Origin of the sequence: Paenibacillus sp. H1-7 (genome assembly GCF_022354825.1) — a bacterium.
Classification (GTDB): Bacteria; Bacillota; Bacilli; order Paenibacillales; family NBRC-103111; genus Paenibacillus_S.
Map to the genome: position 1 here is coordinate 1,786,690 of NZ_CP031168.1, position 230,686 is coordinate 2,017,375.

Here is a 230,686-nt window from a genome sequence, read left to right on the forward strand (position 1 = left end):
AAATTTTTGTCGACGGCAGGGCGGAGCATGTCAAAAAAGATCGATATATTATGGCAAAATCGCATACAATATAGGCCAGATTAGAAATATCTTTTTCGGACAATGTTCACTATACTAATGTCTAGATATTGAGGGAGCATTGAATGCTAAATGCTGAACCCACCTAATAGAGGAGGACCAAATCAATGGCTAAAACGTTTAGAATTGGCATTATCGGCTGCGGCGGTATCGCCAATGGAAAGCATATGCCTGCTCTGAAAAACCAAAAGAACGTGGAAATGGTCGCTTTTTGCGATATTGTGAAGGAAAGAGCGAGCGAGGCCGCCGAGAAATTCGGTACGCCTGATGCCAAAGTATACGACAACTATAAAGAACTGCTGAACGACAGCTCTATCGATATTGTTCATGTTTGTACGCCAAACGATTCCCATGCGGATATCTCTATCGCGTCTATGGAAGCAGACAAGCATGTTATGTGCGAGAAGCCGATGGCGAAAACAGCTGCGGATGCCCGGCGGATGGTAGAGGCCGCCAAGCGTACGGGCAAAAAACTGACCATCGGTTATCAGAACCGTTTCCGCTCGGACAGCCAATATTTGAAAAGACTGTGCGAAGACGGAGAGCTCGGCGACATTTATTATGCGAAGGCGCATGCGATTCGCCGCCGCGCCGTACCAACTTGGGGCGTATTCCTGGATGAAGAGAAGCAGGGCGGAGGTCCGCTTATCGATATCGGTACGCATGCATTGGATTTGACGCTGTGGATGATGGACAACTACAAGCCGAAGGCGGTATTGGGTACGGCGTTCCACAAGCTGTCCCAGAAGAAAGACGCGGCCAACGCTTGGGGATCGTGGGATCCGGAGAAATTTACAGTCGAGGACTCCGCATTCGGTATGATTACCATGCAGAACGGTGCGACGATCGTGCTGGAATCCAGTTGGGCCATTAATATGCTGCAAACCGGCGAAGCGAAGACGACGCTGTGCGGCACCGAGGGCGGAGCGGATATGCAGGACGGACTGCGCATTAACGGCGAGAAGCACAGCAAGCTGTTTATGAACGAAATTCAGCTCGATGCCAAAGGCGTTGATTTCTACGACGGTAAGAAAGCAAGCCCGGCTGATCTGGAAATGCGCTTGTGGCTGGAAGCGGTGGAGCAGGACAAAGAGCCTGTAGTTACGCCTGAGCAGGCTTGCGTAGTTTCGGAAATTTTGGAAGCTATTTATGAATCGTCGAAAACCGGCAAAGCGGTTTACTTCGAATAATTTAACGGTAAGAAGCCCGAGCCTCCTGTTTGTGATTGGAGGCCGGGCTTTTTTTGCCTATTTATATGATCGGGGCTCCCCACTTTGTGGGGATATTTGCATTGGGCGGTCAGAGGCTGACGATTGTTCCGGGAGACGGCGAGCCTACGCTGCCCTGAAGACTGAACCGTGAGCCAGAAGTCTTGACCACTGTGCTGCGCTTCGATTATTTCCCGGTTTTGCCCTGTACATAGGAGGCGTTGAACAAGAACAAGCGCATCAGCAAGTACAGGGAAGGAATGAGCAGCAGCAGCCCTGCAATAAAGGCGATGATGAGGGCCACTCCCATCGTCGGGCTTGTCACGCTCTCATGAATCGAGACAATAGGGTAGATGATATACGGCAAATGGGCTGCGCCATATCCGAAGAACGCGAAGGCGAACTGCAGCATGACAAGGATGAACGCCAAACCCAGCTTCCTGCGATTCCATATGAGGTATATGGCGAACAGAAAGCACAGGAAGGAAAGGACGAACATCCACGCGATATCGAGCATGCCTTCGAAATGCCACGGGCTGTGCTTGTAGATCGAGAAAAAGACGAGCAGGCTGGCCAAAATGGTCGGCGCGCTCCAACCGACCGCGAAGCCCCGGAGTACTTCCATCGCGGCGGCGTCCTTAGCTTTATCCGCATAATACGTAAGGAAAGAAGCGGAGATGAACAAGATGCTCACAAGAGATAGCAGGACGACCGACCACGCATAAGGGCTGGTGAACAGCTTCGCATACTGAAGGATCACTTGGCCGTTCTGCTCCTGAATGAATCCGCCCTCCGAAATGGTCAGAACGATGGATAGCGAAGCCGGGATGAGCAGCCCGCTGCTTCCGTATAGCAGCATATAGAGCGGATTATCCTTCGTTCCGCCATAGGTGCTGAAAGCATAGTAAGAGCCGCGGATGGCAAGAAGAATGATCGCTATGCTGCCCGGGATCAGCAGGGCCGTCCCCAGGTAATAGGCGGTGTCAGGGAAGAAGCCGACCATGCCGACCATGAAGAAGATCAGGAACACATTCGTTACTTCCCACACCGGGGACAAGTAGCGCTCGATAATGCCGTGAACCAGATGCTTGCGGCCGGTTATCATACTGTAATAGCTGAAAAATCCGGCTCCGAAATCGATGGATGCCACGATCAAATAACCGTAAAGGAAAATCCAGAGCACGGTAATGCCGATTACTTCGATAGTCATTTGGGTTCGCCTCCTTCGATTCCGCGACGGGCCATTTCCTGCTCCGCCGAGTTGCTCCTAAACAGCTTGCGCAGTACCGCCCAGACGGTAAATCCGAGCACGATATACAACAAAGAGAAAAGCAGCAGCATCCAATCTACGTTGTCCGCGGTAGTGGCGCCATGAACGGTCTTCATATACCCGCGCAAGATCCAGGGCTGGCGCCCGGCTTCGGCGAAGATCCAGCCGCATTCTATCGCGAGCATGGCAAGCGGCCCCGCCCAGACGGTACAGCGTAGCAGCCAGCGCGGCAGCTCGCGTCCCTTGGCGCTCCGACGCTTGCGGGCGAACAGCAGGTAGCCGATGCACAGCACAATAAGCAGGCTGCCGATCACTACCATCGTATCGAAAAAATAGTGAATGTATAACGGCGGACGTTCGTCCGGCGGAATATCGTTCAGCCCGGTAACGACGGCGTCCGGCTTGCCGAAGGCTAGAATACTCAGCGCATAAGGCAGCTTCAGCCCGTAGCGGATTTCATTGTTTTCCTGCAAAATACCGCCGATCACCAGCGGAGCGCGAGACGTCGTCTCGAAATGCCATTCTCCCGCCGCGAGCTTCTCCGGCTGGTATTCAGCAAGGAACTTGCCGGACAAGTCACCTATGAATGCGGTCAGCAAGGAAAAGATAAGGCCCGTGATCATCGTCAGCCGCAGCGCTTTTTTGTAGTAGACATGCTTCCGGCCTGCCAAAAGCGCTAGAGCGGCGAAGCCCGCCAGCACGAATGCGCTCGTCATATAAGCGGATGAGAGCACATGCGCGGTTTTGGTCGGTGTTGCCGGACTGAACATGGCTACAATCGGATCGATATCAGTAATAGTCCGTCCCGATAGTGTGAAGCCTTGCGGCGTGTTCATAAACGCATTGACGATCGTGATGAAAAACGCGGATGCCGACGAGCCGATAATAACGGGAATCGACAGGGTGAAATGAACCCACGGGTTACGGAACCGATCCCACGTATATAAATAAATGCCCAGGAAAATGGCCTCGAAGAAAAAGGCGAAGGTCTCCATAAATAACGGCAATGCGATGGCTTGCCCGGCAATTTGCATAAAGCTCGGCCACAGCAAGTTCAATTGAAATCCGATACAGGTGCCCGTGACGACGCCGACTGCTACCGTAATGACAAAGCCGCGGGCCCAGCGGCGCGCGAGCAAAATATAGTGCGGGTCGCCGCGCTTAATGCCGAGAAACTCGGCAATAGCGATCATTACGGGCACCCCGACGCCGATAGTGGCAAACACGATGTGGAAGCCAAGGGTTAATCCCGTCAATATGCGGCTGTATACCGCCGGATCGTAGGACATCATGGTTCGATCAGCTCCTTGTAATGTAATAGGGAGGACATGGTTATTCTTAGCATTTTTCCTTACTGTTAGTATAAAGGATGTATGTGATTTAATTCACATAATATGTGATCAACGGTTGAAGAAATGGTTACGAAATGTTGAAATGGGTGAAAAAAAACTTATTTTTCTGTCAACAAGTACTAATAAAATCACAAAAATGCCCTTGTAAAAACTTTAAAATGCCCCTTGCTCTATACTATACAGGCATCTCGTTAACGATAGAATCTCTCATGACTTGACATTCCCACACTTTAAAGCTATCATGGATAAATAAAGTCTGTAATCGAGGTGAGACTGCACCATGAAATTTTCGAAAGCGACGAACTATGCCCTTCACACCATGCTCTTTCTTGCGGCAGCCACCCCGAATAAGCTTATTGGCGTACAGCAGTTGGCGGAGCGGCAAGGGGTTTCACCAACGTATTTATCCAAAATACTAACCAAGCTCGTCAAGGCAGGAATGATTGAATCCACTTCAGGCGCCAATGGCGGCTATAGATTAAAGCGGAATTGGGAAGAGATCTCGTTTCTGGATATCATCCATGCCATAGAAGGTACAGCCTCCTTATTCGATTGTGATTTGAACCATGGACCCGATTGCTTGATTCAGAAAGCGATGGTTTCGGCGGAAGAGAAGATGGAGGAATACTTGCGAGAGCAAAAAATGTCTGAGCTTGCCAAAAAAGTAACGTTTGTTCTGTAACAAACGGCTGCTTTTTTTTGATAATATTATAGATATTAAGAGTCTTTAAAGTCTTTCAAATTTTATTAGAGGGAGCTGCAGCAAGATGACAAACGATCTTTTTAATGAAGCCGTATGGGAAAAAGCTTGGAAGGAGGATATGCAAACCGGAGTGAACAAGATGAAACAAGCCGGGATAGATCCAGTGCATGCTTTTGACGATAAGGCCAAGTCATTCAACGAGCAAGCATTTAACGAAGAAGGCAGACGAAGGGCCAAACGCATAATGAATTGGCTGGAAGGCCAGGGTGTCGGCTTCAAAGATTCCTCCATACTGGACGTTGGAGCGGCCTCGGGCGGATTTACTGTTCCGTTTGCAGAGAGTGGGGCTGCTGTTACTTCCGTGGAGCCTGGTCTTCCGTTGGCTGAGCTTCTGAAAGACAATATTGCGGGATTGCCGAACGGCAAGGTGGAGGTTGTGACGGAGCCGTTCGAGGACATCGATATTGAAGCAAGAGGGTGGAGGAAAGCCTTTGACTTCGTCTTTGTCTCCATGTGTCCGGTTATTGTCGATTGGGAGAGTGTGGAGAAGGTGCTGAGCTGTGCGCGGCAGTTTTGCTATATCAGCATGTCCGTCGGCTCCAGGGAGCACAGTCTGATAAGTGAGATTTGGCCTTTGGTGACTGAGCGGCCTATGATAACCAAGCATATGGAGATGGGCTATCTGCTGAATTTATTGTACCTAAAAGGCTATTCCTATGAGTCGCTTGTAACCCGGGAAATGAAGAACACGGTGGTATCCAGAGAAACGGCGCTTCAAGAGGCTATGGACTGGTTGAAGATGTTTGGTTTGCCTGCCGACGACCGGAACCGGAGGATTGTCACCGAATATTTGCAGCGGACTTACCCTGAGGACAAGGTGGAGATCCAACAGGGAGGCCGATTCGGCAAGGTGCTGATACGATTGCAGGATCAGAGCATGTATACCCGAGATTGACGGTCGGCTAGTGAGGGGAAAGCAGCGGGAAAAGAAACACCCGAAGGGCGTAGTGTGGGCAAGGAATCGAGAAAATCCAAGGATAAGCCTTGGATTTTTTTGTTGAGCAAAACCAAAGAAACCCGAGCTTTGATTGTATTGTCCGGCGGAATATGCCTTCCAGCCAGGCTTTCGAGGGTCGGACAGGAGATCCGTTATTTCTTGAAATGATGCTGCTTTCGGAGTGCGATCGGACCGAGAGTCCGCTATTTGCTCTTTTTATCGGAAAAAACGGTGTATTTTCTCGAAATAAAGGATCTGTAGTCCGATCATCCTGCAAGAAGAACCATTTTTGGTAAAATAACGGATTTACGGTCCGCACCAACTTGAGCAGTTCTCTCGTTCTTCAACGGACGGCACACTTTTGACCAGAAATTGCATAGTTTTGCACCGGTTTTTTCAATGATTCCCTATGGTATATTTATTTAGTTAAGCAATCATTTCAAGGGGGTCCGGTAATGAGACGCAGCTTCGCTAAGCCATTCACATCGATAAGGGGCAAAATACTGCTGTCGTTCTTTCTTTGCATCATCGTGCCGGTCGCCTTTATTATTTATAACTCTTACACATCATCACAGGCGGTTCTTAGAGAGCAGATCGACCGCAGCCAGCAGGAATCCATGCGCAATTTGGCCGCCAATATGGATGATCTGTCGGAGCGCATGATGAACGCATCGAATTTGATCGTTAATGATATGGAGCTTCAAAATTTTTTGCAGGCGTCCCCGGAATGGACGGGCAATTACGCTTCGTTCCAGCAATACCAGAATGTCCAGAAGAAACTGATGAATATTAAGGGCATCATAATGGACAGCAATGCTGTAGTAGCAGTGGTTGATTTTCGCGGATTTGTACATTCCTCATCTGTCGATTACGGAGGCCGGCCAGCATTCAACGAGCTTGTAAAGGAACCATGGTATGGGATGACGATAAGCAAGCAAGGCTGGCCTTACTGGCAGCTGCCGTATGAAGGGACATTGGGAGGAGAAAGTCCGGATGTACAAAAGTGGTTCGTACTGACCCGGCTTATCAAATCTCCGCTAGGAGAAGAAGGGCTTGGTTTGGCCCTCATCGCAATACCGGCCGAATCGTTCTTCCCTGGAACGGCGTCGACGTATGAAGGGGATAAAGGTAATACGCTGCTGCTCGTATCGGGCGAATCCAAAGTGCTGGATGTGCAAGGCGACCGGGCTCTCGAGTCGTATGAGCCGATAATAGCGGAAGCCTCCGGGCAGGAACACGGGGGAAGCTTGTCCAGACTGACCGTCGACGGTCAAGATTATTTCTACAGTACGGTACCGATTCCGCGCGTCGGCTGGAAGGTGATCGAGCTTGTTCCGCAGACGGAGCTGATGGGACAATTGAACCGGATCAAGAATCAATCCTTTCTGTGGCTGTTCGCTTTGTTTGCGGTGTTCACGATGGTGTTCGTTGTACTAATGCTGCGGTTTACCGGTCCGATCCGCGGCTTGCTGCATTCCATGAATCGCCTGGGGCAAGGGGACTTCAACGCTCAAGTACATGTGAGAGGGGAAGACGAAATAGCCAAGCTGGGCGTTCATTTTAATAGGATGACCGCCAACTTGAGAGGGCTGATCGACAAGCTGTCGGAAGAGCAGAAACGGAAGGAAGCCGCCAAATTCCAAGCACTGCAGGCGCAAATCAATCCGCATTTTCTCTTCAATACGCTCAATTCCATCAAGTGGATGGCCGTCTTGTCGGGCTCTCAGCATGTAAGCCAAATGATAACTAAGCTCGGCAAGCTTCTGCAATTTACGATGAAGAACGACGGGGAGATCATTACGCTGGAGGAAGAGTTCGCATATTTGCAGGATTATTTGGATTTGCAGAAAATCCGCTTTCACGATAACGTGCAGATCGAGACGCATTTGCCGGAAACGCTCAAGCGCTGCGGCATTTTGAAATTTACGCTGCAGCCGATCGTGGAGAACAGCATCATCCACGGCAATCGTACACCGCTTGCTATATGCATCTCGGCGTCCGAAACGAACGGTGACTTGGTACTTATTGTCAAGGATAACGGGAGAGGCATGAGCGAAGAGAAGCTGAACGAGGTGAAAGCGGCACTCCAACCGGAGCATGCGCGGTACAACGGAATCGGTATAGGTAACGTTCATGAGCGTCTGCGGATGCATTACGGAGAAGGTTATGGTGTGGAGCTTCAAAGCAATGAGGCGGAAGGGACAGCCGTTACGATCCGCATGCCGCTCGTACAACCGGAAGATGAGGAGGGAGCCAGATGATCCGCGTATTGATTGCCGACGACGAAATCTTAGTGCGTATCGGGCTGAAAACGATTATTCCATGGGAGCAGTACGGCTTCGAGCTGATCGGCGAGGCGTCCAACGGACTTGAGGCGCTGGATATGATCCGTCAATCCGCGTGCGACATTGTGCTTACCGATATCCGAATGCCGGAATGCGACGGCCTCACTTTGATCGAGAGGCTGAAGATCGAATCTCCCGGTACCAAATGCTTGATTTTATCCAGTCATAATGATTTTGAATATGTCCAGAAAGCGCTGCGGCTTGGTGCCGTCGATTATGTGCTGAAGCTGACGATGGAGCCGGACGAGCTGCTGCATAAGCTGATTGCACTGAAGGAGCAGGTCGTTCAAGAGAATGAACGGCAGCTTCAGGCGTCCGTTCGGGAGTTCAAAATGAGTGTATACAGCAGGGAAGCGAAGGAGAAGCGCTTGAAGGATTTGCTCGTCAAGGCGTGCTCCCCTCAGGATGTCCAAGAGTTCATGGGCGAATTCGGCTTCTGGGAGCCGAGCGAGCCGTACTACATCGTCAGCATGGCGCTAGATCGCTACCAGGAAGAGCTGGATGAAAACCGGTTCCGCAGCGAGCGGCTTCTGAACTTCACCGTGATGAATATATTGACGGAAATCGGCAAGAAGTACGAGCAAGACGAATTTGTTGAAATCGATAACGGACGATTTGCCATGATTGCGAGTACCGATCCCTGCGAAATGCTGACAGAAATAGGATCGGCGGTGCAAACGTTCCTGCAGCTCTCGGTGTCCTCCGGCATCTCGCAGCCGCTGGAAAGCTTAAACGAGATGCATACGGGCTTTCTCCAAGCGGAGGAGGCGCTGCTTCACCGGTTCTACCATGGTTGCGGAGGGATCATGCGCTATGTATCGGGGCGATATACCGCGCATGCCGGCCCGCAGATAGAAGAGGAATGGGTAAAGCTGCTCGAGCTGAGGGACGAGGAAGCCGCATTGAACAAGGCAAGAGACTGGTACTTGGCCTCCAGCGCGGGCCTGGAGCATCCGGACGAGCTTCGGGAGCAATGGATTCAGCTCGTGCATGTGTACGGAAGCTATGCCGCCAAGCTGGGCGGGGATCTGTATTCGGTCCCATTATACGATAACCGCTATCCGTTTCATGCCGTCCGCAGCCTGGAGACGCTTCAGGAGATATACAACTGGTTCACGGGCTGGAATCGGATTTATTTCGATTATGTACGGCAGCTGACCGGCAAAGTGTGGCGTCCGGAAATTCAGGAGGTCATCGAAACGATCCGAAACCGGTATAACGAAAACTTGAAGGTGTTCGAAATCGCCAAAGAGATCGGCTTCACGGAAAACTATCTGAGCGTGTTGTTTAAGAAGGAAACCGGTGAAACGATCATGGACTATTTAACGCGAATCCGCATGGACAAAGCAAGAGAGCTGCTTAAGGATCAATCCTACAAAATTTATGAAATAGCCGAATTGGTCGGTTACGGCGACTCCAACTATTTCAGCAAGCTGTTCAAGAAAATGGAAGGAATGTACCCGTTGGAGTTCCGCAAGCATGTGCTGGGACGAATGCCAACATCCAAGAATTCGACGGTTTCATGAAGGAATAGTCCATTCTCATCCCTGCCGGCGTTTTGTTAATCTGAAAACGCAAACAGCATATATACGAAAAAATCGGAGGGGAATCGACTTGAAGACATGGGTAAAGGGCACCGTCGCTCTGGCGCTTGCCTCAACAATGGTCGTCAGCGGATGCGGAAGCAGCAAGGATAACAACTCTGCTGCAAATGCTAATAATAACGGATCGGGAGCAAAAGTTGTTAAATTGAAGGTTTGGGGAGGCGTTCCGGAGGAGAATGGGCCGAAAACGGTTATCGACAACTGGAACAAGAGCCATCCTGACATTCAAGTGGAGTATGTGCGCTATGTCAACGATGATACCGGGAATACGAAGCTGGACACGGCATTGATGACGCAAAGCGATGCGCCGGACTTGTTCTTCAGCTACGGCGAGAATAACTTGTTCAGACGGGAAAATGCAGGGATGACCGCACCGCTGGACGAGCTTATCAAGAAAGCGAACTTCAATGTCGATGAGGTTATCGGCAACGACAATGTCATGAAATACAAGGATCAAATCCATTACCTGCCGGGGTACAAGAACATCGACTTCGTCGTTCTGAATAAGAAGGCGCTGGAGGCGGCAGGCGAGAAAGTGCCTGCCGACTGGACTTGGGATGAGTTCGCGGCGCTGGCCGAGAAGCTGAATAAAGGCGCGATGAAGGGTGCTTTTGTTACGCCAGGTGCGGATTTGCTGATCGGCAAATTCACTTTGGTCGGCTCCAAGCCGAACGATTCGCTCTACACGGATGACGGCAAGACGAACTTTAACAACCCTGCCATGCAGAAGGGTCTCGATATTCAGAAGAGCTTGTACGACAAAGGCATCATGGTGCCTTGGGCGGAAGCGATCGCGAACAAGCTGGACCCCGCTAACGAGCTGCTGACCGGAAAAGCCGCTATGGTGTACGGCGGCGCGTGGATGATGAGAAGCTTGAAGGATACGACCAAATATCCTCGCGATTTTGCGGTTGCCTTCGCGCCTGCTCCTCAGCTGGAGAAAGGCAAAAACGTCAACAACGGCGGAATGAACGACTTCATGTCGGTCAACGCCAACAGCGCCAACAAGGAAGCCGCGTTCCAGTTCATGTCCTGGTACCTCACGGAGGGCAGCATGGATATGGTAGCCGGCGGCCGCATTCCAACAAGTAAGAAAGCCGACTTCGACAAGGTGACGAAGCTGATCGTCGGCGATTCGGGCAGCATTCTCGATGAGCAGTCTCTGAGCCAGGTGCTGAAAGCGAACTACACCTTCGCAACCCGCGTAAAATCCGAAGCGTTCTCCCAAATCACGAATGTGATGAAGGAAGAGGCGGAGAAATATTTCATGAACGTCCAGCCGATCGATAAGACGCTTGAAGCTATGAAGAAGCGCGGCGATCAAGCGATTCAAAGCGTGAAGAAGTAAAGTATTGCCCGTGCCCGTTATCCGCCATCAGCGGATGCGGGCTTTTTTTGTCGAAATTCGTAGAATCACCCTGAAAGCGGCGAGATTCAGCCATGTCGTCCGCGGCGGTCCTTTTTTACAATGAAGGTACTAACGTTAAGAGGTGTGAAATGCGATGAAGAGGAATCGACAGAAGCTGGCGGAGACGCTGGCGGGCTATTTGTTCATTTTGCCTAATTTTTTGGGCGTGCTGGTGTTTGTGCTGTTTCCGCTCGTTGTCAGCTTGATTATGGTCTTTACGGACTGGGATTACATGAGAGGCTTCGCCGGTATGACCTGGGCCGGTCTGGATAATTTCAAGCAGCTCGCGACTGACGAGTATTTTTTGAAGTCACTGCAAAATAACGTCATATTTACTGCAGTCACCGTGCCGGTATCAATGGCGATCGGTCTGCTCGTAGCGGTAGTCCTGAATAAGTTCGTTTATTTGAAAAATGTGCTTAGGGTTTTATTTTTCCTGCCTTATGTCAGCAGCGTTGTGGCGATATCCGTCGTCTGGAGCGTGCTGTACAATCCGACTAACGGACCGATCAACTCGGCGCTGCGCTCGTTTGGCATCGATTCGCCTCCGGGCTGGCTGGCCGATCCGAAATGGGCGCTCATCGCGATCATGATCATGGTTATCTGGACGTATACGGGGTATACGATGGTGCTGTACATGGCGGGCCTGCAGGGGATATCCAAAGAGCTGTACGAGGCATCGGACATTGACGGAGCGTCCAAGCTGCGAAGCTTCTTCCAGATTACAGTTCCGATGCTCAAGCCGACCAGCTTTCTGATTGCCGTTACCCTGATTATTTCCACGTTTCAGGTTTTCGCGGCGGTTGCCGTCATGACGAAGGGCGGACCCGTTAACTCGACGATGGTGCTGGCCTACCATATTTACATCGAGGCATTCCAGCATTACCGGATGGGTTACGCGGCTGCGATCTCATGGGTGCTGTTTATCGTTATCTTTATCATTACGATGATTCAATGGCAGGGCCAGAAGCGCTGGCAAAGTCATTTCTAGGAGAAGGAGGAGAAGCAAATGAACTTGTATTCGGCCAAAAGCAGGAATGCGGCTTTCAAGCTAATTACTACAGTGGTTTTCGCCTTGCTTGCAGTGCTCGCCGTCGTGCCGTTCTTGTGGATGATTTCGGCATCGTTCAAGCTGCCGGCGGATTTGTTCAAATACCCGATTGAATGGATTCCGAAGAAATGGTATTTCGGCAATTACCAGGAAGTATGGTTCGGGAAATATCCGTTCTTCCTCTATTATTGGAACTCGATCAAGATTACGCTGATCACCGTCGTAGGCGTTCTGGTAACCAGCTCGCTGGCGGGCTTTGCGTTTGCCAAGCTGCGGTTCAAGGGCAGGGAGGCGATGTTCCTGCTGTACTTGTCGACCATGATTATCCCGGCGCAAATTTTGCTTGTTCCCCGATTCGTTCTGTTCGATAAGCTAGGAATTATCAATACGCATTGGGCGGTCATATTGCCGGGAATGTTCTCGGTGCTCGGCACGTTTATGATGCGACAGTTTTTCAGCACGCTGCCAAACGAAATTTTGGAGGCGGCGCGGGTTGACGGAGCAGGCTTTTGGCGTCAATTTTGGCAAATTACTTTGCCGTTGACCAAGCCTGCGCTCGTGACGCTGCTTATCTTGACGTTTACCTGGCACTGGAATGAATATGAGAATCCGCTGATTTTCCTGCGCGATAACGACCTGTATACGATCCCGCTGGGGCTTACCAACTACGTGGACGAGAACAGCACGAACTATACGCTGATTATGGCGGCTTCCGTCTCGGCGCTGCTGCCGCTTATCGTCATTGTGGCGATTTTCCAGAAGTGGTTTATCGAAGGGATTGCAAGCTCCGCGGTAAAAGGGTAAAGCTCATCCGGAAACGTTAAAACAACTGAACACAATTGGAGGGTTAAAGACATGAATCAAGTGATAGAAACAGATGTAGTGGTCGTCGGAGGCGGACCTGCTGGGATTAACGCGGCTATTGCAGCGGGAAGGACCGGAGCCAGAACGCTGCTTATCGAACGGTACGGCTTTCTTGGCGGCATGTCCACCGTGGCGCTAGTCTACCCGTGGATGACCTTCCATACGATGGAAGGCAAACAGGTTATCGCAGGGATAGCGCAAGAAATCGTCGACCGTCTTCAGGCGCTCAAAGCGTCGCCGGGCCACGTGCGCGACACCTGCGGATTCGTTCATACGATTACGCCGTTCCATCCGGAAGTGTACAAGGTGCTCGTCATCGATATGCTCAAGGAAGCGGGAGTCAAGCTGCTGCTGCACAGCTTCGTCGATGAAGTGAAGACGAACGGCGACCATATCGAGTCCGTTCGCGTCTCTTCGAAATCGGGTCCCATCACGATTCAAGCCAAAACGTTCGTAGATACAACCGGCGATGCGGATCTCGCCTATTTGTCGGGAGCGCCGGTGCTGCAAGGACGCGAGGCGGATCGGCTGACACAGCCGATGACGATGAAGTTCCGGATGCGCGGCGTCAATCTGAACGCTGTCAAACAGTATATGATTGAGCACGCTGACGAGTTTTACCGCAAGACGCCGGTATCCGAGCTGCCGAATCTTCCTTTGTCTGCCGTACAAGGCTTCTACAAGCATTGGAAGGAAGCGAATCTTCCGATAAATCGGGATCAGGTGCTGTTCTTCACCGGTCCGGAGGAAGACGAAGTGCTGGTCAATATGACCCGCGTGCAAGGGCTGGACGGCACCGACGTCGAGCATTTGACCGAGGCCGAGGAAATCGGGCGCAAGCAGGTGCTGATGGTGGCGGACTTTATGAGAAGCAGCTTGCCGGGCTTCGAGAAGGCTTCGATATCGCAGGTGGGCGCACAAATCGGTATCCGCGAGACGCGCCGCCTGGACGGACAGTACAGCTTGCAAATCGAGGACGTTACGGAAGGGCGCCGTGCAGCGGACGTTATTGCACGCAGCGGGTACCCGATCGATATCCACGATCCGAAGAGCAAAGGGGTCACTGCGGCCTGGATTGCAGGCGACGGAGCTTACGACATTCCGTACCGCACGCTGCTGCCGAAACGGATCGATAATCTGCTTGCAGGAGGACGCTGCATTTCGACCAGCCACGAAGCGCTGGCGACGACCCGCCTGTCCCCGAGCTGTATGGCAACGGGGCAAGCCGCCGGAACGGCAGCCGCCATGTCGGCCGTCTCGGGCATTTCGCCACAGGAGCTGGATACTGCGGCTCTGCAGCAGAGACTGGCAAACGACGGCGCCATTTTGAAATAAACGTAAAACAGGCAGGAGAGTGTAGACGATGCGAACAGGCGACATCATATATCCGTTTGAGCCATGGACCGTTACAGAACGGTCCTTCGATACCGGGACGAACCAACGGGACGAGACCGTATTTGCGGTAGGTAACGGCTATATCGGGATTCGGGGCAATTTCGAGGAGGGATATGACGGTCCTCCGGGGACGACGCTTCATGGGACGTATTTGAACGGCTTTTACGATTCGTCCCCTATTGCCTACAGCAAAGGACGTCATTACGGCCATCCGGAGTTTCATCAAACGATGCTGAATGTAACGGACGGCAAGCTGATCGAGCTGTATGTGGACGGCGAGAAGTTCAGCTTGTTTGCAGGCAAGCACGAGGATTACGTGCGCACGCTGGATATGCAGCGCGGGACGGTGACACGGAGCTTAGTGTGGCAGACGGAGACGGGCAAACGGGTCCGCATCCGTATCGAACGGTTTGCCTCGCTGACGAACAAGCATTTGGCCGTTGTCCGATATGAAGCGACGCCGCTCAATTTCTCGGGAGAGCTTATGTTTGTTTCGGCCATCAACGGCGCCGTCAGCAATCAAGTGGCGGCCCATGACCCGCGGGCAGGGTCCGCGTTTCGGGGGCAGGTTCTGCAAACGAAGGGCATGATCCAAGAGGGATCCTGCGGTGCGATGGTGCAGCAGACCAAGATGACCGGCTTTACGCTGGTCTGCGCTATGGATCAACGTCTGAGTCATGACGCACAGCTGGAGTCCGAGCAGGCTGAGCAGCGGCTTGAGCACCGGTTCAGCGTACACGCCTACAAATATGAATCCGTTGTACTAGATAAGTACATTGCCTATTACTCCTCGAAAGACTATGCTGAGGCTGAGCTGCCGAAGCTAGCTCATTCAGAGGTGACGGCCGCTAAAGAGGAAGGCTTCGATGCCTTGGCGGACAAACACAAGCGTTACCTGGAAGACTTCTGGAAAACCGCCGATGTCATAGTGGAAGGGGACGAAGCGCTGCAGCAGGCGCTGCGGTTTAACGCATTGCACCTGCTAATGTCTGTCGGACGCGACGGGCGTACGAATATTGGGGCGAAGGGCATTACCGGAGAAGGGTACGACGGACACTATTTTTGGGATACAGAGACCTATATGCTGCCGTTCTTCCTGTACACGAAGCCGGACATTGCGAAGCAGCTGCTGAAATACCGCCATCATATTTTGCCGAAAGCGAAAGCGCGTGCCGCGGAAATGTCGCAAAAGGGAGCACTGTATGCCTGGCGGACGATTGACGGCGAGGAAACGTCGGCCTATTACGCGGCCAGCACGGCGCAGTATCACATCAACGCGGATATTGCTTATGCTCTAAAGAAATACGTCGAGGCTACGGATGATAAAGAGTTTCTGTATCAAGAAGGCGCCGAGATGCTGTTCGAGACATCGCGCTTCTTCGCGGACGCGGGAGATTGGATCGAAGGCCGCGGCTTCTGTATCAACGGCGTAACGGGACCGGATGAGTATACGACGGTCATCGACAACAATACGTATACGAACCTGATGGTGAAGGATCAGCTGGAATATGCGGTCCGTACAGCCAACGAGATGAAGCGGGCTTGCCCGGAGCGCTGGTCTGAGCTGCAAGCCGGCTTGGGGCTTACGGATGAGGAGGTCGCCGGTTGGGCACACGCTGCCGAGCACATGTACATCCACCGGGAGCGGGGGCTGATCGGTCAAGACGACTCATTCCTGAACAAGGCGCCGTGGGATTTTGCCAACACCCCCAAGGAGCGCTATCCGCTCATGCTGTATTACCATCAGCTTGTCATTAATCGCCATCAAGTGCTGAAGCAGGCCGATCTGGTGATGGCTATGTTCCTGCAAAACCACCGCTTCACCAGCTGGGACAAGCAGCGGAATTATCATTTTTACGAGCCGCTTACCACGCACGATTCATCCCTCTCGGCGTGCATCCACGGCATTGTCGCCGCCGAGCTTGGCGATGTGGAGAAGGCTTACGACTACTTTCAACAGACCGCGCGAGTCGATCTGGACGATTACCACCGCAATGTGAAGGACGGGATCCATACGGCGTCGATGGCCGGCACTTGGCTTATGATCGTCAACGGGTTTGCGGGAATGAGACAGACGAACGGGGAGCTGTCGTTTCAACCGGAGCTTCCTTCCAACTGGGAAGGCTGCTCGTTTCGTATGCGTTACCGGGGCAGCTTGCTTTCCGTCCGGATAGGGACAACGTCAACGACCTATGAGGTGCTTGAGGGAGAGCCGATCGTACTGCTGCATTTGGGTGTGAAAATAACCGTTGATAGTCCTGTGACGGTAAGCAACCGCAAGCCGGAGGCGGTGATCTTCGATCTGGACGGCGTTCTTACCGATACGGCCGAGTTCCACTTTCAGGCATGGCTTGAGCTGGCGCAGCAGCTGGACATTCCGTTCGACCGTACGATCAATGAACGGTTGAAGGGTGTTGACCGGAGAACATCGCTGGAGATTATCCTTGAACGGTCGAGCAAGGCCTATTCGGACTCGGACAAGGAGCGGTTCATGGCAAGCAAGAACGAGCGGTATGTTGAATTGATCCGTGCCATTCGGCCGGAGCATCTGCTGCCGGGCATTCGCGAGCTGCTCGAGCAATTGAAGGAAGCCGGCATTCGTATGGCCGTAGCATCGGCCAGCCGGAACGCTCCGGCGATTATCGGGGGCTTGAACATCGGTCACTATTTCGACCACATCGTTGATGCCGGGACATTGGTGCGGGGCAAGCCGGATCCGGAGGTATTCTTCAAAGCAGCGGAGGCGCTCGGCGTTCCGGCGAAAAACTGCATCGGTATCGAGGATGCATCAGCCGGTTTGGAGGCAATTCGTGCCGCTAACATGGTAGCCGTCGGGATTGGCGATCCGATTGTGCTAAGCGCAGCCGATGAGGTGCTTCCTTCCACCGAATATTTGAGCTGGAATCGATTGAACGAAATTTACTGGAAATAAGGTACGCGATGGAAAGTGAAAAACGGTCGCAAGGCATATTGGTGCTGCGGCCGTTTTTTTGTTCATTGATGGATACGCTCGGATGCTAAAGCAAATCAACGGGAGGAGCTCCGCCATTTTTTCTGCCGGATTAGTATGGTGGCATAGAGAAGCACCGGCAGTAGGATTCGGTCAGCAGGGTGCTATCGATCAAACCGTCGATATAGCATAGGGCGAGCCTGTGCCTGTTCTCCCCGTCTTCCAATTCCCTGAGCACGATGTCCGGGCTGGTTCCTAAATGCTTGCGTAATAAGCCGAGCGTTTCAGCAAGAGGCCCTCCCAGACCGGATGAAGGATCATGGTCTGTCGGCTGATCCTGCACCGCATGGCTCCGGGAATTTTTTTGACTGCTTGCGGTTCCTGAATCGAAAGAACACGGGAGGTCTCTCCTTATTGCTGTATTCCGGGATAGTATGTGAATCATTTCCAGTTTCAATACATAATAAAAGCCCGGTATGCTGGATGTGCAATTGCAAGTGTGTGAAGACTAACTTCAGCACAAAACCGACAGAAAGGATCAATCTTCCATGATGCGTTTAAACGATGCACCATTCGTAATCTTACCGGAAGAAACGGCTCCTCCGGATATACAGCTATGCGATCGCTGTGAGCTGTCTAAGCAGAGGAGCCGCGTTATTTGGGGCGAAGGGAATCCGGAAGCGAAGCTCCTGATGATTCTGGATAACCCGGGGGCGCGCGAGGATCGGGAGGGACAAGATTTTCTTTGCGGGACGCGGGAGACATTGCAGAGAGGCATGAGGGAAGCGGGTCTGGCTACGGAATCGGTCTATGTGACGTACTTGCTGAAATGCAGGCCGATTCGTGCCTATGATAAGCCGGCGGCGCGTGAGGCTTGCTCCTCTCATTTGCTGATGCAGCTAAGAGAGAAGCAGCCTCTGCTGCTGTTCGGATTCGGTAACGTTGTTGCGGAATCGTTGCTGCCGTTACAAGAGAACGTTAGTGTGAAAGAGCTGAGAGGAGCTTGGCATGATTTTCAGGGAATTCCCATAGGGTTTACCTACCATCCGCTTGCGGTGAGAAGGCGTCCTAATCTGATGAAGAACTTCACAGAGGATTTGGTGGCGTTAAGGAAACGATGGGAAGAGATCCGCACCTGAGCAGATCCGGGAACCCGACTCTCATCTTAAGCTTTTACGGTACTGAAGAGGCGTCAGCTGCACATGGCGCTGAAAGATTCGATAGAAATGCTGAAGGTTGTTAAAGCCGCAGCTCATGGCAACCTGAATGATAGGCAGCTCCGTATGCTCCAGCAGCTTCTTCGCCTCCACGATTCTGCGGTTCAGAATATATTCGAATACGGTGAAATGGGTGGTTTCCTTAAACAGGTGGCTGATATAATATTTGCTCAGCTGGAACTCCTGCTGAAGCTGTTCCAGTGTGATCGGATTCATGTAATGATCGTCGATGTAGCGGATCAGTTCCTTAATGTGCGGGTTATAGGCGGCGGGAGGGGGCTGGACCTGGGCCAGCTCCTTGAACTGGATCAGCAGCAGAAGAAGATGCAGCTTCACTTTGGCTTGAGCCAACGGATCGCCGGTTTGACGATTTCGTTCATAGGATTTGACAAGGGAATCGAAGAGAGCAATCACTTTGCTGCGCTGCTCCGGCTTCGTTTCCACCTTGCGCGGACCTTGGGTCACCATCCATTCCAACACTTCCTCCAGCCCCGATTCACGAAGCATGCTACGAATAAAATCTTTGCTGAAATTAATCACGTATCTTGCATAGGCCCTGTTAGGATGGTAAAAGATGCGATGAATTTCATATTCGTTAATGAAAAAGAAATCGCCGTCGCGGATCGTATATTTAGTATCCTTGACGAAGATGTCCAGGTCGGCTTTAACGAAAAAATCGAACTCGAATCCGTTGTGATAATGGTGGATTACGGGTCGTTTCCCGGTTTCGCGCTCATGGGTATAGCTGATGGAAAAGGGCGGAGTCCGGTCATAAGGAATTTCCGATCTGCTCATAATGGCTGCTCCTTCCACTGGAATAACCGTATAATGATTCCTATTTATTATAGCAAGATAGGTGAATTTACGGCGATAAAAACAAGATAAATGAAGACGGTTTCAAGCCTCGAGTGATACTCTTATTTCTGATGGTATGGGAGTCTCAACACAACAAGGAGGCGAAGCAAATGGGTTCGATCGTATTAACGGTCATCGGCGGCGGGAGCGTCAACTGGATGCCGGGCCTTATGCGCGACGTGTATTTGCTGGACGAAATCCAAGGGGGCGAAATCCGGCTGGTCGACCCGAACCGGGAGCATGTCGAAGCGGTAGCGGCGATGCTGCATACCTTCAACCGGCTGCGGGGCAAGGAATACCGCATTCGTATCGTCGAACAGCGGAAGGAGGCGCTGCAAGGGGCCGACTTCGTGCTGACAACGTTCAGTCCCGGCGCCATGGACGCGTTCTGGAACGACTTGGAGCTGCCGATCCAATACGGTATCCGCCAGCCGGTGTCGATGACGGTTGGCCCCTGCGGCATCTCCGCTTCGCTGCGGACGGTGCCGGTTGCTTACGAGCTCGTGCAGGAGATGGAGGAGATGTGTCCCGGGGCATGGCTGCTCAATGTGACCAATCCGATGAGCGCTGTTACCCGAGCCATGAGTATGGCGGCTAGAACGGTCAAGGTAGTCGGGATGTGTCACGAGCTTCATGCCGCTCCGAAATATTTCGGCCCGATGCTCGACTTGCACAAGCCCGAAGAAATGAGCGTTACGGATTACTTATACCGCTGGCTTCCCGAGCAAGGCTTCAGCTATACGGTCGCGGGGGTTAACCATTTCATCTGGCTGACCAAGGCCGAGCTTCGCGGTGAAGACGTGCTGCCGCAAATTAGGGAGTACGCCAACGACCGCTGGGAGCTTGAGGACGACCCGGCGAAGGGGCGGGTGAACGATTCGTTTCACAATAAAAGCGCTGCGAAGCTGGCGCTGTGCCGCCACTTCGGCTATTTGCCGCTTGCCGGAGACCGGCATCTGATCGAGTTTTATCCGAGCTTGTGCAATGTGAGAAACGGATACGGCATGAAATACGGGGTATTGAAAACAACGGTCGATGCGAGACGCTTCTCGAAGGTTCAGCAGCTGGACAACATCCGCGCGCTGGCTAGCGGGGCGAAGGAGGTCTCGTGGCAGCGGTCCGGGGAGGAAATGTGCGAGATCATGAAGGCGGTCATCACCGGCGGTGAGACGACGGCCATCGTGAACGTTCCGAATGAGGGCCAGCTTACGAACATGCCCGGGGATGTCGTCGTAGAGACGCTGGCCACTGTAGACCGGAACGGGGTTCATCCGTGGGCATCGGGCGCGCTGCCCGGTCCGATCGGCAGCTTGTGCCGGCTGCATGCCGATGTGCATGAGCTGACGGTCAAGGCGGCCTTGGAAGGCAGCAGGGAAACACTGCTTGAAGCATTAAGCCTTGATCCGCTTAGCGGGCTCGCCGACTTCTCCGAGCTTGGCGAGCTGGCCGATGCGCTGCTGCGGGCGAACCGGAGCTGGCTGCCACGATTTTTTCAAGGAGAGGAAGAGGGCAAATGAACGCTTCTAAAGGCAATGTTCTAAAGCATCAGATGGTGAAGCGCAAGGATGACCAGACGGGACGAACGGTGACCCAGCTCACGTCGCTGCCCGGCAATCATCATCATCTTTATTTTACTAGCAGCAGCTTCACGGCTGATAACCGGCATATTCTCTTCATCAGTGATGCGGGGACGGGCAGTCCCAATCTGTTCAAGCTGGCGCTGGACGACGGCACGGCCGTTCAATTGACTGACAACCGGGACGGCTATATGAAGAGCTACGTCTATTACGACGGCAATCCGTATCGCGGCCTGGCGAAAGCGAGTCCCAGCTTTGCTCCGGCTGCAGGGAAGTTGCTGTATATTCAGGGCTGCGAGGTTCGGCTGCTTGACGTACACACTTTGGACGAGCGCGTGATTTACGTCCTTCCGGAGAGGGTCATGACCGGATTCACTCATTTGTCCTGCGACGGACGGTATGCGTGCATTCCGTATATCGATGCCGATGCGTTCGCAGTCGGAGAGGGGAATCCGTTCGGCCTGATCCGGGATAAAGTGAAGAAGGAGCGGATGAGCTCTCATATTGTCGTTGTCGATACGGCCACGGGAGAACCCTTGTATTCGTTTGCGCATCAGGGCTGGGTGACGCACGTGCAGTTTCATCCGCGCGATCCGAGCATCGTGCTGTTTAATCACGAGGGCGGGATGGTGGAGCAGCGCATCTGGCTGTATGACCATGGCGTGATTACCAAAGTAAGGGATCAATCGGACGGGGGACCGTCGCTTTGGATTTGTCACGAGATGTGGGCCAGCGAGGGCAAGGCGGTCATCTATCACGGAACCCGGGGAGTGCCCAACGATCCCGCCATGAAAGACAGCCCGAGAGAGCAGGGGCAAATCGTCAGCTTTGTAGGGTTCATGGACACAACGGACGGACAATGCACCGAATTGAGCTTTTTGCCGGAGATGACGGCGTACGGGCATTTTACTGCCAGCACGGACGACACGCTGCTCGTAACCGACGGGATTATCGACGTCCACAGCATTCACCTGTGCCGAACGGATTGGCGGCAGCGCGAATTGGATATGACGCTTCTATGCCGCCACAACAGCAGCTTCACCGTCCAGGACGTCCATCCGCACCCGATCTTCAGCCACGACGACCGATACATTTTGTTCACTTCGGATACCCATAACGAGCGCACCCAAGGCAACGTATACCTCATTGATTTGCACGAGAAGTAAAGTAAAGAAAAAGGGTCCAAACCTTGTCCTCCAACCCAAAAGGACAATAGTCTGGACCCTTTTACGTTCTATTCCAGACCACCGGCACTCCATTCAGTCCTTCCTGACGGAGAGCAGGGAGTTATTCCCACGTGATGGGCTGGAATGTGCCCGTTACTGACGATTGCCGTGCTTTTAAGCAAAGCAGCGCGCTAAGCAGCCCGTCCTCGAGCGGAGAGACCGATTCTTTTATGCTGCCGTCCATCAGCCCCAAGAAGCAGCGGCTCAGCTCCGTGTCCCCGCCGAAATGTCCTTTTTCATTGGTAAATTCGTACGTTTCCACACGAGGAGAATGGTGCATATATACTTTTATCGCTCCGGTGTAGAAGTCGAATTCGAGCGTTCCTTTGTAGCCAAGGAAACGGGCTCCGCGTGCTGCTGCTTTATTGCGGGCAAAAAAGTTTTGCGAGTACGACACGTGCATCCCGTTCTCGTAGCGGATCAATGCGCTGCCCGAATCCTCGTTGCCGGTATCGCTAGCAAAGCAGCAGTAGGCCCAATCGTCCTTCAAAGAGTCGGTGCGGAACGTCGTGCTCTCCGGACAGGTTCTATTCTCGTCGCACTCGGCGCATCGGAGTCCTGCGGGTTTGGTTCCTTTAAAGATTTGCTTGGATACCATCGCAGCTACCGTTTCGGGCTTCGTCCCGAGCACATAGTTGATGTAATCGAAATCGTGCGTCGCTTTTTGCAGGAAAAGTCCGCCTGTCTCTTCCTCGTCCCGGTACCAGCCCTGAAAATAGACGTTACCATAAGGCACGTTGTTGACGGCCTGCACGTGCTCGACGGTGCCGATTTTACCGGAATCGATGATCTCTTTCGCCAGCTGAACGATGGAGGTGACGCGCAAAGGAAACGATACGACAACACGGCGGTTGCCTGCTTCCTCGTAGCCCTTTTTCAACTGGAGCGCATCTTCCATGCTTGTAGCCACAGGTTTCTCCAGAAAGACCGGCAAGCCGCTCGACAGCACCTTGAGCGCCATAGGAGTATGCAGCGAGCAGCGCGTTCCGATCATGATCCCGTCAAGCTCCTCTTCCTCCAGCATGGCTTCAACGGTATCGAAAACGCGCACGTTACAGGAGCCGTCCTGCCGTGCCAGCTCGTGCTTCGCCGGTTGAATGTCTACAAGCCCCGCAATTTGCAGCTGCGGATCCAGCTTTTTCAGCTCGTTATTGATAACCCCTCTAACTCTTGCCCCATAGCCTATGACTCCAATTCTCATCGTTACATTACCTCCCAATAGGTTCGTCTGCCGCTCCCTTCAGTATAAGAGGTGGGCATGGAGATTTCTTTGTCCTGGAAGCCGCATTTTTTGTCTTTTCGGCTTTACCCCTCATAAGAATCGGCGGTATCATAAGGTAGGTTTAACAATACGCTCAAGGGGCGAACATAGCATGACGGACTATAAAAGGACGAGCCTGAACGAAACGATTGTCATTCGAAATCTTATTACGATGTATTATTTTGAATTTGGCAAACATTACGTTTTTTCAGGAGAGCGTCATGATTTTTGGGAAATTCTTTATGTGGACAAAGGCGAGGTCGAGGTGCTGACGGATACGGAGCGGCACATTTTGAAGCAAGGGACCATTATTTTCCATAAGCCGAACGAATTCCACAGCTTTTATGCTCATAAAGAAAAAGCGCCTAATCTCATCGTCCTTACCTTTGATTGCGATTCCGAAGCGATGAAGCATTTCGAGAACCGGGTGATGGCTCTAGGGGATTCGGAACGGAACCTGCTGGCCCAAATCGTCAAGGAGGGGACGGAGGCGTTTTACTTTCCTTTTTCGTATCCGTTATTCGCCAATCGGCGCAGTGATGCACGAATCGGTTCCGAGCAGCTGATCAAGCTGTATCTCGAAACGCTGCTTATTCAATTATTGCGCAAAAACGACGATGAACTAACGAAGCCCGCACTGTCCTCCAGCTCCCGGGAGAAGGAGAACCACAGCATCACGCAGCGGGTCATTCAGCTTCTGGAGGAGCATATAGACGGCAATTTGACGCTGGAGGATATAAGCGAGTCGCTTCATATTGCCAAAACACGGCTGAAGGAAATATTCAAGAACGGAACCGGTTATTCGATTATGGAGTATTTCGCCAGATTGAAAATAGAGAAGGCGAAGGAGCTGATCCGCGAGGAATCGTGCAGCATGACCGAAATCGCAGCGCGTCTTGGATTTAGCAGCGTCCATTATTTCTCGAAAGCGTACAAAAAGGCCACCGGCATGAGCCCGACCGAATACAGCCGCACGGTGAGAGCTCGTATGTGAGCCGGATTTAATCGTGTATGCATTGCTTTGTCTATTTTTCCGATCTGTGTTACACATAACAGACTTGTCGAAACTACAGTGCTATAATCAAACCAACGACAAGCGCAGGGGGAAAAAAGAATGAATAAGAAAATGGCTTTATCTATCGTTGGTACATTCGTGATCGGGATTGCAGGCGGCGTAGGTTTAATGATGAACGATTCGGCATACAGCTCGGTTAAAGTTGCGCTCGGCGGTCAAGCGACTCAGAATGCAATCGGGTCGGTCAATGCACAAGGAATGGTTACGGCTCAATTTTCCAATATGGATTTGGAAACCGCATTAATGCAAGTTCAGTCCCAACGTGCCAATGTGTTGGAAGAGCAGTTGAAAGGTCAAATGGAAACCATTCAAGCTAGAAATAACGAGATTGCCAAATTGAATGAAATTATAAGCAAATTAAAAGCGAGTCGTCCGGCAAAACCGGAAGCCAGCGTTACATTGGATGCGGATTTGCATAAAAAATTAACCGAGAACGGCATCAAGGTCCCGTCATCGAATAAATGGTCTCAAGCCGATGTAGACGTTGCGTTGGAGTCTCTTCGCGGCAAAATCGATAGCTTAAACAGCAGCCAGCAAATGGATATGCTTCGCATGCAAAGCTTGACGAACAAGAGAAACGAAGCCTTCGATCTCATGACCAATTTTATTAAAAAAATGGCGGATCAACGCAGCAGCGTTATCGGAAATATGAGATAAGTGAATGTTAATGAAAAGAGACGCTCCGTAGATTGGAGCGTCTCTTTCATTGTTTTACAGCTTGGCGGCGGCAGCCTGCCGGCTTCGGCCCGAAAGCAAGGAAAGACCGAAGCAGAGCAGCAGCACGAGAGCGGCCGAAATATAAGGGTAATTGATATTGATATCGAACAAGAAGCCTGCCGCCACCGGTCCGGCGATGTTCCCGAGACTCGTGTAGGCCGAGTTCAGCCCGGCTACGTACCCTTGCTGCTCCTGCGCCATTTTGGACATCTGGGTGCCGATAGCCGGACGTAATATATCGATCGACAAGAAGACGATGAAGGTTACTGCAAAAATCAGCCAATATTTGTGAACAAACAGCGTTAACAGGACGAACAAGCCCGCAGTGGCCAAGCAGAACGAAATGACCTTCTTCTCACCGAACCGGTTCAGAATCCAACCGAAAATGGTAACTTGAACGACAGCGCCTGCAATGGATCCGAATGTAATAATAAAGGCAATGTCTTTGGCGGTAAAACCGAATTTATGATCGACGAACAGTCCGAATATCGTCTCGTAGTTAGCTAACCCGAATGAGCAGACAAACACGATGATCAAGCTTAAGAAATAAGGCTCCTTGTACGAGTTTCTGAGCTGCACCAGCAGGCTTTGCTTCTGTTCAGGAACAGTGTCGCCGGCTTCGCTGTGATCCGTGCGCGCCGATTCAGGCAGGACGAGGAGGGTAATGACAGCTGCGACGGCACCTGCAACGGCTGCCGCGTAAAATGGGACGCGAATTCCGAATTCCGCGATGAAGCCTCCGATTCCGGGCCCGATAATAAAACCCGTTGTAATCGCCGCATTAATATATCCCATGCCCTGCGCGCGTTCTTCCACGGTAGTAACGTCTGCTGCATACGCCATGACGGAGGGCATAATCAGCGCGGCGCCGATGCCCCCCAGCATCCTGGAAGCAAACAGCAGCCAAGCCGAATCGGCGACCCCGAACAGCCACTCGGATACGGCGAAAACGATCATACCGGCTACGATAATTTTTTTCCGGCCGATCTTATCGGACAACCTGCCGGTTATAGGCGAAGCGATCAGCTGAGTTACTGAGAAGGCTGCCACCAGGAGCCCGACAACCGTCCCGTTAATATGAAGCTCGGTCATATAAGTAGGCATAATTGGAATAACGAGGCCGATTCCGGTGAAAATAAGAAAAATATTGAGCATAAGAAGCAGAACGGCTCCACGATTTCTTAACAATAAAGACATGATATAAATCCTCCGTGTTGTATCTGATGAAATTAATAATATATACTGAACGTTCGTTTTGTAAAATGGCAGGCGGCTTTCAAAAGCGCCGGAGACCCAAATGCGTATTTCCGCCTGTTACGCAGATGGTAGAACCAGACCGAAAGCCGTGCAATCGGAAATTGTAAGGGTAATCGGTAATCGGCAGGAGGCTCCGAGAATGAATTTTAGCGCAGACACTGCTTACTGTATTGCATTACCCTAACCATTCGGCTTGGCAACCCCGTGCAAAAATATTTGAACCGCTGATCGGTACAATTCGAGCGCGTCTTCAGGCTTCGATTTGCGGGACATCTGGCCGAGACCGATTATTAAGCCCTCGAGAATAACGGCAAGCCTTTCTACGTTAGCTTGGTTAAATTCCCCGCTTTCCATTCCTTGCTGCAACAAATTTCGGTTAAAATCAACGTGCCGCGCCACCATCTCGCTGATCCGCTCCTCGACATCGCTCGTCTTTTCCTCATTGTTGAAAAATTCGTCCGCGGCTTTCGTGAGCGGGTGATTCATATCTTCCAGGACAAGCTGTTCTGCGACGCCATACAGCTTTTCCGTGGTTGTTTTGTAAGTCGGCTCTTTCTGCTTCCAGGTCTGCTCCCATTCCCGGTCCCATTCGTCGAGCAAATACAGGAACAAGCCTTCCTTGCTTTTGAAATGATAATAAATATTGCCCTTGCTGCTTCCGGTTGCCTCCACGATATCTTCAATCGAGGTGGCTTTATACCCTTTTTGTCCGAAAAGGCCTCTTGCGGCATCGGCAACCCGCTTTTTGGTTTGCTCGCTTTGCAGCTGCTTTTTGTTCACTGTGATCCACTCCGATTCCAGATATGATCGGTCACAAATAATACTGAACGTTCGTTCTGTATCTTAACAGATACCGAAAAGTTTCGCAAGGGGTAGGGGAAAAGCCGCAAAAAGTATCCTAAAGGATAATATGGAACTTCACCCGATTGCGTTATAGTTCATGTTGCAAGTTAATTTTAGGGAGTGGAGTGCGATCAAGATGGAATGGCAGCCTATTTCTGACCAAAGCCGGATCACGTTAATAGATATCCTGAGGGGAGTTGCCGTGTTCGGGATCTTTTTCGTCAATATCGTTATGATGAGTTCGCCGGACTTATTTTATCAAAGAGCGGGCGTCTTGCCCGAGGAGTCGTCCATAAATTATGCAGTGAGGCTTATGATCGACATGTTCTTTACGGGGAAGTTTTATCCGATATTGTCATTCTTATTCGGGTTCGGTTTTTTTATTTTTATGCAGCGGGCGGAAGTCAGGGGGATTCGGGTATACCCGCTGTTTATGAGACGAATGCTTCTGCTGCTGGCGCTTGGGGTGCTGCATCTGCTCCTTCTCTGGTCGGGAGACGTTCTCCATACATATGCGCTGCTTGGACTGGTATTGATGATGTTTTACCGCAGACGTGCGAAGACGGCGTTCCGATGGGCGGTTTGGATTCTTGTCTTGTACTTTTCTCTGTTCTCACTGGCATTCCTGCAGCCTGCGGATGAAGCAGCGGCGACGATGGCGGCTCATTACCAACAAGCATCGGCAACAGCCGCTGCCTCAACAGCTATGTATCAGAGCGAGGGGAATTATGCGGAATGGTTCGTGTTTCGGCTTCAAAACGAAGTGTTGCCGAATCTTGCGATGGAATTCATCACCTACCCTTGTATTTTTGCCATGATGCTGTTCGGGTTTTATTTCGGAAAAACCGGTGTGTTTGCTGATGTACTGCGATATGCAGGGCTGTTTCGGGCTTTACGCAAGGGCTGCGGAGCAATCGGGCTGACGCTGGCGGGCGGCTTGGCGGTGATAAGACTGAGATGGATAGATTTGGGAGTGTTCTCGTTGATTGGAGAATCGCTTTTAATCTACTTGAGCGGAATCTTTCTGAGCTTTTTCTATATCTCCGTCGTTGTTCTTATGTATAGGCGCTTCTATGGGCAAAAGCTGCTCTATCCGTTTCTGCATGCAGGACAAATGGCCATGACGAATTATTTGGGGCAGTCGGTCATTTCCTTCGCCGTGTTTGCAGGGGCCGGATTTTACGGCAAATTCGATTTTCTGGTGTGCATCATGTATTGTCTTGAAGTGATCTTGCTGCAATTGGCTTTCAGTATCTGGTGGATGAGCCGGTTCCGGTTCGGTCCGGTTGAATGGGTATGGCGGCGGCTAACCTACGGCGGGCTGGGATCATGGAAGAAGGGGACTCCCGGGCACAGAAACTTTTGACTCTCTGGCGCGTCAGTATTAAGGAACGTCATGGGAGGTGCAGCAACACAGTGTATAAGAAGACGGTTATGCTTGCAATCATAGGTTCATTATTGGCGGGTTCGGCAACAGTCAGCGCTTACGAGTCCAGATTGACTCCGTTCCGGGATGTAGGGGAAAGCGACTGGTCTGCCGAGCATGTGTATTCCTTGGCAGCGGTTCAAGCAGTAGACGGATATGCGGATGGAGGATTCCACCCGTTAGCCTCGATGTCGCGGGAAGAGTTCATCAAGATGATGATCGCAGCCGCCGGAGTCTCGCAGGATGCCAGTTTGCCTGCCGGACAGCTCAAGGATGTGTCATCCGATCGTTGGTCGTATCCGATGATTGAAGCGGCGATGCAGCGGCATTGGATTGATGCGATGATAGACAGCGGCGGGAGGTTTCAACCGACGGCCCCGATCCGCCGTGAAGAAGTGGCTTATGCGATGGGAACGATGCTGTTGTCGCAGGCAGCGGAGGAGCAAAGAAAACAGTGGCTGGACGGCGGTTGGATGAAGGAACGGGATGCACGGGCTTTCGCAGATGCAGGTGAAATAAACGGAGCGCTGACGCCCTACGTTTACTACGCTGCAAATCAGGGGTTGTTCGAGGGCAGCGAGAAAGGCTTTGATCCCGCGAGTCCGCTGAGCCGCCAGGAAGCGGCTGCGGTCATTCATAGGCTGCTGCAAAAGGATGCCGGGAGCAAGCCGCTTGAGGTTACCGGCTTCTATGCGATCCAATCGTACAATAATCTGGATAAAATGAAGCTGCTGGATCGGGTCGCTTTGGGCTGGTGGCACCTGGATTATAAAGGGGCGGGTTCGGCAGGGCTTGGCACGTCCGGGGATTCCCACAAGTTCAACCTGCCGCAAGGCTGGGAGGAAGTGACGTCGGCAGCGGATCAGAGCGAGGTCAGCAAAGATTTGATGGTCTTCGCTAACAAATCGCATCAGATAGAAGCATTCTTAGCGGATGCCGCTGCGAGGAGCCAGTTCGTCCAATCAGTAGCCGCGACGGTTAACGATCCGCGATTCGGCTTCACCGGGGTCAATATCGATTTCGAAGATTTGTACGGTCCGGAGAGAAGAAATGATTTTACGGCACTGTTATCGGAGCTGAAAAAAGTATTGAACGGCAAGAAGCTTACTGTAGCCGTACCTCCGGTCAATTATTATGAAGGCTACGATCTAAAAGCTATCGGAGCAACGGCGGATGAGGTCATTTTGATGGCCTACAATTTTCTGAGCAAGCCGGACCGGCTGCCGTCCGCTCCATTGCCGCTCGTCGCCGAGACGATCCGCGATACGTTGGCTGCCGGAGTGCCGAAGGACAAGCTGGTGCTTGGAATCGGCAAACGAACCGATCAATTTATCGGCAATGCGGAGCAAGCGACGTATGCTTCTCCCGCCAGTTCGAGTGTGGAGGAACGGCTCGTGAAGCCCGGAGTCCGTCAGTCATTGGCCGTTCCTTATTTGTTGAAACGCGTTCAATATACGGATGGAGCGGATAACGAGCTGTTCTATGAGGATGCCGACAGCATCGACCGCAAGCTGTGGGTTGCCCGGTATTACGGGCTCAAAGGAGTAGCCCTCTGGTATATGGGGCAATACGTCGAGGACGATTGGCAGCGTATCGGTAAGCTTCGGCCATGAAAGGCTAAGGAGGCTGCTGCGAGCAAGTTAGTACTAAACGGACATCGCTAACCGGCGGAAAAGAGATCGATCCTCAAGTGTGCGGAAGGTCCGCCCGGCCTCCGGCAATGTCTTGGATCAATCGGTGGCGTATTAAAGACCAGATGGAAGTCTTTGACTTCACCGAGGCTGCTTACAGAAAACTCCTCAAAGCTCAAGGGCTTTGGGGAGTTTTTTGAATTCAGATGCACTGACTTGCGCGTTGTCTCGTTGTCCTTTCAACTGTAGCTGACTTGAACATCCAGGGTGGCGTAACGGTTACCCGGCGGCAGCAATTGCTCCAGCCGGAATAACTGTTCTATATGGTACACGCCATGCGGCAAGTCGCCGGATTGGAAAAGCTTATCGGCGACGAAGACGGCTGTTTGGGCCGTCGCCGCGGCTTCACGGGCACCCTGAAGCAAGCATTCCACGGAAACTTGCTTTCCGTTCTTTACACCTTTTGCATCGACTTTAACTGCAAATACCGGTTGTCCGTAACGGATGAGCCCGAATCCCTTCACGATAAGCGGGCGCAAAGCACGGTGACTGAGCAATCGAAAGCCTCCTGCAGATTTGAACCAGGCAAGCAGCCGGGTGACGATTGCGGAATCAAAGCATAATCTCGTCGACACGGTTGGGATTCCGAGGGTTCGTACGACGATGCGCTGATCGGGGAAGGGGAATCGGTAGGCTGTTTTGCGGCCCAATGATGGCCCGAAGCTGACCGTTCTGCCGCCGGAAAAGCTCGTGACCGGTTTGAGCCGACCGTGCTCGACGATGTCGAAGCGGGAGCTCAGGCTGTCAACGGTCCATTCGATAGCCGCTTTGCCGTGCCGATCTCCCAAGCCGAGCATGATGGAAATATCGACCGTATCGGCCCGATCCATCTGCAATGCGGCGTGGTGCGCCATCAGATTCGTCAGCCCCGGAGCGAGTCCGACGCTCAGCACGGCTGTCGCCTGTCCGGAAGCGGCCACTTCGTGCAGCTGCTCCACTTGTTCCAGGAAGTCAAGGTTGGCTGTAACATCTACATAATGAATGCCGCGTTCAAGGCAAGAGCGGATAAAAGCTGTGTCCGTTTGATCCAGGCACATAGTGACCATGCCGATTTGGTGAAATCGCTCATCGTCGCCAAAGCCTTTTTTGATATCAATCTGCATAGGCTTGACTTTGCCGCCCGTCTCGCGGCTGAATTGTTCCGCACGTGCGAGATTCCGCCCTGCGGCATAGACCCGTCCGGGGTATCGTTCTCCCAGCTCCCGGCATACATCCTGTCCTACATGGCCGTATCCGCCGACAACTACGATGTATTTATCCATAAGTGTCTCCCTCCGATGGATGATTTTGTTTCAGGCGGCTCAAAGCAGGTGGGACCCGCTTAGAGTGTTCTGTAACGAGGATTTTCCGCGTTACAGAAGGGCGAAAGCGGCGGAGGCCGAGCTGTAAGACGGTTATTCCGTCTTACAGACAATCAAGAGCCGAGGTGAAGCCGCTACGTGAAGTTGTAACGAGGATTTTCCGCGTTACATAAAGGCGAAAGCGGCGGGGGCCGTGCTGTAAGACGGTTATTCCGTCTTACAGGCTGTCAAGAGCCGAGGTGAAGCCGCTACGCGAAATTGTAACGAGGATTTTCCGCGTTACAGAAAGGCGAAAGCGGCGGAGGCCGAGCTGTAAGACGGTTATTCCGTCTTACAGCCAGTCAAGAGCCGCCATGAAGCCGCTACGCGAAATTGTAACGAGGATTTTCCGCGTTACAGAAGGGCGAAAGCGGCGGAGGCAAGCTGTAAGACGGTTGTTCCGTCTTACAGACAGTCAAGAGCCGAGGTGAAGCCGCTACGTGAAGTTGTAACGAGGATTTTCCGCGTTACATAAGGGCGAAAGCGGCGGAGTCAAGCTGGAAGACGGTTATTCCGTCTTACAGGCTGCACGTCCCGTACTACAATGGCATTCACATTGCGCCGATAAGTTTCCGGTAGTGCAGCAGGGCCCACAATATATATGCTTCAGCCCATCGGATACAACAGCTCCGAAGTTACAATCTCCGATGTCTGCGCAAATATCGAGGACGAACGGCAGCCTTTTTACAATTTAGTATAGATACTAAACTAAAAGTCAAAAAAAATTAGTTTTGCTGCAAAAAATCGTTCAGTTTCTCTATACACCGATCGAAAGTTTCAACCTCCTGCTCACTAAGCTGTGAACGGAGCTGATCGTAAAATCGGACGTGCACTTCCTCGTGAGCGACGTAAGCCTCCTTCCCTTTGTCCGTTAACGAGATCAGTATTCCTCTCGAATCGTGCGGATACGAGGTGCGCTTAACCAGCTGCTTGGCTTCCAGCCTCACGACAAGCTGAGATACTGCACCTTTGGTCACGCCGAGCCGAGCTGCAAGCTCGCTCATAAGCACCGAGCCTTCGCATCCGATCGCCTCGATCGTATGGATTTCACTTGGCGTTACGTTCCCGGCGCCGCCAAACGTCTGAGGCTGGCGTTCCAGCCGCCTTAGCTGCAATATCAATCGGCCCAGGTTGCGGCTGGCGCTGTTGTTGGATGAAGTGATATCTTTTTTCATAGTTTAAGTTTAGTATCTAAACTAAGTGATTGTCAAGCCGAACCATGTTCGGTTTGTTATTGCATGAATGCTTAGTTCAAGCATCTGCACGGGTCAATCGTACTTGGCATCGTCGATTCTTGTTATCTTGTCTACGATAAGCTCGGCCTCCGTCTCGAAATTCAAAACTAGCGGGGCGGGAAGGAGATCGAGAATCTCCTGAATCAGCGGAAGCTCCATCATTTCTTCGACCGTTCTCGGCCGTTCGTCGAGCGTATCCGCCCACTCGCGCACAACGTCTATAAACTCGTAGAACGAAGCCTCGAACTCATTAGCCGTTCCTTCCGCATCGTCGCTGCCGGATGCCGACATGGCGTTCCAGTTGTTTATTACTACAGCCAAAGCCTTCTTTACCTTGTCAATCATAGTTTTCCTCCTTGCATCGAATGGAGATCGTCTGTCTTCTATTGTACTTGCGGAAGGTCTGAAAAGAAACGGTGCAGGTGTATTCGCAAGCGAACTCCATAATCAGGGATGCATTCGTCAAGGTATGAACCGGCGAAAAAACCTTGACTTCGGTTTCACCCATGTGAAATGATAGGAGGAAACTTATACCAGGCACAAGCGCTAGATCAACAATTGTCCGCATTCCGGTGGATGATTTTGGTTATCATAAGTGTAAAGACCTTATAGCGCGATACAGCGATAGGATCCGGTATGATTCCAAGCAGAAAAGGAACTTGTCCTATGAATAATGCTATGTTGCTAACAAAGCCAAAACAACGAAAGCTGCTGTTCAGCGCCGGCCTAAGCTGGCTGTTCGATGCGATGGACGTCGGCATCATCTCCTTCATCGCTGCGGCGTTGGCGGTGGAGTGGCACTTGAGCGCCCAGCAGATCGGCCAGCTGACGGCCATCAATTCCGTCGGCATGGCGGTGGGAGCGGCTGCCGCCGGAGCTCTCGCCGACCGGTACGGACGGCGGGCCGTGCTGCTGTGGACGCTGCTTATATTCTCTGCAGCGAGCGGGCTGTCCGCCATGGCAGGCAGCTTCGCCGTGCTGTGCGCGCTGCGGTTTGTAGCCGGCTTCGGCCTGGGAGGCGAGCTGCCGGTTGCATCCACGCTCGTCTCGGAGTCGGTCCCGGCCCGGGAGAGAGGCCGTGCCGTCGTGCTGCTCGAGAGCTTCTGGGCTGGCGGCTGGATTGCAGCGGCGTTAATAGCCTACTTCGTTATCCCGTCCTATGGCTGGAGGATGGCCTTTGTAATCGGCGCCGTGCCGGCTATATACGCTCTTTACCTGAGAAGAGCGATTCAGGATTCACCGCGGTTTACTCAACTGCAAAGCCGGAGGACGACTTTTGCGGAGAGATTCTTATCGGTCTGGTCCCGGGAGCACCGCCGCAGCACAATCATGCTGTGGATCCTCTGGTTCACCGTCGTGTTCTCCTATTACGGCATGTTTCTGTGGCTCCCTACCGTCATGGTGCTGAAAGGGTTCGGGCTGGTCAAAAGCTTTCAATACGTCCTCATTATGACGTTGGCTCAGCTGCCCGGTTATTTTACGGCCGCCTATCTTATCGAGCGGTACGGCCGCAAATTCGTTCTGGTAACTTACCTGCTGCTGACCGCAGTCAGTGCGATATGGTTCGGCACGGCCTCGACCGACGGCATGCTGATAGCTGCCGGGATCAGCCTCTCCTTCTTTAATCTCGGCGCATGGGGAGGAATGTATGCTTATACGCCCGAGCTGTACCCGACCTCGGTTCGTTCGACCGGAGTCGGTCTTGCCGCATCCTTCGGGCGCATCGGGGGGATTATCGGTCCGTTTCTGGTAGGCATGCTGGTAGCTTGGGGGACGCCGGTAACGTCCATTTTTATCGTGTTCTTCTTCGCGATAGTGATAGGTGCTTTGGCGGTGATGTTCTATGGCAAGGAGACGAAAGGGATCGAGCTGGAGGACGCATGACACTCATGCACGCATGATACGAGTCACTCCCGACTTCCGGATTCGTGACACGGCGTTTCAAGATAGATCCATGATTCGCTTCGCCAATAATAATAAACACAGCAAGCGAACAACAAACAGCCTGCTGCGGGACGTCTCCATAGGAGAACGCCTCGCTAGCAGGCTGTTTTGCATTGTTATGATCAAAGTGCGTGCAGCCGTTGCCGGCAATAATGGAGAAACAGATGAATCCGACTTACAGGCTCACTTCGAAAGCAGTGCCTTCCGCTCCGGCAAAGGTAAGGCTCCGATTTCCTTCGCTGACGGTCAGCGTCAAGCCGCCGTTCTCCCTTGTTACCACAAGGTCGAATTCATGGCCGAACGCCTTGACGGAGCGAAGCGCCATCTTGTCCCAGCCCTCTGGAAGCTTCGGTGCGCAGGCAAACTGATGCAGGCCGACAGGCTTCAAGCCGAACAGCCCTTCAACGATGACAAGGCCGTACAATGCGCTTTCCGCGGACAAATGCCGCTGGTTTCCTTCGGGATAAGCTTCGACGGCGTAAGGGACATGGTCTCCGAGAAGCCGGCGCTCGGAGTACGACTTCAGATATTGCAGGGCGGTAGCGGTCTCGCCTGCAGCGAAAATGCCCCGGAAGCCGTACAGCGTGGAACGGTCCCAGAAGGTGGTGTCTCCCGCTTGTGTGGCCAATCCGTTATCCGTCCATAAGCGAGGGGACAACAGGGCGCGGATCGTTTCTTCCTTCCGGTTCATCATGCCCATCGTTAACGGCAGGCAAATCCACGAACGCAAAATATCGTTCTCCTCATAGTACCGATACGTGTCGAATCCTTCGACGTTAGCCCCGAAGAACTGCTCGATCGCTTCCTCAAGCAGATCCGCCTGTTTATCATACTGCTCGGCGAACTCGGCTTTTCCGAGGGAGCGGGCGACATTCGCCGCATGACGGTAACCGCCATAGGCCAGGCAAGAGGTCGACAGGTTGGCCGAGCCGCTTGGAAAACGGTTTTCCAGCTCGTCCGAATCCGAGGCGATCACTCCACGATCCGTTTTCTTGCGTTCGCAATAGGCAAGACACCATTGGATAGCCGGCCACAGCTCCTCGGCGACCGCACGGTCCCCGTAATTCAAGGCAAACAGCGATGCCCCGTACGCGTACATGGCTGCATCTCCACGGTCGCCCGCGCCTTCCCAAATGTCGATTCCTTCGGCGATGATGGACGAAGGGATCGGCTGGAAGTCGGGACCCATGAACGGCATATACAGCCTGAGCGCATTTAACGTAGCCTCATTGGCTAGCGGATGTCCCAGATACGGGAAAAACGGCCCCGCATATTCGACCTGGTCGTTGGTCCATACGGCTGCATAATACCGTCCGCCGCCGGGACTGTGCATCAAGCCGCCTTTGGTCTCGTAAATGCTCTCTCCCGCTCTCAGCTTTGCAAAGCCGAACATGCTGTTTAGAATCGGATCCGGCGTTTCCAGCCGGAGCGAGCGGGCAATGCCTTCGACCAGCCGGCTTCTGAGGCTCCGCGCTTCTGCTGCAGTAACCGCGGGAAGCTCGTTGCGCAGATGCCGCGCGCCGATATACACGCCGTACGTGTACGAAGCTCCTGCAGCAAGGCTAACCGATTCCGCGCAGTCGTGCGTGATGTTAATCAAATAGATGCCGGCGACGCCTTTAACCGACGACTGAGCCCAGCGGGAGCTAACCTGAATCGTAACGGGTTCCGCGGTCCGATTCGTAATATGCACCTGCTCGACCGCATAGGCTTTGTCGGTCGACGGGAATATCGTCCGCTCGATCCCGATGCCGGAGCTCGATTCGGTGGAAATGTGCAGCAGGCCGTCAAAGGCAACTCGCGTCACCGTCTCCGCATCAATAGACGTACCGTTCACCTGGATGAGCGGCATTTGCTCCAAATCGAATTCCTGCATCAGGCTTGCGTGCGTATTATTCGGTTTTGTCCGCAGTCCCGGCCATACGACATGGCGGGATAATACCAGCTGCCCTTCTTCGCTAATGCCGTAGCGGACGATCAGGGATACTTTTTTGCCGCTCATTTCGACATGATCCTGATGCGGCTTTCTCGGGTCTTGGGCCACGTTCCAAACGATATGCTGTTCTTCTGTAAGACTCCATCGGTTCAGATCCATAGGGCTGGCTCGACACCTCTTCTTTCATTATAAATAGGGAATGAAACAGCATCATTTTATCCAATTTGGTTGTGCCTGCCAATGCTTTGGGGCAAACCTGCTACATTTGTCCATGCCGTCTCACGTTTCTCTATATGAATTGGAGGTTGACGGGAAAAATAAGAGAGATACATAATAGAAAAGGACAGGTTAACGCTTTCAAGTGATGAAGGGCAAATAAAAGGAGGAAACAAAAGGATGAAGCTTTACCGAAGCGGGGAAGCGCTGCGGCAGGAAATCATGCAAACGAGGCTTCCAAAAAGCACTGCCGCCATATGGGCGCTCGGGCAGGCCGGGTTCTGGATTCAAATGGAGAACAAGAGGCTGTTGATAGACCCTTATTTGAGCAATTCCATTAATGAAGCATCCCAAGGGCCATGGATTCGCAAGTTCCCTCCCCCATTGTCACCGGACAGTCTGCCGGACATGGATGCCGTGCTCTGCACACATCATCATGATGATCATATGGATTCAGCCACTTTGAAGCCGTTAAGCGAGCGTCAAGGGACGCGCTTCATTATTCCGAGGGCGCATAAGGAAAGGCTGTTGGACTGGGGCTTCGACAGCGCAAGAATGATCGGCATGAACCATTTGGAGGTTCAGCTTGTGAACGGTTTGGAGATCAAAGCGTTCGCGGCAATGCATGACCGGTTCGAGCAGGATGAAGAGGGCAATCATTTGTTTCTGGGATATATCATTCGATATGGAGGCCTCTCCATCTACCACTCGGGGGATACGATAGGGTTTCCGGAGCTGGTTGACTGGTTAAAGGACGAGAAGGTGGATATTGCGCTTCTGCCGATCAACGGGCGAGACTATGCAAGAACGGCGCAGGGGATAGTGGGCAACTTCAATTACCGTGAGGCTGCGGACCTGGCGGTTGCAATCGGGGCCGATCTGGTGATCCCGATGCATTTTGGCATGTTCCCGCATAATGACGAGAACCCGGCTTATTTCGCAGACTATATGTATTCCCGGTATCCGGAACAAAAGTTTCATATGATGACGCCGGGTGAGCGGTTTATTTACATGAAGTAATTCATTAGTGCATAAGGCTAAGGCCGGTGCAAGAAGTATTCCAGCTATTAATAGAGGGTGATCGAACCGGTAAACGTGCAAAAAAACTAAAACAAAGCGAGGAAACTATCATGAAGCTGCACATCGGTGTTATCGGGGCAGGCGGAATTGCCAGCTCACGGCATATCCCCAATTTGCTCAAAATCGACGGGGTCGAATTGACCGCCGTAGCCAATAGAAGAGCCGACAATGCTCGCCTTGCCGCCGAACGGTTCGGTTTTCGCAAAGTATACGACACGTGGCAGGAGGTTGTGGACGACGCGGAGGTCAATGCCGTGTTCATTTGCACGCCGCCGATTCTGCACAAGGAAATATCGGCCTATTGCATTGCCAAGGGGAAGCACGTATTTTCTCAGGCGAGAATGGCGATGGATTTGACCGAAGCTTTGGACATGCTGAGACTGGACGAGTCGACTCCGCTTACGACGATGCTGTGTCCGGCTCCCAATTACATGAAGGTCGAGCCTTATGTGCTCGAGCTGCTCGGCGAAGGAGTCATCGGGGACATTAGACACGTCTATTTGACTCATCCTTCGTCACAGTACGTTGATCCTAGCAAGCCGCTCCATTGGAGGCAAAGAGCCGATTTGCAGGGGATTAACACGCTGGATGTAGGGATAACGGGTGAAGTGCTGAACAAATGGTTCGGCCCGCTGGCATCGCTTAGCGCAGAAGGACAAACCTGGGTGAGCGATCGGCCTCAGGATGCCGATGGCAAGAGTCTGGTGGAGCTGCCGGATTCCGTTACGGTGATCGGCCGATTCGAGAAGGGGCCAATACTTACGGCGCTGTTCACCGGCGCGGTGGAAGGCGGCACTCATTCGATGGTGATTTACGGAAGCCAAGGAACGCTGACATGCTATCCGGAGAAAGCCCACATCCTGCTGAGCCGAAACGGCGAAGAACAGCGGATCGCCATTCCTGACGACAAGCTCAAGCCATGGACGGTAGAGGCGGATTTCATCCGTGCGATCCGTCAAGGCACCAAGGGCGCTCCTTCTTTTCGCGACGGAGCTTTATATATGGCATTTACGCAGGCGATTACCGATTCTATGCGAAGCGGCCGGCGTGTAGAATTGACGAAGATTCCATAAAACAAGGTTACCCTGCATTCCCGCCGCGGAGTGCAGGGTATGTTTTTTTTCAGCTTATTTGGAATGAACGGACACTAAATAAAATTGGACAGCATGCTGAGGAAGCTTTTTTTCTTATTCGCTTTCGGAGTATCGCGGAGACTGGCGAGGGTACGTTCGGAATGGCGGGAGAGGGAGCGCTGAATCGATTCTACCTCCGAAGCCAAGGCTTGTACCGTTTTGCGAATGTCCTCGAGCTCATTGCGGTGCTGCAGCACTTGCAGGTTGACGATGTCGTCGGCTTTTTGCGCGAGCTTAAGCTCCAATTGCGTGATGTGATGGAGCAGCTCTTGCGTGGCGGCCGCCGATGGAGGAGGGGGGGAGGCTTTTTCCTTCTTGGAGCCTTCTCCATTCGCGTCCATAATCGCTTGCATCGTCATTCCCTGCTGCAGCTGCTCCTTAATAGATCCCAAGCGGCTGATATCACCCGAAGAGAAGATGTAATGCCCGAACTCATCCTTTTGAAACCAACCATGGAAAAAGGCCACCCACCGCTTCACCGTCGTCGAGCTGACCCCAAGCTTAAGCGCAACTTCCTTCGTAGAAAAAACGTCCATCCCGCATCCTCCATTCTCATCTTAGTAAATCGTTACACATTAAGCTATTCGCCTCTTTTATTCATGTCCCTGCAAGGGTGACAAAGGTAGTGCCGATTCGCTAAAGAAAGTAGTTTTTCAAGCGATTATCGGGTTTTGCGACATCGTTGTCCGGTCGGCGACAGCGGTTCTGATTTTGGAGGAAATCGGGTCGAACGATGGGGAATGAAGGCGCTGTTCGAAGCGCGTTTTTCTTGCGCCGGTGTGGCGGTACGGTTATGATTATTGGATAACGGGATGAGCGGTCAACGGTTGGAAGGATGATGAATGGTGATGGGACAATGGAAATGGAACAGGGGAGCTGTTTCTCGGGGCAGGCTTCATTACGATATTATGCTGTTTATGATAAAATGGCTCGTTATTGGAGGGGCTGCAGGCGCTCTTGCGGGCTCGGCCTCCGCGGTGTTTTTGGTCAGTCTGGACGCGGCTACGCAGGCGCGGATGGATTGGCCTTGGCTGCTGTTCCTGCTGCCGGCAGGCGGCGCCCTCGTCAGCTGGATTTACTGGAAGTTCGGCAAGAGCAGCTCCAAAGGCAACAATCTGATTCTGGAGCAAATTCATGCGGGAAGCGACTCGATTCCGCTGCGTATGATTCCTCTCGTGCTGGGCGGCACGCTGATCACGCACTTGTTCGGAGGCTCCGCCGGACGCGAGGGAACGGCCGTGCAGATGGGCGGGAGCTTGGCTGACGGGCTCGGCCGTCTCGTTCGCCTTGGCGAGCATGACCGCAAAATATTGCTTATGTGCGGGATCAGCGCCGGGTTCGGCTCGGTCTTCGGCACGCCTCTGGCCGGAGCGGTCTTCGGTTTCGAGGTCATCGCCATCGGCTTGATCCGCTATGAAGCGCTGTTTCCGTGCTTCGTCGCAAGCTTCACCGGCCATGCAGTGACGACGGCATGGGGCGTTCATCACGCTCATTATTCGATGGGAGCGGTGCCCCCGATCGCCGCCTCCGTGCTGATCAAAGTGTTCGCAGCCTCCATCGTATTCGGGCTGGTCAGCCTCTGCTTCAGCGAGCTTACGCATAAGCTGAAGCTGCTGTACGCCAAGCTGCTGCCTCTTCCTCCGGTCAGAAGCTTCGCAGGCGGTATCGTTATCGTTGCTTTGGTCTACCTCGTAGGCTCGCGCGATTACCTCGGGCTGGGGCTGCCTTTGTTGGCGGATTCGTTCCGGCAAACGGTTGAGCCGTTCGCCTTTTTGTGGAAGCTGATCTTCACCGCGCTTACCTTGGGGGCGGGCTTTCAGGGAGGAGAGGTAACTCCGTTGTTCGTCATCGGCGCGACGCTCGGCAATGCATTGGGGGAGCTGCTCCAGCTTCACGGGCCTTTTCTTGCCGGGCTTGGCTTGATTGCCGTTTTTTGCGGTGCTACCAATACGCCGATAGCCTGCTTTCTTCTGGGATTGGAGCTGTTCGGCTCGGAAGCGGCTATCTATATGTTTGCGGCGTGCGTCGTCAGTTATTTGTGCTCGGGGCATTCCGGCATTTATACGGCGCAAAGAATAGGCGTGTCCAAAAGTCCGCGGACCGGCTTGCCCGATGATGCGACTCTCGGCTCATGGAAGAACGATAAGTAGATAGCCGTATCGAACCGGGGCCCTATCTGAATAAACTGCTATTAGTTCAGAGAGGAGGAGACGCCGTGGACCCTCGGTCTTTCATTGATTTTATCGCGCCTTATGCGATGAACAGCATGCGCCAGTCCGGAATATTGGCCAGCGTGACCATCGCCCAGGCGGCGCTCGAAAGCGGCTGGGGCAATTTTGCAGCCGGTAACAATTTGTTCGGTATTAAGGGTGAAGGGCAAGTTCGGGATACGCAAGAATATATTGACGGCCGGTGGATAACGATTAAGGATGGCTTCCGGGTGTACGACAGCAAGGAGGACAGCATCCGCGATCACGCACAATTTTTGCTGCGCAATGCCCGCTATGCGGCTGTGATCGGGGAGAGGGATTACCGCCAAGCCAGTACGGCTCTGCAGCAGGCGGGTTACGCAACCGATCCTCTCTACGCGCAGAAGCTCATTCGCATCATCGAATCGTGGCAGCTGTACCAGTACGATGAACTCGTATGGAGAGGGAATGGCTATGTACTGAGCGAGCAGGATGCGAACCGGATCATCGGCTTCCTGTCAGCCGCCTGGCACGTCGCAAACGACGACAAGGCAAGAGACGAATTCCACCGGCTCGCCAATGAGCTGAGAAAGGCATCCGGACAGCCGGAGCAATAATCGTCCATCAAAAAAAGGATTTTACAATGAGTTGGAATCGCGTTTCCGCGGCGGCGTTTTAGACAGCCGGACGGAAAGCGGTTCTTTTTTTGTTGGCTATCGAAAAAAATATTCAAGGTAAATATTGCCTCATAGCGGGCTCCTCCGATAGGAAAAACGGCTTCCAGCCCTTGTACCGTGCGAGCTAAGGGGCTTTTTTGCCATGCGCAAAAATAGGAGCGGACAGCCGCCCTTACAAATTCTTAACATGGGCATTACATTCGGTTAACCCTTGTAACTTGGCATCAAGTTAGATTAGTACATAGAGATAAACGTAAGAGAAACCACATTAATGGATGAGTATTCTGTTGGAATTTATTTGTTCTATACCAGGAGGTCGCTATGAAAGCAGAACTGCATTGTCATACCAAGCTGTCCGACGGTTCCTACACTTTTGATGAAATATTGGATCTGGCCATTCACGAGGGGGTCAGCCATTTAGCGATAACGAATCACGATACGACCCGTGAGCTTCATGATATGGAGGTCAAGGGGCACGAACGGGGAGTCGAAATTATCCCGGGCATTGAAATCTCCGCTTATGACTTCGAGAGAAGACGCAGAGTGCATATTCTCGGCTATTACATAGAGCCGGGTCACGCGGCCATTGAAGAGCTGTGCAATCCATTGCTTGAGAAGCGCCATCAAGGCTGTGTAACGGCTGTGACCCGCTTGATCGAAGCCGGCTACTCCATTACCTGGGAAGAAGTATTGAAGCATGCGGAAGGCGGAACCGGCGTCTACAAGCAGCATATTATGCACGTGCTCATCGACCGTGGGTACACGGACAGCATTTATGGAGAGCTGTACAAAAAGCTGTTCTCGCGCGGACAAAACGGCGAACAGCCGGGGATTGCCTATATCCCGACGGAATATGCCGACGCATCCGATGCGGTTCGGGCCATTCTGCAGGCGGGAGGAGTTCCGGTGCTGGCGCATCCTGGCCAGTACCGCAGCTTCGAGAAGGTGCCGGATCTGGTGGAAGCCGGCCTGCAAGGAATTGAGGTATGGCATCCGCTGCACGGGCCGGAGGACGAGGAGAGAGCGCAGGAGCTGGCCAAGCAGTACAGCTTGATCATGACCGGCGGCTCGGATTTTCACGGCTTCTACGGCGAGAAGGAAGTCGTGCTTGGCAGCAAAAGCCCCGGCCTGGATACCGTCAAGGCCATTAAGGAAAGAAAGCAGCTTTTGTCGGACAAATAATCCGCGTCTATTGCAGGTAAAAAGGAGAGAAACGCTATGAAGCACATTCATCAAACCCATTCTCACGCTCCCTTATCTTCCGAGCCGAGTGTTCACGAGAGCAGCCACATTGTAAACAGCTATGCAGGCGCTTGGACCTCCATCGGGCCGAACAACAAGATTATCGAATCCCGCATCGGGGATTACACCTATACAATGGACGACGTAACCATCAACTACTCGGAGGTGGGGAAGTTCACGTCCATCGCCTCCCATGTTTGCATTAACCCTGTCGATCACCCGATGAATCGGGTGACACAGCATCATATGACGTACCGTCGTGCCGGCTTCGGGTTTGCCGAAACGGACGACAACGACATTTTCAACTGGCGCAGAGGCAATCGCGTGACGATCGGCCATGATGTGTGGATCGGACACGGAGCGATCGTTATGAAGGGCGTAACTATCGGAACAGGCGCCGTAGTAGGCTCCGGGGCTGTCGTAACGAAGGATGTGGAGCCTTACACGATCGTTGTGGGAGTTCCGGCCCGGCCGATCAAGAAGCGCTTTTCCCAGGATGTCATCGATACATTGCTGCAAATTGCCTGGTGGGATTGGCCCCGCGACCTGTTGGAGGCTAGATTCCACGAGTTTAACGATATGGAAGCTTTTATTAAAACTTACGGCTGATCAAGGCGAAGGAGGTGACGCGGCATGTCCGAAGAGCTGGATATTATGGATCATCTTATCGCATCGATTCAATCCGGTAAGCACGAGCCCGACGATAAGCTGCCTTCCGAGAACGAGCTCGCCGACCGGTTCAAGGTCCCGAGAATTACTGCGCGAAAAGCTTACGAACGGCTGCAGGAGCTGGGCTACATCTACTCCAAGCAGGGGAAGGGCAGCTTCGTGCAGGACCGGAACTTGCGCGTTCCGATCGTTCTGACGGCGAACAAGAGCTTTAGCGAAAAAATGACCGAGCTCGGCTACGACTACGAGTCCAAAAATATTTTTTGCGAGCCTATCGAGTTCAATAACAAAATTTACGAATCGCTTGGAGCAAGCGAGCAGGAGCGCGTGTTTAAAATCGGGCGCCTGCGCATCATCAACAAGCAGCCTATCGCTTTGCATATCTCTTACGTTGCGGAATCGATGTTCCCGGATATTGCCGGCGCGGGGAGAGACATTACCTCGACGTTCGCTTATTACAGAAGCCACGGGTATACCCGTTTCGATTCCAGCCAGACGACGCTCAGGCTGACGTACCCTTCCAAATACGAAAGGGAGCTCTTGGCCTGCTCGAGCTTGATTCCTTTACTTGTGCTGGAATCCGAGTGCACCGACGCCGATTCCGGCCGTGCGCTGGAATATTGCAAGATCATGTACCGCGGCGACATGTTCACTTATGTGTTCTAGAAGCTCGGCGAAACATTTACACAAACTTAACAGCCGCCGGCATGGCAACAAGATAGAGTGGGTTTTGGGAAGGAAGCAATAATGATTTCTTATCAGTTAGGAGGTCCCGATTATGAAACGTAAGCAAAGAACGGAAATTCTCATCAACGGATCGCCTGATATCGCAGCGGCTATGGCCGGGGACATTAAAAGCCGGTACGAGGTCGCAGTGATCGAGGAGCCTAACCAGGGTCTGGTAATGGTCAAGGTAAAAGAGACGGCGCAGAAAAGCCAGTTTTACTTGGGCGAGGCGCTGGTGACCGAGTGCAAGGTTCAGGTGGAAGGCGCTTTGGGCGTGGGCATGGTTAAAGGCAACGAGCCTGACAGAGCTTTGGACCTTGCCGTTATCGATGCGGCTTACACGGCAGGATTGAAGGAAACGGCGTCCTGGTCGGCCGTCCTTCAGGCAGAGAGCGATCGGATCGCAGCGCAACGGGCGGCATTGCATGCCAATGTTTTGCGGACGAGGGTCGATTTTGAAACCATGGACACGGATTGAGAGGAGCGGTACGGATGAAGCTGGATATGGTTCACGACATACAAACGGTCTACAGAAAAGTAATTGATTCCATGTCGAGACCCGGAACGATTACCGAGCTGTCGGAGGAAGCCGGCAAGCTGGAGCGGGAAGGAAGCATGATGCCTTCGACCTTGGTTCTGGCGAAGATGGTGCTCGATACGGAGGTTACCTTCAAGGTGATTTCCGAGCGGGAAGCTGAAGCGGTGCATATGCTCGGTCAGACGACGTATGCCAAAGAAGCGGATGTTAGTGATGCGGACTATATATTCGTGCTGCGCGATGCGGCGCCGGGCGAGCTGCAGCGTGCGCTGGAGAAGGCAAAGATCGGAGAGCTTGGAGATCCGCACTTTTCCGCCACCTTCATTATCGAAGCGGCAAGCCTGACCGGGGGAGAGAAGCTGCGCTTAACGGGTCCCGGCATCCAAAGCCACGCCCAAGCGGAGCCGCAAACGGGCGATAATTGGATTGATATGCGGGCTGAACGGAATGCTGAGTTTCCGTTAGGACTCGATCTGATCTTCGTCGATGCGGATCATCGACTGCTCGCCTTGCCGAGAACGACTCAGATTGCAAGAGAGGAGATCTAGACTATGGGTTACGTAGCGGTCAAAGGCGGGACACGCGCCATTGAAGAATCGTTGAAACAGATTCAATACGAAAGATTGAAGCACGGTAAAGTGCTGGACGTCGAAGCGATCGAAGCCGGGATGAGAGGACTTGTCGATCAGGTGATGTCGGAGAGCAGCCTGTACAGCGAGGAGCTTGCGGCTCTCGCCATCAAGCAGGCGGAAGGCAACCCGGAGGAAGCGGTTTTCCTGCTGCGGGCCTACCGTTCGACGCTGCCGAGAAAGCACTACTCACGGACCGTCCACTCCGAAGAAATGCGGGTGGAAAGAAGGATCTCCGCATCGTTCAAGGATATCCCGGGCGGACAAATTCTTGGAGCGACGATCGATTACTCCCACCGCCTGCTGGACTTCGAGCTGACGGAAGAAACGGAGCGCACGGTGCAAGCCTGGCTTGAGGAATTCAAGCGGTCGGAGACAGCCGAAGCGGCCGAAGCTCAAGAAGACCGGCTCCCGAAGGTGCTGGACTACCTTAGACGGGAAGGGCTCATCGCCGATTGCCCTGATAATACCACCGAGCCGGACGATGTAACGCGTACAAGCTTGACCTTTCCGGCAAGCCGGAGCGAGAAGCTGCAGGTTTTGACCAGGGGCCAGACAGGCGCGGTTACTTCGTTCGCCTATGCGGTCATCCGCGGCTACGGCATGGTGCATCCGACGGTAGGGGAGCTGCGCGTCGGACAGTTCCCTGTATATGTGGACAGTCCGCTCCAGCCTAACGGAGACGAGGACGATGCCTACTATATCGGGGAGATCAAAGTAACGGAAGTTGAAATGCTCGTGCCTGCAACCGTCGAGAAAGAGAACGGAAGAAAAGAGCTGAATCTGGAGTTCGGCTACGGTCTCTGCTTCGGGCAAAACGAGACGAAGGCGATTGCCATGAGCATATTGGATAAAAGTCTGGAGCGCGGCGACAACAGCATTCCGACCCAGAACGAGGAATTCGTGCTGTTTCATATCGACTCAGTGGAATCTACAGGGTTCATTTCTCACTTGAAAATGCCGCACTACGTAACGTTCCAGTCGAAGCTGAACGACGTGCGCAAAACAAGGAAAGGCCAAACCGAGGAAGCTGAAGGAGAATAATGCGTATGCAAACTCAATATAACTTTGCATTTTTAGACGAAGGGTCCAAGCGGGAAATTCGCCGGGCTACGTTAAAAGCTATCGCCATCCCGGGTTACCAGGTTCCGTTCGCCTCGAGGGAGCTTCCTATCGGACGGGGATGGGGCACCGGCGGTCTGCAGCTCACACTGTCGCTGATCGGAAAGCGCGACGTGCTAAAGGTCATCGACCAGGGCTCGGACGAATCGGTTAACGCGGTCAGCATCAAGAAGCTGATCCACAAAACGACAGGTGTTACGGCAGTGGACGAAACGGATCGTGCGACGTTGATCCAATCCCGCCACCGTATACCGGAAGTCCCGCTCAAGCCGGAGCAAATTCTCGTCCTGCAGGTCCCGATGCCGGAGCCGCTTAGAATGTACGAGCCAAGCGAGAAGGAAACGAAGCGGCTGCACGGGGAGAAAGACTACAGCGGCGCTTGGCTGATGCTGTTCGAGATGATTATGAAATACCGCGGCGTCTCCACCGGAGCCGACCACCCGGTCATGGTGCATGACCGGTATGTGATGGCGCCTAGCCCGATACCGAAATTCGACAATCCGAAGATGAACAGCTCGGATGCGCTGATTCTGCTCGGTGCCGGCCGGGAGAAGAAAATTTATGCCGTGCCGCCATACACGAAGGTCGTTTCTCTGGCGTTCGACGATGTCCCCTTCGAGCCGGAGTCGTTCCCAGGCAAGTGCTGCAGGCAGTGTGGAGCCGAGGATGTGTTTATGGATGAGCTATACGATGATAAGACCGAGGAAACGTACTACCAGTGCAACGATACAAGCTACTGCCTGGCTCGAATGAATCAGCAGTCTTCCTAAAGAGGTGACCTAACGATGGGTGAATTGACATCCCCGATTATGAGCGTAAATCAATTAAGCAAGCAATTCGGCCCCGGCTGCGACCAATGCCGAAATGCGGAGCACCGCAAGCTCGAGAAAAACTACTGCCGCGCCTGCGGCACCGTCTACTCGTGCCAAAACATTTCATTCGATCTGCACCGCGGCGAGATTCTCGGGGTCGTTGGAGAGAGCGGCAGCGGCAAATCGACGCTGATGAGATGCCTGTACTTCGATCAGGAGGTAACCTCGGGTGAGGCCTACCTTCAACAGTACAAGGAAGGCAGCAGCAATATGTTCGCCGAATCGCCGCAGCAAAAACGATATATCCGGAATCATCTGATGGGCAAAGTGTATCAAAATCCGGTGCTTGGTCTAAGAATGGGCTTCTCTTCGATCGGGAACATCGCCGAGAAAATGATTGCCGCAGGCAACCGTAACGTGGCGGCTATGGAAGCCCGGGGAAGCGAGCTGCTGGAGCGGGTGCATATTCCGCTGTACCGGATGAAGGATGCGCCGAAGCTGTTCTCCGGCGGTATGCAGCAGCGTGTACAGATCGCGAAGGCATTGTCCAACAATCCGCCGATTCTGCTGCTGGACGAAGTGACTACCGGTCTCGACCTGTCGGTACAAGCGAATGTGCTCGACCTGATCAAGCACCTGCAGAGAGAGCTGAATATCAGCATCCTGCTTGTATCGCATGATCTCGGCGTCATCCGGATGCTGGCCGACCGCACGATGGTTATGCTGGACGGCCAAGTGGTCGAGCAAGGCTTGACCGATCAGATTCTCGAAGATCCGCAGCATGCGTATACTCAGCAGCTGGTTCATTCCTTATTATAAAACTTCTTGTTAGCAAGGGGATTGCAAGAAGCTCCCCTTGTAACCAATCCTCAAGTGGAGGTCATCCTGATGTATCTGATTACTAACGGAATTATTATAACGGAAGAAACGCTTTTGGAAGGGTTCGACCTTCTTATTCAAGGCGATCGCATCGTGCAAATCGCTCGCCCGGGGGAGCTTGCTGTAGAAGAGGGAACGGAGATTATCGACGCGCGAGGCGGATATGTATCCCCGGGACTCATCGATATTCACTCCGATTACATTGAGCATATGACGGCTCCGCGGCCGACATCGCTCTTCGATTTTCGTTTGAGCCTGCGGGAGACGGAGAAGGAGCTGCTTTCTCACGGTATTACTACCATGTTCCACTCCTTGTCCATCTTCAAGTCCGCTGATTACAAGTACCGCCCGATCCGCGAGCCGGAAAATGTGCGCAAGATCGCCGATTTGATTGAGCAGACGCATTCCAGCAAGCATTTGATCCGTCACCGCTTCCACGCGCGTTTCGAGATCGACAACCTGGATCAAGTCGACAACTTGAAGCAATATATCGCCGAAGAGAAGGTTCATCTGGTTTCATTTATGGACCATACGCCTGGCCAAGGGCAGTACAGAGACCTGGAAGTGTACAAAAAAACGATTCGCGGCTACAACAATGTCACCGATGAGAACATGGACTCCATTATCGCCAATCATCAGTCGAAGCAAAAATTGACGGAGGATGCCATCCGTGAGATCGCCGCAATGGCCAAAGAGCGCAACATTGCGATTGCGTCCCACGATGACGATTCGCTGGAAAAGCTCGATCTTGTACAAAGCTTCGGCACGGTTATCAGCGAATTCCCGATTACGATGGAGATTGCGAGAAAAGCGAAGGAAAAGGGCATGTACACGGTAGCCGGGGCGCCGAACGTCCTGCTGGGCGGCTCTCACAGCGGCAACCTGTCGGCGACGGAAGCCGTGAAGGACGGCAGCATCGATATTTTGTGCAGCGACTATTATCCGGCTGCGCTGCTGCACTCCGTATTTCAGCTGGCGAGCTTATGCGGCAAGGATTTGGCCGAGATGTTCAAGCTGGTCACGCTCAACCCGGCGAAGGCCGTCAATATCGACGAAGAGCTGGGCTCGATCCGGGAAGGCAAGAAGGCGGATATCATCATCATCGAGCGGTTGGATGGTGACGATTTGCCGGTCATTACGGCCGTTATGGTCGATGGCAAGCTGATTCAGAAAACGAACTACAGGATCTGACGGAGGTGATGGCATGGATAATCTGCTATCGATTGAACAGTTGTCCAAATCGTTCACTTTGCACAACTTGAACAAGCATATCAAAGCGGTGGAAGAGATCAATCTGCATTTGAAAGAAGGAGAATTCGTAGGCATTACCGGGAAGAGCGGCAGCGGCAAATCGACCGTGCTCCGATGCATTTACCGCACGTACCTGCCTCATTCCGGCAGCATCTGGTATCATTCGCAGCGGTTCGGGAGAATCGATCTGGCGACAGCCTCGGAGAGAACCATTATCGAGCTGCGTAAGTTCGAAATCGGCTATGTATCCCAATTTCTTAACGTTATGCCGCGGACGACAGCCAGAGAGCTGGTTCGTCACGCCATTGTAGAAATGGGACACGAAGTAGATTATGCCGAGAACGAGACGGAAAAAATACTCGAGCACTTCGAGCTCGACCGCAGCCTGTGGGACAGCTATCCGTCCACGTTCTCCGGCGGCGAGAAGCTGCGGCTGAACATTGCCAGAGCGATGGTGAAGAAGCCTCGTTTGCTGCTGCTCGATGAACCTACCGCAAGCTTGGACGAAGGATCCAAGGTGAAGGTGAAAATGTTGATCGAGCAGCTGATGAAGGAAGGAACGACCATGCTCGGAATTTTTCATGACCTGGAGTTTATGCAAAATCTGTGCAATCGCGAGTATCAAATCAGAGACGGTAAAATGGTTGTCAAGGAGCAGCAAGAAAAGCTTACAACATCTTAACATTAACCTAACATTCCGGTGACATTCAATTTGTATACTAATCTTGTCTAGATTGTACATTTTGGGAGGGGTTTGAATATGAAAAAGGCATTGTCTCTTGTCATTTGCTTGTCCCTGGCAGCTGTAGCTGCAGGCTGCGGTTCGAAAACAACAGGTGAAACGCAAAATGCGGCTGCACCTGCAAAAACAAAAGACACCATTACTATCGCTTGGTATCCTAACGAATCCGGCGCTGACTTGAAAAACGCCCGCGATGAGCTCGGCAAAGTCATCGAAACCGCAACCGGCAAAAAAGTAGAGCACAAGACGACAACGGACTATATCATTGCGATTGAGGCTATCGCTAGCGGCAATGCCGATCTGGCTTTCATGGGACCTCAAGGCTACGTTGAAGCGAATGCTAAGAATAAGAAGGTTCAGCCGTTGGTTGTAGCGAGCGGCGAGTCCGGTACGCTGGACGATGCCGTTTACTTTAGCTGGCTGAACGTAAGAAAAGGCGAAGAGGAAGCGTACAAAAGCGGCAGCGGCTTTGCCATCGACAACATAGCAGGCAAGAAATTCTCGTTCGTATCCAACTCCTCCACATCCGGATTTAAAGTTCCTTCCGCCGGAATCGTGAGCTATTTCAGCAAGAAGGACAAATACAAAAGCTTGACGGCTGAAGATTTGCTGCAGGGCGGCAAAGACAAGTTTTTCAGCGAAGTGCTGTTCGGCGGCTCTCATCAGGGCTCGGCAGTTAATCTTTTGACAGGTAAGGCCGATATTGCGGCATTCTGCGATACATGCGTATCCAACTATGTAGAATTGTCCTCCGGAACGGCGAACAAGCCGGGCGCTGTATATAAAGTCAAGCAAGGCGCTGCCGAGCCGTTCAATACGCTGGTAGGCAAGGAGTTCTCGGTTATCTCCGTTACGCCGGTACTGAACTCTCCGTTTGCAATCAACACAAGCACGATCAGCGCGGATGACCAGAAGAAGCTGAAGGATGCGTTCACATCTGAAGCAGTTACCAAAAACCCTAAAGTGTTCCTGCCGGCTGACTCGAAGGATTCCGGTTTGTTCAAGCAAAAGACCGGTAAAGAGAAATTTTTGCCTGTAGAGGATGCATGGTTCAATCCGGTCCGTGAGCTGTCCAAATAATAAAATCATCCAAGGGAGTTAACCATGACAACGTTATTGGAATTCAAGCAGGTATCGAAACAATACGGCGCGGATACAAAAGCGTTATCAGATGTTAACTTCGCTGTGAAAGAAGGAGAGTTCGTGTCTATCATCGGTCCTTCAGGGGCGGGGAAATCGACTCTCCTTCGCTGTATTAACCGCATGATTGACGCAAGCAGCGGAGAGATCATTTTTGATGGCGCCAATATTATGGGTTTTAAGAAAAACGAGCTGAAACGATTGCGCACCCGGATCGGGATGATTTTCCAGCATTACAACCTGGTCAACCGGCTAAGCGTTATCGAGAACGTGCTACATGGCAGACTTGGATACAAATCCACCTTGGCAGGTGTGTTCGGCTTGTACACCGAGCAGGAGAAGCAGCAGGCTTGCCATATTCTGAACATTCTCGGCTTGGAGGAGCAGATCTACAAACGCTGCGATCAGCTGAGCGGCGGTCAAAAGCAGCGTGTGGGCATCGCGCGCGCATTAGTGCAGGATCCCAAAATGCTGCTGTGCGACGAGCCGATCGCTTCCCTCGATCCGAACGCATCCCGAATTATTATGGAACATTTGCGAAACATTTGTTCCACAATGGGCATCACAGTCATTATTAATTTGCACCAAGTTGACGTTGCATTGAAATATTCCGACCGGATTATCGGCGTGAATAAAGGCACAATCGTTTATGATGGGTCCCCGGGAGGTATTAAGCGGGAGCAGCTTCGTAAAATTTACGGCGCGGAATTGGATGATCAGCATGTCGATATCATGGGAGGCCAGTATGCAGGCTAACTTTTTTGCTAGAAAAAGAAGGAACAGCCTGCTGTACAGCGCCCTGCTGATCATAGTGACCGTTATTGCAATTATTGTTACGGAGTATGACGTGATCAAAGGCTTCACTTCCATTCCGAAAGCGGCGGAGTGGGCCGCAAGCAATTTTTACCCTAATGAAAAAGCGATGAAGCGGCTGCCGGCAATTCTGGATACGCTGCTCGAAACGGTGCTTGTCTCGATAGCAGCCACCTCGGTAGCGGCTGTATTCGCTCTGTTGTTCGCTATTCTAGGTTCGAATACGATGGGAGTGGGAGGCGTGGTCAGTATGATCAGCCGATCGATCGCCACTCTGTTCCGCAACATAGATGTTGCCGCCTGGTCGATGATCCTCTTGTTTTCATTCGGACAGAGCGTGCTTACGGGATACTTCGCCCTCTTCTTCGGCTCGTTCGGTTTTTTGACCCGCGCTTTCATGGAATCGATCGATGAGGTCAGCAACAGCTCCGTTGAAGCGTTAAGAGCAACGGGCGCAGGTTATTTCTCGATCATTTTTCATTCGGTGATCCCTTCCAGCATCCCTCAGCTTATCAGTTGGATTTTGTTTATGGTGGAGACGAACATTCGTCACGCAACCTTGGTCGGCATTCTGACCGGGACGGGGATCGGATTCCTGTTCAGTTTGTATTACAAAAGCTTGAATTACAGCGCCGCTTCACTCGTTGTAATCGTGATCGTTATCGCCATCTTTGCCATCGAGGCTGTCTCCAACTATGTCAGGAGGGTGATTTTGTAGCATGGCATTTCATGAATCGTTCAAAACCTTACCCGACAAGGACGGCAGCCGGCTGGCGCTTTCCGGCAAACGGATCAAGGTACGGCCCTTCAACAAGGCCACGTTTGCCATTCAGATTACTTTGGCGGCGCTGACAGCGCTGTCTGTGTACGGCTTTGCCACGTTTGATTACAAAGATATCAGCATCGTGAACAGCATCGTTTCAACGGCAACTACAGTCAAAACGATGTTTTTGGAGCCGCATCTGAAGCATTTTACATTCCTCGAGGCGTTAGCGCAGGTTGGCATTACGCTGGGACTGGCGTTCTTGACGACGCTGTTCGGCGGTATCATCGCCTTGTTCCTGGGGCTCTTGGCTGCTAGGAACTTGTCCAGCGAACCGGTATCGCTGGCCGTAAAAGGTGCCGTAGCATTCATAAGAGCGGTTCCTACCGTCTTATGGGTACTGATTTTTGCCGTCGCCGCCGGATTGGGCAGTGTCGCAGCCGTCATCGGCATGACCTTCCACTCGGTCAGCTATTTGGTCAAAGCGTACTCGGAGGCGTTCGAGGAGCTGGATGAAGGCGTCATTGAAGCGTTGAAGGCAAGCGGGGCGAATTGGTGGCAGATCGTGTTCCAAGCGGTCATCCCGTCCAGTGTCACGTATTTGATATCGTGGACGTTCATGCGTTTCGAGATCAACTTCGCCGTTGCGGTGGCGATGGGCGCTGTTGCCGGTGCTGGCGGTATCGGCTACGATATGTTTATGGCCAGCTCCTATTATTACGACGTAAGAGAAGTCGGAGTAATTACGTACTTCATCCTTGCTTTGGCAATTATTCTCGAGCTGCTGGCATCGAGAATCAAGAAGAACCTGAGAACTCGCAGTTAATCCCATTGACTACCGAAGCCGCAGGCTCGAAGCTTGCGGTTTTTTTTGCGCGCATGCAACTATCGTGCTGCATTCCTTTCTACTAAACAGAAAACAACGGCAGCCTGGGACTCGGTTAAGTCCTAAGCTGCCGTATGTATAGTAAGCTTTATACCAAGACAAGCTTCTTTTCTTCCTCCGCCGGCTTGGCGGCGTCTTTATCGGATCCGGCCTCGCTCTTATCCGAAGCATCGGAACCGGTGTCGTCATCTGGCTCCGGAAGTGGCTTCGAATGTTCGGGCTGACGCTCGTTGCTGCCATTGTTGTCATTGCTATCACCGCTGTCCGATCCGCTGCCGCCGCGATCTTCATCATCGCCGCTTTTGTTAACGGATTGTAAACCGTTGCGGTCTGCATCGAGAGATGCATCCTCGCTCATTCGGAATTGCTGAATCTCGTGGAACAGCTTCTGTGATAAGACCAGAATGTCGTCAGCCTGCTGGGCGATCCGTTGAATGGCGTTATCCTGCTCAACGGAGGTCGAGTTGACTTCCTCTACGCCGGCCGCCGTCTCCTGAGCGATTGCTGCGACAAACTGAACGGATTCGACCAGCATGCCGTTTTTATTTTTGGCGAGCTCAATTTGCGCCTGGATTTGATCGATATGCTGCGACAGCATCTCCATGGAAGAACGAATTTCCTGGAATGCTTCCATACTGTCATTCATTTTTTTGTTTTGCACGCCGAACGTTTGGCGCGCGTCGCTCAGATAGCCTTCGAGTTCTCCGGTCTGCTCCAGCAGCGATTTAATAATGACAGCAATCGATTTGGACGATTCATTCGTCTGAGTCGAAAGCTGGCGCACTTCTTCGGCTATTACCGAGAAGCCGCGGCCATGCACGCCTGCTCTTGCGGCCTCGATCGCCGCATTCAGCGCGAGCACGTTCGTTTGATGGGATATTTCCGTAATCGTGTTAACGATCCTGTGGATTTGCACAGTGCTTGCGGACAGGCCTTCCATGGCTGTGTACACTTTATCGAGAACGCCTTCGGAAGATTGGGAAGCCTGCTTCAGCTGCTCCATGGAAGCCGAGCCCGTATGGGTGTTGAAGGCGGCTTCGCGGCTTTTTTGCTGAACCGTTTCCGAGTATTGGGCGATCGTTGCGAGCTCCTGTTCCAGATCAGCTATTAAGGAAGCGGAATGCTCCGAATGATTCGCCTGCTTGTCCGCACCGGCGGAGATTTCTTGAATCGCCCGGATGATCTCGGCGTTCGCTGTCGCGGTGGAACCGGACAAACGATGGAACGAAGTCGAATGATCCGATAAAGAAGCGGCGATCGACTGCGTTTGCAGCAGCATACTGCGCACCTGATCGACCATATGGTCGAAGCTTTGGCTGAGCAAGCCAAGTTCGTCTTGGGACCGGCTGCCGATCTTGCTCCGCAAATCGCCCGAAGCCATTCGCTGCACCGCCTGCTGAAGCTGGCGCATCGGTCTGCTGAAGGAGCTAACGAGTACGGCGGCGATTGCCGCTCCGACCACGACTACGAATGCGGAGGCGATCCACAGCACCGTCGAAGTTCGGTGCATCAGCGACTGGGTTGCAGCAATCGCTTGCTCGGCGCCTTTCGAATAGTCGACATAAAATTGATCTACATTAATGAAGATATCGTTCATCAGCCTTTGCGATTCGTTATACAAATACTCCATGTTTTTATCGAGATCTGCGGAAGTAAGCTTGTTGTCCTGTACGAGCTTCGCCGCGACATCGAACGTATTCGTATACTCGACCGTAAGGGAGATAAGCTGGCTGCGCCATTTCACCTGTTCCGGCGTACTCGCCGTGTCCCCGATCCGCTTGATCATCGACTCGAACACTTTTCTTTTTTCATTATATTTAGGTATGTATTCCGCTTTCTTCGATATTTCCAGACCGGATGCGATAATGTTCAGCTCCTGGACCATTTCCTTCAATTCGAGAGCCATCAGCTTCAATTCGACCTTTTCGTTCTGCTGTCCGAGATAGGACTTCATCTGCTCCAGCTGCTGCGCGTTGTACATCGCCGCAATTAGAAACAGGATCAGCATGGCGGTCAAGCCGGATACCATCTTCATCTTAAGAGTGATGCGGAGCCTGGTAGACAGCTTCTGATTTTGTTTTCTCAATATAATCCCTCCGTCTCATATCTTTACGGAATCCAGGTGGAAATCAATCTTTTCCTAGATCCTTTTTCCTATATTATAGAAACGGATTATTAATCTAGTGACATAATTATGTAAAAAGTAATTCAAAATTCGACAAAAATAACTTTTACATTCCGTTTACGTTTTGCGCGTTTAAACTTTACATTGGGTTGTTAAGATGTCCAAGTAAACAAAAAACGAACGAATAAAGGGAGGACACGAAGAGATGTTTAAACATTTCTCGAAAAAAGGTTTCAACTTTGCAGTTATCTCTATTTTATTGGCGGGGGCACTTTCTGCTTGCGGTACAAAAGCAGATACACAAACACCGGCAAACGGCGCACAGCCAGCCGCAACTCCACCTCCAGCGGCAGCTGAACTGACAGGCACAGTAACGGCATCCGGTTCCAGTGCTTTGCTTCCATTGGTAAAACAAGCATCCACTGAGTTCATGGAGAAAAATCCTAAAGTAACGGTTAACGTTACTGCAGGCGGATCCGGTACAGGTTTGAAAAACGTTGCTGACGGCACTTCCGATATCGGTAATTCCGACGTCGAAGCAGGTCCTGAGTATAAAGATAAAGGCTTGGTAGAGAACGTAGTAGCTATCGCGCCTTTCGCATTGATCGTTAACAAAGACGTAAACGTAGATAACTTGACGAAAGCTCAAGCAGCAGATATTTTCATGGGCAAAATCACGAACTGGAAAGACGTTGGCGGTAAAGACGCTAAAATCGTAGTTGTTCACCGTCCAGACAGCTCCGGTTCCAGAGCACTTGTTAAGAAAATCGTTCTTGACGACAAAGAATTTACAAAAGACGGCGTAACTCAAGAGTCCAGCGGCGCTGTTGCAACAACAGTCGGTTCCACTGCCGGTTCCATCGGTTATGTTGATACTCCTTACTTGAACGATACTATCAAAGCTTTGAAATTCGAAGGCGTAGCATTCAGCAAAGACACTATCAAAGAAGGTAAATATCCTTTGTATGGCGTTGAGCGTATGTACACTAAAGGCGAAGCTAAAGGCGCTGTTAAAGCGTTCATCGACTATATCAAGAGCTCCGATTTCCAAAGCAAGCGTGTAGAAGAGTTGAAATTCTTGCCTGCAGATTTGCTGAAAAAATAAGAATTACAGCTTCCAAGAAGAGATCCGGCTGTGCCGGGTCTCTTTTTTTTTGCGGCTTGCGACATATTTCGCCAAGAAAAACAGAAAGCCGACATGATGTTGACCTTCATAAAATTTTTACATTGTCTTAACAATTCAAATGTATGGCTTTTACAATTATCCTCTATGATGAAAAAGAACGAAAATGCAACGTGCTGCACTGCGGTATGCACCGCAAATTCGGGAAGTAATGAATAGGGGGCAAGAGGAAAGTGAATTCTTTCGCTGACAAGCTAAATGAGCGAGCTAAACTAGAAAAAAAAGTGAGCCAGTGGACCAAACAACAAAACCGCTACGATCAAACCATGAGATGGATTTTTGTCGGAAGCGCCGTTCTGGTTTCGGCTATTATCTTTTCGATTATTGCTTTCGTCGGATTGCAGGGAGTCAAGACCTTCACCGGCGTTACTCCTTGGGAGTTCTTCTTCTCTCACGATTGGACGCCAAGCCAGAATAAATTCGGGATCTTCGCCTTTTTGTACAGCACAATGCTGCTGACGCTGTTATCTGTAGTATTGGCTGTTCCGCTGGCTTTATCCGGTGCCGTGTTTATGGCCAAGATTGCACCGAAATGGATGCGCGAAATTATGCGTCCGGCCACGGACTTGTTCGTCGGTATTCCTTCCGTTGTTTACGGCTTGATCGGCTTGACGGTCATCGTGCCTATGCTTGCCAAAACTACGGGAACGATTGGTTACGGAATTTTGCCGGCTGCCATTATTTTGGCGATCATGATCCTGCCGACGATTCTGTCGATTTCCGAAGACGCCATCCGGGCGCTGCCAGGCCGCTTGGAGGAAGCATCGCTTGCTCTTGGAGCAACCAGATGGCAAACGATATGGAGAGTTCTCATCCCCGCGGCTCGTCCAGGGATTATTACAGGTATCATCCTCGGTATGGGCAGAGCGATCGGTGAGACGATGGCGGTATTCATGGTCATCGGGAACTCGCCGCAAATGCCGGGCTCCCTGCTTGAATCTACGACGGTTTTGACCACTGCGATTGTTAAGGATATGGGGAATACGAACTACGGCACGACTTGGAATAACGCGTTGTACTTAATGGCGTTGATGCTTCTTCTGATCTCCTTAACGCTTATCATCGTGATCCGATTTGTTTCGAAGAGGAGTGAAGTGAAATGACCAGCAAAACGACAGATCGTATCGCCACCGGTTTTTTCTGGGTAACCGGCATCATTATTTTACTGCTGCTGGCATGGTTTCTAATCCGTATTTTGGGTGACGGCTTGCCGCATCTTTCATGGAAATTCATTACCGGGAAGCCGCAGGAGATTATGGCGGGCGGCGGCGTCGGGCCGATGCTCTTCAACTCCTTCTACATTTTGTTCTTATCCTTGCTGTTCTCCCTGCCTATCGGCATCGGGGCGGGTGTGTACTTATCCATATATGCCAAACAAAACAAGTTTACCGATTTTATCCGTATTTCCGTAGAAGCTCTATCTTCCGTACCATCAATCGTATTCGGTTTGTTCGGATTTCTCTTGTTCGTCAATTTGTTCGGTTTGAAATTCTCGATTATCGGCGGAGCGGCTACCTTGTCCCTGCTCAACCTGCCGGTCCTGGTCCGGGTAACGGAGGAATCGCTCCGCTCGGTGCCCGAATCGTACTGGGAAGCTTCACTTGCACTCGGCTCCACCCGTTGGCAAGCGATCCGCAAGGTGCTGCTGCCAGCTGCTATGCCAAGCCTGATTACGGGGATTACGCTGGTTGCCGGACGGGCCTTGGGCGAATCCGCCATTCTGATCTATACTGCGGGCTTGTCAGTTTCACGGTTTTTCCCGGACTGGAGTCCGCTCGCAATGGGCGAAACGCTGGCGACACACTTATGGTATGTGCAATCGGAGGCAATTGTTCCGGATGCGAAGCAAATCGCTCAAGGCAGCGCCGCGCTGCTGCTCATTGTCGTACTGGTGTTCAACCTGCTGATCGGAATTCCTAGCCGTATTTTACAAAAAAGACTTTCCGGGGGGAAATAAATCGTGATAGAGAAAAATAAGATTAAAGTAGAGAAGCTGAATCTATTCTATGGGGAGAACCAGGCGCTGCACAGCATCGGGCTGGAAATCAAAAACAACTCCATCGTTGCTTTGATCGGTCCTTCCGGCTGCGGCAAATCGACGTTCCTGCGTACATTGAACCGAATGAACGATTTGATCGACAGCGTAAGAATTAACGGCAGCATCTATGTCGACGGGCAAAACATCTACGGCCAGGAGATGGACGTCGTTTCCTTGCGCAAAAAAGTCGGCATGGTGTTCCAGCGTCCGAACCCGTTCCCTATGAGCATCTATGACAACATCGCGTATGGTCCGAGAATTCATGGAACGAAGAAGAAAGCCGTTCTCGATGAAATCGTAGAAAAAAGCCTGGTTCAGGCTGCGCTGTGGGACGAGGTCAAGGACCGCTTGAACAAATCCGCCCTAGGCTTGTCCGGCGGTCAGCAGCAGCGGCTGTGCATTGCCCGCCTGCTGGCGGTTGAACCGGATGTTCTGCTGATGGATGAGCCTACATCTGCGCTGGATCCGATTTCCACTTTGAAAGTGGAAGAGTTAACACAAACATTAAAAGAAAAGTACACGATTATCATCGTTACGCACAACATGCAGCAGGCAGCAAGGATTTCCGATTATACCTCTTTCTTCCTGAACGGCGAATTGATTGAATCCGACCAAACGGATAAAATCTTTACTGCCCCTACGGATCAAAGAACGGAAGATTACATCACCGGGCGTTTCGGATAACGGAAGGGAGCTATTATGGTGGACACCAGGTCTAATTTTCACCAAAATGTAGATGAGCTTCAACAATTGCTGGTCAAAATGGGTACACTAGTGGAGGAATCGATCTCCCAAGCGGTAGATGCTCTGGCGAGGCTTGACGAGAAGCTAGCCAGACAGATCGTCACGGAGGATGACATTATCGACGAGATGATGCTCGATATCGAGGAACGCTGCTTACGCCTCATCGCTCTTCAGCAGCCGATGGCGGGCGATCTCCGCATCATCGGCACCGCTTTGAAAATCGCCACCGACTTGGAGCGCATCAGCGACCATGCGGTGGATATCGCCAAAATCGCGATTCGCCTGTCCGGCGAGGAGCTGATCAAGCCGCTGGAGGACATTCCACGCATGGCGCTGCTTGTCCGCGATATGCTGCGTGAAAGCTTGCAGTCGTATACCGAGCGCAACATTCATCGCGCCGCGGCGCTTGCGGAGAAGGATGACGAGATTGATAAAATGTACAGCACGCTGATGAATGAAATTCTCGGCTTGATGAACAGCGAATTCGCCCGCAACCGTCAGCTGTCGCAGCTTATGTTCGTAGCGCATTATCTGGAGCGCGTAGCGGATCATTGCACGAATATCGGCGAAGGCGTTATTTATATCGTTACGGGAAAGCGGAAGGATTTAAATATTTAAGTAAGGGAGACCGTTCGTACGGTCTCTTTTTTTGCTGTGGGGAGGCAGGAAAAAACAACATAAAAGAACGTATGCCAACACAAAAAAACATAATCACTCCGAGCATTCCCTTCCTTATAATGGAACTTTGTATGGTAACGTTTTCAATTATTGAGGAGGGTGTTGTCATTTTGAAAGACGTAGTTCAACGTTTCAAGCTTGGAGTAGTAGCTCTACTGATCTTTTCGTTGCTGCTTCCAAGCGGTTTGCTTGTTCAGCCCAATCCGGCTCGCGCAGCTGAGCTGATCAACCTGGCATTGGGCAAGACAGTGAAAGCCAGCACATCATCGAATGCTGCCAGCAACGGTCCGGAGAAGGCGGTTGACGGTAATACCGGAACGAGCTGGAATTCCAACAGTAAAGATCTAAGCCCTTGGTTGCAGGTCGACTTCGGAGGCGTTCAGACGTTTAACGAAGTGAAGCTGAACTGGAGACCGAACAATGTGAAGGAAATGAAGGTTCAATATTTGTCTGACAGCTCCGTATGGACGGACGTGTATGTCGTTCGGAATGCGTTTCCTAACAGTACGGTAACGGATACGATAGATTTTGATCCCGTGTCTTCGTCATCAATCCGGATCCAGCTGCATTTCGATTCGAAAAACTTCCAATTGTACGAGCTGCAGGTGTATAACAATCCTAACGCCGTACCGCCAGCTGAGAAATTGAGCAGCATCATCCTTACGGATGCTGGTAACCACGTATATAACGAAAACGAGGTTGTTTCTCTTGCGGCCGGCGGAACCAAATCATTTCTATTAAAAGGAAAGCTGGATAACGGAAACGATGCCGTTTTATCGAGCGCTACGAATTTTTTCAAAAGCTCGGACCCGTCTATCGCAAGCGTTGATAAGAACGGTAATGTTACCGCTATCAAAGATGGGAAAACCACTCTGACGGCGGATGCTATCATAGGAGGCGTACTTAAAGGGATCACCATTCCACTAGAAGTGTACGATCCGGTGGCACAGAGCAATATCGCTTTGAACAAAAGCGCCACGGCCAGCTCCGGGAATGCTGCATTTGCCGTTGACGGCACGAACACAGCCTGGGTTCCGTCCACCGCGGATGCAGACGATAAGCAATCGTCGCTTACCGTGAACTTGGGCGAGACGTACTCGTACAATCGCTCGACCATCCGCTTTACGGATTCGGATAAGCTGAATGGGTATACGATTCAAGCCTCTGAGGACGGAACCGTATGGAAAGATGTGTATACAAAGACGGGGACGATTACAACGAATGAATCGGTTATTTTCTCGAAAACAAGCGCTAATTATGTGAGACTTCAGCTGCACCATTTGTCTGCAGGAAGCGCGGTTGCCGAGTTTGAGCTGTATGGCGGGTTACTGGATATTTTGAACAATATCAATTTCTTCGATGCCACGAAGACGTATCAATTGAACGATACGATTTATTTGAATAAAGGTAATACAAAGACGCTGCAGTTGAAAGGCAATCTTACAAGGAACCTCGAGGAGAATGATCTTTCCAAGGCAACGGTAAGTTTTGAATCAAAAAATACTAAGGTAGCTACCATCGATGCAAACGGGAAGATCACGGCAGTAGAGGAAGGCGTCGTTCTTATTGTCGGGAAGGCTTCCTTAAACGAAAAAACGGTTTACATAAGCATTTGGGTGGACGTTACGAACCCGAATAAGGATTTAAGCCCGCTTATCGCGGATCTGCAATTGTCACATTCAGATATGAAAATGGAGATAGGCCAACCGGCTCTTGTGAACATTGGCGCCGCGTATCCGGCAGTGACGGTAAATCCTTATGTGAATGCTTCGGTAGGCGCCGAGCTTGTACGTAACGGCAATGAAATTATTCAGTCCATTGCGCCTAATGCGGTCCAAACCGGAGGGAAGCATACCATTGAATTTGATGGCAATGTTGCGCAATATGGCGATTATCAAATTCGGTTAACGATCGTGACGGGAAGTAAGACCGTTTATGATACGTTTTATTTTACCGTATTGGATCCCCAAGCGATTCCTACGGATCAAAGCAGCATCGTGTATATGGGGCCGGACAACAAGCTCCTATATATTCCCGATTTTAAGGGCAACCGAGTGCTTGACTTCTCTAATGTCGGTTATAATGGAGGAGGCGTGAAGCTTCCGGATGCTCCGGTGAAAGCTACGGTAGAACCGATCCAGGGAGATGCGACGCAGCTGATTCAGGAGGCGATCGATCAGGTATCCGCCATGCCGGAAGCAGATGGTATCCGCGGTGCGGTGCTTTTGAAAAAAGGCCGATATGAAGTAAGCGGCACGTTGAAAATTCAAACCGGAGGCGTCGTGCTGCGGGGCGAAGGACAAGACGAGGCGGGCGGTACGGTTATATATGGTTCGGGCACTAAAGCGAGATCCTTAATCGAGGTTGGTAACAGTACCGGGCTGCAGATCGATACGAGCACGGCAACCGAAATTACCGACATGTTCGTGCCTTCAGGAGCGCGTACGTTCCGTGTAGCGGATGCGAGCAAGTATAACGTCGGCGATACTGTAATCGTGCGTCGTGTGGGGAACCAATCATGGATCCATGAAACCGAGATGGATAAAATTTATGACAGGCCGGACAGACCGGATGCGGTGCCGGGCTCTACGTCGCAGATGACTCCGTTTAATCTGGATTTTGACCGGGTGATCGACAAAATAGAAGGCAACGTGATTACGGTCGATGCGCCGATTGCCAATTCCATCGAGCTCCGCTGGGGAGGCGGGCAGTTGATGAAGTACAGCGATCCGTCCCGTATCCAAAATGTAGGCGTGGAGTACATGTACGTCGATTCGGCTTTCGATCCGAGCATTATCGATACGGTCATGGATAATGATACGACCGACCCTTACCTCGCCGATGAGAACCACGTTGAGGAATTCGTCGTCATGAACGGATTGAAGAACGGCTGGGTTCGTAACATTACAGCCAAGCACCTCGCTTATTCCTTGGTAAAAATAGACCGCAACGCCAAATGGGTAACGGTGCAGGACAGCAAAATCACCGACTTTGTCAGCATCGTAACAGGCGGAAGAAGATACGCTTATTACTTTGTTGGTCAATTGAATTTGGTGCAAAGATCGTACTCGGAATCGGAGCGGCATGCATTTGTATTTGACAGCCGGATTCCTGGTCCTAACGTCATTCATGACAGTGAATCGCAGAAAAATTACAACTCGAGCGAGCCGCATCATCGCTGGTCTACCGGAGGCTTGTTCGATAAGGTGAAGGGCCATATCGTCATTCGGGACCGCGCTTGGCTGGGCAGCGGCCATGCTTGGGCAGGAGCAAACTATGTAACTTGGAATACGGAAGGCATCCTGACCTCCCAGCAGCCTCCTACGGCGCAAAACTATGCTATCGGACATGTCGGCACGAAAGGAACTCCGCTAGTACCTAATGAATATGACCCTCGTCCGCGAAACGACGCCTACTGGGATCATCTCGGAACTCATGTGAAGCCGGACAGTCTGTATTTGCAGCAGCTTCAGGATCGCCTGGGCCAAGAAGCGGTCGACAACATCAAGCCTCCGTTGACAGCACCGACCGGTCTGACTGCAACAGCAGGAGATGCCCAGGTCAGCTTGAAATGGAGCAGCGTAACGGGAGCCACTTATTACAACGTGAAACGCAGTACGACTCCAGGAACGGGGTATGCTACGGTAGCGGCGAATGTGGCGAACACCCAGTACGCGGACATTGGTTTGGAAAACGGAACAACCTATTACTATATAGTGACAGCAGGGAATACTGCTGGGGAAAGTGACGCATCAACTGAAGCTAGCGCACAGCCTAAAGCGAGTATTGTAATCCAATTGCCAGCCGCGCCGACCGGCCTGAGTGCAACAGCAGGAGATGCCCAGGTCAGCTTGAAATGGAACAGCGTGACAGGAGCCACTTATTACAATGTGAAGCGCAGTACGACTCCGGGAACGGGGTATGTTACAGTGGCGGCGAATGTAGCAAATACCCAGTACGCGGACATTGGTTTGGAAAACGGAACAACCTATTACTATGTAGTGACAGCAGGGAATACTGCTGGGGAAAGTGACGCATCAACTGAAGCTAGCGCTCAGCCAAAAGCGAGTATTGTAATCCAAGTGCCAGCGGCGCCGAGCAACCTGACTGCAACAGCAGGAGATGCCCAAGTCAGCTTGAAATGGAGCAGCGTAACGGGAGCCACTTATTACAATGTGAAGCGCAGTACGACTCCGGGAACGGGGTATGTTACGGTAGCGGCGAATGTTGCGAATACCCAGTACGCGGACATTGGTTTGGAAAACGGAACAACCTATTACTATGTAGTGACAGCAGGGAATACTGCTGGGGAAAGTGACGCATCAACTGAAGCTAGCGCTCAGCCAAAAGCGAGTATTGTAATCCAAGTGCCAGCGGCGCCGAGCAACCTGACTGCAACAGCAGGAGATGCCCAGGTCAGCTTGAAATGGAGCAGCGTAACGGGAGCCACTTATTACAATGTGAAGCGCAGTACGACTCCGGGAACGGGGTATGTTACGGTAGCGGCGAATGTGGCGAATACCCAGTACGCGGACATTGGTTTGGAAAACGGAACAACCTATTACTATGTAGTGACAGCAGGGAATACTGCTGGGGAAAGTGACGCATCAACCGAAACTAGCGCTCAGCCAAAAGCGAGTATTGTAATCCAAGTGCCAGCGGCGCCGAGCAACCTGACTGCAACAGCAGGAGATGCCCAGGTCAGCTTGAAATGGAACAGTGTAACAGGAGCCACTTATTACAATGTGAAACGTACTACAACTCCGGGAACAGGGTATGTTACGGTAGCGGCGAATGTGGCCAATAACAGCTATACAGACAGCGGCTTGCAGTACGGTTCTACCTATTATTATGTAGTGACTGCTGCAAACTCGGCCTACGAGAGTGCGGACTCCAACGAAGCATCCGTCACCCTATCTAGATCCGGTCGTGGAAACGGCGGCGGTGGGGGTTCATCTGCAGGTGGCGGCGGCACGCCTGTCCAGCCTTCTGAAGCTGGCTCACAGGTACTGCGGGTAGAACCGGTAATCGGGAAGGCAGCGGATGGAAGGGAACTCGCAACCATAGAAGTAGATGCTTCGGCTCTAAGCAAAGCGCTTGAGGCCATAGCAGCCGGCGGCAGCGGTGCAACGATGCAGAAACTAACAATAGAAGCAGGAAGTACCGACGCGGCAACGGCAATATTCCGGCTTCCTGCACAGCAGTTGGCAGATATCGCAGCTGCAGGGTCTGGACTGGTTATTTCCTTCCAATACGGTCATATCACTTACGAATTGCCGGTGAAGGCGGTCAATTTTGCAGAGCTCGCGAAATCCTTGGGTGCACCATGGAACGATGTGAAGCTTGTTGTCACATTGGAAAACCTGAGTGATGCTGCATTGTCGGCCATGAAAGACAAAGCAAATCAAGCCGGCCTTACTCTTCATCCCGGAGCCGGAGCCATCGATTTTAAGGTTAGTTTGGAATCGAAAGGCAAGACGGTTACCGTAGAAGACTTTGGTCTGAACTACGTCTCCAGAAAGATGAACATAGGCAAACCAAAGGATTTGTCCAAAACAACGGCAGTGACTTATGATCCGGCTGCTGGCCAATTCCGCTTCGTGCCGGCTCTGTTCACAGAGGGCAATGAGGGAACGCAAGTAACGATCAAACGTCCGGGCAACAGTATTTACACGGTAGTTGAATCGTCCAAAACGTTCGCTGATTTGACCAAGCATTGGTCACAATCCGATGTGGAGCTTTTGGCATCGAAGCTGGTAGTCAATGGTATGACCGAGTCGAGCTTTGCTCCGGATAACCGGATCACGCGCGCGGAGTTCGCCGCCATCCTAGTGCGAGGATTGGGTCTGAACGAAGCTTCTGCAGCAAAGTTTACCGACGTGTTGCCGTCGGATTGGTACGCGGGAGTCGTCGGAGCCGCAGCGAAAGCAGGCTTGGTGGACGGCTTCGAGGACGGCACGTTCAAGCCGAATGCGAATATTACACGCGAGCAAATGGCGGTAATGGCAGCAAGAGCGATGACGATTGTTGGCAAAAAAGCCGCGGCGGACGCACAGGGTCTTGCATCCTTCAGCGACAGCGCGTCCATCAGCAGCTGGGCGAAGGAAGCGGCAGCGCAAACTGTTACCGCAGGCATTATGAACGGAATGACGGCCAGCACGTTCGTACCGGGTGAGAATGCTACCCGTGCGGAGGCGGCTGTGATGGTAAAACGCCTTCTGCAATATGCACAGCTGATGAACTAAATACAAAAATAAGCACCTCTGGCGGCTTTTGCTGCGGAGGTGCATTTTTTCTACTATTAACTCCAACAAATCCATTTCACTAATGAACTGGATACTCTTGATGATAAACCCATGAAATGTTAAAAAAATGTAAGCGTCAAGGTTATGAAGTACCTACCGAGCTAAATATTTACATAGCTTTAACAAAAAAGAATTAGGACTTTTACACTGGGATGAAATTCCTATGGTACGTTAGTAGCATACAATCCAATAGCTTCTAGAGGTGGAGATGAGATCATGGCCACTAACCCGTCGGACTCGAGCATGAATGATCGGGATCATACCTTGCTGCGAAACGAAATGCTTGAAATATTGCGTAACCAATCGATACATAGTGTGTACCAGCCGATTATTTCATTGAAGAATGGAACCGTTCTAGGCTATGAAGCCTTGACAAGGGGACCTGAAAACAGCCCGCTGCATTCCCCGCTCACGCTGTTTTCTTACGCCGAACAGGAGGGGATGCTGTACCGGTTGGATCGGCTCGCGAGGGAGAAAGCGATCCATGGGGCGTTTTTGGCAAGAAAGAACGAGCTGCTGTTTATTAACATTTCGGCGGCGATCTTGTACGATCCGCTGTTCGTACCGGGCAAGACGCTGGAAATGCTGGAGGCGCACGGCATTCAGCCTGGGCAGATCGTGTTTGAGATTACGGAGCGCAGCTCCATCGAGGATTTTTCCATGGCCCAAAAAATACTGGAGCATTACCGTCACCAAGGGTACCGGATCGCCATAGACGACGCGGGGGCGGGCTATTCTTCCCTGCAGGCCATTGCGGAGCTCCAGCCGGATTTTATCAAAGTCGACAAGTCGCTCATTCAGGACGTATACCGCAGCAAAACGAAAGAAGCCATTATGGAATCGTTCGTCTCTTTCGCCCAAAAGCTCAACATCCAAATCATCGCAGAAGGGATCGAGCGGCAGGAGGAACTGCTATATTTGACCCGAATGGGAGTCCATTTCGGGCAAGGCTACTTGCTCGGGAGGCCGGGGACGGAGAAGGCTGTTGTGGCGCCGGAGCTTGCAGAGTCCATTATACAGCAGCGCAAAATCCGCGATAATATCGGCAGCGCCTGGACGATCGGCGATTTGATCACCGCTACCGCCACGTTCGACAGCAAAGCTTTAATATCCGAGGTGGCCAGCTATTTCAAGAACAATCTTCATGCGCCGGGGGTTGTCATTGTCTCGAATGATGTTCCTGTCGGTCTGATGATGCGGGAAAGCTTGTTTCAGCAGCTGGCTGGGCAGTATGGCTTTTCACTATTCTGGAACCGCTCGATCGATCAGATTATGGACAAGCAGCCACTCATTGTGGACGAGCATACTCCGGTGGAAAACGTATCGCAGCTCGCTACCTCGCGCGATATTAACAACTTGTACGATTTGGTCGTCATTACAAGCAAGGGCAAAATGGCGGGAGCCTGTTCCATTCGCTCCATACTGGAGTGCATAACGAATGCAAGGATGGAAAGTGCGAAGGTGGCCAGCCCGTTAACCGGATTGCCCGGCAACATTCAGATTCACCGCGAGCTGAGCAAGCGTTTGCTGGAGAAGAAAGGCTTCTCGGTCATTTACGCGGACCTCGATTATTTCAAATGGTTTAACGACAGGTACGGGTTTCAAAAGGGAGACCAGCTGATTCAATATACGGCGGACGTGATCCAGCAGTCGCTGTTCGCGTGCGGATTGCCGCATGATTTTGTCGGACACATCGGAGGCGACGACTTTATTGCCATCACCTCATCGGATGAGCCCGAGAAGCTGTGCAAGGAGATCATAAGGCGGTTCGATCAAGGGGTTCGTTTGCTGTATGAGGGAGACGATTGGCTGTATGTCGAGGACCGCAACGGCAACAAGGTAGACAATGCCGGAGTTACGATCTCGCTGTCGCTCATTATTTGCGGAACGGCCGAGTCCGTTACACTCGAGCAAATATCGCAAGCTTCGGCCAAGCTGAAGAAAATGTCCAAGGAGCATCCGGGCAGCATTTATCACTGTGCTTGCATCGGTGACGGGGACTACGTTTAAAAGAGTTCAAGCAGCTGATCCAAATGCTGAATACAATACACGTTCCGTTTCCCGAGCTTTTGCTGGGAAATTTTTTTTGCCGCGGTACCGGATTGGATCCATACGGCATCGAGCCCTGCCTTGGTAGCTCCGCATACATCGTGCTTCCACGAGTTCCCGACCATCACCATTTGCCTCGGGGATACATTCAGCGTTTTGATAGCGGTTTTGAACAGCGGAATATGAGGCTTTTTCTCCGAAGCCTGATGTGCCGTGAAGATTCGCTCGTCCGGGAAATAGTCGTTTAGACCGAAGCGATGGAGCAGATGAATGACCTCGCTCCTCGGGCTGTTGCTGATGATCGCCAGCTTGAAGCGCGGTGCCAGCGACTTCAGCGTTTCCTCCACCCCCGGAGCCATCGATTTGGCAGCCAGCCTGGATTTTCGCACCAATTGGAAAAAATCTCTCGTAAACTGCTGATGCACCGGCACTTCCAGCTCCTTGAGCGCATCGTGCAGGCACATTTGCTGCAAATCGTCCAGCTGCATGCGGACGGTTTTGTTTTTTTTATGCTGCTGCCAGTGCAGCTGGTATTTGCTCCACAGCTCCTCCGATTGCGGAAAGGTGTCCCGGATGGAACGGGCATAATAGTCGTCCCAAACGGAACGGAACGCTTGCTCGAAATGTAAACCCTGATGGATCAAGGTTTGATTGACGTCGAAGCAAATGGCTTTTTTGCTTTGGGACCGGTTTGAGGTGCTCATGGACGTATACCTCCGTTTACGCGACAAACATCGCCTTATACTTTATGTTTATGCTCAAGCGGCGGGCGTCACCCCAACAATAGGAAAGTGGACGTAAGCTTTTTTTCTTTCATTGTCCTATGCTATCATGGAAGAAGATGCTTAAGGAAAATGAGGTGTATCCATGTCGAAATTAATATTGATTGACGGCAACAGTATTGCCTTCAGGGCTTTTTATGCTTTGCCTTTACTTAGCAATTCCAGCGGATTGCATACGAATGCGGTGTACGGCTTCACGACGATGCTCTTAAAGCTGCTGGAGGAGCAAAAGCCGACCCATTTCCTCGTGGCGTTCGACGCGGGGAAAGTAACGTTTCGACATAAGGACTACGCAGAATATAAAGGTGGAAGAGCGAAGACGCCGCCGGAGCTGTCCGAGCAGTTTCCGCTCGTAAGGGATTTGATTCGATCGTTCGGTATGGCTCAATTCGAGCTCGAGGGCTATGAAGCGGACGACATTATCGGGACGCTGACCCGTATGGCCGATGAGAGGGGCGATATTGACGTTCTTGTCGTTACAGGCGATAAGGACATGCTGCAGCTTGCCTCCGACCGGGTAACGATAGCGTTGACACGCAAAGGAATCAGCGAGGTCGATCTGTACGATAAAGCGCAGATCAAGGAAAAGTACGGTTTGACGCCGCAGCAGATCATTGACTTGAAAGGCTTGATGGGCGACGCATCCGACAACATTCCGGGCATTCCCGGCGTGGGAGAGAAAACCGCGCTCAAGCTGCTGCACGAGTTCGAGACTGTGGAAGGCGTATTGGCCAATTCCGCACAGCTGAAGGGCAAGATGAAGGAGAAGGTCGAGGAGCACGCCGCCGACGCGCGGATGAGCAAGGAGCTGGCGACGATCTACCGCGAGGTTCCGCTTGATACGAAGTGGGAGGATATCGCCTACACAGGGTACGACGGACAAGCCCTCGGAGACATGTTCCGCAAGATGGAGTTCAAATCGCTGCTTGAGAAAATGGATTTCTCCACAAGCGATGCCGGACAGGAAGAACAGGCGGCTATTGAAGCGGTAACGGTGCAGGATCGCGAGGGGCTTGAGAAGCTGGTTCAGGCGCTCCCTCAAGTGACGGCGATCCATGTCGAGGCAGCCGGCGATAACCCGCATACGGCTGAAATGATCGGCATTGCGCTGTATACGGAGGCAGCCTGTTATTACTTACCGTTCGAGCTGCTGGCTTCAGGCTCTGCGGAGGCGGAAGCGGTGAAAGCGTGGCTCGAAGCCGAAGATAAGCAGCTGTCGGTCTATGACCAGCATCGAGCGGAAATCGTTCTGTCGTGGCGCGGCATTCAGCTTCGCGGAACGTCGTTCGACGCGCTGCTCGCGGCTTATTTGCTGGACCCGACGGAATCAGCGCTTACACTGAACGGTCTGACAGGTAAATATGGCTTGCCTTATTTGAAGGCGGATGAGGACGTGTTCGGCAAAGGAGCGAAATTCCAAATTCCTTCCATCGACATCCTGTCCGATTTTATGTGCCGTAAAGCGGCGGCGGTTCAAGGCTTGACCGAGCCTATGAAGCGGGACTTGGACGCGAACGATATGCACCGGTTGTTTTACGAGCTCGAGCAGCCATTGGCTCACGTCCTGGCTTCCATGGAGGAGAAAGGCATACAGGTGGATACCGCCGGGCTGAAGCAATACGGAGCGGAGCTTGGCGCACAGCTGGAAAAAATCATGCAGTCGATCTATGATGCGGCCGGCACCGAGTTCAACATTAACTCGCCGAAGCAGCTTGGCGAAATTTTATTTGAGAAGCTGGAGCTGCCAACGATCAAGAAGACCAAGACAGGCTACTCCACCGATGCGGAGGTGCTGGAGAAGCTGGAGCCGTACCACCCTGCGGTCGGGCATATTTTGCATTACCGGTCTCTGGCCAAGCTGCAATCGACCTATGTCGAAGGGCTGCTGAAGGAGGTTCGCGGGGAAACGGGCAAGGTGCATACGTATTACAAGCAGACGATTGCGGCTACAGGCCGGCTGAGCAGCCAATACCCGAACCTGCAGAACATCCCGATCCGTCTGGAGGAGGGACGTAAAATCCGCAAGGTGTTCGTGCCTTCCGAGCCGGGCTGGTCGATACTGACGGCCGACTACTCGCAGATCGAGCTGCGCGTGCTGGCGCACATTTCCCAGGATGAGAAGCTGATGGAAGCGTTCCTGCACGATATGGACATTCATACGAAAACCGCGATGGACGTATTCGGCGTATCGGAGTCGGAGGTCGACTCTAATATGCGCCGTCAGGCGAAAGCGGTCAACTTCGGCATCGTATACGGCATAAGCGATTACGGCTTATCCCAAAACTTGAACATTACCCGTAAGGAAGCGGCTCAATTCATCGAGCAGTATTTTGCCGTGTTCCAAGGGGTTCGCCAATATATGGACGATATTGTCAAACAGGCGCGCCAAAACGGCTACGTGACGACGTTATTGCAGCGGCGCCGCTATTTGCCGGAAATTACGGCATCGAACTTCAACCTGCGCTCGTTTGCCGAACGGACGGCCATGAATACGCCGATCCAGGGAACGGCTGCGGATATCATCAAGCTGGCCATGGTGCAGATGGACGAGCGTCTGAAGCGGGACGGACTGCAAAGCCGTATGCTCCTGCAGGTGCATGACGAATTGGTATTCGAGGTGCCTGAGCACGAGATCGAGACGATGAAGATTACGGTAGCGGAAGTGATGGAAAGCGCGTTGAAGCTGGATGTGCCGTTGAAGGTCGAAGTCGATGCCGGGTCGAACTGGTACGAAGCGAAGTAATATACAATAAATACTCTGTTTGCAAAGTGTGGGGAACGTGTCTGCCTCTTATAAACATTCGAGACGCACTTTGCAAACAGCACCGAGGTGAACATCATGCCGGAATTGCCGGAGGTCGAAACAGTCAGAAGAACTTTAAACCAGCTGGTTCAGGGGAAAACCATCGAGAGCGTATCCGTTCATTTGCGGCGGATTATTCAGCTCCCGGAGGAAGCGGACGAATTCCGTCTGCTTCTGGAAGGCCAGACGATCCACTCGATCGAACGGCGCGGCAAATTCCTCCTTTTTAAGATGGATGACTTTACGCTTGTGTCCCATCTGAGGATGGAAGGGCGGTACGGTCTATACGACAAGAACGATCCGCTGGAGCTTCATACGCATGTCGTATTTCATTTTAGCGATGGAAGTGAATTGAGATATAAGGATGTAAGGCAGTTCGGTACGATGCATGTGTTTCCGAAAGGCAGGGAGCTTGAAGAGAAGCCGCTGGTCAAGCTGGGGCTGGAGCCGCTGGATGAATCGTTCACGCTGGAGGCGTTTCTCGCGAAGCTGTCCGGCCGCACGACCAAGATCAAGCCGCTTCTGCTCAATCAGGAATATATCGTCGGCTTGGGGAATATTTATGTGGATGAGTCGTTGTTTCTGGCCGGAATCCATCCGGAACGGGAGACAAGCTCTTTGTCCTCAGCGGAGCTTGCTGCATTGTACGAAGCGATAGTTAAGACTTTGAATGAGGCGGTAGCTGTAGGCGGCTCCTCCGTCAAGTCTTACGTCAACGGGCAGGGTGAAATCGGCATGTTCCAGCATCAGCTGAAAATGTACGGACGCAAGGGCGAAGCTTGTCCTGACTGCGGCCACGAGATTGAAAAAACGGTCGTAGGCGGGCGGGGCACGCATTTTTGCCCGAACTGCCAGCCATTAGAACGCAAGCGGGTCAGGCGAACCAAGCCGTAGCATCCGGTCCGCTGTTCCCTTACTGTGCACGCTCCGCCCATATCCGCCATATAGTAGGAGTAAAATGGCCGGGAGGGGAACACCATGCTGCCTTTTATCTCGTTATTGATTTTGGCTCTGGCCGTCAGTCTCGACGGTTTCAGCGTAGGAGTTATGTACGGACTGCGTAAAATTCGCATCCCGTTGGTATCTGTTGCAATCATCTCCTTATGCTCAGGATGTATCATTTATTTGTCAATGCAGATCGGAGTGCTTGTAAGCCGATTTGTCGATCCGCTTTATGCGAAGGCGGCAGGAGGCTTGATCCTGATCGGCATCGGAGTATGGGCCGTATACCAGGTCTTGTCGAAGAAAAAAGACGAGGATGACGCTCCTGCAGGCCAAAGCCCGGAAGCGGAAGTGAAGGTGGAGGAGACTCCGGTTGCAAGTGCGAAGGAAGTTATGTATATCGAATTGAAGCGTCTTGGCCTTGTGATCCAGATTTTGCGTAAGCCTTCCATTGCGGACATTGACCGTTCGGGGAACATTTCCGCATCTGAAGCCGTACTCTTGGGAGTCGCTTTGTCTTTGGACGCATTCGGCGCCGGGATCGGAGCTGCGTTAATAGGCTTTGCGCCGCTCATTACTTCCGCTGTCATTGCTTTGGCCAGCGGGACCTTTTTGGCGACCGGCTTACGAATAGGTTTTAAGTACTCGGATTTGTCTTGGATTCAACGATTGTCCGTGTTTCCGGGATTTGTTTTGATTATTATGGGTATCATGAAATTGATGTAACGGCGCTTATGCACTTGCCTTAAAACTCGAAGGAGAAATGATTATGAATATCGGTTTGACTGGAGGCATCGCCTGCGGCAAAAGCACCGTTTCCCAGATGCTGGTGCAGCGCGGCGCGATGCTGGTTGATGCCGACCGGATTGCCCGCGAGGTGGTAGAGCCCGGCAGCCCTGTATTAGCCCAAATCCGGGAACGGTTTGGCTCCAAGGTGCTGCTGCCGGATGGCTCCCTTCACCGTAAAAAGCTGGGCGAAACGGTATTCGGCGACCCGCAGGCACGCAAAGATCTTGAAAGCATTATGCACCCTTCCATCCGTGCCCTCATGCGCGAGCGTATGAGCGAGTACGAGCGGCTTTATCCGGACAAGCTTGTCGTAGTGGACGTACCGCTGCTTTATGAGTCCGGACTGCAGCATATGTACGAAGCCGTTATGGTGGTATACATACCAAGAACGTTACAACGACAAAGACTGATGCAGCGAGATGGGATATCGGAAGAGCAGGCGGAAGCGCGTCTTGCGGCGCAAATGGATATCGAGCAGAAAAGAGCTCTGGCGGACGTTGTTATTGACAATCAGGGAACGCTTGCACAGACTGAGGAGCAGGTGGAGGCTTTCTTAAGGGGAAGGAGGCTGCTATGAGCATCAGCTTTTGGCGGAAAAAACGAGTATTTGCTCTACTTTTCATAACTTTCGTCCTCCTCTTGTTTATGAGCAGCGACACGGTAGGAAAGCTGCTATACCCAATCAAGTATGAAGAGGAAATCAGGCAGCATGCTGCCAAATACGAAGTGGACCCGCTATTGGTTGCAGCTATTATCCGAGTCGAATCGAATTATAAAACGAACATTTCATCCAAAAAAGGCGCTTACGGCTTAATGCAGCTTATGCCCGACACTTCGGAATGGATTGTTGAGGCAGGACGTTTCCCGTCTTCGTATAAGGATGAGCTGGAAAAGCCTTCCGTCAGCATTCAGCTCGGAACGTGGTACCTCAGCTGGCTGCACAAGGAGTTTAACGGTAATACGGCCGCAGCCGTTGCAGGCTACAATGCGGGACAGGGTAAGGTGAACCGGTGGCTTCAAAATCAGGAGTGGGATGGAACGGTTCAGCGTTCCGATTTGATCCCTTATGGAGAAACGAGACATTACATTCAGCGCGTTTTGTATTATTATAATAAGTATCATACACTTTATGCAGAGGAATGGGGCATCCCCCCTGAAAAGAAAAGAAGTATTGGACAGGCTCCCTAAGGAACACTCTGTCCAATACTTCTCTATCTGTCATTATCGGCTGCCGCCAGCAAGTGTTTGCTCGGCGATTTGCACCAGGCGACGAGTAATGTGTCCCCCGATAGCACCAGTGTCACGAGTAGCCATGTTACCGTAGTAACCGTCTTGAGGAATGGCGATACCCAATTCCTGAGCTACTTCGTATTTCAGTTGGTCCAAAGCTGCGTTAGCTTGTGGAACAACCAATTGGTTGCTGCTGCGAGATTGTCCTGCACCCATGTCTGTTCACCTCCTTGTCGTTTGTAATCCTATTATGTGCTTTTCACTGAAGATCATTACAGGGATTCGCTGGCAATAATTTATTCGATTACACCCGTGGAAGGGAGAGAAAGAGAAGGCCATGAAGTGCCCATACTGTGACTATGCCGGAACGAAGGTATTGGATTCCCGTTCGGCCAATGAGAACAAATCGATCCGACGCCGCAGGGAGTGCGAGAAGTGCACCAAACGATTTACAACCTTCGAAATGGTGGAGGAAACGCCGCTAATCGTTATCAAAAAAGACGGGAGCAGGGAGGAGTTCAGCCGGGAAAAAATGCTGCGCGGCTTGATCCGGGCTTGTGAGAAGCGTCCCGTATCCGTGGAGCAGCTCGACAAGATTGTTTCCGAGGTCGAGAAGCAGATCCGCAACACGGCGAGCGCTGAAGTAGACAGCCGGGAAATCGGGGAAATTGTCATGGAGCAGCTGTATCCCGTCGATGAGGTGGCGTACATCCGGTTTGCTTCGGTGTACCGTCAATTCAAGGATATCAACATGTTCATGAGAGAGCTGACGGACATTTTGTCCAAGCATCAGGTTCAGGTAGGGGAAGATAAAAAATAAATCACAGGTGCAGAGAGTCAACATGTAGGATGACGAGCTCAATGCACCTGTGATTTTATTTTTTAGGAGACGGGCGGAGTGAATGCCGCCGCGTCATAGAATTAGACCATGATTTTGCAAATATCGTTAGTGAATTCAACCGGATCCTGAAGCGGTAAGCCTTCAATCAACAGCGCCTGGTTGTACAGCAGGGCGGTATACAGATTGAGCTTTTCCTTGTCTTTGGCGTAGGAATCCTTCAGTGATTCGAATACCGCATGATGGACGTTGATTTCGAGCACCTTATCCGCTTTGACATCCGGATTGTTCGGCATCGCCCGCAAAATTTTCTCCATCTCGATCGTCACTTCGCCTTCCGTGGAAAGGCAAACCGGATGAGACTTCAATCTTTTGGAAGCCTTGACCGTCTTGACTTTGCCGGACAGCTGGGAAGTCATATACTCGAACAGCTCTTTATTCTCGTTCTTCTCGGATTCGTTGAGCTCTTTTTCCTCATCCGCTTCGATGCCGAGATCGCTGCTCGAAACCGATCTGAATTCTTTTTCCTTATAATTGATCAGCATTTTGATCGCGAATTCGTCGATGTCGTCAGTGAAATACAAGATCTCGTAGCCTTTCTCCGCTACAAGCTCCGTCTGAGGAAGCTTCTCGATCCGTTCGTTCGATTCGCCGGAAGCGTAGTAAATGTATTTTTGATCCTCAGGCATTCTCGCAACGTACTCATCCAGCGTAACGAGCTTTTTCTCCTTGGAGGAGTAGAACATCAGCAAGTCCTGCAGCACGTCTTTGTGCTGGCCGTAGTCGCTGTATACGCCGAATTTGAGCTGGCGGCCGAACGATTTGTAGAATTGCTCGTACTTCTCCCGCTCGTCCTTCAGTATGCTTTGCAGCTGGCTCTTGATTTTGCTTGCGATGTTTTTCGCGATAAGCTTCAACTGTCTGTCATGCTGCAGCATTTCCCGCGAAATGTTCAGCGACAAGCTTTCCGAGTCGACCATCCCTTTGACGAAGCTGAAATGATCAGGGAGCAGATCGGCACATTTGTTCATGATCAGCACGCCGTTGGCGTACAGCTCCAGACCTTTTTCAAACTCTCTGGAGTAGTAATCGAACGGAATGTTTTCCGGAATATACAGGATAGCTTGATAGACGACCGCTCCGTCCGCGCTGATGTGAAGGTGCTTGAGCGGCTTATCGAAGCCGTAATGCTTCTCGTGGTAAAAATTCTCGTAATCTTCCTGTGTAAGCTCGCTTTTATTTTTTCTCCAGATCGGCACCATACTATTGACGTGCTGTTCTTCTTCGTAATCCTCGAACTCGTTGTCGGAGCCTTCCTTCGGTCTACTGCCCTTAATATCCATCTTGATCGGGTAGCGGATGAAGTCGGAATACTTCTTGATAATGGCTCTCAGACGATACTGCTCCAAATACTCGTCGTAGCTCTCGTCTTCCGTATTATCTTTAATTTGCAGCGTAATTTCCGTACCTACGGAATCTTTGTCCCAAGGCTCAATGGTGTAGCCTTCTGCGCCGGTCGATTCCCATTTGTAGGCGCTGTCCGCACCCAACGCTTTGCTGACGACCGTAACCTTGTCCGCTACCATAAAAGCGGAGTAAAATCCAACGCCGAATTGCCCGATAATGTTGTGGCCGTCTTTGGCTTCGTTTTCTTTCTTGAAGGCAAGAGAGCCGCTCTTGGCGATAACGCCGAGATTGTTTTCCAGCTCTTCCTTGGTCATGCCGATACCGGTATCGCGGAGCGTCAACGTGCGGTTCTCTTTGTCCGCAGTGACCTTGATGTAATAGCTGTCTTGGTCGAAAACGAGCTTGTCATCCGTTAATGCTTTATAGTAAATCTTATCGATAGCATCGCTCGCGTTGGATATCAGTTCTCTTAGAAAAATCTCTTTTTGCGTATAAATCGAGTTGATCATCATTTCCAGCAGTCGTTTGGATTCCGCCTGGAACTGTTTCTTTTCCATTATGATCTCTCCTTATTGATATGGTCCGATGCTATGGGGGTTACGGCAAAATTAGCACTCTCACTCTTCGAGTGCTACTCACTAATTTTATATCATTCCTCGTTTTTAATGTCAATACAAGGGAAAAAAGGACATTCTATGATCTATCATTTCCTTAAAAAATTTTTAATAAAGGGACTTGCATTTTCTTGAACTGTTTTATATAATAAATCATGTTCTCGTTACGGGGCCTTAGCTCAGCTGGGAGAGCGCATCGCTGGCAGCGATGAGGTCAGGGGTTCGATCCCCCTAGGCTCCATAAAAAAAGCGTCACTACGATTAACGTAGTGGCGTTTTTTTATTGCCGTAATGGGGGAGCGAACCCCTGAAAGGGGGGCGTCCCGCGCACAGGGAGCGAAGCGGACGAGCACGGCGTTTGAATCTACCGCTAGGATCTGCATCGTCGGGTAGGCATCGTCAGCAAGCTAAATGAAGATTCATACATCCCCCTAGGCTCCATAAGAAAATCCTCGGAACCATTAGGGTTCCGGGGATTTTTTTTGAGCCAGCGGGGCCGAACCCCGAGGGTTCAGTCCGCGCGGACGGAATGGATGAATAATCATCGGAGTAAAGCTTCGAGTGGAGGAGCACGGCGTTGAATTCTACGGCTAAGGTTGTCATCGGTGAGTTGTCATAGTAAGCAATATAATGAGGAGAATTCATACATCCCCCTAGGCTCCATAAAAAAAGCGTCACTACGATTAACGTAGTGGCGTTTTTTTATTGCCGTAATGGGGGAGCGAACCCCTGAAAGGGGGGCGTCCCGCGCGCAGGGAGCGAAGGGGACGAGCACGGCGTTTGAATCTACCGCTAGGATCTGCATCGTCGGGTAGGCTTCGTCAGCAAACTAAATGAAGATTCATACATCCCCCTAGGCTCCATAAGAAAATCCTCAGAACCATTAGGGTTCCGGGGATTTTTTTGAGCCAGCGGGGCCGAACCCCGAGGGTTCAGTCCGCGCGGACGGAATGGATGAATAATCATCGGAGTAAAGCTTCAAGTGGAGGAGCACGGCGTTGAATTTTACCGCTAAGGTTGTCATCGGTGAGTTGTCATCGTAAGCAATATAATGAGGAGAGTTCATACATCCCCCTAGGCTCCATAAAAAAAGCGTCACTACGATTAACGTAGTGGCGTTTTTTTATTGCCGTAATGGGGGAGCGAACCCCTGAAAGGGGGGCGTCCCGCGCACAGGGAGCGAAGCGGACGAGCACGGCGTCTGAATCTACCGCTAGGATCTGCATCGTCGGGTAGGCTTCGTCAGCAAGTTAAAATGAAGATTCATACATCCCCCTAGGCTCCATAAAAAAAGCGTCACTACGATTAACGTAGTGGCGTTTTTTTATTGCCGTAATGGGGGAGCGAACCCCTGAAAGGGGGGCGTCCTGCGCACATGGAGCGAAGCGGACGAGCACGGCGTTTGAATTTACCGCTAGGATCTGCATCGTCGGGTAGGCTTCGTCAGCAAGATAAATGAAGATTCATACATCCCCCTAGGCTCCATAAGAAAATCCTCGGAACCATTAGGGTTCCGGGGATTTTTTTTGAGCCAGCGGGGCCGAACCCCGAGGGTTCAGTCCGCGCGGACGTAATGGATGAATGAGCATCGGAGTAAAGCTTCAATTTCCTTTCACTTTTCCCATAGGTCCGGGACGCACTCTCTGCAAGCCGGGAAATCGCTTCTGTTACGATGAATGCAAATAAAAGCTACAAAAAAAATCGATGGAGGCGTAGAATGGAAACAAATGCAGGAAGTAAAGGAGAAGTGCTTGGAATCGTATTTCGATTTTTTGCCGTTGTATTCGCGGCTGCCGGGCTAATCATGCTGCAGGGATTATCCGAAGCGCTGGAGCCTTGGGTTCGCTCCCCCCTGGCCTCAACACCGCTCCCGGAACAATTACGGTTCCATGCCGCATCCCATGGAGCATTGATCGGCATTCTGTTCAGCATAAGCTTGTTGGCTATGCTAAAGTCTCCGCTTGACAAGCCGCTGTTGCTTCATTTTTATTTTGTCGGGCATCTTATTTTCCTCGGTACTCTTCTGCTGACGGATCCGGCGCTCGCTATGCAAACATTTTTCGTTTTTATTCTATTTGCCGTGGTGCTTGGGGTTTTGTTCGCAGTTTATCCTAAACGTCGTGAGATGCTCCGCCCAAGAGAACCGAAAACAATCAACCGGACGCTGCTCATCATGACCGGGATTGCCCTGCTGGGGCTGCTGCCTTTTATGGTCCATGGAGCCATTGGACAAATCAGCGACAGTGAAATGCAGTTTCGTTGGGGCGAAGGCACCGCACTTGGCCTGACGCTTCTCTATTCCGGCTACTTGACGGCAACTTCGCGGACTGGATCCCGCACGCTGGGGATTCTTCAAGGGCTTTCCTATATTTACATGGGGGCCGCTTCGATTACCCTGCCGGATTATCCGGGCAGTTGGGGATTCATAGGCGGGGCGGCGGCAATGATATACGGCTTAGTCTATGGAGCAACCGTATTGCGACAGCTGGGACCCGGCTCCACCTTACGGCACCCTCATTCGATTCAATCATGAGCGGACTATTGCATAAGGGTGAGAATCTATGATGATATCGAGAAACAATTCGAGGCTGCATGAAGCGCAAGGCGGCTGCCACCTTCTCAGGTGGCGGTCTGCTTTGCACTTTGGAACATTTATGCTTTGCGCGGTTTATGCTGGACTATTTCTTTGGAAAATTCCTTCTTACTATGTCTATTTAAGAGACGATTGTCTGAGGACTGCATGCAAATATAGCGTCTTGACCCCGCTTTCGGCAGATATCGTCAACCGACTGGGCCTTTCGCGCAGCGGTTTTGCAGGACTCTATACCGGGATTAGCCTTACCGACTTTCTCATCTACTTTGCAACCGCAGTCATCATCCTTCGCAAGCGGCCGAAGGAACCGATGTCCTGGGTCGCCGCAATTGCACTGATTTCCTTCCATACATCCAGCTTCATAGTTATTCAATGGGCACAGCTGGGATGGCTGACGAGCTTCCTGAACGATCTGTCGATGTTAGCGTTTGTCCTTTTTCTGACGCTGTTCCCGAACGGAAAAATCGTCAACAAGCCGATGTTTTGGATGGTCGTCGCGCTTGCCGTCTTAAGAAACATCTCCTGGTATTTTCCGGAGCAGCCCTGGGGAGCCGCGCAATGGCCGATCTGGCTGACGCTGCTGTGGATGCTGCTGCTTTACGGTACGATCATCTGGAATCAATTCATCCGATACCGCGTTTATGCACAAGTTGCCGAGAAGCAGCAGACCAAGTGGGTACTGTATGGCCTGTTTCTATCGATTATGTTCCTGCTCGCAGTATCGACCGCTCCGTTGCTCTATGACAGTCAGTTTTACCAAACGGCTCAACCTGCGGCCATGTTTGCACTGGATGTCGCTGTTTTGCTCGGGATGCTGCCGATTCCGGTTACGCTTGGCATCTCGATGCTGCGGAGGCGGCTGTGGGATATCGACCCGATCGTCAATCGTACACTTGTATATGGCGGCCTGAGCGCTGTCATCATTACACTATATTCACTGACGGTGTGGTATCTCTCCGTTCTCTTTCAGTCGGATCCGAATATGATCTTCTCGATTATCGGTGCGGGCATTGTGGCCGTCGTGTTCGCCCCTTTGAAGGAAAAGCTTCAACGTGGTATTAACCGGCTTGTTTATGGAGTTCAGACCGATCCCTTCTCCATCTTGGAGGAACTCGGCAATCGGTTGAAGGAGCCGTCGTCGCCGGAGGCGGTGCTTGACATCGTCGTCCGAACTGTGAAGGATTCGCTTCACCTTCCCTATGCTGCCATTCAGGTGACGCATCAAGGCGAAGCGCTGCGTGTCGCCTCGATTGGGCATGAGGATGAAGGGAAAGTTTCGCAACTTCCGCTGGTCGCCGGCGGTCAAGAGCTCGGCTCTTTGTTCGTTTGCACTCGCGGGCCGGAAGAGAGCTTTAGTGACGCTGACTGGAAGCTGCTGCATGTCCTTGCGCGGCAAGCAGGTGCGGTTGTCCAAGGCGTTAAGCAGACGATGGACATTCGAATGCTATTGGGTGATTTGCAGGAGACGCGGGAGCAGCTTATTTTCGCACGGGAAGAAGAGCGCCGGTCGATGCGCAAAAACTTGCATGACGATATTGCGCCAAGGCTGGCGGCCATGCGCTTGACCGCTGCCCTGGTCGTCGATTGGATACAGAAAGATCCGAATAAAGCGATCGACATTATGAACAAGTTTAAGAAGGACATTGGGGAAACCGTAGACGAAATTAGAGGGATCGTATATGATTTAAGACCGCAAGCGCTCGATGAGCTTGGACTAAGCGGCGCGATCAGGCAGCGCGTTGATCAGCTGCAGCAGCTGCATCAGGTAAGGGACATCGTGGCCGCAGTACCGCTTCACATCGAGTTGGATTTGCCGGAGCAGTTGCCCTTGCTGCCAGCTGCAGTTGAGGTCGGCGCCTACCGGATCGTGACAGAGGCTTTGTTGAATGTTGTAAAACATGCGCAGGCGAGCCATTGTTTAGTCCGAATCGCCCTTCAAGAAGATGATTGCACGTTGAAGCTCGACATTATCGACAACGGAATCGGGCTTGGCTGCAGCACAAGACCAACGGAAGGCGGACTTGGGCTGTTCTCGCTTCGGGAACGGGCAGAAGAATTGGGAGGCGGCTGTACGATTGCGAATGCCGATGCAGGCGGCACGCATGTATCCGCCGCGCTGCCGCTGCGAACAGGAATCATCAGAGGAGGTAGTATTTAAAATGCTGCGTATTTTACTTGCCGACGACCATCCGATGTTTCGAGAGGGGGTTAGGAGCATTCTGGAAAACGCCGAAGACTTGACGGTCGTCGGCGAGGCGTCTTCGGGGGAGGACGTTGTACGGCTGGCCCTTGAGCTGAAGCCCCATGTCGTGCTAATGGACATTCGCATGCCCGGACTGAATGGGATTGAAGCTACCGCGCAAATTCGAGCCGCCGACCCGCAGATCGGCATTCTAATCTGCTCGATGTTCAAGGATGATGCTTCCGTTATTACGGCTATGAAAGCGGGGGCCAGAGGCTACATCCTGAAAGATTCGGACAGGGATGATATTATTCGGGCTATCTGGGCAGTTGCTTCCGGTGAGGCCATATTCAGCGGTGATGTAGCCGCCCGGATGATCGATTTCGTCACGAAGCCGATGCATCGCCTGGATTCGTTTACCGAGCTGACCTACCGGGAAAGGGAGGTGCTCAGCATGGTCGTCGATGGGATTTCTAATGCCGAAATCTCCAAACGTTTGGAACTAAGCCCCAAAACCGTTTCGAACTACATGACGAATATTTTCAATAAGCTTCAGGTTTCCGGTCGGGCTGAAGCTATCGCCAAGGTGAAAGGTGCCGGGTTATGATGTGAAGCGAGTAGGACGATTAGGGTAAATGGCGGGTATGGCAGCGGCAGCGATTGCCTTCCGAGAAGCTGCCGGTGACGAAGATTGTAAGTCCAAGCGGTTATAAAGACATTGGGAGCGTGGTCGCGGACGCGCGCGAAGGCAGCGGAGCGGATAAGCACGGCGTCTGAATCTGCACTAGGATCTGCATCCCCCCTAGGCATTATAAAAAAGCGTCACTACGATTAGCATTAGCCGTAGTGACGCTTTGACAGAGCTACTGATAGCGAGGCGTCCCACGCCAATACTAGACTCTTACCCCCTCTTAAGCACACGATATCGAACAAAGAGAAATCCCATAACAAGCAGACCTAAAGCAATTATCGCATATACGATATTCGAGTAAAGATCCATATAAGCGAGGAAGGTATCCCATGAGCTTCCTACAATGGCTCCTACATATACGAGGACAACGTTCCAAACCAGAGATCCGATCGTTGTAAGAAGCAGAAACGAAAAGAAGTTCATCCGGGCACTGCCAGCTGGGATAGAGATGAGGCTTCGTACGAGCGGGACAACCCTTCCGAGAAGCACGGCCCATGCCCCGTAGCGTTTAAACCAAGCTTCCGCTTTGTGAATATCAGCGGGCTTCAAGCGAAGCACCTTGCCGTAACGGGTTACGATTCCCTCCATACGTTCAGCGGAGAGCAGTCTGCCGATGCCATACAGGCAGATCGCTCCGATAACCGACCCGACTGTCGCAGCAACCACCACACCAAAGATCGTTAGCGTAGTGGTTGTCGTCATAAATCCTCCGAAGGTAAGGATAACTTCTGAAGGAATCGGCGGAAACAAATTCTCAAGTGCAATCAGCAGACTTATCCCTAAATAACCATATGCTTCCATAATCTTATGAATCCACTGTTCCAACTGTTATTCACTCCTTTTTTACTGCCATTACCGTATGTACCATTTACATAGAAACTAGATTACAGCTTATTGCAGATCCATCTATCCAATATCCTGTATAGGACACCCAAACTGAATGCTTTACGTGTCAAATTCGACATGGTTCCACTTCCTTTGAAAAATCGGTTCATAATTTCACGCGTTTTCTTCCAATCCGGCTCACCTCTAAAATCAACGAACCCCTAACACAAGTCTTCTGAGTGTGGCGGGTTCTTTTTGCTTAGAATCCTGCTGAACACAAAAAAGCGTCACTACAATTAATGTAGTGGCGCTTCGTAATAACAAAAGGGGGGATCCACCCTAGCCCTTCGTCTGCATTTGAATTTGCCGGGCGACTCGATCCGCCAGCTCCGCCGAGGCTTGATGCAGATAACCCATGACAATGCTCAGCGTTTCTTGGGAAACGCCGGCGAGATCGGCTGCTAGGTTCTCCACCAGATGGGTTTGCTGAACGGGAGGCAGACTGTGATAATACTGCCCGGCTTGTGTGAAATCGTCAGGCTTCGGAATGTCGCTCCGGACAAGATGGCCTTCTACGAATCGGCCGCTGCCGCTGGTCTGAAGGGAAGCGGGGGTCCAATCCTTTTGATGGTTAATAGGAATGCTGCGGAAATCCGGCCCTAATCGATGGCGCTGCGAGTCCCAGTAAATATTTGCGCGTCCTTGCAGCATCTTATCGTCCGATATTTCTGCGCCTTCCAGAAGGTTGGTAGGAGAGAACGCTATTTTCTCAACCTGTTCCATATAGTTATCCGGATTGCGGTTCAGGACCAGCCGCCCGACAGGCATGTAGGGATACTGCCGTTCGTCCCAGACCTTCGTATCGTCCAGCGGATCATAAGGAAGAGAGGCTTCATCAGCGGGGTTCATCAGCTGCACGTATAGCCCATACTCAACGGTCTTGCCCGAGGCTAACGTGTCGAATAAATCTTGACCGGCAAAATCCGGATTCTCGCCGGCTAATTTGGCCGCTTCTTGGCGGTCAATATACTGGATTCCGGCAAGAGGGAACCAGTGATATTTCACATAAGTGCGGACGCCCTGCGCATTCCTCCAAACATAGGTGTTTACGCTGTGGCCGGGGATGTGGCGAAGGCTTTTCGCCGTGCCTGCATCGGAGTACAGCCGGACAAGGAAGTGGGTTGCTTCCGGCGCACGGGCTATAAAGCTCCAGAATCGCTCGGGATCGATCAGGTTATTTACCGGCGACGGTAAGAAGGCTTTAATCGATTCCGGAAAGCGGATGGCATCGCGGACTAAAAACACAGGGATGTGATTGCAGAGCAGATCAAATACACCTTGCTCCGTATAAAATTTGGTGGAGAATCCGCGCACGTTACGGGAGGTGTCAGGGGTACCTTTATTGCTTACAGCAAGAGAAAATCTCACTGTTACGGGAACCTGCTGGCCGGGGGTCTGCAGAAAGCCCATCCTCGTATAGGCTGCCATGGAATGCACGGTTTGAAAGTACCCGAAAGCGCCGTAGCCCTTCACGTGCACCGGCCTCTCGAGAATTTTGGTATGGACAAAGGTCTCCAACGTCTCGTGCAAAATACTGTCCTGCTCAAGCACGGGGCCCCGTTCACCGACCGTCTGCGAATGGTAAACCGCCGGTATATCCCCTGCCCACTGTGCCGGGGGAGGACCATTAGGATGCTCGTCTTTTACCCTCTTCTGCAGCGGCTGCTCTGAAGCGCTGCGCTTTACTCCATTCGTTTCTTCCATATTCAACCTCCTGTGTCCAAGTCACTTCTCCTTCTCCCTATGGTTTATGCTGAGCTTCTTCGTAAAATAACGGATCACAGCGATAGCCTGCAGAATAAACTGCAGGCGTTTGCTTTTGCTTCGTAAGGCCATGAAGCTTAGGCCAGCTTTGCCCCGAGCTTTGTCACTTTACTAAGCCACTGGGTGCGCCGCTCCGCCGTTGACGGCTTAACCTGGCTAATTTCGGTAATGCGTACAGGATTGATTCCGCAAAACTGCAATATATTACGCTTCATCACGTTATGTCCCGCATGCCGGTATATCCAACGGTTATACCACGACGGAGTGTCCATCGTAACGATCATATGCGCGGATTTGCCGGTCAACAGCTTATCCCATAGCGGGGAATGCTCCCGGTATTTGTAGGCGAAGCCCGGTAAAAAAACACGATCGAAAAACCCCTTCAGAACGGCGGGCATCGTACCCCACCATGTCGGATAGACAATGACAATATGCTCCGCCCAGCGGATGAGCTCCTGAGCCTCCAGCAAATCGTCCTCCAGCTCCGTTCTTTGCCGGTAACCGTGCTTTAAGTTCGGATCGAAGCTGATTTTGCTCAAATCAATGGTTCGAACCTGGGCATTGCGGCTCAAGGCCCCCTCCTTGTAAGCATCGGCCAAAGCCGAGCAGAAGCTCTGCGGATCGGGATGCCCGTTAATCACAACAATTTTCGATTTCATTGGTAGACCTCCTCAGAAACGGTATGAAAGGATCTCTATCCTTCATTTTTTCCGGTATGATATATTGGTGTAAGACTATAATCAGTTTAGGACGATTTCCGAAATAGTTGAATGATCAAAAGCGCAGCTATCTTGCTCATTCGCGCAAAAGGAGGAGCAAAGCTTGGAAAGTCACGGAGTAGCCATTTCGTTGGTATATCCCATTATGAAAACCATCGTTCACAAAGGATACGATACGGAGCCATTTTGCAGCTATGCGTCGTTCGATGCCGCTCTATTGCAGGATGTGGAGGAACGTATTGCCGCAGAAGAGCTGGAACGGCTGATGATCGCTGCGGCAAACTTTACACAGGACGAGCATTTCGGTCTGCACCAGGGACAGATCACGGAGTTCGCGGATATGGGAATTCTCGGCTATGTGATGATGCATTCTCAGACCATTGCCGATGCGCTGGCTGCTTACCAGCGGTATAACGTCATTTTGTGCAGCGGATTCAATCTGGATTGGAAAGTACGGGGAGATACGGTTCTTATCCGGGTGTTTGTTGAGCAGCCGGGACGAATGTCCCGTCATTGCGTGGAGGATATGGCAAGCTCGCTATATCAGCTGATCGGCAAGCTGAGCAATCGGCGTATTCCGCTGCAGGACATTCAGTTCGCACATGACGCGCCTGCGGATACGAACCCTTATATGGCCGTGTTCGGCACGGTTCCCCGATTTAGCGAGGAGGAGAATGTACTGTATATGAGCAAGGACGTTTTGAACTATCCGGTGATGTATTCCGATTCGAAGCTTCTGAGAGTGTTCGAGACCATCGCGCAGGAAACGAGAGATGAACTGATGCAAGCCCATCTGTTCTCCGGGCAAGTAATTCAGTGGATGAAAACTTGTATTCCCTCCTTCTTCCCGACGCTGCAGCAGACGGCCGTATCGTTTCACACAAGCGCCAGAACGCTGCAAAGCAAATTAAAGCTGGAAAACACCTCTTACAACGATCTGTCCGTCCGTGTACGCAAGGAGCTGGCTATAAGCTATTTGAAGAAGCTGGACTATTCGATAGGCGACATCGCTTATGCGCTGCATTTTTCAGAGCCGAGCGCATTTCAGAGCGCTTTTAAGAAATGGACGGGACAAACGCCTGGGCAGTACCGGGCTCAAATCAGAAGTAAGCCCTTTGAGGCGAAGCAATAAAACGGATCTGTAAAAGATATCCAAATTGATCGGCGTTGAAGCCTGAGGGTTTTGATTTTTTGGCCCGTATTGCCGGAACCGCTGTGGAACAATACATCATTTACGTCGACTTTCCGGCGTGAAAAACAAAGACTTCAGAACGCTTGTTTCGACAAGCGTTCTGAAGTCTTTTTATCACTATAGTTTATAAAATTCCGATCTACTGCTCCATAATCTTATACTGCTGCTCCCATCCAAGCAGCTCTTTGACCTTGACGTTGGACAGCAGGGATCGTCTGCCTTCCAACGGGAGGCGGATGTCCTTCACGCCGGGGAGGTAAGTATTTACCAGCTCCTGCGTAGGGAGGCTCGATGAGCTGTCGTCGGCAGCGAGAATAAGCGGCTGCGCACCGAGGCCGTCCTTCTCGATAGCAAGACGGCAGGCGGAGGCGACATCCCTTGCGTCGATGTAAGACCATAGGATGCGCTTACGGCTTTCGGGCTGATCGAAGCTTGCCTTGACGCCGGCGTACGTTTCCGGCACCAAGATGTTGCCGAGACGGAAGCTGACGACCTGCATCCCGGTGCGGCGATGGAACGCCTCCGCGGTCACCTCGTTGACGACCTTGGATAGGCCGTAACTATCCTCCGGCAGCTGCGGATGCGTTTCGTCCACAGGCAAATAGCTTGGCTCGAAAAACTCGCTGGCAAAGCAGATGCCGTAAGACGATTCGCTGGAGGCGAGTACGACTTTGCCGATCTGCAAATTGGCGGCTGCCTCCAATATGTTGTAGGTGCTCATCACATTGTTGTGGAAGCACACCTCGTTCGGATGCGTATAGGCCTGAGGGATGGCGGCGAAATGCACAATCCCTGCCGCCTCCTTGCGGTTTCTTGAAGAGAAGGGGGCCAATGCGTTGTGTACCTGTCCCAAATCGTTTAAATCGGTGATGATCGTCTGGCAGAGCGGCTCTTCAGGAGCTTTCACATCCAGATTAATCACTTCATAGCCGTGATCTATGAAATGCTTAACAATCCACCGTCCGGCTTTGCCGCTGCCGCCCGTAATGATGATGCGTTGCTTGCTCATGCTGTTCCTCCTTAGAATTGTCCGGTGTAGGGATCCGTATTAAGCCATTACCAGGCGTACGCTCTTGGCGCATCGCCTCCGGGACCCGGGAAAATCTCGTCCAGACGCTTCAGCACATCTTCGCTCAGCTGAATGTCCACGACGCGGAGCGTGTCCTGGAATTGCTCCAGCGTACGCGGTCCGATGATCGGCGCGGTCATCGCAGGATGAACCAGCGTCCAAGCCAGGGCTACGTTGGCCTCGCTTTCGCCAAGCTCCCTGCACAGCTTGCTGAACGATTCCAGCTGCCCGCGGCGGGCTTCTGCGCGAGACTGATTGCGGGCGCTGCGTGAGCCGGCCGCCGGATTCAGCGCGTTGCCTCCGAGCAATCCGCCGTCCAGCGGGCTCCATGCAATGACGCCGATGCCGAATTCCTCGGATGCCGGCAGCACCTCAAGCTCGGGCAGTCTGCACAGCAGGCTGTACTTGTGCTGCTCCGACACAAGACCCAGGAAGTGGCGGTTTTTGGCCTCGTATTGGGCCTTGACCAAGTCCCGTCCCGCGAAGTTGCTTGCGCCGACATAGCCGATTTTGCCTTGATGAATATGTACCAGGAACGCTTCCCACAGCTCTTCCCAGGCGACATTCCGATCGACGTGGTGCATTTGGTACAGCTCGATATGATCGGTTTGCAGCCGCTTAAGCGATGCTTCGAGATGGCGGCGAATTTTATAGGCAGAGAGACCGCGGCCTGCGTTAGGCCCATCGTTCGGATCTTCCATGTCTCCATATACTTTGGTAGCCAATACAACCTTCTCCCGGCGTCCGCCGCCTTGAGCGAACCAGCGTCCGATGATTTCCTCGGTTCTGCCTCTTGAACCTACGCCGCCGTATACATTGGCCGTATCAAAAAATTGCACTCCTGCATCCACCGCAGCGTCCATGATCCGGAACGCTTCCGCTTCTTCCGTATCGACACCGAAATTCATAGTTCCGAGACAAAGCCTGCTCACCTTTAATCCGGAACGTCCCAAATAAGTGTACTCCATTACAAATACCTCCTTATTTTAGAAAAATGCGGTTACTGACAACCCCATCATAACGCTCCTTGTCTGTTTTTAACAGTACGCAAAAATAGGTGAGATAGGCAACAGAGAGGAATTAAGTTACCTCCAAGTAAGTGGGTGACTTAGTCCTATGTGCCTCTGTATTTTCGTGTCCGAATCGTGTATGATGAGAAAGATTGTCGATTCCTGTACCCTAAGGAGATGTTATGTCTCAGATTGATATGCCTTCCGTCGTGCTTTTAATTTTTGCGGCCCTCGGGATTTTGAGCAGCAATAATTCCATTACGGTTGCGGTCGTGTTCTTACTGCTGCTGCGTGTCATGAATTTGCATCAGGCGTTCCCATGGATCGAAAAATACGGGTTGACTATTGGCATCGCCGTGCTGACGATAGGGATCATGGCCCCGCTGGCCAGCGGCAAAATTTCGGTGCAAACGCTGTATGAAACGTTTTTTCACTGGAAATCCCTCATTGCGGTTGCGGTAGGCGTGCTGGTGGCATATTTGGGCGGCCGCGGCGCCATGCTGATGACGAATCAGCCGACGGTCGTCACCGGGATTTTGCTCGGGACGATTCTCGGTGTGGCTTTCTTGAAGGGGGTTCCTGTCGGTCCCTTGATCGCAGCGGGGATTTTATCGTTGCTTTTCGGAAAATAAATGCAATAAAGCGCTCTCTTACCCTCACAACAGAGAATGGGGCAACGAACCATGTAGAAGTGTAACAGAGCAGCGTTCAAAAAAAATGCCGAATCGACACAGCACAAGTGCTCGTACGGGGGACTTCTTTATTTGGGGTGAATAGTTGCTTGGCCCAGTGCCTAAGCAAGTAGGGGAAACCTCTTCCCTAACCCGTCAACTAACCTCGGAGGCTCATAGGAGGACATTGGTTTTGAAATGGATTGGTAAAGCGTTTGTTTTCTCATGCGCATTTCTTTCGTGCGCGCTATTTTCTGCCGTACATGCCGATGCGGCTCCGCAGGACAGCGTGAAGATTCAGGTCAACGACAAGCTGGTCGATTTTCCCGAAGCAAAGCCTGTCGTCGATGCCAGCTCGCAGCTTCAAGTCCCGTTTCGCCCTTTGATGGAGAACCTTGGCTATCAGGTGGATTGGGCCATGGACGGAAAAGAAGTCAAAGTGTCGATGAAAAAAGGCGATAAGACGCTATCGCTAAAGACGGGAGATTCCTTCGTCGTTCTCGACGGGAAGAAAGTGAATACAAGTTCCATGATCGGCATGGCGCAGGGCAGCGTCTATATTCCGCTTCGGTTCGTCTCGGAAACGCTGGGCAATCTTGTCCAATGGGACCAGGACAATCAACTCGCCATCGTGGGCGATGACGGCAAATATCATGCGCCGGCTTGGTACAAGCCCAAAACGAACGCCATGCTGGATTTCGCCAAAGGCTATCTGGGCACCCGATATGTTTGGGGAGGCGAAACACCGGGAGGGTTCGACTGCTCGGGATTCGTAAGATTCGTGTTCGCGCAAACGCGGGGAATCGATCTTCCGCGGACTTCTACGGAAATCTTCTACACCGTGGGCACAGCTGTTGCGGTTCCGCAGCCGGGGGATCTCGTTTACTTTGATAAATCAGGCCCGGCGCACATCGGAATTTATCTGGGCAACGGACAGTTTATCTCCGCTACTTCGTCCCATGGCGTCCGCATCGATTCCATCTACAGCTCTTACTGGAGCTCCAGGTACATTGGTGCTAAAAGCATATAATGCATACAAGGCAGGCTGCTGCGGCTGCCTGTTTTTTTATATTCGGGGCTCCACGCAAAGTATCTGATGACTTCGAAGCCAAACCTCCGCTTTGTGAGGTTATTACCACATAGCCGTGCAATCGAAACACCTCTTGCACCCAAGGGGTGTTTTTTGCTGTATAGCTTTCTTCATGCAGGCAACTCTAGAGCTATGGGTGGACTCCATTCAAGAAGCGATTATGGTCGCGCTGCCGATGATTTTTATCGGCTCACTCATTACGCTTAATTTTATTCCGGGAATGCCCGATTTGACGCCTAAGGCGGTACAGCAGCCTGACGGACAGGTGAAGGTTACATGCAGCATCGAAAATACGGGAAGCTTGTACGGGCAAGAAGTGGTGCAGCTGTATGTGCACGATGAAGAGTGCAAGTGGGTGCGTCCGGAGAAGGAGCTGAAGGCGTTCGCCAAGCTCGGGCTTCAACCGGGAGAGAAGCGGGAAGTAGGCTTCCTGCTGGAGGAGAGGGATTTCTCCTATTACAACACCAAATATAACAAATGGGTTGCGGAAAGCGGCTATTTCCAAATCGCCGTCGGCTGCTCGTCGAGAGACATTCGCATTCGTGAGCGGCTGCATTGCGATTTCGGAAGGGAAGAGGTATCCTTCCATAAGTTCAGTTTATTGGGCGACTGGCTGAGCCACCCGAAAGCAAAGATCGTTCTCGAAGGCTGCTTCGAGGACATGAACCGCCACATCAGTGACAAAATCTGCCTGGACGACGAGTTCGTCGGCTTCTGGGGTGATTTTCCGGCCATTAAGGTCATTCAAATGTTCGGGCAAGCCTGGCTCAAGGACCGATCCCCGGATCTGGTCATAGAGCAGCTCATTGAGCAGTTTAACCGCGGACAGCAGGCTTAACGAAATACCATTTTAAGGCCGCGTACAAACGGGTTCCGTTTTTGCGCGGACTTTTTTTACCCCGCACGTGATGTGCGGGTTTAAACGAAGACCCGGCCGTTGGCCGGGTTTTTGCTGTTGATAACCCCATTTTGCTCGAAAATGTATAGCGGGGAGGCGGGTATCTTATTTAAGAGCAGTGATAACGTTACATGTTTTTTGAAAAGTACGGATGGAAAGCGACAAATGAACTATGCTCCGGACGAAGTATCTCATCGCGATACCACTGTCACTACATTCCAGCTTCATGGGTTTTCCACCAGACGAATCCGAAGGGTTCGTGTGCTCATCTGTTGAGGATTGTCCTCTGTTGAGTTGTTGCGGACCTGGAGTCCGTTATTTTACCAAAAATGGCTCTATTATCAGGGTGATCGGACAACAGATCCTTTATTTTGCCAAAATACACCTTTGTTTGGTGGGGAAATATCCAAATAACGGATTCACTGTCCGATCGTACTCCAAAAGCAGCAGCTTTTCAGGAAATAACGGATTTCCTGTCCGATAGCCTGCCCACAGCGCATCGATAGGCGGGGACGTGCCTGCTTCCATGACAGTTTCCTCGGATTGCTTCCCGGACATTAGTCCAGTTGAGTTTGTCGAGAACCCATACTATGGAAAATTGCGCAGCGCAGGGGCAACCCGGTAGGTACCCTGCAGCTGTCATTGTTTTCGGAAAAATACTTTATTTACCGCTATTTTAGCGGAAGTGTTCTGAAAACAAAGCGGTCGCTAACACTCGTACAGGAGGTACCCTACCTTCCCGCTTCAGCATTTTCGGAAAACCAGTTTTCTCAACGGCATTTCCCGGCCATTGGCCGGGTTTTTCTTTAACTCTTTGCTAAAGCAAAACTTTAGGCCGCTCCTCTTTGAAAGGCCGCACATAGGTTTTCTCACTAATAGAAGAATTTCTTTTTCCCGATAGCAGCTTTCTCGTTGACACTTATGTCGGATCGACATATAATTTTTATATCGGTTAGATATATCGATACGACATAATTGTGGAGGCTCATGATGTACGAATTGTTTGTGCTGGGCGAATTGATGACAGGCGAGAAGCACGGCTACATGCTGCAGGAGATATTGAAGAACGCCGCCGGACCCGGCCGGCACATCAGCTCGGGAACCTTGTACCCGCTGCTGTCGAGGCTGGGGGAGAGCGGTCTGATCCATCTTCGCCATGAGGAAGAATCGGAAGGAGGGAGACTTCGTAAGGTTTATGCGCTGACGGAAACCGGGCGCGAGCGGTTTCAACGGCTGATGGAGCAGCCGCTTGATTACAACGCAGATACGGAGAGGCTGGTTCATTTTAAAATGGTGTATTTCCAGTATGTGGCCAAGGAAGTGCGGCTTGACTGCCTGGAGCAGTATTTGCACTACTTGCAGACGACTAGGAGATACGTCCTTAACTTCGAATCGCAGCTCCTTGCGCAAAAGCCGAGTCCGGAGAAGCAGCGCATTCAGCTGCTTAGAGTGTTCGATCACAGAAAGCATGTCGGCGCGGCCGATATCGAGTGGGTGACGAAGGAAATCGCCCGAATCCAAGAGGAGGAATGACCGTGGAGCGTCTTTGGACCAAGCCTTACATTCAGATGATGGTTGCCATGTTATTCTTGTTTACCGCCTTGTATTTACTGCTTCCGACTTTGCCTTTGTTCATTAAACAGCTGGGAGGAAGCGAATCGCAGGTTGGGCTGGCGGCGGGGGCGTTCACATTGGCCGCTGTCGTCTTTCGCCCTCTGGTTGGAGGGCTGGTCGATCGATATGGCAGAAGGCCGTTTATTTTGTGGGGGCTGCTTTTCTTCGTCTTATCGATGTATCTGTACGATTGGATTGCCGGTATCGCGATTCTGATGCTGCTGCGGGTGCTGCACGGCGTGAGCTGGGCTTTTTCCACAACGGCCGTCAGTACATCGATTGCGGACATCATTCCGTCCAGCCGGCGGGGAGAGGGCATGGGTTGGTTTGGCATGGCTATGACGGTAGCGATGGCTATCGGCCCCATGCTTGGAATATGGGTGATGGAGCACCTTTCCTTTCAAAGCCTGTTTCTTCTGGCTACCGCATTTGCCGCGGCGTCCTTGCTGCTGGCCTACCCGATTCGAATCCCCTTTCAGCCCAAAGACGGTCCCCGGCGCATTCAATGGTTTGAAGCATCGGTTGCGCCCGTGACAGCCGCCTGTTTTTTTCTGGCTGTTGTGTATGGCGGAATTACGACTTTCGTGCCTCTATTCTCGGAGACGATCAAGGTAAACCCGGGCACCTTTTTCCTTGTGTACGCCATAATGCTGACGTTGATCCGACCTGTCGCAGGCAAGCTCTCGGACCGCTATGGCGCAGTGTGGGTCATTGTGCCTTCGCTTGCCGTCACGGCTTGCGCTTTGCTCCTGTTAAGCGTCACTGACAGCTTGCTTGGAGTCGTTGCTGCAGCGGTGCTGTACGGGATCGGCTTCGGCTCGGCACAGCCTGCCCTTCAAGCGACGAACCTGCTGCTGTCCCATCCGGACCGCAAAGGGGTGGCGACGGCCTCCTTCATGACCGCGTTCGATCTCGGCATTGGGCTAGGGTCTATCGTTCTCGGCTGGGTTTCCCAATACACCGGTTACCCGATGTTATTTATGGCAAGCGCCGTCTCCGTCGGCATTTCGCTGCTTGTGTTTATCGTCTTCGTAAGACGGGCGCTGTTGCAGCATCGGACGCCTGGGCAGGAGCAGGTCGCCCGGTGATTTTTGGCCAGCGGGAACGGAACGGAGTCAAATCGACGGATGAATAGGAATGAGGCCGTCGTCCAGTCGCACCACCCTAACCGGCGCGAAGCATTTGCTTGATATTCTCCTGATTGGCGTGTTTTTACAAGAATCATAGCGATAGCCATGCTATAGTTTCTGTGTAATTAACGTTAAGAGCTTGCGTTTTCGAAACGGAAAGCTGGGCTCTGTCATTTTAGGAGGGATATCAGAGATGACTGCAAAGCTGGAGTATGTATTCTACATCGGGACGAAGCCGGAGGAAGTGTGGGAGGTTCTATTTCATCCGGAAAAATCGTTCCAGGCGTTTCTGGGCGGAGTGATCCGTTCAAGCTGCCGGGTGGGCGACGATATCGAATTTGTCGGTCCCGGCGCCGATGGCGAGCAAACCGTTCATATTTACGGTAAAGTGCTGGAGTACGAGCCTCATCGGATTCTCAGCTATACGGACCATCCCGGACCGTCCCATTATCCGCAGCATGCCGAGATGGAAAGCCGTGTCAGGCTTACTCTCGAGCCCGTTGGTTCATGCACCAAGCTGCATCTTGTTAACGATCAATGGACGGACGACAACCCGCTGTTCGCCAAAACCGAGCAGTATTGGTGGATGATTCTGAGCAATATCAAATCGATAGCAGAAACGGGAAGACCCCTTGATTTCGGTTTTTAACCAACAGGAGGGCGTGGCCGGCTCCTAAAAGAACTTATTCCGGCGGGAGCTCGGTCATACGGGCATACTGCTTGGGCGGTTTGCCGACCGCTGCTTTGAAATCCTTGCTGAAATGTGCTTGGTCTGTATAGCCGAGCTCCGCCGCCAACTGGGCGATATCCGTCCCGGCCTCGATCAGCTCGCCCGCTTCGTGCATCCGGTAGCGCTGGATCACCCACTTGGGGCTTACGCCGACGTATTGATGGAACAATCGCTGCAGCGTTCTTGTAGTCACGCCGAATCGCTCGACGACCTGCTCGACCTTGATGAGACTCCGGTCATGAATAATCGCCTCGATCACATCGTTCAGCCAATCGACCTTGTCGTCGCGCTCCGGCATTCTCGTGCGCAGCAGCCGTTCTACGAGCTCGATTCTTTGCTCCTTGTCTTCTTGCGCAAAGAGCTCCCGCTCGAATTGACGGGGCTCTATCGGGAAATAATCGGAGACGTCAGCGATGCGGTTGGTCAGTGCCGCCACCGGCGCTTGGAAGTAACAGTGAAACGCACCCGGTCTGAAAAGTACGCCAACAATTTCGCCTTGCTCCTGAAGGATGTAGGCGGATTTTTTATTTTCGATGCCGTTAATTCGGGAATGTCCCCGCTGGAACACTACGTTGACCCCCGGGTGCTGCAAAACCTCCTGGCAGTGTGGGGCTTGTCCGCGCAAATCCCAATCGACGAGCCAGTAATGCTGGATAAAAAAGGCGAGATCCGCGGAGGGCTTATGCCGGGAGATGGAAAATTTCGTTTTGCCGGTCTCATATTGCAGGATGCCTCTATTCGGATTGCGTTTCGCGTCCATGTGCAGCACCGTCCCTTGCGTCAGAGGTTTGTTATCCTACCATTGTAGCAAAAATATGCGGCGTCAGCCCGCTTATAGATGGAGTCGTCGGGTATTACGGTTCCTGCATCCGTTAACGAATCCTCAGCTAAAAAGGCGTTTCATGAATAGCTGCAATATTTATATATTTTCGGTTGATTATTAACGATGAAAGCGCGCCTGTTCTTCGCTATAATGGCAATACATTCGTTTTTGGACAACATGAGGAGGAATGAACATGAAAGCTATCGTTTGCAATCAACCGAATGAGTTCACGATGATACAAAAACAGGACGCTGTGCGCGGGCAAGGCGAAGCTCTCGTACGCATTCACCGAATCGGGATATGCGGCACCGATTACCATGCGTTTCGCGGGGAGCAGGCTTATTTCGAATATCCTCGCATCCTCGGTCATGAGCTTGCGGGAGTTATCGAATACGTAGAGCAAAATGAATACGATTTCAAGGCGGGAGACCAGGTGTCCATCATTCCTTATATGTACTGTGGAACCTGTATCGCATGCAGGGCGGGGAAAACGAACTGCTGCACGGATATGAAAGTGATGGGCGTCCATATTGACGGAGGCATGCAGGAAACGGTATCCGTTCCTTTGTCGGCGCTTTTGAAAACGAACGAGCTCAGCCTGGATCAAACGGTTATTCTGGAGCCGATCGCAATCGGTGCGCACGCCGTCCGGAGAGCGGAAATCCGCGAAGGAGAGACGGTGGCCGTCATCGGCGCGGGGCCGATCGGACTCGGAGTCATGGCTATCGCCAAAAGCCGGGGAGCCAAAGTCATCGCGATGGACGTCAACGACAGCCGCCTGGCCTTTTGCCAAGCATGGGCCGGCGCAGACGGCATCGTCAACGTGCTGAATCAGCCCGACGAGAAGCTGCTGGAATTAAACGGCGGCGAGCTGCCGACGGTGGTGCTCGATGCGACGGGCAATTTGCGGTCGATGCAGGATGCTTTCCGCTACGTGGCTCACGGAGGAAGACTCGTGTACGTCGGGCTCGTGAAGTCCGATATTACGTTCTCCGATCCGGAGTTTCACAAGAAGGAGCTTACTTTGTTAAGCAGCCGCAATGCGACCAAAGAGGACTTTGACGTTGTGATAGACGCAATCCGGACGGAAGCGGTCGATGCTTCCCGCTTCATTACGCACCGCACTGCCTTCGAGCAAATGATCGATGTCTTCGACACATGGCTCGATCCGCAAAGCAAGGTTATCAAGGCCGTAGTGGAGCTGTAAATAAATTGGCAATATAAGAGATTCGTGATCGATGCTGAACAATGAGACGGCTCCCGCTGAAAGGCGGAGAGCCGTTTTTTGCATGTATCTATTTGCATGTATCTAAATCTAATAAACGTCGGTATTCTGCTGCCGGTATTTCAGCGGCGTCATGTTCGTCAACAGCTTGAATTTGCGAATGAAATTGTTCACGTTGTTGAATCCGACCTTCTCCGATATTTCATGAATCGAATCGTCCGATTGCTCGAGCATCATCCTAGCCTTTGTAATCCGCAGCTTCAGCAAATATTCATACGGTGTCAGGCCGGTCTGGCGTTTGAACGTACGGATGAAGGCATAGGTGGTCAAGTGGTTCTGCTTGGCCAGCTCGTTAATCGACAGCTCCTCGCTGTAATGCAGGTTCATGTAGCTGATCGTGTCCGCGACCGCTTTGGTAGCGGCACTCGATATTTTTAACGTGTCATGCACGTGCTTTTCCTCACACAACGCGGTCAGCGCGCCGCACAGCGCCTCGACCATCTTCAGATCGGCCGTAGGCGAGTTGCGGTTCACCTGCTCCAGTACGATGTCGATTTGCGCTTCCACCAAGGACGGCTGCTGCAGGACGACCGTTTCGAACTTGCCTTCGTTAATGATGTTCTCGTAATGAATGCCGGCAGATTCCTCAAATCGGACCCATTTGATCTCCCACGAATCTCCCACACATTCGTAAATGTGCGGCTCATTGCAGTCGAGCAAAAACGCGTGTCCCGCCGCTAAGGAAACCTTTTGACCGCGGTACACGATCTGTCCTTTTCCGTTCAGGGTGACGATAAGAATGCGGTAATTCAATCCTTGCCGCTGTACCCGGTACCCGCTCAAGCAATGATAATGGCCGCAGGCAACGATGCGGAACGGCAGCTTGTAGCTTTGCGGGTTCGGCAGGTGGAGGAGATGAACGGAGTTCGGGCTTATGATGTCGTTGATGATATTGTTTGTCGAGCTCATGGCAATCGTCCTCAATTTTTATATATTTTCAGTTGATTATTGGCGATGTAATCCCATGGTAACACCAATATAATAAAAATGAAAGCGCCACTATTATTACCACAGCGGAGGTTCCTGACTATGAGCATACCACAGAATGATCTGGAATTATTTGAACTTATGAAGCGTGAGCTTTACACGCCTGTCATTGGAGATATTTTGGACGATCTCGGACGATATCATCAGATTTTGGCTCCGGCCATTCAGCCTATGAAGGAGCATATGGTGTTGGCGGGACGCGCCATGCCGGCCGTGATGATCGACGTATACGGCAAGCAGGACAAGCCGTTCGGGCTGTTGACCGAAGCGCTCGATCAATTGCAGCCGGGCGACGTATACATTGCGAGCGGCGGTGACATGCGCTGTGCTTATTGGGGCGAAATCTTGACCGCTACGGCCAAAGCGCGCCAGGCGGCGGGCGCTGTCGTGAACGGCTACCATCGGGATACGCCGAAGGTGCTTGAGCAAAATTGGCCTGTATTTTCGCGGGGGCGCTTCGCGCAGGATTCCTCGGTCCGCACGAAGGTGATCGACTATCGCTGTCCGATCGAAGTGAACGGCGTATGGATCAACCCGGGCGATTTGATTTTTGCCGATTTGGACGGCGTGCTTGTTATTCCTCGAGAGCTGGAAGCCGAGGTTATCGAACGAGCTTTGGAGAAGGCAAGGGGAGAGAAATTGGTCCGCAAGGAAATTGAGGCGGGGCTGACCAGTACGGCTGCATTTGAAAAATACGGCATTTTGTAATGCGTAACAAGGGAGGAGTTCAGGTGAGCGACAAGTTTCGGCAAGCTAGTTTTCAAATTCATCACGACGATAACGTCTGCGTGGCTTTGTCCGATCTGGAGCCCGGAAGCGTAACGGTTCACGGCTCACCGGCGACGAGCAGCATCGACATAACGGATCCGGTGAAGCAGGGGCACAAAATGGCAAGCCGCCCTATCCGCGAAGGCGAGCCGGTGATCAAATACGGCGTGGCCATCGGCATTGCCATCCGCCCTATTGCCGCCGGAGAATGGGTGCATCTGCAAAATTGCAAGAGCAGCTACGATAAGAGATCGTCCACCTTGGACGTCGAGTCCGGAGCGCCTACCGACATGCAGTATCTGTAGTCATAGGCAGGGCTTAAGCGTCACGCAAGGGTCGGATACTTTAACAGCTGGAGAGGTGAGACATATGACAGGACAATCGATTCCATCCTGGAAGGGCTACCTGCGCAAGAACGGTTCCAAGGGGATTCGAAACAAAATATTGGTGATGTACACGGTAGAGTGCTCTTCCTTCGTCGCCAAAGAAATCGGCAGCCATTACAAGCATTCCGATATCGACGTAGATGTCGTCGGCTTTGCCGGCTGTACGGATAACGAATATGCGCTCAGAATGATGATCGCTATGATCCGGCATCCGAATATCGGAGCGTTGCTGACCGTAGGGCTCGGCTGCGAATATTTGCAGGCGAAAAGCTTGGCCGAGATTGCGAAGCAGGAAGGAAAGCCGGCTTCATGGATGCTGATTCAAGAACGCGGAGGCACCTTGAAAACGATCGAGGAAGGGAAGGCCGCCATCGAGCGGCTTCATGAAGAGCTGCAGCGGGAGACCGTGCTGACCGACATGAGCTTGGCCGACCTCGTCATCGGCGCCGAATGCGGAGGCTCCGACTACACATCGGGTTTGGCGGGCAATGTGGTCGTCGGCCGTCTGTACGATCTGCTGGTCGAAGCGGGGGGAACGGCGATTTTCGAAGAGATAGTGGAAGCTATCGGACTTCGGGACATCCTGCTGGAACGTGCTGCGAACGATACCGTAAGAGCGGATTTGGGCGCTACCTACGATAAAATGCTCGATTATTGCAAAAGCGTGCGGCAATATTCCGTGTCGCCGGGCAATTTCGCGGGCGGGTTGACCACGATCGAGGAAAAGAGCATGGGAGCGTTCGTCAAAAGCGGCTCCAAGCCGATCGAAGGCGTGCTCCGCGTGTCGCAAAATGCGCCGCATCCCGGCCTCTGGCTGCTCGACAGCACGCCGGACCCGCATTTTATGGGCTTCGGATACACGAACCCGAACGATAACGAGGGCTTGATGGATTTGATCTGCAGCGGCTCGCATCTCGTGTTTCTTGTGACGGGACGAGGAACCGTTGTCGGCAGCGCCGTCTCCCCGGTTATTAAAATTACGGGCAACGAAACGACGTACCGCCGCATGTCCGACGATCTCGATTTCTGCTCCGGCGCCGCCTTGACGGGGGAGAAATCCATGGATGCGCTGGCGGAGGAGCTGCTGCAGCTCGTTGTAGCAACATGCGGCGGACAGCAGACCAAGGCGGAGAAGCTGAAGCATAAGGAATATTACATTCCGTACAAATACCAGAGCACAGGGACGAATTGTGAGGGATAAGACGACATGATAAACTATCAGGATATGTTCAGTCTCGCGGGCGAACGGGCGATTATTACCGGGGGAGCTACAGGACTCGGGCTCGCCATGAGCCAATGCTTCCGGGCCGCAGGAGCGGAAGTCATTATGGTAGGCTCCGGCAGCAGTGAAGAGAGAGAGCGGCTCGCCGAGGAAATGGGCGAAGGGGTACATTACCGCTCCTTCAATGTAGCGGATACGAAAAACACCGAGCGGTTCGTGCAGGAAGTGGAGGAGACGATCGGGCCTGTCTCCATTCTTGTCAATAATGCCGGCAACCACTGTAAAAAGCCGATCGAGGAAACGACAGACGAGGATTTCCAGGCAGTTATGGACGTTCATCTGCTGGGCGCGTTCTCGCTGTGCCGGGCTCTGATTCCGCGTATGAAGCAGAGAAATAAAGGAAATATTATTTTTCAGGCTTCGATGACCTCCTTCATAGGACAGCCTAATGTCATCGCTTACTCTAGCGCGAAATCCGCTTATCTCGGCATGGTGCGCACGCTCGCTTCCGAGACGTCGGCCCACGGCATCCGCGTGAACGGTATTGCCCCCGGCTGGATTGAATCGGCCATGCTTCGCAAAGCATTGGACGGGGACGAGCCGAGAACGCAAAAAATATTGGGCCGTACCCCGATGAAAAGGTTCGGCGAGCCTCACGATATCGGCTGGGCCGCCGTATATCTTACTTCACCTGCCGCGGCCTTTGTCAACGGCGCCGTGCTGCCGGTGGATGGCGGAGCCTTGATCGGCTTCTAATCAGAAATGACGGTAAGGTTAGAAAGTGAGCGGCTGCTGTGCGGTTCCTCTTTTCTAACCACATTAACGTAATAAGATTTCCGGGCTCACCGGATAGTTTGCACATAGGATGGCCCGGGATTGCCGGATCGTTCACCGATTGTATTGAAAACGCTTCATGTTTAACGGTCAAGTATCCGCTTCATCATACCGAAAGGGTGAACTTCATGAAAATTAAACAATCCGTAGAAAAAATACCCGGAGGGATGATGCTCGTACCGCTTCTGCTGGGGGCCATCCTTCATACGTTATTTCCGAATATGCCTACGTTCTTCGGTTCTTTCACCGAAGGTCTGTTCAAGGGAGCGCTGCCGTTTATCGCTCTGAACATCTTTTGTCTCGGGACCCAGATGGATTTCCGAGTCACCCCGAGAATCGTCAAAAAGGGCGGAGCGCTTATCATCTCCAAAGTCGGTATTGCCGCGATCGTCGGCGTAATTGCCGGGCAATTCATCGGTGACGGGATGATCATGGGAGGCCTATCGGTGCTCGCCATCATTGTCGCCATGAACGATACGAACGGCGGCTTGTATATGTCCTTAATGAACCAGTTCGGCAAAAAGGAAGAAGTCGGGGCGACCACGATCATGGCTTTGGAAACGGGGCCGTTTATTACAATGGTTACGCTCGGTATCGCCGGGATTTCGGTATTCCCTTGGCCATACCTCGTCGGCGCTATTCTTCCGCTTCTGCTCGGCATGATTGTCGGGAATCTCGACCCGGATATTCGCAGCTTGTTCAGCAAGGGTAACGCGATGCTCATTCCGTTTATCGGATTTGCCTTGGGCAGCGGCATCGATCTGAGCAAAGTATACCAAGCGGGCATTACGGGCATTGTATTGGGCATCTTCGTTGTCGTAGTAACGGGAGCCGCATGCTTGCTCGCGGACAAATTGACCGGCGGCAGCGGGATTGCCGGCATCGCCGCCGCTTCGACTGCCGGCAACGCGGCCGCCGTGCCGGCCGTTATCGCCGCTGCGAATCCGAAATACGAAGCGGTCGCGCCTTCGGCAACCGTCGTAATCGCATCGTGTGTCATTGTAACAGCGATTCTCGTTCCCATTTTGACGGCATGGTGGGCCAAACGGGTCAACCGGCCGGGGTCGGGACAGAGCGACGAGGAGCAGGTGCAAGCAGTAAGTATGTAACGGACAAGCTCCGTGTTGAAATACTACAGTTCAGGCTATCGGAGAGGATAATATCATCGGCAGCTTTTTTTACCACAATAGAATTTATAAGATTCCGAGGTCATCGGATGTAAAAATTCTATTTGGCGATAAAAACAACTTCTTAACGCGGTCGCTCCTCTGTGAAAGGACGTCGATAGACGTTTTTCTCACAATTCCATTACGGTAGTAAAGGGGCTGCTGTAATGTGTTTAAGCAAAGCTGTGCCGGCCTATTGACTCCGAATGAAAAATGGAATAATATTGAACTCGATGAAAGTAAGTACTTGCATTCAAAATGCGCGCTTCATGCTTCCATTGTAACTTCAACAGATTCGGAGGAAGGAGGAATACGACATCAGCACCAATCCAAGCAGCAGCGACAAATTGCTAACAGCCGTCATCGATTTGGTTGCACAAAAAGGCTACAACGGCGTATCGACGAAAGAAATTGCAGCAGCCGCCGGTGTGAACGAAGTGACGCTGTTTCGGCTGTTCGGAAGCAAACAGAATCTTCTGGAGACGGCGTTTCACCATTTTCATTACACGGAAGAGATGACCCGCTTGTTCCAAGAGAAGCTTGTATGGGATTTACACACAGACCTGCTGCTAATCAGCCGCACGTATCACGAGCTTATGAACCGCAACCGCAAAATCATTCAGATCGCTCTTAAGGAAGGCAGCGTGTTTGCCGGATTCAGGGAAAAGGCGAATAAGCATCCCCGGAAATTAAAGGAGCTTTTGAGCGGCTATTTTCAAACGATGCACGAAAAGGGACTCCTGATCGAGACCGATCCGGAGCTGCAGGCGCAGTCTTTCATGTGGATGAACTACGGCGCTTTTATTAGCAATATGAACTCGGAGGATGCATCGTTTCCTTCCGTTTCGATGACCAACTTTATTGAGGGAAGCGTCAGGACTTGGACCCGAGCGTTGACCCCTTAGATGCTCGCCCTGGAGAAGCTTGCGACTCTTTTGCGACTCGTAACACCGATTGAGCGTAATGGTCCATTTGCTGCAGAGGAGAATGACTTCTATGAGAGGTCATTCATCTCCTTAGTTAGCATTCGCGGTTGCTCCTCAATGAAAGCTTCACTACACCTACCTCTATATACGAACGCTTTATTTTTGAATGGCTTCGATAGAGGTTTTTTCTAAAACTATATGCAAGCAAGTACTTGCGTTCATTTTTTTGATTGACGAAAGGAGTTTTCCAGTATGGAGACTACAGTCCAGAGGCAAGAGCAGGCAGGAGAAAAATTGATCCGCATCTTGATGTTCACGCTAACGCTATCTTCGATGAGCGCATTGAGCTTCAACATCGTTTTACCCGATATCAGCAAGGAGTTCCACTTGTCCATCGCTCAAGTAAGCTGGCTCTCGTCGGCATACACGCTGATCTATGCCGTAGGTACCGTCACCTACGGGAAGCTGGCCGACCGGTTCAAGCTTAAAAACGTGCTGACGATCGGCTTGCTGCTATTCGCTGTCGGATCGCTGATCGGGCTGGCCTCTTCAACGTTCTGGACGGCACTGCTCGGACGATGCGTGCAATCGGCAGGCGCAGCGGCCATTCCGGCCATCGCTACCCTCATTCCCGTGCGATATTTCGCTCCGGAGCGCAGAGGAGCCGCTTTAGGCATGTCGGCCGTAGGTCTCGCTCTCGGCGGCGCTCTCGGTCCGGTCGTATCCGCCCTTATCGTGAGCATCGCGCACTGGCGCTGGTTATTTTGCGTGCCATTGCTTATTTTGCTGACGATCCCTTATTACCGCAAATATTTGCAGGATGAGCCAGTGGCGAAAGGAGCCTTTGACTGGCTCGGCGGAATGCTGCTGGCTGTCGCGGTAGCCTTAGTCCTCGTTGGTGTCACGAATGGAAGCGGATGGTTCATTATAAGCGGACTGCTGGCCGCGGTTTTGTTCACGGTACGGATACGTGCCGCAGCGGAACCCTTCGTGCGGCCGGGTATGTTCAACAATAAACGCTACACGCTCGGCGTCATGATTTCCGTAATGATCAACGGGATCGGCGTTTCGCTCTATTTTCTAAGTCCGCTGCTGCTCTCCCGCGTCCACCAGCTTCCGCCTTATTGGATCGGCTTCGTCATGGTGCCCGCGGCCATTGCCTCTGCCTTGTTGGGGCGAAAAGGCGGGAAGCTCGCCGACAAGAAAGGGAATGCGGCCTTATTCTTCATTGCATCCGGTTTGCTGACGACGTGCTTTGTCCTGCTGTCGACTTTTACCGGCATGTCCCCGATATTCATCGCTGCGTTTCTTCTATTCGGCAATGTAGGGCAATCGTTTATGCTTATCGCCATGTCCAATGCCATTTCAAGATCGCTGCCGAAGGAGCAGGTCGGAGTAGGGATGGGCATGTTCTCGATGCTGAATTTCATTATTCAAGGGATGGCAACCGGTATTTACGGGCGCTTGGCGGATGTCCATGCAGAAGGTTCATGGAATCTTTTGAACACGGCTCCGGCCGGCTCCGTTTTTAGCAACATATATCTCGTTCTTGCCGGACTGCATGTGTGCATTCTGTTATTCTACTATGTCCAGTTCGGGACAAAGCCAACTGTTATTCCAGCCAAAGGCTGATTACATTAAATTAAGGAGGACTGGTTTCTATGGTACACAAGCAGACGATTCGAGAACTGCTGGAGAGGGAGCTTCTTTCCTGGGAAGGAGTGAGCGTTCATCCTCACCGGTTCGGAGGCATTGAGTTCCAATATCTTGGCAAGGAGCTGGGGCATCTGCACGGGGATTCCATGGCCGACATGCCGTTTCCGAAGCAGCGCAGGGATGAGCTTGTAGCCGACGGGCGCGTGCAGCCGCATCACATGTATCCCGAATCGGGATGGGTTACGTTCTATATTCGCGGTGCGGAAGAGGTGCCGCGTGTGCTGGAGCTGTTCCAAATGCAATACGAGCGTATACGGAACAAGACAAAATGACGGAGAAATAGTTCCATGGGGAGCTATCAAGGCAATAAAAAAAAGGAATTAGCTAACGAGAGTAAAGCGGCGTATAATAGGGTTTCAGCGGCTCGCATTCCGAGCCATCGTTACTACAAGGAGACGCTATTTTATGTCAAAACTATCCAGAACTCATGCCGTACTGCTCATATTATTTCTTGTGCTCGTGTGGGGAATTAATTGGCCGATGTCCAAGTTTGCCTTGACTTATATGCCGCCTGTGCTGTTCTCTGGTACGAGAACGCTGCTTGGAGGACTTCTTTTGCTGATTGTTGCCATCCCGAGGCTGGGGCGCTTGCGGTTTCGTGAGACATGGCCAATTTATATCGTTTCCGCTGTCGTGAACGTCATCTTGTATTACGGCCTGCAAACGATCGGGCTGAATTATTTGCCGTCCGGCTTGTTCTCCGCTATCGTGTTTCTTCAACCGGTGCTTGTCGGTCTATTCTCATGGTTGTGGCTTGGTGAGCAAATGAATGTCGTGAAGCTCATCGGACTCATTCTCGGCTTTGCCGGAGTCGGCGTCATCAGCAACGGCGGGATGTCAGGACCGATATCCGTTCCGGGCGTGCTTCTCGCTCTCGGTTCGGCTCTAAGCTGGGCGCTCGGGACGATTTTTGTTAAGAAGACCGGTCCGCGGGTCGATCCCATTTGGCTCGTGACGCTGCAGCTGATTTTCGGCGGATTGCTCATGACAGCCGTAGGCTCGGGAGTCGAGAAATGGTCCGACGTTTCCTGGCAGCCGGCTTTTGTCGCTAGTCTGCTGTTCATCTCCATCTTTGTTATCGCCATCGGCTGGCTTGTATTTTATAAGCTGATAGATTCGGGTGAGGCAAGCAAAGTCGCATCGTATACGTTTCTCATTCCGATGGTTGCCATACTGACCGGCACGCTGTTTCTCAACGAGCCGTTCACGCTGTCCCTGCTGGCCGGGCTTGTGCTGATTGTAATAAGCATCTTTTGCGTGAACCGGAACCCCGCCGCGGCGAACAAGATTCGAATGTCTGTCGGCTTAAGCAAAAAAAGCTCACCATGATTTGCCGGCAGTGGTCGGATGCAGATGCAAGGATCGAGGGTCGCAACGGGTTGCCGGGGCGGCCTTTTTGGTATTCATTTCGCAAGGGTTCCGAGGTCATTCTCCGACAATAAAATGGATATTTGGAGATGAAAATTCCACTCGATGCCTTCGCTCATTCTCGTAGTTTTTTATCATTTATTTCCATGCGGATTTTGCTCGAATAGCTACATGTTTTTCTACAAATCCTTTTAATGCAAGCTATTCAGGAGGTGCTCCCATGTCGGATTCCAACCAACAGCAAGATGGACAACAAATGGGCCAACAGCAAGACAATCAACAACAAAACGGCCAACAACAAAACGGCCAACAACAAAACGGCCAACAACAAAACGATACACAGCAGCTAGAGCAGGCTATACAGCAGGCTGCCCAGCAAGCTCAAAGCATCGCTCAGCAAACCGAGCAGGTAACCAAAGAGATTCAATTGCAGCAAATCGAGCAGCAGGTTCAGCAGTCCTCGCAGCAGCTTCAAGAAGCTCAACAAACGCTTCAGCAAATGCAAGGGAACTCGGGCCAGCAGCAGCAGGACCAGCAGCAAAATCAACAGCAAGAGCAGCAGCAGTAGAGTAGTCCTGATACCGAACCAAGCACCCGATAAAAAATGAGCTTCCGGTGAATAAACCCTATGGTTTCCGGACATCATACTATCAACGGTGAAAAGAGAGGTGTGGTTCCGTTGGGCGATCTAACGAGCAATGCCAGGAAGGTGTTAGAATCTAAATAGAAGCGAGGGGATGTGCCGCAGAGACGTTATTGTAGTACCCATACTGCATAGTGGCTTGGTGGTAAAACCTGAGGTTCAAAAGAGGTTCAAAACCGTTATCCAAAATTCAATTCACCGTTGAAAAGAGCCCGCAAGGGCTCTTTTTCTTATGGGTAGAGGAGTCGGGGGCTGCAGCGATGCAGATTGGTTCAGGCGGCGGCTGTCCTCTACGTGCAATGCGCGCCGGAGCGAGTGGCGCCACGTGTACTCAAGTCTCTCTCGCTATGCTCTCAGTGCCTGTGTAGCGTTGCATGACGGCAGGCAACCTCGAGTCAACGTAACCTCTACTCCACTCAGGTTCCTTAAGCCTGAGCTTCTTCTCAATTGCCTCCATGTTGAGCAGCGGATACAGCTGATGGATTAAAGTGAATAATGGAGCTCGGTGAACGCAGCATCGGATGGGTGAAGTGGATAATGGAGTTCGGTGTACCCAGCATTGGATGGTTAATGTGAATAATGGAGTTCGGTGTACGCAGTATCGGATGGGTGAAGTGGATAATGGAGTTCGGTGTACGCAGTATTGGATGGTTAATGTGGATAATGGAGCTCGGTGAACGCAGAGTTTTGTTGGGTAAAGTAATTTTGTGTACCCCGCTGGGCATCGAGTACATTGAGCATTGAGCACAACTCACGCAACTGATCGGACACAGCTTCCGCTATTATGCAAAAAAAACGCCGTTTTTGGCGTCGATCGGACACACAAGCCGTTATTGCCCTGAAAACCAGGTGTAATCTGGCCATTTTGAGCTAATAGCGGATCCTGTGTCCGCAAGGCATCCGTTTTGACGCTTTTTTCGTGAAATAGCGGAACTACGGTCCGCATGGTCTTCCGGGTAAGTGCGGCAGCAATTACTCAACAACGTATCTGTTCGAGGGATCCCACAGTGCGGTTGAACAAACAACCTCGACAATTGCCGAGCCAACTGCCGAGCCAACTACCGAGCCAACTGCCGAGCCGAACCAGTAGCTACAACAAAAAAAGCACTCCCTAGGTCAGAGAGTGCTTTTTCAGCAGGTCGGTGATCCTGCTCGAATCGGTAAGGAGCACCTGTTCTAATTTTGATTTTGAGCCAATGTCTTCGTGCCTCATGTACTGAAGCAGGTATCCTCATCCTCAGATCTCCATAATAATCGGGAGGATCACCGGACGTCTTCCGGTCTGCTCGTACAAGAATCGGCCCAGAACATCTTTGACGCTAATTTTGAGCGAGCTCCATTGGTGAATGTTCTCCGCCTTCATCTGGTTAATTCTCTCGGAGACCAGGCGGCTGGCAGAGCTCATGAGCTCTTCCGATTCGCGAACGTACACAAAGCCGCGGGAAATAATGTCCGGCCCGAGCAGGATCGCGCCTTCCGTCTTGCTAAGCGTTACGACCACGACAAGGATGCCGTCTTCGGCCATATGCTTCCGGTCGCGCAATACAATATTGCCGACATCGCCGATGCCCCAGCCGTCTACGAGCGTGTTGCCGGCGGCTATTTTGCGGTCCTGCCGCGCCGTCTGATCCTCGATGTCGACGACATCCCCGTTGCCAAGAATGAAAATATGGTCGGGATCTACTCCGACAGATTCGGCCAGCACACGGTGCTGATGGAGCATGCGGTATTCCCCGTGGATAGGGATAAAATACTTCGGCTTCATGAACGTGAGCATCAGCTTGAGCTCCTCTTGGCTCGCGTGCCCGGATACATGCATGCCGGTGGTGGACCCGGAGCCGTAAACGACCTTGGCTCCCAGTCGAAACAAGTTATCGATAATCTGCGATACGTTCCGCTCATTGCCCGGTATGGGGCTGGCCGCGAGGATGACCGTATCTCCTGGCGATATTTGAATTTGGCGATGACTCGAGGACGCCAATCGGGCGAGAGCGGCCAAAGGCTCTCCCTGGCTCCCCGTACAAAGGATGGCGACTTTGTCGGGACTAAGGCTCATGACCTCGCCCGGCTCGATCAGCATACCCTCGGGTATGCTTAAGTAGCCGAGCTCGGCGGCGATCTTGACCACGTTCACCATGCTGCGGCCAAGCAGGACCAGCTTGCGGTTCGTGAGAGCCGCCGCGTCGACGACTTGCTGCAGGCGGTGCACGTTGGAGGCAAAGGTGGACAGGATAATCCTTTGCCGCGCCTTGATAAAGGCTTCCTTAATATGCTCGCCTACGTTGCTCTCGGAAGGTGTGAAGCCGGGACGCTCCGCATTCGTGCTCTCGGACAATAGAGCGAGCACGCCGTTATTGCCGATTTCCGCCATCCGGTGAACGTCGGGATATTGATGATTGACCGGAGTGAGGTCGAACTTGAAGTCGCCCGTATGCACGACGACCCCTTCGGGCGTGTGGAAAACAATGCCCAGGCAATCCGGGATGCTGTGGTTGGTTCTAAAGAAGCTCGCGGTAATAGACCCGAAACGAAGGGTCGAATCCGCCGTAATTTCCGTCAGTTCGCTATCGGCAAGCAGCCCGGCTTCCGTCAATTTAATTTCGATGAGGCCTTTGGTTAACCGCGTCGAATAAATGGGCATATTCAGCTGCTTCAATATATACGGGATTCCGCCGATATGATCTTCGTGCCCGTGGGTAATGATCATACCGCGAACTTTGGAGCTGTTTTCCTTCAAATATGTAATTTCCGGAACGATGAGATCGATGCCGAGCAAGCTCTCATCCGGAAATTTAGAGCCGCAATCGATGACGACGATGTCGTCGGCGTATTGAACGACATACATGTTTTTACCGATTTCATTTACGCCTCCCAAGGCAAAAATCGATAGGGTACCCTTCTCACGGTTCAAGCGCTGATCCCTCCGTCTATAAGGACATGGTAACATTCGGCAGGTCGGTTTCTCATCGGCATTAGAGAAAGCCCTCTGAATCCCTTCTTCAGGTCAGAGCGCTCAGCGTTTAAACCCCGCCGGTCATCCGGGCTGCGATCCCTATGTGCCGGAATGACGGCGGTGCAATGCATCAAAGCTGGAAACCGCCTGCGGTGTATTATTCCCTGGACACTGTTTACCTATCCGCGGCTTGATTATCCGTGTCCGTGAGCAAGAGGGAAGAGCGCATGCACCTCTGGCGAAGCGTTACTTCTTGTTTCGTACCGCTTCCTGCAAGGTGGCGACGAGGCTTTTGGCGTATCGTCCGATTCTGGCGCTAATTTCAGCCCGCATAAAGTCTTTGGTCATAGTAAACCGGTCCTCCCGTCCCCGGCATACATAACGGTAATAAAGGGCCGTATCGTCCTTGGACTCCTCGAACAGACGAATGTTTTTTTCGAGCAGGGCGGCGCGCGATTTTTGCACGTCTTCGCGGATTTTGCGTGCCAATATTTTGGCCGCTGCGGAATACAGCAGCTTCAGCGTCATGGAGGACATTTCGACCTCGATGCTTCGTTTCTCGACAATCTGGAGCGCGACGGGAAGGAGAATATACTCTCTCATCAGCTCCAGCTCCTTGCGGGTAGGGGGCTCGGCGGCCGAAGAAGAGGTCTCGTTCGGAACCGACATCGACTGCTCCTTGTGCTGCGGCAGCATCATCCGGCTGGATTCCCACAATCCGTTGCCTTCGAGTTTTTTGCTCATTTATAATGCCCCCCGATTTTCCGCGACCTGTCGAACGCTTGCCCGGACGCCGTTACCGACGACGCCCTCATGATCGCAGCGCTGCCGTAACGCTCCTTGATCGTATCCGTAACGCGATCCAGAGCCCGCAGCTTGATTTGATCGTCGAACAGCGTCAATTGATACGTATCATCGTCGACAAGATTGCTGAGCGTAATGCCCATACGGCGGACCGGCATTTTGTCCCAGTAACGGTAAAACAGCGTCTTGGCCGACTCATAGACGGCGTTCGTATTGTTGGTCGGGTCCGGCATCTTTAATTGCCGCGAGAAGCCGGTGGGCGATTCGTAAGGGCTGCACATGCAGCTGACTGAAACGACCCAGCCCATATACCCTTTGCGCCGGCAGTCACGGCATACCTCCTCCGTCAGCTCCAGCAAAATGGTCTCGACCTCCGAGTTTTCCGTATAATCTCGCGGCAGCGTCATCATGTGCCCTACCGATTTGGGCGCCGTCTTGAAGGTGCCCGGCGTAACCGGAGAATCGTCCAGGCCGTTGGCCGTTCTCCACATGACCTCGGCATGAATGTCGCTTTGCTTGCCGAAGCGCGCCCGGAACTTCTGCTTCAGCTGCGGCAGCGGCGTTTTGGCGATATCGCCGATCGTGAACATCCCGAGGCGGGCGAAATGAGCCGTCATGCGCGAGCCGACGCCGAACATTTTTTGCACGGGCTCCTTCCATAGCTCTTCAAGCTGCGAGGGGTCCAGCGTGAATATGCCGGTGTCGTTCTTTTTCGCCCATATGTCCGTCGCAATCTTGGCGAGAATTTTGTTCGAGCTGATGCCGACTCTCACCCAAACGCCGGTTTGCTGGAGCACCTTTTGCTGGATGGAGCGGGCGATGGTCACCGCATCTCCGAATATGCGAAGGCTGCCGGAGACGTCGAGAAACTGCTCGTCGATCGAGAAGATTTCTACAAGATCCGTATATTCTTTATAAATTTGCGTAATCATGAGGGAAACATCGATATAGTGCTGCATGCGGGGACGCATGACAACGAGATCCGGACACTTGGCCAACGCTTCGCCCAGCCGTTCCGCCGTCGTGACTCCATATTTCTTGGCGATTGGACAAGCGGCCAAAATAATGCCCGACCGGCGCGCCGGATCGCCCGCCACCGCCACCGGTCTATTCTTGTATTGCGGATGATCCGCCTTCTCGACGCTTGCATAAAAGCTCTGGCAGTCCGCCAGAAAAATCGTTCTGGTGCTTGTTCCGCTCATTTTAACCGCCCCCGTAACTTCGTCAGCATGGTCATCAGCTCTGCCTTGATCAAGCTTCTTAACATTTTAAAATGATGGATGTAGCCGCGAACCTTATATTCCACGTCAATGCCGAGCGTGCTCGTTTCCGTAGTCAAAATTTTAATGTTGTTCTTCCTCATCTTGTTCTTCAGGGTGTGCAGTTCCGCATAAACGGATTGCTCGATTTCCTTAAGATAAGCGACAGCATGATAGTATACTATCTTATCCCGGTACAGCTCCAGCTCGCGAATATCCCTTGCCAGCATATCCAGCAATATGGGCAGCAAAGTGAACTCCTTGATGATTTGAATATCCTCTTCTGTTTCGATTGTTCTGTTCATGTTAATACTCACAACTCATCACCACCGCTATGCGAACGTTCATTCGTATTTATTATATACCGAACACTTGTTCGTTATGCAAGTGAATTTTTTGGAAAATGAATTTTTGATGAAAAAGCCTAGTGTAGGTGCTCGGCAGGCGCGGGGAGGGGAATGGGTGATGCTGGAATTTCCATTGGAAGAGGGGCTTCCGGAACCGCGGGATCCTATGGTAAAATATCCTTTTTTGTATCCTGAAGCAGGGACGGAGTAAAACAATTTCGGGGAAGAGCGGTGGAAACGGTGCGGATGCGGCACGGGCAAACAGAGGCGAATATTGGGAATGAGCATAAAGCGGCGGATGGGTGCTTGCTAAAGAGCGTCTCTCATAGGGATGGGAGGGCGGTAATATGGACACAAACCATTCGTTTGTATCGATAGCTTACTTGCAGTCCGGTAATGAGATTCAGCGCCGGGCTTATCGGGCGATCAGCGAGCTCGGTATTTTGGCTGATCTGGCTCCATATCACCCTGTATTATGCGGTACTGTGCCTATAGGCATCGATGTCGAAGGCTCCGATTTGGATATCGTCATGGAAGCATATGATTTCGAGGGCATGAAGGCGGAATGGACCGCTCTGTACGGGACTTATGACAGCTACGCCATGAAAGAAAAAACGATACGAGATGTGGCGGCGGTAAAAGCAAATTTTCAATACGCCGGCTTCGAGTTTGAATTATTCGCCCAGCCTTTGCGGGTACATCAGCAGCATGCCTACCGTCATATGATCATAGAGCATCATCTTCTTGCAGCCAATCCGCACATCAAAGCGGAAGTCATTCGATTGAAAAAGCAGGGAGTGAAAACCGAGCCCGCTTTTGCTCAAATCCTTGGACTGGAGGGAGACCCGTACGAAGCGCTTCTGCTCTTAGGAGAGCAGCTCGGGATCATCTGACCGCCTGGTCTGTTGTGGAATGGGACAAAAGGGGCGTAACCTTTCGGGGCCGTCGTTCGTCTATATTTCAGGATTGCAAAGACTTGCGTAAGGGAGAAGATGACCGTATGGGGAAAAACAAATGGTTATTTGCGGCCGCCTGTGTGATAGGGCTTAGCGTAATGGCCGCACCTGGTCAGAGCAGCGCTGCAGAGCAGAGCGTAGCGGTTTCGCTGCCAAAGTTCGAAGTGAAGCTGAATGGAAATCAGGTTGAAAACGATTATCGTCAGTACCCGCTGCTGGTGTACAAGGATATAACGTACGTTCCTATGACATGGTACGATTCGAGGCTGCTCGGATTGGAAACGGGATGGTCGGCGCAGGACGGACTCAGCATCGCCAAGGGCAGCGTGACGTCGTCTTATGCAGCTTACGCAGCAGACCATAAAAACGCGGGCAGCGCCAGGGCAACGATCTCTTCCTTTGGGATTACGATCAACGGGAAAACCGTGGACAACGCCAAGGAGCCTTACCCGCTGCTAACCTTCCGCGATGTGACCTACTTCCCGCTGACATGGAAATTCGCGCATGAGGAGTTCGGCTGGGATTACGTCTGGGACCCGTCGGCAGGACTTGCGATTACCGCAGATAATCCCAAAGTCGAGAAGGTCAGCCTTCCGGCTGCCGCAGGCGGCAATAACGTGGCTTTGTTTAAAGGCTATTATTATTTTACCGAAACGGAAGGAACTACGGTTCAGGTTTACAGGGCGCCGGAACAGGATACCTCGAGCAAGCAGCGGGTGTATTCGTATAACGGAGAGTCGGTCTACGGCTTCAATAACTACTTGCAATTTTGGACGGCAAATGACGAGCTGTGGTTCTCCTACCATGTAGGAGGGGCTACCATGGGCTCCGACGTTTACTGCAAAGTAGGGGACGACGGCAAGGCGACGTTGGAGCACCGTGGCTACCTCGATTTTAAACCAACGACGAACGGCACCTTGATCATCCGTCAATCGGTACCGCCAGGAGGCAACAATCTGTCGCTGGCGCCAGCAGGGCAGGAAGACCGGAACGGCGGCAGCGTAGGGAAGCCCGACCTTATCTATGGATGGCACATTACGGATAACGGCGGCGGCAGAGGCTTCGCAGGGGACGATCGACGACGGTCATCGGAGACGAAGTCTATGTGATGGGCTCGTCGTATCCTGTAGAGAACGGGGCGAGCTTAAACCGGATTTACAAAATTAACTTGAACACCAACGAGACGACGGAAGTGACGTCCTTCGGGGTGAAGCATTTTAAAATCATCAATGAGAAGCTGTACTATGTAAAAGAGGAGGACGGACTCTTGTATGCCTCCAAGCCGGACGGCTCCGGCGGGCGGCCGGTATCCGATCGTCAAGCGGCCAATTGGTATGACGAGGTCGGCGGCAGCGTCTATTATACGGAAGCGGATGCGGCCGGAGGCTACCGTCTGTATAAAGCGGACCCTGCAGGCGCCGATACGCTTGTCGTCAAGGATACGCTGGAAAGCGTGCAGATCGTAAAAGACCGGATCGTCTGCAAGCTGGCGGCGGGAGGCGATTACGGGATCAAGGTGCTGGACGTCTCAGGCGCGCTCGAGGTGGCCGTTGCGGATCAGGCGGCTCATCTGTTCGCCTATGAAGATGCCATCGTGTTTGTTTCCGCCGAAGATCAATCGGTGAAAAGGCTGAAATAAGTGATTCGATCCATTCGCGGCTGCTTCGGCAGCCGTTTTTTTGTTCAGTCGCAAGATCCCTTTTTTTACCGCTTCTTATCCGTTACAATGTGGAAAAGACCCGCGGAGGCATAAAAGAAGCAATTTTTTTAATGAGAGGAGCGGTCGTATGCATTCCATTCCAAGGCCCCGTTTCGAAGATGTAGAGCATTATGCCAAGCTGTTCACGAATGCGGATTATTGGAGTCCTTACGTTCACATGGTATGTGAGCATCATCAGCTCGTTCCTTGCTCGGACATCAAGGCAGGCTTTCCCGGGACGAATCCTGTGTTCATCGTGGACGGCCGGTACGCGGTCAAGCTGTATACCGATTGGTTCAACGGTTATGCAAGCTATCCGACCGAGCTGGATTCGTACCGGCTCATAGCCATGAATCCGCAGCTGCCGGCTCCGGCGCTGATCGCTCACGGCAGCCTTTATCCGGAGGGGACGGAGTGGCACTGGCCATATATCGTGACCACAGTTATCCCGGGAGCAAGTCTCGGCGAAGCAGGAGAGCTTGTGTCCTGTGACGACCGGCGGGAGCTGGCCGGGTTTCTGGCGCAAGTGCTGCGTCAGGTGCACGCGCTGCCTGTGGAGTCATCCGCCGTTATGCGGCGGTCTTGGGACGCATTCGCCGCGTTTTTACAAGAGAGACGGCTTCATTGTCTGGACAACCATCGGAGATGGAAGTCGCTTCCGGACCATCTGATAGATCAGATCGAGGAATATCTGATTCCCTTGTCCGAGCTGATGGATGATGAGGGAGGCCCCTATATTTTGCATTGCGATTTAAACCGGGACCATGTGCTCGGAGCCTGGGAAGGAGTCCGGTGGACTCCTGCGGGAATTATCGATTTCGGCGACGCGAGAGCAGGGGACAGGCTGTATGAATTCGTGGCGCTTCATCTCGGTTTGTTCCGCTATGACAAGCGTCTGCTTGGGCGGTTTTTGACGCAGTACGGGGTGGAGGAGCATTGGAAGGACAACAGTCGTCTGGTACGGCGGCTGATGAATTATACGCTGCTGCATGAGTTCAATGTGCTCGATCAGCTGTGCGAAGCGCATCCTTCTGTAAGAGAGGCAGCCTCTTTACCGGAGCTGGCTGCGTGGATTTGGGACCTCGGTACGCCTTCGCCATCGCCTTCGTCGGACGATGGAGTCGTTGCTTGATTATGAGCTTGGAGAGGAAACGGGGGACGGTTCGATGATACCTATAATCGATGCGCATATCCATCTGGATCAATACGAGCAAGAGGAGAGGGAGCGTCTGCTAGCGTCTCTCGGCCCTGAAGTGAAGGGCTTGGTTGCAGTCTCCATGCATGAGGAATCGTGCCGGGCTCTCCTGGAGATAAAAAGGCGGACGGCGTATCTGCTGTTTCTGGCGTTCGGATTCCATCCGGAGCAAGCATTGTTCGGGAAGACGGAGGAGGAGCGGCTGTTCCAATGGATTCGCGACAACCGGCAGGAGATGGCCGCCATAGGCGAGGTCGGGCTCCCGTATTATGCCAGAGCTGCAGCGGAAGCGGCGGGGGAGCGGTTCGATCAGGGGCCGTACATCGCGCTGCTGGAGCGGTTCGTTCAGCTTGCGGCGGAGCTGGACAAGCCGATTGTGCTTCATGCGGTATACGAGGATGCGGACATCGCTTGCGATTTGTTGGATGCATACGGGGTGCAGCGGGCGCATTTTCATTGGTTCAAAGGCAGTGAGGACACGCTGCGGCGGATGGAAGCCAAAGGGCGTTTCATCTCGGTTACGCCGGATGTTGTCTACAGAGAACGGACCAGGCGGCTGGTGGAGCGTTATCCGCTCCGGCTTCTTATGGCCGAAACCGACGGCCCGTGGCCATTCGAGGGGCCGTTCCAAGGACAGTGGACTCACCCGGAGATGATCCGGCATTCGATTCGCGAAATAGCGGCTATCAAGCGGATGACCGAAGAAGAGGCCGGGAACATCCTCTACGAGAATACTCTGAGATTCTATGGAGGGACGGATTGAAAGGCGCGGTCGCGGCTGGCTGGATAGGAGCCGCCCGATTGTAGTAAAATGGAGTTACAATGACGGTAACTAAAAAGGAGATACGCCATGTGTCGTAATATTAAGACACTGTTCAACTTCGACCCTCCGGCCACGGAAGAGGAAATCCAAGCCGCTTCGCTCCAGTTCGTACGCAAGCTCTCCGGCTTCAACACGCCCTCGAAGGCGAATGAGGAGGCATTCGAGAGAGCCATCGGCGAGGTGGCGGAAGCTGCCCGCAAGCTGCTGGAATCGCTTGTAACCAATGCCGAGCCGCGCAACCGCGAGGTCGAAATCGAACGGGCACGCGAACGGAATATAAAAAGGTTCGGACCCCGACCCGAATCCAATAATGGATGATGATAGTAGCTGATAGAGCTGACTGCCGCAGAGCAGTCGGCTCTTTTTTTACCGGCGACAAAACCTGCGTTGGCTGCATAGCCGAGCTTTGCTAACGCAAAACGTTCAGTCCTCGTCCTCGAAGCACTCCGATAGGAGTTGAGTTGAGCTTGTTGAGATCCCTGTGAAACGGCAAGCAGCAGAAGGGCTTCATGGTGGTTTCCTTCTTCCAGCCTGGCAAAATCAATCGATGACGATCTGCCAACTGCATGTTGGTTTAGAAATCTTTGCTGCAAGGTATCGTTTTAAGCTGCCTAGCGGACTGTGGGTGGACTATCGGACAGGAAATCCGTTATTTGCTGGAATGGCGCTCTTTTGGAGGGGGATCGGACAGGGAGGCCGTTATTTGGCTATTTCTCCGGCAAAAACGGTGTATTTTGGCGAAATAAAGGATCTGTGGTCCGATCACTTTGCAAATTGATCTATATTTGGCAAAATAAAGGATCTGTAGTCCGATCGACTCAACCAATCTCTCCGGAATTGGCCTGCTCTTCAGATTTCCATACTGCGGTTTAGCATCGTCTTATTATTTAATTTTTCATAACGTATGGTAAATGGAGGAAAAGTGATGTAAAATGAAATTGTTCCATTAAATGATACTTTATTTCATCAAATGAAACCAAATGGAGTGATCATATGGATAATTACGTCATTCGTAAAGCGAAGGAAGACGATATCCCGGTTCTTTGTTCGCTGATGGAGCAGTTAAGCGGCAAACCGGTCTCGCCGGAAGATATGCTGAACCGGCTCCGTATGACCGAGAGCAGTTCCTCGGACACTCTTTTCGTATACGAAGAGGATGCGGAAGTACAGGCAGCGCTTGCTTTTCGAATTCGCGAGAACATCCGCGAGGTAAGCCGGTACGGCGAGATTTGTATCGTTGTCGTCGATTCAGCGTTCAAGCGGCGAGGCGTTGGAAAGCGTCTCATGTCCTTTGCCGAGCAGCTCGCTTTGGATCTGGGCTGTACTGGCACGTATCTGATCAGCGGATTCGGCCGAAAGGACGAGGCGCACCGGTTTTATTTGGATCTGGGCTATGAAATTACAGGCTATCGTTTCGTTAAATCCTTACTCCATGCGAAAAGGGGATGACCGAGTTGCCGATAAATTTTCAAGATGAGAAGAACCGTGGTACTTATGCTGCCCGCAAAGCCGATGACACATGGATTAACCGATTGCAGGAGCTCGTGGATGTAAGCAACCAGCATGTCGCAGATATCGGATGCGGCGGCGGAATTTATTCGAAGGCGATGGCGGATGAGGGAGCGAAGCGGGTCACAGGCGTCGATTTCTCGGAAAGCATCCTTGCGTCGGCCAAGGACAATTGCCGTAGCATGCCGAACGTTATGTTTGCTTATGGCGATGCATACGACACGGGGCTGGCGGGCGGAGAGTACGATGTCGTTCTGGAGCGGGCGCTCATTCACCATTTGGACGATCTTCCCGGATGCTTTATGGAAGCTTGCCGGCTGCTGCGGCCCGAGGGGACCATCATCGTTCAGGACAGAACCCCTGAAGATTGCCTTTTGCCAGGGAGCGCGACACACATAAGAGGATACTTCTTCTCGAAATATCCGGAGCTGGCACAGACGGAAATAGCGCGCAGACATACGGGGATGAAGGTCGGAGAAGCTTTGAGACAAGCCGGATTTGCCGGCATCGAGGAGCATTCGTTCTGGGAGACGAGAAAGGTTTATCCCGACATCGACAAATTAGCCGACGATTTGCTCCAACGGACCGGCCGATCGATCCTCCATGAGCTGAGCGACGTGCAGCTGGAAGAGTTGGTGGAGCATATCAAGGAGCAGCTACGAGATACACCCGCTCCCATGGTGGAAAAGGACCGCTGGACGATTTGGAAAGCCGTGAAGCCGGTTCATGACGAAGCCTAGCCTTGATCAATCTCTTGGATAATCTACGCTCATAATATCCATGAAAGGAACCTTGACGACGCCGCTCGGTTGGTCGATATGTACTTTACCTGTTCTGGAGTCCATTTTATCGATATGTCCGCGGACGGGTTCTTCCCAGCCCCAGACGGTCAATACGATTTCGGACTTTTCATAAAAAGCTTCCATGAGCTGGTTTCCTATCTCTTCCAGCACGAATTCATCTCGTGTCGGTCGTTTTGCTACTTTAGATTTAGCCAACAGTTATCCCTCTGATCTATAGTTAGTTGTTTTTCTATGCAGTTCAATCCCGCAAGCCTTATTGCCGGGAGTTAAACTCTTCAACACATTTGCGGCAAATGCAAGCTTTCCCTCTCTGGTCGGCCGGTATCCGATTGCGAAGCTCCAGCGGAACCTTGGTATGAAAGCACCAGCAGTCGCCGCTTTCTACCCTGCACAGATTGGCGCTGCCGCACATGGGGCATATACGCTCGTTCACATGTTGGATTTCGTTATCCAAGCGGTATTTCACCTCAGCATCGACAGGATGGATTTGAATATAAGGCGGGCTGCCTCGTCTACTAATGCTACAAGATAAAAGAACCGATGTAAACCACAGTTTACACGGTGTCTGCCAACGGCTTGTATCAGAGAGTGAGCCGGCCCCCGATGATGAACAAAGACGCCTCCAAAGCCACGGTACTCGTGGGCCGGACGCGTCTTTTTTCCATGCAGCCGTCTTTATTTATGCTTTCTGTTGTAGGCCTGATACTTGCGAATTCGTTTATACATCTTCTTGTTCTTTAAGTAGCGGAAGCCGCCTACCAGAGGTGTGCAATTGGCTTCAATCATCCAGACTCTGCCCTTTGCATCGACCCCGAGATCATATCCCCAAATATTCTGTGATTTGAATTCGCGAGTAAAGCCTTTGGAAGCTGTCAGAGAAAGATATTCCAAGTCCGACATCGTTTTCTTGACATCCTTGATATTGGATTGCTGGAGCGCTTCCTTCACGGTGGAGACATTCGCTCCTTGCTGCAAATTGGTGACAATGGACCCCTGTTTTCCGATCTTCCCATGCTTTCCGGTAATGACCCAATTACGGTCTCCATTCTTGCGCTGGACAATGTAACGGAAGTCTACCAGGCTGTCATTTACTTTGGCAAGAGGGATGCAATTTTGGATGAGAAACGGCCTCTTTCCCTTCAGTTTTCTTAACACTGGAATCAGCTGTTTTCCGGTAACGGTTTTCGTTGCATTTAGTGTGTGAACATTGTATTTTTTGTCACGAAGCTTGGATACTTTGATGATTCCTATACCCCCGGAGCCTACCACGGGTTTCAAGATGACCTCGTTATAGCGGCCCAGCATGCTCCGCAGGCTTTTCACGGACAGTTTGTGAGATTTAGGCAAAAACCTTCTCAATGACGGGTATTTCATCAACAGCTGATGTTTGTACCATTTATTCCTTTGCAATGGAGCTCCCACGGCAATCACACCTTATCTGTGTATTCCATTTACTATACGAATATCCTGGAGCAAACGATTTGGTCTATCACCCAAAAATAGGGAAAATAGGTACAAGACCACAGTACTTTTGAGGAGGAAGGAATACACTAGATTGACCAAAAGCAAAGGGGTCGCATCGAGGGATGCAAGGCCTCTTTCTTGAAGCTTACACGAAGGGGGTGAAAAATGTTGGAGCCACTCCTCACTCTTCATGAAATTTTCGGCTCAAAATATATCGTCAATGGCAGAGCCTCGTATCATAACAGCCAGTGGCTTCCCGGTCAGATTAGCCAGGATTCCACTTCAGGAAGTTTATTGGCGGTGGCGGGGAAGGTCCCCATTATTTGCCACGAGGATGTAAGCCGGGCCTCCTGTTTAATGCTGCTGGAAGCGGCAGGACTTCAAGTTGGGAGCAATCTGCTGACTTACGAGGATGAAGAGAGCTACTATGAATTATTGCAATATCAGCAAAGCAAAGGGAGTAACCTGGTATTCAATTACGCCCATCTTCCCGGCGAGTTTGATGAGAAACAATATTGGATTGATAAAGAGTTATTGCTATTTCTGAATAACAAGAGCAATTTGGAGGAGCTCGTTTCCCAACCGTACGTCCCGAAGCGGAGGATTTTGCCGATAGACCATCTGGTGGAGAGCGATACTATGCCGTTCGATTTTCCTTATGTCGTCAAGGCGGCTACCGATGAGCCTAACGGTGGGGGACTGGAGGTCGTCATTTGTAAAACCCTGGAAGATCTTCAGCGGGCAAGGGAGCTGTTCCGCTTCTGCTCCTTTGTTGTTGTAGAAGAGTTTCTTAAGGTGAAACGAAATTTCTGTGTCCAGTTCGCACACACTTACACCGGAGATACGGTGTACCTTGGTTCTGCGGAGCAAGTGATCACGGAGGAAGGGAAATATCTCGGCAATTGGATCGATATGCACGACCAGCCTCCGGAAGAAGCGATCGAGCTGTGCCGACAAGTTATGGAGAAGGCGGCTTCCCTTGGATACGTGGGATTTGCCGGAATCGATATCGTATTTACGGAAGATAACCGTATGTTCATTATCGATTTAAATTTTAGACAAAACGGTTCTACTATGGCGCTTCTTTTTAAGGATAGTATTGCGGAGCTGTTGGACGCCACCGTGCTGAAATTAGGGAAATGGAAAATCAACTCCACGTTTCATGCGTTTCGATTGTTGACCGAGACTCTGATCAGAGAAAACATGATGATCCCGTTTTGCATCTACAACCCGACAAATCAAACGGACGACAATCCTATCTTCGTATACGGTGTCCTGCTGGGACGATCCAAAGAAGAGATCATGGAAGTCGAACGGCAGATACATGAAATGGGCTTTAGGTAATGCTGCTTTAGTTGCTAGAGGCTGGACGGAGACGTTCAGTCTTTTTTTATTTTGGATAGGGAAGGAGGTATTTGTAATACAGCGCAAGAAAATTTGGTGCTCTTACTTAAACCGTATGTTTGGTATACTGTTCTAGGGAAAAATTTACATATTGCTTCTTGAGCTTGGTAAGGAGCCGCGAGCGGTTCAGATCATGGAAGGACGGTGGACGAAATGAAGACAATGAAGGAAAAGGTACTTGAAGCCTACGATAAGCTGGCAAAAGACTACGAAAAGCACGTGGACACCAAGAGCGGACATAACGCTTATTATGAGCGTCCTGCCATGATGAAGCTGATGCCAAAGGATATGAATGAGCTTGCTGTTCTTGATGCGGGCTGTGCTGCCGGCTGGTATACCGAACAATTGGTTCAGCTTGGAGCTCGAGTTACGGCTATCGATTTGAGTTCGGAGATGGTAGATGCCTGTAAAAGGAGAGTCGGCAATAAAGCGGAAGTACTCCAGTGTGATCTCTCGGGACCTCTCCCGTTCAAAGACGAGACGTTTGATCTCATTGTCAGTTCGTTAACGCTTCATTACATCGGGGATTGGGAGCCGACCTTTCGCGAATTCCACCGTGTCTTGAAGCCTGACGGAGCTCTCGTTTACTCTGTGCATCATCCCTTTATGGACTTTAAACTGTTCGATAGACCGGATTACTTCGCCCACGAATTACTATCGGAAGTATGGAACAAAAAGGAGGCCGGTCAGGTCGAGGTCACATTTTACAGGAGGTCGCTCCAGGATATTGTTAATGTCACATCGGGGCAGTTCCGGATTGAGCGAATCGTAGAACCGCAGCCAAGCAGCGAGTATAAGGACAAGCCCGAAGCCATGGATTGGTATAAGCGATGGTTCGAGTATCTTTCCACAAACCCTCATTTTCTTATTGTTAAAGCGCGGAAATAGTATATTTTTCAAAAAAATATTGACTCAATACGATATATCGTAATATTATAACGATATATCGTATTGAGGAGTGATCATACATGAGATTTTATCAAGATCGTCATAAAGAACGTAGACGTTTTGGTCGTGAGTACGCATTTCAGGAGATGTTTTTGAGGCACCGTCATGGCGGTTCGCGGGGGGGCTTTGGCGAACGGGGCGAAGGGAGACGGCGTTTTTTTGAGCGCGGGGAGTTCAAATTCGCTCTGCTTGAGCTGCTCGCTTCCGAGCCTATGCACGGCTATCAGCTGATCAAGGCGATGGAGGACAAAACCGGCGGCTTGTATTCGCCGAGCGCAGGCTCCATCTACCCGAATTTGCAGCTGCTCGACGACATGAAGCTAATAAGCTACAGCGAGACCGACGGTAAGAAGCTGTACCATATTACGGATGAGGGACGAGAGGCTCTTCGCGAAAGGGAAGAGGCGGCGAAGCAACGGACAGAAGGCCGTTGGGAGCGTCACGGACGGTACCGGCAGCTTGACGGCAGATCCGGGAAGATGGCTTTGCGCAGCTTTATAAAGGAGAAGTCCGATCTCATTTATTTGATGGCGAGAGCAGCGGAGGCGGCACAGGCCAACCCTGCATCCGAACAGGCAGCCAAATATCATGAGCTGTTGGCCCAATTTCAAAACGGCTTGAATGATTTTTTGTCTGCCGCCCCCGATTCCCATTCCGCCTCAGATGAAACCGTGACGCCGTTACCGGAAGAAAACGACTTGACGACGGACGACAAGAAAGATGGCGAATAAGGCGCTGAATAAGGAAATATAAGGAGATCATCGGCTAATGCAAGGATATAACGTGATAATGATCTACAATAAAGAGTTGGACCGGCTGCTTATGTGCCGACGATTAAAGGATCCTTATAAAGGATTAAGCAATTTGGTCGGCGGCAAAATCGAGAGCGGCGAAACGGGGATGGAAGCCGCCTACCGGGAACTGTTCGAGGAAACGGGCATTTCCCGGAAGGATGTTCATTTGCATCATATCATGGATTTTAAATATTATTTGCAGCATTGCTATGTGGAAGTGTATGCCGGCAAACTGCAGCATGACGTCCCGGTATCCGGAGATGAAAATGAACTGTACTGGTCGGATTTGAATCAAGATTTTTTTGACATGACTAGGTATGCCGGTGAAGGAAATATAGGACATATGCTTGAACAAGTGAAGCTGAGCGGCATTCTAACGGATCCGACACTTACGGTCAACTAGAGACACTGCACGAGGCTGCCGGGATCCGGCAGCCTCGATGTGCTGCATAGGTACTTTCCTTGATTTTGTGCGTAATCTCAGGGACAAAATGTAATGTCGGTATTGGACCACTCCCTATCATAATACTCTCATTATTCTCTCAAAAAAACGAAATTGTATCATATCGTATGGCGTATAATGTTTTCAACTGATACTCTGAAGGAGTCGGTAGCCGATGGTGTCAAACAAGGAGATGCTACGATCGGATAGAGCTTATTTTGTCGGGCGGGCACAAGAATTGGATATCATGCATAAACACGCAGAAGGCGGTTTTGTGTGGCGGTGGCTTCATATTTTCGGTCAAAGCGGCATGGGGAAATCGACCCTTCTGCGCCGGTTCCTGTCAGAAACGGAGGAGGGCCGCTGTTATTATATTGATGGAAGCAAAGTCATTCAGCAGAAAGAAACCATTCTGGATCAATTAGCGGTACAGCTTGTGAAAGCCGGAGTAATAAATAAAATACAGCATTGCGATTCAGACTTAATTGCTCAATGCATAAACCGGCTTTCACGTTCATTACGCGGCCATATAGTCCTCTTAATCGATTCATTCGATGATCGGCATGCAATAGAGCATTGGTTCCTGCAATGGATCAACACATTGGATGTATCGATCCGTATCGTCACGATCGGTCGAAACACTCTCACGGGAGGCTGGCTTCGTTCCGGCTGGGTGGATTCCACTCATACGATTCAATTGCAGGCGCTATCTGCTATTGAGGTGGAACGATATGCCAAGCTGAGGGGAATATCCAAACCGGCTGATCAAACCAAGCTTTTCCGATTTTCCAGAGGGATACCGCTTGCCATGGTCTTAGCTGCAGAAACGATACTCAAAGGCGGTACATCCATGCAGTTCGATCGAGAGGAAACCTATCGTCTCGTTTCGGTATTGATGCAGGAATTGCTTCGAGGGTTACCGGCATACATGCAGCGGATTCTTGAAGCCGCTTCCGTTTATTGGCGTTTTAATGAAGAGAGACTCTCCGTAATATTGGAAACGGATCTGGAGCCGGATTCATTCCGGCAGTTTGTCAGCATGCCGTTCGTCATGATGAAGGAAGACGGCTGGATGCTTCATGACGCTGTAAGAGCATGGATGCTGGAGGATTTCGCCCTTCGGAAACCAATCGCTTACGAAACTATGCGGCGCAATGCGCTGCAGCAAATTCGCAGTGAAGAACGACTGCATCCGGAACGGCGGTTCGAGCTGCAAATTGATAAAATGAGCCTCCACGAGAACCCGATCGTTCGGGCAATCTGTTACTCAGGACATCCGGACGGCGAGATCGAGTTACGCCCATGCCGGGAATGTGACTTGCCTGTTCTGCGCAGTCTCTATATCCAATTTTATCGATACTCGTCACCTGTAACTGAAGAAGAGCTGCCAATGCTAAATCTGCTGCAGGATATTTGGGCAGCTGATCCTGCTTCCTTCGTTACAATATGGAAAGAGGATGAACTTATTGCCTTTTTCGGGGAAGTTCCATTACATGACAGGATGCTCAAAGTGCTGTGCAAGGAACCTTTGCTCAAACCTTTCTTAAATGGTTGGGAGCCCATTCCTAATGCATATTTATTCGCTCTCATTGGAATTAAACCGGAGCTCGAGGGAACCACCCGCGCTTATATTATCAATACACTGATGAAGCACTTTACGCGCGCCGAGTGGATCTTGGATTTTACTTGCTTGAAGGAATGGTTTCCTGTATTTGAGCTTTGCGGATTCGAACGAGTCCCTTGGGCAGACTCAGCTTCCTCTATGGGAACGGAGTATCGTGCGTTTGTCCTTGATCTTAGACAAGAAGATTTTGTTGCAAAGCTCGACCGTTCCGTAAACCGGGGTACTAATGCGCAAGCTTCGGCGCCACCGTCAACCAAGCAGGACATTCAGGAACTTAAAAACGTCTTAAAGCATTGGTCCCTTCTCACGAGAAATCCGGCACTATCTCAATCGTATGCTCGTTTATTTCCTCATCGTGTTATGAAAGGCTTATCCGCTGAGGAGGCCGGCTATGCTGTACAAAGGGACTTGGAGGAGGCAATCCGTGGACTGGCGGAAGGCGATGAAAATGAGGAGATGCTCGGTAAACTGTTATCCAGTCTCTATTTAGAGAGAATTAGGCCGCACGAACGTGTGGCCAAACAATTGAATGTGTCGACAGCCACTTATTATAGACACTTAAATAAGGCTTTGGATTTGCTATACCAGTCATTAGAAAGCGGGGGAAAGGTTAATGAAAAGGAGCATCCCCGGAGGATGTCATAATGAAATGATGCACTACGGCAAGTAAAGCAGACCCGGTGCATCTGAAGCATTAAGCGAAACGCCCCCGTTAAAGGTGCAAAAAGCATCAGCTTGGTGTGCAGTTCATTCCCGTATCTTTTTGAACAAGGAGGGACCCATCATGACAACCAAGAGGTTTTCTCGATCCCTGAAAATTATCGTGTGCGCATTTCTCTTGTTAACGCTGATTCCGCAAGCTCTCTTTTCTGCTGAAAAGACTATAAACATCTACTTTAACGGAGAGCTGCTCTATTTTGACAATGCTCAGCCGGTATTGAAGGACGGAAGGACGCTCGTGCCCTTTCGCAAGCTTTTCGAAACATTGGGATTTGCGGTAAAATGGGTCGACACCGGCAGCCTGCGGCAGGCGATTGGAACAAAAGACGGCCTCGAAATCGAGCTAACCATTAACGATAACAACGCGAAAGTAAATGGCAAGAGCATTCTCTTGGATGTACCGGCGCAAATGATTCAAGACAGCACGATGGTACCGCTTCGCTTCGTATCGGAGAACAGCGGTTTTCAGGTCACTTTTACCGACAGCAGCAGCGCTTCGGAGATTCAAATCCGACCCGCAGGTGCAGCGGATGAGGCTCCGGCCCCGGCTCCTAACACCGATGATGTCGAGCCTTACGTAGTCAAAGGCCGTGTTGTTGATACACAAGGCCGCCCGATCCAGGGTGCAGAAGTATTTGCGGATAACCAGCTGCTCTATAACAGCAACTTAAACGCGGTTACCGATGCGAACGGTTACTATCGAATCGATCTGCCGCTCTTAGCCACCACTTGGAGGATGGGCGGTTCTCACAGCGTAAATTCGTACAAAATCGATTTGACGCCTGAGGTCGATGCGGCTTTTGCAGGAAATACAGGGGCTATTCGTAATTTTACCTTGCAGGCGGAAACCGTTTATGGAGAGCTCTATCTTTACATTGCCTTAGACGATTTCGTTAAAGGTTATATGGAAAATAATGTAGAGCTAACTCTTACTCCTATCGATTCACCCATGGGCGGCAGCGGCCAGGTCATTACCAAATACGGCTACAATTTTCCGGGCGGGTTCGGTATGAATGATGTGCCGCTCGGCAAGTACAAGGTGACCGCCCGATATGCTCCTCCCGGCGAGAAGCCGGTACAAATGCTTGTAAGTGTTCGAAACAAAGGAAAGTACGCCGATAGCGTAGAATTCGAATTCAGTCCTCTCGTGCCAGGGATTTATCAAGCCGAGATTGAAGTAAAAATGCCGTAAGTACGGTTATGAGTGACGAAACCGAATGTACAAAAATAACATAGACAGGAAGTTATGTTTCACAAAGAGAGGCTAGTACCGTCCCTTAGGACGTTACTAGCCTCTTTTTTGTATCGAGGGGCTAATTTAAGGGTATGCGCCGAATGGGTCTTTTTCACCGAATTCGCTCGAGTTCCTGTTGCAACGATTTTCTGGAAATAAAAAGGAATTATTTAACATCGGGCGTATTGTATATAGGTAATCCTTTTTATGGAAGAAAGATATTATCCTAAGGAGACGGGCATCATGAAAATTAACGCCCAAGGCGTGTCAGAGGTTGTATTGGAAGTGAAGGATATGGATCGGGCGATCGATTTCTGGTCCGGCCAGCTGGGGTTTCCCATCGTTCAACAATGGGGGTATAGCGAGGGGCAATTTACGGAGGATGCGGGAACCATTTGGGCGACATGGCTGTATGTAGGCGGGCCTACAAGATTAGGCTTATGGCTGCCGAGGGATTTTGATCAGCAGCAGCTAGCGGAGAAGGCTTCCTCCATCTCTTCATGGAACGGGCTTTTTGACGAGGGAGGTATTCATGTTCATTTGGCGTTATACGTTGGCATCGATGAAATGGAGAAGTCGATTCAAGTGCTTAAGAGTAATGAAATTAATATGAAAATAATAGAAAGGGGAAGTCACCGAAGGGTTTATTTTAAAGACACGGAAGAGAATGTGATCGAGTTGTACACTTTATCTATGAAAGAGGATTATGAATACAGGCTGGAGCAAGGGTTATTGAAGTGAGCAACCGTTCGTTAAACATAGGAGGCGATCGTTAAAATGAACAAGGATAAGCTGACATACGCTGGAAGCGGGATTAATATCGACGATACCGATGCCGTCAAGCAAACGATGGCCAAAAGCTTGGAGACCAACGACAGCAGAGTATTGAATTCGCTGGGGGCTTTCGCTTCCCTGTACGATTTTAAATTTCCCGAGTACGAGCACCCGGTGCTGGTTATGAAAACGGAGGAGCCGGGGTCGAAGCAAAAGCTGGCTTTTCAGCATGGCCGGATCCGCTCGATTTGCTACGATATGGTCAATCATTTGATCAATGACATTATCGTCATGGGGGCCAAGCCTTTGGCAGTGCAGGATGCGATTATTTGCGGGGCTGTGGACAAAGAGATCATCGGCGAAATCGTCGATGCCGTGTCGGCGGCTTGCAAGGAGCAGGATTGTGTGCTTACAGGCGGTGAGACATCCATTCAGCCAGGTGTTCTGGAAAAAGGCTCCTACATCCTCACGTCGAGCATCGTAGGCGTTGTCGATAAAGCCAGGATCATTGACGGCTCAGCCATACGCAAGGGAGATGCGGTGGTGGCTGTTGCCTCCAATGGAATTCATACGAACGGATATACTCTCGTCCGGGCCATTATGGACAAATATCCTGAAATAATGGATAAGCAGGTAGGAGAAGAGAGCTTCCTGGATGCCATTATGAAGCCGCATTTATGCTACTACAAGTCTATCCGGGATTTGTTCGGATCGGACGTTTTACACGGGATGGCCCATATTACCGGAGGGGGGATCGAGGGCAACTTAAACCGCATTATACCCGAGCAGCTGGACGCTTTTATCGATTTGTCCCGATTGGACATTTTGCCGATATTCAAGCTGCTTCATCAAGTAGGTGATGTCGATGAAAGAGAGATGCTGCGCACCTTTAATATGGGAGCGGGATTACTCCTCGTTATCGATCCGTCAGCTGTCGAAACGACTGTGGAGCATTTGGCAAAGCACGGACTGTCAAGCTATGTCATCGGGGAAATGGCAGAAGGGAATAGGCAGGTCGTGTTCCAAGGTCAGCTGCAGTGGGGGTAGGCAGGGCGAATAATTAACTATAGGCGTTCTCTCCAAACCAATCGCGGCGGAAGCATGATAATTTGGAATCATCAAGCTTAAGCGAGGAAACGATCTTGAAAGAAACAGCGGCCTCGTTACATGAATACATGAACGCTCTTGTGCATCTCGGCTATTTCAACGGGGCAGTGCTGGTTGCCCAAAATGACCGAGTCTCCATAATAGCCGCCGCCTATAGGGAGGGGATGCAAGATGACTAATCTGTCAGCAGAAGAAGCTTTGAAAAATGACGATTGTAATATCCGATAAGACTGCGGAAGTCGTCTATCTCATCGACCCAAACGGCATATCATTAGAAAAGTAAGGAGGGCACCTCACAAAGCACACCGATACAAGCGGTAAACAGATTGACGCGGAGCGGGCCTCATGATGTATAATGATTCAAACCTTTGCTGCAGGTTAGCATGGAGAGGAGTCATGGGATGGTCAGTGGGGGTACTTTGATTGCATTTGCGCTTGTCTCGCTCGGAATGGTGTGTTCTCCGGGTCCGAATATGATTTACCTGATTTCCCGGTCCATTACGCAAGGACGTACCGCCGGATTCATTTCGCTGCTTGGCGTTATTCTTGGATTCATCGTTTATATTTGTGCGACCATGCTGGGTCTTTCCGCGATTTTTCTCACGGTTCCGTACGTTTATGAAGCGATCAAATGGGCGGGCGCAGCCTATTTGCTTTGGCTCGCATGGAACGCGATCAAGCCGGGTGCAGCATCTCTGTGGACACCCCGCGAGCTGACCGCCGAGCCGGCGAAGAAGCTGTTTCTCATGGGCTTCATGACGAATTTGCTCAATCCGAAAATCGCTGTGCTTTATGTGTCGCTTCTGCCCCAGTTCGTCGATCCGGATCGGGGCTCGGTGTTAGGACAAAGCGCAATACTCGGTTTGACGCAAATTGTCGTCAGCTTTACCGTTAACTTGATTATTGTTCTAGTGGCAAGCAGAGTCGCCGCATGGTTCACCACGCGTCCGACCTGGCTTAAGGTTCAGCGCTGGCTGATGGCAGGGGTGCTGACCGGCCTTGCAGCCCGTCTTGCATTTGATCGCAGATAGAGGCGCGTCTGCAGGAGTGGGTACATAGCGGCGGAACGACGGTTTGGCTGGTAGCCGCCGGGAGCAAGTTGCCGCTATGTGTATTCCTGCGTGCTACTACCATTTGATTTGCCGGATTAGGCGAATGAGTTGTCCCCGTTCCTCCTCCTCGATAGGCCACGCCTCAATCTCCTCGACGATTCGCGTCAGGTTAACATATCCTTTTGCAACACCGTTTAAGCGAGCTGCCAACGTTGAATTCACCAGATCCTCATGGGACGGATAGAGGGTGGATAGCTTCCCGTAGGCGTCCGGGAAACGTTTCAAATAATATTTCTGATGCCTGTCCTCAGCTCTATAAAACCGCACAAAAGGAGCGACCTCCGTGTCAGGCCGGCCATTCCCCAGCTGCTCCCGATGCTGCAGGACATTCCGGATCACGCCCAACTGCATCTCATCGCGGTACAGCAGGATAGAACGGTACTGCCTGCCTTTGTAATCGTTAATATTTTGCGGATTATGGTTGTCCCAAAATACATTTACTATAGAATCCAATGACACAATCTCCGGGTCAAAATCCATTTCGACCGTCTCCGAATGGTCTCCCAGCTGATGGTAGGTCGGGTCGGCAGTCGTCCCTCCGGCATATCCGACGCGCGTTCTCACTATGCCAGCCATATGCCCGAACAACGCGTCCGGACTCCAAAAGCACCCCATTCCCAGCGTAACCGTTTGAATGTTCTCTTGATTCAATGAGGTCACCTCCGACATCCATCATACCATTTCAAGCCTGGTTTATGAAAAAAGTGGCGATATCGATGCGCAGGCAGGTAAAGACGAGCCTCCCGCCGATTAAGTCCTTGATGGATCAGGTGCAACGGGAGGTTTTCTTCATGGAATTTAAAGACGAGTCCCGCCGCTCGTATCAATCCATTGACCAGTCACCCAACGGCTGTCCGAAGAGGCAAGAAAGCCGGCGATATCCGCCACATCTTCCGGCTCTCACCATCGGTTGAAGGCTGAAAGATCGGCGGCATATTTTTACCCGTCAGGTTCCTGCAGCGTTGGAGCATTCATCTCGTTATTAATGAAGCCGGACAAAATAGCGTTCACCGTAATATTACGGGGACCAAGATGTTGAGCCAAGACACTTGTAAGTGTGTTCACCGCCCTTTTGTGAATGAACGTAAATAAAGCCTGCTGATCTCAATCAACAGGCTGAACGATAGAGTTTTCAGGCGAACCTCAGTACCCGGCTTGTCCTGCTATTTCTTAATGACAGGAATCCAAACCTCGCATTGGTAATCTACCGATGTCGTATCTCCGGAAGGGTATACCTCTATCTCAGGCAGTCCGGCATGCTCATAGCCCGTAGCAGGGAACCATTCCTGGAAAATTCGCTGAAACACGCTCTGGATGGATCCCGGAATCGGTCCGACGCATGGAAAGACCGCCCAGGTCGAAGCCGGGATGGTTCTCGTCTCAAAGCCATCTGCATGGACACCTGGCTTCATTTCGCCTGCGATCATATAAGTGATATCCTCCGTATCGGGCTTCATATCCAGACAGAGTCCGAGCAATGCCTCATTTGCCCCCATAGAGCTGATCTGGGCAAGCGTGCCGTTGATCGTACTGTCCGCCCAGAACTTCGGAATGAGACGGGAATGTTCATTATCCCGGCAAGTCATTGTAAGCGATCGGCCGGCGACGGTAAAGGCCTCTTTTTCTACAATACGATAATCCATGTCTTTATCTCCCTTCAAGGATAGATGAAAGGAAATGCGGGGAAACGCCTTCAGGCTGACACCCGGGCTTCGGGCCTCCGACGGTGAAATGCCATGGATTTTCCGAAACGCCTTGGAGAAGGACTCGGGAGAATCGTAGCCGTATTTCAGCGCGATATCCAGCACTTTGGAGGATGACATCGCCAATTCCTGGGCGGCCAATGTCAGCTTGCGTTTTCGCGTGTATTCCGCAACTGTCATCCCGGTCAGCATATGAAACATCCGTTGAAAATGAAACGGAGACGAGTGGGCCGCTTTGGCGATTTGCTCGATATCCAGCCGTTCCTCCATTTTGTTCTCCATAAGGTCAATAGCTTCTTTCATCCGGATAAGCCATTCCAACCGCATAACCTCCTTTCTTGTATTCATCGTAACATGGATGCAGCGGGTGAGCCTGTCATTGCGTGCTTTCTTGTAACAGGTTAACTATGTGCATCATTATACCCAATAACTTGTACGGAGAGATAGTCTAGGTTAGATAGTAGAAGATAGGCCCGAGCAATCCGATGATTAGGCCGGCTGCAAGAAGAACCTTTCTTTTCATGACGTTCTCCCGTATTTGTGACTCTATTTCGGCTGTGTTTTTTCGAATGTCCGCCTGCGTTTGACAACGGCTTGGAATTCGGTTTAACTTAGAAACAGCAAACTCTGGAGATTGGAGTTATTCTTATGTATCGTAATTTGGAAGAATGCATCGTCGATCTGGAAGCGAACGGTCATTTGGTCCGTATTCGTGAAGAAGTCGACCCTTATCTGGAAATGGCCGCGATTCATTTGCGGGTTTACGAGGCCGGCGGACCGGCGCTGCTGTTTGAAAATGTGAAAGGCTCGAAATTTCGGGCCGTCTCCAATTTGTTCGGCACGATAGAGCGCAGCAAATTTATATTCCGCGAAACGTGGGAAGCCGCGCAGAACGTCATCGCACTGCGCAACGATCCTATGAAAGCGTTGAAAAATCCGTTCAAGCATGTAGGAGCCGGGTTGACGGCATGGAACGCGCTGCCTATGAAAACCTCGGACAGCACACCGGTAGCTCTGCAAGAAATCAGCATCTCCGATTTACCGCTCATCCAGCATTGGCCGATGGACGGAGGAGCCTTCGTCACGCTGCCCCAGGTTTATTCGGAAGATCCGGACAAGCCCGGAATTATGAACTCCAACCTGGGCATGTACCGCGTCCAGCTGAACGGCAACGATTACGAGCTGAATAAAGAGGTCGGGATTCATTATCAAATCCACCGCGGGATCGGCATTCACCAGGACAAAGCGAACAAAAAGGGCATGCCGTTAAAAGTAAGCATCTTCATAGGCGGGCCCCCGTCCCATACGTTGTCGGCCGTCATGCCGCTGCCGGAAGGCTTAAGCGAGATGACCTTTGCCGGAATGCTGGCGGGACGCCGTTTCCGCTACAGCTATATCGACGGCTTTTGCATCAGCAACGATGCCGATTTCGTAATCACCGGCGAGATTCATACGAACGATACGAAGCCGGAAGGACCTTTTGGCGATCATCTGGGCTATTACAGTTTGACTCATCCTTTTCCGGTAATGAAAATTCATAAAGTGTACGCGAAGCCGAACGCCATCTGGCCGTTTACCGTCGTTGGCCGTCCGCCGCAGGAGGACACGTCCTTCGGCGAGCTTATCCACGAGCTGACGGGTGATGCGATCAAGCAGGAAATCCCAGGCGTTAAAGAAGTTCATGCCGTCGATGCCGCAGGCGTTCATCCGCTGCTGTTCGCCATTGGCAGCGAACGATACACGCCGTACCAGCAGGTGAAACAGCCGACCGAAATGCTGACGATTGCCAACCGGATATTGGGTACAGGCCAGCTGAGCCTGGCTAAATATTTGTTCATTACGGCGGAAGAGCATCGCCCGTTAACGACGCATGACGAAGTCGATTTTCTGACCTATATTTTGGAGCGGATTGATTTGCGCCGCGACATTCATTTTTATACGAATACGACCATCGATACGCTGGATTATTCGGGGACCGGGTTAAATAGCGGGAGCAAGGTCGTATTCGCGGCGTATGGCGACAAGAAGAGAGAGCTGTGCAAGCAGGTCCCTGATGAGCTGAAGGAAATCCGCGGCTATGAGAACGCCAGATTGGTCATGCCGGGCGTCGTGGCTATTCAAGGTCCTGAATTTGCAAGCTACGCGGAAGCGGATCAGGAAATGCAGAGCTTCTGTGAGGCTATCCGGGCCAAGGGACCGATCTCGTCCTGCCCGATGATCGTCCTGTGCGACAATAGCTCTTTTGTAAGTGCCAGCCTCAGCAATTTTCTGTGGGTTACATTCACACGCAGCAACCCGTCCCATGACATTTACGGGGTGAACAGCGGCTATGAATTCAAGCATTGGGCTTGCGATAATGTAATTATTGACGCTCGGACTAAACCGCATCAAGCACCGCCGTTAATACCGGATCCTGAGGTAGAGAAGAAGATTGAGCGTCTATTTGCCAAAGGGGCTAGTCTTGGAGAAGTGAAGCTGGGGTAAACAAGCCTAAGAGCATAACCAGCATACAAAGTGAGAAAAGCCATCGCTCGAGTGAGAACTCAGGCGATGGCTTTTTTGTACAGCCTTATAGGACTCGGGCCAAGTAATCGGCCAACTGGTCGAACGTCCCACCGAAGCCTTGCTTCATGGAGTCGAAGCCGGCTGCGTAAGTGCGGCGCTCTTCTTCTGTCGCATGAATAGGTTCTCCGCGCAGCGTGACCGTTGTTATGCCGTCGCTTTCGGAAAGCGTCAACGTGTACAATGTTTCGAGCGGCCAGGTTTCATGGCCTTCGAATGGGGCGCGAATCGTGTTGCCTTCCGGGTCCGAGAACGAGTTCACGTATACAATACGTTCCGGCGCTTCGATCTCGCGATAGACGAATTTGGCCCACATTTCAAAGCCGTCGGGCGATTTCATGCTGTAATGGAATATTCCGCCCGGACGAAGGTCCAATTGGGAGACTCCGAGATCAAAGCCAGTCGGTCCCCACCATTGCTTCAAATGCTCAGGCTCGGTCCATAATTGGAACACAAGCTCGCGGGGAGCGCGAAACTCACGCGTGATGACCAGTTCAGGCTTCTCCGCATCCGTAATAAAGTTCGTCGTCATTATTTACCCCTCCATATGATGGTAGTTAAAAATCATATTGTCAGCTTTGTCGATGGGCAGCTGGTAGAATCGGGTTGAGTCGCAACCATTCCGGCTTCCTAAGGTAAGAAGGCTTGGACTCTTATTGCCAATAACAGGTTAAGCTTAAGGGAAGAATGATGGGTACGTAAAAAGCTGCACCGGTTCCAAGCACCGTTAGAAATGCCTGATGTGTGGATCGGACCGTAGATCCGTTATTTCGGAAAAAATGCAGCAAACATAGCAGTCAGCGGACCACAGTTCCGCTATTTGACGAAAATCAGCCACACAAGGCGCAAAAATGACCGAATAACGGATGTGGTGTCCGATCGCATGCTCAAAACAGCCATTTTTGGCCAAATAAGGGCTGTGGTGTCCGATGCGTGCCAAACAGTGTTATTGCCCAATCGGCTGTGGTGTCCGATAGCATGCCCCCAATAGCCTTTTTCACCCAAGTAACCGACAGCAAGGGGGCGGGAGGCTGCCAGGCGCCGGGACCCCGATCAATAAACCATTTCATGAAGTACTGAGCAAGGAGCCTCGCTTTGCACATCCAACTATAGGGGGTCAGTTGCTCTCCCACCAAGACACGGCAAAACGCAGCCTATGCCCTGAATATACCTTAATCGGAATATTCCTGTCAAGGAATATTATCTGGATTGGGAAGGCCAACCGAAACGAAGCGGTTGGCCTGGCAGCCGACGCATGCTCAGCAAACGACGGAGAAGTAATGCGCAAAAAATGCATCGCGTTCTACCGATGAAGCAATGGTGCAGAGCCCATTCCCGTCTTCGCGGAAGCTCATCATTCCCCACCGGTCCACGTGAACCGTGTCTACTTCCACCAGTCCACGCCGGTATTCGCATAGCCCAGGCTCGAATAAACAAGCTGCGGCAAGCGGATCGTGAAACGTCATGTGATGACGCTCCAGCCAAGGCGTCCCGAAATCCTCCACGCATCTCATAAGCCGGGAACGGAATAGATCGGGGCGCTCGTCCTTTTGCAGCACGAGCTGAGTCGTCACATTAAGTCCGTAAGTGATGTGGATAGGGGCTTGGGTGTTATATACGATGGCACTGGCATGAGGATCGGCCCATGAATTCCAGTTGCCCATAGGCATATCGGCACTCGCTTCCAGCTCTTGAGAGAAAACGCCGCTCATCACATGCAATTCCTTCAACAGCATGGGGATTTCCGGATCGGTCAAAAACAATACGGCTACATTGGTAAGCTGACCTACAGCCAGAAGGGAGATCTCGTGCGGATGGTCACGAATCACTTTTCGCATGAAATCGACGGCTTGGTAACTGGGAAAAGAAGTCCCATGCTCCCAATTCGATAGTCTGCTAGCGCCGTCCGGAGTAGGATATACCGGGCTCGGAAGCAGCGGCTTGTCCGCCCCGGCCATAATAGGAATATGTCTGCCTGCCGCCCGGCAGATCGCATCGGCAACCATCGCTCTTCGTTCCGCTTCGCCGCTGACGGTAGTGATCCCCATCAATTCGCAGGAAGGGTGGCGAAGCAAATAAGCCAAGCATAGCGCATCGTCAATATCTCCGCCGATATCCGTGTCCAGCAGCACTTTTTTCGTTGTCCTCACGGCTCCTCCGATAGATCAGGCGTCTTGCTTCTGGAGCTTTGCCGGGTTGTTGATCTTATAAGGGACCGGATGCTTGGTTAGCTTTTTCGCTACAACCTTGGCTTCAAACGTCAAGATATCGCCGACCTCGAGCTCCAGCTTCTTGAGCGTGGCGCTGTAGCTGGACCAGGCTTCTCCCAGTGCGGTTTCCGGCTCTGTTATGGAAACCTCCTCATAAATGACGACCTCATCGTCCGTGTCGGAGAAATGGTTAGGCACTGTCGTAAACTCCTTGACGGTAGCGGTCATTTTGACCTTTTCCTCAGGGAGCTGAATTTTGGCCGCCTTTTCCTTCTTGGCTTTTGCCTTTGGGGGTTCGGCTGCCTGCGTTTCACCGTGGGTTCCTTCTTCAGCCTTAGCGACATCCTCGGCTGGTGTTTCCGCTTCAGCCGCTTGACTCGCCGGCGGCTCGGCAGCCGCTGTGTCCTGCTGCTCCTCTGCAACCGCGGAGGCTTCCGGTTCGGCAGGCTCCTCAGCCGCGGATATAAATCGCTGTCCGAAGCTTGACGCCTGCATCTCCTTCAAATAGGAGGGATGAATGCAGTGCTGCCGCTTGTCCTCGAACTCAATGACGGCGGTCATTTTGTCGACGTAGCCTACGATGCTGCAGACAACGTTCAGGCCGCTTCCTTTGTAGTAAAACGTCTTGGTTTTGGCCGCTTTCTCGGAAAGCAAGCCCCATTCTTTGCATTTGTCGATGAGCTCCGACTCGGATTCGAAAGCTGTATACGTTCCAGGTGCAATGACGAAAGCTTGTACCATATTTTCTCCGCCTTTCTGTTTATACAATATCATTTTATCATTTTTTTGATTGCAAGGCTGGTTGTTTACGGAAGGTCATTCCAGAAATAGAAAAACCGGCCCCGCCATGAGGAGCCGGCTTACTCACACCTACACCAACCAATCCATCCATGGAGGAAATCTCTTTTTCATAATGGTGTCCACTGGGAATAAACTGTCAGAGATACGTTATGCGAGAGTTTTGGTCATGATAATATCTATTTGTTCTTCATCACCCATATAGAAAGAGTGGGATCCTGTTGGAATAAACCCCATTTTGTTATAAAAGGCAATGGCATTCGCATTTTCTTCCCAGACCCCTAGCCAGATGCTCTCCTTATTCCGTTCTATCGCTAGCTCTATAGCTTTATTGATTAGATACTTACCGAGCCCTTGTTTGTGAAATGTGCTCCTTATATAGATCCTCTCGACTTCGAGCGAAGCATCTCCCATTTTTTCGGATTGAGCATCACCGGTGTTTACTTTTAAATATCCGGCCATTTCCTCATTAGAATAAATAAAATAGAATTCCGAAGACATATTCGATAGTTCTTTTTCTAATTGAGGTAAGTTAAATGCTCTCTCCAAGTAGGCTTTCATATGTTCAGGTGAATTTTGATGCTTAAATGTCTCATTAAATGTTGCAACACTAATTTCTTGGAGTATGCCCAGATCCTCAACCGTACACTTTTTAATATTTATAGTCATGTTATTTGTCTCCTTGTTACGTAATCAGTAGTTCCTCTTGTTTCCCTTTTTTACAAATTCCCAGTCTTTTTCTACATTTTTTCTGACTCTTTGCAGCAGGTTAAACAGGGTGTCCGCTTCATCTTCGGACAATCCGGATAGTGCGACCTTATTGGAATGATCGTTTTCCTTTTTTATAAAAGGGTAAACGGCCTTTCCTTTTTCCGTAGGAAGCAGTTTTCTAATTTTTTGGTTGTGGGGATCATCATTTTTCTCAATAAATCCGTTCAGCTCAAGCTTCTTTATAGCACGAGCAGCTGTTGTCCGGTCTACCTTAATCATCTCGGCTAACTTTTCTTGAATAATGCCCGGATTTTCACATATTCGCACGAGGTACAGGTATTGACCTTTCGTAAGGTCATATTGTTTAAATTCTATATTGCTTATGGAATCCAGTGACCTGGCGATCATTCCAACCTCACGTAAAACTTCCTTCATATTGTCAACTCCGCGAATATGGTATTTTTCAAGTGCGTAAGAAAAGAGTATCTTATTTTTGTTGTATTTGCAACAAAATTTCTGCCGAAGAGGAAGGTATATACGGGAAAAAACAACCCGCCGAAGGTCGACGGGTTGTTCATTGGCATAGGTTATGCGGTTTTAGAAGCGGTTGCCGGAAAACTGATTGCCGGAAAGCTGCTGCTCTGCGATTTGCACCAAGCGGCGGACCATATGACCACCAATGGCGCCGGTATCCCGGGTAGCCATATAGCCATAATATCCATCCTGCGGAATTTGAATGCCAAGCTCCTGTGCAACCTCATATTTCAACTGCTCCAATGCGCTCGACGCCTGTTGAACAACGATCTGATTGCTGCTTCTGGATTGACCACTAGCCATATTTTAACTTCCTTTCCTAATAGAGTAATTCTATGTTCCCCCAACTATTCCCTAATTATTCATAGCTATTATTCATGTTAAAATGGACATTAGGTGATGGTTATGTTTATCTCTCCCATGCGTATGGATGCCAGGGAAAAGCCCTTTTCCGATCAGGCCTATGTATTCGAGCCCAAAATCGACGGGCATAGATTGCTATTATCGAGAAACGGTGCAGAGACCCGGCTTTTCACAAGGGAACGGCGCGAATGCACGCGGCAATATCCCGAGCTGTTGAACGTTCCTGCGGACGGCGACATCGTATTGGACGGCGAAGTGAGCTGTATTGATGCGGAAACGGGAGCGGAGGCTGCCGGATTGGCCGAAGAGCGGCTGCTGCTTGCCGACTCTCGGAAGATTCATTCCTTTTCCTTGCAAAAACCGGCACAATATCATGTTTGGGACATTTTATTTTATAAAGGGAGAGATTTGCGGGGATTGCCTCTCGTAAGGCGCCGCGCGATTCTCGAGTCGGTGCTGCCCGAAAATGAGGCGTTTCGTCTCGTGCCGCAAACGGACGGCCATGGTGAAGCTTTATACCGTACCATTGTGGAGCGTCATATGGAAGGAATGGTAGCGAAGCGCAAAAGCAGTCCGTACGTTTCCAGATGGTCGCACGACTGGATTAAAATTATGAATTACCGTCATGAGGAAGTTGCTATAACGGGTTACCGTAAGGATGGCTTCGGCTGGCTTCTATCGAAGGAAGAGGAAGGCGTTTGCCGGCCGGCCGGCATGCTGGAGCAGGGCGTTCATTTAAAGCACAGAAAAGCATTCAAAAAGCTCAGCAAAGCGCTTGTATCCGGGGAAGACGAGCAGTTCGTCTACTTGAAGCCGCAAATTCAAGCCAAAGTGAAAAGCATAGGCTGGACGCGTCACGGACTATTGCGCAGCCCGGAATTAATTGAGCTGAAGCTGTAACACATGCTGCAATCAAGCGGACAAGCATTACGTAGAGTGGCTGCTTTTGCAGACTAATTTGACAAAGCTTCACGTTAAACCGACACCGACTCTTGCCTCAAGGCAAGGGTTTTCTTTTTGGGGCTAACCGTAGCCTGCCTAGTGAACATGATTTTGAATCGATGGGGGAATGGTAAAAAGAAAAACGACAGGAGCAGGAAGAGCATGGCGCGAATACATAAAAAGATGAAAGCCGCCGATTTCGTGAAGAAGTTTATTTTTATTTCCATCGGCGCTGTGATGATGGCGGTTGCCCTCGAAATTTTTCTCGTTCCGAACGAAATTATCGACGGCGGCATTACCGGGATATCCATCGTGTTATCGGCGCTGACCTCGCTGCCGCTGGGTCTGTATATTTTCTTCATCAACGTCCCGTTTCTGGTGATCGGCTACAAGCAAATCGGCAAAACCTTCGCTTTTTCCACCCTATACGCGATCGGGCTCATGTCGGTGGTCACCGCATTTTTGCATCATGTCGAGCCGTTTACGACGGAAAAGATTTTGGCGGTGCTGTTCGGCGGACTCATTCTCGGCGCGGGTATCGGACTGGTGCTCCGTTTCGGCGGCTCGCTGGACGGCTCCGAAATTGTCGCGATCTTACTATCCCAGCGGTTCCGCATGTCCGTCGGACAGATCATTATGTTTATCAATGTGTTTATTTTTATTATAGCCGGCTTCGTATTCGGATGGGATTCGGCGATGTATTCGATTTTTACATACTATATTGCATCGCGGGTTATGGATATCGTAGTGCAAGGGTTGGACGAATCCAAATCGGTCACCATCATTTCGAACGAATATCAAGAGATATCGGACGCCATCATTAGCCGTTTAGGGCGCAGCACGACCTATATTTATGCCAAGGGCGGTTACTCGCAGGAAGACACGCAAATGATCTATTGTGTAGTGACAAGGCTGGAGGTTTCGAAGCTCAAGTCGATCGTGCAGGAAATTGACGAACGGGCGTTTATTTCGATCCAGCAGGTTTCCGATGTACTGGGAGGCAACTTCGAGAAAAACAGCATTCATTGAGAAAGCCTTTAACTCATCTCTATCGATGCGCAGCAAAAAGCAAAAAGCAAAAAGCCGCACTCCATAGTAAGGATTGCGGCCCTGATTGAGTTAAGGCTTGAAGCCTCGGGATTGGCCCTTGGCTATGCTCAGCGTCTGCCAATGAGCGCTTCGGAGATGCTTCGCCAAGTATACCATTTGGCCGACATGGTAGCCGTAATGGGACACCTGACGCTGGATCGCTTGCAGCACCGTATGGGCTTCTCCGCGAATCGTCACGGTACGGAGCACATCGTCCGGCCCGAGGCCTTCCAAAGCGGCGAACAGCGCGCTCCAGCCTTCCTCCCATAACTGCAGCAGCTGTTCCCGATCCAACGCTCCCGATTCAAATTCGCCATCCCTGTCCCGGGTCGGCTTCTCTCCGTCGGAAGTAAGGAAATCGGTCCAGCGCGACAGCATATTGCCGTGCATATGCTTAATGATGATCTCCATGGAATTCGATTCAGGATCGGGCGCGGCTCGGAACTGCGAAGCTTCCAGCTGCTCCATGGCACGATCGGCGAGCTTTTTCATGCTGCGAAAGGTTTGAATGGTATCCTGCAGAAAGTAAGCGGCTACTGATGATGCTGATGTTTCCATAACGATCATCCTCCATTTCCTGGATCACTACCTTTCCAGAATAAAGGAAAAAAAGCCGCCTGTATATAAACCGGGACTATCAAAATAGATTGCAGCGCTTACAATTCGTCGTTCATGGTATAGTAATTGAGCATTACTGTGGTTATGCCTAGGACGATATAAACCACATAATCCGCAAAACCGGTCAAGAACGCGAAAGGGAAAATAATGAACCAGACCCCGGCCATTAGGGAAATCCAGTTCAGCCACGAACCCCAGCCTGATTTCTTCAGCATAAAGCCGAGGAAAGAAGCTACCGCTTGAATCGTTCCTCCAATGATGCTCGTAACAACCGCCCCTTCATGATTGAAATCAATCCAGAACGGAGCGAAAATAAACAAGAGACCAATCAACGCAGCCAGCAAATGACGAACCGCCATGATTACACCTCCCGAAAGAAATAGCTAAATGCAGATTATGCTATATGTATATGCAAACGGTTACAAAATGTTCGAATATTCTAAAAATTCAACTTTTATCTGTCCCGATAAACCGTCCTTTCATGAGTGAACAGCAGCACCCGGAAAACAGAAAAAAGCCCCGATGCATAATGGTCAAGACCCCAAATAGCGGACATTGAAAAAAGCCCTAGGCTGCATGCTGACGTCGGTACTCTATCGGCGTCAGCTTGTTTAGCTTTCTTTGCGCTCTTTCTTCGTTATAAAAATGAATGAATTCTTCTATTCGCCTTTGTGCTTCCTCGATGTTTCGGATATCATAAGGATAGAGGGCTTCCACTTTCAAATGTGAAAAGAAGCTCTCCATTGAGGCATTATCATAACAATTGCCTCGCCTGGACATGCTGATTTGGGCGCCAACCTTTGGCAGCATGTCGTGGTATGCATGAGACGTGTACTGGCTTCCCTGATCGCTGTGAACGATCAGTCCAGTCACGTCTTTATGCGTTTCAAATGCCTTCGTAAACGTCTCTAATACAAGAGGATTGTCATTACGGTTGCTCATATGGTAGGCTACAATTTCCCCATTCCAAAGGTCCTTGATTGCGGATAAGTAAATGCGATCATCAAATACTCGATATTGCGTCACATCCGTTACCCATTTTTGATTCGGTTCTGTCGCATTAAAATCTCTCTGCAGTAGATTCTCCGCGATCCTTCCATCAGATTTAGCTGCTTCACGCGTCGAACGATGAACATATTTGCGACGAATGATTGCCTGAATCTCTAAATCTCGCATAAGCCGTAGTACCTTCTTATGGTTCACACACAGGCTGTACTGTCGGTACAATTCGTCCTGTATCCGCCGATATCCAACCGTCTTCTTACGTTGATCATAAATAGCAAGAATCTTCTCCTTTAAATCAGCGTCAGGAGCTGCGTATTTGCGTTTCAAGTAGGCGTAGTAGCTGCTCCTAGCGACATTAAGCATGCTGCACAGCTCCACGACTGGATAATGCCCAGCGGCAGCTTCAATGATTCTATACTTTCCGTTCACACCCCCTGTTTCCAAATTTGCAAACACTTTTTTAGAACGTCATTCTCCCGTTTGAGCTTCGCTACATACCGATCTTGATCTAAGTACTCCTCACGACGTCCTCGTTGATCCAGGAGTCCAAACTCACCTAATTGCTTATACCTCCGCATCCACTTCTTGACCCGATCTTTGTCATGAATCTCTAAATGCTCCGTAATCTGCCGATACGACCACTTCTCCTCCATATGAAGGCGAATAGCTTCTTTCTTCAATTCCTCTGAATACGTTTTAAACTTCTGACCTCTTACTACCATAAAAAATACACCCCCTAGAATTCATCGGATTAACCTAGGGGTTTTTCCAATGTCTATTCTAAGGGGTGCACTTTATAAAGCATACGAGGCTGTCTGATACTATCCGTATTAGTTAGCGATGAATTCTTGTACCCACTCGCCGTTGTAGTAAGCAACGCCGATTTTGGTGTAGTTAGGGCTCATGATGTTTTGACGGTGCCCAGGGCTGTTCATCCAGGAGTTCATAACCTCTTGCGGACTGCGTTGACCTTTAGCAATGTTCTCGCCGGCATAAGAGTAGCTGATACCATAAGTCTTCATCATGTCGAACGGAGAACCGTAGGTCGGCGAATTATGATCAAAGTAGTTGTTATTGTACATGTCTTTTGCCTTATCAAGTGCCATATTGGACAAAGCTTTGTCTTCTGTCAGGGCACCCAGACCTGCTTTGGCGCGCTCTTGGTTTACCAGGTTGATGACCTCGGTAGCGAATGCGGATTGCTCGCTAGTGCCTTCGTTGACCGTACCGCTGCCTGTATTTCCCGTGCTGCCGCTGCCGGTATTGCCGCCGTTAGCGGATCCGTTGTCGACATTGCCGGTATCGCCGCCATTGTCAACGTTTCCGTTGTCGACGGTACCGCCGTTATCCTCGCTGCCGTTGTCAGCTGTGCCGCCATCGTCGACATTGCCTTGACCGGCGCCGTTACCAGGATTCACGGAAGGAATGCCGAAGTTGCAGTTCCAATCATTGTTGCCGCTGCCGTTGCCATTGCCGACAGGAATTTGAGTCCAATATCCACCGGCCCAAACGTTATTGCTGCCAGTAGGGATAGAATGCCACTGGCCTTGTTGTCCTTGCAGCAAAGAATTCAGGTCAATGCCGTATTGCTTGGTCAAGCTGGACAGCGTGCTATCGGAAATTGTATTTAACGGAGCCGCAGATGCAGCGCTCACGCCGATAATCGGGCTCAAAGCCAGTACACCTGTCAAAACAACTTTTTTGAAACGATTCAAAAAAATCCTCTCCTTTTCGCGGCCTACGAGGTTAGCTGACGGATTCGGGTCAAAGAGCAATCACCCTGCCGCAATAGGCGGCTTCACCCCATGGAATGGATCCCCCGTGCTTTCTATTAAGCTTCGGCCTTAATTTTGATAGTTTTGCTTCCGGTGTCCATGACCAATAATCCGGTACGGATCGTTCGGAGCCATTTCATTGTAGCATGGGCCAAGACGCATTTCATGGCACAAAGTCTTCCAGCGGCTCTATGAAACTTCAATAAATGGCCGTCATCTCTAGCCATTTTACATAGATAAGAGCATTCTGCAATTCTCGAAAAATAGCAGCCGCACACGCCGGATCCTGCTTAATCGAGATGCGCTGGGATATGTGTAAGGGAACCCTCTTTTGCCGCATCCATTGAACAAACCTGAACTCCGTGATAAAATTTGGATGTAAATCCGGTAAATGAGGACGTCCCGATATGAACAAAACGGAAGCGGAATTCAGCAATTTAGTGAAAGCGTTTCGAAAGCGTCATATGGGCAAAGGTCCGCGGGAAATCCGCACGACATTTTGCAAGTGCTGGGCTATTTGCGAGATGGAGGGGAACCTTTCGCCCGTTGAGAAGTTTATCGCCTCGGCAGCGGACGGAAAGCAGGTATTGCGTTCCGCGAGGACCGAGATGGTAAAGGAAATGTACAAGAACAACCCGCCGATAGAGATGGAGCAGCTGCTCGGCGCCCGTTTCCTGGAATTATATGTAGACATCGATTTGGAAAAAGATTTCGGCATGTCCATCTTCGTCTTCGATCAGGACATCGAAAGCAAGTTCGCCGCTCCGAAATATTTATGAGTCTGACAGGCTCATGAGCAATGACGATTATTCAAATAACCTGAGCATCATGTAGCATCCATCATAATGTGCCGTTGGCACTTGGCAGCGACCCTGCTTAAGACTAACCGCCGCAACAGACCTACCCTTTATTTTTTGCGATAAGAGGGCTTGTCTGCTGCGGCTTTTTATTTGAGTTCATAGGAGGATACAAGATGGGAACAACGAAGCACACCGGTCCGATCAAGCTGCCCAAACAGCCTGATCCGAAGCTGTGGGTGAGCAAAGCGCCTTTCGGCCTCGGGCGGGTGAAGCCGCACCATATCAAAGAAACGGCGAAGATCGCCTGGGAGAACCGCGATCAGCTGCCTTATGCTTACCGCATTCTGACGCAGGGCGTATGCGACGGCTGCGCTCTCGGCGTGTCCGGCCTGTACGACCGGACGCTGGAAGGGCCGCATCTATGCACGACGCGACTGAACGTGCTCCGGCTTAGCACGATGCCCGCGATCAAGCCAGAGGAGCTGCACCGGGACATCGACGAGCTGGCCCGGCTCGACAGCACGGCACTGCGCAAGCTCGGGCGCATCCCGTATCCGCTGATCCGGCGTCAAGGGGAGAGGCGCTTCTCCCGGCTGACTTGGGACGAAGCGCTGGAGATGATCGCGGCGAAGATCCGCTCGATCGACCCGAAGCAGCTGGCCTTCTATTTGACGGCGCGCGGGATTACGAACGAGAGCTACTATGCGGCGGCCAAAGTCGCCCGGCTCCTCGGCACGAACAACATCGACAACGCGTCGCGCATTTGCCATTCTCCTTCAAAGACGGCGCTGAAGCGGTCCGTAGGCATAGGCGCCTCCAGCTGCAACTACAAGGACTGGATCGGCACCGACGTGCTCGTGTTTTGGGGCAGCGTAGCCGCCAACAACCAGCCGGTTTCGACCAAATATATGTACGCGGCCAAGCGGAAAGGGACGAAAATTATCGTCATCAATCCGTACTATGAGCCGTCGATGGAGCAGTATTGGATTCCTTCCATTCCGGAATCCGCTTTATTCGGAACGAGGCTCGCCGACGACTTTTACCAGGTGAACATAGGCGGCGACATTGCGTTCATGAACGGCGTCATGAAGCATTGGTTCGAGATGGAGATGGAAGCCCCCGGCAGCGCCATCGACCGCGCGTTCGTGAATGAGCACACGAACGGCTATACCGCCTTGAGAGAGCATGTCATGAAGCAGCGATGGGAGCAGCTCGAGCGCTCCTCGGGGCTCAGCCAGGAACGGATGCTGGAGTTTGCCCGCCTGCTTGCGAAGGCGAAATCCGCCGTCTTCGTCTGGAGCATGGGGCTGACCCAGCACCGGTTCGGCACGGACAACATCTCGCAGGTAGCCAATCTGGCGCTGCTGCGGGGATTTCTCGGCCGCGAGCATTGCGGCCTCATGCCGATTCGCGGCCATAGCGGCGTCCAGGGCTCCGGCGAGATGGGGGCCGACCCGTTCAGCCTGCCGGGCGGCGATTACAAGGCGGCGGACCGGAGCCGCATCGAGAAGCTGTGGGGCTTCGAGCTGCCGGCATGGCAGGGCGACATCGTCGGCGTCTCGCTGGAGAATGCGCTGCTGCCGCAGGATCACGAGCGGAAGCTGAAGCTGTTCTACACGTCCGGCGGCAACTTTCTCGAGACGATGCCGGACCCGGCCTTCGTACAGCGCTGTCTGCAGAGCGTCGATATCCGGGTGCATCAGGATATCGTGCTGAATACGTCGACGTTGGCCGACGCGCGCGAAGCGGTCCTGGTGCTGCCGGCGATGACCCGGTACGAGCAGCCGGGCGGGGGCACGTCGACGTCGACGGAGCGGATGGTCTACTTCTCGCCCGAAATCAAAGGTCCGAGAATCGGGGAAGCGCGGGCGGAGTGGGCGATCTATGCGGAGCTGGCGGTCCGCGTCGATCCGCAGAACAAGCGGCGCATCGGATTCGGCGATGCGCAGGGCATCCGCCGCGAAATTGCTCAGGCCGTCCCGTATTACGACGGCGTTCAGCATTTGGCGGAACGCGGCGATGTGTTCCAATGGGGCGGAGCGTGGCTGTGCGAGGGCGGCGTCTGTCCGACGCCCGACGGACGCGGACAGCTCATCCCGATCGAGCTGCCCGAGCTGCGCAAGCCGGAAGGGCACTTCATGGTAACGACGCGCCGCGGCAAGCAGTTCAACTCGATGATCTACAGCGATATCGATCCGTTCAACAATGCGGACCGGTACGATGTGCTGATCAACGGCGAGGACGCGGCCAGTCTCGGGCTGCGGGAAGGGGACGCCGTTGTCGTCTATAACCGGTACGGCTTGCTGCACGGGCGCGCCAAGCCGGCGGCAATTCGCCGCGGCAATATCGGCGTTCACTGGCCGGAGGGCAACAGCCTGATTCCGAAAGGCGTATATGAGCCGCATGCGGGCATACCCGAATATAACATTGCCGCTGTGGTGGAAAAGGCGGAAACCTATCACGCCTTCAAGGATACGAAGTATGTCGAGAAGCGGATCGCCGAGCTTGAGACGGAAATGGAGTGATGGGCATGGAACGTCCGGTAACGTCACGTTGGCCAATATTGAAGTATGAGTCGGGGCGGCTGCAGGAGAAGGAGGATGAGGTCGCGGACGAGTTTCCGCTTACGATCCGGGTCGACGGGGAAGAATTCGCGACGATCGTCTGCTCTCCGTCGGATTTGGAGGACATGATCATCGGATTTCTGGCTTCCGAAGGAATGATCCGTACCATGGAGGATATCGCCAAGCTGTCGCTGGACGAGGCTCGCGGCTTTGCCGATGTGCAGCTGGCCGCCGCGCAAAATACCGGCAAAGACTGGTACAATAAACGGTTTATCGGCTCCTGCTGCGGCAAGAGCCGCCAGTTTTATTTTCATAATGATGCCCGTACGGCCAAAACGGTTATGTCCCGGACAACGATTACGCCGGAGCAATGCCTTGCGCTCATGCGCGGGCTACAGCACGCTTCATCGGACTTCCGCAACACGGGCGGCGTTCATAACGCCGCCTTGTGCACGACGGAGGAGCTGCTGACAGCCCGAACGGATATCGGCAGGCACAATGCCCTCGATAAGCTGTACGGCCACTGCTTGCGGCACCGTATTCCGCTGAAGGGAAAAGTGCTTGTATTCAGCGGGAGAGTGTCGTCCGAGGTGCTGCTGAAGACGGCCAAGATCGGCGTGGGGATCCTGCTCTCCAAGTCGGCGCCGACGCAGCTGGCGCTGCAGCTTGCCTCGGATCTGGGCATTACGGTCATCGGCTTTATCCGCGGCGATTCCTTCAATGTGTATACGCATCCTGAACGACTGTCTACGGTTTGACCTTGCCTACGATCTTCTCGAAAGGGATTGGACCCAGGTCGCGGCTGTCAAGACTGTTGGAGCGGTTATCGCCGAGGACGAAAACCGTCTTCTCGGGTACGGTTCGTTCGTTCATATTGCGGTGGTTGTAAGCTTCGCCCCGGCTGGCGGCTTCCTCCACCGCTTTTTGTATGTATGGCTCTTTTAACGGCCGCCCGTTGACGTATACTTGATCGCCTTCTACTTTGACGGTTTCTCCAGGCAGTGCGATCACTCTTTTCAAGTAGTACTGGTTCTCGTTTACTTGTACGATGACGATATCTCCGCGCTGGAACGAATGATCCTGATAATAGGTCGTATCGACGGCGAGCCGGTCTTTTGCATGATAGGTAGGCTCCATGGACGGCCCCTCTACAATAAACGGCTTGTTATACTGCGCGTAGACCGACGATAACGATACTAGCAGCGCTAAAAATAGTTTCAATAAAAGCCCTCCTTTGTCCTTTGTATAAGATTTACTTCATAAAGACGCGCAGAGAATGAGGGCTACATCCCGGATGCTTTGACCATCTCTGCAAACACGGTAAAAGCCTTGCTCGTAAACCGGTCGTTGCGGCGGACGAGGCTCGTCTTCGTATAACGGAACGGCTCGGGTACAGGGTACACCCCGATCGTTCCGTCATCTCCGTTTAGCACGGAAGCAGGTAGCAGCGTGGAGGCCAGCCCGGCGCGAACACAGCTGAGAAGCGTCTCCAAGGAGCTGATCTCGATAATATTGTCGAGGGCGAGCCCTATGCTCCGCAGCCATTGCTCCAGGATGGCGCGAAACGGGCAGCCTTTGGGGGAAACGGCCCATTTCAAAGCCGCTAGGTCCGGGTACTCATCGCCGGTGAGCGGCGTCAACAATCTCAGCTCGTCGCGGGTCGCATGCTCGCACAGCAGCTTGGCGGGCGGATAATCTCCCGTCACGAACGCGCCGTCCAGTTTATGGCTCAGTACCATATCCAGCAGATCGCCGGAGGGTCCTGTCAGCAGCGTCAGCGATACTTCCGGATGCCGGGATTGAAAGGAGGACAACGCTCTCATTAGGCTGCCGCAATTCAAGGTGTCAACGACGCCGATGCAGAGAGGACCGCTCGGGTAGGGCGTATCCTGAACCGCTCTTACGGCCTCGTCCGACATTTGCACGATGGAGGCTGCGTATTCGCGAAATACGACCCCTTTGTCCGTCAGCGACACGCCTTTGGGATGTCTGTGAAACAACGGAACGCCAAGCTCCGATTCCAGCTTCCGGATTCGTGCCGTCACATTCGATTGCACGTAATCCATCCGCTGCGCCGCACCGCTAATATTGCCTTCCTCCGCCACGGTCAGAAACACTTTGAGGTCCGTCAATTCCATGCTTCCGCCCTCCCTTTGGTATCAAAAAAAATGATGGATCTATGAATATGTATCATTATACTACACGCCGATAATCCGTTACACTGGATTTCAAGCAAATTTTTACAGGGCTGAAACGAAGCTTGGAGAGGAGCGGAATCGCGGATATGAACAAATATTGGTGGTTTTTATTGTTGGCCGGGGCTTTCGAGGTAGTCTGGGTGGCGGGCTTGAAGCATTCTTCGGCATGGTGGCAGTGGCTTATCACCTTCGCTTGCATACTGTTCAGCTTCAAGGTGCTGCTGGACGCAGCGGCTCGCCTGCCCTTAGGTACGGTGTACTCGGTATTCACCGGAGTCGGTACGGCGGGCACGGTCATTACGGAAATTGTGATGTTCGGGGAACCGGTTGACCCGCTCAAGCTGCTTTTTATTGCTACATTGGCAGCCGGCATCATCGGGTTGAAGCTAGTCACAGAAACGGCGGCTCCAGACTCCAAGGAGGGGAATGTCTAATGGCTTGGATTATCCTTATTTCGGCCGGACTGTGCGAAGTAGCTGGAGTTATCGCCATGAAGCGGGTTACGGTTCGCCGTGACGGGTCCTCCTATTTGCTTATGGCGTTAGCTTACATAGCCAGCTTTTCGCTGCTGACGCTTGCTATGACCGATATTTCCATGGGAACCTCCTATGCGATTTGGACCGGAATCGGCTCGGTAGGAAGTGCGGCGGCAGGGATGATTGCCTTCGGGGAGGCGAAGGATTACCGGCGTATTGCATGTATGGCTCTTATTCTTGTATCCGTCATTGGATTGAAATGGATTTCGTGATCAAGCGCTGACGGACATCCCGATAAGAATGAACGGCTTGATCATTGAATACATATACACTAGTGCGATACATATTTTTGCAGCTTGGGTAAGACATTGTGGAACCGCTTCAAGTGCAGCTCCACCAAATCATTGTAACGAGGTGAATGAGATTATGAGCGAGAACAAGAACAAGCTTACCACCAGCTGGGGCGCTCCTGTAGGCGACAACCAGAATTCCATTACGGCGGGATCGCGAGGCCCTACGCTTATTCAGGATGTGCATTTGCTCGAAAAGCAGGCTCACTTTAACCGGGAGCGCGTTCCCGAGCGCGTCGTGCACGCCAAAGGCGCAGGGGCGCACGGCTACTTCGAGGTGACCAACGATCTGACGAAGTATACGAAGGCCGACTTTTTATCCGAGGTGGGCAAACGGACCCCCGTCTTCATTCGCTTCTCGACGGTAGCGGGAGAGAGCGGCTCCGCCGATACGGTGCGTGACCCGCGCGGGTTTGCCGTTAAATTTTACACGGAGGAAGGAAATTACGATTTGGTCGGCAACAACACGCCGGTGTTCTTCATCCGGGATGCCATCAAGTTTCCGGACTTCATTCATACGCAAAAGCGTCATCCGCAGACGCATCTGAAAAATCCGAACGCCATATGGGATTTCTGGTCGCTGTCGCCGGAATCGCTGCATCAAGTGACGATTCTCATGTCCGATCGCGGCATACCGGCAACGTTCCGGCATATGCACGGCTTCGGCAGCCATACGTTCAAATGGGTCAATTCCGCAGGGGAAGGCGTTTGGGTGAAATACCATTTCAAAACCGAGCAGGGCATTCAAAACCTGGCGCCGGAGCTGGCAGCCCAATTGGCCGGAGAAAACCCGGATTATCATACGGAGGATCTCTTCAATGCGATTGCGGCGGGCGACTTCCCGGCCTGGAAGCTCTGTGTTCAGATCATGCCGCTGGAGGACGCAGATACGTACCGATTCGACCCGTTCGACGTCACCAAGGTATGGTCGCAAAAAGACTATCCGCTGATCGAGGTCGGACGCATGGTGCTCGACCGGAATCCGGAAAATTACTTCGCCGAGGTCGAGCAGGCGACCTTCTCTCCGGGGACGCTGGTGCCGGGCATCGACGTATCTCCGGATAAAATGCTGCAGGGCCGGCTGTTCGCGTATCATGACGCACACCGCTATCGGGTGGGCGCCAATCACCAGTCGCTGCCGATCAATCGCTCCCGCAGCGAAGTGAACAACTATCAGCGCGATGGACAAATGCGCTTCGATAATAACGGCGGCGGCTCCGTCTATTACGAACCTAACAGCTTCGGCGGACCGGCGGAAACGCCGGAGAACAAGCAGGCGGCCTTTGAGGTGTCCGGCAGCGCCGACAGCGTGGCTTATGATCATCATGATCATTACACCCAGCCGGGAGATTTGTACCGTTTATTGAGCGAGGAGGAGCGTGCGCGTCTCGTCCAGACGATCGTCGGCGCCATGGCTCCGGTGGAGCGCGAGGACATCAAGCTAAGGCAAATCGGGCACTTTTTCAAGGCCGATCCGGAATATGGGCGGCGCATTGCGGAAGGACTCGGATTGCAGGTTCCGGAAGAGGAATAAGAGTAGTGAGGCAGCCGCCCTTTCGCGAAGGGGCGGCTGCCTTTCTTTTCGTTCCCTGGGCGGACGTCGTATATTTTTATTCGGCAATTAATAAAATGGAATTATGAAAGCGTTAGCATGGAGGAGGTTTGGCCCAATATCGGAAACGAGGTGATCCATGTGAGAACCCGTCTATTTGCGGAGCAATTGATCAAACAACGATTTCCGCAGCTGCGATACGTAAGAATTCATACGGATGGAAACCATAGAGCCACTATTTATGCCTGGAACGAGGAGCTGCATTTGCCGGATAAGGACATACGGAGCTTGAGGCAGTTCGCAGCCGACTATTTGCACTCGCACACCTGCTTCAAGGTGAAGCCTTACCATTTGGTCCAGGAGGACATGGTACCGCAGGTGAGCCATCTGCCGGAGGAGCTGATGCAAGCGGCCTTGAACCGAGTGCTGGATTTGGAGGGCATTCTCGAAGCTATCAATTCGATATTCTCCTACGGCGAGCTGACCTTTAACCAATATGACATGATAACCGGCGTCATTCACTTTGATTATCATTCCGAGAGCGACGTGCCTCCCAACGAACAGGAGCTGATGTCGCAATATTTGTACGAAATGGTCCCGATCGGCTCAAAGGGCGAAGTGACCTTCATAGAAGGATGATCCGCTAGAATGTGGTGCAGGCGGGATAGCATAATCGGTGCAGTAAAAGAGTATCCGAGCGCAAGCTCGAATACTCTTTTTGTTTCTTGCAACGGGCTCTCGACGCACTTTTTCGCCGGTTGAAGGAGGAAACCATTGCCTCAACCAAGAATACTTGGATAACGGCGCTAGGTAACCATCCTATATCGGGAGATGATCCGAATTATGACTCGAGATGCAGGGAGCATTTATTTTGGCACGATCTTGTTGGAAAGAAACCGCTGGGCTGCGGGAAAAGAGCCTACGTACCTCGTCAGCGACTGGATTTCCAGGCTGAAGCGGGACGGCTTCGACGGGATCGAGCTGTGGGAGAACCACGCCGTCCGCGCGGGCTCAGAGGAGCTGGGCAAGCTGACTGCCTCCGTTCTGCCCATTTCCGTATACAATTCTTACATATCGTTCGACGATGAAGAAGAAGAGGGCAGGGAGCTGGCGGCTCAGCTCATCCGCAAGCTGGGGGCGAAGGCCGTCAAATTCAACTTCGGCAAGGAGCCGGAGAACCTGCCTATGTATATCCGCAACTGGAAACAATGGGCGGAGCGGCTTCCGGGCGATTGCCGCCTCCTGTGCGAATGCCATCCTAACACGGTGATGGAGGAGCCGCAGGCTGCCGCAGCCGCGCTGAAGGCGATGGACCGCTGCGAGGCGATCATTCATCCGTTCCATAGTCTGGGGTCGCCGAGGGACTGGTTTCGCCATCTGGGCTCGGCCATTACGCACGCCCACGTCCAATTCCGGCCTGACGGCAAGACGTTCCAAAGGCTATCCGCCCAGCCGTCCGAAGCGGCGGAGCGATTGGATATGCTGAGGGAGGCGGGCTACAACGGCTCCTACACGCTGGAGTTCGTCGAGGGAACGGGGCAAGGGGAAGAGCAGGAGAAGCTGTATGAGGCTGCGCTTGACGATATGAGGTTTTTGCGGGAATGGCTCGCTGTCATTTCCAAATGATCGGTGCTCGCTTCGTCTATATCCGTTGCATCGGAACGGGTATAGACGAAGCTTTTTTTTCATACGAATGGGATTGCCATGGCAGCGCTATCGCTCCATCTCATTTATCGCTTGCCATAAATTGTCTTCAAGACCGGAAGGTGTGAAAAAAGTTCCCGAGTTTGATGTCGAAAATCGTTTGGGAAGGTAGGATTCGCAACAGGGTGGGGTTATAATGAAAGCAATGACACAGATAGGATGATCTGATAGATGAACTAAAGCCAAAGATCAGGGGAGGCGCCAATGAAGGCATCGCTGCGCGTTCGAATCAGCGTTTTGTTTCTCCTAATTACGAGTATTTCATTAACTTTAGTTGGAGTGAGCAATTATCGGGCGGCCAAGCAGTCCATTTTACAGTCGCTCAAGGATAATGCCAGGGCTAAGGTGCAGACGCAGGCGCAAGACCTTTCGACCTGGATTTCGACCCGGCTTGCTGAAGTGAAGGTCATCAGCCACACCGATTTGCTCCGTTTCGGTACGGATACCGACCGGCTGGAATATTTGAAGAGAGAACGGGACCGGTCCGCCGGAAATTTCACCACGTTCGGTATCAGTGATGCCCAGGGCAGCCTGAAGCAGATTGACGGAACGGCCATGCATATTGCGGATGAGGCGGCGTTTATCGACGTGATGAGGGGAAACGATGTGGTTTCCAATCCGTTTGTGAACATGCAAACCAAGAAGCTGATCATTACGATGCAAGTGCCGATATACGACAAGGATTATCGAATTAAGGAAGTGCTGAGAGCGGATTTGCTGACCGATAAGGTGTTCGGCGGGTTTTCGGATTTTATGGTCGGCCCTTCCGATCTCACTATAATGTTCGAGCGTGACGGAACGATTATTTATCACCCGGATCATACGAAAATATTGCATTCCAATGTGCTGGATCCGGATTCGGATTTTCAGCCCATAGTTCCCGAGCTGGTCAAGAAACGGTACGGCTTCGTTGAAACGAATGTCGGCGGCTTGCCTCATTTGATCTTTTATTCCGAAATCCCGGGCACGAAATGGTATATGGCCGTCTGCGTGTCGCTGAAATCGTTCGAGAAGCCGCTTCAGTCGCTGTTCTGGAAAACGATGGTTACCGTCGCAATAACGGAAATCGTGCTGGGCATCATTATGTTCTTCATCCTGAACAAAGTCGTCTCGCAGATCAGGCAAATTTTGAACGTGACGGAGAACGTCGCCGGCGGTAACCTGAAGGTTAGTCCCGTCCTGTTCAAATCGCAGGATGAGATCGGCGCGCTTGCCCAATCAGTGAACGGAATGGTTGACCATCTTCGCAATGTATTCGAGCGTCTGAATGCCATTATCAATCAAAATGATTACGCTATTATTGTCATTAACACGGATTGCAAAGTGACGTATTTTAACCGTACGGCGGAAAAAATTTTGGGGTATCAGGCCGAAGACATGATCTATAAGGAAGATATGTTTCTTTGGCATGACGAACAGGAAATTGTCGCACGCTCGGAACGCCTGACCGAGGAGCTGGGCATTTACGTGAAGCCCGACATTTCGGTGTTTTTGACCAAGTCGCTCCGCCATGCTCCAGAGGATTACGAATGGACGTACATCCATAAAGACGGCAACCGGTTTCCGGTCAGCCTTAACGTAAGCCCAATGCGCGATCAGCATGGCTATGTGACCGGATATGTCGCCATCGCCCACGATATCCGGCTGTATAAGCAGACAGAGGAGATGCGCAACCGTCTGTTAAGCATTTTGAAGGCGGCCAAGGATTTGATCGCATCCATCGATTCGAACGGGAACATTTTTTATTTAAACCCGGCGGGGATGGAGCTGATCGGCATTACGCGTCTGGATGCGCATACGAAGCCGGTGAGGCAGTACATAGACGACATCTCGTTCGACTTTTTCATCAAAGGGTTGGATACCGTGCGCGAGAAGGGCTATTGGGAGACGGAATCCATGATTCGGACGACCGCGGGCCAGCATATCCCGATGTCGCTCATTATCGTAACGCATAGGGACAAGATGGGAAAAGTCAGCCATTATTCCGTCGTCGCACGGGACATTTCGGAACAAAAGCGGATTCAGTCGGAGCTGCTCCAGGCCAAGCAGGAGGCGGATGAAGCCAATGACGCCAAAAGCTTGTTTCTGGCCCGGATGAGCCACGAAATCCGCACGCCGCTAAACGGCATTATCGGATTCGCGCAATTAATGCTGAGAACGGAAATGAGCGGCACCCAGAAGGAGTACAGCAACAAAATACTCGCTTCGTCGAACACGCTGCTGCGTATCCTGAACGACATACTGGACTTCTCCAAAATCGAGGCAGGCAAGGTGGAGCTGGAGAAGGTGAGCTTCAATATCGACGAAATCATTCGCAACGTGTCGGATATGATGAGCGTGCTGCTGGGGAAGGAATCCATCGATATCATTATCGATACGCCCGAGGATCTCCCTGATGCCCTGATCGGCGATCCGCTTCGGTTGGAGCAGATTCTTCTCAATCTGTGCAGCAATGCGATCAAATTTACCTCGCAAGGGTTCATCATCATACAGCTGACGGTTGTGCATCTCGATAAGAAGGACATCCGGATCGAATTTACCGTCGAGGATTCCGGGGTAGGCATCCATGAGATACACTTGTGCAAGCTGTTCCAGCCGTTTACCCAGGCGGACGGATCGACGAGCAGGAAATACGGGGGGACCGGACTCGGTCTCGTCATTTCCAAAAATCTGATCGAAATGATGGGGGGAACGCTGCTCGTCCGAAGCGAGGAGAGAAAAGGAACGCGATTCTCCTTCACCCTGCCGTTCGAGCTCGCCGTCCATACGACAGGCGCCAAGCTGTCTTTACCGGAGAGCGCCGCCCCGTATCGGATTCTCGTCGTAGAGGATCATAAAGTCATCCGCGCACTGCTCTGCGAGCTGCTCCGTTCCTTCTCGCTGGAGGTTACGGCCGTCGAATCATGGAGCGAAGGCTATGATGAGATGACGAAGGCGCAAGCGGCAAGTCCGTATCATGCCGTCCTGCTCGATATGGAAGCGGAGGATATGTACGGGCATGATACGTGGTTCCAGTTCAAAGATTACGCCGCCTCGGCGGGCGTATTCACCATCGCGATGACGACGGTATACGGCCGGGAGGAAATTGTCGGCATGCAGGCCGACGAACGGCCGGATACGATCATTGTCAAGCCGGTTAACCGGCTGGGGCTGTTCCAGACGATTCGATCGGTTTTGGAACGGGTAAGCCCGGAGGGGGACAAGCCTTCTTCCTCTTCCGCTGCTGCCCCGCCGGTGGAGCAAGCCAGTGCGCTGCGCAAGGGCCGGATTTTGCTCGCGGAGGATAATGAAATCAATCAGCAGGTCGTGGTAGAGCTGCTTCAAGCCGAAGGCTACTCCGTAACGGTCGCCCGCAACGGCAAGGAAGTATTGGAATATGCGAATCTGCTGCATTGGGATCTGGTATTGATGGATATTCAAATGCCGGAATTGGACGGATACGAAGCGACCCGCCGGCTGAGAGCGGACAAACGGCACGATCGGCTGCCGATAGTAGCGTTGACCGCCAATGCGCTGCCGAAGGAGAGAGAGCTATGTTTTTCGCTTGGAATGAATGATATATTGACTAAACCGGTAAATTTCGATGAGATGATCCGGGTGCTGAAGCAATGGGTAGGCAAGCGGGAGCCGTTGCTCTCGGAGCACGACGAGACGATGAGGGGATTTACGCTGCCCGATCTAACCGGCATTCACCTTGAGCGAGTGCTGCAGCGCTTGAACGGGAAGCTTCCGATACTGCTTCATATATTGAATCATTTCGAGCGGGAATACCGCGACTTCACGGGCCGGCTTCAGTCGCAGTTGGCGAGCGGTGATGTGGCGGAAGCCAAACGCGCCGTTCATACATTGAAAGGGGTTGCCGGTAATTTGGCGGCGGACGGATTGTTCGAGGCTGCAGCGGGCATCGAATCGGCGCTTGAAGAAGACGGAGGGCCTGTCGGGCTGCAGGAGGGGCTGCAAGTGCTGGAAGAGGAGCTGTCCTCAATCCTGGCGTCGCTTGATGACTGGAAATGGAATGTCAATAAAATGTAAGAAAAGTTTGAGCAAACCATTTCTTATTTGTTAGATATATTATTATTTATTCCTTGCTTGAAGGTGGTCGCTGATGTACAAAGTATTTATTATTGAGGATGACACCATAATCGGAGATATGCTTTGCATGTACTTGTCTGAGGAAGGCTATGTCGTCAACCGTACGGAGAGCGGGAAAGAAGCCTTGGCCATTCTGGAGGAGTTTGTCCCCGATATCATTCTGCTTGACATTATTCTGCCCGATATTAGCGGTATTCAATTGTGCGGGGAGCTGCGCAAAAAATCGACCGTGCCCATTCTTGTCATCTCCATGAAAACGGAGGTGATGGATCGCGTGAATGCTTTGCATGCCGGAGCGGATGACTACTTGTGCAAGCCGTTCAGCATGCGCGAGCTGTCCGCCAAGGTAGCGGCCATGATCAGGCGGACCTACTACAACCGGCAGATGAGGGAGGAGACGACAGAGGCGGCTTCGCCCAACCGGATTTTTTTAAATTACGAGAAACGGTCTCTCTATGTTAACGGTGCTCAAGTGGAGACGACCTTTTCCGAATTTGAAATTATGAAGCTGTTTATCGGCAATCCGGGCAAAGTATACAGCCGGGAAGAGCTGATTAATGCGGTTCGCGGGTTCGATTCGTTCGTGAACGACCGTGCCATCGATGTGCATATAGGCAACCTGCGCAAAAAGATCGAGGAAGACTCCAAGCAGCCTAAATACATTAAAACGGTATGGGGAGTCGGATATAAATTTATGAATATGTAAACGGCCGTGAGCTAACATTCATCCATAAACTTTTTTGACAATTTTCTCGCATAATAGGATGAGTTGTGGATGATATTGCCATAAAATGTGACTCTTTGTCATTTGTCGAGTACAGCCAGAACGAGTCATTATATAAGTGGAGGTATTAGCGGAGCCATGCTAGAAGTAGTATCACAAGAGAATGAGACGATATATGCTGAGTATGTGAGAAATTCCATCTGCTCTTTTGCCGAGCAGAACCAATTGACTCGCCGCGAGAGCGAAATCGCTATTTTGTTAATGCTGTACGGGTATTCGAATCAGGAATTGGCCGATCATTGCACCATCTCGGTCAAAACGGTCAAAAATCACTTGGATAATATTATGAAGAAGCTTGGTATCCATTCAACAAGAAAGCTGTATTCCATGCTATTGCAAACGTTTTGCCAGGAATGCAGCCTGCCTCTTACGGATGTCAAAAAGTAAGATGAGCGGCGCCTAGACGATATTCGGGAGGGGATGCCATGATCCAAATCGGGCTCAGCACAATAAGGGATGTATCGATTAACGCATCCGTGCTATTGTCATTCATCTTTTTGTTTCATTGGTTGTATCCCTTCATTTCCAACCTTCCTGCACTGCGGGCCCGCTGTATTTGGGGCGGGTTGTTTGGAATCACGGGGTTAACCGTCATGATCATTCCCATCTATGTGACGGACGGGATCTTTATCGATTTCCGCACACTGCTTGTAGCTTTTGCCGGCGCATTCGGGGGAGCCGTTTCCGGAATTATCGCTGCGCTGATTGTCGGAATCTACAGGATCTATGTGGGCGGTGTCGGAGCCTTCAGCGCTTTGGCGGCAATCGGCACGGCGATGCTGCTTGGCATGATGATGAGCCGATACGACCGGAAATTTCACAAGCCCGCAATAGCCTATGCAGGACTGGGTCTGCTCGTGGCGATCGGGAACATCTTGTGGCTTTTTGTTTTGCCTGCAGATACGGCATGGCTTTTGATCCGAGAATATGCGGTGCCGGTCTTGGTTGCTTTTCCGGTGGCCGCGGTCCTTATCCGATATTTTATCGTGAACGAGATACGCAAGCGGGAAACGGAGGACAAGCTGCTGGAGAGCGAGGAGAAATACCGCACGCTGGCAGAGCATTCCAATGATCTGATCTTTAGCTGTAATGAAAAAGGGATCGTATTGTCGTCCAACAAGAAGTTTCAGCAAGATTTGGGCGTTTTGCCGGAGGAGCTTGGCAAGAAGTCCATTGTGGACCTGTTCGGATTTCATGAGGAGCTTTCCTGGTGGAACGGGATGCTGGAAACGGTAAAAAGCGGGCAGCCGGTGACATTCGAAAAGGATCTCGAGCACACTGACGGCAGCGTTAGAATCTATGTCACGACGTTATCCCCGGTTGCCGGAGCCGACGGTCAAGTGAAGTCCATTACCGGAACCTGCTACGATATTACGAAAATCCGTAATACGGAGCGGCATATTATGCAGCTGTCCTTATACGATGATTTGACCGAGCTTCCTAACCGCAAGCTGTTCATGGAGAAGCTGAACCAGGCGATCGGAACTGCCAGGGAGCAGGACAGCATGGTAGCTGTAGTTGTAGTCGATCTGGACAACTTCAAGCTGATCAACGATACGAGGGGCTATGTGTTCGGAGATGAGCTACTGAACCGGGTAGGACTCAAGCTGCAGCGTTTTCTTACGCCCAAGGATACGCTGGCCCGGATAGGAGAGGACGAATTCGTCTTTCTGTTCGAAGGGATCGATCAGCTGCAGCCTCTGCAGATGCGCATTCAGTCGATGTATGACGGGTTTCAATACCCGCAATTGATTCATAATGAGCAGATCCATACGAAGATCAGCATGGGTGTCGCCCTGTATCCGAGCGACGGAGAAACGGCGGAGGAGCTGGCCAAGAACGCCGACACCGCTATGTACAAGGTGAAGGAGCAAGGAAAAAACCATTACCGCTTCTATAACAACGGCATGCGGGAAGCGTTAATCAGAAAAAGCAAGCTCGAAGAAGCGCTTCGCAAGGCGCTGATCCATAATGAACTGATCCTGCAGTATCAGCCTCAGGTGGACGTCCGGACGGAGCAAATTCGCGGGTTCGAAAGCTTGATTCGCTGGGTCCATCCCGAGATGGGCACGATATCGCCCATGGAATTTATTCCGGTAGCGGAGCAGAGCGGCGCTATCATCCCGATAGGCGAATGGGTTATACGGACCGCATGCGAGCGCAATAAGGCGATTCAAAACTACGGCTTTCCCGAATCCGTCATTTCCGTCAACATTTCTACGATCCAGCTGCAGCGGGCGGATTTCGCCCGGATGGTTATCGGCATCTTGCTCGAAACGCAGATGGCTCCCGAATACCTGGAGCTGGAAATTACCGAGAGCGTCATGATGGAGTCGTTCCAGACGGCGATCAGCAATTTGGAGACGCTCCGCGATTACGGAGTGAAGATCGCTTTGGACGATTTCGGTACGGGCTATTCGTCATTGAACTATTTAAGCCGACTGCCGATAGGAACTTTGAAGATCGATAAATCTTTCGTACAGGATATCACCAATGAGTCCGTAGGAGAGTCTCTGGTGGAATCGATTATTGAGCTTGTACATAGAATGGGCATCAAGGTTGTGGCCGAAGGGGTAGAAACCGAGGAGCAGTACGAATGCCTGCGGTCCTGGGGCTGCGAATACATACAAGGCTATTACATATCCAAGCCTCTGTTCGAGCTGGAGATCCGGCAGCTAAGGGCTAAAGCAGGCGCAGTGAATAGCCACAGCGCCGTATAGGTTCGGTGGAAATTCGTTCACGGCACAATTCGGGAGCGGGTATCCGCCGAACTTTTTTTACCACATAGGAAAGTTTAGTTCGGTAAAGCGAAAAAGCGTATCGAAGATCTTTCCTATTGGCGATAAAACCCTACCATTGAACGCGGTCGCTCATCTTTGAAGGGCCTCGATAGAGGTTTTCTCACCGGCTGACAGGGCGCTTCGGCTCCATCCATTGATTTTATAGCAAGAAAGGTTGAAAACATGAGGCATTAAGCAAGAAACGTCCGGAAGCCTGGGGAGGATTCCAGTACAATGAGAAGAGAGACAGACCCGCTTCGAAAGCACATCAATCATGACGAAACCGCTTAGGAGGTATGAAGGATGACAGCATTCGGCTGGTGTATGGGAATTGAACAGGCGAGCGAAATCAAGGAGCACGGATTCGACTATATAGAATGTCCGCTCGCTCCGCTCCTGCAGCTGGAACCGGACGCGTTCAAGAAAGCGTTGCCATTGTATTGGAATAGCCCAATTCCGGTAAGAGCATGGAATATATTGTTTCCGGGAGGTCTTCCGCTGGTAGGGCCTGCTGCAGATGAGCAAAGAATCCGCGATTATTTGGCAAGAGCAGTCGATACGATGGCAAGCGTCGGATCTACTATCGTCGTGTTCGGCAGCGGGAAGGCTCGTACGGTACCGGAAGGATGGGAGAAGAGCCGTGCCGAGGAGCAGCTGCTGAACCTGCTAGGATGGGCCGCAGACGAGTGCAAGGGAACTGGATTGACATTGGTGATTGAGCCGCTGAACCGCAAGGAATCGAATATCATTAACAGCGTCGCCGAAGGCGTTGCGCTTGCACGCTTGGTCAATCGGGACCCGATAAGGGTACTGGCCGACTTTTATCATATGGATGAGGAGCAGGAGCCGTTGGACACGATTGGAGAGCATAAGGATTGGCTCGCTCATATCCACGTGGCTGATACGGGCAGACGGTCTCCCGGAACGGGAAGCTATCCTTATGAAGCTTTCGTTAAGCAGTTGAAGCAGGCCGGGTATTCGGGAGGCGTTTCCGTCGAATGCTCTGTGGCGGAACGAACGCTGGAGCTTCCCGCGTCACTTAGCTTTTTGAGACGGCAGTGGGGTCTCGAGAAAGAGGCAGAGGCAGGGTAAAAAAGAAACCGCACTTGCCCGGATGGCGTGGAACCATTCCGGCAAGGAGCGGTTTCTTTGCAGTTCCGCGAAGGTTAAATAAGGCCGTAAAGCTTGAGAAACAAGGACGATGCAGGGGATCATGATTTGCGGTCTTTAGGATCAAGCTCCAGATCTTTCAAGCGGAAGCGGTTGTCCCAAAGAAATTCCATGTCGTACTCGGTTGAGTCTTTGCTGACAAACCGGTACAAACAGGCACAGAAGCTTCCGACGATACCGGCCAACACGACGGTCCATAGAAAAAGCTCAGCCCAGATAGCAGATGTAGATGCCATCTTCTCATCCCCTCCTCCTCGTTCTTGCTTCATTTTATGAGAGAGGGGAAAGGAAGATGCTTGCTCTAAGACGAGCTATTGCTTCTTATTGGCGGATTGTCCGCTTTCGTATTCTTCCGCATATTCTTCCAGCGATTTCACATAACCGTGCGGACGATGGGTTTGCTTGCGGATTTTGTCCGCATTCTCGCGGCGGTTTTTCTGTTTCGACATGAGCGGCGCCTCCTTTCCGGTCCATTGAGCGAGCGGCGATTGCCGCTTAGGGAGTGACTGCCGTACTCCCCGAGAGGATGCTCCATTCCTATAGTGGCAACCGCGAAGCATTATTATGCTGCAACCTTTTGCCTTTTAACGGCGTCAGGATGAGAAAACAGTACCACGTAAAGGATGAGGACTATGAGGAAAGCATGGGTTGCCGCAGAATGGCTGCTGCTTATTTTTTTCCTGGGCGGCTTACTGCTTGCCATACTGCCTTTCTCCGATATGTTTCATTTTGGCCGCGATATGAAAGACGCACGAAATCAGGGCATCTATTATCCGGGTCCGGGAAGTGCGGAACGGCAAGCCTATTACGGGTCGTCTTTGCAGGTGGACGGCGTTGTTTATGATGGCGGAGAGCTGAGGCTATATATGACAGCGACGCGCCTCGGACCGTCCAACCGCTTGCCTCTTCAGGTAAAGCTGCGAACCGACGGCGGTGCCCTGCTGGAGTCTAGCGCTTCGGGAAGCACCAATACCGCGATACGGTCCCAAGGGTATTATGCATTTAAGGACGTGCCGGAGGGGATTCGTTCGGCAACATTTTTTTATGATTCTTTTGGCGAGAGCTTCCGCTTCGATATTCCGCTGCAGTCGGGAGGGAAGCCTTGAGATGAGAAGGAACAGGCTGAAAAAGAGACCGGCAGTCCGCGGACACTTGATCCGCTGGCTGATAATTGTGCTTGGTCTAGTGCTGTGGGTTCGAATCTATTACCCCGCCAATCCGTGGAGTGCGGAAGGGGCAGCGGAAGAAGCGCTGAGGGGCATCCAGCTGCCGCCCGCTCAAATTGTGGAGACGGTGGATAGCGGAAACGGAAGCTACCTGCTGCTGCTGTTTGACGAGGACAACCGGATGTTCCATCAAATGTATGCTTCACGCATTTTCGGGCTGCTGTGGAGAAACAGGGGCGGGGGCTTCGGAAGTGAGCTCAAGCCTGACGTGCTGCTAAGCTTTAAGTCCGGGATGACGACACTGGATAACCGGCGGCATTATTATTTTGTAGGGCAGCTTCACGATCCCGATGTGTTGGAGCTGAAGATCGTTTGGCATGACGGACTCGAGCAGACCGTTAAGCCTTCAGGGGAGCTGTATGCTGCCTCGCGCTCGTTCCCGGCAAAAGAAGCTAACGGGGACAAAGCTTGGGATAGCAAGCTGTTCGCCTACGACCGTAACGGGAACTTGAAATATGAACTGAATGCCGAACGGACCGAAATCATTGCGAGTCAGGGTCAGGACTCTGTCGGCGCTGTCCGATAACGGAACCCAAACGGATTATAGGGCAAAAAATAAAATGGAACCGTCACTGCCACCCGGCATGCGGTTCCATTTGTGCTTATGTTTTTGTTGAAGTCTTTCTTTCTTCTCCTTCAAGGTCGGTGTGGTTCGCTCTACGGGAACGACACCATTCCAGTTCAGCCGGTTCATCTCGGGGTTAAGCAATCCTTCGCGGACGCGCCGTTCCCGTTCCTTCTTTGCTTTACTTCGTGCCATATCAGGCACCTCCTTATTCTAGTGGTCAGCCTTTTCATATTATACTGCAAAACGGCCAGCCGCGATACTATGACAGTTTTGAAACAAAATGCAGAACCGGTTGTTTTCGACTCTTCGTTTTGTTAACCTAAGTAGAGAAAATCGATGATTATCGTGTCCGGGAGTGAACGAGTTTGTCTTACGATACGTATTACTGGTTAATTATGAGCGTCGCGTTTATTCTAACCCATGTCGTGGGCGTTCTGCTCATGCTAAAAACCCAGAAGCTGCTGCTGTCCTTTCTCGCTTCGCTTGCGGCCAATTTGGCCGTTTTGATCCCCGCCTCCCTGTGGTGGGCCTCTATGTTCGAAGGCTTCGCGCTCGTGTTCGGGCTGTCCGGATACGGCATCGCTTTTGTCAATACGGAGGTTCTGGTGTTTTTTGCGATATTTATTATGAAAAAGAAAAAGCAGATGAGTACGGAACAATCCAGTTAACATCTAGTTGTGGACAAGGAGCCTCAATCCTCGCGATTGCGGGCTTCTTTTTCGTCTGCTTTGGGAAAAAAGGAGAAAGACCCCGCTCCCGGTTCGGGAATGAGGCCTTTCGTATACAAGAGCTGCTATTAGAATGCAGCGGCTGCGTTAGCTGCGTTTTTCACGCCTTCGCTCACGATGGCTTCCGCTTTGTCTGGGAATTGGTTGTGGCCTTCTACTACAACGGTAGTAACGTCTTGAATGCCCATGAAGCCCATGATTGTTTTCACGTAGTTCAAGGACATTTCAAGGCCAGCCATAGGACCTTCGGAATAAACGCCGCCGCGTGCGTTCAGCAATGCGACTTTCTTGTTAGGCTGCAAGCCTTGAGGACCGTTGGCCGTATAAGTGAACGTTTTGCCTGCTTGAACGACGTAGAACAAGTAAGTCAGCAATTGAGCAGGAATGGTGAAGTTCCACAGCGGGAAAGCAAACACTACTTTATCGGCTGCCAAGAATTGATCCAAATATTTATTAACGTTAGCCGCTTTTTGCTCCTCGACGGAAGTCAGCTCGAAGCCTTTGCCTTGCTTGAACAAGCCTGTCAGCGTGTCGACATCATAGTAAGGAAGCTCTTCAGCGAACAAATCCAGCTCAACTACGGAGTCTTGCGGATGGTTTTCCTTGTAAGAAGCCAGGAATGCATCATACAGTTTAACCGTAGCGGATTGATCGGCTGGACGGCCATTTGCTTTGACGAACAGAACAGTAGACATTAAATAATTCCTCCTCATTATTAACAGATCCATAATGTAAGTAAGTCAGTAGTTACGGAAAAAGAAATAAACTTACTTTATGTAAGTATATTAATAAACTTACTTACTTTTGTCAAGCGACTATGCAAAGAAAATGAAGTAAACATTTTATGAATATTTTTATTATGAGGAGCAATGCTAGCAAGGAACGACGTAAGCCACAAGGGAGCAGGTCTTCCGTAAGCATACGAAATCCCGGAAATTGAAGACAAAAAAAGAGCAAGAACGGTTCGTTCTGCTCTTTGATCCTTATTGCAAAACGCGGTTCCTGCCTAGTGCTTAGACTGTTTTTTGGGCGGAGGCGACGCAAGATACAGCTTCTCACGGGCTTCCCAGCGGAAATTGGCGATGAAGAAGCCGACAATGCTGAAAACAACCAGCCGTATATATACCCAAGACGTTGTCACGGTCTGCTGCGAAAACCATTCCGTCGCCGTAAATAAAGCGGTAAGCGACAGTCCCCATGCAACGACGCCAAAATACATAACATATTTGCCTTTTCCCATGCCCCTTGTCTTGCGCCACTTGTTGGCCTGCAATTCGTTCATTAGGTGAATCCCCCCGGATCTTTAACTCGGAACAAGTCCAGGCCGGCGGCGGCCGGTCCCATCCTTCAACCTCAACGCATTCGATACGCCTAGCGCAAATTCCTTCCCGTACGCAAAATGTTCACATTTTATAGATTGCACATTCTAATGCGCTTTCATTCCTTTTCCGGCTTGTCTGAACCTGCTCCCGTCAATTATGATACAATAGTGGAAAAAACAGACAACAAAGGGGTGCATAGAGATGAGCAAAATATTGCTATTTTTTGTATTAACCATGCTCACGGGAAGCCCGATTATCGCCATTATTATTTTATTGATTGTATTTTACGCATTGGAGCGCCGCTTTATCGGCTTAACTCCCAGCTTGTTCAAGCCGTTTCAACGGGCACGAAGATTATCGAAGCTAAGGCAGGAGCTTAGGCTGAATCCCCATCTGACGACAGCGAAGCTGGATACGGCCCGGATCTTGATTGAACGCAAGCAGTTCCGGGAGGCGGCCGGGTTATTGACGGAGATCATGGCGGTCATGGAGGATTCCGCGGAAGTGAGGGCGGAGCTCGGTATATGCAAGCTGAAGCTTGGGGAGGTTCAGGAGGGCGAGCGTCTTCTGCTGGAAGCGCTGGAGATGAATCCGCGAATCAAATACGGCGAGCCGTATTTGCGGCTGGCTGAGGCGTGGGCGGATACGGAGCCGGATAAGGCGATCCGCTACCTGGAAACGTTCGGCACGGTCAATTCTTCGTCGTGCGAAGCGTATTACCGCCTCGGGGAGCTGTACAACCGCTTGGGCAAAAAAGAAGAAGCCCGCAGAGCGTACCGTGAAACGGTCGAGCTGTATCGCGGGCTTCCGAAATATAGGCGGCGGTTCGAACGCCGCTGGGCGCTGCTGGCCAGGCTGAAATAATCAGCCTGACCCGGTTATCCGGCATCGACGCCGGCTAAGACGCGGTCCGGTGCGAATGGTGCCAAATCGCGGTCGGGCGATTGGCCCAGCACCAGCTGCGTCATGAGTTTGCCGGTGCCCGGTGCGAGCAAAATGCCGTTGCGATAGTGGCCTGTGGCGAACAAGAGGCCCGGAGCCTTGGAGGAGCTGCCGATGAACGGCAGCTCGTCCCGCGTCCCAGGTCGGAGTCCCGCCCAGGTGCTCACGAGCTCCGCTTGCTCCAATGCCGGCAGCAGTGCCGCAGCTTTGGCGTGCAGAGCGCCGACGGCTGAGACGAGGCAGCGTTTGTCGAAGCCGGCTTCTTCCTGCGTTGCGCCGACGATCATTGTGCCGTCTTTCTTCGGTACGATGTAGCAGCCTTTCGTAAAGACGGTTTTACGAATAAGCGGAACCGGCGGACGGATGGAAATGCATTGTCCTTTTACCGGGAACATGGGCAGCTTCAGCCCCAGCGGTTCGGTAAGAGCGCTGCTCCACGCTCCCGCGCACAGGATCACGTGGTCGGCGTACAGCTCGCCTTCGGCCGTACGGATCCCGACGACGCGTCCTCCGCGCTCGATCAGGCTGAACACCGGCGTCCATTCGCGAATGTCGCAGCCCAGCTTCCGAAGCGCAGCCTGCAGTGTATGCGCGAGCTGGACCGGTTGGACCTGATGGTCCATTGGAAAATGAAGCCCGCCGCGAATGTGCGACGACAAAGCGGGCTCCAGCTCCCGGAATTCGTCCGCTTCGAGCCATTGCGCATCCTGAATCCACGGCAGCCGGCTGCGCAGCTCGTTCTCGTCCTCCTCGTTCCATGCTATCCGAACGATCCCTTGATCGATATATTGCGGTGATACGCCGCTCAGCTCTTCCAGCTCTTCGGTCCATTTCCGGTACAGCTGCTGGCTGTACCGGCACAGCTCGTAAAAGGCGCCGGGGCGGTGGATTTCGACTTGCGCTCCGAGCATGCCCGCTGCGGCTGCAGACGCTTCCTGCAGGAGAGCGCCTTTCTCCACCAGCGTACACCGGATGCCCGCACGAATGAGATCGGCTGCGATCGCGCTGCCGATAATGCCTCCCCCGACAATAATAGCTGAGGTCTTGCTGTTCATTGCCAACCACTCCTAGGAATATGATGGGAACGATCCAACGCTTGACGAAAGCGGCGGATTTGGGCTGCCGGCTCCGAATGAAGCAGAACCGATGATAGCACGGCAATGCCCGCGCACCCTGAGGATAAAACGTCTTCCACGTTATCCGGTTCGATGCCTCCAATGGCGATTACCGGTACGGGACAGGCTGCGACCACGTCGGCCAGCGCCTGAACGCCTCGCGGCGCCAAGCCGGGCTTCGACCGGGTCTCGAAAATATGCCCGTACAGAACGTAATCGGCTCCATCGTCCGCAGCCTGCACGGCCTCCTCGACCGAGTGTACCGAGCAGCCGATTCGGGTGCCGGCAGGCAGGATAAGACGGCTCTGCTGCACGCTCAGGCTGTTGTAGGCGAGCTGCACTCCGGAAGCCTGTACGGCCAATGCCGCATCCAGCCGGTCGTTGATATAAATGCCGCTCAATGAAAACAGCGGCTGCAGAGCCGCATACCATTGTGCGATTTCTCTTGCGCCGCGCGATTTCTCGCGAATATGCAGCACGTCGATGAGCTCGGTTGGGCATAGCCCGGCGATATCGGCAACCTGCCGCAGCTCCTGCCGCCCGGTCGTCATGACATGCAGTGCGTGCTTTCTCATAGCAGCGCTCCCTCGACGGTTATTTCTCCCATCATAACGCAGCCCTCCCATACCGTCAAAGCGTTTTGGCAAGTTGTCAAAAAAATATCAATAACACGCCAGCCCCCGTGGCTTGACGCTGGGAAAGCGGATAGATACACTTATTGAAGAAAGTCAGGTTTCGGTTCAAAGGGAGGTTTCAACATGAATAGAGTGTACAAGGCGCTGACGATTGCGGGCTCGGACAGCGGCGGCGGAGCGGGAATCCAGGCGGATTTGAAAACGTTCCAAATGCTTGAGGTATACGGCATGTCCGCGATTACGGCGGTGACCGCGCAAAATACGCTGGGCGTGCACGGCATATACGACATCCCGCTTGCGGGGATTGAGCAGCAGCTGGAGGCGGTCATCGGCGATATCGGCGTCGACGCCGCCAAGACGGGCATGCTGTCGCAGCCGGAGGTGATCGAGCTGGTCGCGCATCAGGCGGTCAAGCACGGGCTACGGCAGCTCGTGGTTGATCCGGTCATGATCGCCAAAGGCGGGGCAAGCCTGCTCGCCCAGAGCGCGCAGGAAGCGCTGCGCACGCGTCTGCTGCCGCTAGCGGCCGTCGTGACGCCGAACATTCCCGAGGCGGAGGTCATTACGGGAATGAGCATCTCGACGCTTGGCGAGATGAAAGAAGCCGCTGTCCGGATTGTCGAGCAATTCGGAGCGGGAGCGGCTGTCGTCAAAGGCGGCCACAGCAGCGGGGAGCCGACGGATGTGCTGTACGACGGCAAGGAGTTCCATCTGCTTACGGCGGAGCGTTACGAAACCCGCCATACGCATGGAACCGGCTGCACGTTCTCGGCCGTTATTACGGCGGAGCTGGCGAAAGGCCGCACCCTGCTGGATGCGGTCCATACGGCCAAGCAGTTTATTACGCTCGCGATCCGTCACGAGCTCGGCATCGGCGCTGGCCACGGTCCGACCAATCATTGGGCTTACTGGCGGGAGCAGCAATCGAGCCCGGACAAGCTAAAGGAGCAACGTTAACCTATGAGCTACGAATATTTAATGCAGGCAGTCCTGCTCATTATTCTAATTATCTTTTCCGTACCGGCGATCAGTCTGTGGTCGAAGTGGAGAAGAAAGAAACGGAGATAACCGACGATGTATTATGTCAACCACGAACAAATCGATCTTCGCCTTCGCTTTTTGCCTACACTCTCGGAGGCATGCGGCAAGCTGTCCTCTGGATGGGAGCAGGCGGGTGACGCGGAGCGTCTACTGCTTCATCTAGCCCAGGAGCGAACGCTGCACCTTGCCATCGAAACGGTGACCGACGTCGGCAGCCTGCTGATCGACGCCTTTATGATGCGCGACGCCAGCAGCTACGAGGATATTATCGATATCCTCGCCGGAGAGCGGGTATTCGATGAGCAAGTGGCCTCGGTGCTGCGGCAGCTTGTCGTGCTGCGCAAGCCGCTGGTGCAGGATTTCGCCGCTTATCCCAGAGAAGGATTGCATCCTTTAATAACAATGTTGCCGGGAACCTTACAGGCGTTTGCCGAAGCCGTACCTGCTTTTATCAGCCGGGAAATGGTGTAGGGCGAATCCCTGAAATTGGCTTTGCTAGGCTTTTTGATACATTTTAGTATACTAATTTACTTATTATCGAATTTCGTATACAATGGCAATATCGGAAAGCTTTATCACTCGTGCAAACGGAGCCGCTTTCGATGCTTAAACTCATACTTTCAGGAAGGGCGGTGAGACCGGATGAACCAGGAACAGGATGTATCGACGCGCAAAGTCATACTGACGATGCTGAAGACGAACGGTGCTTTAACCGTGAGTGAAATGGCTAAACAGCTAGGCATTACCGAGATGGCGGTGCGGAGACATTTGAACACGATGGAGCGGGACGGTCTGATCGAGGCGAAGCTGGTGCGTCAGGCTATGGGCCGGCCGACCAATCTTTATTCTCTGACAGAGAATGCCGACGACCTTTTTCCGAAGAAGTATCATCATTTAACGCTGGATTTGTTAAGCGAGCTGGTGGCCGATGCAGGAGCGGAGAAAGTGGATTTGCTGTTCGAGAAACGCAAGGAGCGGCTGATCAGCCGTTACGAGGATCAGATTACGGGCAAACCGCTTCCGGAGCGCGTCAAGACGCTCGCCGAAATCCAAAACTCCAACGGCTATATGGTGGATTGGAACTCGACGGAAGACGGCCAATATGTCATTAATGAGCATAATTGCCCCATTTCCCAGGTGGCGAATCAATATAACCATGCTTGCCAGTGCGAGCTGATGATGTTCGAAACCTTGCTTGGCGCCGACGTGAAGCGCGTGGAGTGCCTCGTTAAGGGCGGCAACAAGTGCTCGTATGTGATACAGGAAAAAAAATAACCCGTCTTGGCGCCGGCTTTTCGGCGTTGAGACGGTTTTTTTGTATTTATAGAATTTACGTATTTTGACGTGTCGTTACACTGTTACATTGTCACATTGCGTCCGAAGAGGAGGTCGAGGGCGACGTGCAGCGGACTCGAGCCGATTCCCTAATCAGGTGTGGCATGCGAGCTCCCGCACTTGCACTGCTCTGCCGCGTCTCGTTGCTGCTGAAAGCGATGCAGAAGGTGACGGCACCCAGGACGAACAGAACGAAGGCTTGGAATGGCCATTGCTGGAACGGCCACTCGCAGACCAAGGTCTGTATCGCAGCGCATAAGAGCATGAGCGAGCCCAGCACGCGGAATAGCGATTGTTTGCTGTAAGCCGCCCATTCGAATAGCGCCCAGGCGTAGAGACCCCCTGCAAGAAGCAGGACAAGACGCCCGCTGGCGAAAGGCTCCAGTCCGGCCGCCTGGATGAGCCGCTTCATTTCCTCTGCCAGCAATACACCTGCCAGCAAGTGACTTACAGCGGCATACAGGATGGCTAACAGACGGTTGTCTTCCGGACGCAGAGAGGTGCAGGAGAACCGGAGGGACAGGGTGAAGCCCGCTGCCGCGAGCAGCGCCTGAGTTACGGCCCCAGGATGGAGAAAGGGAAGGTAGCTGCTGCCCGTTTCATACGCTATAGCGTAGGCAGTGGCGGCGGAAGGGTCCGCCAGGAATCTGTAGATAATCAGGATGAACCATATGGCAACGGCCGCTGTCTTGATGGAATCACGGGAGAATTGAATACCGTAACGAATAAGCGCCAGTGCGATCAGACAACATGTGATCATGTACCATGCGGATTCCGTGGGCATCATAGCTTGAGAAACAGCGGATGCGGAATCCAGGTGCCATCCCGCCCACTTGAATTCATAAAGATTGGATAAGTCGTGCATATGCTTCTCGTATTTATACATCGTGAGAATGGAGCCTATAACAAGGAATGCTCCCAACAGCTGAAGCCACGCTTTTCTCAACAACCTATCGATCATTACGTCATCTCACCTCCGTGAACGAACAGAAGAAGGGTTGAGATGATTGTAAGCGGTTGTCACGGTATCCGGTAAGTACTATCTTTTTCTAGTACCTTTGCAGCCGGCTCCCATCCGCGCTCGTTTCTTTTTAGCGTTATCCTTATGGATATCTGAAGGATTAGGCATCTTGCGGCTTGAACACAAATACATTGTAAGTATAAACCTTGAGCGAAAAGAGGTGATTGCGTTGTCTTATTACCCGCAATACCCGCATACTCCCCAGTCCTCGACGTACCAAGACGCACCCAACCCTCAGAATAGACTCGAAGTTATCGGGGAAGGGTCCGTTGCCGCTGCTCCAGATCAGGCTTCGATTACGCTGGGGGCGATTACAGAGGACGTTAGTCTCCAAACAGCCCAGACCCAAAATGCGGCTATGGTAACGAACATCATTTCATCCTTGCTGAACCTGAACATACCTAAGCAAAATATACAAACCGTTACTTACCGCATCGATATCGAGTACAACTATGCGGACGGAATCCAGACGCTGAGAGGGTATAAGGTAACTCATTTGCTCCAGGTTACGGTAGACCGGACCGAGCAAACCGGCACGATCGTCGATACCGCCGTGAAAAATGGCGCCAATACGGTCTCCAGCATCCAGTTCAGCGTGAAGCACCCGAATGCCTATTACAATCAGGCGTTGACTTCGGCCATTCACAATGCGCAGCAAAAGGCGCTTACGATGGCTAATGCTTTGGGCGTGACGCTCGTAAGGACGCCGGTTCAAGTGCAGGAGCTGTCTCGGCAGCAGGAGCCGACGCCGTTCCAGCCTGTCATGTTTTCCGCCGTAAGCGCGCCGGCTACTCCTATTCAGCCAGGGGAGCTGAGCATATCGGCTGCGGTTAAGGTGCAGTTTACTTATTATTAATATTGAATCGCTTATCAATGTAAAAAAGACCAAGTGTTCTCAGCACTTGGTCTTGAGCTTGTTATGAATCCAATGCTACGACAATCGTTAGGCGGGCGCCAACGCACCTCAGGGAGATACTCCACTTTCCGTATTTAGCATTATCGGGTAAAATTCCACTATACTTTGACATGCTGCTTAACGACCGCATCCGCAGACAGCTCCAGACTTTCTTTGTATTCGACCGTTTCGATTTGGCAGCCGGGACCGATTACGACACGAGCGCCCCGAACCACTCTCGCCTTCGTATACTCCAAATGGATCGTATCGCCTTCGATGGTATCCGCAGTCAAATAATGATCCCGGGCTGTAGCGAAATGAAACAGCTTGTGGAGCTGATAGCCGATACCGGAACGCTGAACCTTGATGGTTCCGCCGCCGATCTCACGAGCATGGCAGGGGCCGTAAGGAACGATCTCGATCAAACCGGCGTTAAGCAGACCGCCGATCGTAAAGCCGCCGTTCACCTTGAACGTCTCGGCCTCGCAATCCTTTTGCACGGAAGCTTCTCCTCCGATGGACAAGGTGTCCCCGGTCAGCGAGCCGCCGACTTTAACGCTGCCGAACAGCTTGAGCCGTTGAACGGACAAATCGCCCCCGATGTCGGACTCGCCGTAAATTCGCGCATCCGCGGCATCGACACTGCCTACGATAATGGAATTGCCCATGATTTTAAAAAAGCTCGTCTTCACATCGCCTTCCACATGGCTAGTGCCGTATATTTTAAACTCCGTGCAATCCAGATGGCCGTAAATCGTGCATTCCCCGGAAACCTTGACCTCCTGATACGTTCCGCCCGATGCGCTTCCCGATCCGGAGAGCACCAGCTTCCGCCGCAATACTTCTGCCATGGTTGATCCTCCTTAACCCATCTTCATTTTCAGCTCTTCTATGCAAGCGGCAATATTCAACCGGGTAACGACTTTGACTCCGGACTCGAAGAATACGTCGCCTGGCGCTGAAGACAATAAGAACGTTGACACGCCCATTTTGCGGATAAAAATAAGCTGGCCGCCGCCGTTTTGCAATTGGCTGTAATGATCGTTCAATACTTGAACCAGCATGGTCCCTTCATCTAGGCTCATTTCGCCCGTCTGGAGCAGCTTCTCGAGAATGTGCATATGCAATATGCGGTCGAATGGAAAAATATCCGAATCGCCCGTACGCTGGATATAAAAATCAAGCGACATCTTCGAAACAATGTTACGATCTATTAGCTCTTGTTTCCATAATGAAATTTCCGTAGGGTGAGGCGACAATAAATCCGCCAGCTCATCCAGAGAAAGATCGTCTTTCATATGTTTAATTTTATCGATCCGGGCCAATATTTTATGTTTGGGAAAAAACGTTTCTTGTCCTGTAAACGTAGATTTGCGGATGAACCAATCTTCCGGTATTAAATTTTTCCGCTTCCATCGGTACAGCTGGCCATAGGACAGGCCTGTCAGCTCCAGCAGCTCTTTCTTGGAGATGATATCTTGCTCCATCCGGTAGCACCCCCTTGCAAAATCAGTGTAACATAACATTGTTACGTTGTAAATACGCAGCTGCCCAACTTACTTGTGTTATCTGACGGCCACACACACATGGTTAGCATGATCGGTTCGTAGGAGCCGTTGGTTTTATCGCCAAACAGAATTTCACCCGATGACCTCGGATCTTATAAATTCTATTACAGAAAAAAACAAGCCCCGCCGCTTCAGACAAAAAGCTTCTGGAGGGCAGGGCGCTTTTGGTCGCGGCGGTGAAGAATGGCCGCTTATTTCGCTTGCGCGTTAGCAATCAGACGGGCCGCCTTATCGCGGATCCAATCCCAGTTGCCGTTCGCAATTTCCTTCAAATTGACGAGAGAGCCGCCGATCCCTACAGCATAGCAGCCGATCTGCAGGAATTGGGCGATGTTCTCTTCATTGACGCCGCCGACGGCAACCATCGGAATGTGGCTGAGCGGCCCTTGAAGCTCCTTCAAATAGGAGATGCCTAGACTTGCTCCCGGGAATATTTTGACTGCGGTAGCCCCGGCCTTCCAAGCTTTTACAACCTCAGTCGGCGTCATGGCGCCAGGGAACACCGGCGTGCCTTGCGCTGCCGCGTACCGGATGACTTCCTCTTCCATGTTCGGAGTTACGAGATAGGAAGCCCCGGCATCAATGGCAAGCTTCGCATCCTCGAGATCGAGCACCGTCCCGGCTCCTATGTACATTTGCTCGCCGAACTGCTCCTGCAGGCGGGCAATCATCTTCGCCGCGCCGGGTGTATTCAGCGTCACTTCCATCACTCGGACACCGCCGTCCAGCAGCGCTTGAGCAACACCTTCGATATGCTGCTCCTCCACGCCTCGGACGATGGCGATAATCCGAGTTTGTTCTATAAGCTGCAGTCCTTGTTCCCGATTCATCGTACGTTCCACCTCATCCTTAAGTATATGAGTCTATTATGCCACGGTTTTTATGCTTTTCATAGAATAGAAACGTTCATCTGAAGCATAAAGCGCTTCTAGAGTCTGCTTACGGCTGCCGTTTGCTTAAAATGAACCTCACAGGTTATCTTAAATAGTAAAGAACACCATGGGGAAATTAGGTGATGGGGATGAATTTCAACGGGATGACGGTTCGCGAAATGCTGCAGCTGCCGATTATGCGCGATGCGCTGCTGATCAGCGGGGAAAAAGGGCTGGACCGGATCGTCCGATATATCGATATTATGGAAGTGCCCGATATTCAAGGCTGGCTGCGGGAGGGCGAGATGATCCTGACGACCGGCTATTCGATGCGCCACGATCCTTCTTTGTTTCCAAAGCTGGTCGAGCATCTGGCGCGAGTCGGGGCGGCCGGCGTAGCGGTCAAGCCGGAGCGGTTTATCGCAGGTATCCCTCAAGAGATGATCGACAAAGGCAACGAGTACGACATTCCCGTTATTCAACTGCCTGTAGGCATACCTTACATCGATATTACGCATTCCATTATGGAGCGGATATTGGACAAACAAGCCGTTATATTGAGAAGGTCGGAAGAAGTGTACAAGACGCTGACCAATCTGGTGCTGAACAATAGCGGTTTGCAGGTTGTGGCGGACAATGTCGCGGAGCTGCTGCAATCGCCGATTCGGGTGCTGGACAGGTCGGGAGAAGTGCTGATCAGCTCTCCGCGGGATGCAGTTAACGAGACGGCGGCACGCGAATTGCGATGGAACATTATCGTAGACAACCAGGTCGTCGGCGAGCTGGTCGTTGCGCGGGAGCGGCTGGATGAATTGGAGCTTGTATGTGTAGAACAGGCGAGGCTTGTATTTTCATTGGAAATTATGAGAAGGAAGATCGCTCACGATACGGAGACGAGACTGCGGGGAAGCTTTTTCGAGGAGCTGCTGATGGGACTGCCGCTTACCCTGCAGGAAATCGAGACTAGGGGCCGTCAGCTTGGGCTGCTGCCGGAATGGAGCTGGGAGATCGCGATGATTGAAGGGGAAGCGTCCCATCTGGAAGAGCAGGCTCCTTTTATGCAAAAATTACAAGAGTTGATTTTGCAGCAATCCGGAAACCGGAAGACGCGTTCCCACGTAATAAGACAAGGAGAACGGATCATTCTGATTTTGTCCGATCACGGGACGAGCTCCAAGGACTGGACTTCCGTCTTGTCGCGCTTCGTGCGTTCCTGGAGCCAGATTCGTATCGGCTTTGGAACGGTAACCCCGTTAAAGGATATTCAGCGCAGCTGCGTCGAAGCGAAGAAAGCTCTTCTGATCGGTACGCGTTTGAACCGGGAACGGACGATTCATATATACAAAGAGCTGGAACTATTTAGTCTCTTGCTGGATTGCTCCGAATATGTTACCTTTGACTCTTTGGTCGACAGCCATATCGGGAAACTCACGGCCTACGATCAAGAGAACGGCACGGATCTCCTAACGACGCTTTACTATTACTTGGAGTCCGGAGGAAGCCTTATCGAAACGGCCAACCGGCTCTATATTCATCGCAATTCCGTTAAATACCGAATGGACCGTATAAAGGAAATTGCGGATATTGATGTAGATAATATGCAAAAACGATTTACCTATTACTTTTGTACAACTTTCCATCTATTGAAAAACCAGGGGTGAAAAATAAGGCCTATTGTGCTCTGAGCACAATAGGCCTTATTTACTTTTGGTAAACGGGCACATTGTTGATCTCCATGTAACCCTTTACAATTTAAATACAGTCGATTTCAGATTATTGAAATATCGTAAAGGAGGGGAAACGAATGATTGGTCTAATCCGAGTCTTCACGGCCGAAGATCCGAACATTATTGCGGAACATGGCAATATTGTTTCGAAATTGTATGGCATTCCCGTCATAAGCCGGTGTATCCCGGATCAGCCCAAAGGCATTTATGACGAGGAAACCGAAGCTATCGCCGTACCGAAAATCGTTGAGCTGGGCAAAGCTATGGAACAAGAAGGCTGCAAAGTTCTGCTGATCAGCTGCGCTGCGGATCCCGGGTTGGAGCTGCTGCGCCGTAACGTTTCGATTCCGGTTATAGGTGCCGGGAGCGCAGCAGCATTAATAGCGTTGGCTGCAGGGGAACGCGTCGGCGCCATGGGCATTACGGAGAGCATTCCGCCGGCAGTAGGCCGCGTTTTGGGCGATTTGTTAGTCGGATACATCCAGCCTGAAGGTGTAACGAACACGACCGACCTGCTCACAGAGTCAGGAAGGACGCAGGCGCTTGAGGCTGCCCGATCGTTGGTCTCTCAAGGCAGCAAGGCTATCGTCTTTGCATGTACGGGATTTTCCACCATCGGATTTGCCGATGTCCTTAGAAAAGAACTGCAAGTACCGGTTATAGATGCGGTAGAAGCCGAGGGGCTGTTTGCCTCCAGCTTGTACAGATGGCAGAGTCCGGAATCTACAGATCTTTTGAGAGACTGATTTTGGCCAGATCTTATGTACTGCTAATCGTTTGTGTATTTATTTGGGCGTTGAATTATATTTCCAGACAAATTTTGCTGCGGGAGTTTTCTCCGTTAGTGCTATCGGCACTAAGCTTGGCTTTGGTATCGTGCATTTTCCTAGTGTGGGCGGTAGTCACCAAATCGCTTGTCAAAGTGAAGAGCAAGAAGGTGATCCTGCTTCTGCTAGGCTCCACCGCTGCCCTTATTGCGAACCAAATCTGTTTGTTCGAAGGCTTGAGATTTACAACGGCGACCAACGCATCGCTTATCTTCACCCTGGCGCCGCTTATTACGGCAGGACTGTCGGCCGTGTTCTTAAAGGAGAGCATTACATGGCGTATGATAGCCGGCTGTCTCACAGCGATCGCCGGATTGTTCATGGCGCTGAACACACAAGGGTTTGCCCTTCATATCGGTGACTGGCTGTTGCTGGGAGCGACCTTTACGTTTTCCTGCAACCTGATATTTACCCGATTTTTATCTCGGCATTTCTCGTCTTTTCTAATAACGGCCTACACGTTCACATTGAGCGCGATCTTCTTGGGCCCGTATGTCGGAGCGGTATCCGTCATCGAGTGGAACCAGTCTATCGGCCTGTGGAGTTTGCTTATCGTATCGGTCATCGTTGGGCAAGGATTGACGGGCGTCATGTGGAACAAAGGGATGGAAGCCGTAGGGGCAGCCAAAGCTTCTATCGTCCTCAACCTACAGCCGCTCATGACGCTGCTGCTTGAAGTACTGCTGTTCGGGCATGCTGTTTCTTTTCAGCAAATGTTTGGGATATCTCTGGTCATCTTAGGAGTTCTCTTCGGCACGTTACAGTTCGGGTCGTTCAAAAGACGAAAGACCATGGAACCGGCCCGAAAGAGTTGAACATGAAAATTTATGGAATGGCAAATGATATATGGAGAGAATGATCTGCACACAATCAAGGGGGATTATCCATGGACAACGAAAAGAAGCATCCAAGTATTTTTGAGCCATTTGCGCTCATTCTTAATATTGTTACCGCCGTTCTAGGCGCGATTATCGGCATGCAGATCGTCACCACGCTAGGTGTAACTCCCAATACGGCGATCATCGGCGCGTTGGTAGCAATGCTGATAGCGAGAATTCCTATAGCTATTTTTAAAAAGTATAAGTCCGTTCACCGTCAAAATCTCGTTCAAACGTCGATTTCTTCGGCAACGTTCGGAGCGGCTAACAGCCTGCTCATTCCGATCGGGATTCCTTTTGCGATGGGAGCGCCGCATTTGGTCGTTCCGATGCTGATCGGTGCCGCTCTAGCGATGTTTGTCGATGCGGCTATTTTGTACAAGCTGTTCGACTCCAAGCTGTTTCCGGCAAAAGGGACGTGGGCTCCCGGTCTGGCTACAGCCGAATCGATTCAAGCCGGCGATAAAGGCGGCAAACGGGCTGGACTGTTAGGTGTAGGTACGGTTGTCGGATTGATCGGCTCCTACTTCAATATTTCGATGTCTGCGTTCGGGGTTGCTTTTATCGGGAACATTTGGGCATTAACGATGTTCGGTATCGGCTTGATGATCCGGCAATATTCGATGCCTTGGTTCAACGTCGACGTGAACAAGCTGTACATTGCACACGGCGTAATGATCGGCGCCGGCATTATCGCTCTGGTTCAAGCAGGGATGCTCGTGTTCAGCAAGCAAAAGAAAACAGGTGACAAGGCTGCCGCAACGGCGGAGCCGGAAGATGAAAGCAGCTACACCGTAACGGTTTCGACAGCGCGCCGCACGCTCGGTCTCGGCTTTGTCGCTTACTTGGTTATTGCCCTCATTATCGCGCTGGTCGGCGGTTTGATGACTCAAATGTCGATCGGCATGCTGATCGGATTCCTAGTTTTTGCAGCCTTCGCAGCGTTCGTCCATGAGCTTATCGTAGGGATTGCAGCGATGCATTCCGGCTGGTTCCCAGCCTTCGCCGTGGCTTTCATTACGCTGCTGTTCGGGATGATGATCGGATTCCCGCCGCTTGCTCTTGCGATGCTGGCCGGCTTTAGTGCAGCTACGGGCCCCGCGTTCGCCGATATGGGCTACGACTTGAAGACAGGCTACATCTTGCGCGGCAACGGTGTGAATCGCGAGTACGAGCTGGAAGGCAGAAAGCATCAGTATATTACTGCGATGATCGCTTTCGGGGTGGCTTTGATCACCGTTATCTTCAGCTACAACGGATACTTTGCACAAAACCTGATTCCACCTATCGATAAAGTGTATGTTTCGACGATCCAAGCCGGAGCTTCTCCTGAGGTAGCGAAGCAGCTGCTTCTGTGGGCTATTCCAGGCGCCATCGTTCAGCTGATCGGCGGTCCTTCCCGCCAAATCGGGGTATTGTTCGCAACAGGCTTGCTGATTGCTACTCCGAACGCTTGTTGGGCTGTTCTTGTAGGTATTGCGATCCGGATTATCGTTCTGAAAGTAAAAGGTAAAGAAGCCGAAACTCCAATGACGATTTTGGCTGCCGGTTTTATTGCCGGAGATGCACTGTATAGCTTCTTTAATTCTGTATTCAAATTGAAAAAGTGAGGCGACTTCCATGGCTATCATGAAACTGGATGAAAAAATGGTGGAGTACGCCGTATTTGGCGGCGCCGTATTAGGCGGAGGCGGCGGGGGCTGGATAGACGACGGCCTGCAGATCGGACGCCTTGCGCTCGAAATCGGTCAACCGAAGCTGTATACCATCGACGAGTTCGATGATGAGGATTTGTTCGTAACCGTATCGATGGTTGGTGCGCCGGCGGCGAAGGATCAATTCGTTAAGCCGGTCCATTACGCGAAGGCACTGGAAATCTTGACGCAAAAAATCGGCAAGTCCGTCAAAGCCATTCATACGAATGAGAACGGTGCGGGAACGACCGTCAACGGCTGGTTCCAGTCGGCGATTACCGGCATTCCGCTCGTGGATTTTGCTTGCAACGGCCGGGCGCATCCTACAGGCGCTATGGGCTCGATGAATTTATCCGAGGTGGAAGGTTATATTTCCCACCAGGCCGGAGTCGGCGGCAAAGCCGACAATTATGTGGAGATGAGCATTTCCGGTTCGCTGGAAAAAGCAGCGTCCCTCATTCGCAAAGCTTCGATAGAAGCCGGCGGTCTCGTTGCGGTGGCCCGTAACCCGGTAACCCGTGCATACGCGAAGTCGAATGGAGCGGCTGGCGCTATCAGCCAAGCGATTGAAGTAGGGGAAGCGCTGCTCGCCCATAAAGGTGAAGCGGCTATCGCCTCGGTAGTGGCCAAGCTGGGCGGAACCGTCGTCACAACCGGGGAAGTAACCGACTTCCAGCTGGAGACGACCGGCGGGTTCGACGTAGGTACGGTCCGTATCAACAATGAGCATGAAATGACGTTCTGGAACGAATATATGACGATAGAGAAAGACGGCCAGCGGTTCGCGACGTTCCCTGACCTGATCATGACGCTGGACGCCAAGACGGCCAGACCTATCGTTACGGCAGCCATTCAAAAGGGCCAGCAGCTGGCGGTTATCGCCGTGCCGAAGGAGAAGCTGCTGCTCAGCACTACTATGAGCAACGAGAAGCTGTTGCAGCCAATCGAGGACATCATTAAGAAATCGATCCTTTCTTATATCAAGTAAGCGGTACACGATATAGACAACTAGATAGAACCACATGGAGGGAAATCATCATGACATTGAAACAAACATTACTGGCGCTGGACGTTATGGACAGCGGTTATGCGAGCGGCGAGCAGGTTAAGCAATTATTCAAGGATTATTCCGATGTATCCGTAACGGTAACGGTCGTGGAAGGGGAAAAAGGAAGCACGGACTTCATCAAAATCGTCATCCCCGGGACGAACGGGAAAAGCAAGGGCGGCGACGCGCCGACATTCGGTATTATCGGCCGTCTTGGCGGGATCGGCGCACGTCCGTCCCGTATCGGGCTCGTATCCGATGCCGACGGAGCGGTTGCGGCAGTAGCTTCAGCATTGAAGCTTGCGGAAATGCAGACGAGAGGCGACTCTTTGAAGGGGGATGTGATCATTACGACGCACATTTGTCCTGATGCTCCTACCCGCCCGCACGAGCCGGTAGACTTCATGGATTCCCCGGTCGATATTTTGACGATGAACAAGCACGAAATCGTACCCGAAATGGAAGCGATCCTGTCCATCGATACGACCAAAGGAAACCGCGTTATCAATCATAAAGGGATTGCTATTTCTCCGACTGTCAAAGAAGGCTACATTTTGCGCGTAAGCGAAGACTTGCTGCGGATCATGGAAATGACGACGGGACAAATTCCGGTCACCTTCCCGATTACGACACAAGACATTACGCCTTACGGCAACGATCTGTATCACATCAACTCCATCCTTCAGCCGGCTGTCGCGACGGATGCTCCGGTTGTCGGTGTAGCGGTTACTGCGCAATCGGTCGTTCCGGGCTGCGGTACGGGAGCAAGCCATGAAGTGGACATTGCTTCGGCGGCGCGCTTCGCGGTGGAAGTAGCCAAAGAAATGACTAACGGAACCTGCGAGTTTTACAACAAAGCGGAATTCGACCGCATCCTTAAGCTGTATGGATCCATGAAAGTGCTGCAAACGTTGGGGAACGAGTAATTGCAATACCATTCTCATGATATAGGTCATAAGGCCAAAAGGAAGCAAGGGGGAGCTTAATCCCCTTTTTTCCCGCATTGGGAGTTTTAAGATCGTTAACTTGATAAAGCATAGCGTATAGCGGGGATCGATTCTATTACGATTAAACCTGCCTGGCTTATGAAGCGAGTTTGCTGAAGCAATACTTTAGGGAGAGATGAACGATGGAGAAGCTGGGGATGATTACGATCGGCCAAGCGCCGCGCACGGATGTGGCACCGATTATCGAGAAATATTTGGACAACCGGGCGGAGCTCGTTCAGGTTGGCGTCCTGGACGGGATGACCAAGTCATATATCGAGCAAAATCTGCATCCGGAGGCAGGCGACTATGTTCTCACTTCGCGCCTTACTACCGGAGATTCCGTCGTCATGTCGCGCGAAAAAATTCAACCGATTCTTCAAGCCAAGATCGATCAGCTGGAGCAAAGCGGCATCAAACAAATATTGCTGCTGTGTACAGGAGTGTTTCCAGGACTCAGCACGTCGACATCGTATTTGATTGAGCCGGATCACATCATCCCTCCAACCGTCAAAGCGATGGTCGGCGGCCGCCGGTTCGGAGTGATCGTGCCACTGGAGGAGCAAATGGAAAGTCTTCGGCCTAAGTATGAACCGGTAGGACTTGACCCGATCTTCGCCGTAGCGTCGCCTTATCATAATAACGAAGCTAATTTTCATCAAGCGGCGATGGAGCTGAAGGATCAAGCCGATGTCATTTTGCTCGACTGTATGGGGTATACGGAAGCATCCAGAGAGCTGGTTGCCCGTGCTTCCGGCTTGCCGGTTGTATTGTCCAATGCAATTATGGCAAAATTAGTATCGGAAATGATCTAATACAAAGTTAGGATGAATAATGATGAAAGAACGATTGACGGAAATTAGTAAAAACGTGCTGCAAAGCTGTCTCGGATTGAAAGCGGGAGAGACGTTCCTCGTAGTAACGGACGATGTGAAAAAAGAGCTTGCCGAGGCTTTGTACGAAGCCGGAAAGCAGCTTGGAGCAGAGTCCATGCTTGCGGTCATGAAGGAAAGAACGAAGTCGGGCGAGGAGCCCCCGGCTCCTATAGCGATCGCAATGGCCAACTCCAATGTCGTGGTGTGCATCACGAAGCATTCCTTGACGCACACGCAAGCACGTAAACAAGCGGCGGCCGCAGGCGCAAGGCTGGCAACGATGCCGGGAATTACCGAGGATATGTTCCTGGAAGGCGCTATATCGGCGGATTATGTGCAGGTAAAAGCATTGACGGAGAAAGTAACGGATATTTTGACCGAAGGTCAAAAAGTTCGGATCGAAAAGGACGGCTGCAGTCTGTCGTTTTCGATTGCAGGCCGTAACGGGGTGCCTAGCACTGGCATGTATCTGAATCCCGGTGAATCCGGCAATTTGCCGTCCGGTGAAGCTTACATAGCTCCTGTAGAAGGAGGAGCCGAAGGCCAGATCGTGATCGACGGCTCGGTAGCCGGAATAGGTAAGCTGCAATCTCCGCTGGTGATCACGGTCGAGAAAGGCCGCATTGTCTCCGCGGAAGGCGCCGACGCGGATCGGCTGCTGCAAATTCTCGGTGACGGTGACGGCCGGCAGCTGGGTGAATTCGGGATCGGCACCAACGATAAAGCCCGAATCACAGGCGTCGTGCTGGAGGATGAAAAGGTGTACGGCACGATCCACGTTGCCTTCGGCAGCAACAACACCTTCGGCGGAACGATCGCGGCCGGCGTCCATATCGATGGCGTCGTGACCAAGCCGAACGTCTACATCGATGATAAGCTCATCATGGAGAGCGGACGTTTTGTACAGTAAATTGTGAAAGCTGGCGCTGCTGCTGCAGCCGCCGGCTTTTTTATTTGGGTTGAATTTCATAACGAGTAGCGCCGTCTATCAAATGACAAACTGGAGACAAAGCTCCAGGCTGTGGGGGCATCTTAGTGGGCGGCAGCATGCTTCCGGCTGGAAGATGGAAAAAGCGAGGGAGGGCGGTGTGTACACGACCAGTTGATGTGTTGTAACACGGAAAAACCGCGTTACAGGACGATCTGTTGAAAATCCGGCCAAGAGTTGTGTTGTAACACGGAAAAACCGCGTTACAGCAAGGACTGTGAGCAGATCGCACGTTGTAAGGCGGAAAATCCGCTTTACAGGACACTGGTTCTTTGATCACCATTACTTGACCGTCCTCGTCCATCGATCGACCGTACCATATTTACCTACTGTTTCAACTCCAGCAGCCGCCGCATCCATGGATGACGGTGAAATCCGGCGTTGATTGCGCCCAAGAGTTACCAGCCGGAGTAAACCGCAAATCTGATCTCTCTTGCTGGTAAGCGTACGAGGTTTTTTTACCACGATCATGCGATTCGCCCTCAATACGGCTGGGAAGGCGTGACGGCGGCCGCTCCGTTTATAATAACCCAAATTGCCATTACCCCGGCAAATGATTCAAATCTATTAGGAGCCACTCGTCCGTGCCATCTCTTGAAAGAAACCAGACATTGACGAATTTCCCTTGCGGCTTATAAATCAGATGCTTGACGCTTAATATATCCGACATGCCGAACGCAAGGGACGCGTTTCTTATAATGAGCGAAACGGGATATTGGGTCGAGTATGTGTTGATTTTGGCTTCTTTTTTAATAATGCGGTTGTTTAATTCTTTTATAAGCAATTCAATGACTTCTTCAGTGTGCACGTTTTCCCGGGAACGGCCCAATAGCATTTTGGCTTCCTCGGAATCGTAGAACAGATGGGTAATTTCGACGCCGAGCTTTCGATGATTCGAATCCTGCAAAACGGCATCAGGCTTATCCTGTTGATAGAGGAGTCGCAGCTTGGTCGAGTGGTTCCTATTGTACAAAGCGATGAGTATAGTGACGGCAGCGCGTTCCAAATCGCGTTTTTCGTAATTGATCAGCATAGGCTCCCCCTTCCAAAAAGACACGACGGTATGAATATAATATGAATATAATATACCGCAACCGGGAAAGAAGGAAAAGAAGCGGCAGTTCGGCAGGCTGCACCTGTATTTTTCGGCAAACCTGTGCTAATGTAAGGTTTAAAACGAATCTTTCCATAGAAAGGATGCTGCATTCCATGAGCGAAGCCAATGCGCAACGCGTAAAATTGACATCCCTATCCAGCAAAGGAGGCTGCGGCTGCAAAATCGGACCTGCCGATTTGCAGCAGGTCATTCGTACGCTGCCCCCGTCCGTGCCGAACCCTAATTTGCTTGTAGGGCTTGATACGAGCGACGATGCGGGTGTGTACAAGCTGACGGATGAGCTGGCGCTCGTTCAAACGGTCGATTTCTTCACGCCGATTGTCGATGATCCGTATTCATTCGGTCAGATCGCGGCAGCCAACGCGTTAAGCGACGTCTACGCAATGGGAGGCAAACCGTTGACGGTACTGAACATCGTCGCTTTTCCTATCAGTAAGCTGGACAAGCAGGTGCTCGCCGACATATTGCGGGGAGCGGCGGACAAAGTGAGTGAAGCGGGAGCGACCTTGGTCGGCGGTCATTCGATCGACGATAATGAGCCGAAGTTCGGCCTTGCAGTAACCGGTATCATTCATCCGGATAAAGTAAAAGCGAACGCCGGAGCCAAGCCCGGCGATAAATTGATTTTGACCAAGCCGATCGGCGTCGGCATCATGACCACCTCGATCAAGAAGGATGCCTTGAGCGAGGATGAAGTGAAGCGTGTCACGCAGGTGATGAGCACGCTGAACAAAACCGCGGCCGAAGTGATGGAGCCGTACACCGTAAACGGGTGTACGGATGTGACCGGCTTCGGCCTGCTGGGCCACACCGCTGAGCTGGCCAAGGGCAGCGGTGTGGGGGTGCGCATCGGCTTCTCGCAGGTGCCGGTGCTGCCGCGCGTCCGCGAGCTCGCGGAGGCCGGCTTCGTGCCGGGAGGCACCAAGAACAACTATGCGCACCTGCAAGGCACGGTCACCTTCGCACCATCCATGGATCAGATTGATCAATGGATTATGTGCGACGCGGTGACCTCAGGCGGGCTGCTGATCTCGGCAGCAGCCGATGATGCCGACAGCCTGCTTGAAAGCTTGCTTCAAGCAGGCGTCGAAGCGGCCATGATCGGCGAGGTCGTCGCCGATCATCCGGGGCACATCAGCGTCGTGGAGACGCTGTAGCCCTCCAGGACCCGCCCCGCGCGGTACGGCGGGGCGGCATCCCACCGCTTGGCGGCATGCGCCTCAGACCAAGCGATACCCCCATGCATCGGCCGGTCGGATGCTCCCGGCCGGCTAGAAGGAGAGAAGCAACGTGTTTCAGGACATCACCGTTGAAGAGCTGCTGGAGCAGCGCCAGAAGGGCGAGCTGACCTTGATAGACGTCCGCTCGCCCGGCGAGTTCAACGATTTCACGATACCCGGCAGCCGTAATATTCCGCTGCTGGACGACAAGGAGCGTGCCGAGATCGGCACGATCTACAAACAGGAGAGCTTCCAGGCGGCCAAAGACCGGGGGCTGGCGATTATTTCCGCCAAGCTGCCTACGTTTGTCAAGCAGTTTGAGGAGATCGATTCGCGCAAGGCCGTGTACTGCTGGAGAGGCGGGATGCGCAGCAGGACGACGGCAACCGTGTTATCGCTGATGGGGATCCGGTCGTACCGGCTCCATGGTGGCATCCGGGCTTACCGGAAATGGGTCGTCGAGACGCTGGAGCAGTTCCAGCTGAAGCCGCGCCTTATTGTGTTAAGCAGCTACACGGGGACCGGCAAAACCCGTCTGCTGCGCAAGCTGGCGGAGCAAGGATATCCTGTTCTCGATATCGAGAAGCTTGCGGGGCACCGCGGTTCGGTTTTCGGCCAAATCGGCTTAAAGCCGAATAATCAGAAAACATTTGAGGCTCTGCTGCTCGATGAGCTGCTCCGTCATAATGAGCAGCCGTATCTTTTGATGGAAGCGGAGAGCAAGCGGGTGGGCAAGGTCGTGCTGCCCGACTTTCTTACCGAGGGCAAGGAGCAGGGGCTTCAGCTTCATATCGAGATGCCCATGGAGGCGCGCATTCGCCATATTATCGAAGAATACAACCCGTCCGAGCACAACAAAGAGTGCATTGACGCATATGAGCGCATTAAACGGCGCATCCATACTCCTGTCGCTGCGGAAATCGAGCGGCAGCTCTTAATGAATCATTTTGCAGAAGCCATTGCCTTGCTGCTGGAGCATTATTACGATCCGCGTTACGAGCATTCGAGCTCCCGGCCGGAGAGCGGGCAGGTTCGGCTGGCAGCACAAGATCCGGACGATGCGATACAAAAAGTGACCGCTTATTTGGAGCAGCTGAAGCTGAGGAAATAACCCTGCAATCGGCAAAATAACGATCCTGAGTCCGCATCACTTAGTTGCAGCCATCCGCCCGGCAGCTCCTCCAATTTCATATGTTTCTGTTCAAGAAAAGACCTCGTCCAGGTCTTTTTTTGCGTTTTTTTCAAATTTTCAGTGTCAAAACGGGGGGCAGCTACTTATAATGTACTATTCCATAGGCATTCGTCTAGAGAGGTTGGAGGGAGGTGACGAGGCGTGATGTGGCAAATCAGCGTCAGCTTGGCTTCCTTTGCTTTCATCGTGATGATCGGCTTATTGATCTTCGTATTGCTGGAATCTCGCAGGACGATGAAGCAAGCGCAAGAGAGCATAAGTCAGATTCAGCAAAAGCTGGAGCAAACAACGGATGAATCGCTCCGTACGATCCGCGTTTCCAGAGAAGTGCTGGAGGACGTACAGAGGAGATTGAAGGCAACCGATGGGTTCGTAGCTGCATTGGAGCAAACAGGGGATGCGGCCAACAGGCTATCCCATTCGGTGAAGCTGATCTCCCGCACGTTATCGGATACCGTTCTGGAGGCTCGGGAATCGCTACATAGCCGGCAGGATACGGTAAAAGATCTGATAGAGCTGACGACAACCGGAATTCAGCTGTGGCAACGGTGGCAAGCTCAGAAAAACTTACAACCCGAAAGCAGGACGAATGATCAAGAGCTTAAAGGAGAGGATCAGAATGGCTGAAAAAAAAGGAAAAGACTTGTTGGTCGGAGCAGTCGTCGGTACGGTACTCGGAGCGGTAACGGCGCTGTTGCTTGCGCCTAAATCCGGACGCGAGCTAAGAAGCGATTTGGCGGAAGGCGTTCAAACCATTTCGGAAAAAACACAGCACGTTGCTGAGAACGTAATCGATAAATCGAAGCAGCTGGCTGGTACGATTTCGGAGAAAACTCAAATTATCGGCAGCCAAACTACCGAATGGGCCGGTAAGGTCAAAGAAAAAGCATTGGCCTGGAAGCAAGGAAAGGCTGATGAAGCTGCTGAAGTTCCTGTAGCGGCTACGATTGTCGAGCAGGATCATCAGCAATCCGAACCATCCGATAAATAACGTTACGAATGAGATAAGTGCCTATCGGAGCACATTACGAGGATGAGCGGCGACCTTTCTTTCTCAGTTTGCTTGAGCAAAACTCACTTCGCAAGTAAGGCAGCTTTTATCGCCGATAGGAAAAATACTGATGCGTTTATCGATTTACCGAAATACACAGTTAACGAAAAAACCATCCGGTCGAAGGTGCGGCAGCACGATGTTCGGATGGTTTCTTTTACCATTTGGAAGGATCGATTTTACTCGGATCGAGCCCTTCCCATATGTTGCGGATATCGGCTTGCTCCGGATGCTCGAACACGAGCCAGGCGGTAGGCAAATATCTTTCCCCGTATTCGCTAGACGGTTTGTTAATGATCTCGTTGTTGTGAACGAGCACCGTGGACGAGCCGCCATCCAGATTGGCAGCTGTAATCGCGCCGTGCTCAAGGAATATTTTCTGAATGTCGTACAAGGTCGCGCCGATACTATGTCCTGGCTGACGGCCGTCGATGATGGCGAATAGGATCGTGCCGTCTTCCTTCTGGGCTATGCAGGTCCTAGGGGCTATCCCCCAGCCGTCGGCGGCATTTTTGATTTGTCCGACTCCGTTAACGATGAACCGCGGCGCGAAAGTCACCGCTTCCTGTACGCCCATCTGCAGCAGCTCGGAAGGCTTGTACTTCCCTGCAATGAGCCGGCCATCCTTGTCTATGGCGACAATATGGTTCGGCGTATTCATGCTGCCGTCGTTATAGAAGATTTTACCGCCGGACATGACCAGGCCGGTAGGCTGGAAGCCGTTTCCTTTCCACTCCGGATCGACAAAGCCGCCTGCGTTCACGCCGGCAACGGCACCGAGGCGCTTCACCATGGACGATACCTTTTCGCCTTTGCCGGCTTTTCCCGGAACGGCGATTCGAAGCTTCTTCGGATCGTTGACGATGAGCAGCTTCCCTTTGAAATTCGTCCCTTCGATAGGCTCGATCTCGACGGTCGGCTTTTGGACGACCTGCGCTACGGCCGGCGTACTGTTCACCTGTACCAGATCTTTGTTCTCTTTCACTTCGGTGTAAAGATCGAATTGCTTCCAGTAGCGGTTGACCCGCTTCTCCAGTTCGTCATTGCCGATCAAATAGGCTGCCCAATGGCGATGCTGCGTCGTAATCAGCGTATCGGCCATCAAGAAGCGCAAATTCGTTCCCGACGGGGTGAGGAAAAACCATAGACTGAACAACATTCCGAACAATAGCAGGACAAAGACCGTATAAAAAAATAATGTCGCAAGGGCCGAGGAGCGTTTTTTCTTCTTTTTGGAGGAAGGAAGCTTCCTTGCGGCCGCTGTGGTGTGCGTCTTCGGACTGCTCGATAAATTGGCAGACATATCTTCGTTCCCTTCAAAAAAATGGAGTATTCAACTTATAAACGTGAAAAAGAGAAAAAAGTTTCAGTTTGTGTCGTTTTCTTTTTCCTCTACCTGGAAATAAAGATGGATTTATTTTCTTTCACCATAAGCTCGAATTCCTCCGGAGCGACCGGTTTGCTGAAGATGTACCCCTGGATTTCGTCGCAGCCCCGGGATAGCAAAAAGTTCAGCTGCTCCTTCGTCTCGACCCCTTCGGCCAGCGTTTTGATTTTCAATTGCTGCGACATGGCTATGAGTGCAGTCACAATAGCGGCATTGTCCTCATCCGTCGTAACGTCGCGGATGAACGACTGATCGATCTTAAGTGTATTTACCTGAAAGCGCTTCAAGTAGCTTAAGGAAGAGTAGCCGGTGCCGAAATCGTCAATAGAAATGCGGACGCCCAGCTTCTTCAGCCTGTGCATGGTCTCGACTATGAGCGGAACGTTGTTCATCGCTACATTCTCCGTTATTTCAAGGCAGAGCAGCGAAGGGGAAAGCCCCGTTTCCGCCAAAACCTCCTCTAGAATCGGAATAAACTGCCGCTGATGAAACTGGATGGCGGATATGTTGACCGAGACACAGAGGGGGGGATACCCCTGATCGAGCCAGTGCTTGGTTTGCAGACAGGCTTGCTTCAAGATCCAGCTGCCGATCGGAATAATGAGTCCGGTTTCTTCGGCGAGCGGGATGAATTCGGATGGAGGAATCATGCCCCATTCGGGGTGCTCCCAGCGGACGAGAGCTTCCATCCCGCCGATGTGCCCGTTCTGCAGGTCGACTATCGGCTGATAGACGATCCTGAGCTCGTCGCGTTCCAATGCTTTGCGAAGATGAATCTCCATATTCAGCTTGTGGAGCGAGCGCTTGTTCATATCCGGATGGTAATAATGATACGAATTCCCACCTTTCTCTTTGGAGCGGTACATGGCGTTATCGGCGTTCTTGAGCAGGGTTTCCGTATCGGTTCCATCGTCGGGGAATAGGCTGATCCCGATGCTTGCGGTGACGAACAGCTCATGTGTCTCGATATGGAACGGTTCTTTAAGCAGCTGAAAAATACCCTTGGCAAACTGCGCAGCCTCATCGGAATGAGTGCATCGGGAGAGCAGGATCATGAACTCGTCTCCGCCAAAGCGGGCAACGACATCATATTCTTTGACATAAACGCGCAGCCTGTGAGCAAATTCCTGCAGCAGCCGGTCTCCGACATGGTGCCCGAGCGTATCGTTAATGACCTTGAAGCGGTCCAGATCAAAAAATAATATCGCCATCTTCTCCCCGGTCCTCTTCGCACCCTCCAGACAAGAAGAAAGACGCTCGTCGAAAAACAAACGGTTCGGCAGATTCGTCAATGCATCGTGGTAAGCCATATGAACAATTTGTTCCTCAGCCCGCTTGCGCTCGTTCATCGCATGAATGGTAGCGTAAGAACGCAGCAAGGAATCATCTTGTGTCTCATTGATCATTCGGGCAAACAGTTCTTCATGGTGTGAGGGATTGTGATCGGCGGCGGAGGGGTCTGCAGATTGAATCAGCTGCATTACATTTTGTATGTGGTCTTTGTGAATATGAGCGGCGGAAGCGGTTATGGCATGCTTACGGTCTTTCTCGCCAAGAAAGACGATGCCTTTCTTCTGGTCGTAATCCGCAATGTGGTTCATGTTGACGAGATTCGCGTTGTCCAAGAGCCGGAAACCATCCTCAAAGAGCCATTCTTCCATGTTATCGAAGGAAACATCGAGATAGTATTGCTGGTCTTTGGTGTGAATAACAATTTCGCGTTCGCGAAGCTTGTCTATTTTGACTACATGACTCACATCGATGATTAGGACTTCCGACCCTCTCTTGCCGTCTCGCGTCACTGGAATTTTCTGCATACTTCTTCAGCTCCGATAAGAGAAGGATTCAGGCTGCCGTGACGATAGCCTATTGCTGGCAATATATGAACTTCCATTATGTAATTAGAAAAATTACGTAGGAACGGTGAATCTATTTAAATATACGATAGAAAGACAACGTAAATCAATAAAAATGAACAGGAAAGAAGACATTGGAAGAAGTTCCCGCCGTCAAAAGAAATCAGCCTATCGCGCTTAACCTAGCACGGATAGACTGATAAAATAAAATCATAGATTTAGTCATAATTGCGGTGACGGATCGATATATTTATAGTAAAATTCAATACAATCAAGCTGCCTAACGCGCGTTAGTAATTCAGAAAGATTACGATTCCTATCGAAATGAATGATAATTACTCGCCAGGTTAGCCGTTGATGAACGACGCATTCACATTGCTGCATTTTCCGAAGGAAAATTCCAGGCTCGTCTGGTTGTTCATCGCTATCGTGCGAAGGATCAGGTCGTGATATTTGCGCTGACGAAGCATAGACATCGTAACGGACAGGCCTATTCCGAGCGGATCGAAATGCAAGGTTCCCGTTTTGTCGTCGTACTTACGGATCAATTGAAAGTTTGCGTAGACATCCGCATCGACCTTTTTGAAATGATGCTCGTCCAGCATATCGAGAAATGCGCTGAAATCACGAAGCGAATCAATGGTCCGTTTTCCTTTCAGCTGCTCATTATAATAGGTGACTTCCTTGTTGCCGACTTCAATATAGTAAATTTGGGCCAAATCAATTTTGATGCTGGGGGAGGTTGTCGTTGCGATATCTTTCTCCATTAAATGCCCTGCTTTTATCATCAACTCGGTATACGGGTAGCCGTAGGCCGCGGACAATTTTTTTAGCGTGTCGGGAGACGGGGTAATCTTCTCGTTGGTGGATCGGTTTTTCTCTAGCTCCAAATCACGAATATAGGCATGAGATAAGCCGCTTTTCTTAGCAGCCTCTCGTAATGACATATTTCCACGCAAGCCTTCCAGAAATTTGCCGAATTCAGGGATGGTTTGTCCCAATGTAATCACCTCTCTTTAGAACATTGTAAATGAGGATGTCGCGAAAATAAATAGCAATTGTAAAATATTTGTACTTTTTGAGGCATGAACCTAAAATTTATTTAATAAAATAAAGTAATTCTTGACGCAATGTAGTATAAATACTACATTTAGGTAGGGACAGTTTGTAACATCATGAAGGGAGACCATGGAAATGAGAGATAAGATCATGAACCGTTGGAGCACGTACGAGCCTTTTTATGTGGATTTTAACGGATACAAGATCGCGGATATCGTCATTACCAGCCATGCCCTGTCCCGATGGTCCGAACGTGTCGAGAGCGATCAAGGAGGAATCGAGCACATTTGCTCCTTTTTGTGGGATGCCTTGAAGCACGAAAGAGTCCACCCGTATTATGAAAATGAGAAGGATGTTTATTTAATCGACGAAGACCTGGTTATGGTCGCGGAATTCATGCCGATTAAGGATGAAACGGATATCGCCGGCAATCCTTTACATAAAATGATCGTAGTAACGTTTCTTGGCAGGGTGTCCGAGGATATTCAATTAAGGGATTTGAAAGCTTATTATTCCTGGTTGAGACATTCGCGGCGGATGACGCTGGTCAAGCACGGAAGAAAACGTAAATAACAAAACGCTTTGAATTCAAGTATGCGGGCTGGTCCGCATGCTTTTTTTTTGTTGAATGAACCAGGGAGGAGCCGGGTACTTCACCGATGAAATAGAGGCTTGCGGTAAAGGCTGCATGTTGCATAATTTGTACTTGGATTCGGGGAAATTATGGGGAGATAAGGAAGGAGGAGCTTTGCAGATGGCACGCGATTTACCGCTCGGCAACGGGAATGTACTGGTCAATTTTGATACGAATTATAATTTGCGGGATATGTATTTTCCTTTCGTAGGACAGGAGAATCAGGCTGCGGACCATTTATCGCATTTTGGCGTATGGACGGCTGAAGATTTCTTCTGGATCGACCACCCGGAGATGAAAAAGAGCTGCTCCTATTTGAACGATTCGATGATAACGAATTTCGAAGGCGTCCATGAGCGTCTCGGCTTAAAGCTTCACTTAAGAGATGGAGTGGATGTGCAGGAGAACGTATTCGTCCGCAAGGTGTCGGTGGAAAACCTGAGGGACGTAGAACGGACGGTCAAGCTGTATTTTCATCTCGATTTGCATTTGAACGGCAATGGGGTCGGGGATACGGTTTATTATGACCCGGATCTGAAGTCGCTCCTGTTTTACAAGGGGCACAGATACTTGTCGCTCTCATGTCATCCTGCAGGCAGCAAGGAGTTCGGGTGCACCAGCTTCGCCATCGGCCAGAAGGAAATGAACGGTCTCGAAGGAACGTGGAGAGATGCGCAGGACGGTCAACTCGGGCGCAACCCGATTGCCCAGGGCTCGGTGGACGGGACGATCGAGTTGGAGCTGAAGCTTCCCGCTAACGGAACGGCGGAAGCGTGGTTCTGGATCTGCTTCGCGAGAAGTCTTAAGGAAGTCCAGAACATGGAGAAGGCGGTGCGCGAAGCGGCTCCCCAGAAGCTCCTGCAGCGCACTTACGACTATTGGCGGCAGTGGCTGGCCCGTGACCGTCATGATGTAGGCCTTTTAGATGAGGACATGGCTTCTTTCTATAAAAGAAGCTTGCTCGTGGTACGCTCCAACATGGACAACCGCGGCGCGATCGTCGCGGCCAACGATTCGGACATTCTTAAATTTGCAAGAGATACGTATTCGTACATGTGGCCGAGAGACGGGGCGCTGATTGCCCACGCCCTTGACCGGTCAGGGTATTCGACGCTTACGAACAAATTTTATCAATTTTGCAAAAGGGCTCTGACACCGGAAGGATTTCTGCTGCACAAGTACAATCCGGACGGTTCCCCTGGATCGAGCTGGCACCCATGGATTAACGACGCAGGAGAAAAGCAGCTGCCTATTCAAGAGGATGAAACCGCACTCGTTCTCTATACGTTATGGCATCATCATCAATTGGCCAAAACGGGCGAATCGGCAAGGGAGGATTACGATCAGTTCGTCGTCCCGGCGGCCGGATTCCTCGCGAGCTACAAGGACGCTTCCGGACTGCCCCTTCCGTCGTACGACCTGTGGGAGGAACGGTACGGCGTGCACGCCTTTACCGTATCCAGCGTCTATGCAGGGCTGCTTGCGGCAAGCAAATTGGCGGAATATTTTCATGATAAAGCGCGGATGATCTATTACCGGGATGCCGCCGACAGCATCAAAAAAGCGGTGGAGAAGCATATGTATTCGGAACAGGAGAAACGGTTCGTCCGCTCGCTGTATTGGAACCGGGAGAAAAATACGTACGATCAGGATTTAACCTTGGACGCCAGCATGTATGCGTTGTTCGATTTCGGCTTGTTCGCTCCGGACGATCCGAGAATTGCGGCGACGATGAAGGAGATCCGTTCCAAGCTGTGGGTGCAGACGGAGGTCGGAGGCATCGCCCGTTACAGCAACGATTATTACCATCAGGTTACCAAGGATATCGGCAAGGTTCCCGGCAATCCGTGGTTCATCTGCACGTTATGGTATGCGGAATGGGTGATTGCCACCGCCAAAAGCGAGCAGGAGCTGAAAGAAGCGGAGGAGCTGATCCGCTGGACCATGAAGCACGCATTGCCGACGGGGATTTTGGCCGAGCAGGTGCATCCTTTCAATGGCGCTCCGCTATCTGTATCGCCTTTGACATGGTCTCATGCGTCTTTTGTCAAAGTAGTGCAGGAATACATGTCGAAGCTCAAGCAGTTCCAGCATAAGACAAGCGGCAGGGAAGACGTAAGGGATACGAAGCTGCTGCAGACTGCGGGGGCGACCGTATGAAGATGAAGACGGTTCGCTTGAACGGGCTGGGTAGCCGGGAGAGGCAGCGGGCAGGCGCTGAGGTATCCGGGGAAAAAGGGCACCCCTCGGGGCCAGGGAAGCCCGTGCAGCCGGCAAGCTCCGGACGCGTTGGGGACGCGTTGGGGCACGCCGCGCCGGAGCAAGCTGAAGCTGAGGGCGTACGCCTCGAGCTGAGCGAAGTGGAGCGCCCGGAACGGAGAGTGCCGGGCGATGTGCTGGTACGCGTGCTGTGCGTCGGCCTCGACGGCACAGACCGCGAGCTCATGACCGAGAAGTACGGCGTTCCCCCGGAGGGGGACAACGGGCTGACCATCGGTCATGAGTCGCTTGGCGTCGTGGCGGAAGCCGACGCCGGCAGCGGCCTTGTGCCGGGCGACCTCGTAAGCGCGCTTGTGCGGCGCCCTTGCAGCGACCCGGACTGCGTCAACTGCCGCAACGGCCGGGCGGATTTTTGCGAGACAGGCCATTACGTGGAGCGGGGCATCAAGGGCAGCCACGGCTACTTATCCGAATATTACGTCGAAGACGCCGCCTATTTGGTCAAGGTCCCGGCTGCTTGCCTGTCTTACGGCGTGCTCACGGAGCCGCAAAGCATCGTGGAGAAGGTGTGGGATCAGGTCCAGCGCATTCAGCAGCGTCTCGTCTGGCAGCCGAAGACGGTGGTGGTGCTGGGCTCCGGGCCGCTCGGCCTGCTGGCGGCCTTCACCTCGCGGTGTCTCGGACTCGACACCGTCGTATGGTCCTTGTCGCCGTCGGATTCCGCGGCGGCGGAGCTGGTTCGTGCCTGCGGTGCCGAGTACCGGCAGGCAGGGGCTCCCGGCGCGGCAGGCGCCGATGGTGCAGCCCCCGCTGAGACGCTCAGCGGGTTTCTGCAGCAGAGCGGCAAGCGCGCCGACATGATCTACGAATGCACGGGCTACAGTCCGCTTGCATTCGAGGCAATGACCGCGCTCGCGCCGGGCGGCGTGCTCGCGCTCCTCGGCGTCACGCCGGGAGGGCGGAGCCTCACGGTATCGGCGGACGCGATCAATCAGGAGCTTGTGCTCGAGAACAAGTGCGTGCTTGGCTCCGTCAACGCGGCGCGCAAGGATTTCGAGACCGGCCTGTACCGCTTGCAGCAGATGGAGGACAAGTATCCCGGTCTTCTCGGCCGGTTGATGACCGACAGGCTTGCTTTGGATGAGGTGCCGGGGCTCGACTTCTCCCGCATCGGGATCAAGGCTGTCGTCGATCTTGTGCCGCAGCAGGACTGGCCTCAGCTGATCAATAGCCGCGGCCGAGAGGTGCAGTACAGCTTCTCGGTATAACATAGAAAATAAGAGCAAGACATTCTAGGCACGGGGCTTAGTTTGTCTTGCTCTTCGTATTTAGAGGGTGTACTATGTCGCGGCCTTATGAATCTAAGGTCCGAAAGGGCGGCCTGTTTCCGGCTTGGAACTTATTTCACTTCTTCTCTGGCTTATTGGTTGCAATCATAAGGATTCGTCGACTGGTCCAGCCGGTATTCCGACGGCGAGCGGCCGTACCATTTTTTAAACTGCTTCGAGAAGTAAAGAGGATCGCTGAAGCCGACCGAAGAGGCTACCTGCTCTATTGTCAATGATTCGAGCAGCAAAATTTTGGCCCGTTCCATGCGGATTTTCAGCAAGAAGTTCATCGGCGCCATGCCGGTATGCTGCTTGAACATTTTGGACAAATGCGTTCTGTGATAGCCGAGACTGTGCGCCATAGATTCGATGGAAATCGGCTGGTGATATTGCAGCGTCAGCCAACGGATAGCCTGCTCCACCTGCTGTTGGATTCCCGACGCTTCCTCCGTCGCGATCGGATCGCGGCTGGCATCCTGCCCGTACTCCGCCATGATGAGCCGCATATAGCCCTGAGATTGCATATCGCAATGTGATAATCTTTTTTGGAGTGTTTGTTCCACTTGGTGAAACAAGGTGGACATTTTGCGTGGAGATTTGGTCGATGACACGGGCTCGTGCTGGGAAATGCCGATGCTGCTCAGCAATTGATCGACTTGATTTCCTTTGAATCCGATCCACCGGTAGCACCAAGGGTCCGTTTCGTCCGAAGCATAGCTCACCAATTCCCCGGGGAAGATGAAGAAGCTGCTGCCTTTCTCCAAATGATAATCGGTTCCCATACAACGGAATGTCCCGCGTCCGGATACTACATAATGAACCAAATAATAGTCCAGCACCTGCGGACCGACGCGATGCTGCGGCTTGGTTTGCGCTTGCCCGCTGAAGAGCACGGCTAATTCTCCTTTTCCGGGATGCGGGTTGAACGCTACGGAATGGTAGGATTCCTTCATATGGAACACCTCGGCATAATTTGATATGATAACGTTAGCAAAAATCCGGTTATAAATAACGGGTATGAAAGAGGAGAGCTGCTGCATGAAATGGAATCGGTTTATTAAAGAAAACGCACTACATCTGTCATGGGTTGTTGCGCTAGTCGCTACGCTCGGAAGCTTGTACTTCTCGGAAATAATGCGCTTTCTTCCATGTAAGCTATGCTGGTATCAACGAATTTTGATGTATCCACTGGTGATTATACTCGGCATTGCGGCGGTTCGCAAGGATACGAAGCAGTACCTCTATGTGCTGCCTCTCAGTGTGTGGGGAATGGGAGTTTCGCTCTATCATTACTTGATGCAAAAGACTTCCTGGTTCAAGGACGGCGCGACGGCTTGCGGTCCCGTTCCGTGCGACGTCGATTATATCGACTGGCTCGGGTTTATTACGATCCCGTTTTTGGCGTTCGTGGCGTTCACTCTCATAACTATTATACATATTTTGCTAGCTTTGGCCGAGCGCAAGCGCTAATTCGAAGAATGAACTACAATAATCCATATTGAAGTGGTTTGTCTCCATATGCATTCCCGGCGGCAGCGAGTATAGTCAAGGTATGAATTATAAAACCTTAATGGATATGGGAGGCAAACATGTCTAAAATCACTTTTTTGGGTGCAGGTAGTACGGTATTTGCCAAAAACGTTCTTGGCGATTGCATGATGGTCGATTCGCTTCAAGGCTTCGAGCTGGCGTTGTTCGACATTGATCCGGTTCGTCTGAAAGATTCCGAGAACATGCTGAACAACTTGAAGCAGACCCTCGGCAGCACTTGCGTGGTGAAAGCGTATACCGACCGCAAAGAAGCGCTTCGCGGAGCGAAATACATTTGTAATGCGATCCAGGTCGGCGGCTACGATCCTTGTACGATCACCGACTTCGAAATCCCTAAAAAGTACGGCTTGCGCCAAACGATTGCCGACACGGTCGGTATCGGCGGTATTTTCCGGAACCTGCGTACCATTCCGGTCATGCTGGATTTCGCCAAAGACATCCAGGAGGTTTGTCCGGACGCTTGGTTCCTGAACTATACGAACCCTATGGCGGTTCTGACTAACGCAATGAACACTTATGGCGGCGTGAAAACCGTCGGGCTCTGCCACAGCGTTCAAGGCTGCGTATCCCACCTGTTCAAAAACCTCGACCTGGATTCCACAGGCGTGCATTGGAAAATCGCAGGGATCAACCATATGGCATGGCTGCTTGAAGTGACGAAGGACGGCGTCGACTTGTACCCTGAAATCAAGCGCCGCGCTCGCGAGAAGCAGCAGGAGCTGCACAAGGATATGGTTCGTTACGAGCTGATGTTCCGCTTCGGCTACTATGTAACCGAGTCCTCGGAGCACAATGCGGAGTACCATCCGTACTTCATCAAGCGCAATTATCCGGAGCTTATCGAGCGCTTCAACATTCCGCTCGATGAGTATCCTCGCCGCTGCGTTCGCCAAATCGAGAAATGGACGACGATGCGCGAAGAGCTGGTTAATAACAAGAACCTGGAGCACAAACGCTCCAAAGAGTATGCTTCCTACATGTTCGATGCAATGGAAACGAACGTTCCGTTCAAAATCGGCGGCAACGTCATGAATACCGGCTTGATCACCAACTTGCCGAAAGAAGCTTGCGTCGAAGTATCCTGCTTGGTCGATGCTGACGGCGTAACGCCTACTTATGTCGGAGATCTTCCTCCGCAGCTTGCGGCATTGAACCGCACGAACATCAACACGCAGCTGTTGACGCTTGAAGCGGCCGTCACCGGCAAAAAAGAGCACATTTATCATGCGGCTATGCTGGATCCTCATACGGCGGCAGAGCTTTCGATGGATGATATCGTAGCAATGTGCGACGATTTGATCGAAGCGCATGGCAACTGGCTGCCTAAGTTTGTTTAATCTCTAGCGCAACACTCCTCCGGTCTGCGGCCGGGGGAGTTTTTTAGTTTGCAGCGTCATGATTGGGGTGTTTGTAAAGGAACCGCGGTCCGCACGGATTGCCCGATGATATCAGACAGCTTCCATTGCCACATCATGCTTCATTTGGTAAAATATATACGAACGTAAATTCGTATTTTGGTTTCTTGTCGTGGACAAGCTGCAACAAACATTCCAGTTAAAAGGGGACGCGATGCATGACAACGAGAAATACGGGCCTTTATGCTTTTATCCTCAGTATGGCTCTGCTGATGCAAGCCTGCTCCGATTCCGCCTCACAACAGAGCAAGCAGACGTCCGCTGTGGAGACGCGTGTAGGGGACGACACAGCCAAGCCGACGAAGCCGCCGATGGATCCCGCTCCGGCTAATGGACCGGGTTCTTCAACGTCGGCTGTCGTACCGGGGAAGCCCGAGGAGGATAAGGTTCCTGCCGGTCAGCCGGAATCGGGAGAAGGAGCTGCGGCACCCGACAAAAGCAAGGAGAGCAAGGAAAGTACACCGCCTCCTGCGGCTACGGCAACCTCATCTACTTACGGGTCGGGAGGAAAACCGGCAGCAGCCGATCGAAAAGCCTTGTCCTGGTACTATATGAAGAAGCCGAAGGGACAGGTGCCCAATTTTCCTAATGAAACGAAATCATTTACGAAAGATATGAAGGCGCTGTATGTCGGCACGGGCAAGAAAGTTTATTTGACGATCGATACGGGCGGTCCATTGGGAGATACGGATTTGCTGTTGAAGTCTTTGCGGGATAACCATGCGAAGGCGAACTTTTTCATCGCGGGATACAATGTGAAGAAAGCGCCGGATTTCGTCAGGCAGCTGGTGGAGGACGGCCATTTGGTTGCTAATCACACGATGACGCATACGGACATGAATAAGCAGACCGATGAGCAGGTGAAGAAGGAAATTCACGATTACGAGAAATTGTACAAGGAAGTAACGGGCAAAGAGATTCAGCCGTATTTCCGCTTTCCTTATGGAAGCTACAATATGCATCTGCTCCAAATGGTCTCGGAGATGGGATATACATCCGTCTTTTGGTCGACTGCCATGAGGGACTGGGAGCCTCGCAAGAACGGAGCGGACGATCCGTATAACGACATTATGAACAATTTGCATGACGGCAACATTATTTTGATGCATCAGGGGTCTGAGGAAAATATTGAAGCGTTGGATCGCATTATTAAAGGGGTCCGGGAAGCGGGCTATGAATTTGCACTTTTATCTGATATAAAGCCGTCAGCGAAATAACAGCATTTCCTTTGGGTTCAAAGGTTGGAAACATGCCGTCGCTTCTGTTATGATGTAATGACGCTGTTGTTCGCTGGTACCTTTCAGCTTCTACCATCATAATCTATTAGAGGCATGCAGCGTTTCATCAATTCACAGTCAAAGGAAGCGAGAACTTGTGCAGCAAGCGATAGCCATACTGGATTCAGGAGTCGGCGGCCTGACTGTAGTCAAAGAAATCATGCGCCAGCTCCCGCAAGAGAAAATCATTTATTTTGGCGATACGGCCCGAGCTCCCTACGGCCCGAGACCCTCCCATGAAGTAGTTCAATATACGCATCAAATCGTAGATTATTTATTGCAGTTCCAACCCAAAATGGTTGTTATCGCCTGCAACACAGCAACGGCTGTCGCTCTGGATGAGATTCGTGCACGCTTATCCATTCCTGTAGTCGGCGTTATTCATCCGGGTGCCCGTGCGGCTATCAAGACGACGCGGAGCGGAAGCATCGGTGTCATCGGAACGGAAGGCACGATCAAGAGCGGCGCTTACGAGCACGCTTTGCGGCAAATAGCTCCGAACATTCAAGTATACAGCGAAGCTTGTCCTTTGCTTGCTCCACTCGTGGAGAAAGGGCAGTTTCACACCGCTCAGACAAGAACGATTGTCGAGCAATCATTGCAAAGATTAAAACAGCAGCCTATGGATTGCTTGATCCTTGGGTGCACCCATTATCCATTCTTGGCTGACATGATTTCGGATGTCATGGGACCTGGTGTAACGCTGATCAGCTCGGCTGACGAGACGGCGAGGGAGATTAGCACGATCCTGTACCATAAAGGGATGTTAGCGACATCGAATTTCTTGCCCGTCCATCAATTTCTTTGCAGCGGGGACCCTGTTATGTTCAGGCATATTGCGCAATCTTGGCTTAATGAGCAAATTAGGGTAACGCCCGTAGTATGGCAGGTCCCTCATATTATTTAAACCAAAACCAACGGCAGGCGGCCCGGGTATCGTATCCGGACGTCTGTTTTATTATTTGCCGTACTCATCTAGTGATTGCATTGCCAAGGAATGAATCACGTCTTATTGCGTATACATAATTAGTTAGCCTCTTCCTAAGAGGAGAATAGGGGATAAAGGAGTTTTTGCCAAAAGGAGGGACGACATTGACGATAGTCCGCGGAAATGAGAATTACGGATACTCTGAGCTACTAGCCCATATCGCCCGGCTGGAGGAGAAGTACCCGTTTATACGAACGGATACCATTGGAACGAGCGTCATGGGACGCAGGATTCCGGTAGTACGTCTGGGGACGGGCGAGCACCACATCCATTTCAACGGCGCCTTCCATGCCAATGAGTGGATTACATCGCTTTTGCTGATGAAATTTGTGGAGGACTATGCGGATGCTTATGCAGCCGGTACTCTGCTTCGAGGCTGCGATATGAACGAACGGTTCAGGCAAACCTCGCTCTGGATAGTCCCTATGGTCAATCCCGATGGAGTAGAGCTCGCGCTTAAGGGGCTTGAAGGAATCGGGCAGGACCATCCGCAATACACACAGCTGCTGGAGTGGAATTCAGGCTCTCATGATTTCTCAGGATGGAAAGCGAACCTCCGCGGCGTTGATTTAAACGACCAGTTTCCGGCTCATTGGGAAACGGAGAAGGAACGAAGAGAAGTGCCGGGTCCAGGACCTCGCGATTATACAGGCGAGTCGCCTCTTTGCGAGCCTGAAGCCCGGGCGATGGCGGAGTTTACGCGGCGTCACCCGTTTCGGCTTGTGATGGCTTTTCATACACAGGGAAAAGAAATTTACTGGAATTACCGGGATATGGAGCCGGCCGAAGCCGAAACGATGGCCAACCGGTTTGGTGCGGTCAGCCGGTACTTGCCCGTGAAGCTGACGGACAGCGATGCAGGCTATAAAGACTGGTTCATTCAAGAGTTTCGAAAGCCGGGATTTACAATAGAAGCGGGGTTCGGAGTCAATCCGCTGCCTATTGACCAGTTCCCGTCGATTTACGAAGATGTCGCAGGACTAATGTTAGAAGCTTTAGTAGTATGAGGGGCCGTCCGGCGGCCTCTTTTTCTTTTTGGCGGAAATTCGCTATACTAGAGGAGAAGACTTGCTTTCATTATGGAAATGATGCGGCGATGAAGCCAACAACCAGGGAGGGATTTCGTATGTGGAAGCGACTTATTTCATTCCGTTACTGGGGTCACGTGTTTCGCCGGATCGGTCCGCTGCTGGCTTCTCCCAGAGTGCCTCTGACGGAAAAGCTGCTGTTCGCGGTGCCGGTACTCGTCTACTGGATTATGCCGGATCTTATGCCGTTTCTGCCGGTTGACGATATCGCGGTAACCTTGTTTTTAATGAATTTCTTCACCGACCGGGCCGAACGCAAATATTTATCCAACTGACAATCGGGGCTTCGAACCTAAGTTCGAAACCCCGATTTTTTGTTATTTAGGAAATGATGCGGTGCAAAGCTTCGAAGCATGATCTTCACTTTTGGGGGATTTGTTCCGTTGCTGCGGTTTACCCCATGATACCATGCCGTTATTCACCTTCCGGCCAACGAATCCAGCGCTGAAGGTAGCCTTGCTCGTAGAGAGCCTTGATAGTAATGATAAGGACGGGAGACAGGATCAAGCCCGCGACACCGAACAACGAAAGCGAGATGATCATGAAGGATAGCATCGTAAACGCCGACACTCCGAGCGAATCTCCGGTAATTTTGGGCTCCATGATTTGACGGACCAAAATGACGACGACCAGAAGAATGGTGAGCCATACCGCCAGCACCGTTTGCCCGACGACGAATAAGTAGACAATCCACGGTATGAACAGGGTGGATACGCCCAACAGCGGCAGAACGTCGAATACGGCGGAGAGAAGCGCTATCGAGAACGAATTTTTCACGCCTAAAATTACAAGCGAGATGAAGACGACAATAAAGGTCAAAGTAATCAGCTTGGCCTGAGATTTCAGGTATCCGACGATCCCCTTCAAAACGTTATCCCTCAAAAAGTAAAAGGCCGCTTTGAACGTCTTCGGCGTTTTATTCTTCGCCAATCTTTTCCAAGACTCAATCTCAATGCTTAAAAAGTACGCCAAAATAATGGCGATAACGAAGTTGACGACAAACGTCGAGAAGCTCGTCAGCATCGTAAACGTTCCGGTCAAAAATTGCCCGGCCAGAGCCGTTAATTTTTGCGTGATTTCTGTGGAATACTCTGTTATTTTCTGAGCGATATCGCTCGGAATCGAAGGCATAGTAACGAGCCGGTCATGCAGAAATTGTGTTTTGAGAACGATCTGATTTTGTAAAATCGCCGAATATTCAGGCAGCTTGTCTTTAAGATTAAGGATTTGGCTCGTAAATATGACTCCGATGCCCGTGATGGCGCCGAGGATAACCAGAATAAACAAGAAGGTGGATATGGCGGAAGCGATGCTCTTGCCTAATCCCTTTCGATGCAGGAAGCGGGCCAAAGGCTCGATAATCAAGTAGATGACAAATGCGAGAAAGATCGGGGTAGCGATCCGGTATAAATAGCTGAACAGCAGCATGAATAAGTAAACGGTTAGAAGCAGTAATGCGATATCAAACACGGTTCTCCAATATTTCCTGTAAAACGCTATCATGCGTACACCTCGTCAACAAGGGGATATAGCTAGGACCATTTGGCGGCCCAAAGCTTCATTGCTTTCAATATTTGATGAAGGTCCTGCCCCTTAGGCGTTAAGGTGTATTCTACGGTGACGGGCACGGTGGGATATGCGGTGCGTTCAAGTACACCTTGTTCTTCCAGATGACGCAGCGTTTCGGTTAACGACTTCGGGCTGATGGATTTGATGCGCTTCTGCAGCTCGCCGAAACGTTTGGTTCCGCCGAACAGCTCGCGAAGCACGAGAAACGACCATTTGCCTCCTATGGCGTCCAATGTTTTCTCGATGGAGCATTCAATATGCGTAGGCTGCTTCGGGATGTAGTTGCTAGCTTGAACGATGGCGGAGCTTTGTTCGCTTTCCAGCTTGGACATGGAATCTCATCCTTTCCCAGATAGTTGATTACTCGCAGGTAAGTAGGTATCGAAGCAATAATAAGGAGCACAATGTCTCACTAGTTTCCATAGTAAAGAAGAAATCGCAAAATAGCAAGCTGAACACGTGTGCAAAAGAGATACTCTGAAAAATAATCGTATCCCTTTTTACTTAATGTAATATTATGTAACACCAACTAGTTGTTTTTTCGTATTTCGGTGATTATAATGTTATTTAATATAACATATAATTAACAAACGTTCTGTTGGCCGGTTCGTAGGAGACTGCTTCATTATCTATCGAGAAGGAGGGTTAGGTATGCATCTGACGGTGGAACAGGCGCTGTCAATCTTTCCGTTATCGGAAGGGAAGCTGATTGCAGGCCGATCAGGGACATCGAGAATAGTGAAATCCGTCAATGTGATGGATGCTCCGGACATAACCGATTGGATCAAGGATGGCGAAATGCTGTTTACAACCGCCTACTTGATGAAGGATCGTCCCGCGGATGCCGTGCAGCTGCTGCGCAAGCTGGATCAAAGGGGCTCGGCAGGCCTTGGTATTAAGCTGGGCAGATTCTGGACCGAGGTTCCCGAGGCGATCCTGGAGGAGGCGGACCGGCTTGCCTTCCCGCTCATCGAGCTCCCGTTTCAATTTACGTTCTCCGACCAGATGAACGGTCTGTTCCAGGCGGAAATGCAGCGGAATACAAGGGTGCTCCATTCCGTTCTCGATAAACAAAAGAAGCTGATGCGGTTCGCGCTCAAATCGGATCATATCAGCGATTTTTTTCATACAATCATGGGTATTATCGGTTATTCGATTGCGGTGGTCAACTATCGCGGCCATGTTTTGTTCAATGCCACTCCGCTCGCAGAAGCTCGGTTGACTAGAGGCTGGCCGTGGAAGGACGCCGGCAAATGGATTTACACGGAGGACGGACGCTGCTTCCGGGTACCGCTGACAGAGAAGGATGAGTGTGTCGGTTATGCGATGTTTTATACGATGGAAGACCAGCTGATGAAAGTGGAGGAGGGGTTGTTCCTGCAGGCTGCGGAAATCATCTCCTACCATATAAGCTTCATCTATAAAGAGTATACGGAAAATACGATTCAAAATGACTTGGGAACGCTCATGTCCCGCTATTTGAAGGGGGATGGGACGCTTAAAACGCTGATGGACGGTGCGGAAAGGCTGGGCATACCTTTGCTTCGTGGACCTTATCAATGCGTACTGACGGCTGTGGGCCCGTTGAAGGGAGAAGGGGGACGCGAGAGGCTGCTCAGGAGCATACGGGAAGAGCTGCAATGCCACCCGGAGCTCAAAGGGCTGCAGGTGCTCCATTTTCATTTGGAGGAAGGGATGTTCTCGCTCTATCCTGCAGACTCGTTTCCGGGTCACGGGAAGCTGTCTGCGATATTGACTGCGTGTATGAACGGTGCCGCTGACACTTCAAGAGAGTGGCGCGGAGTTAGAGTGTGCGTCAGCAACAAGAAGAAGCGGCCTGAATCTCTGCAGGAAGCCTACGGGGAGTGCGCGGGGGTGTTCGGCCTTGCCGAGAAGCTGGGGTTGAAGGATATGGTGGTTCAGTTCGAGACGGTGGAGTTTTCTTACTTGTTCCAACATTTGCCCAGGGAAAGCATGGCCACCTTCTGCGAAGAGGTGCTGGATGCGCTTTTGAGTAAGGATCCTGACTATTCTCAGGAAATGCTGCGTACCCTCGAGGCGTTCATTGAAAACGACGGGCAAATCAACGAAACGGCCAAGCAATTGTTCATTCATCGCAATACAGCAGCATATCGTTTGGAGAAGATCGGTGAAATTCTTGAGGTGGATTTTAAAAATGTCAATGATTTGCTCAGATTAAAGTTGGTGTTCGTTTTCAGACAAATGCTGAAGGTTGTCTAGCTGAATTGCTGCCGGAAGGGAGAAGCTGCCATGAAGCTGCTAATAAAACAAGCTCACATCCTGACGATGAATTCGGCGGATGAGCAGTTTATCGGAGATGTATGGATTGAGGGACAACGTATCGTGCATATAGGAGCGGATCTCGGAGCGCTGGAAAAACAGGCGGACCGCGTTCTGCAGGGGGCGGGCAAGGTGCTGCTTCCGGGCTTTGTGCAAACGCATGTTCATTTGTGCCAAACGCTGTTTCGAGGGAGGGCCGACGATCTGGAGCTGATGGATTGGCTGAGGAACCGGATCTGGCCGCTGGAGGCATCGCATGACGAGGAGTCCGTATATTATTCCGCAATGTTAGGGATCGGCGAGCTCATTCGCAGCGGAACGACGACGATATTGGATATGGAGACGGTCAATTATACGGATTCGGCTTTTCGTGCCATTGCAGAGAGCGGGCTGCGGGCTATATCCGGCAAGGTGATGATGGATCATGGGGACAATGTCCCTGACAGACTGCTGGAGCGTACGGATGAATCGCTTCGGCAAAGCGTGGAGCTTCTGGAGAAGTGGAACGGTCTCGACGATGGCCGGATCCAATACGCGTTCTGCCCGCGATTTGTTGTATCCTGCACCGAACGGCTGCTTAAGGAAGTGAGAGATCTAAGTGCGCATTACGATGTGAGGGTTCATACCCATGCATCGGAGAATCGCGGAGAAATCGAGCTGGTGGAACAAGAACGCGGAATGCGTAATGTCGTATACCTCGACCATATCGGCTTGGCGAATCCGAGGCTGATTCTGGCGCATTGTATTTGGCTGGATGAGGAGGAAAAGCGGATTATACGGGACAAAGGGGTGAAGGTAACCCACTGTCCCGGTTCAAATCTGAAGCTGGCGTCCGGCATAGCCGAAATTCCGGAGCTCTTGTCCCGTGAGATTCATGTCGGTCTCGGTGCGGATGGAGCGCCTTGCAACAACAATTTGGATATGTTCCAGGAGATGAGGCTCGCGGCATTGATTCATAAGGCGGAGCATGGTCCCACTTCGATGGACGCGAAGACGGTGCTGCGAATGGCAACAATGGGCGGGGCGGAGGTTCTTGGCATGGAGTCCGAGATCGGCAGTATCGAGCCTGGCAAGCGGGCTGATTTGATCATGATAGATTTGAATGACTTCCATACATTCCCATCCTACGATGTTGATATGTACTCTCGTATCGTTTACTCTACAACCCGCGGCGACGTAGAGACGGTGCTGATTGACGGTAAAGTGGTGCTGGAGAACAAGCGTCACCTGACGTTGGATAAACAACGGATACTAAAAGAATCGGACCGTTCGATCAAGCGGCTTATCAAACGGATGTAATGGACCGAGAGGTGGTTGAAGGGGGGATTTTATGAATATGCACCGGCTGCTTCAAGCTGTGTTCTCATTCGAACGGGTGATGGTGCTTGCAACCGTGGTGGAGGTTGACGGGCATGCGTACAGGAAGGCCGGTGCCGCCATGCTTTTGATGGGGGAGGCTGGAACGCTCGGGGAAATAAGCCCTGGCTGCTTGGAAGCCGATTTGAATGCAAGAGTGGATGAGGTGTGGTCGGGCCGTGTTCCGGTGCTAGTTGAGTACGACATGCGGCCAACCGATGATTTGTCGTGGGGCGAAGCTGTCGGATGTGGAGGGTTCATTCGAGTGCTGCTGGAGCCGATCGACGATCGGTTGCGGGAATGGCTAAGCCGGGTGAAACGGCTGCTCGACGAAGGGATGGCTGTGCGGTTTGCGCGAATCATGAACTCTGACTTCTCGGAAGTGTTGGAATATCGATTGGAGGCGGCGGGGCGTGAGGCTGAAGAGGGGCTGTTGCTGCATGTCGGACCTGGAGGCGGGCAAGTTATGGAGTGTGTGCATGCATCCAGCCCAAGACTGTTGTTGTTCGGCGCTACGGATGATGCGATACCGGTGGCGGAGCTTGCCGCGAAGGGCGGATTTCGTGTTCTGGTTGCGGATTGGCGCCAGGCATTGTGTACGAAGGAGCGGTTTGCAGCTGCTTCGCTGTTTGTAGGGAGTCCCAAAGAAATTCTCCTGCATACCGGTATCAAGGATGGAGATTATGTCGTGCTAATGAGTCACTATTTTCCCAAAGATCAAGAGCTGCTTAGGCTGCTGATGCCAATTAAGCTCAAATATTTGGGGATCATGGGCTCGCGAACCCGTACCGAGCGTATGCTGGAAAAGCGCGAGGTCCCGGAATGGCTCGAATACCCGGTAGGGATGGCGATCGGTGCGGATGGCGCGGAGGAAATTGCCGTAAGTATCGTCGCCCAGCTGATACAAGTGCGCAGATTAGGAATGCTGAACAAGAATGTCGAGAAAGCGGGGGAGGATCATGGATATAGCCGGGATTTACTTGGGAGCCGGCGCCAGCCGCCGGATGGGGCGATCCAAGCTGTCGATTGAGCTTGCTGCCGGACGGAGGCTCGGGGGCTATGCGTTGGACCAAGCGCTGCAATCTGCGCTAAACCGGGTTGTTGTAGTGACGCGCGGAGGTGAGGTGGATTGGCTATCCCCGTCGTTTGGTGCTGCGTGCACAGAAGGGCGGCTGCAGAGAGCGGTTTGCTTCGACTCGGACAAAGGAATGGCGCATTCGCTGCGCTGCGGACTGCAGGCTGCTTGTGAAGTCTCTGAACCGGACGCGGTGGTTGTTCTATTGGCAGATCAGCCGCTCGTCAGTGCGGAGATGATCAATCGTTTAATCGGCAGCTACAAGGAGTGTCCGGGATTGGACTACGTTGCAGCGGGTTGTTTGGGTGCGCCGAGGCCGCCTGTGCTGTTTGCAAAATCGATGTTTGACGTACTGCGGAAGCTGGAGGGCGACGAAGGGGCGAGATCGCTATTCGGCTTGCCTCATTATAGCGGGATGATAAGAGAAGAAGCGGAAACGTACCGCTTTCTGGATGCGGATACTCCGGAAGATTTGGAACGCATCCGATTTTTTTACCGCATTGGAAAGTCTAAGTTCAGTAAAGCGATAAAGCGTATCGAGGATCTTTCCAACCGGCGATAAAAACTACCACGCGTACGAAGTGAGTTTTGCTATAGCAAAGGCTTTCAGTCGCTCCTCTGGGAGGGACGTTGCTAGAGGCTTTTCTCACCCTTATGCTATATAAATTGACGCGATGATTACATTTAATTGTAGTTTGAAATAAACAAGACGCCCGTAAAGTTGGGACGATTGGCGGAGGAGGGGGAAGCTGATGGCTGTAGGTTCTTACGAGATGTATTCCGTTCCTCGTGTGTGGCAGCCTTCCGATCTGGCGGAAGCGTGGGAGCTGCGCCGTGCGTTGGGGGCTGAGAGCTGTTTTGTGGCGGGAGGCACGCTGCTGCGGACGCAATGGGAAGCCGGTGCGGCTGCAATGCCTCGTCATCTGATAAGTCTGGAACGAATATCTGCGCTAAAAGGGATTCGAGTCATTCGGACGTCACCGCCGGAGCGCCAGGTATTACGTATTGGTCCGCTCACGACTCTGGAGGGGGTAAGAAGAAATCCATACAGCAAGCTGCTTGCCGAAGCTTGCCGGACTATTGCTGCTCCGTCGATCCGCCATCAGGGGACGATCGGAGGCAATGTCGCATCCGGGATAGGGGACGCTATTCCTGCTCTTCTAGTGCTCGGAGCTGAGTTGGTCTGGTTCGACGGCGGTGAATGCGTGACGGAGTCGTTGGAAGATTGGTTGGCTGCTGCAAAAGATTCAGGACGGAATGCGCATGATCACCGTATTTTGACGGGTTTAGTCGCAAATGGAGATGAAATCGAAGGGGGATCCGATGAGGAAAGGAAGCGTCGGATCGTTTTTTATCATAAAGTCGGGCGAAGGGAAGCGTTCGTACCGTCGCTCATAACGGCAGCCGGCTCCTTGAGGTTGCATGAAGACGGGCGAGTAGCGACGGCGAAGCTGGCTGTCGGTGGCGGGGCGAGTACGGCGCAGCGTCTGCACGAGACGGAAGCGCTGCTCGAAGGCAAGGAACTGACCCCGGAGATGATGCGACGGGTGTTGAATGGGATATCATCGGAATGGAAGGCGTTCCGAGATGCATTCGCGACCGCGGAATACCGGAGGACGGCTGCGGCTAACTTGATTGTATCGGAATTGTGGAGTGCGCGTCGAAGGAACAACGGCAAGCGAGGAGGGGAAAGCGATGCTGTTAAATAAAGAAACGGCTGGAGCCCGCTGGCATACCCGTCCGGATGGAGCGGAGAAGGTTACGGGCGCGCTGGCTTATTTGACCGACCGGCATATGGCTGGCATGCTCTACGGGAAAGTGCTTCGGAGCGAGCATGCCCATGCCTGGATTTTATCGATCCGCACGGAAAAGGCGGAGCGGCTGCCCGGCGTCCGTGCCGTTATTACTCACAAGGATGTTCCGGGGATGAACCGGTTCGGTATCGCCATCCCCGACCAGCCGGTTTTGTGTGAGGACCGGGTGCGGTTTATCGGCGATGCGGTGGCGGCGGTAGCGGCCGATAGCCTGGACATTGCCGAGAGAGCGCTGGAGCTGATTGAAGTTACTTATGTGCAGCTTCCGGTGCTGGATGATCCCGAGGAAGCGCTGAAGCCGGATGCGATAAAGCTGCATCCTTCCGGCAATGTGCTGCATCGGACGAATTACAAGCGAGGCGGCGCGGTAGATGTGTTCGCGGAATGTGCCTATGTCGTAGAAGGGACATATTATACCCCTAGACAGATGCATGCCTATATGGAGACGGAAGGCGGATTGTTCGTGCCTGAAGCGGACGGGAGGCTTTCCGTTTATGCGCCTACCCAACACGGATACAAGGATAGAATGCAGCTGTCGCGCATATTGGCTATGCCGGAGGAAGATATCAGGGTCGTATCCAGTCCGATAGGAGGTTCTTTCGGCGGGAAGGACGAGTTGAACATTCAGCCGTTCGGCGCCATGCTCGCCTTGAAGAGCGGTCGCCCGGTCAAGCTGCATCAGGACCGCTGGGAATCCGTGCGTGCCGGGTTGAAGCGCCATCCGATGAAAATAACGATGCGGACGGGAATTGATAGCAATGGGCGGCTTCTTGCGCATCAAGTCCGGATTGTTGCCGATACGGGAGCTTATGCAACGCTGGGACCGGCGGTGCTGAACTTTGCGACCGAGCATGCGATGGGTCCATACCGGATCGCACATGTCGATGTGGAAGGGGTCTCGGTCTATACGAACAACGGAGTATCCGGTGAGTTTCGCGGGTTTGGCGGCAATCAGGTCATCTTCGCACTTGAAGGCCAAATGGACCGTTTGGCGAGCGAGCTGGGAATGGACCCGTGGGAATTTCGCAGGATGAACCTGCGCGAAAAGGACGATCCCGGTCCGATGGGGCAGCGAATTGTAGCTACCGATGGAGCGAGACAAATATGGGAATCGATTCGCCACAGTGAATTGTGGAACAAGAAGGTCTCTGGCTGTGAAAAAGAGCTCCGCCCTCCTTGGATACGCAGAGGAATCGGCGCTGCTATTGCGATGCATGGATCGGGGCTTGGCTTCGGCTTGCCGGATTTTGGCGGCGGCAGGCTGTCGTTGAACCGATCGGGCAAGATTGAGGCGGCATTCGGCTACGAGGAGTTCGGCCAAGGGCTGTTGGCGACGCTCCAAATCATGCTGCTGGATCACTTTCGCTGCAATAAGGAAGATATCGAAATGGTCATCGGCGATACCGACAGGGTGCCGCACAGCGGGTCGAGCACGGCATCCAGGGCGACGACGATGCTGTGGCAGGCGCTGCAGCGGATGAGGCAGCCTTTTCTCGATAAATTGCTTACAAGAGCTTCCGCCATAACCGGCTTGGCTCCGGAGGAGTTGGATACCGGTCCCGGGGGTGTATGGCTCCGGGTTGAGATGGACCGTGCGGACGATGCCGACCGTCATCCGGTAGTTACGTATGCGCGTCTTGCGAATGAGAGTGACCAGATTCTCAGTGTAAGCAGTCAATTTCATTTTCCTACGACACCGGATGCGGTGATGGGCGGGCATTTTCTTTATACCTATACGGGGGTTGTTGTGGAAGTGGAGGTAAACACTCTGACCGGAAAGGCGAAGGTAACCGATCAGTTCCACGCCGTTGCGGCCGGTCCAGTTATTAATCCGATGGGGTTTCTTGGGCAGATCGAAGGAGGGAGCAGTATGGCGCTTGGCTTTACCCTGACTGAGGATGCGCTGATGTCTTCCGGGCATTACTTGACGAAAAATTTGGATACGTATCTCGTTCCGACCATTGCGGATACTCCGGCGCAATTTAGCTTGGAAGCAATAGAGGAGCTGCCTGAGGGTGATCCGTACGGACCGAGAGGGATCGGAGAGGTAGGTACGGTTGCGGTAGCCCCGGCTATCGCTTCCGCTATATACGATGCTTCCGGCCGTCGGGTCGAGAAGCTCCCCGTATCACCTGAGCTGTTAATTGAACCGTTGCGGGTAGAGGGAGGAGAGGGTACTGATGATCATGGATGAGGCGGGTTGGAGCTGCCGGTTGAACGGCGAGGTGATCAGGCTGGGCGAGGTGTCTCCGTCCCGCAGGCTGTTGGACATTCTCAGGGAGGATCTGCAGCTTACCGGAACCAAAGTCTCCTGTGAAATGGGGCGATGCGGGGCTTGCATGGTGCTGCTGGACGGCAAGCCGGCGAACAGCTGTCTGTTGATGGCGTACCAATGCGAAGGGAGAGATATCGTCACGATTGAGGGGTTGGCCGGTCCTGACTCCGATCCGGTTCAGCGTGCTTTTCTGGAAGAAGGAGCGTTTCAATGCGGCTACTGCACCTCAGGGATGATTATGTCGGTCAAAGGTCTGCTTGCGGCTAATTCGTGTCCGTCCCGGGCGGAGATCGAGGAAGGACTGTCGGGCAATTTATGCCGGTGCACAGGCTATGGATCTATCGTAAGGGCGGTCGAGAAAATAATGAAATAAAGCAAGGGGGCTCCATATGAAGAAACGGCTATAGTCGAACGATACGACGGATCTCTGGCCAAATGTTTCATGGATAACCGTGTCTGCCTGATGGCGGATGCGGTTTTTTAGTTTACCCCGCAGTTCTGGAGTGGCTGAAGGCGAGTAATATGTTATTTAATATTACATATAAATCCATAATTAAAGTGCATCAAGCACAAAAATTTGTTTTTATGTTATATAATATTACAAAAACATTACTTAGCCATTTACCCGGCTCAATTCCTGAACTACAATAAGGATTAAACGGAGGTGTTCATTGTCATGAGAGGAAGATATGAAGGGAAAGCTTGGGATGAACGGTTTTTTCCGCGTTTAAGCAAGCTGGAGGTCGAATCGATGCCGAAGCGGGATGCGCTGCTTGTACTGCCTGTAGGAGCTGTAGAACAGCACGGGCCTCATATGCCGGTCTTTACCGATACGCTCATTGCGGAAGCTTTTCTAACACGGGCATTCGAGGAGCTTCCGGATGACGCCAACATTTGGCTGCTTCCGCCGCTTCCTTACGGCAAAAGCACGGAGCATCTGGGACATCCCGGTACCATCACTTTATCGGCTACAACGTTGATGTCGGTTCTTCTAGATATCGCAAGAAGCGTACGGCAGAGCGGCTTTAACAAGCTGCTGCTTTTAAATACACACGGGGGCAACACCGATCTGTTGAACATGATGGCTCGGGAAATCAGAATCGATACGGGACTTGCCGTATTCCGGCTGGATTCGGGATCGCTCGGCTTAGGTGAAGCTCTGATCAGTCCTGTCGAGAAAAAAGTAGGCATCCACGCAGGCGACGTAGAGACCTCGATCGTGCTGGCGGCACAACATCATTGGGTGAATATGGACGTAGCACCGACAGAGCTGCCTCATTTCCCGGAATCGCGTTACCTGCAATTCAAGAGCAAAGCGTTCGCCTGGATTACCGACGATATTTCGAATACCGGTATTGCCGGGGATGCCAGGCAAGCAACCGCCGAGAAGGGCGAGATGATGCTGGAGCTGGGCGGACGGCTGTTGGCCGAGGCGCTGCAGGAAATTTCACAGTTCGATATGGCATCTCTCAAAGCAAGCCGTGACGTGAAGGACGAGATTCCATCGGGGGTGAGTGGATGAATATAAAAATATCCAATGAACCGCTGGGGAGTACGGGCATAGAAACCGGCATCACGGAACCGATCGAGGGGAACACGTTAGTCCGGATGCAGAGGTTATCGAAGACGTATCAGAATGGAACGGTCGCGCTGAGCGATGTGAATCTAGATATTAAGGAAGGCGAATTTCTAAGCTTCGTCGGCCCTTCCGGCTGCGGCAAATCGACGATTTTCAAAATGATAGCCGGTTTGGGCGATCCGACCGGAGGGACGCTCGACATACTCGGTCTCACGCCGAAGGAGGCGCGCAAGCAGAGCGAGATCGCGTTTGTTTTCCAGGATCATACGCTGCTGCCCTGGTGCTCCGTGCAGGACAATGTCGTATTACCGCTAGAACTGCGCGGCGTTCCGAAGAAGCAGCAAAAGGAGGAGGCCGAACGAGCGCTGGAGCTTGTAGGGCTGAAGGATTACTTGAAAGCTTTGCCGAGACAGCTGTCCGGCGGTATGAAAATGCGCGTATCGATTGCGCGGGCGCTGGTGTCGAAGCCGAAGCTGCTGCTTATGGATGAGCCGTTCGGGGCGTTGGACGAGATTACCCGGCAGACGCTTCAGGACGAACTGCTGAACATTTGGCAAAAGGATAAGAAGATGACGGTGCTGTTCGTCACGCACAATGTGTTCGAAGCGGTGTTCTTATCGACCCGGGTTATCGTCATGACGCCGCGTCCCGGCAAGGTTTCCGACGAGATAGACATTCCGGTGCCGTTCCCGAGAGATGAGCACTTCCGGACAATGACGCAATTCAGTGAGCTGGTCAGGCACGTATCGAGCAGTTTAAAGCATTAGGACTAAAAAAAGGGGGGCGCGAGGATGGCTATCGGTTGGGAAAAGGAAATGGTGGATTTGCTGGGCGATGACCGGCTGCTGCTGGATACGGAGTCGAGGGAGCGGTTATCCAAGGATTACTATTGGTATTCTCCGGTTCTGAACGGAAAGCTGCAGGGGAAAATAGCCGACGGCATCGTACTGGCGACAGACGAGCGAGAGGTTGCACTGACGCTGTCGTTCGCCTACCGTCACCGTATTCCGGTTACGGTCAGAGGGTCCGGTACAGGCAACTACGGGCAAGCGGTGCCTCTGGAGCAAGGTCTAGTGCTGGATCTGAGCGGCCTGGACCGTATCCTCGAAATCGGCGACGGCTATGCCAGAGTACAGTGCGGAGTCAAGCTCGGGTTATTGGATAAAAAAGCACGTGAGCTCGGCCAGGAGCTGCGAATTTACCCAAGCACCTACGCCAAGGCGACGGTGGGAGGCTTCGTTAGCGGCGGATCCGGCGGCATCGGCTCCATTACGTGGGGAAATCTGTGGGATGGCAATGTGCTGGAGGCTGCCGTCTATACGATGGAGGAAATCCCGAGAAGGAGGACCGTTCGCGGAGCGGAGCTGTTCGATTACATTCATAACTACGGTACGACCGGCATCATGACGGAGGTTACAATTCCTTTGGCGCCACACACCGAATGGCTGCAGACGGTCGTTCATTTTGACGATTTTGAAGCATGCGTGCAGTTTGGAGAAGCGCTGGGACATGCGGAGCATGTGAAAAAAAGACTGATCAGCCCGATGGAATGGCCGATCCCTGCTTATTTCAAGCCAATCGGCAAGGCGCTTGAATCCGGAGCTGCCGCTGCCTTGCTCGAAACCGACGAAGCGTCGGCGGACGCAGTAGCCGAGCTGGCCGGGCAATTCGGAGGACGGATCGGCCACCGAATTCCGGCGGCACAGTACCGGAAGACGATCGGACTGTCCGATTTTACATGGAACCATACGACGTTATGGGCTTTGAAGAGTGACCCGACCGTTACCTACTTGCAGTCCGGCTTTGCACCCGACCGATATTTGGAACAAATTCGCCAGATCAAGGGCAGATTCGGCGATGAAGTGCTGCTTCATTTTGAATGGATTCGTAACGGCGGCAAGCTGACCCCTTCTTCGCTTCCGATCATCAAATATACGACGGAGGAGCGGTTGTACGAAATTATCCGTTATTTTGAATCGATCGGCGTCAAAATATTTGATCCCCACACTTGGGTGCTCGACAACGGAGGACGCGGAGAAGTCGGCAGCATGCAGCGAAGGAAGCGGGAGAACGATCCGCTCGGATTGCTTAACCCCGGTAAAATCATCTACGAACCTTAAGCGGAAAGGAGTGGTCCCATGGCTATGGATAAAAGCTATATGCAGGCCGTGTCCGAAGAAATACAGCCTGCCCGGGAGCGCGCAGCCCGGACTAACAAGCTGGATGGAGGAAACAATAGCAGGACAGGAGCGTTTTCGGCCGTTTTCAAGCAAATTCTGCCTCCCCTGGTCGCCTTCTTCGTCTTTGTCGGCGGCTGGGAGCTGGTTGTGAAGCTGCTCGCGATTCCTCCTTACATCCTGCCGAAGCCTTCGGATATTTATAAAGCGGCAGTCGAGAATGCGAGCGGCTTATGGGTATCCGTTGTTACCACAATCGCCGAAGCGGTGGTGGGCTTCATTCTGAGCATTATCCTCGGCGTGTCGGGAGCCGTGCTGCTGGCAAGCTCCAAGCTGATTGAGAAAAGCGTCTACCCGTACGCGATCATTCTCCAGACGATCCCTATCGTGGCGGTAGCTCCTATTATCGTTATCTGGTTCGGGGCGGGGATGAACGCCATTGTTATCATCGCGTTCCTCATCGGCTTTTTCCCGATGCTTTCCAACACACTGATCGGGTTGAATTCTACGGATCACAATATGAAAAATCTGTTTTACCTGTACAACGCTAACCGTTTTCAGACAATGTGGAAGCTCCGTATTCCGGCAGCGCTGCCGTATATTGTAGCAGGTCTCAAAATCTCGTGTACTCTCGCTGTTATCGGCGCCATCGTAGGGGAATACATCGCGGGAATAGGCGGAGGAAAGGGCGGTCTCGGGTACGCCATCACAGTTGCGGCATCGCGTCTGCAAACCCCGTATTTGTTCGCTTGCGGCTTATCCGCATCCGTGCTGGGCATCGCGTTTTTCCTTCTGGTTAATGCCTTTTCCAAATGGATGCTCAGCTCATGGCACGAGTCCGAGATGAGAACGGAGAATTAAGATGAGCGCCCGGGAGCTGCATTTTATTAACGTCACCCTTCCGCTGAGCGACGAGCGCGGATTGTTCGAGCTTAAGGCAGTGGGCGGCCGATGGACTTCCATTGTCCCACAGGAGACGGTGCTGTCCGGGGACGGCTCTTTCGTCCCGATGTCCGCCCTTGCCGGCGAGATGTCCCGGCTGAAGGCCGCAGGCAGGATCGACCTGCAGGGCTATATGATGCTTCCGGGCTTTGTGGACGCGCATATGCACTTGGACAAAGCATACTCCTTGAGCCAGGTTGGCAATGCTTCAGGAACGCTGCTGGAAGCAATCGCCAATTACGGAGCGGCGGCTCCTTCCTTCAGCAAGGAGGACATTCGGGGGCGCATTCGCAAAGCTGCATTGCGAGCGCTATCCTACGGTACGACGACCATCCGCACCCATTTGGACTTTCGCCTCCGTTCGGGTATCGAGGTAGCTTTTCGCACCATCTACGCCGCATTGGAGGTTCGGGAGGAGCTGAAGGGAATCGTCGATATGCAGTTGTTCCCGATGTGCCCGTACGATCGGCTCACCACTGCTGAGCAGGATGCGATTGAAGAAGCGCTGCGCCTTGGGATGGACGGCATGGGAGGAGCTCCTCATTTGTCGGAAACGCCGGAAAGCGATATCGACCGCATATTTGCTACGGCTGCTCGATGGGGGAAGCCGATTGATCTTCACGCTGATGAAAGCGACGATCCCTCCAAGCAAACGGTCGCCTATATCGCGGAAAAGGCGGTGGAGTACGGTTATGGAGGAAAAGTAACCGTAGATCATTTGTGCTCCTTGTCCGCTATGGACACACGCCGTGCGGAGGAGATTATCGGCCGTATTAAGGCTACCGGATTAAGTGCTGTCACACTACCTCCGGTCAATATGTATTTGCAGGGGAGAGGCGATTCGGGATTGATCCGTCGCGGAACGACGCGAATTCGTGAATTGCTGGACGCTCAAGTCCCGTTAGCCGTAGCCTCCGATAACATTCAGGACCCGTTCCATCCGTTCGGACAGGGTGATTTGCTAAAAATCGGCCTGGTGACGGCGTATGCCGCTCATATGGGCAGCTCCGCTGATTTGCATGCCTTGCTGCGAATGATGACGGAGGTCCCGGCCGGCATCCTTGGGCTTACCGGATACGGCATCGCCGAGGGACATTCGGCGGACTTCGTCCTGATCGACGCACTGCGTGCAGACGATTTGTTTACCGAGCTGCCGGTAGGACGCACCGTTTACAAGCAAGGCCGGCCTCTTTACACTTCCGTTCAGCAGAGCGCATGGGGCTTGGAGGAGCTGGACCGAACCGAAGAGCAAGCGCAGTACCGTTTGGCCTGATGTATTAAGCATGTTTTCCTATGTGCTAAAGAAAATCAAGAAAATCCATCATACTTTGGGGGAATGCTCATGAAAACGCCGTTGACTTTAAAATCGATTCGCCCGGTTCACGCTGTTCTGTCCATCCTGTTGATCGCCGGAGCTGTGCTGAGCGGCTGCGCTACCAAGCCCGAAGCCCAGCCTGCGGCAGCCGATCCGAAAGCGACGGGAAGCGCTGCGGAGAAAAAGCCGGTAGCCGTAACCCAGGTGACGAACTGGTTCGCCCAGCCGGAGCACGGCGGCAACTATGCGGCGCTGGCCAAGGGCTATTACAAGGAAGCCGGGCTGGATATGACGATCCAGGCTGGAGGCCCGGGCATCTCCGCTACGCAGATTGTCGCGTCCGGCAAGGCGCAGTTCGGGATGGGGCAGGCGGATGAGATTTTGTTCGCCCGGCAAAACGGCATTCCTCTCGTTGCGGTGATGGCGATTTTTCAGAAAAACCCGCAGGGTATCATGGTACACAAAAGCGCGTCGATCAAATCGATGTCCGACCTCAACGGAAAGAAAGTGTACGTAGGCAGCGGCGTCGCATACTGGGAATACATGAAAAAGGCGTTCAAGCTGGATAAAGTCGAGGAGCTCAAATATACCGGGCAGCTCGCTAACTTCGTCAATGACAAAATGTCGGCTACGCAATGCTATATTACATCGGAGCCTTATTCGATGAAGGAGCAGGGAGTCGATGTCGAGGTCATGCTGAATGCGGATTTCGGCTATTCTCCTTACGGCAATATTATGTTCACGACGGAAAGCTTTTTGAAGGAAAATCCGGAAGCGGTCAAAGCGTTCGTAGAAGCGACGATCAAAGGCTGGGATTACTACAAAGACAACTATAAAGAGATCAATCCGCTCATTAAGGAGAAAAACCCGGACACTCCACTGGAAAAAATGGAGTACAGCGCTACGACGCTTCAGCCTCTCGTTTACGGCGAGGATGCGGCAACGAAAGGCGTCGGCTATATGACCAAGGATCGCTGGGATACACTAAACAAGCAGCTGGTCGATCTGGGATTGCTGAAATCGCCAATCGATGTAACCAAGGCGTTTACGACGGACTTTTTGCCGAAAAAATAGCCGGGTTCGGTTAACTGTTTTGCTGGATTATAGTATGTGGTTACCGTGCGGTTCGGCCGTCTCGATGCGGCCGAACTGTTATGGTAACGGAAAGGAAGAAGCGTATGTACGATTTGGTGTTTCGTAACGTACGGATGCAGAGGGAGACCGCTCCCGTCCATATTGCCGTCCGGGACAGGCGGATCGCTGCCATCGGAGACATCCCTGAGAATAGCGGAAAGCGGATAATCGATGGCACGGGACACATTCTACTGCCGCCATTTGTCGAGTCGCACATTCATCTGGATACCGTTCTAACGGCAGGCGAGCCTGCATGGAACGAGAGCGGGACCTTGTTCGAAGGAATTCGGCTCTGGCAGCAGCGCAAGCAACGCTTAAGCAGAGAAGATGTCATGAAGCGGGCGGAAAAAGTGCTTCGCATGCAGGCGGCTAACGGTGTGCTGCATGTGCGGACCCAGGCTGACATTTCCGATCCGGACTTAACGGCGCTCAAGGCGCTGCTGGAGCTGCGCGAGCGGGTCAAGCCTTATTTGAACCTGCAGGTTATCGCCTTTCCGCAGGATGGGATTTGCTCATGCCCCGATAATGAAGAGCGGTTGGAGGAAGCGCTTCGGCTGGGTGCCGATGGGGTTGGAGCGATTCCGCACTGCGAGCATACCCGGGAGGAAGGGATGCGATCGCTGGACATTTGCTTCTCGCTAGCCGAGCACTATGACCGGTTTGTTCACGTGTTCTGCGATGAGCTGGACGATGGCCACTCGAGGTTCCTTGAGGCGGTGGCCGACTATGCGCTTCGTACCGGTTTGCGCGGCCGTGTAACGGCAAGTCATGCCAACGCCTCGGCTTATTATGGCGAAGCGTATTTCCAGAAGCTGCTTGGCTTGTTGGTCCGCTCAGGGATCCATGTCGTCTGCTGCCCGCTGATCAACAGCGCCATGCAGGGAAGATTCGACAGCTTCCCTAAAGGCAGAGGGATTGCAAGGATTAAGGAAATGTGGCGCGCCGGAGTCAACGTCAGCATCGCTCACGACGACATCCGGACGCCGTTTTACCCGCTCGGCGCCGGCAGCCTGCTGCAAGCGGCGCACATGGCGGTCCATCTGGCCCATATGACGGGCCGGGAGGAGATGGAGGAGGCGGTGCGCATGGTTACGACCCGCGCCGCCCGGGTATTGCAAATCGAGGACCGGTACGGCCTCGATATCGGCAAGCCGGCAAGCTTCATTCTGCTGCCGGCAGAGGACACACCCGAGCTGCTGAGCAGGCAGCCGGCGTGCAGGTATGTTGTCAGCCACGGTACGATCGTGGCTGAGACGGCGCCTGCTGCCACGACTTTGCTGGAACAGCTTCTGTTCCAGCGTGAGCCGGAGCGAAAATGCTAGTGCAGCATGCTTTTTTTACGAATGGTACCCATCATCCACATTAATAAAGGAATACCTATGAGATTGATCGGAAATACCACATTGCTCCAAAATTTTGCAAAGTACATGGTGTCGTTAGTGTTTCGCGGCAGCAAGGAAACCACAAAAACAATAGGCGCTATCAACCAAACGGTGCGCTTCCATTTTCTAATCTGAAATAATTGTGCGGAACCATAGCTGGTTATAAAAAAATAGAGGGAAAGCTTAATAAAAATGCCGATGATCCAAAGCAACACAACCAGAACATCGACATTCTGGATAAAATCCATTATGGAAATATAAGTAACAACGGAATAAAGGGGATAAATAAACTTGGCCGGTAAATTCGGCCCGAAGACCATAATCACTATCAAGGTCATTGCCAAAAAGGCTACGGATGCGGCTGCAATCCCCCATAAGGTGGAGGTCAGAGCCCGCTCCGGTTTTGGCATGAAGGCTATTAACATGACCACCATAAAGGACTCTGCAAGGAAAGAGGCGGGTGCCAGGCTTCCTTTTACAATAGGTAACCATCCCGTGTTGGAATATACCGGAAGAAGCCTAAGCCAGTCCCAGTCCTTCACACTAAAAACAATAATGAAAAAACAGCCTGCCGTGCTGACAGGACCGATGATTTCACTGCAACGGCTGATACTTCTAAGACCCCCTGTACAGGTGACATAAACGACAGCGCCTAGCATAATGAGAATAACGATCCATAGCGGCGTAGAGCTGAATAAGGTAATGAACACAAAATCCGCAAATTCTCTCAAAATGACGCCAGTCACGGACAACCACATCAAAAAATAAGGAACCAGGATGATGGTTCCCAGCCACTTTCCAAGAATCGACTGACTGTATTGAATAAAGGTTTGCTCCGGGTAAAGGAGACTTAATTTTACGGCTACAACGGTAGTGAATATGCATATCAGAGTTGCGAGGATGATTGAAATCCATGCGTCTTGCTTGGCGAGAAAAATGGCCGGCGAGACGGTAAAAATGGCTGTCATCCCAAATTCCATAGTGAAAATCAGCCAAAATAGCTGATACCCGGAAATTTTCATTGTTTGATCTCTCTTTCCTTGTATTGGAGCGGTGATCTGACCAATCCAATATATTGTAAATTTACATTTACTTTGACCGTAACCTCTATGTCAGGAAAAATCGTGTGCCACTGTCCTTTTAATTTGTTCCAATCACTCGGATGCTGACGATTTAAGGTTTGATTGAAACCAAGTACATCCGCTCCAAACTGTTTTTGAACTTTAGTGATCATTTTAAGCACATGCTCGCTAGTTTTTTTATTGATCGTATGCTGAACCAGCTGCAAGTTTTTCTCCTTGCTAAGGTCCAAATGGGTATTGTTCTCTCCAACAAGTCCCTTACCGGTTAGCTCGATCTCCATCTTCAATTTGTTTATCGGTGATATGCTGCTCTTTAAATTCCTTCCGAATTTGGTGATGATGATACCGACATTCCCGTCTGTTTCGGGAATGTCTTCCACTAAGTCCAAGTAAGATATTCCGTCGAGGATCCACTGCCGATAAGCGCCCTCAATAAAATTTAGATAACCGACTAATTTAAGCTCGTTATTAAATATAGCCCGGCCATAAAATCGGATCGTTTTCTGTGGGGAAGGCCCTTGTACGATGTCTACTACAGGTAAAGTTGCGCAGCCCCCTTCGGCACTTGAGGCAATCATAAAGTCGAGATAGGATGTGCCCGCGCTGCCTCCAACCGCTCTGTGTATTTTAAGCGATGCGACGGAAGGAATTTTCTCCAGAGGGTATTGCACCTGCAAAGCCTCCAAGCCTGTATTTCCCTTGACCACCCAAATGTCCAGCCGAATTCGATTACCCGGATCTCGAGCAAACGCATCCAGCATATCTTTGATTCCATTTCTAGCCAGATCCTCTCCAAAGTAATAATTGCGCCGATGACCGCGGGTTATGATTCGCGAAAGCTTTTGCCGCGTTTTTTGAATGGATTCAAAGGTGCTTTTCCCGCTGCCCGTCTCAATAAAGTAAGGTTTATTGCCGCCGGCTCCTCCATTAGAGCCTTGTACAACACTAGAGGGAATAATGAATTGAGCGGCTGTTAAATACGTCCCGTCTTTCTGAAGATCGGCCGATGCGGCAAGATCAAATGCTCTGTCTGATAGCTCTTCGCGATCCCAACAACCTGTAGTTAAAGCGATACAGAGTATCAAAACAATGAAAGCAATCGGGCGATGCTTCATCGTGCTTCGTCTCCTTGGTTCCCTCCCGGTTGTTGACCTTTGGGAATTCGTAATCTATTTCGGGCAGAACCGGATGACGGTATCGTATGCATACTCCACCTCGGCGCGCGGATTAATACATCCTTTAATTCTGTCTTTGTCAGCGGAGCTATCGGACTTAAATAGGGGACTCCAAATGACTCCAGATTCGTAAGGTGAATGAGAAGGAATATGGTAGCCATAGTAATCCCGTATAATCCGAACATCCCTGAAATAATGAGCATCGGAAACCGGAGCATTCGAAAAGCCATCCCCATACTGTATCTGGGGGTAATGAGAGAAGCGATTCCCGTCAGGGAAACCACGATGACCATCGGAGCCGAAACAATCCCCGCCTGAACGGCTGCCTGTCCAATAACTAGCGCCCCAACAATACTGACTGCAGGCCCTGTCGGACGCGGCATTCGTATTCCGGCCTCTCGCAAGCCCTCGAATAAAAATTCCATCATAAATGCCTCGATGACCGCCGGAAAGGGAACCCCTTCACGAGCAGATGTAATACTGAGCAAAAAATTCGTGGGTAACAATTGGGAGTGAAACGTCGTGATTGCAACATACATAGAAGGCAGGAATAGTGAAGTTATCACCAATAGCATCCTTAACCAACGGATAAGTGTAGCGTAAATGAATCGCTCATAAAAGTCGTCAGCCGACTGAAATGCGCTCCAAAAGGAACAGGGGAGGATGAGTACAAAGGGTGTACCGTCAGCGAAAACCGCTACTCTTCTCTCTGCGAGGCTGGAAGCAACAATATCCGGGCGTTCGGTGCTCTGCATTTGCGGGAATAAAGTGAACGGGTGATCCTCTATGAACTCCTCGATAAAATTACCGTCAAGCACAGTATCCATCTGAATATGCCGGATTCGTTTTCGAACTTCTTCAATGATCGAATCTTTTGCGATTCCCTCAATATAGGCGATGACAATCGTCGTTTTCGAAAGACTGCCGACGGTTATGGACTCCATTTTAAGTGCGGTGCTCTGAATTTTCCTGCGAACCAGGCTTGTATTCACATTAATGTTTTCTGTAAAGGCCTCTCTTGGACCCCGAATCGTAGTCTCGCTGGCTGGCTCTTCAACGGCTCGCTGCTCGAAGCCTTTCAACTCGGCAATAACTGCATTGCTTACTCCGTCCGATAGGATGACTACATTAGCGGATAAAATGCTTTGTACAACATCGCTCATTGTCTCCGTTGTTTTGGTTTTTGCGATGGAGACCAGCTGTTGCTCTAACATCAAATCTACAGAGCTTATCTCTTCCAGTCCAGGTCGGGGAGCTTCCAGCATCCAAGGCTTGAGCAACACGGTATCTAATGCCCTGGTATCTACCAAACCATCCAAATAAACCAATAAAACATGGATATGTCCAAAAATCAGGACCTTCCGAAAAACGATATCATAACAGCTTTGAAACTTATGTCTGAGAATGAGTTCATTCTTTTCTAAAGAGTCGCTTATGGAATCGCTGGATGCTTCATTAGGCGGGCTATTGTTAGGATTTGTATGTTGTGCGGTAGACATGGCACACCTCCCTCTTTTATAACTGCATAAATGGTGATTATTAGCAATATTTGTATCTTGCCTCGATTTACTTTGGTTTATGTATATTTTTAACAGAAACGGCCAGCATCCCGAACAGGCTGCTGACCGTTTCTTTTTAACGCATGAGGAAAGCTTAAGTTAACTGAAGCGATCATGTTGATTTCGCCATATACTCCTTCACGAACGAGAGAAACAAACGGGCGACCGGCGTCAACTCCTCATCAGCCCGCATGCAGGCGGCGATGGGATTGGTTAGCCGGACGCTCTCGACGAAGACGCGGGCGACGCTTCCTTGGCGCACGTAGTCGCTAACCTCCAGCGCCGACAAGAAAATGGCGCCGTAG

At 51.8% G+C, this 230,686-nt stretch carries 214 protein-coding genes, 1 tRNA gene, 2 pseudogenes and 2 riboswitches (1 of these 219 cut by a window edge); of the genes and pseudogenes, 149 read left to right on the forward strand and 68 right to left on the reverse strand.

The window, feature by feature from the left end:
• Positions 1-185: 185 nt before the first annotated feature.
• Positions 186-1,268 (forward strand): Gfo/Idh/MocA family protein, encoded by a 1,083-nt coding sequence (locus DVH26_RS08130; RefSeq protein ID WP_239633053.1) that lies wholly within the window; start codon positions 186-188, stop codon positions 1,266-1,268.
• A 205-nt stretch (positions 1,269-1,473) separates the two neighbouring features.
• Here DVH26_RS08130 and DVH26_RS08135 read toward each other — a convergent pair whose 3' ends face one another.
• Together DVH26_RS08135 and DVH26_RS08140 are read right to left on the reverse strand one after the other, a co-directional pair.
• Positions 1,474-2,496: a cytochrome d ubiquinol oxidase subunit II gene (locus DVH26_RS08135; protein WP_239633055.1), complete on the reverse strand. Its 1,023-nt coding sequence runs from the start codon at positions 2,494-2,496 to the stop codon at positions 1,474-1,476.
• Entirely contained in the window at positions 2,493-3,848 is a 1,356-nt protein-coding gene (locus DVH26_RS08140; RefSeq protein WP_239633058.1) for a cytochrome ubiquinol oxidase subunit I, read from the reverse strand. Before DVH26_RS08140 ends, DVH26_RS08135 begins: the two co-directional genes overlap by 4 nt.
• A gap of 340 nt (positions 3,849-4,188) precedes the next feature.
• Between DVH26_RS08140 and DVH26_RS08145 the strand changes: the two genes are divergently transcribed.
• From DVH26_RS08145 to pgmB, 9 genes are all read left to right on the forward strand, one after another.
• Positions 4,189-4,590: an Rrf2 family transcriptional regulator gene (locus tag DVH26_RS08145; RefSeq protein ID WP_239633060.1), complete on the forward strand. Its 402-nt coding sequence runs from the start codon at positions 4,189-4,191 to the stop codon at positions 4,588-4,590.
• Positions 4,591-4,675: 85 nt separating this feature from the next.
• Positions 4,676-5,566 carry a class I SAM-dependent methyltransferase gene (locus DVH26_RS08150; RefSeq protein WP_239633062.1) on the forward strand — a complete coding sequence of 297 codons (891 nt, stop codon included), beginning with the start codon at positions 4,676-4,678 and terminating at the stop codon, positions 5,564-5,566.
• 497 nt (positions 5,567-6,063) lie between these two features.
• Positions 6,064-7,869 (forward strand): cache domain-containing sensor histidine kinase, encoded by a 1,806-nt coding sequence (locus DVH26_RS08155; RefSeq protein ID WP_239633064.1) that lies wholly within the window; start codon positions 6,064-6,066, stop codon positions 7,867-7,869.
• Complete coding sequence (locus DVH26_RS08160) at positions 7,866-9,479, forward strand: response regulator (protein WP_239633067.1); 1,614 nt, start codon at positions 7,866-7,868, stop codon at positions 9,477-9,479. Before DVH26_RS08155 ends, DVH26_RS08160 begins: the two co-directional genes overlap by 4 nt.
• Positions 9,480-9,567: 88 nt before the next feature.
• Positions 9,568-10,905, forward strand: a complete 1,338-nt coding sequence (locus DVH26_RS08165) for an ABC transporter substrate-binding protein (protein ID WP_239633069.1) — start codon at positions 9,568-9,570, stop codon at positions 10,903-10,905.
• A gap of 154 nt (positions 10,906-11,059) precedes the next feature.
• Positions 11,060-11,956, forward strand: coding sequence for a carbohydrate ABC transporter permease (locus DVH26_RS08170; RefSeq protein ID WP_239633071.1), 897 nt, complete (start codon positions 11,060-11,062; stop codon positions 11,954-11,956).
• Positions 11,957-11,974: 18 nt separating this feature from the next.
• On the forward strand, positions 11,975-12,820 hold the full coding sequence (locus DVH26_RS08175; protein ID WP_239633073.1) for a carbohydrate ABC transporter permease: 846 nt from the start codon (positions 11,975-11,977) through the stop codon (positions 12,818-12,820).
• Between the two features lie 51 nt (positions 12,821-12,871).
• Positions 12,872-14,215 carry an FAD-dependent oxidoreductase gene (locus tag DVH26_RS08180; RefSeq protein WP_239633075.1) on the forward strand — a complete coding sequence of 448 codons (1,344 nt, stop codon included), beginning with the start codon at positions 12,872-12,874 and terminating at the stop codon, positions 14,213-14,215.
• A gap of 28 nt (positions 14,216-14,243) precedes the next feature.
• The gene (gene pgmB / locus DVH26_RS08185) at positions 14,244-17,207 is read left to right on the forward strand and encodes a beta-phosphoglucomutase (RefSeq protein WP_239633077.1); all 2,964 of its coding nucleotides are present in this window, start codon (positions 14,244-14,246) and stop codon (positions 17,205-17,207) included.
• A 130-nt stretch (positions 17,208-17,337) separates the two neighbouring features.
• On the opposite strand, the gene DVH26_RS08190 is transcribed toward pgmB, so the two are convergent.
• The gene (locus tag DVH26_RS08190) at positions 17,338-17,568 is read right to left on the reverse strand and encodes a spore germination protein (RefSeq protein WP_239633079.1); all 231 of its coding nucleotides are present in this window, start codon (positions 17,566-17,568) and stop codon (positions 17,338-17,340) included.
• Between the two features lie 205 nt (positions 17,569-17,773).
• Here DVH26_RS08190 and DVH26_RS08195 point away from each other — a divergent pair, with 205 nt between their 5' ends.
• Positions 17,774-18,364, forward strand: a complete 591-nt coding sequence (locus tag DVH26_RS08195) for a uracil-DNA glycosylase (RefSeq protein ID WP_239633081.1) — start codon at positions 17,774-17,776, stop codon at positions 18,362-18,364.
• Between the two features lie 21 nt (positions 18,365-18,385).
• On the opposite strand, the gene DVH26_RS08200 is transcribed toward DVH26_RS08195, so the two are convergent.
• A complete protein-coding gene (locus tag DVH26_RS08200; RefSeq protein ID WP_239633083.1) occupies positions 18,386-19,237 on the reverse strand; it encodes a helix-turn-helix transcriptional regulator in 852 nt (283 codons plus the stop codon).
• 170 nt (positions 19,238-19,407) lie between these two features.
• On the opposite strand from DVH26_RS08200, the gene DVH26_RS08205 reads away from it, so the two are divergent.
• Together DVH26_RS08205 and DVH26_RS08210 are read left to right on the forward strand one after the other, a co-directional pair.
• A complete protein-coding gene (locus DVH26_RS08205) occupies positions 19,408-20,814 on the forward strand; it encodes a family 4 glycosyl hydrolase (RefSeq protein WP_239633085.1) in 1,407 nt (468 codons plus the stop codon).
• Positions 20,811-22,040: an oligogalacturonate lyase family protein gene (locus DVH26_RS08210; protein ID WP_239633087.1), complete on the forward strand. Its 1,230-nt coding sequence runs from the start codon at positions 20,811-20,813 to the stop codon at positions 22,038-22,040. Before DVH26_RS08205 ends, DVH26_RS08210 begins: the two co-directional genes overlap by 4 nt.
• A gap of 121 nt (positions 22,041-22,161) precedes the next feature.
• On the opposite strand, the gene DVH26_RS08215 is transcribed toward DVH26_RS08210, so the two are convergent.
• A complete protein-coding gene (locus DVH26_RS08215; RefSeq protein ID WP_239633089.1) occupies positions 22,162-23,301 on the reverse strand; it encodes a Gfo/Idh/MocA family protein in 1,140 nt (379 codons plus the stop codon).
• 172 nt (positions 23,302-23,473) lie between these two features.
• On the opposite strand from DVH26_RS08215, the gene DVH26_RS08220 reads away from it, so the two are divergent.
• Both DVH26_RS08220 and DVH26_RS08225 read left to right on the forward strand, forming a co-directional pair.
• A complete protein-coding gene (locus tag DVH26_RS08220; RefSeq protein ID WP_239633091.1) occupies positions 23,474-24,355 on the forward strand; it encodes an AraC family transcriptional regulator in 882 nt (293 codons plus the stop codon).
• A gap of 120 nt (positions 24,356-24,475) precedes the next feature.
• Positions 24,476-25,093: a hypothetical protein gene (locus tag DVH26_RS08225; protein ID WP_239633093.1), complete on the forward strand. Its 618-nt coding sequence runs from the start codon at positions 24,476-24,478 to the stop codon at positions 25,091-25,093.
• A 54-nt stretch (positions 25,094-25,147) separates the two neighbouring features.
• Here DVH26_RS08225 and DVH26_RS08230 read toward each other — a convergent pair whose 3' ends face one another.
• Positions 25,148-26,350 (reverse strand): MFS transporter, encoded by a 1,203-nt coding sequence (locus tag DVH26_RS08230; RefSeq protein WP_239633095.1) that lies wholly within the window; start codon positions 26,348-26,350, stop codon positions 25,148-25,150.
• 240 nt (positions 26,351-26,590) lie between these two features.
• A complete protein-coding gene (locus DVH26_RS08235; protein WP_239633097.1) occupies positions 26,591-27,190 on the reverse strand; it encodes a TetR/AcrR family transcriptional regulator in 600 nt (199 codons plus the stop codon).
• A 199-nt stretch (positions 27,191-27,389) separates the two neighbouring features.
• Here DVH26_RS08235 and DVH26_RS08240 point away from each other — a divergent pair, with 199 nt between their 5' ends.
• Both DVH26_RS08240 and DVH26_RS08245 read left to right on the forward strand, forming a co-directional pair.
• Positions 27,390-28,619, forward strand: a complete 1,230-nt coding sequence (locus DVH26_RS08240; RefSeq protein WP_239633099.1) for a DUF418 domain-containing protein — start codon at positions 27,390-27,392, stop codon at positions 28,617-28,619.
• Positions 28,620-28,669: 50 nt separating this feature from the next.
• Entirely contained in the window at positions 28,670-30,292 is a 1,623-nt protein-coding gene (locus DVH26_RS08245; RefSeq protein WP_239633101.1) for a glycosyl hydrolase family 18 protein, read from the forward strand.
• Between the two features lie 257 nt (positions 30,293-30,549).
• Here the strand turns inward: DVH26_RS08245 and DVH26_RS08250 are convergent, their stop codons facing one another.
• The 3 genes from DVH26_RS08250 to DVH26_RS08260 form a co-directional block, all read right to left on the reverse strand.
• A complete protein-coding gene (locus DVH26_RS08250) occupies positions 30,550-31,632 on the reverse strand; it encodes a saccharopine dehydrogenase family protein (protein ID WP_239633103.1) in 1,083 nt (360 codons plus the stop codon).
• An 803-nt stretch (positions 31,633-32,435) separates the two neighbouring features.
• Positions 32,436-32,885 carry a MarR family winged helix-turn-helix transcriptional regulator gene (locus DVH26_RS08255; RefSeq protein WP_239633105.1) on the reverse strand — a complete coding sequence of 150 codons (450 nt, stop codon included), beginning with the start codon at positions 32,883-32,885 and terminating at the stop codon, positions 32,436-32,438.
• Positions 32,886-32,978: 93 nt separating this feature from the next.
• Positions 32,979-33,290, reverse strand: coding sequence for a hypothetical protein (locus DVH26_RS08260; protein ID WP_239633107.1), 312 nt, complete (start codon positions 33,288-33,290; stop codon positions 32,979-32,981).
• 321 nt (positions 33,291-33,611) lie between these two features.
• Here DVH26_RS08260 and DVH26_RS08265 point away from each other — a divergent pair, with 321 nt between their 5' ends.
• Complete coding sequence (locus DVH26_RS08265; protein ID WP_275590462.1) at positions 33,612-34,829, forward strand: MFS transporter; 1,218 nt, start codon at positions 33,612-33,614, stop codon at positions 34,827-34,829.
• Positions 34,830-35,064: 235 nt separating this feature from the next.
• Here the strand turns inward: DVH26_RS08265 and DVH26_RS08270 are convergent, their stop codons facing one another.
• Complete coding sequence (locus DVH26_RS08270; protein WP_239633109.1) at positions 35,065-36,984, reverse strand: alpha-L-rhamnosidase-related protein; 1,920 nt, start codon at positions 36,982-36,984, stop codon at positions 35,065-35,067.
• A gap of 237 nt (positions 36,985-37,221) precedes the next feature.
• On the opposite strand from DVH26_RS08270, the gene DVH26_RS08275 reads away from it, so the two are divergent.
• Positions 37,222-38,061, forward strand: coding sequence for an MBL fold metallo-hydrolase (locus DVH26_RS08275; protein ID WP_239633111.1), 840 nt, complete (start codon positions 37,222-37,224; stop codon positions 38,059-38,061).
• A gap of 110 nt (positions 38,062-38,171) precedes the next feature.
• Positions 38,172-39,194, forward strand: a complete 1,023-nt coding sequence (locus DVH26_RS08280) for a Gfo/Idh/MocA family protein (protein WP_239633113.1) — start codon at positions 38,172-38,174, stop codon at positions 39,192-39,194.
• Positions 39,195-39,268: 74 nt separating this feature from the next.
• On the opposite strand, the gene DVH26_RS08285 is transcribed toward DVH26_RS08280, so the two are convergent.
• A complete protein-coding gene (locus tag DVH26_RS08285) occupies positions 39,269-39,790 on the reverse strand; it encodes a MerR family transcriptional regulator (RefSeq protein WP_239633116.1) in 522 nt (173 codons plus the stop codon).
• Between the two features lie 312 nt (positions 39,791-40,102).
• Between DVH26_RS08285 and DVH26_RS08290 the strand changes: the two genes are divergently transcribed.
• From DVH26_RS08290 to DVH26_RS08365, 16 genes are all read left to right on the forward strand, one after another.
• Complete coding sequence (locus DVH26_RS08290; RefSeq protein ID WP_239633117.1) at positions 40,103-41,404, forward strand: voltage-gated chloride channel family protein; 1,302 nt, start codon at positions 40,103-40,105, stop codon at positions 41,402-41,404.
• Between the two features lie 65 nt (positions 41,405-41,469).
• The gene (locus DVH26_RS08295) at positions 41,470-42,060 is read left to right on the forward strand and encodes a glycoside hydrolase family 73 protein (RefSeq protein WP_239633119.1); all 591 of its coding nucleotides are present in this window, start codon (positions 41,470-41,472) and stop codon (positions 42,058-42,060) included.
• 381 nt (positions 42,061-42,441) lie between these two features.
• Complete coding sequence (locus DVH26_RS08300; protein ID WP_239633121.1) at positions 42,442-43,302, forward strand: PHP domain-containing protein; 861 nt, start codon at positions 42,442-42,444, stop codon at positions 43,300-43,302.
• A gap of 36 nt (positions 43,303-43,338) precedes the next feature.
• A complete protein-coding gene (locus DVH26_RS08305) occupies positions 43,339-43,971 on the forward strand; it encodes a DapH/DapD/GlmU-related protein (protein WP_239633123.1) in 633 nt (210 codons plus the stop codon).
• A 24-nt stretch (positions 43,972-43,995) separates the two neighbouring features.
• Positions 43,996-44,697: a GntR family transcriptional regulator gene (locus DVH26_RS08310; RefSeq protein WP_239633125.1), complete on the forward strand. Its 702-nt coding sequence runs from the start codon at positions 43,996-43,998 to the stop codon at positions 44,695-44,697.
• 112 nt (positions 44,698-44,809) lie between these two features.
• A complete protein-coding gene (gene phnG, locus DVH26_RS08315; RefSeq protein WP_239633127.1) occupies positions 44,810-45,235 on the forward strand; it encodes a phosphonate C-P lyase system protein PhnG in 426 nt (141 codons plus the stop codon).
• A 14-nt stretch (positions 45,236-45,249) separates the two neighbouring features.
• Positions 45,250-45,843 (forward strand): phosphonate C-P lyase system protein PhnH, encoded by a 594-nt coding sequence (gene phnH, locus DVH26_RS08320; protein WP_239633130.1) that lies wholly within the window; start codon positions 45,250-45,252, stop codon positions 45,841-45,843.
• 3 nt (positions 45,844-45,846) lie between these two features.
• Entirely contained in the window at positions 45,847-46,968 is a 1,122-nt protein-coding gene (locus DVH26_RS08325) for a carbon-phosphorus lyase complex subunit PhnI (RefSeq protein WP_239633132.1), read from the forward strand.
• 5 nt (positions 46,969-46,973) lie between these two features.
• Positions 46,974-47,816 carry an alpha-D-ribose 1-methylphosphonate 5-phosphate C-P-lyase PhnJ gene (locus tag DVH26_RS08330; RefSeq protein ID WP_239633134.1) on the forward strand — a complete coding sequence of 281 codons (843 nt, stop codon included), beginning with the start codon at positions 46,974-46,976 and terminating at the stop codon, positions 47,814-47,816.
• A gap of 15 nt (positions 47,817-47,831) precedes the next feature.
• Positions 47,832-48,677: an ATP-binding cassette domain-containing protein gene (locus DVH26_RS08335; RefSeq protein WP_239633136.1), complete on the forward strand. Its 846-nt coding sequence runs from the start codon at positions 47,832-47,834 to the stop codon at positions 48,675-48,677.
• Between the two features lie 69 nt (positions 48,678-48,746).
• On the forward strand, positions 48,747-49,928 hold the full coding sequence (phnM, locus tag DVH26_RS08340) for a phosphonate metabolism protein PhnM (RefSeq protein WP_239633138.1): 1,182 nt from the start codon (positions 48,747-48,749) through the stop codon (positions 49,926-49,928).
• 13 nt (positions 49,929-49,941) lie between these two features.
• A complete protein-coding gene (locus DVH26_RS08345) occupies positions 49,942-50,670 on the forward strand; it encodes a phosphonate C-P lyase system protein PhnL (protein ID WP_239633140.1) in 729 nt (242 codons plus the stop codon).
• A 78-nt stretch (positions 50,671-50,748) separates the two neighbouring features.
• A complete protein-coding gene (locus DVH26_RS08350; RefSeq protein ID WP_239633143.1) occupies positions 50,749-51,810 on the forward strand; it encodes a phosphate/phosphite/phosphonate ABC transporter substrate-binding protein in 1,062 nt (353 codons plus the stop codon).
• Positions 51,811-51,834: 24 nt separating this feature from the next.
• A complete protein-coding gene (gene phnC, locus DVH26_RS08355) occupies positions 51,835-52,626 on the forward strand; it encodes a phosphonate ABC transporter ATP-binding protein (RefSeq protein ID WP_239633145.1) in 792 nt (263 codons plus the stop codon).
• Positions 52,616-53,401, forward strand: coding sequence for a PhnE/PtxC family ABC transporter permease (locus DVH26_RS08360; RefSeq protein ID WP_239633147.1), 786 nt, complete (start codon positions 52,616-52,618; stop codon positions 53,399-53,401). The genes phnC and DVH26_RS08360 overlap by 11 nt, the downstream gene beginning before the upstream one ends.
• 1 nt (position 53,402) lies before the next feature.
• On the forward strand, positions 53,403-54,272 hold the full coding sequence (locus tag DVH26_RS08365) for a PhnE/PtxC family ABC transporter permease (RefSeq protein ID WP_239633149.1): 870 nt from the start codon (positions 53,403-53,405) through the stop codon (positions 54,270-54,272).
• Between the two features lie 148 nt (positions 54,273-54,420).
• Here the strand turns inward: DVH26_RS08365 and DVH26_RS08370 are convergent, their stop codons facing one another.
• Entirely contained in the window at positions 54,421-56,418 is a 1,998-nt protein-coding gene (locus DVH26_RS08370; protein WP_239633151.1) for a methyl-accepting chemotaxis protein, read from the reverse strand.
• A gap of 244 nt (positions 56,419-56,662) precedes the next feature.
• Here DVH26_RS08370 and DVH26_RS08375 point away from each other — a divergent pair, with 244 nt between their 5' ends.
• From DVH26_RS08375 to DVH26_RS08405, 7 genes are all read left to right on the forward strand, one after another.
• Complete coding sequence (locus DVH26_RS08375) at positions 56,663-57,562, forward strand: phosphate ABC transporter substrate-binding protein (RefSeq protein ID WP_239633153.1); 900 nt, start codon at positions 56,663-56,665, stop codon at positions 57,560-57,562.
• 251 nt (positions 57,563-57,813) lie between these two features.
• Complete coding sequence (gene pstC, locus DVH26_RS08380) at positions 57,814-58,743, forward strand: phosphate ABC transporter permease subunit PstC (RefSeq protein ID WP_239633155.1); 930 nt, start codon at positions 57,814-57,816, stop codon at positions 58,741-58,743.
• A complete protein-coding gene (gene pstA / locus DVH26_RS08385) occupies positions 58,740-59,597 on the forward strand; it encodes a phosphate ABC transporter permease PstA (protein ID WP_239633157.1) in 858 nt (285 codons plus the stop codon). Before pstC ends, pstA begins: the two co-directional genes overlap by 4 nt.
• A gap of 6 nt (positions 59,598-59,603) precedes the next feature.
• Entirely contained in the window at positions 59,604-60,362 is a 759-nt protein-coding gene (gene pstB, locus DVH26_RS08390) for a phosphate ABC transporter ATP-binding protein PstB (protein ID WP_275590482.1), read from the forward strand.
• 18 nt (positions 60,363-60,380) lie between these two features.
• A complete protein-coding gene (gene phoU, locus DVH26_RS08395) occupies positions 60,381-61,040 on the forward strand; it encodes a phosphate signaling complex protein PhoU (protein ID WP_239635315.1) in 660 nt (219 codons plus the stop codon).
• A gap of 170 nt (positions 61,041-61,210) precedes the next feature.
• Positions 61,211-67,345, forward strand: a complete 6,135-nt coding sequence (locus DVH26_RS08400) for an S-layer homology domain-containing protein (protein WP_239633163.1) — start codon at positions 61,211-61,213, stop codon at positions 67,343-67,345.
• A gap of 276 nt (positions 67,346-67,621) precedes the next feature.
• Positions 67,622-69,415, forward strand: coding sequence for a GGDEF domain-containing protein (locus tag DVH26_RS08405; protein ID WP_239633165.1), 1,794 nt, complete (start codon positions 67,622-67,624; stop codon positions 69,413-69,415).
• Here the strand turns inward: DVH26_RS08405 and DVH26_RS08410 are convergent.
• Entirely contained in the window at positions 69,412-70,158 is a 747-nt protein-coding gene (locus DVH26_RS08410; RefSeq protein WP_239633168.1) for an HAD family hydrolase, read from the reverse strand. The two genes, DVH26_RS08405 and DVH26_RS08410, sit on opposite strands and share 4 nt — an antisense overlap.
• Positions 70,159-70,321: 163 nt before the next feature.
• On the opposite strand from DVH26_RS08410, the gene polA reads away from it, so the two are divergent.
• The 5 genes from polA (at position 70,322) to DVH26_RS08435 (ending at position 75,958) form a co-directional block, all read left to right on the forward strand.
• Entirely contained in the window at positions 70,322-72,979 is a 2,658-nt protein-coding gene (polA, locus tag DVH26_RS08415; RefSeq protein ID WP_239633170.1) for a DNA polymerase I, read from the forward strand.
• A 96-nt stretch (positions 72,980-73,075) separates the two neighbouring features.
• A complete protein-coding gene (gene mutM, locus DVH26_RS08420) occupies positions 73,076-73,933 on the forward strand; it encodes a DNA-formamidopyrimidine glycosylase (protein WP_239633172.1) in 858 nt (285 codons plus the stop codon).
• A gap of 84 nt (positions 73,934-74,017) precedes the next feature.
• Positions 74,018-74,707: a sporulation membrane protein YtaF gene (ytaF, locus tag DVH26_RS08425; RefSeq protein ID WP_239633174.1), complete on the forward strand. Its 690-nt coding sequence runs from the start codon at positions 74,018-74,020 to the stop codon at positions 74,705-74,707.
• 43 nt (positions 74,708-74,750) lie between these two features.
• Positions 74,751-75,347 carry a dephospho-CoA kinase gene (coaE, locus tag DVH26_RS08430; RefSeq protein ID WP_239633177.1) on the forward strand — a complete coding sequence of 199 codons (597 nt, stop codon included), beginning with the start codon at positions 74,751-74,753 and terminating at the stop codon, positions 75,345-75,347.
• A 2-nt stretch (positions 75,348-75,349) separates the two neighbouring features.
• Entirely contained in the window at positions 75,350-75,958 is a 609-nt protein-coding gene (locus tag DVH26_RS08435; RefSeq protein WP_239635316.1) for a lytic transglycosylase domain-containing protein, read from the forward strand.
• A 33-nt stretch (positions 75,959-75,991) separates the two neighbouring features.
• On the opposite strand, the gene DVH26_RS08440 is transcribed toward DVH26_RS08435, so the two are convergent.
• Complete coding sequence (locus DVH26_RS08440; RefSeq protein ID WP_239633179.1) at positions 75,992-76,216, reverse strand: alpha/beta-type small acid-soluble spore protein; 225 nt, start codon at positions 76,214-76,216, stop codon at positions 75,992-75,994.
• Between the two features lie 121 nt (positions 76,217-76,337).
• Here DVH26_RS08440 and nrdR point away from each other — a divergent pair, with 121 nt between their 5' ends.
• Positions 76,338-76,820 (forward strand): transcriptional regulator NrdR, encoded by a 483-nt coding sequence (gene nrdR / locus DVH26_RS08445; protein WP_239633182.1) that lies wholly within the window; start codon positions 76,338-76,340, stop codon positions 76,818-76,820.
• 101 nt (positions 76,821-76,921) lie between these two features.
• Here the strand turns inward: nrdR and htpG are convergent, their stop codons facing one another.
• On the reverse strand, positions 76,922-78,802 hold the full coding sequence (gene htpG, locus DVH26_RS08450) for a molecular chaperone HtpG (protein WP_239633184.1): 1,881 nt from the start codon (positions 78,800-78,802) through the stop codon (positions 76,922-76,924).
• A gap of 225 nt (positions 78,803-79,027) precedes the next feature.
• Between htpG and DVH26_RS08455 the strand changes: the two genes are divergently transcribed.
• The 4 genes from DVH26_RS08455 (at position 79,028) to DVH26_RS08470 (ending at position 84,241) form a co-directional block, all read left to right on the forward strand.
• Positions 79,028-79,100, forward strand: a tRNA-Ala gene (locus DVH26_RS08455).
• Between the two features lie 1,476 nt (positions 79,101-80,576).
• A complete protein-coding gene (locus DVH26_RS08460; RefSeq protein WP_239633187.1) occupies positions 80,577-81,392 on the forward strand; it encodes a hypothetical protein in 816 nt (271 codons plus the stop codon).
• 28 nt (positions 81,393-81,420) lie between these two features.
• Positions 81,421-83,610 carry a GAF domain-containing sensor histidine kinase gene (locus DVH26_RS08465; protein ID WP_239633190.1) on the forward strand — a complete coding sequence of 730 codons (2,190 nt, stop codon included), beginning with the start codon at positions 81,421-81,423 and terminating at the stop codon, positions 83,608-83,610.
• A 1-nt stretch (position 83,611) separates the two neighbouring features.
• Positions 83,612-84,241 (forward strand): response regulator transcription factor, encoded by a 630-nt coding sequence (locus DVH26_RS08470; protein ID WP_239633193.1) that lies wholly within the window; start codon positions 83,612-83,614, stop codon positions 84,239-84,241.
• A gap of 294 nt (positions 84,242-84,535) precedes the next feature.
• Here DVH26_RS08470 and DVH26_RS08475 read toward each other — a convergent pair whose 3' ends face one another.
• The 3 genes from DVH26_RS08475 to DVH26_RS08485 form a co-directional block, all read right to left on the reverse strand.
• Positions 84,536-85,150, reverse strand: a complete 615-nt coding sequence (locus DVH26_RS08475; RefSeq protein WP_239633195.1) for a DedA family protein — start codon at positions 85,148-85,150, stop codon at positions 84,536-84,538.
• Positions 85,151-85,489: 339 nt separating this feature from the next.
• Complete coding sequence (locus DVH26_RS08480; RefSeq protein ID WP_239633196.1) at positions 85,490-86,914, reverse strand: catalase; 1,425 nt, start codon at positions 86,912-86,914, stop codon at positions 85,490-85,492.
• A gap of 137 nt (positions 86,915-87,051) precedes the next feature.
• A complete protein-coding gene (locus DVH26_RS08485) occupies positions 87,052-87,633 on the reverse strand; it encodes an NAD(P)H-dependent oxidoreductase (protein ID WP_239633197.1) in 582 nt (193 codons plus the stop codon).
• 163 nt (positions 87,634-87,796) lie between these two features.
• Here DVH26_RS08485 and DVH26_RS08490 point away from each other — a divergent pair, with 163 nt between their 5' ends.
• The gene (locus DVH26_RS08490) at positions 87,797-88,825 is read left to right on the forward strand and encodes an AraC family transcriptional regulator (protein ID WP_239633198.1); all 1,029 of its coding nucleotides are present in this window, start codon (positions 87,797-87,799) and stop codon (positions 88,823-88,825) included.
• 199 nt (positions 88,826-89,024) lie between these two features.
• On the opposite strand, the gene DVH26_RS08495 is transcribed toward DVH26_RS08490, so the two are convergent.
• Positions 89,025-89,894 carry an NAD-dependent epimerase/dehydratase family protein gene (locus DVH26_RS08495; protein ID WP_239633199.1) on the reverse strand — a complete coding sequence of 290 codons (870 nt, stop codon included), beginning with the start codon at positions 89,892-89,894 and terminating at the stop codon, positions 89,025-89,027.
• A gap of 47 nt (positions 89,895-89,941) precedes the next feature.
• On the reverse strand, positions 89,942-90,922 hold the full coding sequence (locus DVH26_RS08500; RefSeq protein WP_239633200.1) for an aldo/keto reductase: 981 nt from the start codon (positions 90,920-90,922) through the stop codon (positions 89,942-89,944).
• A gap of 224 nt (positions 90,923-91,146) precedes the next feature.
• On the opposite strand from DVH26_RS08500, the gene DVH26_RS08505 reads away from it, so the two are divergent.
• The 6 genes from DVH26_RS08505 (at position 91,147) to DVH26_RS08530 (ending at position 97,016) form a co-directional block, all read left to right on the forward strand.
• A complete protein-coding gene (locus DVH26_RS08505; RefSeq protein WP_239633201.1) occupies positions 91,147-91,596 on the forward strand; it encodes a DUF441 domain-containing protein in 450 nt (149 codons plus the stop codon).
• Between the two features lie 76 nt (positions 91,597-91,672).
• A riboswitch (cyclic di-AMP (ydaO/yuaA leader) is annotated at positions 91,673-91,825 on the forward strand.
• 3 nt (positions 91,826-91,828) lie between these two features.
• Positions 91,829-92,665, forward strand: coding sequence for a C40 family peptidase (locus DVH26_RS08510; RefSeq protein ID WP_239633202.1), 837 nt, complete (start codon positions 91,829-91,831; stop codon positions 92,663-92,665).
• Between the two features lie 196 nt (positions 92,666-92,861).
• The gene (locus DVH26_RS08515; RefSeq protein WP_239633203.1) at positions 92,862-93,563 is read left to right on the forward strand and encodes a fibronectin type III-like domain-contianing protein; all 702 of its coding nucleotides are present in this window, start codon (positions 92,862-92,864) and stop codon (positions 93,561-93,563) included.
• 1,050 nt (positions 93,564-94,613) lie between these two features.
• Positions 94,614-95,156, forward strand: a complete 543-nt coding sequence (locus DVH26_RS08520) for a PadR family transcriptional regulator (RefSeq protein WP_239635317.1) — start codon at positions 94,614-94,616, stop codon at positions 95,154-95,156.
• A gap of 2 nt (positions 95,157-95,158) precedes the next feature.
• Complete coding sequence (locus DVH26_RS08525; RefSeq protein WP_239633204.1) at positions 95,159-96,325, forward strand: MFS transporter; 1,167 nt, start codon at positions 95,159-95,161, stop codon at positions 96,323-96,325.
• Between the two features lie 235 nt (positions 96,326-96,560).
• Entirely contained in the window at positions 96,561-97,016 is a 456-nt protein-coding gene (locus DVH26_RS08530) for an SRPBCC domain-containing protein (RefSeq protein ID WP_239633205.1), read from the forward strand.
• A 34-nt stretch (positions 97,017-97,050) separates the two neighbouring features.
• Here the strand turns inward: DVH26_RS08530 and DVH26_RS08535 are convergent, their stop codons facing one another.
• Positions 97,051-97,857: a helix-turn-helix domain-containing protein gene (locus DVH26_RS08535; RefSeq protein ID WP_239633206.1), complete on the reverse strand. Its 807-nt coding sequence runs from the start codon at positions 97,855-97,857 to the stop codon at positions 97,051-97,053.
• A 256-nt stretch (positions 97,858-98,113) separates the two neighbouring features.
• Here DVH26_RS08535 and DVH26_RS08540 point away from each other — a divergent pair, with 256 nt between their 5' ends.
• Complete coding sequence (locus tag DVH26_RS08540; protein ID WP_239633207.1) at positions 98,114-99,127, forward strand: zinc-binding alcohol dehydrogenase family protein; 1,014 nt, start codon at positions 98,114-98,116, stop codon at positions 99,125-99,127.
• A 108-nt stretch (positions 99,128-99,235) separates the two neighbouring features.
• Here DVH26_RS08540 and DVH26_RS08545 read toward each other — a convergent pair whose 3' ends face one another.
• Positions 99,236-100,114, reverse strand: coding sequence for a helix-turn-helix domain-containing protein (locus DVH26_RS08545; protein ID WP_239633208.1), 879 nt, complete (start codon positions 100,112-100,114; stop codon positions 99,236-99,238).
• A 120-nt stretch (positions 100,115-100,234) separates the two neighbouring features.
• On the opposite strand from DVH26_RS08545, the gene DVH26_RS08550 reads away from it, so the two are divergent.
• The 10 genes from DVH26_RS08550 (at position 100,235) to DVH26_RS08595 (ending at position 109,146) form a co-directional block, all read left to right on the forward strand.
• On the forward strand, positions 100,235-100,900 hold the full coding sequence (locus DVH26_RS08550) for an RraA family protein (RefSeq protein WP_239633209.1): 666 nt from the start codon (positions 100,235-100,237) through the stop codon (positions 100,898-100,900).
• 23 nt (positions 100,901-100,923) lie between these two features.
• Entirely contained in the window at positions 100,924-101,265 is a 342-nt protein-coding gene (locus DVH26_RS08555) for a UxaA family hydrolase (RefSeq protein WP_239633210.1), read from the forward strand.
• Positions 101,266-101,329: 64 nt separating this feature from the next.
• A complete protein-coding gene (locus DVH26_RS08560; protein WP_239633211.1) occupies positions 101,330-102,547 on the forward strand; it encodes a UxaA family hydrolase in 1,218 nt (405 codons plus the stop codon).
• 6 nt (positions 102,548-102,553) lie between these two features.
• Positions 102,554-103,324, forward strand: a complete 771-nt coding sequence (locus DVH26_RS08565; protein WP_239633212.1) for an SDR family NAD(P)-dependent oxidoreductase — start codon at positions 102,554-102,556, stop codon at positions 103,322-103,324.
• Between the two features lie 206 nt (positions 103,325-103,530).
• The gene (locus DVH26_RS08570) at positions 103,531-104,511 is read left to right on the forward strand and encodes a 2-keto-3-deoxygluconate permease (RefSeq protein ID WP_239633213.1); all 981 of its coding nucleotides are present in this window, start codon (positions 103,531-103,533) and stop codon (positions 104,509-104,511) included.
• 404 nt (positions 104,512-104,915) lie between these two features.
• The gene (locus tag DVH26_RS08575) at positions 104,916-105,473 is read left to right on the forward strand and encodes a TetR/AcrR family transcriptional regulator (RefSeq protein ID WP_239633214.1); all 558 of its coding nucleotides are present in this window, start codon (positions 104,916-104,918) and stop codon (positions 105,471-105,473) included.
• 273 nt (positions 105,474-105,746) lie between these two features.
• Positions 105,747-107,126 (forward strand): MFS transporter, encoded by a 1,380-nt coding sequence (locus DVH26_RS08580; protein WP_239633215.1) that lies wholly within the window; start codon positions 105,747-105,749, stop codon positions 107,124-107,126.
• 29 nt (positions 107,127-107,155) lie between these two features.
• Complete coding sequence (locus DVH26_RS08585; RefSeq protein WP_239633216.1) at positions 107,156-107,482, forward strand: luciferase domain-containing protein; 327 nt, start codon at positions 107,156-107,158, stop codon at positions 107,480-107,482.
• A 133-nt stretch (positions 107,483-107,615) separates the two neighbouring features.
• Entirely contained in the window at positions 107,616-108,539 is a 924-nt protein-coding gene (locus tag DVH26_RS08590; RefSeq protein ID WP_239633217.1) for a DMT family transporter, read from the forward strand.
• A 259-nt stretch (positions 108,540-108,798) separates the two neighbouring features.
• Positions 108,799-109,146, forward strand: coding sequence for a hypothetical protein (locus DVH26_RS08595; protein ID WP_239633219.1), 348 nt, complete (start codon positions 108,799-108,801; stop codon positions 109,144-109,146).
• 1,312 nt (positions 109,147-110,458) lie between these two features.
• Here the strand turns inward: DVH26_RS08595 and DVH26_RS08600 are convergent.
• From DVH26_RS08600 to DVH26_RS08615, 4 genes are all read right to left on the reverse strand, one after another.
• On the reverse strand, positions 110,459-112,132 hold the full coding sequence (locus DVH26_RS08600) for a ribonuclease J (RefSeq protein ID WP_239633221.1): 1,674 nt from the start codon (positions 112,130-112,132) through the stop codon (positions 110,459-110,461).
• A gap of 288 nt (positions 112,133-112,420) precedes the next feature.
• A complete protein-coding gene (locus tag DVH26_RS08605; RefSeq protein WP_239633223.1) occupies positions 112,421-112,918 on the reverse strand; it encodes a YhjD family protein in 498 nt (165 codons plus the stop codon).
• Positions 112,915-114,180 carry a DNA polymerase IV gene (locus DVH26_RS08610; protein ID WP_239633225.1) on the reverse strand — a complete coding sequence of 422 codons (1,266 nt, stop codon included), beginning with the start codon at positions 114,178-114,180 and terminating at the stop codon, positions 112,915-112,917. The genes DVH26_RS08605 and DVH26_RS08610 overlap by 4 nt, the downstream gene beginning before the upstream one ends.
• Positions 114,177-114,542, reverse strand: coding sequence for a YhjD family protein (locus DVH26_RS08615; RefSeq protein WP_239633227.1), 366 nt, complete (start codon positions 114,540-114,542; stop codon positions 114,177-114,179). Before DVH26_RS08615 ends, DVH26_RS08610 begins: the two co-directional genes overlap by 4 nt.
• A gap of 389 nt (positions 114,543-114,931) precedes the next feature.
• Here DVH26_RS08615 and DVH26_RS08620 point away from each other — a divergent pair, with 389 nt between their 5' ends.
• The 9 genes from DVH26_RS08620 to DVH26_RS08660 all read left to right on the forward strand — a co-directional run bounded on the left by DVH26_RS08620 (position 114,932) and on the right by DVH26_RS08660 (position 121,506).
• The gene (locus DVH26_RS08620; RefSeq protein ID WP_239633229.1) at positions 114,932-115,477 is read left to right on the forward strand and encodes a DUF4269 domain-containing protein; all 546 of its coding nucleotides are present in this window, start codon (positions 114,932-114,934) and stop codon (positions 115,475-115,477) included.
• A gap of 107 nt (positions 115,478-115,584) precedes the next feature.
• Positions 115,585-116,649, forward strand: a complete 1,065-nt coding sequence (locus DVH26_RS08625; protein ID WP_239633231.1) for a hypothetical protein — start codon at positions 115,585-115,587, stop codon at positions 116,647-116,649.
• A complete protein-coding gene (locus tag DVH26_RS08630) occupies positions 116,649-117,179 on the forward strand; it encodes a DUF5050 domain-containing protein (RefSeq protein ID WP_239635318.1) in 531 nt (176 codons plus the stop codon). Before DVH26_RS08625 ends, DVH26_RS08630 begins: the two co-directional genes overlap by 1 nt.
• A 148-nt stretch (positions 117,180-117,327) precedes the next feature.
• Complete coding sequence (locus DVH26_RS08635; protein WP_239633233.1) at positions 117,328-118,371, forward strand: phosphotransferase family protein; 1,044 nt, start codon at positions 117,328-117,330, stop codon at positions 118,369-118,371.
• A gap of 34 nt (positions 118,372-118,405) precedes the next feature.
• Entirely contained in the window at positions 118,406-119,197 is a 792-nt protein-coding gene (locus DVH26_RS08640) for a TatD family hydrolase (protein ID WP_239633235.1), read from the forward strand.
• A gap of 87 nt (positions 119,198-119,284) precedes the next feature.
• Positions 119,285-119,575 carry a DUF2277 domain-containing protein gene (locus DVH26_RS08645; RefSeq protein WP_239633237.1) on the forward strand — a complete coding sequence of 97 codons (291 nt, stop codon included), beginning with the start codon at positions 119,285-119,287 and terminating at the stop codon, positions 119,573-119,575.
• 163 nt (positions 119,576-119,738) lie between these two features.
• A complete protein-coding gene (locus DVH26_RS08650) occupies positions 119,739-120,035 on the forward strand; it encodes a hypothetical protein (RefSeq protein ID WP_239633239.1) in 297 nt (98 codons plus the stop codon).
• Positions 120,036-120,250: 215 nt separating this feature from the next.
• Positions 120,251-120,706, forward strand: a complete 456-nt coding sequence (locus DVH26_RS08655) for a GNAT family N-acetyltransferase (RefSeq protein WP_239633241.1) — start codon at positions 120,251-120,253, stop codon at positions 120,704-120,706.
• Positions 120,707-120,711: 5 nt separating this feature from the next.
• The gene (locus DVH26_RS08660) at positions 120,712-121,506 is read left to right on the forward strand and encodes a class I SAM-dependent methyltransferase (RefSeq protein ID WP_239633244.1); all 795 of its coding nucleotides are present in this window, start codon (positions 120,712-120,714) and stop codon (positions 121,504-121,506) included.
• A 6-nt stretch (positions 121,507-121,512) separates the two neighbouring features.
• Here DVH26_RS08660 and DVH26_RS08665 read toward each other — a convergent pair whose 3' ends face one another.
• The 3 genes from DVH26_RS08665 to DVH26_RS08670 form a co-directional block, all read right to left on the reverse strand.
• Positions 121,513-121,764 carry a YolD-like family protein gene (locus tag DVH26_RS08665; protein ID WP_239633246.1) on the reverse strand — a complete coding sequence of 84 codons (252 nt, stop codon included), beginning with the start codon at positions 121,762-121,764 and terminating at the stop codon, positions 121,513-121,515.
• A 58-nt stretch (positions 121,765-121,822) separates the two neighbouring features.
• Positions 121,823-121,981, reverse strand: a complete 159-nt coding sequence (locus tag DVH26_RS37230) for a cysteine-rich CWC family protein (protein ID WP_481857600.1) — start codon at positions 121,979-121,981, stop codon at positions 121,823-121,825.
• Between the two features lie 263 nt (positions 121,982-122,244).
• The gene (locus DVH26_RS08670) at positions 122,245-122,943 is read right to left on the reverse strand and encodes a YheC/YheD family protein (protein WP_239635319.1); all 699 of its coding nucleotides are present in this window, start codon (positions 122,941-122,943) and stop codon (positions 122,245-122,247) included.
• A 255-nt stretch (positions 122,944-123,198) separates the two neighbouring features.
• On the opposite strand from DVH26_RS08670, the gene DVH26_RS08675 reads away from it, so the two are divergent.
• From DVH26_RS08675 to DVH26_RS08715, 10 genes and pseudogenes are all read left to right on the forward strand, one after another.
• Positions 123,199-124,377 carry an ATP-grasp domain-containing protein gene (locus tag DVH26_RS08675; RefSeq protein ID WP_239633248.1) on the forward strand — a complete coding sequence of 393 codons (1,179 nt, stop codon included), beginning with the start codon at positions 123,199-123,201 and terminating at the stop codon, positions 124,375-124,377.
• Positions 124,378-124,599: 222 nt separating this feature from the next.
• A complete protein-coding gene (locus DVH26_RS08680; RefSeq protein WP_239635320.1) occupies positions 124,600-125,325 on the forward strand; it encodes a class I SAM-dependent methyltransferase in 726 nt (241 codons plus the stop codon).
• 80 nt (positions 125,326-125,405) lie between these two features.
• Positions 125,406-126,116 carry a PadR family transcriptional regulator gene (locus DVH26_RS08685; RefSeq protein ID WP_239633250.1) on the forward strand — a complete coding sequence of 237 codons (711 nt, stop codon included), beginning with the start codon at positions 125,406-125,408 and terminating at the stop codon, positions 126,114-126,116.
• A gap of 37 nt (positions 126,117-126,153) precedes the next feature.
• Positions 126,154-126,582 carry an NUDIX hydrolase gene (locus tag DVH26_RS08690; protein WP_239633252.1) on the forward strand — a complete coding sequence of 143 codons (429 nt, stop codon included), beginning with the start codon at positions 126,154-126,156 and terminating at the stop codon, positions 126,580-126,582.
• A gap of 349 nt (positions 126,583-126,931) precedes the next feature.
• Positions 126,932-127,123, forward strand: a pseudogene (locus DVH26_RS37235) (hypothetical protein); the annotation flags it as partial.
• Positions 127,124-127,549: 426 nt separating this feature from the next.
• Positions 127,550-128,890, forward strand: a complete 1,341-nt coding sequence (locus DVH26_RS08695) for a hypothetical protein (protein ID WP_239633254.1) — start codon at positions 127,550-127,552, stop codon at positions 128,888-128,890.
• 139 nt (positions 128,891-129,029) lie between these two features.
• A complete protein-coding gene (locus DVH26_RS08700; RefSeq protein WP_239633256.1) occupies positions 129,030-130,157 on the forward strand; it encodes a stalk domain-containing protein in 1,128 nt (375 codons plus the stop codon).
• A gap of 285 nt (positions 130,158-130,442) precedes the next feature.
• Positions 130,443-130,940, forward strand: a complete 498-nt coding sequence (locus DVH26_RS08705; protein ID WP_239633258.1) for a VOC family protein — start codon at positions 130,443-130,445, stop codon at positions 130,938-130,940.
• Positions 130,941-130,976: 36 nt separating this feature from the next.
• The gene (gene purM, locus DVH26_RS08710) at positions 130,977-132,020 is read left to right on the forward strand and encodes a phosphoribosylformylglycinamidine cyclo-ligase (RefSeq protein WP_239633260.1); all 1,044 of its coding nucleotides are present in this window, start codon (positions 130,977-130,979) and stop codon (positions 132,018-132,020) included.
• A gap of 461 nt (positions 132,021-132,481) precedes the next feature.
• Positions 132,482-133,111, forward strand: coding sequence for a LysE family translocator (locus tag DVH26_RS08715; protein WP_239633262.1), 630 nt, complete (start codon positions 132,482-132,484; stop codon positions 133,109-133,111).
• A 96-nt stretch (positions 133,112-133,207) separates the two neighbouring features.
• On the opposite strand, the gene DVH26_RS08720 is transcribed toward DVH26_RS08715, so the two are convergent.
• The 3 genes and pseudogenes from DVH26_RS08720 to DVH26_RS08730 all read right to left on the reverse strand — a co-directional run bounded on the left by DVH26_RS08720 (position 133,208) and on the right by DVH26_RS08730 (position 135,222).
• Positions 133,208-133,852 (reverse strand): peptide-methionine (S)-S-oxide reductase, encoded by a 645-nt coding sequence (locus DVH26_RS08720; RefSeq protein WP_345774045.1) that lies wholly within the window; start codon positions 133,850-133,852, stop codon positions 133,208-133,210.
• 138 nt (positions 133,853-133,990) lie between these two features.
• Positions 133,991-134,272: pseudogene (locus DVH26_RS08725) on the reverse strand (SDR family oxidoreductase); the annotation flags it as partial.
• Positions 134,273-134,355: 83 nt separating this feature from the next.
• On the reverse strand, positions 134,356-135,222 hold the full coding sequence (locus tag DVH26_RS08730; RefSeq protein ID WP_239633266.1) for an AraC family transcriptional regulator: 867 nt from the start codon (positions 135,220-135,222) through the stop codon (positions 134,356-134,358).
• Positions 135,223-135,543: 321 nt separating this feature from the next.
• Here DVH26_RS08730 and DVH26_RS08735 point away from each other — a divergent pair, with 321 nt between their 5' ends.
• Complete coding sequence (locus tag DVH26_RS08735; protein WP_239633268.1) at positions 135,544-137,379, forward strand: UbiD family decarboxylase; 1,836 nt, start codon at positions 135,544-135,546, stop codon at positions 137,377-137,379.
• Positions 137,380-137,464: 85 nt separating this feature from the next.
• Here the strand turns inward: DVH26_RS08735 and DVH26_RS08740 are convergent, their stop codons facing one another.
• The 6 genes from DVH26_RS08740 to DVH26_RS08765 form a co-directional block, all read right to left on the reverse strand.
• Positions 137,465-137,989, reverse strand: coding sequence for an SRPBCC family protein (locus DVH26_RS08740; RefSeq protein WP_239633271.1), 525 nt, complete (start codon positions 137,987-137,989; stop codon positions 137,465-137,467).
• A 727-nt stretch (positions 137,990-138,716) separates the two neighbouring features.
• Positions 138,717-139,607 (reverse strand): nucleoside hydrolase, encoded by an 891-nt coding sequence (locus tag DVH26_RS08745; protein ID WP_239633273.1) that lies wholly within the window; start codon positions 139,605-139,607, stop codon positions 138,717-138,719.
• A gap of 15 nt (positions 139,608-139,622) precedes the next feature.
• Positions 139,623-140,408, reverse strand: coding sequence for a hypothetical protein (locus DVH26_RS08750; protein ID WP_239633282.1), 786 nt, complete (start codon positions 140,406-140,408; stop codon positions 139,623-139,625).
• A gap of 207 nt (positions 140,409-140,615) precedes the next feature.
• Positions 140,616-141,134: a spermidine/spermine N(1)-acetyltransferase gene (paiA, locus tag DVH26_RS08755; RefSeq protein WP_239633284.1), complete on the reverse strand. Its 519-nt coding sequence runs from the start codon at positions 141,132-141,134 to the stop codon at positions 140,616-140,618.
• A 24-nt stretch (positions 141,135-141,158) separates the two neighbouring features.
• Positions 141,159-141,611 carry a MarR family winged helix-turn-helix transcriptional regulator gene (locus tag DVH26_RS08760; RefSeq protein WP_239633287.1) on the reverse strand — a complete coding sequence of 151 codons (453 nt, stop codon included), beginning with the start codon at positions 141,609-141,611 and terminating at the stop codon, positions 141,159-141,161.
• Between the two features lie 162 nt (positions 141,612-141,773).
• Entirely contained in the window at positions 141,774-142,013 is a 240-nt protein-coding gene (locus DVH26_RS08765; RefSeq protein ID WP_239633289.1) for an alpha/beta-type small acid-soluble spore protein, read from the reverse strand.
• A gap of 102 nt (positions 142,014-142,115) precedes the next feature.
• On the opposite strand from DVH26_RS08765, the gene DVH26_RS08770 reads away from it, so the two are divergent.
• Together DVH26_RS08770 and DVH26_RS08775 are read left to right on the forward strand one after the other, a co-directional pair.
• Positions 142,116-142,973 carry an ATP-dependent DNA ligase gene (locus tag DVH26_RS08770; protein ID WP_239633291.1) on the forward strand — a complete coding sequence of 286 codons (858 nt, stop codon included), beginning with the start codon at positions 142,116-142,118 and terminating at the stop codon, positions 142,971-142,973.
• Positions 142,974-143,177: 204 nt separating this feature from the next.
• The gene (locus DVH26_RS08775) at positions 143,178-144,044 is read left to right on the forward strand and encodes a YitT family protein (RefSeq protein WP_239633293.1); all 867 of its coding nucleotides are present in this window, start codon (positions 143,178-143,180) and stop codon (positions 144,042-144,044) included.
• Between the two features lie 90 nt (positions 144,045-144,134).
• Here DVH26_RS08775 and DVH26_RS08780 read toward each other — a convergent pair whose 3' ends face one another.
• The 5 genes from DVH26_RS08780 to DVH26_RS08800 all read right to left on the reverse strand — a co-directional run bounded on the left by DVH26_RS08780 (position 144,135) and on the right by DVH26_RS08800 (position 147,442).
• Positions 144,135-144,662, reverse strand: a complete 528-nt coding sequence (locus tag DVH26_RS08780; protein ID WP_239633295.1) for a DUF1572 family protein — start codon at positions 144,660-144,662, stop codon at positions 144,135-144,137.
• A gap of 98 nt (positions 144,663-144,760) precedes the next feature.
• Positions 144,761-145,081, reverse strand: a complete 321-nt coding sequence (locus DVH26_RS08785; protein ID WP_239633298.1) for an SPW repeat domain-containing protein — start codon at positions 145,079-145,081, stop codon at positions 144,761-144,763.
• Positions 145,082-145,289: 208 nt separating this feature from the next.
• Positions 145,290-146,156, reverse strand: coding sequence for an IS3 family transposase (locus tag DVH26_RS08790; RefSeq protein ID WP_239625072.1), 867 nt, complete (start codon positions 146,154-146,156; stop codon positions 145,290-145,292).
• Positions 146,153-146,449, reverse strand: a complete 297-nt coding sequence (locus tag DVH26_RS08795) for a helix-turn-helix domain-containing protein (protein WP_239625074.1) — start codon at positions 146,447-146,449, stop codon at positions 146,153-146,155. Before DVH26_RS08795 ends, DVH26_RS08790 begins: the two co-directional genes overlap by 4 nt.
• 108 nt (positions 146,450-146,557) lie before the next feature.
• On the reverse strand, positions 146,558-147,442 hold the full coding sequence (locus DVH26_RS08800) for a CAP domain-containing protein (protein ID WP_239633299.1): 885 nt from the start codon (positions 147,440-147,442) through the stop codon (positions 146,558-146,560).
• Between the two features lie 5 nt (positions 147,443-147,447).
• Positions 147,448-147,581: riboswitch (cyclic di-AMP (ydaO/yuaA leader) on the reverse strand.
• Between the two features lie 328 nt (positions 147,582-147,909).
• Between DVH26_RS08800 and DVH26_RS08805 the strand changes: the two genes are divergently transcribed.
• The 3 genes from DVH26_RS08805 to fdhD all read left to right on the forward strand — a co-directional run bounded on the left by DVH26_RS08805 (position 147,910) and on the right by fdhD (position 151,624).
• A complete protein-coding gene (locus DVH26_RS08805) occupies positions 147,910-148,281 on the forward strand; it encodes a Na-translocating system protein MpsC family protein (RefSeq protein WP_239633301.1) in 372 nt (123 codons plus the stop codon).
• Positions 148,282-148,475: 194 nt separating this feature from the next.
• Positions 148,476-150,827 (forward strand): FdhF/YdeP family oxidoreductase, encoded by a 2,352-nt coding sequence (locus tag DVH26_RS08810; protein ID WP_239633303.1) that lies wholly within the window; start codon positions 148,476-148,478, stop codon positions 150,825-150,827.
• 5 nt (positions 150,828-150,832) lie between these two features.
• A complete protein-coding gene (gene fdhD / locus DVH26_RS08815) occupies positions 150,833-151,624 on the forward strand; it encodes a formate dehydrogenase accessory sulfurtransferase FdhD (protein ID WP_239633305.1) in 792 nt (263 codons plus the stop codon).
• On the opposite strand, the gene lepB is transcribed toward fdhD, so the two are convergent.
• Entirely contained in the window at positions 151,614-152,087 is a 474-nt protein-coding gene (gene lepB, locus DVH26_RS08820; protein ID WP_239633307.1) for a signal peptidase I, read from the reverse strand. The genes fdhD and lepB overlap by 11 nt on opposite strands.
• 62 nt (positions 152,088-152,149) lie before the next feature.
• Positions 152,150-153,004: a LysR family transcriptional regulator gene (locus DVH26_RS08825; RefSeq protein ID WP_239633309.1), complete on the reverse strand. Its 855-nt coding sequence runs from the start codon at positions 153,002-153,004 to the stop codon at positions 152,150-152,152.
• A 146-nt stretch (positions 153,005-153,150) separates the two neighbouring features.
• Here DVH26_RS08825 and DVH26_RS08830 point away from each other — a divergent pair, with 146 nt between their 5' ends.
• From DVH26_RS08830 to DVH26_RS08875, 10 genes are all read left to right on the forward strand, one after another.
• Complete coding sequence (locus DVH26_RS08830) at positions 153,151-153,498, forward strand: DMT family transporter (RefSeq protein ID WP_239633311.1); 348 nt, start codon at positions 153,151-153,153, stop codon at positions 153,496-153,498.
• A complete protein-coding gene (locus DVH26_RS08835; RefSeq protein WP_239633313.1) occupies positions 153,498-153,812 on the forward strand; it encodes a DMT family transporter in 315 nt (104 codons plus the stop codon). Before DVH26_RS08830 ends, DVH26_RS08835 begins: the two co-directional genes overlap by 1 nt.
• A gap of 154 nt (positions 153,813-153,966) precedes the next feature.
• Positions 153,967-155,424, forward strand: a complete 1,458-nt coding sequence (gene katA / locus DVH26_RS08840; protein WP_239633315.1) for a catalase KatA — start codon at positions 153,967-153,969, stop codon at positions 155,422-155,424.
• A gap of 159 nt (positions 155,425-155,583) precedes the next feature.
• Positions 155,584-156,081: a hypothetical protein gene (locus tag DVH26_RS08845; RefSeq protein ID WP_239633317.1), complete on the forward strand. Its 498-nt coding sequence runs from the start codon at positions 155,584-155,586 to the stop codon at positions 156,079-156,081.
• Positions 156,082-156,285: 204 nt separating this feature from the next.
• Complete coding sequence (locus tag DVH26_RS08850) at positions 156,286-157,068, forward strand: sugar phosphate isomerase/epimerase family protein (RefSeq protein ID WP_239633319.1); 783 nt, start codon at positions 156,286-156,288, stop codon at positions 157,066-157,068.
• A 282-nt stretch (positions 157,069-157,350) separates the two neighbouring features.
• Positions 157,351-161,178, forward strand: a complete 3,828-nt coding sequence (locus tag DVH26_RS08855) for a response regulator (RefSeq protein WP_239633321.1) — start codon at positions 157,351-157,353, stop codon at positions 161,176-161,178.
• A gap of 73 nt (positions 161,179-161,251) precedes the next feature.
• Complete coding sequence (locus DVH26_RS08860) at positions 161,252-161,944, forward strand: response regulator transcription factor (protein WP_239633323.1); 693 nt, start codon at positions 161,252-161,254, stop codon at positions 161,942-161,944.
• Positions 161,945-162,100: 156 nt separating this feature from the next.
• Complete coding sequence (locus DVH26_RS08865; RefSeq protein WP_239633325.1) at positions 162,101-162,409, forward strand: helix-turn-helix transcriptional regulator; 309 nt, start codon at positions 162,101-162,103, stop codon at positions 162,407-162,409.
• A 38-nt stretch (positions 162,410-162,447) separates the two neighbouring features.
• Positions 162,448-164,742, forward strand: a complete 2,295-nt coding sequence (locus DVH26_RS08870; RefSeq protein WP_239633327.1) for a putative bifunctional diguanylate cyclase/phosphodiesterase — start codon at positions 162,448-162,450, stop codon at positions 164,740-164,742.
• A 363-nt stretch (positions 164,743-165,105) separates the two neighbouring features.
• Positions 165,106-165,894, forward strand: coding sequence for a sugar phosphate isomerase/epimerase family protein (locus DVH26_RS08875; protein WP_239633329.1), 789 nt, complete (start codon positions 165,106-165,108; stop codon positions 165,892-165,894).
• 119 nt (positions 165,895-166,013) lie between these two features.
• On the opposite strand, the gene DVH26_RS08880 is transcribed toward DVH26_RS08875, so the two are convergent.
• Positions 166,014-166,208 carry a hypothetical protein gene (locus tag DVH26_RS08880; protein WP_239633332.1) on the reverse strand — a complete coding sequence of 65 codons (195 nt, stop codon included), beginning with the start codon at positions 166,206-166,208 and terminating at the stop codon, positions 166,014-166,016.
• Positions 166,209-166,283: 75 nt separating this feature from the next.
• Positions 166,284-166,421 (reverse strand): DUF6254 family protein, encoded by a 138-nt coding sequence (locus DVH26_RS08885; protein ID WP_239633334.1) that lies wholly within the window; start codon positions 166,419-166,421, stop codon positions 166,284-166,286.
• Between the two features lie 183 nt (positions 166,422-166,604).
• Between DVH26_RS08885 and DVH26_RS08890 the strand changes: the two genes are divergently transcribed.
• Both DVH26_RS08890 and DVH26_RS08895 read left to right on the forward strand, forming a co-directional pair.
• Positions 166,605-167,078 carry a hypothetical protein gene (locus tag DVH26_RS08890; RefSeq protein ID WP_239633336.1) on the forward strand — a complete coding sequence of 158 codons (474 nt, stop codon included), beginning with the start codon at positions 166,605-166,607 and terminating at the stop codon, positions 167,076-167,078.
• A gap of 1 nt (position 167,079) precedes the next feature.
• The gene (locus DVH26_RS08895) at positions 167,080-167,724 is read left to right on the forward strand and encodes a hypothetical protein (RefSeq protein ID WP_239633338.1); all 645 of its coding nucleotides are present in this window, start codon (positions 167,080-167,082) and stop codon (positions 167,722-167,724) included.
• A 15-nt stretch (positions 167,725-167,739) separates the two neighbouring features.
• Here DVH26_RS08895 and DVH26_RS08900 read toward each other — a convergent pair whose 3' ends face one another.
• Positions 167,740-167,958, reverse strand: coding sequence for a hypothetical protein (locus tag DVH26_RS08900; RefSeq protein WP_239633340.1), 219 nt, complete (start codon positions 167,956-167,958; stop codon positions 167,740-167,742).
• Between the two features lie 173 nt (positions 167,959-168,131).
• Between DVH26_RS08900 and DVH26_RS08905 the strand changes: the two genes are divergently transcribed.
• Entirely contained in the window at positions 168,132-168,434 is a 303-nt protein-coding gene (locus tag DVH26_RS08905) for a hypothetical protein (protein WP_239633342.1), read from the forward strand.
• Between the two features lie 128 nt (positions 168,435-168,562).
• Here the strand turns inward: DVH26_RS08905 and DVH26_RS08910 are convergent, their stop codons facing one another.
• Together DVH26_RS08910 and DVH26_RS08915 are read right to left on the reverse strand one after the other, a co-directional pair.
• Entirely contained in the window at positions 168,563-169,189 is a 627-nt protein-coding gene (locus DVH26_RS08910; protein ID WP_239633344.1) for an FMN-dependent NADH-azoreductase, read from the reverse strand.
• Positions 169,190-169,500: 311 nt separating this feature from the next.
• The gene (locus DVH26_RS08915; protein ID WP_239633346.1) at positions 169,501-169,776 is read right to left on the reverse strand and encodes a hypothetical protein; all 276 of its coding nucleotides are present in this window, start codon (positions 169,774-169,776) and stop codon (positions 169,501-169,503) included.
• A 241-nt stretch (positions 169,777-170,017) separates the two neighbouring features.
• Between DVH26_RS08915 and DVH26_RS08920 the strand changes: the two genes are divergently transcribed.
• Positions 170,018-170,680, forward strand: coding sequence for a tetratricopeptide repeat protein (locus DVH26_RS08920; RefSeq protein ID WP_239633347.1), 663 nt, complete (start codon positions 170,018-170,020; stop codon positions 170,678-170,680).
• A gap of 14 nt (positions 170,681-170,694) precedes the next feature.
• Here DVH26_RS08920 and thiO read toward each other — a convergent pair whose 3' ends face one another.
• Both thiO and DVH26_RS08930 read right to left on the reverse strand, forming a co-directional pair.
• Positions 170,695-171,813: a glycine oxidase ThiO gene (thiO, locus tag DVH26_RS08925; RefSeq protein WP_239633348.1), complete on the reverse strand. Its 1,119-nt coding sequence runs from the start codon at positions 171,811-171,813 to the stop codon at positions 170,695-170,697.
• The gene (locus DVH26_RS08930; protein ID WP_239633349.1) at positions 171,810-172,448 is read right to left on the reverse strand and encodes a thiamine phosphate synthase; all 639 of its coding nucleotides are present in this window, start codon (positions 172,446-172,448) and stop codon (positions 171,810-171,812) included. The genes thiO and DVH26_RS08930 overlap by 4 nt, the downstream gene beginning before the upstream one ends.
• Positions 172,449-172,631: 183 nt before the next feature.
• Here DVH26_RS08930 and thiD point away from each other — a divergent pair, with 183 nt between their 5' ends.
• From thiD to DVH26_RS08945, 3 genes are all read left to right on the forward strand, one after another.
• The gene (gene thiD, locus DVH26_RS08935) at positions 172,632-173,465 is read left to right on the forward strand and encodes a bifunctional hydroxymethylpyrimidine kinase/phosphomethylpyrimidine kinase (RefSeq protein WP_239633350.1); all 834 of its coding nucleotides are present in this window, start codon (positions 172,632-172,634) and stop codon (positions 173,463-173,465) included.
• A 117-nt stretch (positions 173,466-173,582) separates the two neighbouring features.
• A complete protein-coding gene (locus DVH26_RS08940) occupies positions 173,583-174,020 on the forward strand; it encodes a DUF86 domain-containing protein (protein WP_239633351.1) in 438 nt (145 codons plus the stop codon).
• A 171-nt stretch (positions 174,021-174,191) separates the two neighbouring features.
• Positions 174,192-174,824 (forward strand): helix-turn-helix transcriptional regulator, encoded by a 633-nt coding sequence (locus tag DVH26_RS08945; RefSeq protein WP_239633352.1) that lies wholly within the window; start codon positions 174,192-174,194, stop codon positions 174,822-174,824.
• 91 nt (positions 174,825-174,915) lie between these two features.
• Here the strand turns inward: DVH26_RS08945 and DVH26_RS08950 are convergent, their stop codons facing one another.
• Positions 174,916-175,845, reverse strand: coding sequence for a hypothetical protein (locus tag DVH26_RS08950; RefSeq protein ID WP_239633353.1), 930 nt, complete (start codon positions 175,843-175,845; stop codon positions 174,916-174,918).
• A gap of 229 nt (positions 175,846-176,074) precedes the next feature.
• On the opposite strand from DVH26_RS08950, the gene DVH26_RS08955 reads away from it, so the two are divergent.
• Positions 176,075-176,761, forward strand: a complete 687-nt coding sequence (locus tag DVH26_RS08955; protein ID WP_239633354.1) for an SIMPL domain-containing protein — start codon at positions 176,075-176,077, stop codon at positions 176,759-176,761.
• A 158-nt stretch (positions 176,762-176,919) separates the two neighbouring features.
• On the opposite strand, the gene DVH26_RS08960 is transcribed toward DVH26_RS08955, so the two are convergent.
• From DVH26_RS08960 to DVH26_RS08970, 3 genes are all read right to left on the reverse strand, one after another.
• Positions 176,920-177,651 (reverse strand): bactofilin family protein, encoded by a 732-nt coding sequence (locus DVH26_RS08960; RefSeq protein WP_239633355.1) that lies wholly within the window; start codon positions 177,649-177,651, stop codon positions 176,920-176,922.
• A 12-nt stretch (positions 177,652-177,663) separates the two neighbouring features.
• Positions 177,664-178,287: a YhbD family protein gene (locus tag DVH26_RS08965; RefSeq protein WP_239633356.1), complete on the reverse strand. Its 624-nt coding sequence runs from the start codon at positions 178,285-178,287 to the stop codon at positions 177,664-177,666.
• Positions 178,288-178,559: 272 nt separating this feature from the next.
• Positions 178,560-179,198 (reverse strand): bifunctional 4-hydroxy-2-oxoglutarate aldolase/2-dehydro-3-deoxy-phosphogluconate aldolase, encoded by a 639-nt coding sequence (locus tag DVH26_RS08970; protein WP_239633357.1) that lies wholly within the window; start codon positions 179,196-179,198, stop codon positions 178,560-178,562.
• 185 nt (positions 179,199-179,383) lie between these two features.
• Between DVH26_RS08970 and DVH26_RS08975 the strand changes: the two genes are divergently transcribed.
• The 8 genes from DVH26_RS08975 (at position 179,384) to DVH26_RS09010 (ending at position 188,185) form a co-directional block, all read left to right on the forward strand.
• Positions 179,384-180,901, forward strand: a complete 1,518-nt coding sequence (locus DVH26_RS08975; protein WP_239633358.1) for a PucR family transcriptional regulator — start codon at positions 179,384-179,386, stop codon at positions 180,899-180,901.
• Positions 180,902-181,044: 143 nt separating this feature from the next.
• Complete coding sequence (locus DVH26_RS08980) at positions 181,045-181,713, forward strand: aspartate/glutamate racemase family protein (RefSeq protein WP_239633359.1); 669 nt, start codon at positions 181,045-181,047, stop codon at positions 181,711-181,713.
• A gap of 2 nt (positions 181,714-181,715) precedes the next feature.
• On the forward strand, positions 181,716-182,609 hold the full coding sequence (locus tag DVH26_RS08985) for a DMT family transporter (protein ID WP_239633360.1): 894 nt from the start codon (positions 181,716-181,718) through the stop codon (positions 182,607-182,609).
• A gap of 71 nt (positions 182,610-182,680) precedes the next feature.
• The gene (locus DVH26_RS08990; RefSeq protein ID WP_239633361.1) at positions 182,681-184,282 is read left to right on the forward strand and encodes an OPT/YSL family transporter; all 1,602 of its coding nucleotides are present in this window, start codon (positions 182,681-182,683) and stop codon (positions 184,280-184,282) included.
• 10 nt (positions 184,283-184,292) lie between these two features.
• Entirely contained in the window at positions 184,293-185,354 is a 1,062-nt protein-coding gene (locus DVH26_RS08995; protein WP_239633362.1) for an S-methyl thiohydantoin desulfurase family protein, read from the forward strand.
• Between the two features lie 50 nt (positions 185,355-185,404).
• On the forward strand, positions 185,405-186,340 hold the full coding sequence (locus DVH26_RS09000; RefSeq protein ID WP_239633363.1) for a DUF1177 domain-containing protein: 936 nt from the start codon (positions 185,405-185,407) through the stop codon (positions 186,338-186,340).
• 203 nt (positions 186,341-186,543) lie between these two features.
• Positions 186,544-187,215, forward strand: coding sequence for an AroM family protein (locus tag DVH26_RS09005; RefSeq protein WP_239633364.1), 672 nt, complete (start codon positions 186,544-186,546; stop codon positions 187,213-187,215).
• Positions 187,216-187,237: 22 nt separating this feature from the next.
• A complete protein-coding gene (locus DVH26_RS09010; protein WP_239635321.1) occupies positions 187,238-188,185 on the forward strand; it encodes an aminopeptidase in 948 nt (315 codons plus the stop codon).
• A gap of 619 nt (positions 188,186-188,804) precedes the next feature.
• On the opposite strand, the gene DVH26_RS09015 is transcribed toward DVH26_RS09010, so the two are convergent.
• Positions 188,805-189,296: a hypothetical protein gene (locus DVH26_RS09015; protein WP_239633365.1), complete on the reverse strand. Its 492-nt coding sequence runs from the start codon at positions 189,294-189,296 to the stop codon at positions 188,805-188,807.
• A 176-nt stretch (positions 189,297-189,472) separates the two neighbouring features.
• On the opposite strand from DVH26_RS09015, the gene selD reads away from it, so the two are divergent.
• The 4 genes from selD to DVH26_RS09035 all read left to right on the forward strand — a co-directional run bounded on the left by selD (position 189,473) and on the right by DVH26_RS09035 (position 192,783).
• On the forward strand, positions 189,473-190,537 hold the full coding sequence (gene selD, locus DVH26_RS09020) for a selenide, water dikinase SelD (protein WP_239633366.1): 1,065 nt from the start codon (positions 189,473-189,475) through the stop codon (positions 190,535-190,537).
• A 133-nt stretch (positions 190,538-190,670) separates the two neighbouring features.
• Positions 190,671-191,711 carry a tRNA 2-selenouridine(34) synthase MnmH gene (gene mnmH / locus DVH26_RS09025; RefSeq protein WP_239633367.1) on the forward strand — a complete coding sequence of 347 codons (1,041 nt, stop codon included), beginning with the start codon at positions 190,671-190,673 and terminating at the stop codon, positions 191,709-191,711.
• Between the two features lie 225 nt (positions 191,712-191,936).
• Positions 191,937-192,419, forward strand: coding sequence for a DUF948 domain-containing protein (locus DVH26_RS09030; protein ID WP_239635322.1), 483 nt, complete (start codon positions 191,937-191,939; stop codon positions 192,417-192,419).
• The gene (locus DVH26_RS09035) at positions 192,412-192,783 is read left to right on the forward strand and encodes a YtxH domain-containing protein (protein WP_239633368.1); all 372 of its coding nucleotides are present in this window, start codon (positions 192,412-192,414) and stop codon (positions 192,781-192,783) included. Before DVH26_RS09030 ends, DVH26_RS09035 begins: the two co-directional genes overlap by 8 nt.
• 217 nt (positions 192,784-193,000) lie before the next feature.
• Here the strand turns inward: DVH26_RS09035 and DVH26_RS09040 are convergent, their stop codons facing one another.
• The 3 genes from DVH26_RS09040 to DVH26_RS09050 all read right to left on the reverse strand — a co-directional run bounded on the left by DVH26_RS09040 (position 193,001) and on the right by DVH26_RS09050 (position 197,096).
• The gene (locus tag DVH26_RS09040; protein WP_239633369.1) at positions 193,001-194,146 is read right to left on the reverse strand and encodes a phosphodiester glycosidase family protein; all 1,146 of its coding nucleotides are present in this window, start codon (positions 194,144-194,146) and stop codon (positions 193,001-193,003) included.
• An 89-nt stretch (positions 194,147-194,235) separates the two neighbouring features.
• A complete protein-coding gene (locus DVH26_RS09045) occupies positions 194,236-196,047 on the reverse strand; it encodes a putative bifunctional diguanylate cyclase/phosphodiesterase (protein WP_239633370.1) in 1,812 nt (603 codons plus the stop codon).
• 386 nt (positions 196,048-196,433) lie between these two features.
• Complete coding sequence (locus DVH26_RS09050; protein WP_239633371.1) at positions 196,434-197,096, reverse strand: helix-turn-helix domain-containing protein; 663 nt, start codon at positions 197,094-197,096, stop codon at positions 196,434-196,436.
• 184 nt (positions 197,097-197,280) lie between these two features.
• On the opposite strand from DVH26_RS09050, the gene DVH26_RS09055 reads away from it, so the two are divergent.
• From DVH26_RS09055 to DVH26_RS09065, 3 genes are all read left to right on the forward strand, one after another.
• Complete coding sequence (locus DVH26_RS09055; protein WP_239633372.1) at positions 197,281-197,718, forward strand: hypothetical protein; 438 nt, start codon at positions 197,281-197,283, stop codon at positions 197,716-197,718.
• A gap of 181 nt (positions 197,719-197,899) precedes the next feature.
• Positions 197,900-199,939: a glycoside hydrolase family 15 protein gene (locus tag DVH26_RS09060; protein WP_239633373.1), complete on the forward strand. Its 2,040-nt coding sequence runs from the start codon at positions 197,900-197,902 to the stop codon at positions 199,937-199,939.
• Positions 199,936-201,267 (forward strand): glucose 1-dehydrogenase, encoded by a 1,332-nt coding sequence (locus tag DVH26_RS09065; RefSeq protein ID WP_239633374.1) that lies wholly within the window; start codon positions 199,936-199,938, stop codon positions 201,265-201,267. Before DVH26_RS09060 ends, DVH26_RS09065 begins: the two co-directional genes overlap by 4 nt.
• A 152-nt stretch (positions 201,268-201,419) precedes the next feature.
• On the opposite strand, the gene DVH26_RS09070 is transcribed toward DVH26_RS09065, so the two are convergent.
• Positions 201,420-202,280 carry an AraC family transcriptional regulator gene (locus DVH26_RS09070; protein WP_239633375.1) on the reverse strand — a complete coding sequence of 287 codons (861 nt, stop codon included), beginning with the start codon at positions 202,278-202,280 and terminating at the stop codon, positions 201,420-201,422.
• Between the two features lie 85 nt (positions 202,281-202,365).
• On the opposite strand from DVH26_RS09070, the gene DVH26_RS09075 reads away from it, so the two are divergent.
• The 6 genes from DVH26_RS09075 to DVH26_RS09100 all read left to right on the forward strand — a co-directional run bounded on the left by DVH26_RS09075 (position 202,366) and on the right by DVH26_RS09100 (position 207,921).
• The gene (locus DVH26_RS09075; protein ID WP_239633376.1) at positions 202,366-202,797 is read left to right on the forward strand and encodes a disulfide oxidoreductase; all 432 of its coding nucleotides are present in this window, start codon (positions 202,366-202,368) and stop codon (positions 202,795-202,797) included.
• A 119-nt stretch (positions 202,798-202,916) separates the two neighbouring features.
• Positions 202,917-204,215 (forward strand): alpha-glucosidase/alpha-galactosidase, encoded by a 1,299-nt coding sequence (gene melA / locus DVH26_RS09080; protein ID WP_239633377.1) that lies wholly within the window; start codon positions 202,917-202,919, stop codon positions 204,213-204,215.
• A gap of 236 nt (positions 204,216-204,451) precedes the next feature.
• Entirely contained in the window at positions 204,452-205,510 is a 1,059-nt protein-coding gene (locus tag DVH26_RS09085; protein WP_239633378.1) for a delta-lactam-biosynthetic de-N-acetylase, read from the forward strand.
• A 157-nt stretch (positions 205,511-205,667) separates the two neighbouring features.
• A complete protein-coding gene (gene racE / locus DVH26_RS09090) occupies positions 205,668-206,477 on the forward strand; it encodes a glutamate racemase (RefSeq protein WP_239633379.1) in 810 nt (269 codons plus the stop codon).
• Positions 206,478-206,662: 185 nt separating this feature from the next.
• Complete coding sequence (locus tag DVH26_RS09095; RefSeq protein WP_239633380.1) at positions 206,663-207,565, forward strand: M14 family metallopeptidase; 903 nt, start codon at positions 206,663-206,665, stop codon at positions 207,563-207,565.
• Between the two features lie 119 nt (positions 207,566-207,684).
• Entirely contained in the window at positions 207,685-207,921 is a 237-nt protein-coding gene (locus DVH26_RS09100) for a hypothetical protein (RefSeq protein WP_239633381.1), read from the forward strand.
• 139 nt (positions 207,922-208,060) lie between these two features.
• On the opposite strand, the gene ytvI is transcribed toward DVH26_RS09100, so the two are convergent.
• Together ytvI and DVH26_RS09110 are read right to left on the reverse strand one after the other, a co-directional pair.
• Positions 208,061-209,149 carry a sporulation integral membrane protein YtvI gene (gene ytvI / locus DVH26_RS09105; RefSeq protein ID WP_239633382.1) on the reverse strand — a complete coding sequence of 363 codons (1,089 nt, stop codon included), beginning with the start codon at positions 209,147-209,149 and terminating at the stop codon, positions 208,061-208,063.
• Positions 209,150-209,178: 29 nt separating this feature from the next.
• Complete coding sequence (locus DVH26_RS09110; RefSeq protein WP_239633383.1) at positions 209,179-209,547, reverse strand: winged helix-turn-helix transcriptional regulator; 369 nt, start codon at positions 209,545-209,547, stop codon at positions 209,179-209,181.
• 319 nt (positions 209,548-209,866) lie between these two features.
• Here DVH26_RS09110 and DVH26_RS09115 point away from each other — a divergent pair, with 319 nt between their 5' ends.
• From DVH26_RS09115 to codA, 14 genes are all read left to right on the forward strand, one after another.
• Positions 209,867-211,456, forward strand: coding sequence for a PucR family transcriptional regulator (locus DVH26_RS09115; RefSeq protein ID WP_239633384.1), 1,590 nt, complete (start codon positions 209,867-209,869; stop codon positions 211,454-211,456).
• Between the two features lie 30 nt (positions 211,457-211,486).
• Positions 211,487-212,815 carry a 5'-deoxyadenosine deaminase gene (locus tag DVH26_RS09120; RefSeq protein WP_239633385.1) on the forward strand — a complete coding sequence of 443 codons (1,329 nt, stop codon included), beginning with the start codon at positions 211,487-211,489 and terminating at the stop codon, positions 212,813-212,815.
• Between the two features lie 31 nt (positions 212,816-212,846).
• A complete protein-coding gene (locus DVH26_RS09125) occupies positions 212,847-213,902 on the forward strand; it encodes an XdhC family protein (RefSeq protein WP_239633386.1) in 1,056 nt (351 codons plus the stop codon).
• Positions 213,832-214,509, forward strand: a complete 678-nt coding sequence (locus tag DVH26_RS09130; protein WP_239633387.1) for a nucleotidyltransferase family protein — start codon at positions 213,832-213,834, stop codon at positions 214,507-214,509. The genes DVH26_RS09125 and DVH26_RS09130 overlap by 71 nt, the downstream gene beginning before the upstream one ends.
• Before the next feature lie 190 nt (positions 214,510-214,699).
• Complete coding sequence (locus DVH26_RS09135; RefSeq protein WP_239633388.1) at positions 214,700-215,656, forward strand: FAD binding domain-containing protein; 957 nt, start codon at positions 214,700-214,702, stop codon at positions 215,654-215,656.
• Positions 215,643-217,955: a xanthine dehydrogenase subunit D gene (pucD, locus tag DVH26_RS09140; protein ID WP_239633389.1), complete on the forward strand. Its 2,313-nt coding sequence runs from the start codon at positions 215,643-215,645 to the stop codon at positions 217,953-217,955. Before DVH26_RS09135 ends, pucD begins: the two co-directional genes overlap by 14 nt.
• Complete coding sequence (locus DVH26_RS09145) at positions 217,942-218,409, forward strand: (2Fe-2S)-binding protein (RefSeq protein ID WP_481857579.1); 468 nt, start codon at positions 217,942-217,944, stop codon at positions 218,407-218,409. Before pucD ends, DVH26_RS09145 begins: the two co-directional genes overlap by 14 nt.
• A 303-nt stretch (positions 218,410-218,712) precedes the next feature.
• Positions 218,713-219,558, forward strand: a complete 846-nt coding sequence (locus DVH26_RS09150; protein ID WP_239633390.1) for a creatininase family protein — start codon at positions 218,713-218,715, stop codon at positions 219,556-219,558.
• 86 nt (positions 219,559-219,644) lie between these two features.
• Positions 219,645-220,382, forward strand: coding sequence for an ABC transporter ATP-binding protein (locus tag DVH26_RS09155; RefSeq protein WP_239635324.1), 738 nt, complete (start codon positions 219,645-219,647; stop codon positions 220,380-220,382).
• A gap of 24 nt (positions 220,383-220,406) precedes the next feature.
• Entirely contained in the window at positions 220,407-221,735 is a 1,329-nt protein-coding gene (locus DVH26_RS09160; RefSeq protein WP_239633391.1) for an FAD-binding oxidoreductase, read from the forward strand.
• Between the two features lie 18 nt (positions 221,736-221,753).
• A complete protein-coding gene (locus DVH26_RS09165; protein ID WP_239633392.1) occupies positions 221,754-222,653 on the forward strand; it encodes an ABC transporter permease in 900 nt (299 codons plus the stop codon).
• A 1-nt stretch (position 222,654) separates the two neighbouring features.
• A complete protein-coding gene (locus tag DVH26_RS09170; protein ID WP_239633393.1) occupies positions 222,655-224,007 on the forward strand; it encodes an amidohydrolase family protein in 1,353 nt (450 codons plus the stop codon).
• 63 nt (positions 224,008-224,070) lie between these two features.
• The gene (locus DVH26_RS09175; RefSeq protein WP_481857580.1) at positions 224,071-225,123 is read left to right on the forward strand and encodes an ABC transporter substrate-binding protein; all 1,053 of its coding nucleotides are present in this window, start codon (positions 224,071-224,073) and stop codon (positions 225,121-225,123) included.
• A 104-nt stretch (positions 225,124-225,227) separates the two neighbouring features.
• Positions 225,228-226,505, forward strand: a complete 1,278-nt coding sequence (codA, locus tag DVH26_RS09180; RefSeq protein ID WP_239633395.1) for a cytosine deaminase — start codon at positions 225,228-225,230, stop codon at positions 226,503-226,505.
• On the opposite strand, the gene DVH26_RS09185 is transcribed toward codA, so the two are convergent.
• The 4 genes from DVH26_RS09185 to DVH26_RS09200 form a co-directional block, all read right to left on the reverse strand.
• Positions 226,502-227,587 (reverse strand): GerAB/ArcD/ProY family transporter, encoded by a 1,086-nt coding sequence (locus DVH26_RS09185; protein ID WP_239633396.1) that lies wholly within the window; start codon positions 227,585-227,587, stop codon positions 226,502-226,504. The two genes, codA and DVH26_RS09185, sit on opposite strands and share 4 nt — an antisense overlap.
• On the reverse strand, positions 227,584-228,762 hold the full coding sequence (locus DVH26_RS09190) for a Ger(x)C family spore germination protein (RefSeq protein ID WP_239633397.1): 1,179 nt from the start codon (positions 228,760-228,762) through the stop codon (positions 227,584-227,586). The genes DVH26_RS09185 and DVH26_RS09190 overlap by 4 nt, the downstream gene beginning before the upstream one ends.
• Entirely contained in the window at positions 228,759-230,321 is a 1,563-nt protein-coding gene (locus DVH26_RS09195) for a spore germination protein (protein WP_239633398.1), read from the reverse strand. Before DVH26_RS09195 ends, DVH26_RS09190 begins: the two co-directional genes overlap by 4 nt.
• Positions 230,322-230,493: 172 nt before the next feature.
• Positions 230,494-230,686 carry the 3' end of a LysR family transcriptional regulator gene (locus DVH26_RS09200; RefSeq protein ID WP_239633399.1) on the reverse strand. 704 nt of this gene lie beyond the right edge of the window, so only the last 193 of its 897 coding nucleotides appear in the window; the start codon falls outside the window, past its right edge; it ends in the stop codon at positions 230,494-230,496.

Coding starts and splice junctions, on each gene's coding strand:
- DVH26_RS08130 (WP_239633053.1), top strand. CDS start 186: ATGGCTAAAACGTTTAGAATTGGCATTATCGGCTGCGGCGGTATCGCC.
- DVH26_RS08135 (WP_239633055.1), bottom strand. CDS start 2,496: ATGACTATCGAAGTAATCGGCATTACCGTGCTCTGGATTTTCCTTTAC.
- DVH26_RS08140 (WP_239633058.1), bottom strand. CDS start 3,848: ATGATGTCCTACGATCCGGCGGTATACAGCCGCATATTGACGGGATTA.
- DVH26_RS08145 (WP_239633060.1), top strand. CDS start 4,189: ATGAAATTTTCGAAAGCGACGAACTATGCCCTTCACACCATGCTCTTT.
- DVH26_RS08150 (WP_239633062.1), top strand. CDS start 4,676: ATGACAAACGATCTTTTTAATGAAGCCGTATGGGAAAAAGCTTGGAAG.
- DVH26_RS08155 (WP_239633064.1), top strand. CDS start 6,064: ATGAGACGCAGCTTCGCTAAGCCATTCACATCGATAAGGGGCAAAATA.
- DVH26_RS08160 (WP_239633067.1), top strand. CDS start 7,866: ATGATCCGCGTATTGATTGCCGACGACGAAATCTTAGTGCGTATCGGG.
- DVH26_RS08170 (WP_239633071.1), top strand. CDS start 11,060: ATGAAGAGGAATCGACAGAAGCTGGCGGAGACGCTGGCGGGCTATTTG.
- DVH26_RS08175 (WP_239633073.1), top strand. CDS start 11,975: ATGAACTTGTATTCGGCCAAAAGCAGGAATGCGGCTTTCAAGCTAATT.
- DVH26_RS08180 (WP_239633075.1), top strand. CDS start 12,872: ATGAATCAAGTGATAGAAACAGATGTAGTGGTCGTCGGAGGCGGACCT.
- pgmB (WP_239633077.1), top strand. CDS start 14,244: ATGCGAACAGGCGACATCATATATCCGTTTGAGCCATGGACCGTTACA.
- DVH26_RS08195 (WP_239633081.1), top strand. CDS start 17,774: ATGATGCGTTTAAACGATGCACCATTCGTAATCTTACCGGAAGAAACG.
- DVH26_RS08200 (WP_239633083.1), bottom strand. CDS start 19,237: ATGAGCAGATCGGAAATTCCTTATGACCGGACTCCGCCCTTTTCCATC.
- DVH26_RS08205 (WP_239633085.1), top strand. CDS start 19,408: ATGGGTTCGATCGTATTAACGGTCATCGGCGGCGGGAGCGTCAACTGG.
- DVH26_RS08210 (WP_239633087.1), top strand. CDS start 20,811: ATGAACGCTTCTAAAGGCAATGTTCTAAAGCATCAGATGGTGAAGCGC.
- DVH26_RS08215 (WP_239633089.1), bottom strand. CDS start 23,301: ATGAGAATTGGAGTCATAGGCTATGGGGCAAGAGTTAGAGGGGTTATC.
- DVH26_RS08220 (WP_239633091.1), top strand. CDS start 23,474: ATGACGGACTATAAAAGGACGAGCCTGAACGAAACGATTGTCATTCGA.
- DVH26_RS08225 (WP_239633093.1), top strand. CDS start 24,476: ATGAATAAGAAAATGGCTTTATCTATCGTTGGTACATTCGTGATCGGG.
- DVH26_RS08230 (WP_239633095.1), bottom strand. CDS start 26,350: ATGTCTTTATTGTTAAGAAATCGTGGAGCCGTTCTGCTTCTTATGCTC.
- DVH26_RS08240 (WP_239633099.1), top strand. CDS start 27,390: ATGGAATGGCAGCCTATTTCTGACCAAAGCCGGATCACGTTAATAGAT.
- DVH26_RS08250 (WP_239633103.1), bottom strand. CDS start 31,632: ATGGATAAATACATCGTAGTTGTCGGCGGATACGGCCATGTAGGACAG.
- DVH26_RS08255 (WP_239633105.1), bottom strand. CDS start 32,885: ATGAAAAAAGATATCACTTCATCCAACAACAGCGCCAGCCGCAACCTG.
- DVH26_RS08260 (WP_239633107.1), bottom strand. CDS start 33,290: ATGATTGACAAGGTAAAGAAGGCTTTGGCTGTAGTAATAAACAACTGG.
- DVH26_RS08265 (WP_275590462.1), top strand. CDS start 33,612: ATGAATAATGCTATGTTGCTAACAAAGCCAAAACAACGAAAGCTGCTG.
- DVH26_RS08270 (WP_239633109.1), bottom strand. CDS start 36,984: ATGGATCTGAACCGATGGAGTCTTACAGAAGAACAGCATATCGTTTGG.
- DVH26_RS08275 (WP_239633111.1), top strand. CDS start 37,222: ATGAAGCTTTACCGAAGCGGGGAAGCGCTGCGGCAGGAAATCATGCAA.
- DVH26_RS08280 (WP_239633113.1), top strand. CDS start 38,172: ATGAAGCTGCACATCGGTGTTATCGGGGCAGGCGGAATTGCCAGCTCA.
- DVH26_RS08285 (WP_239633116.1), bottom strand. CDS start 39,790: ATGGACGTTTTTTCTACGAAGGAAGTTGCGCTTAAGCTTGGGGTCAGC.
- DVH26_RS08290 (WP_239633117.1), top strand. CDS start 40,103: ATGGGACAATGGAAATGGAACAGGGGAGCTGTTTCTCGGGGCAGGCTT.
- DVH26_RS08300 (WP_239633121.1), top strand. CDS start 42,442: ATGAAAGCAGAACTGCATTGTCATACCAAGCTGTCCGACGGTTCCTAC.
- DVH26_RS08305 (WP_239633123.1), top strand. CDS start 43,339: ATGAAGCACATTCATCAAACCCATTCTCACGCTCCCTTATCTTCCGAG.
- DVH26_RS08310 (WP_239633125.1), top strand. CDS start 43,996: ATGTCCGAAGAGCTGGATATTATGGATCATCTTATCGCATCGATTCAA.
- phnG (WP_239633127.1), top strand. CDS start 44,810: ATGAAACGTAAGCAAAGAACGGAAATTCTCATCAACGGATCGCCTGAT.
- phnH (WP_239633130.1), top strand. CDS start 45,250: ATGAAGCTGGATATGGTTCACGACATACAAACGGTCTACAGAAAAGTA.
- DVH26_RS08325 (WP_239633132.1), top strand. CDS start 45,847: ATGGGTTACGTAGCGGTCAAAGGCGGGACACGCGCCATTGAAGAATCG.
- DVH26_RS08330 (WP_239633134.1), top strand. CDS start 46,974: ATGCAAACTCAATATAACTTTGCATTTTTAGACGAAGGGTCCAAGCGG.
- DVH26_RS08335 (WP_239633136.1), top strand. CDS start 47,832: ATGGGTGAATTGACATCCCCGATTATGAGCGTAAATCAATTAAGCAAG.
- phnM (WP_239633138.1), top strand. CDS start 48,747: ATGTATCTGATTACTAACGGAATTATTATAACGGAAGAAACGCTTTTG.
- DVH26_RS08345 (WP_239633140.1), top strand. CDS start 49,942: ATGGATAATCTGCTATCGATTGAACAGTTGTCCAAATCGTTCACTTTG.
- DVH26_RS08350 (WP_239633143.1), top strand. CDS start 50,749: ATGAAAAAGGCATTGTCTCTTGTCATTTGCTTGTCCCTGGCAGCTGTA.
- phnC (WP_239633145.1), top strand. CDS start 51,835: ATGACAACGTTATTGGAATTCAAGCAGGTATCGAAACAATACGGCGCG.
- DVH26_RS08360 (WP_239633147.1), top strand. CDS start 52,616: ATGCAGGCTAACTTTTTTGCTAGAAAAAGAAGGAACAGCCTGCTGTAC.
- DVH26_RS08365 (WP_239633149.1), top strand. CDS start 53,403: ATGGCATTTCATGAATCGTTCAAAACCTTACCCGACAAGGACGGCAGC.
- DVH26_RS08375 (WP_239633153.1), top strand. CDS start 56,663: ATGTTTAAACATTTCTCGAAAAAAGGTTTCAACTTTGCAGTTATCTCT.
- pstA (WP_239633157.1), top strand. CDS start 58,740: ATGACCAGCAAAACGACAGATCGTATCGCCACCGGTTTTTTCTGGGTA.
- DVH26_RS08405 (WP_239633165.1), top strand. CDS start 67,622: ATGGCCACTAACCCGTCGGACTCGAGCATGAATGATCGGGATCATACC.
- DVH26_RS08410 (WP_239633168.1), bottom strand. CDS start 70,158: ATGAGCACCTCAAACCGGTCCCAAAGCAAAAAAGCCATTTGCTTCGAC.
- polA (WP_239633170.1), top strand. CDS start 70,322: ATGTCGAAATTAATATTGATTGACGGCAACAGTATTGCCTTCAGGGCT.
- mutM (WP_239633172.1), top strand. CDS start 73,076: ATGCCGGAATTGCCGGAGGTCGAAACAGTCAGAAGAACTTTAAACCAG.
- ytaF (WP_239633174.1), top strand. CDS start 74,018: ATGCTGCCTTTTATCTCGTTATTGATTTTGGCTCTGGCCGTCAGTCTC.
- coaE (WP_239633177.1), top strand. CDS start 74,751: ATGAATATCGGTTTGACTGGAGGCATCGCCTGCGGCAAAAGCACCGTT.
- DVH26_RS08440 (WP_239633179.1), bottom strand. CDS start 76,216: ATGGGTGCAGGACAATCTCGCAGCAGCAACCAATTGGTTGTTCCACAA.
- nrdR (WP_239633182.1), top strand. CDS start 76,338: ATGAAGTGCCCATACTGTGACTATGCCGGAACGAAGGTATTGGATTCC.
- htpG (WP_239633184.1), bottom strand. CDS start 78,802: ATGGAAAAGAAACAGTTCCAGGCGGAATCCAAACGACTGCTGGAAATG.
- DVH26_RS08460 (WP_239633187.1), top strand. CDS start 80,577: ATGGAAACAAATGCAGGAAGTAAAGGAGAAGTGCTTGGAATCGTATTT.
- DVH26_RS08465 (WP_239633190.1), top strand. CDS start 81,421: ATGATGATATCGAGAAACAATTCGAGGCTGCATGAAGCGCAAGGCGGC.
- DVH26_RS08470 (WP_239633193.1), top strand. CDS start 83,612: ATGCTGCGTATTTTACTTGCCGACGACCATCCGATGTTTCGAGAGGGG.
- DVH26_RS08480 (WP_239633196.1), bottom strand. CDS start 86,914: ATGGAAGAAACGAATGGAGTAAAGCGCAGCGCTTCAGAGCAGCCGCTG.
- DVH26_RS08485 (WP_239633197.1), bottom strand. CDS start 87,633: ATGAAATCGAAAATTGTTGTGATTAACGGGCATCCCGATCCGCAGAGC.
- DVH26_RS08495 (WP_239633199.1), bottom strand. CDS start 89,894: ATGAGCAAGCAACGCATCATCATTACGGGCGGCAGCGGCAAAGCCGGA.
- DVH26_RS08500 (WP_239633200.1), bottom strand. CDS start 90,922: ATGGAGTACACTTATTTGGGACGTTCCGGATTAAAGGTGAGCAGGCTT.
- DVH26_RS08505 (WP_239633201.1), top strand. CDS start 91,147: ATGTCTCAGATTGATATGCCTTCCGTCGTGCTTTTAATTTTTGCGGCC.
- DVH26_RS08520 (WP_239635317.1), top strand. CDS start 94,614: ATGTACGAATTGTTTGTGCTGGGCGAATTGATGACAGGCGAGAAGCAC.
- DVH26_RS08530 (WP_239633205.1), top strand. CDS start 96,561: ATGACTGCAAAGCTGGAGTATGTATTCTACATCGGGACGAAGCCGGAG.
- DVH26_RS08535 (WP_239633206.1), bottom strand. CDS start 97,857: ATGGACGCGAAACGCAATCCGAATAGAGGCATCCTGCAATATGAGACC.
- DVH26_RS08540 (WP_239633207.1), top strand. CDS start 98,114: ATGAAAGCTATCGTTTGCAATCAACCGAATGAGTTCACGATGATACAA.
- DVH26_RS08545 (WP_239633208.1), bottom strand. CDS start 100,114: ATGAGCTCGACAAACAATATCATCAACGACATCATAAGCCCGAACTCC.
- DVH26_RS08550 (WP_239633209.1), top strand. CDS start 100,235: ATGAGCATACCACAGAATGATCTGGAATTATTTGAACTTATGAAGCGT.
- DVH26_RS08560 (WP_239633211.1), top strand. CDS start 101,330: ATGACAGGACAATCGATTCCATCCTGGAAGGGCTACCTGCGCAAGAAC.
- DVH26_RS08565 (WP_239633212.1), top strand. CDS start 102,554: ATGATAAACTATCAGGATATGTTCAGTCTCGCGGGCGAACGGGCGATT.
- DVH26_RS08570 (WP_239633213.1), top strand. CDS start 103,531: ATGAAAATTAAACAATCCGTAGAAAAAATACCCGGAGGGATGATGCTC.
- DVH26_RS08580 (WP_239633215.1), top strand. CDS start 105,747: ATGGAGACTACAGTCCAGAGGCAAGAGCAGGCAGGAGAAAAATTGATC.
- DVH26_RS08585 (WP_239633216.1), top strand. CDS start 107,156: ATGGTACACAAGCAGACGATTCGAGAACTGCTGGAGAGGGAGCTTCTT.
- DVH26_RS08590 (WP_239633217.1), top strand. CDS start 107,616: ATGTCAAAACTATCCAGAACTCATGCCGTACTGCTCATATTATTTCTT.
- DVH26_RS08595 (WP_239633219.1), top strand. CDS start 108,799: ATGTCGGATTCCAACCAACAGCAAGATGGACAACAAATGGGCCAACAG.
- DVH26_RS08605 (WP_239633223.1), bottom strand. CDS start 112,918: ATGAGCAAAAAACTCGAAGGCAACGGATTGTGGGAATCCAGCCGGATG.
- DVH26_RS08610 (WP_239633225.1), bottom strand. CDS start 114,180: ATGAGCGGAACAAGCACCAGAACGATTTTTCTGGCGGACTGCCAGAGC.
- DVH26_RS08615 (WP_239633227.1), bottom strand. CDS start 114,542: ATGAACAGAACAATCGAAACAGAAGAGGATATTCAAATCATCAAGGAG.
- DVH26_RS08620 (WP_239633229.1), top strand. CDS start 114,932: ATGGACACAAACCATTCGTTTGTATCGATAGCTTACTTGCAGTCCGGT.
- DVH26_RS08625 (WP_239633231.1), top strand. CDS start 115,585: ATGGGGAAAAACAAATGGTTATTTGCGGCCGCCTGTGTGATAGGGCTT.
- DVH26_RS08630 (WP_239635318.1), top strand. CDS start 116,649: ATGGGCTCGTCGTATCCTGTAGAGAACGGGGCGAGCTTAAACCGGATT.
- DVH26_RS08635 (WP_239633233.1), top strand. CDS start 117,328: ATGCATTCCATTCCAAGGCCCCGTTTCGAAGATGTAGAGCATTATGCC.
- DVH26_RS08640 (WP_239633235.1), top strand. CDS start 118,406: ATGATACCTATAATCGATGCGCATATCCATCTGGATCAATACGAGCAA.
- DVH26_RS08645 (WP_239633237.1), top strand. CDS start 119,285: ATGTGTCGTAATATTAAGACACTGTTCAACTTCGACCCTCCGGCCACG.
- DVH26_RS08655 (WP_239633241.1), top strand. CDS start 120,251: ATGGATAATTACGTCATTCGTAAAGCGAAGGAAGACGATATCCCGGTT.
- DVH26_RS37230 (WP_481857600.1), bottom strand. CDS start 121,981: ATGTGCGGCAGCGCCAATCTGTGCAGGGTAGAAAGCGGCGACTGCTGG.
- DVH26_RS08670 (WP_239635319.1), bottom strand. CDS start 122,943: ATGAAATACCCGTCATTGAGAAGGTTTTTGCCTAAATCTCACAAACTG.
- DVH26_RS08675 (WP_239633248.1), top strand. CDS start 123,199: ATGTTGGAGCCACTCCTCACTCTTCATGAAATTTTCGGCTCAAAATAT.
- DVH26_RS08680 (WP_239635320.1), top strand. CDS start 124,600: ATGAAGGAAAAGGTACTTGAAGCCTACGATAAGCTGGCAAAAGACTAC.
- DVH26_RS08685 (WP_239633250.1), top strand. CDS start 125,406: ATGAGATTTTATCAAGATCGTCATAAAGAACGTAGACGTTTTGGTCGT.
- DVH26_RS08690 (WP_239633252.1), top strand. CDS start 126,154: ATGCAAGGATATAACGTGATAATGATCTACAATAAAGAGTTGGACCGG.
- DVH26_RS08695 (WP_239633254.1), top strand. CDS start 127,550: ATGCAGCGGATTCTTGAAGCCGCTTCCGTTTATTGGCGTTTTAATGAA.
- DVH26_RS08700 (WP_239633256.1), top strand. CDS start 129,030: ATGACAACCAAGAGGTTTTCTCGATCCCTGAAAATTATCGTGTGCGCA.
- DVH26_RS08705 (WP_239633258.1), top strand. CDS start 130,443: ATGAAAATTAACGCCCAAGGCGTGTCAGAGGTTGTATTGGAAGTGAAG.
- purM (WP_239633260.1), top strand. CDS start 130,977: ATGAACAAGGATAAGCTGACATACGCTGGAAGCGGGATTAATATCGAC.
- DVH26_RS08715 (WP_239633262.1), top strand. CDS start 132,482: ATGGTCAGTGGGGGTACTTTGATTGCATTTGCGCTTGTCTCGCTCGGA.
- DVH26_RS08730 (WP_239633266.1), bottom strand. CDS start 135,222: ATGCGGTTGGAATGGCTTATCCGGATGAAAGAAGCTATTGACCTTATG.
- DVH26_RS08735 (WP_239633268.1), top strand. CDS start 135,544: ATGTATCGTAATTTGGAAGAATGCATCGTCGATCTGGAAGCGAACGGT.
- DVH26_RS08740 (WP_239633271.1), bottom strand. CDS start 137,989: ATGACGACGAACTTTATTACGGATGCGGAGAAGCCTGAACTGGTCATC.
- DVH26_RS08750 (WP_239633282.1), bottom strand. CDS start 140,408: ATGGTACAAGCTTTCGTCATTGCACCTGGAACGTATACAGCTTTCGAA.
- paiA (WP_239633284.1), bottom strand. CDS start 141,134: ATGACTATAAATATTAAAAAGTGTACGGTTGAGGATCTGGGCATACTC.
- DVH26_RS08760 (WP_239633287.1), bottom strand. CDS start 141,611: ATGAAGGAAGTTTTACGTGAGGTTGGAATGATCGCCAGGTCACTGGAT.
- DVH26_RS08765 (WP_239633289.1), bottom strand. CDS start 142,013: ATGGCTAGTGGTCAATCCAGAAGCAGCAATCAGATCGTTGTTCAACAG.
- DVH26_RS08770 (WP_239633291.1), top strand. CDS start 142,116: ATGTTTATCTCTCCCATGCGTATGGATGCCAGGGAAAAGCCCTTTTCC.
- DVH26_RS08775 (WP_239633293.1), top strand. CDS start 143,178: ATGGCGCGAATACATAAAAAGATGAAAGCCGCCGATTTCGTGAAGAAG.
- DVH26_RS08780 (WP_239633295.1), bottom strand. CDS start 144,662: ATGGAAACATCAGCATCATCAGTAGCCGCTTACTTTCTGCAGGATACC.
- DVH26_RS08785 (WP_239633298.1), bottom strand. CDS start 145,081: ATGGCGGTTCGTCATTTGCTGGCTGCGTTGATTGGTCTCTTGTTTATT.
- DVH26_RS08795 (WP_239625074.1), bottom strand. CDS start 146,449: ATGGTAGTAAGAGGTCAGAAGTTTAAAACGTATTCAGAGGAATTGAAG.
- DVH26_RS08805 (WP_239633301.1), top strand. CDS start 147,910: ATGAACAAAACGGAAGCGGAATTCAGCAATTTAGTGAAAGCGTTTCGA.
- DVH26_RS08810 (WP_239633303.1), top strand. CDS start 148,476: ATGGGAACAACGAAGCACACCGGTCCGATCAAGCTGCCCAAACAGCCT.
- fdhD (WP_239633305.1), top strand. CDS start 150,833: ATGGAACGTCCGGTAACGTCACGTTGGCCAATATTGAAGTATGAGTCG.
- DVH26_RS08825 (WP_239633309.1), bottom strand. CDS start 153,004: ATGGAATTGACGGACCTCAAAGTGTTTCTGACCGTGGCGGAGGAAGGC.
- DVH26_RS08830 (WP_239633311.1), top strand. CDS start 153,151: ATGAACAAATATTGGTGGTTTTTATTGTTGGCCGGGGCTTTCGAGGTA.
- DVH26_RS08835 (WP_239633313.1), top strand. CDS start 153,498: ATGGCTTGGATTATCCTTATTTCGGCCGGACTGTGCGAAGTAGCTGGA.
- katA (WP_239633315.1), top strand. CDS start 153,967: ATGAGCGAGAACAAGAACAAGCTTACCACCAGCTGGGGCGCTCCTGTA.
- DVH26_RS08850 (WP_239633319.1), top strand. CDS start 156,286: ATGACTCGAGATGCAGGGAGCATTTATTTTGGCACGATCTTGTTGGAA.
- DVH26_RS08855 (WP_239633321.1), top strand. CDS start 157,351: ATGAAGGCATCGCTGCGCGTTCGAATCAGCGTTTTGTTTCTCCTAATT.
- DVH26_RS08860 (WP_239633323.1), top strand. CDS start 161,252: ATGTACAAAGTATTTATTATTGAGGATGACACCATAATCGGAGATATG.
- DVH26_RS08865 (WP_239633325.1), top strand. CDS start 162,101: ATGCTAGAAGTAGTATCACAAGAGAATGAGACGATATATGCTGAGTAT.
- DVH26_RS08870 (WP_239633327.1), top strand. CDS start 162,448: ATGATCCAAATCGGGCTCAGCACAATAAGGGATGTATCGATTAACGCA.
- DVH26_RS08875 (WP_239633329.1), top strand. CDS start 165,106: ATGACAGCATTCGGCTGGTGTATGGGAATTGAACAGGCGAGCGAAATC.
- DVH26_RS08880 (WP_239633332.1), bottom strand. CDS start 166,208: ATGGCATCTACATCTGCTATCTGGGCTGAGCTTTTTCTATGGACCGTC.
- DVH26_RS08885 (WP_239633334.1), bottom strand. CDS start 166,421: ATGTCGAAACAGAAAAACCGCCGCGAGAATGCGGACAAAATCCGCAAG.
- DVH26_RS08890 (WP_239633336.1), top strand. CDS start 166,605: ATGAGGAAAGCATGGGTTGCCGCAGAATGGCTGCTGCTTATTTTTTTC.
- DVH26_RS08895 (WP_239633338.1), top strand. CDS start 167,080: ATGAGAAGGAACAGGCTGAAAAAGAGACCGGCAGTCCGCGGACACTTG.
- DVH26_RS08900 (WP_239633340.1), bottom strand. CDS start 167,958: ATGGCACGAAGTAAAGCAAAGAAGGAACGGGAACGGCGCGTCCGCGAA.
- DVH26_RS08910 (WP_239633344.1), bottom strand. CDS start 169,189: ATGTCTACTGTTCTGTTCGTCAAAGCAAATGGCCGTCCAGCCGATCAA.
- DVH26_RS08915 (WP_239633346.1), bottom strand. CDS start 169,776: ATGAACGAATTGCAGGCCAACAAGTGGCGCAAGACAAGGGGCATGGGA.
- DVH26_RS08920 (WP_239633347.1), top strand. CDS start 170,018: ATGAGCAAAATATTGCTATTTTTTGTATTAACCATGCTCACGGGAAGC.
- thiO (WP_239633348.1), bottom strand. CDS start 171,813: ATGAACAGCAAGACCTCAGCTATTATTGTCGGGGGAGGCATTATCGGC.
- DVH26_RS08930 (WP_239633349.1), bottom strand. CDS start 172,448: ATGAGAAAGCACGCACTGCATGTCATGACGACCGGGCGGCAGGAGCTG.
- thiD (WP_239633350.1), top strand. CDS start 172,632: ATGAATAGAGTGTACAAGGCGCTGACGATTGCGGGCTCGGACAGCGGC.
- DVH26_RS08940 (WP_239633351.1), top strand. CDS start 173,583: ATGTATTATGTCAACCACGAACAAATCGATCTTCGCCTTCGCTTTTTG.
- DVH26_RS08945 (WP_239633352.1), top strand. CDS start 174,192: ATGAACCAGGAACAGGATGTATCGACGCGCAAAGTCATACTGACGATG.
- DVH26_RS08950 (WP_239633353.1), bottom strand. CDS start 175,845: ATGATCGATAGGTTGTTGAGAAAAGCGTGGCTTCAGCTGTTGGGAGCA.
- DVH26_RS08960 (WP_239633355.1), bottom strand. CDS start 177,651: ATGGCAGAAGTATTGCGGCGGAAGCTGGTGCTCTCCGGATCGGGAAGC.
- DVH26_RS08965 (WP_239633356.1), bottom strand. CDS start 178,287: ATGGAGCAAGATATCATCTCCAAGAAAGAGCTGCTGGAGCTGACAGGC.
- DVH26_RS08970 (WP_239633357.1), bottom strand. CDS start 179,198: ATGAATCGGGAACAAGGACTGCAGCTTATAGAACAAACTCGGATTATC.
- DVH26_RS08975 (WP_239633358.1), top strand. CDS start 179,384: ATGGGGATGAATTTCAACGGGATGACGGTTCGCGAAATGCTGCAGCTG.
- DVH26_RS08980 (WP_239633359.1), top strand. CDS start 181,045: ATGATTGGTCTAATCCGAGTCTTCACGGCCGAAGATCCGAACATTATT.
- DVH26_RS08990 (WP_239633361.1), top strand. CDS start 182,681: ATGGACAACGAAAAGAAGCATCCAAGTATTTTTGAGCCATTTGCGCTC.
- DVH26_RS08995 (WP_239633362.1), top strand. CDS start 184,293: ATGGCTATCATGAAACTGGATGAAAAAATGGTGGAGTACGCCGTATTT.
- DVH26_RS09000 (WP_239633363.1), top strand. CDS start 185,405: ATGACATTGAAACAAACATTACTGGCGCTGGACGTTATGGACAGCGGT.
- DVH26_RS09005 (WP_239633364.1), top strand. CDS start 186,544: ATGGAGAAGCTGGGGATGATTACGATCGGCCAAGCGCCGCGCACGGAT.
- DVH26_RS09010 (WP_239635321.1), top strand. CDS start 187,238: ATGAAAGAACGATTGACGGAAATTAGTAAAAACGTGCTGCAAAGCTGT.
- DVH26_RS09015 (WP_239633365.1), bottom strand. CDS start 189,296: ATGCTGATCAATTACGAAAAACGCGATTTGGAACGCGCTGCCGTCACT.
- selD (WP_239633366.1), top strand. CDS start 189,473: ATGAGCGAAGCCAATGCGCAACGCGTAAAATTGACATCCCTATCCAGC.
- DVH26_RS09030 (WP_239635322.1), top strand. CDS start 191,937: ATGTGGCAAATCAGCGTCAGCTTGGCTTCCTTTGCTTTCATCGTGATG.
- DVH26_RS09035 (WP_239633368.1), top strand. CDS start 192,412: ATGGCTGAAAAAAAAGGAAAAGACTTGTTGGTCGGAGCAGTCGTCGGT.
- DVH26_RS09040 (WP_239633369.1), bottom strand. CDS start 194,146: ATGTCTGCCAATTTATCGAGCAGTCCGAAGACGCACACCACAGCGGCC.
- DVH26_RS09045 (WP_239633370.1), bottom strand. CDS start 196,047: ATGCAGAAAATTCCAGTGACGCGAGACGGCAAGAGAGGGTCGGAAGTC.
- DVH26_RS09055 (WP_239633372.1), top strand. CDS start 197,281: ATGAGAGATAAGATCATGAACCGTTGGAGCACGTACGAGCCTTTTTAT.
- DVH26_RS09060 (WP_239633373.1), top strand. CDS start 197,900: ATGGCACGCGATTTACCGCTCGGCAACGGGAATGTACTGGTCAATTTT.
- DVH26_RS09065 (WP_239633374.1), top strand. CDS start 199,936: ATGAAGATGAAGACGGTTCGCTTGAACGGGCTGGGTAGCCGGGAGAGG.
- DVH26_RS09070 (WP_239633375.1), bottom strand. CDS start 202,280: ATGAAGGAATCCTACCATTCCGTAGCGTTCAACCCGCATCCCGGAAAA.
- DVH26_RS09075 (WP_239633376.1), top strand. CDS start 202,366: ATGAAATGGAATCGGTTTATTAAAGAAAACGCACTACATCTGTCATGG.
- melA (WP_239633377.1), top strand. CDS start 202,917: ATGTCTAAAATCACTTTTTTGGGTGCAGGTAGTACGGTATTTGCCAAA.
- DVH26_RS09085 (WP_239633378.1), top strand. CDS start 204,452: ATGACAACGAGAAATACGGGCCTTTATGCTTTTATCCTCAGTATGGCT.
- DVH26_RS09100 (WP_239633381.1), top strand. CDS start 207,685: ATGTGGAAGCGACTTATTTCATTCCGTTACTGGGGTCACGTGTTTCGC.
- ytvI (WP_239633382.1), bottom strand. CDS start 209,149: ATGATAGCGTTTTACAGGAAATATTGGAGAACCGTGTTTGATATCGCA.
- DVH26_RS09110 (WP_239633383.1), bottom strand. CDS start 209,547: ATGTCCAAGCTGGAAAGCGAACAAAGCTCCGCCATCGTTCAAGCTAGC.
- DVH26_RS09115 (WP_239633384.1), top strand. CDS start 209,867: ATGCATCTGACGGTGGAACAGGCGCTGTCAATCTTTCCGTTATCGGAA.
- DVH26_RS09120 (WP_239633385.1), top strand. CDS start 211,487: ATGAAGCTGCTAATAAAACAAGCTCACATCCTGACGATGAATTCGGCG.
- DVH26_RS09125 (WP_239633386.1), top strand. CDS start 212,847: ATGAATATGCACCGGCTGCTTCAAGCTGTGTTCTCATTCGAACGGGTG.
- DVH26_RS09130 (WP_239633387.1), top strand. CDS start 213,832: ATGGATATAGCCGGGATTTACTTGGGAGCCGGCGCCAGCCGCCGGATG.
- DVH26_RS09135 (WP_239633388.1), top strand. CDS start 214,700: ATGGCTGTAGGTTCTTACGAGATGTATTCCGTTCCTCGTGTGTGGCAG.
- pucD (WP_239633389.1), top strand. CDS start 215,643: ATGCTGTTAAATAAAGAAACGGCTGGAGCCCGCTGGCATACCCGTCCG.
- DVH26_RS09145 (WP_481857579.1), top strand. CDS start 217,942: ATGATCATGGATGAGGCGGGTTGGAGCTGCCGGTTGAACGGCGAGGTG.
- DVH26_RS09150 (WP_239633390.1), top strand. CDS start 218,713: ATGAGAGGAAGATATGAAGGGAAAGCTTGGGATGAACGGTTTTTTCCG.
- DVH26_RS09155 (WP_239635324.1), top strand. CDS start 219,645: ATGCAGAGGTTATCGAAGACGTATCAGAATGGAACGGTCGCGCTGAGC.
- DVH26_RS09160 (WP_239633391.1), top strand. CDS start 220,407: ATGGCTATCGGTTGGGAAAAGGAAATGGTGGATTTGCTGGGCGATGAC.
- DVH26_RS09165 (WP_239633392.1), top strand. CDS start 221,754: ATGGCTATGGATAAAAGCTATATGCAGGCCGTGTCCGAAGAAATACAG.
- DVH26_RS09170 (WP_239633393.1), top strand. CDS start 222,655: ATGAGCGCCCGGGAGCTGCATTTTATTAACGTCACCCTTCCGCTGAGC.
- DVH26_RS09175 (WP_481857580.1), top strand. CDS start 224,071: ATGCTCATGAAAACGCCGTTGACTTTAAAATCGATTCGCCCGGTTCAC.
- codA (WP_239633395.1), top strand. CDS start 225,228: ATGTACGATTTGGTGTTTCGTAACGTACGGATGCAGAGGGAGACCGCT.
- DVH26_RS09185 (WP_239633396.1), bottom strand. CDS start 227,587: ATGAAAATTTCCGGGTATCAGCTATTTTGGCTGATTTTCACTATGGAA.
- DVH26_RS09190 (WP_239633397.1), bottom strand. CDS start 228,762: ATGAAGCATCGCCCGATTGCTTTCATTGTTTTGATACTCTGTATCGCT.
- DVH26_RS09195 (WP_239633398.1), bottom strand. CDS start 230,321: ATGTCTACCGCACAACATACAAATCCTAACAATAGCCCGCCTAATGAA.